The following is a 176873-nucleotide window of genomic DNA, read 5'->3' on the forward strand; positions in this document are numbered from 1 at the left end:
GCGACGGCATGCTGTCCGGCCCGAACATGGATTTGTACGCGCACCTGCGCACGCTGGCGCCGCAGTTGCAGGTGCAGGTGTCCGGTGGTGCGCGCAACCTGGCCGATGTCGCGGCCGCCAAGGCTGCCGGCTGCGCCGGCATCGTGCTCGGCAAGGCCTTGCTGGAAGGGCATCTGGCGTTGAAGGAGGCACTGGCATGCTGAGCCGCCGTATCATTCCGTGCCTGGACGTGCGCGACGGGCGCGTGGTCAAGGGCGTCAAGTTCCGCGACCACATCGACATGGGCGACATCGTCGAACTGGCGCTGCGCTACCGCGAGCAGGGCGCAGACGAACTGGTGTTCTACGACATCGGTGCCAGCCCGGAAGGGCGCTCGGTCGACTACACCTGGGTCGAGCGGGTGGCGCGGCTGATCGATATCCCGTTCTGCGTAGCCGGCGGCATCGGCAATGTGGAAACCGCGCGCGCGGTGCTGCATGCCGGTGCCGACAAGATTTCGATCAACTCGCCGGCGCTTGGCAGGCCGCAGTTGATCTCCGAGCTGGCCGATGCCTTCGGCGTGCAATGCGTGGTGGTCGGTGTCGACTCGATTCGTGAGGACGATGGGCAGTGGAGGGTGCGTCGCTATACCGGCGACCCGAGCAAGACCCAGGCCTTGCCGATGCGCACGCTGGACTGGGTGGCCGAAGCGCAGCGCCTGGGTGCGGGCGAGATCGTGCTCAACTGCATGGACAACGACGGCGTGCGGCGCGGCTACGACATCGCGCAATTGCGTCAGGTGCGTGCACTTTGCAGCGTGCCGTTGATCGCCTCCGGCGGTGCTGGCGAGATGCAGCATTTTGCCAACGTGTTCGACCAGGCCGATGTCGATGGCGCGCTGGCGGCCAGCGTGTTTCACAGCGGCGCGATTCCGATCCCGGCACTCAAGCAATTTTTGCGCGCGCAACAGATCGAGGTACGTGATGGGCAGTAACGAGACGGCAGCGGGCGACGCGCTCGCCGCGCTGGACTGGAGCAAGGGCGAGGGCCTGTTGCCGGTGGTCGTGCAGGACGCCGACAACCTGCGCGTGCTGATGCTGGGCTACATGAACGCCGAAGCGCTGGCGGTGACGCAGCAGCGTGGCGAAGTGACCTTCTTCAGCCGCAGCAAGCAGCGCCTGTGGACCAAGGGCGAGAGCTCGGGCAACGTGTTGCGGGTGGTGTCGATCGAGACCGATTGCGATGCCGACACGCTGCTGGTACAGGCACGCCCGCACGGGCCGACCTGCCATCTGGGCCGCACCAGCTGTTTCCCGGGCGCGCCTGGCCAGTTCCTCGGCAGCCTGGACGCCTTGATCGCCAGGCGCGAGCAGGAGCGCCCGCATGGCAGCTACACCACCAAGCTGTTCGAACAGGGCATCCGCCGCATTGCGCAGAAGGTGGGCGAGGAGGGCGTGGAAACCGCCTTGGCCGGCGTGGTGCAGGGCGATGCCGAGTTGCTCGGCGAGTCTGCCGATCTGCTGTATCACCTAATCGTGCTGCTGCGTGCGCGCGGCCTGGGCCTGGGCGATGCGGTGGCGCTGCTGGAGTCGCGGCACAAGTAACGTAGTCATGTAGGAGCGCACCCGGGCGCGACGCGTTAGGGGTAAGGCCCGTCGCGCCCGGGTGCGCTCCTACGGGGCACGTGTCGGCGTGTCTTTGGCGCCGTGCGCCTGGCGAGGGCGGGTACAATTTCCGCTGATCTTCGCGCGGGAAAACGCATGCAGCTTCGCTTCGCTCTGTTGGCCCTGGGTGTGCTCGCGGGAAGCGCCTACGCGCGCGATGCCGTGGTCGATGGCACCGTCTACGAAGAACGCGACGGGCGTGCCGGGCGCAGCGCCGATGAGCCCGGCATTGCCGATGTAGCGGTCTCCAACGGCGAGCAACTGGTGCGTACCGATGCGCAAGGCCGCTATCGCCTGCCGGTGCGTGACGGGCAGACGGTGTTCGTGATCAAACCGGGCGAGCGCAGCTTCGTGCCAGCCGCCGACGGACTGCCGGGTTTCTGGCGTCACTACGCGCCCAAGGGCTCGGCCAAGCGCAAGTATCCAGGCATCGCCGCAACCGGGCGCAATACGCAGCACTGGGATTTTGCGCTGACCCCGCGCGCCAGTGCCGGCAAGGAAGGCTTCCAGATGCTGGTGTTTGCCGACAGCCAGACCGCCAGTCTGACCGACGTGGGCTACTACCAGCGCGATATCGTGGCACCGATCGTCGGCAAGACCTCGGCCAGGCTGGGCACCACGTTGGGCGATATCGTCAGCGACGATCTGAGCCTGTACCCGGCCCTGAACAAGGTGACCACCCAGCTCGGCGTGCCGTGGTTCCATGTGCCGGGCAATCACGATCTCAACGTCGACGCCGGCGACGATGCGCATTCGCTCGACAGCTGGCGTGCCGTCTACGGCCCGGACACCTATGCAGTGGAAGAGGCCAACGTCAGCTTCGTGTTCCTGGACGATGTGATCTATACGCCAGGCGGCAGACCGGCCTATGTAGGCGGCCTGCGCGAGGATCAGTTCGCGTTCCTGCAGGCCTATCTGGCGCAGCTGCCGCGCGAGCGGCTGCTGGTGCTGGGCATGCATATTCCGTTGTTCGACGCGGCGCCGGGGCAGGAGACCTTTCGGCATGCCGATCGTCGCCGCCTGTTCGCCTTGTTGAAGGATTTTCCGCATGTGCTGGTGCTCAGCGCACACAGCCATACCCAGCGACAGGTCGATCACGGCGCCGACGAAGGTTGGCAGGGCGCCCGCCCGCTGCACGAATACAACGTCGGCGCGGCCTGCGGGGCGTTCTGGTCCGGTGCCAAGGATGCCGACGGCATTCCCGACGCGACGATGAGCGACGGCACGCCGAACGGGTACGCGGTGCTGCAGGTCGCGCCCGGCGGCGACTACACGCTGGCCTATCACGTCGCGCGCTCGGTCGATGACGCGCAACTGCTGCTGCACGCGCCCAAGGTGCTGCGCCAGGGTGCGTATGCGGCCTGGGGCATCTACGCCAATGTCTTCATGGGCCAGGACAACACCCTCGTCGAGATGCGCATCGACAATGGCGCGTGGCAACCGATGAAGCGGGTGGAGCGTGCCGATCCGCGCCTGCTGGCCGAGAACGTGCGCGACGATGCGGCCGAGCAATTGCGCGGCTACGACCGCTCGCCCGAGGCCACGCCGTCCACGCATCTATGGCGTGGTGCGCTGCCGACCACGCTGGAAGTGGGCGAGCACACGGTGGATGTACGCGCATCGCTGCCGACCGGGCAGTACAGCGCACGCACGGTGTATCGCTTGCAGCGCGCCGATCCCTGACGGGGAGGCGTGCGTAGTGCTGGGGGTTCTGGTGTGGAGCCCGTCGCGCATCAATGCGCTCCTACGGTGATTGGTTGTTGGTTCGTTGACGCTTGAACCTTATCGCCGGAAACACAAACGCCTCCACGAGGGAGGCGTTTTGGGATCCGGGCTGGCAGGCGATGGCGCGCTGGCGGGATCGATGCTGGCTGGCGTGAGCTGGCTGGCAGGGCGAGTGTAGCGAGGCTGCGCAGGCGTTGACGAAATGAGAATTAGTCTCAGCGCGTGGCAATCTTCATGGCGTCGCGGGTGCCGGCACGGGCGACGGTTTGCGCGGGCTGGCCGGTGCGGCCGGCACCTTGACCTTGGTCGGGTTGTCCAGCGACCTGCTATCGGGATCGGCTTCCGGATCCTGGTCCTGCCCGGCATCCGGAGCGGTCTCCAGCGGCGGATACGGGTAGGCCACGGCCGGGCCTACCTGTAGTCCCGCACGCCAGCGTGCCAGCACCGGCGCGATGCGCTTGCCGAGTGATTGCTGCGGCAACGACGGCAGTTCGCCTTCCTGCTTCTCGCGCGCGGTGATCGCTGTCCTGGCCATATCGAACGCGGCCAGCGGGTCGTCGCTGCGGTTCATCGCATCGATCAGCCAGGCCTGGCCGAAGTAGGTTGCATTGGAGGTGTTGCCGCAGCCGAACGAGGGCCGGTCGGCGCGCGCGGCGGTGAGGATCAGCGTGTCCGGCGAACGCAGCGCCGGAATGAAGCCACCCGAGTAGCACGCCGACAGCACGATGATGCGATTGCCGATGCCGGCATCGTCCAATGCCTGGCGCAGATCCTGCGGGCTGATGAAGTCTTCCTCGTTCTGGTCCACCTGCACGTACAGCGTGTGGTCTTCGGTGCCATGGGTGGTGACGAACAGCAGCAGCGCGTCTTCCTTGCGATCCATGCGCTTGCCGATTGCGGCGAGCGTGTCGTACAGGTTGTCATAGGTTGCCAGCGGTGCGTACGGCTGCTCGCCCAGATTGTCGGGGTTGTTGACCAGCGTCACCACGCGGCCGCGCGCATCGAAGCGTTGTTCGAACAGTTGCCTGAGGTAGAGCGTCTCGTTGCGAAACACATCGTCGCTGGCATCGCCGGCGAAGCCGACCACATACAGGTCGGTCACCCCAGGACGCTGTGGCTGCAGCGCGTTCAATGCCTGCGCAAGCGCCGCCTGGTCGACCGGGTCGACCTCATCCTTGCCTGCCGCCGCCTGCTTGGGCAGTGCGGCACCGGCATCGGGGTGACAGCCGGCCATCAAGGCCACGATGAGGATCAACAAGGAGAGTCGCCGCAACAAGGCGTTCGGTCCGAAGGGGGAGTGCAGCGACATGACAAACGCCGAGGTCTGGGAGGACGGGTGGAGCGCCTGGGCGCAGTGATCGCAACGCAGGCCACGACGTTGCACAACGTCCATCGATCCGCTTCAAGCACATCTTGCAGAACACGTTGCCTGCAGCAGGCCTTGCCTGCCAAGTCTCGCCACTGCGCATCGTCGATGTCGGCTGACCCACGCCTGCAACCGCGCCGCGAGCGCGCCGTCAGGCAGGTGCGGACGGCGCGCTTGAACCTCAATACATCAGTAGCGCATGCAACGCCGAGTAACGACTGCGCTCACCCAAGGATGAGCGCAGCGGGCTTGCCGATCGCGCTTACAGCGCCAGCTCGGTGAAACTTTCCACGCGCTGGTGGCTGCCGATCTCGTCGGCCGAGCGTGGGGTGGGGTAGTCCTCAAGGCGGTCCAGCAGCGCGGTAGGCATGCCGGCACGCTTGGCGGCGTCCAGCTCTTCGATCACGTCCGACAGGAACAGGATCTCGCCCGGCGGCACGCCGATGCGTTCGGCGATGCGGCGGTAGCTGGCGCTCTCGCGCTTGGGGCCGACCTCGGTATCGAACCAGTCGCTGATCAGCCCGCTCAGGTCGCCGGCATCGCTATGGGCGAAGAACAACTTCTGCGCCGGCACCGAGCCGGACGAATACACGTACAGCGGAATGCCGGCCGCATGCCAGGCCTGCAGCTGGATCGCCGCATCGGCATAGATGTGCGCGGTGAAGTCGGCGGTCTTGTAGCCGTCGCTCCAGATCATCCCCTGCAGCGCCTTGAGTGCGGTGTGCTTGCGATCCTCGTCGATCCAGGTCTGCAGGGTGCTGACCAGGACTTCGTCCGGCACGTCCTCGCCGATCTCGTCGGCCACCTGGTTGAGCCAGTGCCGCACCTGCGGGTGACCGCCGTGCTCCTGCACGTAGGCCGGCATGGCGCGGCGCGCATACGGAAACAACACGTCCTTGACGAACGAGATGCTGCTGGTGGTGCCTTCGATATCGGTGAGGATCGCTTGCGGTCGTGTCATCGTCAGCTGGCCTTTGGAGGTTTCTCGGGGGCGTAGCGGGGGAATTGTTGGGCAATCTCGGTGCCGGTGAAGTGGCCTACCCAGCCATCAGGCTCGGTGAAGAAGCGGATCGCCACAAAGTGCGGCTCCGGCCCCATGTCGAACCAGTGCAGGGTGCTGTCAGGCACGGCGATCAGGTCGTCCTTCACGCATTCGATCTCGTAGACCTTGTTGTCCACGTGCAGCGTGAACTGGCCCGAGCCGGCGACGAAGAAGCGCACCTCGTCTTCCTTGTGGAAGTGCTCGTCCAGGAATTTGGCGCGCATTTCCTCGCGCTTGGGATTGTCAGGCGCGATGCTGACCACATCGACGGTCTTCAGCCCGCGCTCGGCGCTGAGCCGCTCGATATCCTCGCGGTAGGCCGCCATCACCTGCTCGGGTGATGCACCCGGCTCGATCGGCTGATTGGCCTTCCAGCGCTCGAAGGTCACGCCGATCTTGCTCAGCTCGGCGGCAATCTGCTCGCCGTCGCGGCTATCGAGCTGCGGCAGGTTGGGATCGGAATCGTTGTAGATGCGAAGTCGGCTCATGGCGATCTGGCTCACAAGGGAAGGGGGAGGTGGCGAGGACTCAGCGCGGGCCGCGCAGCTTCAGCAGTTCGAGTTCGCAATGCAGCAGGAATTCGAAGGCCTCCAGGTGACGGCGCGCCTCGGCCATGTTGCGGCCCCAGGCATACAGACCATGTCCTTCGATGAGATACCCCCACAGGCTCTGTTTGTCCAGCAGGGCCTCGACCTGCGCGGCCAGCACCTGCATGTCCTGCGTATTGGCGAACACCGGCACGTCCACTGCCGTTTCATGTGTGGTGTTGCCTTCGAAGGCTTTCAACAGCTCATAGCCCTCCAGCCGGATCATGCCGCTGCCGGCGTACAGTCGCGAGGCAATGGTCTGCACCGGCGAATGCGTGTGCAGCACGCAGCCGATCTCGGGGAAGCGGCGATACAGCTGGGTGTGCAGCAGCGTTTCCGCAGACGGGCGTAACGGACGGCCAACCGCCAGGCCATCGAAGTCCACCACCATGATGTCTTCTTCGACCAGGCGGCCCTTGTCGCGGCCGGACACGGTGATCGCCGCGTGCTGTTCGTCCAGGCGATGGGAGAAATTGCTGCTGGTGGCCGGCGTCCAGCCGGCCTGGGCCAGCTCGCGGATATTGCCGATCAGCAGGTGCGCTAGCTCGTGCAGACGCGCGGCGCTATAGGGCAGGGGGGCAGTGGTCGCATTCATGGACCTATTCTACTGCCCCGCCGGATTACGGTCAGGTGCAGCGCAGCAGGGTTTTGTTCCTGCCAGGCCCGTACCCAGATCGGCCTACTAAACGTGAGGAGCGCGCGCCTGGCAGAGGTCAAATGCCTAGCTGGTCGGGAGCGCGGTGCCCTCACCACTTGCGGGACACGCCGTGAATCCGTCCATGGAGGCTCCTTGGCGGCATCCATGCCGCCAAGGGTCCCGCAACCGGCGAGGGCACCGCACCAGGAAGCTGATCGGTGGTCGTATGAAAAGCCGCTTGTCGCCCCCGTGTCGCACCTCGAGCCGGCGCATCAGTGTCGAACAAAGCGCACTACGCACGGCGGTTACTGCTCTTCAACTGTGCACACCGATCATCCCGATTGGTCCTTGCCCGCCCACCGTCGCGGGACCTTACGCGGCATGGATGCCGCGTAAGAGCCTACAGGGACGTACTTGCGGCGTGTCCTGCGAGGGTGGGCGGGCAAGGACCCTGCAGCCAAGCCGCAGACCAGCACCCACCAACCAAGCTACAGATCAGCCCGCCCAGATCAGCCGCTCTGCGATAGACCGGCGCGCAGGCGTTCTATCGGCCGCTCTCAGCCCATGCGTGTGCTCAGCGACCGTCGCGCAGACGGCTGTGGCGGTAACCGTAGCCGAAATAGACCACCAGCCCGACCAGCGTCCACACTCCCATCAACATCCAGTTGTGCAGGGTCATCGCCGACAGCAGGGCCAGGCAGCTCAACACGCCGGCGCTGCAGATCAGCCAAGCCACCGGCATGCGAAACGGACGCGGCAGTTCCGGGTGGGTACGGCGCAGGATCAGCACGCCGGCGCACACCGCGGCGAAGGCGATCAGCGTGCCCATCGAGGTCAGCTCGCCCAGCACATCCAGCGGGAACACTGCCGCCAGCAGGGCGATGCCCACGCCGGTGATCACGGTATTGACGTGCGGGGTGCGGTACTTGGGGTGGATGCGGGTGAAGATCGACGGCAGCAGCCCGTCGCGCGCGATGATCATGAAGATGCGCGGCTGGCCGATGATCATCACCAGCACCACCGACGACAGCCCGATCAGCGCGCCGACTTCCACCACCACGCGCAACCAGGCCAGCTGCGGATGCGCCGCCACCGCGGTCACCACCGGCTCGTCGGTGCCGAGCAGGGTGTAGGGCACCAGGCCGGTCATCACCGCCGCCATGGCGATGTAGAGCACGGTGCAGATGACCAGCGACAGGATCATGCCGATCGGCAGGTCGCGTTGCGGGCGGTGCGATTCCTGTGCCGCCACCGACACCGCCTCGAAGCCGATATAGGCGAAGAACACCATCGCCGCGCCGCGCAGCACGCCTTCCATGCCGTATTTGCCCGGACCTTCGTTGGCCGGAATGAACGGGTGCCAGTTGGCGGTATCCACGTACTTCCAGCCCACCGCGATCACCAGCAGGATCAGCCCGGTCTTGAGGATCACCATCGCCATGTTCATCGCCGACGACTTGCGGATGCCCACGTAGCACAGCCAGGTCAGCAGCAGCACGATACCGGCGGCAGGCAGGTTGGCGATCGCGCCGGTGCGCTGCAGCTTGCCGTCCAGCGGCGCGCTGACCAGGGCGGCCGGCAGGTGGATGTTGAAATGCTCCAGCAGGCTGAGGAAATAGCCGGTCCAGCTGACCGCTACCGCCGAGGCGGACACGCCGTACTCCAGCACCAGCATCCAGCCGATGAACCAGGCCGCCAGTTCGCCGAAGGTGGCGTAGGTATAGGTGTAGGCGCTGCCGGACACTGGCACCATCGCCGCGAACTCGGCGTAGGCCATTGCGCAGAACGCGCAGCACACCGCGGCCAGCACGAACGACAGCATGATCGCCGGGCCGGCATGGTCGGCCGCGGCCTGGCCGGTGATGACGAAGATGCCGCCGCCGATCACCGCCCCGATGCCCAGGGCGGTCAGCCCCCACGGCCCGAGTGCGCGTTGCAGGCCCAGCCCGTCGGCCGCCTCGTGGCTGGCGTGCGGGTGCTTGGTGGCCCAGAGTTGCTTGAACATGCAGCGGTTCCTGTTGAATCCCTGCACATGGCGGTGCGGGCGTGTGCGAGATGTGCGGGCTGTTGCGAGGGACTCGTGTCGTCAAATCCCCGCACACGGATGTGCGGGCTCTTGCGAGGGACTCGCAATCAAACCTTGCGGGCCAGCCGGCTATGGCGAATGCCATAACCGAAATAGATGACCAGGCCGATCATGGTCCAGCCCACGAACACCTTCCAGTGTTCCTGGAAGGCCTGGAAGAACAGGAACAGGCAGGCCAGCGCGCCCAGCGGGCAGATCAGCATCGCCAGCGGCACCCGGAACGGGCGCGGCAGATCCGGCTTGGTGAAACGCAGCACCATCACCCCGGCGCACACGGTGGCGAAGGCGAGCAGGGTGCCCATCGACACCAGTTCGCCCAGCACGCTGAGCGGGATCAACCCTGCCAGCAGCGCCGCGACCACGCCGACGAAGATCGTCCCGACATAGGGGGTATGGAACTTCGGATGCACCTTGCCGAACAGTCGGGGCATCAACCCATCCTTGGCCATGGTGTAGAAGATGCGCGGCTGCGCCATCAGCATCACCAGCACCACCGAGGACAGGCCGGCGATCGCGCCGATCTCCACCGCGGTCTTGAGCCAGGTCAGCTGCGGGTGCGCTTCCAGCGCAGTGGCCACCGGCTTGGCGGTGCCGAGCTGGGTATAGGGCAGCAGGCCGGTCAACACCGCGCAGACGATGATGTAGATGACGGTGCAGACCGCCAGCGACACCAGAATGCCGATCGGCATGTTCTTCTGCGGATCCTTGGTCTCGCCGGCGGAGGTGGAGACCGCGTCAAAGCCGATATACGAGAAGAACACGATGGAGGCGGCGCGGAACACGCCGTCCCAGCCGAACTGGCCCGGCCCGGTGTTCTCCGGGATGAAGGGATGCCAGTTGGCCGGGTCGATGTAGGCGATACCGAAGCCGACGAACAGGCAGATCACCACCACCTTGATCGCCACCACGATGGCGTTGGCGAACGCCGACTGGGTGACGCCCACGTAGCACAGCATGCTCACCGCAGCCACGATCAGCACGGCCGGCAGGTTGATGAGGTTGCCGGAGCTGACAAAGTTGTGGCCGTCCCAGGCCAGTGGCGCGCCGGCCAGCTCGGCCGGGAACGGCAATCCAAGCGTGCCGGTCAGGAAACTGATCAGGTAGGCGGACCAGCCGACCGCAACGCTGGAGCCGGCGAACAGGTATTCCAGCACCAGGCACCAGCCGATGAACCAGGCGATGCCCTCGCCGAGGGTGGCATATGAATACGAGTAGGCGCTGCCAGAGACCGGCATCATCGCCGCGAACTCCGCGTAGCACAGGCCGGCGAACGCACAGGCGATGCCGGCGAATACGAAGGACAGCATCACCGCCGGGCCAGCATGGTTGGCAGCGGCCTGGCCGGTCAACACGAAGATGCCGGCGCCGATCACCGCACCGATTCCCAACATGATCAGGTGCTTGGCGGTCAGGGTGCGTTGCAGGGTGGCTTCGCCTTGCAGGCTGCCTTCGACCGGTTCGCCCCCGTCGACATGTCCAGCGGGCTCGATCGGTTTGACCCTCAACAGAGACTTCAGCATTCGGTACATCCCTAAGTGGCAACTAAGGCGCGCGCGCCTGGGCGAAGGTGGTGCGCCGCGTCCCGGTGGGACAGGCAAGCGGCCTACCTTGCCAAAGCTACACGCTCACGACAAGCGCGTACGCAGCATGAATGGCGATAATGGCCGCCTGGCCCGCAACGGGCGACCGGGAAACGACAGATGGTGGATGCAACCCTGCAACAGCGATTGGCCGACTACCGCGCACGCTGGCCGGACGAATCGGAGCTGGCCGAGCAGTTCGCTCAGCTGCTGGACGATGCCACCAACCCGTTCCTGCGCGAGCGTGTCGAAGGTCATTTCACCGGCTCGGCGTGGGTGGTCAGCGCCGATGGCACGCGCACGTTGCTGACCCATCACCGCAAGCTGCAACGCTGGCTGCAGCTGGGCGGGCACGCCGACGGCGACCGCGACCTGGCGCAGGTGGCCTTGCGCGAGGCGCAGGAGGAGTCCGGATTGACCGGCTTGCGCCTGGCTGACGCGGCCATCTTCGACCTGGACCGGCACTGGATTCCCGCGCGCGGCGAGGTGGCCGGGCACTGGCATTACGACGCGCGCTATGTGGTGGTGGCTGGGGCGAACGAGGCATTCGAAGTCAGCGAGGAATCGCTGGCCCTGGCATGGCGCCCGGTCGCCGAGCTGCTTGCCGATCCGCAGCTGGATCCGTCGATGCGGCGCATGGCGGAGAAGTGGGTGGCGCGCGTGCGTTGAGCAGCTTGTCAAAGCCCCTTTTGTCGGGGCGATAAGGCACTGCTTGCGCGCCACTGGCTCGGGTGCCGCAAGCGCGGGCACGCCTGTTACTTGCCGGCTTCGGTGGGCGGCAGCAGCGCGGCCGGCGATCGGCTGCCCGGCTCGGTCAGACATCCTGTCTGACTCGCCGCCGCGGCACATCCGTGTGCCGCTCTCCGCCAATCCCCGGCCACGCTGCTGCCTCGGCCATTCGCTGTCATGGCCTTGGAAGCAGTGGGTGAGTGATGAGACGCCTTTTCGTGCTCAGGTCTGCGAAAGCCCCTCTCCCGTCGAGACGAGCAGGCACAGCTTGCGCGCCACAAGCGCGGCCTGGCCTGTCGCTTAGCGGCTTCGGTGGGCGGCAGCATCGCGGCCGGCGATCGGCTGCTCGGCTCGGTCAGACATCCTGTCTGACTCGCCACCGCGGCACATCCCTGTGCCGCTCTCCGCCAATCCCCGGCCACGCTGCTGCCTCGGCCATTGGCTGTCGTGGCCTTGGAAGCGATGGGTGAGTGATGAAACGTTGTTTCATGCTCAGGTCTGCGAAAGCCCCTCTCCTGTCGGGGCGAGCAGGCACAGCTTGCGCTCCGCCTTTGATCGCCCGCGCCGCAAGCGCGGGAGGGCCGCGGAGCGGAGGTTCGGGGTGAGGGAACGGGTGGCTAGAGTTCTCGAGTCACCCGTACCCTCATCCGGCCCTTCGGGCCACCTTCTCCCGATGGGAGAAGGAAAGGCTGCGCAGTTTTGTGCTGGCTTCCTTATTGGCGCGGGGCGACGCGTTTGCCATGGCAGACGCGCCGAAGTTGGCCGCAGCGCCCCTCATCCGGCCCTTCGGGTCACCTTCTCCCGTTGGGAGAAGGGATCACCTCGGTACAAAGTCCGCTCAGTACAGAATGCGCGTTCGCAAGGTCCCTTCGATCAAGGCCAGGCCTTCCTTCAACGCGGTGGCCTGCGCCTCGCTGGCGCTGACGTCGATCACCACGTAGCCCACCTTGGGATCGGTGCGCAGGAACTGGCCGTCGATGTTGACGTTGTGGCGCGAGAACAGTTCGTTGATCTTGGACAGCACGCCGGGCACATTGCGGTGGATATGCAGCAGACGCAGGCTGTCGGGGTGCTCGGGCAGGGTGACTTCGGGGAAGTTCACCGCCGACAGGGTGCTGCCGTTGTCGCTGTAGCGCACCAGCTTGGCGGCCACTTCGACGCCGATATTGTCCTGCGCTTCCAGCGTGCTGCCACCCACGTGCGGGGTCAGGATCACGTTGTCGTGTGCGGTCAACTTTGATTCGAACGCATCGCCATTGCCCTTGGGCTCGATCGGGAACACGTCCACCGCCGCGCCGCCAATCTGGCCCGAGCTCAGCGCCGCGTCCAGTGCGTCGATGTCGATCACGGTACCGCGCGAGGCATTGATCAGATGCGCGCCGTGCTTCATGCGCGCGATTTCCGCTGCGCCGATCATGTCCTTGGTCGACGGCGTCTCCGGCACATGCAGGGTCACCACATCCGAGCGTGCCAGCAGGTCGTCCAGATCGATCGCCGCACGCGCGTTGCCCAGCGACAGCTTGGTTTCGATGTCGTGGAAGATCACCTGCATGCCCAGCGACTCGGCCAGTACGCCGACCTGGGTGCCGATATGCCCGTAACCGACGATGCCCAGCACCTTGCCGCGAGTTTCGTGGCTGCCGGCGGCCGACTTTGACCACCCACCGCGATGGCAGTCGGCGTTCTTCTGCGGGATGCCGCGCAACAGCAGGATCGCCTCGGCGATGACCAGCTCGGCCACGCTGCGGGTATTGGAGTAGGGCGCGTTGAACACCGGGATGCCGGCCAGCTCGGCCGCGTCCAGATCGACCTGGTTGGTGCCGATGCAGAAGCAGCCCACTGCGATCAGCCGCTTGGCATGCGCCAGCACCTCGGCGCTCAACTGCGTGCGCGAGCGGATGCCGACGATATGCGCCTCGGCGATGCGCGCGATGAGCTCGTCTTCCGGCAACGACTTGGCGTGCAGTTCGATCTGCGAATAACCGGCGGCGCGGAACACATCCACGGCCGTCTGGCTGATGCCTTCCAGTAACAGGACGCGGATGTCCTGCTTGGGAAACGAGGTTCTCTTCGGCGACATGGGGGAGCGCATTGCAGCAATCGGGTCGGCAACTATGCCAGATGGGCCGCGCGATGGGGCGCCCGCAACGCAGTGTTTGCGCAGGCTAAGTCCTTGCGGTGCAACGGTTTCAGCTGAATCCAACGCCGTGGCGGCGCCACGCCGTGCAACTGGACGCGCCTGGCGCGCACTGGCACGCTGTGCGGTTCCTACCGCAGCGCCGTGTGCCATGACCGATCCCCGCATCCTTTCGTTGCAACAGGCCGTGCCCGCGTTGCGTTTGAAGACCGAGCCGGCCGACCTGGAACACTACGGCCGCGACTGGACGCGGCGCTGGACGCCCAACCCGCTGGCGATCGCCTTGCCTGGTGCGGTGGACGAGGTGCAGGCGGTGCTGCGCTGGGCCAATGCGAACGCGGTTGCGGTGGTGCCTTCGGGCGGGCGCACCGGCTTGTCCGGCGGTGCTGTGGCTGCCAACGGCGAGCTGGTGCTGAGCCTGGAGCGCCTGAACAAGTCGCTGGAGTTCAATGCGGTGGATCGCACGCTCACCGTCCAGGCCGGCATGCCGCTGGAAGCGGTGCACAACGCCGCGCGCGAGCATGGGCTGGTGTATCCGGTGGATTTCGCCGCGCGGGGCTCGTGTTCGATCGGCGGCAATATCGCCACCAATGCCGGCGGCATCCGCGTGATCCGCTACGGCAATACCCGCGACTGGGTGGCCGGCCTGAAGGTGGTCACCGGTGCCGGCGAACTGCTGGAGCTCAACAACGCGCTGGTGAAGAATTCCAGCGGCTACGATTTCCGCCATCTGATGATCGGCTCCGAGGGCACGCTCGGCGTGGTGGTCGAAGCGACATTGCGACTGACCGACCCGCCGCCGCCCAGCAACGTGATGCTGCTGGCGCTGCCTTCGTTCGAGGTGTTGATGCAGGTGTTTGCCGCGTTCCGCGCGCAGCTGCGGCTGGAGGCATTCGAGTTCTTCACCGACCGCGCGCTCGAACACGTGCTGGCGCACGGCGCGCAGGCGCCATTTGCGCAGGTGCATCCGTATTACGTGGTCACCGAATTCGCTGCTGGCGACGAGGCGCAGGAAGCCGCAGCGATGGCGGCATTCGAGACCTGCATGGAGCAGGGCTGGGTCAGCGACGGGGTGATCAGCCAGAGCGATGCGCAGGCCGCGCAACTGTGGCGGCTGCGCGAAGGCATCACCGAAGCGCTGGCGCGCTACACGCCGTACAAGAACGACGTGTCGGTGCGCATCTCGGCGATGCCGGCGTTCCTGGCCGAAACCCATGCGTTGCTGCACGATGCGTATCCGCATTTCGATGTGGTGTGGTTCGGCCATATCGGCGACGGCAACCTGCATATCAACGTGCTCAAGCCCGATGGCACCAGCCAGGCCGATTTCGTGGCGGCCTGCGATCAGGTGACCAAGTTGCTGGCGCAGGCCTTGCAGCGTTTTGGCGGCAGCATCTCTGCCGAACACGGCATCGGCCTGGTCAAGAAGGCCTATCTGTGGAGCACGCGCTCGGCCGAGGAGATCGCCTTGATGCGCGGGATCAAACATGTGCTCGATCCTCATCTTTTGCTGAATCCCGGCAAGCTGTTCGAGATGGACGACGCGCCTGCCGCCACGCGTGCCGGTTAGTCTTTCACCACCTTCACATGGAATCGATACGCCAATGATGCGCTCCCTCGTGTTTTGCGCTTTGACGCTGCTGCCGCTGGCGGCCTTCGCATCCAGCCTGGCCGGAACCTCGGCGGGTGCATCGTCGGCCGGTTCGTCCAATTCCTCCGGCAGCAGTTCCGGCGACGACAAGGTGGTGGCCGACGCACGCGAAGATGCCGCCGGCTTCGTCGCCAGCGATGGCGCGATCCGCGGGGCGCGGCTGGAAGCGGCGCTGCTGCAGTTGCGTAGCCGTAGCGATGCGGCGCGGCTGTCCAGCGACCTGGAGCTGGCGCAGTCCATCCTGGCCCAGTGAGTTTTCCTCGCCGGTGCTGGTGGCTGTGGCTGGCCGCAGCGATCGCACCGGCGGCGCAGGCCGAATTACGCATCGATGTCGATCCGCAGGGCCTGTCTGCGGCGCAGATCGATGCCACGCACGCATTGGTGGAACAGGTGGCGCAGCGTCTGCCGCCGGCCTGGATGCAGCGCATCGACGCACCGATCCAGCTGCAGTGGCGCACGGATTTGCCGGCACACGTGCATGGCCGCGCGATCGGCCGCCGCATCCTGCTCGATCGTGACCTGCTGGATGCCTGGAGCGTGCAGGCGACAGCTGCGCAGACCGACCCCGAGGCACCGGCCACGCGCGCGGCAATGGCCGCCGTGGTGCATGAACTGGCGCATGTGCTGGACCGCGGTGCGCACGGCGGCCTGTCGCGCGACCCGCGGCTGCGCGATCTGGCCGGCTGGCAGGTGCGTCCCTGGCGGATCGGGCGTGGCGCAAACCGGTTCAGCGATCGCAGCCCCGACGATTACGAGCGGCGCAGCCCAGCCGAATTCGTCGCGGTGAATCTCGAACACTACGTGCTCGATGCCGACTATCACTGCCGGCGTCCGGCGCTGGCGGCCTGGTTCGCCGAGCAGGTCGGTGGCATGCCCGGTGCAACGCATTGCGAGACGACGCTACCGTACCTGCAGGCCGACAACGATGCCGGCGCGATGTCGCTGCTGGCACTGGATCCAGCGCGTGTGTACGCGGTGGACTACCTGCTGGCCGAGGGCAATGCGCAGCCGATGAGCCGCTGGGGCCACAGCATGCTGCGTCTGGTGATCTGTGCCCCTGGCCGCGCGCCCGGTCCCGATTGCCGTCTGGATCTGCAGTATCACCGCGTGCTGTCGTTCCGCGCCTTCGTCGGCGATGTGCAGATTTCCAGCTGGCGCGGGCTGACCGGTTCGTATCCCTCGCGGCTGTTCGTATTGCCGTTGAATCAGGTCGTGGACGAATACACCAAGGTGGAGCTGCGCGCGCTGTCGTCGGTGCCGCTGACACTGGCGCCCGGGGAGATCGCCGCGCTGCTCGCACGCGCAGCGCAGGTGCATTGGAGTTACGACGGGCGCTACTACTTCGTCGGCAACAACTGCGCGGTGGAGACCTTCAAGCTCCTGCACGACGGCGTGCCGCGGCTGGCCGCGGCCCGGCTGTCGTCGATCACCCCGCGCGGCGTGAGGCAGCGCTTGCAGCGCGCCGGAATCGCCGACATGCAGGTGCTGGACGACCCTGCGCAGGCGATTCGCCAGGGCTATTACTTCGAGTCGGCGGCGGCGCATTACCAGACCATGTTCGAGGTGATCCGCCACGGCCTGCAGGTGCCGCAGACCAGCGTGGAGCAATGGCTGGACGCGCGCGCGGACGCGCGTGCGCAGTGGTTCGACCGCGGCGGTCTACGCGAGACGGCTGCAGCGTTGTTGCTGGAACAGGCTGCGTTGCGCCGCCAGGAGTTGCTGGCACGCGATGCGCTCAAGCGCCTGCTGACACCCGGCGCGGCCGCGCGTGACTCGGTGCAGGGTCAGCTGCAGTCGGTGTTCGCGCGGCAGGCCCGGCTCAGTCATCCGGCCACGCTGTTGGGCAGCGCCAGCTACGGACTGCCGCAAGCGGAAGAGCGGCAGGACCTGAGCGCGCGCGTGGCGCAGGAAACCGTCGTACTGGTCGACGGCTGGAAACAGCTGCAGGCGCTGGGGCGGCAGCAACTGCCGGCCGACATCCGCACTGGATTGGAGCAGGGCGAGGCGAATGTGCAGCGCCTGCGCGCACGCCTGCGCGAGCTAGCGCGCGGTGATGCGGCCGACGACAAACGCCTGCAGCGGTAAGTCCCAGTTCCCGGTGCTCCGGCCAGGGACGACGGCATTGCACCAGCCGGCACCTGTCACACCAGCCGGCGCACTTCAGCCAGCCGGTTGCAGATCCGCCTGCACCGAATACTTGCGTAGCCAGTCGCTGACCTGCGCGTTGTTGCGGTACTGCTGCATCAGCTTTGCAAGCCGTGCCGGTGCCGGCGTGCAGAATTGCGCGATCGCCACTTCGATCTCGTGGCGACGATCGGCGTCGTACGGGTCCTCGCCCGCGAAGTGCTCGCAGGTGTCGTAATCCTCCACCAGCGTGCGTACGTCCTCCGGCATGCCGCACAGGCCGGGCGGATGTTGCAGCCACTCCTCGTCCACCTTGGCATCGGTGCAGGCCACCGGCGCAGGTGCGGGCGTGGCTGTCGGCGCCGGGGCTGGTTGCGCCGTGCAGGCGCCCAGCAGCCCCAGCGTCACCACAACGACCAGCTTGCGCATCAGTCGGCGCGGCCCGCGAATTCGCCGGTGGTGGTGTTGACCAGCACGCGCTCACCGTTGGTGATGTACTCGGGCACCATGATTTCCAGGCCGGTATTGAGCTTGGCCGGCTTGGGCCGCTTGGTGGCGGTGCCGCCCTTGAGTTCGGGCGGGGTTTCGACCACTTCCAGCGTCACCGTCTGCGGCAGTTGCACGGCCACCGGCTGGTCGTCGATCACCTGCACGTAGATGCCGGTCAGCCCGTCGATGATGTAGCCGGCATCGGTGCCGATCACGTCCGCATCCAGCGTATACGGGGTGAAATCCTCGTCGTCCATGAACACGAACGCCTCGCCATCCTTGTACGAGAACGTCGACAGGCGACGCAGCAACTCCACTTCCGGCAGGTTGTCGTCGGCGTCGAAGCTGGCGTCCAGCTTGGCGCCACCGGGCACGCTGTACATGATGAAGCGGAAGCGCACGTTGCCACCGCGGCCCTGCGGCGAGCTGCGCTCGATGTCGCGGATCTGGTAGATGCCGCCGTTGTATTCGACGACGTTGCCTTTCTTGATGTCGTTAGCTTTCATGGAATGAGTCAGGGATTGGTGATTTGGGATGAGGGATTGGCAAAGCAGGACTGGAGCGGGCGGGCAGGGCAGTAGTGCTGTTACGAATCCCCAATCCCGACGCACCAATCCCTGCTACTTCGGCGCCAAGCGCACGCCGCCGTCCAGGCGAATCACGTCGCCGTTGAGGTAGCGATTGCGCAGGATGAAGGCGACGGTGTCGGCGTATTCGTCGGGTTGGCCCAGACGCGAGGGGAACGGGATCGCTGCGGCCAGCGATTGCTGCACCGCCTCGGGCATGCCGTCCACCATCGGGGTCCAGAACACGCCCGGTGCGATCGTCATCACGCGGATGCCGAAGCGCGCCAGCTCGCGCGCCATCGGCAAGGTCATGCCGACCACACCCCCCTTGCTGGCGGCATAGGCGGCCTGGCCGATCTGGCCTTCGTAGGCGGCCACCGACGCGGTGTTGATGATCACGCCGCGCTCGCCGTCGTCGCCGGCGCTGTTGTGCTGCATTACGTCGGCCGCGGCCTTGGCGACATTGAAGCTGCCGACCAGGTTGACCAGCACGGTGGTGCGGAAGGTCGCCAGCGGCATCGGCGCTTCCTTGCCGAGCACGCGGCCCGAGCCCAGGATGCCGGCGCAGTTCACCGCCAGGTTGAGCCCGCCCAGCGCCTGCGCGGCCTGCGCCACGTTGGCGGCGACCTGCGCTTCGTCGGTGACGTCGGTGGCGAAATACTGCGCGTTGCCGTCACCGAGCAGCGCCAGCGCCGCCTCGGCCTTGTCGGCGTTGACGTCGAACAGGGCGACCTTGCCGCCGTCGGCCACGATGCGCTGCGCCACGGCCAGGCCCAGGCCGGAAACGCCGCCGGTGACGATGGCAAGAACAGAAGAAGGCTGCATGCGGTGGTTCCTTGGAAATCCTGGAAGCCGGTGGATGCCGGCAGGCGAACGGGTGACGACGCAGCCGGCGATTCTAGCCGAAGCGTCCGTGTGACCGCCCTGGAAGATGTGCGGGTGCGGCAGCGTGCGGGACTGAAATCTCAGCCGGCCGCCGCCAAGGCCTTGCCGACCTTGCTGCCGGTCTCGCGGCCCAGTAACTGCGCCAGCCAGCGGCCGGTACGGGCGAGGGCAGGCAGGTCGATGCCGGTCGACATGCCCAGCCCATGCAGCAGATACACCACATCTTCGCTGGCCACATTGCCGCTGGCGCCCTTGGCGTAGGGGCAGCCGCCGGCACCGGACACCGCCGCATCGACCACGCGCACGCCTTGCTCCAGACAGGCGGCGATGTTGGCCAGCGCCTGGCCGTAGGTGTCGTGGAAGTGCACGGCCAATGCCGGCATCGGGACCGCCTGCGCAACCGCGGCCAGCATCTGGCGTGCCTTGGCCGGGGTGCCGACGCCGATGGTGTCGCCCAGCGAAATCTCGTAGCAGCCCAGTGCGTACAGCCGTTGCGCGACATCCACCACGTCGGCCACCGGCACCGCGCCCTGATACGGGCAGCCCAGTACGGTGGAGACATAACCGCGCACGCGCACGCCGTCGAGCGCGGCCTGTTCCAGGATCGGCCGAAAGCGCGCGATCGATTCGTCGATGCCGGCGTTGGTGTTGGTGCGATTGAAGGCCTCCGACGCCGCGGTGAACACCGCCACCTCCTGCACACCGGCGGCGCGTGCGCGCGCATAGCCCTGCAGGTTCGGCACCAGCACCGGATAGGCGATGCCCGGCGCCTGGGTGATGCCGGCAAACACCTCGGCCGCATCGGCCAGCTGCGGCACCCAGCGCGGGCTGACGAAGCTGGTCGCCTCGATGCTGCGCAGCCCGGTCGCGGAGAGTTGATCGATCAAGGCGATCTTGTCGGCGGTGGCGATCGGTGCCGCTTCATTCTGCAGGCCATCGCGCGGGCCGACCTCGACAATGCGGACGAAGTCGCTCACGCCGCGCCCTCCGGCACCCAGGCCGGGCTGCGCTTGTCGAGGAAGGCGCCCAGGCCTTCCTGGCCTTCCGGGGAAACGCGCAGGCGCGCGATCCACGCGGCATTGGCAGCGTCGATGGCGTCGCGGTCGATCGGTGGCAGCACCGCGCGCACCAGCGCCTTGGCGCTGGCCGCGGCCAATGGGGCAGCCGCCAGCAACAGGCGGACCTGGCGCTCCACCGCGATATCCAGTTGGTCGGCGGCGACCAGTTGATGCAACAGGCCCAGCAGCTGCGCGGTGGCCGCATCGAAGATCTCGGCAGTGGCGAACCAGCGCCGTGCCTGGCGCGCGCCGATCGCGGCGATCACATACGGTGAAATCACCGCCGGCAGCAGGCCGAGCTTGCTCTCGGTCAGCCCGAAGCGCGCCTCGGTGCAGCCGATGGCGATATCACAGCACGCCACCAGGCCCACGCCGCCGCCGAACGCCGCGCCGTTGACGCGCGCGATGGTCGGCTTGGGCAACTCGTCCAGCGTGCGCATCAGGCGCGCCAGGGCGAGTGCATCGGCCGCGTTTTCGGCCTCGCTGGCACCGGCCATGCCGCGCATCCAGTTCAGGTCGGCGCCCGCGGAGAACGCAGCGCCGGCACCGGTGATCACGACGACGCGGATCTGCGCTGCCCGGCCGGCCTGCTGCAAGGCGTCGGTGAGCGCGCCGATCAAGGTCGCATCGAAGGCGTTGTGCACCGCTGGGCGGTTCAGTCGCAACGTGCGGACCGCTCCCTGGTCCTCCACGATCAAGCCGGTGTCCTGCATTGCGTCAACGTCCATGAATGGGATGCGAACCATGATAGCGGCACGGGTCGGCTGAGCCATGACGCGGTGCGTCGATGCTAGAATTGAGAACCATTCCTAACAATCAGGCCGTCTTTGTGACGCTGTCCGACATGCCCTTGCATCGCGCCGCCATCGTGGATTCCGTGGAGGATCGCCTCCCCAACGACACGATCGCCCGGCGTCTGCGCGAACTGGGTTTTGTCGCCGGCGAAGAAGTCACGGTGCTGGCGACCGGGCCGGTCGGGCGCGAACCGCTGCTGGTACAGGTCGGTTACACCCGGTTCGCCCTGCGCCGCAGCGAGGCCGCACGCGTGCAGGTGCGCGTCGATGGAGCACAGGCATGAGCGCGGCGAGCGTCCCGTTGCGGCTGGCGCTGGTGGGCAATCCCAACAGCGGCAAGACCGCACTGTTCAATCAGCTGACCGGCAGCCGGCAGAAGGTCGCCAACTACACCGGCGTCACCGTCGAACGCAAGGAAGGGCAGTTCCGTGCGCCATCCGGGCGCGACTTCGCGGTGCTGGATCTGCCCGGCGCCTATAGCCTGCAGCCGGCCAGCCTGGACGAGGCGATCACCCGCGACCTGTGCCGTGGCTTCTATCCCGGCGAACCGGCACCGGACGTGCTGGTCTGCGTGATGGATGCGACCAACCTGCGCCTGCACCTGCGCTTTGCGCTGGAGCTGCGCGAGCTGGGCCGGCCGATGATCGTGGCCTTGAACATGGTCGACGCCGCGCAACGACGCGGCATCGTCATCGACCTGCCGGCGCTGGAACAGGCGCTCGGGGTGCCCGTGGTGGAAACCGTGGCGGTGCGCCGCGGCGGTGCCAAGGCGCTGGTCGAGCGGCTCGATACACAGGCCGCGCGCCTGGCGGCACCGAGCGCCACGCCGCCTGCCGATGGCAACTACCATGCGCAGGTGCGACAGATCCTGAGTGCGGCTGTGACCATGCCGACGCGGACCTCGCGGGTGGACGATGCGCTGGACCGCTGGCTGCTGCATCCGCTCTGGGGCCTGGTCACGCTGGCGGTCGTGATGTTCCTGATCTTCCAGGCGGTGTATGCCTGGGCCACGCCGGTGATGGACCTGATCGACGGCGGCACCTCGGCACTGGGCGAGTGGGTCGGCGCCACCTTGCCGGAAGGCCCGCTCAACAGCCTGCTCAAGGACGGCATCATCGCCGGCCTGGGCGGGGTGGTGATCTTCCTGCCGCAGATTTTGATCCTGTTCGCCTTCATCCTGGCGCTGGAGGAGTCCGGCTACCTGCCGCGCGCGGCCTTCCTGCTCGACCGCATGATGTCTGCCGCCGGCTTGTCCGGGCGCTCGTTCATTCCGTTGCTGTCGAGCTTTGCCTGCGCGGTGCCGGGCATCATGTCCACACGCAGCATCCAGGACCCGCGCGACCGGCTCGCCACCATCATGGTCGCGCCATTGATGACGTGCTCGGCGCGCCTGCCGGTGTATGCCTTGCTGATCGGCGCCTTCATCCCGCAGAAGACCGTGTGGGGCATCTTCAACCAGCAGGGCCTGATTCTGTTCGGTTTGTATGCCGCGGCCATCGTCAGCGCGCTGCTGGTGTCGTGGACGATGAAGAAGTGGCGCCGCGACAAGAGCGAGCATCCACTGATGCTGGAGCTGCCGTCGTACCGCCTGCCGCATCTGCCCGACCTGGCGCTGGGGCTGTGGGAGCGTGCGCTGATCTTCCTCAAGCGCGTCGGCGGCATCATTCTGGCCCTGACCATCCTGCTGTGGTTCCTGCTGTCGTTCCCGGCCGCGCCGGCCGACGCCACCTTGCCGGCGATCGATTACAGCTTCGCCGGGCGCATCGGCCATGCGATGGCGGTCTTCTTCGCGCCGCTGGGCTTCAACTGGCAGATCTGCATCGCGCTGATTCCGGGCCTGGCCGCGCGCGAAGTGGCGGTGGCCTCGCTGGCGACCGTGTACGCGCTGTCGGCGGCCGACGACGATGCCGCCGCGCAGGCCTTGTCGCCGCTGATCAGTGATGGCTGGTCGCTGGCCACCGCGCTGTCGCTGCTGGTCTGGTACATCTACGCGCCGATGTGCATCTCCACGCTGGCCACGATCAAGCGCGAAACCAACTCGTGGAAGCAGATGACGGTCAGCGCGGTGTACCTGTTCGCGCTGGCCTACCTGGCCTCGCTGGTGACCTACCAGCTGGCCGTGCTGCTGGGAGCCGGCTGAAGTGGATCTGTCGCTTACGCTGCAATACGTTGTCATCGCGCTGGCGGTGTTGCTCAGCCTGTGGGTGGTGATGAAGAAGCAATTTCCCGGCACGCTGCGGCGTCTGCGCGGCGCAGTGGCGATCGGCCTGCTGCGCGATGGGCGGCCTGCGTGGATGCGGGCGCTGGGCCGCCGCGTGGCGCCGCCGGCCGCGCAGAACGCCGCGGCCTGCGGTGGCTGCGACAGCTGCGGTCCGACCCCGCCACGTCGTCACTGACGCACCGCAGTTCTTCGGTAGCGCCACCGCAACCCAGGCGTGTGTCGTGACGCGTGGCGATGGTTGGCGCAGCGGCGATACCGCCACTGGACTGGTTGCGTCGTCGACGCTGCAGTGCACAGCGCGTCGGCCACTGGCCTTCGCTATGCTTGCGCGATGACGACCTCTTTCCAGATCTCCCGACGTGCGCAGGCGCTGACCAGTTCGGCGATTCGCGAAATCCTCAAGGTGACCGAGCGGCCGGAGGTGATTTCCTTCGCCGGCGGGCTGCCGTCGCCGGCCACCTTTCCGGTGGAGCGCATGCGCGCGGCCAGCGATCAGGTGCTGCGCGATGCGCCGCAGGCCGCGCTGCAATACGGCCCCACCGAAGGCTATGCGCCGCTGCGCGAATGGGTGGCCGCACGCCTGAGCCGCGACGGCGCCAACATCCGGCCCAGCCAAGTGTTGATCACCACCGGCTCGCAGCAGGGCTTGGACCTGCTCGGCAAGGTCTTCATCGACGAAGGCAGCAAGGTGCTGGTGGAAACGCCAAGCTACCTGGGCGCGCTGCAGGCGTTCTCGCTGTTCCAGCCGAGCTTTGTCGGCATGCCCTCGGACGAGGATGGAGTGGTGGTGGACGCGCTGGATCCTGCAGTGCTGGCCGATGCGCGCTTTCTGTATTGCCTGCCGAATTTCCAGAACCCGACCGGTCGCCGGTTGCCGCTGGCGCGCCGTCAGGCCCTGGTGGCGCGCGCGGCGGAGGCGGGCGTGCCGATCGTCGAAGACGATCCGTATGGCGAGCTGTATTACAGCGGCCAGCCGCTGCCGAGCCTGCTGTCGCTCAGCCCGGAGGGCGTGATCTACATGGGCTCGTTCTCCAAGGTGCTCGCGCCCGGGTTGCGGCTGGGCTATGTGGTCGCGCCCGAAGCGGTGCTGGGCAAGCTGATCCAGGCCAAGCAGGCGGCCGATCTGCATACACCCTCGTTCACCCAGCGCGTGGTCCACCAGACGTTGCAGGACGATTTCCTGGACACGCATATCCCGCAGATCCGCGCGCTGTATGCGCGTCAATGCAGCCTGATGCTGGAGGCACTGGATCGGCATTTCCCGCCCCAGGTGCAATGGAATCGCCCCGAAGGCGGCATGTTCCTGTGGGTGACCCTGCCGCCCGGGCTGGATGGCACCGCGCTGCTGGCGCGTGCGATCGCGCGCAATGTGGCGTTCGTGCCGGGCGCGCCGTTCTACGCCACCTTGCCGCAGGTCAATACCTTGCGGCTGTCGTTTGTCACCGTGCCCGGCGACAGGATCGACGCCGGCATCCAGGTCCTGGGCGAGGTGCTACGCGAGGCGCTGGCCGAATTGCCCGGGCAGGGCGCGTGAGCACGCAGGCCGCTGGCGTGCAGGCGCCTGCGCTCGCGATCACTCTCGACAGCGTCGCGATCGGTGTCGCACGCGACTTCACCCGGCCCGGTAGCCGCAGCGCGATCGACAAGCGGGCGGTGGACGGCAGGGTGCACGTCGGTCCCGACGGTCTGCACGGCGACGAGCAGGGCGACCGGCGTGTGCATGGCGGGCCGGACAAGGCGATCCACCATTATCCACGCGATCACTACGCCGCCTGGCGGACCGAGCTCGGTGCACATGCGTTGCTGGAGACGGCCGGCGCATTCGGCGAGAACCTGAGCAGCCTCGGCCTTACCGAAGCCGAGGTCTGCCTGGGCGATCGCTTTGCGTTGGGTACGGCAGTGGTGGAAGTGTCGCAGCTGCGTCAGCCATGCTGGAAGCTGTCCGACCGTTTCGGCCTGCGCGACATGGCGCGCCGCGTGCAGGACACCGGCCGCACCGGCTGGTACTACCGCGTGCTGCAGCCCGGCGACGTTGCTGCCGGCGATACGCTGACACTGCAGCAGCGACCGCATCCGCAATGGACGCTGTTGCGCCTGCAACAGCTGCTGTATGCGCGCGATGTCGATGTCGCCGCCATCACCGAGGTGCTGCAACTGCCGCTGGTGCCGTCATGGCAGGCGCTGTTCGAACGCCGCCTGCAACGCCGCGAAATAGAGAGCTGGAGCAAACGCCTGCAAGGCGCAGGCGACTGAGAGCCGCCAACACCATCGCGCGCGATCAATGGCCGCGGCCGCGCCAGCTGCAGGGCTGAGATTTGGGATTCGGGAGTCGGGATTGGGGAATCGCGGCCACGAAGTCGGCAAACGCCACCTTCCAGGCGCCGCAATGATGGCCGTATGCCATGCGTCCTCATCGTCCTTACCAACGTACAGTGGCGCAGCCTTTACCAAGCCATGGCCGCTCGCGACGTTGTATGCCAACCACCACGCGCACCCCACGGACGCCACCAAGCCAAAGCGCCACAGCACGTAAAACGCGCACACCCGCACCCGCTCTCACGAGTCCCTGATCCCGATTCCTGGCTTTAACGACTCCCCAATCCCGACTCCCCAATCCCAGCTTTTACGATTCCCGATTCCCGATTCCCAGCTATCTTGTACAACCCCATCGCCCAGCTAGGCCTGCCGCCATGACACCGTCTCCTGTGAAAGTTCTGATCCACGGCGCCTCCGGGCGGATGGGCAAGGCATTGCTGCGCCTGGCTGCCGAAGACGAGGCGCTGCACGTCGTCGGTGCGGTGGTGGGGCGCTCGCCTTCGCAGCGCGTGGTGGACGGCGTGCCGTACTTTGCCGCCAGCGAACTCGGCGGTGCGCCGGCCTTCGATGTGGCAATCGACTTCAGCCTGCCGCAGGGCTTCGCACCGATCCTGGCGCTGTGCGCGCAGCGCGGTAGACCGCTGGTGTCCGGCACCACCGGTCTGGATGAGGCGCAGCGCGCTGCGTTGCTGGAGGCCGCGCAACAGATCCCGTTGGTGTGGGCGTCCAACTTCAGCCTGGGCGTTGCGGTGCTGACCGAACTGGTGGAGCGTGCCGCCGGCAGCCTGCCGGGCTGGGATTGCGACATCGTCGAGGCGCATCACGTGCACAAGCAGGACGCACCCTCCGGAACCGCACTGACGCTGGGGGAGGCGGCCACCGGCAGCGGCGCGCAGCCGCGCTTTGCCAGCCTGCGCGCCGGCGACATCGTCGGCGAGCACACGGTGCAGTTCACCGGGCTGGGCGAGCGGGTGGAGCTGGTGCACCGCGCCACCAACCGCGACATCTTCGCGCGCGGTGCCCTGCATGCGGCCAAGCGGCTGCTCGGCAAGCCGGCCGGCAGCTATCGCGTGCGCGATCTGGTGCTGTAAGCCGGCGCGTTGCTGCGCATGAATGGCGAATGATCGCGGTGGCGCATTCATCCCGCCATTGCGATGTCACCGCGGCAACCGGTGTTCTCCAGGCTGGCATGCCGGGGCACTTGCCTTTACAATTCTCGCTTGCCCGAACCAGCGTCGGACCGGTCCTCAGCACCGCGTCCGCGCTTTGCTGCAACCGGAATTTGGCCGGAAGCGCATCGGAGTCCCAGGCAGCCAGAGCGAGACCCCCACGTGACCCAACCCGCAATCCTTGTCCTCGAAGACGGCACCGTGTTCGAGGGCGAATCCGTAGGCGCCAACGGGCTTTCCGTCGGCGAAGTGGTGTTCAACACCGCCATGACCGGTTACCAGGAAGTCCTGACCGATCCCTCCTACGCCCGCCAGATGGTCACGCTGACCTATCCGCATATCGGCAACACCGGCTTTACCGATCAGGATGACGAGGCCAGCAAGATCTGGGCCGCCGGCCTGATCGTGCGCGATGTGCCGCGTCGCCCCAGCAGCTGGCGCAGCGAAGTCGCACTGCCGGAGTGGCTGCAGGCCCGCGGTGTGGTGGCCATTTCCGGCATCGACACCCGCAAGCTGACCCGCCTGCTGCGGCAGAAGGGCGCCCAGAACGGCGCACTGATGGCCGGTGAGATCGATGTCGCCAAGGCGCTGGAAGCCGCGCGCAGCTTCCCCGGGCTGAAGGGCATGGACCTGGCCAAGGTGGTTTCCACCGAGACCAGTTACAGCTGGCAGGAAGGCTCGCTGGATCTGAATTCCGACACCTTCGTGCGCGCCGAGCTGAAGCACAAGGTTGTTGCTTACGATTACGGCGTCAAGCTCAACATCCTGCGCATGCTGGCCGACCGTGGGTGCGACGTCACCGTGGTGCCGGCACGCACGCCGGTGGCCGAGGTGCTGGCGATGAATCCGGACGGCGTGTTCCTGTCCAACGGCCCGGGCGACCCGGAGCCCTGCGATTACGCCATCAGCGCCATCCAGGAACTGATCGCCAGGCAGGTGCCCACCTTCGGCATCTGTCTGGGCCATCAGCTGCTGGCGCTGGCCGCCGGCGCCAGCACGGTCAAGATGACCACCGGCCATCACGGCGCCAACCACCCGGTGCAGGATCTGGACGGCGGGCGGGTAATGATCACCTCGCAGAACCATGGCTTTGCGGTCGACGAAAGCACGCTGCCGGCCAATGTGCGGGTGACCCATCGGTCGCTGTTCGATGGCACCAATCAGGGCATCGCGCTGACCGACGCACCGGCGTTCTCGTTCCAGGGCCACCCGGAAGCCTCGCCGGGGCCGCGCGATGTGGGGCCGTTGTTCGACCGGTTCGTGGAGTTGATGGCCAAGGATGCCAAGCGCGCATGAGCGCTCGTTTGATGGGTGTGCTGATCGTGCTGATGGGCGTTGCGCTGACGTATTGGGGCGTGTGGATGCCGCTGGAGCAGGCACGCGCTGGTGCACAGTCGATCACGCTGCATGGCGGCATGAAGCTGGCCTTGCTGGTGCCGATGTGCTTCGTTTTCGGCGTCGGCTATGTGGCTGGAGGGGAATCCTTTCACCACCGCATGCAGAACACCGACCCGGACAAGGTACGCCGTTGGGGCAAGACCTCCGGGATCGGCTGGCTGCTGATCCTGGGCAGCTTTGCCGCGTCCTTCGGGCTGTATCAATGGATGCAGCACACCCTGCGCGCCCTCGGCTATGGATCTGCCGGATGAACCCGGCGTTCGGCTCTGCCGAGCCGATGCACTATCACGCCGCGTCGCGATGCGATCGCCGCGGCCACTCTTCCGCACCTGCGGCTTGCCGCATGTTCCTAATCGAGTAAAGAAATGCCAAAGCGCACCGACCTAAAAACCATCCTGATCATCGGCGCCGGCCCGATCGTCATCGGCCAGGCCTGCGAGTTCGATTACTCCGGCGCGCAGGCGTGCAAGGCGCTGCGCGACGAGGGCTATCGCGTGGTGCTGGTCAACAGCAATCCGGCCACGATCATGACCGACCCGGACATGGCCGATGCGGTGTACATCGAGCCGATCAACTGGCAGACGGTCGAGAAGATCATCGCCAAGGAAAAGCCCGATGCCCTGCTGCCGACCATGGGCGGGCAGACCGCGCTGAACTGCGCGCTGGATCTGGCCGACCACGGCGTGCTGGAGAAGTACAACGTCGAGCTGATCGGTGCCAAGCGCGAAGCCATCCGCATGGCCGAAGACCGCGAGCTGTTCCGCGTGGCGATGGGCGAGATCGGCCTGGATTGCCCGCGCGCCGAAGTGGCGCACACGCTGGAAGAGGCGCTGGATATCCAGACCCGGGTCGGCTACCCGACCATCATCCGTCCCAGCTTCACCCTGGGCGGCAGCGGCGGCGGCATCGCCTACAACCGCGAAGAGCTGATCGAGATCGTCGGCCGTGGCCTGGAACTGTCGCCGACCACCGAGGTGCTGGTGGAAGAATCGGTGCTGGGCTGGAAGGAATTCGAGATGGAAGTGGTCCGCGACACTGCGGACAACTGCATCATCGTCTGCGCGATCGAAAACCTCGATCCGATGGGCGTGCATACCGGCGACTCGATCACCGTGGCGCCGGCGCAGACGCTGACCGACAAGGAATACCAGCGCCTGCGCGATGCCTCGATCGCAGTGCTGCGCAAGATCGGTGTGGATACCGGCGGCTCCAACGTGCAGTTCGGCATCAGCCCGACCACCGGCCGGGTGGTGGTGATCGAGATGAACCCGCGTGTGTCGCGCTCCTCGGCGCTGGCGTCCAAGGCCACCGGTTTCCCGATCGCCAAGGTCGCCGCCAAGCTGGCGGTGGGCTACACGCTGGACGAATTGAAGAACGAGATCACCGGTGGTCTGACCCCGGCCTCGTTCGAGCCGTCGATCGACTACGTGGTCACCAAGATCCCGCGCTTTGCGTTCGAAAAGTTCCCGCAGGCCGATGCGCGCCTGACCACCCAGATGAAGTCGGTGGGCGAGGTGATGGCAATGGGCCGCACCTTCCAGGAATCGCTGCAGAAGGCGCTGCGTGGCCTGGAAACCGGCAAGATCGGGCTGGACCCGACCGGCCTGGATCTGAGCAGCGAAGACGATATCGCCGCGCTCAAGCGCGAGCTCAAGGCGCCGGGCCCGGAGCGTCTGTTCTATGTCGCCGATGCGTTCCGCGCCGGCATGAGCGTGGCCGATGTCTACGCGCTGTCGTTCATCGACCCGTGGTTCCTGGACCAGATCGAAGAACTGATCAGCCACGAACAGCAACTGGCCGATGACGGCATGCCGGCACTGGATGCGGCGCGTCTGCGCACGCTCAAGCGCGCCGGTTTCTCCGACGCGCGGCTGGCCGAGTTGACCGGCACCAACGAAGAGTCGGTGCGCACGCTGCGTCGCGCGCTCAAGGTGCGCCCGGTCTACAAGCGCGTGGATTCCTGCGCCGCCGAATTCGCCACCAGCACCGCGTATCTGTATTCGACCTACGAGGACGAGTGCGAGGCGCTGCCGACCGACCGCGACAAGATCATGATCCTGGGCGGTGGCCCCAACCGCATCGGCCAGGGCATCGAGTTCGACTACTGCTGCGTGCATGCGGCGCTGGCGCTGCGCGATGACGGCTACGAGACCATCATGGTCAACTGCAACCCGGAGACCGTGTCCACCGACTACGACACTTCCGACCGTCTCTACTTCGAGCCGCTGACGCTGGAAGACGTGCTGGAAATCGTCGAGCTGGAAAAACCCAAGGGCGTGATCGTGCAGTACGGCGGCCAGACCCCGCTGAAGCTGGCGCGCGCGCTGGAAGCCAACGGCGTGCCGGTGATCGGCACCTCGCCCGATTCGATCGATCTGGCCGAAGACCGCGAGCGGTTCCAGCAACTGGTCGACAAGCTGGGCCTGAAGCAGCCGCCGAACCGCATTGCCCGCAATGCCGAGGAAGCGCTGGTGCTGGCGCGCGAAATCGGCTATCCGCTGGTGGTGCGCCCGAGCTACGTGCTGGGCGGCCGCGCGATGGAAATCGTCTACGGCGAATCCGACCTGGCGCGCTATGTGCGTGACGCGGTCAAGGTCTCCAACGATTCGCCGGTGCTGCTGGACCGCTTCCTCGACAACGCGGTGGAAGTGGACGTGGACATCATTGCCGACAAGGACGGCAACGTGCTGATCGGCGGGCTGATGGAACACATCGAAGAGGCTGGCGTGCATTCGGGCGATTCGTCCTGCTCGCTGCCGCCGTACTCGCTCTCGCCCAAGACCCAGGCCGAGCTGCGCCGTCAGGTGGTGATGCTGGCCGAAGGCCTGAATGTGGTCGGCCTGATGAATACCCAGTTCGCGGTGCAGGTGAACGAGGCCGGCGACGATGTGGTGTTCCTGCTGGAAGTGAACCCGCGTGCCTCGCGCACCGTGCCGTTCGTGTCCAAGGCGATCGGCATGCCGCTGGCCAAGATCGCCGCGCGCTGCATGGCCGGCAAGACGCTGGCCGAGCAGGGCGCCACCAAGGAAATCGTGCCGGGCTATTACTCGGTGAAGGAGGCGATCTTCCCGTTCGCCAAGTTCCAGGGCGTGGACCCGATCCTCGGGCCGGAGATGCGCTCCACCGGTGAGGTGATGGGCGTGGGCCGCAGCTTCAGCGCCGCGTTTGCACGCGCGCAGGAGGCCGGCGGCATCAAGGCCCCGCCGGTGGGCAAGGCGTTCGTGTCGGTGCGCGATCCGGACAAGCAGCGCGTGTTGCCGGTGGCGCAGGCGCTGGTGGAGCGTGGCTATACGCTGGTCGCCACGCGCGGTACCGGTGCCTGGCTGCAGCAGAACGGGCTGAGCTGCGAGATCGTCAACAAGGTCGCCGAAGGGCGCCCGCATATCGTCGATTCGATCAAGAACGGCGAGATCGTGTATATCGTCAACACCACCGAAGGTCGCGCCGCCATCTCCGACTCGTTCTCGATCCGGCGTGAAGCGTTGCAGCATCGCGTGACATATTCGACCACCGTTGCCGGCGCCAAGGCGCTGGTGCATTCGCTGGAATTCCGCGGCACCGGCCCTGTGTGGTCGCTGCAGGAACTGCACAAGGAGCTGGAAGCATGAGAGCACCCATGACGGCAAAGGGCGCGCAGCGTCTGCGCGAAGAGCTGGACCAGCTGAAGTCGGTCAAGCGTCCGGCGGTGATCAACGCGATCGCCGAAGCGCGCGCGCACGGCGATCTGAAGGAAAACGCCGAATACCACGCCGCGCGCGAGCAGCAGAGCTTCATCGAAGGCCGCATCAAGCAGCTGGAAGGTGAGCTCTCGCATGCCGAGATCATCGATATCACCAAGCTGTCGGCCGGCACCAAGATCGTATTCGGTGCCACGGTGACGCTGGCCGACACCGAGACCGACGAAGAAAAGCGCTACCAGATCGTTGGCGATCTGGAAGCGGACATCAAGCTGGGCATGATCGCGATCTCCTCGCCGCTGGCGCGTGCGTTGATCGGCAAGCTGGAAGGCGACTCGGTCACCATCGATGCGCCGGCCGGCCAGCGCGAGTACGAAGTGGTCAGCGTTGCCTATCTGGACTGACGGGCCGGGATTGAACGACGCCACCGCCCGATGACCACCGCCACGCTGCTGCTGCCGGAAAAACGTCGTCTGCCCGGTGAACTGGGCGACACGCCGGTGGCGCGTGCGCTGGCGCGTGCCGACCAGCACGGTGCCGAGCCCGGCGAAGTGGCGCAGCTGCAGCGCCACTTCACGCTGACGCCTGCGCACTGGCCGGTGGCCGCGTTGACCCGCCAGCTCGATGCCGGCGATGCGGCCGGTGCGACCTGGGTGCGTGCCGATCCGGCCTATGTGGTGCCGGATATGCAGGGCGCGCGCTTGATGGGCTACGGCGAGGCGCTCGGTCCCACGGCCGAGGACCTGGCGGTGTTGCTGCCCATCCTCAAGCCGATGTTTGGCGATGCCGGCTTCCTGCTGGATGCGCCCACGCCTGCGCGCTGGTACCTGCGGCTGTCGCCGGATGCCAAATTGCCGGAATTTGCGCCACCGGATCTGGCGATCGGCGACGACCTGTTCGAGCATCTGCCGGCCGGCGAGATCGGCCGGCGCTGGCGCGCCTTGCTGACCGAGGCGCAGGTGCTGCTGCATCAGCACCCCTGGAACGAGGGCCGCGTGGCCAGCGGCAAGCCGGCGATCAATTCGCTGTGGTTCTGGGGCGGCGGCGTGCTGCCGCATGCGGTGAGCTCGCCGCACCGTCAGGTACGCAGCCGCGAATCGCTGCTGCGTGCGCTGGCGCTGGCGGCCGGTGCCGATGCGCAGGGCGAACAACGCGTGGATGCGTTGGTGGACCTGCGCCATCTGCGCTCGCTGCAGCAGTTCAGCGACGATGCGGTGGCGCCGTTGCTGGCGGCGATGGCACGTGGCGAACTGGATCGGCTGGTGCTGGATTTCCAGGACGGCGAAACCGTGTCGCTGACGCATGCGCAACGCTGGCGTTTCTGGCGCAAGCCGCGCGTACAGCTGGCGCAATGACCTCCACCCCGCGGATCGTTCGGCGCCCGCCCGGGCAGGCCGGCAGCTGGCCCGATGCCATGTTGCCGCTGCTGCGCCGCATCTATGCCGCGCGCGGCGTCACCGATACCCACGGCGCGCACCCGCGCCTGGGTCAGTTGCTGTCGCCGCAGTTGCTGCACAACAGTGACGTGGCCGCCGAGTTGCTGGCCGATGCGATCGCCCGGCAACGGCGCATCCTGGTGGTGGGCGATTTCGACTGCGATGGCGCCACCGCCTGTGCGGTCGGCGTGCGTGGCTTGCGCATGCTCGGCGCGCTGGATGTGCATCACGCGGTACCCAATCGCATGGTGCATGGCTACGGCCTGTCGCCGGCACTGGTGGAGGAACTGGCCGCATTGCAGCCGGATCTGCTGGTCACGGTCGATCACGGCATCGCCTGCCACGCCGGCGTGGCCGCGGCCAAGGCGCGTGGCTGGACGGTGCTGGTCACCGACCATCACCTGCCTGGCGAGGTATTGCCGCCGGCCGACGCGATCGTCGATCCGAATCTGGCCAACGATCGCTTCCCGAGCAAATCCCTGGCCGGGGTCGGGGTGATCTTCTATGTGCTGATGGCCTTGCGCGGTGTGCTGCGCGCGCGCGGCGCCTTCGCGGAACGCGCCGAGCCGGATCTGTCGGTATTGCTGGACCTGGTGGCAGTCGGCACCGTCGCCGATCTGGTGCCGCTGGACACCAACAACCGTGCGCTGGTGTCGGCCGGCCTGCGCCGCCTGCGCGAGGGCAAGGGTTGCATCGGCCTGCGCGCCTTGATCGATGCCAGCGGCCGCGACGTGGCGCGTCTGAGCGCCAGCGATATCGGATTTGCGTTGGGCCCGCGTCTCAACGCAGCCGGCCGGCTGGAAGACATGGCGCTGGGCATCGAGCTGCTGCTCAGCGAGGACTGGAACCGGGCGCGCGAGATCGCCGGCATGCTGGAAGAGATCAACGCCGAGCGCCGCGCGGTGCAGCAGTTGATGACCGACGATGCCGAGCAGGCCGTCACCAAGGTGGTGCTGGATGCCGATGGCGCGTTGCCGATCGCCGCATGCCTGTTCGATGCCGACTGGCACCCGGGCGTGATCGGCCTGGTGGCCTCCAAGCTCAAGGACCGCCTGCATCGCCCGGTGATTGCATTGGCGCCGGCCGAGCCCGGCAGCAGTCAGCTGCGTGGTTCGGCGCGTTCGATCCCCGGCCTGCATATCCGCGATGTGCTGGCGGCAGTGGATGCGCGCCACCCGGGCCTGATCCAGAAGTTCGGCGGCCATGCGATGGCGGCCGGGCTGAGTCTGGAGCATGCCGCGCTGGCGACCTTCGAACAGGCATTCCAGCGCCAGGTGCAGGCGATGGTCGACGCCTCGCTGCTGCATGCCGAATTGCACAGCGATGGCGAACTGGCCGCGCACGAACTCGATCACCTGCATGCCGAAGCGCTACGCGTGGCCGGGCCGTGGGGGCAGGGCTTTCCCGAGCCGCTGTTCGATGGTCAGTTCGAAGTGCTGCAATGGCGCCTGCTCAAGGAACGCCATCTCAAGCTCACGCTGCGCTGCGCCGGCCGTGCCGAACCGCTCAACGCCATCCACTTCAACGGCTGGCGCGGCAGCGAGCCGGCACGTATGGTGCGGCTGGCGTACCGCCTGGTCAGCGACGACTATCGCGGCGGCACCGCGGTGCAGTTGATCGTCGAGCACTGCGAGCCGGCGACAGTCACGGGCTGAGCGCGCGGCTGTCAACCGCGGGCTTCGGTAGGGGCGACAGCGCGGCCCTGCAGCCAGGCTGCACATCAACCGCTCTACACGGGGGCGGCGCACCCACAGCCGGCATGTACGTGGTGGTTCATGCCGCAAGTGGCGCATGCCTGATGGCGGCAAGGTGGTTTGGTTCGTCGCTCAAGGCGTCTTGCAAGACAGTGCAAGCGCACGCTCGCACCGTCCTCGCCTCGGTCAGGGCGCCTTCTTGACTTCGGTCACCAAGGTCGGCAATTCCCACGCCCCGCCAGCGGCCACCAGCCGGCACAGGCCGGAGGTGGATTTGGAGGTCGGCACAAAACGGCGGCCGTCCCAGGTCCAGCTGGCCTCGCTGTAGCAGTCGCCCAGGCCGCGGCCCTTCTGCGATGCAAGGATAGTGGAACCGTCGATATCGCTGGCGTGCGTGGTCACCAACGTCGGCGCGAACGGCGCGCGTGCATTGATGACCCAGAAACCGGTGCCGACGTTGTAGGCGCCCATCCAGCAGTCGGTCGAGACCAGCAGTTTGTCGCCGCTGAGCCGGGTGACCGACAGCGGCTCGGCTGCATCGCCAGCCTGCAGCCCCTTGCATTCCTCATCGGCCGGCAAGCTGGCACGCAGCGCTTGGTACAACGCCGGCAGCGTGCCCAGGCGCGCATCGGCTGCTTGCGTTGCTGCGAGTTTGACCGCTCGCACCTGCGGTGCGGGCACAGCCGGCAGCACTGCAGCCTCGTCGCGATCGCCCTTGCGCACCAGGGCGCCGCGCGTGCCCAGCCGGCCCTGGAACTCGTCCATCTTCAGCAGCACCGCTGCGGCGCCGCGGTCGGACAGCTGCCAGCGGCGACCATCGTTGCCGAGCGCCACGATCTTGCTGCTGCGGGTCAGTGCGGCCAGCAGTGCGGTCACCTGCGTACTGGTCAGCGGTGCGGTGCCGCTGTCGCGATTCAATGCCAGCTTGCCCAGGTCGCGCTGGTCGATGCGCAAGGTGAGCGATGCCGGCATCTTGACCTCGTCGTACTGGCCTAGCATCAACTCAGCAGTGACCTGCTGCCCCGCACCGGCCTTGCGCGTCAGCAAGACCGACACCGGCGTGCTGCCGTCGTCATCCGGCTGATAGCCAGCGGCGCGGCAGGTGCGGGTGTTGTCGCAGGCGATGGTCCAGTCCTGGTGATCGAAGGCGATGCCGACCGGCGCATCGGCAAGGGCGGCGGCAGGCGCGAGCAACAAGGTGGCGGCGAGCAGGGTAGGGCGCATGGTGTCTTCGAAAGAGCGTGTCCGGCGCGCATCTTGCGTTGCTGCCGACGGGCCGTCCAGTGCGTCGCATGCCGAAGCGGCACACGTCTGTGCAACATTTTCATGACGGCACCGGCGCGCTGTCGGTCTTGCTCGCCAGGCGCGGCTTGCGTGCACGCAATCCGAACAAGGGACGCAACCAGCGCACCCGGCGGATCGCAAACTCATGCAACGCCAGGCAGCCGATCACGGTGGCGGCGATCACCAGCGCCGGCTCCAGCCAGGCATTCAGATGCAGCGGCATCAGCCAGTACAGCGTCACGATGATCAGGCTCTGGTGCAGGATGTACCACGGGAACACCGCCTCCGTGCAGTACGGCAGCCAGCGGAACGGGCGATTCAATCGAAGCCTGGCCCATCCAAGAATCGTCAGCAGCGCCAGCCAGGTGTAGGCGGCCCGTGCGCTGTGTTCGATCGCCTCCCACGGCAGCGCAGCCAGCGGTGCACCCAGTTGCGCAGTCTGCCCCTGGATGCTGGCATAGCGAATGCCCAGTTCGGTGCCGATCGCCACCAGTGCGGTGCCCAAGGTGAGCCAGCGCAGTTGTACGGCCAGCTGCCAGAAGCGCTCGCGGCGTGCCAGCAGATACCCCAGGACGAACAGCGGGAACGATTCGGCGTGCACGAACCAGTCGCCAAACAGCGCGTGGGTGGGCGGATGCCGCGGCATCACCCACAGCACGCAGAACGCTTCCCACAGCATCGGCAACAGCAGCAGTGCCGGCACCGCCAGCGCGGCGGGCAAGCGCGGCCACGCGGCCAACCGCAGCGGTCGGGTCAGCGATACCAGCGCCATCAAGGCGATGGTGTAGGGCAGCAGATAGGCCAGATACCACAGATGGTTCCAGGTGATGCCGTGCTGCCAGCCATCGAAACTGCCGGCCGGCCATGGCCGCACCTGCCAGTAGCGCAACAGGAAGCTGCCGAAGCCCGGGCTGACCTTGCCGTTGCTCACGCCCTGGCAATAGGCCTGCACCGCGACCACCACGAACATGCCGAACAACAGCGGCGGCAGCAATCGCCCGCAGCGCTGCAAGGCAAAGCGCCAGGGCCTGTCCTGCGGCCGCGCCAGACCGATCGCGATGCCGGAGATCATGAACAGCAGGGGCATCCGCCAGCGGTTGAGCACGATCATCGGCCATTGCAGCCACTGCGCGGTGTGCACGCTCTTGAGGTGGAAATCCCAGTCGGCCACATAGGCCATACCCACGTGATAGAGGATCAGCAGTGCGAAGGCGAAGACGCGCAAGGCATCGATATCGTGACGGCGTTCGGTCATGGTGGTGTCGGCAGGAGGCATGCCCGCATCCTCGGCAACGCAGGCCCCAAGCAGCTGCGCCAAGGGCGGCAATGCCGTCCCCGAGTGACCAGTTGCGGTCCCACAGGGACGAACCGGGGACGGCAAGCGGGCGGTTTTGTCGAAGATGCGCGGCTGCATTCCCGAGTCAGAAGCCAGGTCTGACATTGCTAGACCTCAGTTTCACCCTTTATTGGAATTGCGGCGCGCGGCGCCGGTAACGTCGGCAGGCCAAATAGCGGCCGCAGCCAGCGCTGCTTGCGAATGACCTCATAGCTGGCCAAGCACAGCACAGCGGTTGCGACGATCAGCGTCGCACTCTCGGCTAGCTGCGGCAGCGCCAATGGCTTCAGGGAATGCGCCAGTACCACGATGATCGTCTGGTGCAGGACATATACCGGAAACACTGCAGCAGTGAGATAGCGCAGCACGGCACCATCGGCATGACGGAAACGATAGGCGAAGCCCAGGATGGCGGCGATCGCGCACCATTGTTCTACCGCCCACACGGCACGCAAGAGCAGGCGCAGGGCGGTGGGTGCCGGGTGCGCATCGTCATAGATGGAGAAGTACCAGGTGTGGATCATCAGCGCATAGCTGCAAGAGGCCAGCAGCAGTGCTACCCAGCGCAGGCGCTGTAACGATTCCCAGATGCTGGCTATTGGCGCGATCAGCACCCCGATCAGGAAGACCAGCAGGTACTGCGCGTGGTTGTACCAGTCATCGAACAGCCAGTTGGTTTGCTGGAAGCGAGCCACCAGCACCAGCCGTGCGACCGCCAGTAGCGTCAGCGGTACCAGTAACGCACCCCAGCCCTGGAGCGGACGCGCAGCCCATGCGCACAGACGCACCTTCGCTGCCGCAGGAAGCAGGCGCCAGAGCAGCCACACCACCAGGGTGTACGCCCACAGGTAGGGCAAAAACCACAGGTGATTCCAGGTGGGCAGGCGCAGGCAGTCGCCATCGGCTCCACAAAACCCTTGGTAGGCGCTCAGATACTTGGCATAAAACGCCAGATAGCCCTGGCGGTAGCCGCCGGGCAATTGTTCGACGACTTGATAGTAGGACTGTGGTGGCACGATCACGGCCATACCGAACAGCAGCGGCAGTAGCAGCTGACGCGAACGTCGGTACAGCAAGCCCTCGGGCTTGTTGTTCAGCATGAAGGCGGTGGCGACACCGGAAATCAGGAACAGCAGCGACATCCGCCACGGGCTGCTGAGCAGCATGACCGGCTCCAGCATCAGGTGGGTCGAGGAACTTTTGACGTGCCAGTCCCAGGTCACGTAATACATGCCGACGTGATAAAGCACCAATAGGCCGAAGGCGATGACGCGCAGCCAGTCCAGATCGTGACGCCTTTGCATTGGCCGCCCTGCACCAAGGATGATATGCCCCAACTACGCGAGATGACGCAGCGGGCGACCAGCGGGAAGGGACGAAACAGGGATCTTCAGGGACGAATGGGTTCCGCCGTGGGGTGACGATCGGCGCCGCCAGCCTAGAATATGGGGATGAGTACCGACCCGGCACGCACGATCCTGGAGCGCTTTCTGCCTTGGCAGCGCAGCGCAGGCATGTTGTTTTGGCTGATGGTGGTGGTGGTCAACGCCAGTGGCAACGCCGTTACCGAGTTGATGGATCGCCGGCGCGCCGGGCTGCCGATCCAGAGCTGGGAACCCTGGGTGTGGGAGATGTCCAGCGGCTTGGTCTGGCTGCTGATGCTCGTCCCCGTCATCGCCTGGTTCACGCGGAAGCTGCCGTTACATCTGGATACCTGGCGGCGCCGGCTACCCTGGTATCTGTTGGTCAGCGTGGCGGTCTCGGTGGTGCATGTCGTCACGATGGTCGGCCTGCGCATGCTGACCTATCGGCTGCTGGGCGAACATTATGATTTTGGAGCGTGGCCGCAGGAATTGTTTTACGAGTACCTCAAGGACGTACGTACTTTCGCGATCATCGTTGCGTGCATGCATGGCTACCGGTTTTTGCTGCGCCGCCTGCAGGGCGAGGTGCGGCTGCTGGCCGCGCCAGACGAAGGCCCGCCGGTCGAGCCGCTGGACCGTCCGGAACGCTTTCTGGTGCGCAAGCTGGGGCGCGACTTCCTGGTCGCCACTGCCGACATCGAATGGGTCCAGGCGTCGGGCAACTACGTCAACCTGCATGTACGCGGCCATGATTACCCACTGCGCAGCACGATGGCCGCGATCGAGGCCAGACTCGATCCGGCCGTGTTTGTGCGAATCCATCGCAGCTACATCGTCAACCTGGGCTGCGTGGTGTCGATCGAACCGCTGGACGCAGGCGAGGCGCGCGTGCACCTGTCCGGCAATGGCCAGCTGCCCTGCAGCCGTCGTTACCTGGCGCCGCTGCGGCGCGCCGCCGGACATGCCGAGGCGCCAGCGGTCCCGGCTGTGCCGGGCTGAACAGCATGCCCACCGCGTTCCGCCACCGTCGCCCGCTTGCTAAACTAGCCAGCTTGTTTGCCGGAAGTCCGTCATGATCGAAACCAATCCGATCCGCCAGCGCATCACCGATCTCAATGATCGCGTGCTCTCGCTCAGGGGGTATCTTTGACTACGACGTCAAGAAAGAGCGTCTAGAAGAAGTCAGCCGGGAGCTTGAGAGCCCCGATGTGTGGAACGACGCCGAGCGCGCGCAGGCCCTGGGCCGCGAACGCTCGCTGCTGGAAAAGACCGTCATCGGCATCGCCGATGTGCTGGCCGGCCTGAGCGATGCGGCCGATCTGCTGGAACTGGCCGAAAGCGAGCAGGACGAGGACACCGCGGTGGCGGTGATCGCCGATCTGGACAAGTACCAGACCCATGTCGAGAAGCTGGAATTCCAGCGCATGTTCTCCGGCCAGATGGACGGCGCCAACGCGTTCGTCGACATCCAGGCCGGCGCCGGCGGCACCGAGGCGCAGGACTGGGCCGAAATCCTGTTGCGCATGTACCTGCGCTGGGCCGAGTCGCGCGGCTGGAAGACCGAGCTGATGGAAGTGTCCGGCGGCGAAGTGGCGGGCATCAAGTCGGCCACGATCCGCATCGAGGGCGAGTACGCCTATGGCTGGCTGAAGACCGAGATCGGCGTGCACCGGCTGGTGCGCAAGTCGCCGTTCGATTCGGACAACCGCCGGCATACCAGCTTCACCTCGGTGTTCGTGTCGCCGGAAGTGGACGACAACATCGAGATCGACATCAACCCGGCCGATCTGCGCACCGACGTGTATCGCTCATCGGGCGCCGGTGGTCAGCACGTCAACAAGACCGAATCGGCAGTGCGCATTACGCATATTCCGACCAATACCGTGGTCGCCTGCCAGACCGGCCGCAGCCAGCACCAGAACCGCGACAACGCGATGAAGATGCTGGCCGCCAAGTTGTATGAGCTGGAAGTGCAGAAGCGCAACGTCGAGCGCGACGCGCTGGAAGCCACCAAGTCCGACATCGGCTGGGGCAGCCAGATCCGCAACTACGTGCTCGACCAGAGCCGCATCAAGGATCTGCGCACCGGCATCGAACGCAGCGACACGCAGAAAGTGCTGGACGGCGACCTGGACGAATTCGTCGAGGCCAGCCTCAAGGCCGGTCTGGCGGCAGGCTCCAAGCGCCTGGATGCCTGACCGCAGCAAGACCTCGCCGCGCCCGCCGCGCAGCGACGTCTTTTTTCGCGGACGCTGCGACATGTGCAGCGCCGCGCAGCCTGTACATCGCCACGCAGTCCCGTTGCGCCGTGCAGTTGTCACCGATACACCGTAAAACGCAGGAACCGGCCAGCCCGGTTCCGCATTCTCCACCGGGCACGCGCCCGACCTATCGCAGACCGATTCCCGCCATGACCGAGCAGACCCCCGCGCCGCAGATCCCCGCCGACGAGAACAGCCTCATCGCCGAGCGTCGCGCGAAACTGGGCGCGTTGCGCGGCCAGGGCATCGCCTATCCCAACGATTTCGTGCGCGAACACTTCGCCGGCGATCTGCAGGCCGAATTTGCCGATGCCGACACCTGGACCTCCGAGGCACTGGAAGCGAGCGGCCGCACGGTCAGGATGGCCGGCCGCCTGATGGCCAAGCGGGTGATGGGCAAGGCCAGCTTTGCGCAGATCCAGGACGAGTCCGGGCGCGTGCAGCTGTTCCTGCAGGGCAATGTGCTGGGCGATGCCTATGCCGCGTTCAAGGGCTGGGATGTCGGCGACATCGTGGCGGTGGAGGGCGGGCTGACCCGCACCAAGACCGGCGAGCTGTCGGTCAAGGCCAGTGCGTTGCGCCTGCTGACCAAGTCGCTGCGTCCGTTGCCGGACAAGTGGCACGGCCTGTCGGACGTGGAGCAGCGCTATCGCCAGCGTTACGTCGATCTGATCGTCACTCCGGAGGCGCGCGAGGTCTTCATCAAGCGCTCCAGGATCATCCGCGCGATCCGCGCCTGGCTGGATACGCGCCGCTTCCTGGAAGTGGAAACGCCGATGATGCATTACATCCCCGGTGGCGCCACCGCCAAGCCGTTCACCACCCACCACAACGCGCTGGACCTGGACCTGTACCTGCGCGTGGCGCCGGAGCTGTACCTCAAGCGGCTGGTGGTCGGTGGGCTGGAACGGGTCTACGAGATCAACCGCAATTTCCGCAACGAGGGCGTGTCGACCCGGCACAACCCCGAGTTCACCATGCTCGAGCTCTACGAGGCCTATGCCACGTACCACGAGATCATGGACCTGACCGAGCAGGTGATCCGCGACACCGCGCAGTCGGTACTGGGCACCGCCCAGGTGAACTGGGACGGCGCCGCCATCGATCTGGCGCCGGCTTTCCGGCGCTGGCGCATGGATGAGGCCGTTCGTCACCACAATCCGGAGATCAGCGCGGCCGATTGCACCGATCGCGATGCGCTGCTGCGCCATTGCGAACGGCTGAAGATCAAGGTCAAGCCCTCCTACGGTTGGGGCAAGTTGCTGCTGGAAATCTTCGAGGCCACCGTGGAACACACCCTGGTGCAGCCGACCTTCATTACCGACCACCCGGTCGAGGTGTCGCCGCTGGCGCGTTCCAGCGACACCGAGCCGGGGTACACCGACCGCTTCGAGCTGTTCATCAACGGCAAGGAGCTCGCCAATGGCTTCTCCGAGCTCAACGACCCGGAAGACCAGGCCGCGCGCTTCCAGGCGCAGGTGCAGGCCAAGGACGGTGGAGACGACGAAGCGATGCATTACGACGCCGACTACATCCGTGCGTTGGAGTACGGCATGGCGCCGACCGGCGGCCTGGGCATCGGCATCGACCGGCTGGTGATGCTGCTGACCGGCAGCACCTCGATCCGCGATGTGCTGCTGTTCCCGTATATGCGTCCGGAAGCCTGATCTTTTTTGTGCCGTCGGCGTGCCGACGGCACAGATACTGCATATGCTAGAGCGGAGCCCCGAATGGCGTATCGTCGGGGGAGTCGGCACAGCGGCCGGCGTCATCGCTTTTCCGTTCTCGGGATAGAGGAGCAACGGCTATGCAGGATGTTTTGGGTAATCTTGCCGGCGTATCGTCGGCGGATCCATCGGGAAGCTGGTCGGAAAAGGCGGATCTGGGATTGAACATCGTCATTGTCGATGACCAGATGTCTGCGCGGACGATGCTGCGCCACGTCATCGAGGACATCGCACCGGAGTTGAAAGTCTACGATTTCGGTGACCCGCTCGACGCGCTGGCGTGGTGCGAGGCCGGACGGGTTGATCTGTTGCTGCTCGACTACCGCATGCCCGGCATGGATGGGCTGGAGTTCGCCCGGCGTCTGCGCCGGCTGCCCAGCCATCGCGATATTCCGATCATCCTGATCACCATCGTCGGTGACGAGCCGATCCGCCAGGCGGCGCTGGAAGCGGGCGTGATCGATTTCCTGGTCAAGCCAATCCGCCCGCGCGAACTGCGTGCGCGCTGCGCCAATTTGCTGCAGCTGCGTCAGCAGAGCGAAAGCGTCAAGCAACGCGCACTGTCGCTGGAGCAGCGTCTGCTGGCCAGCATGAACGAGGTCGAGGAGCGCGAACGCGAGACGCTGTCGCGACTGGCGCGTGCCATCGAGTACCGCGACTCGGGCACCAGCGCCTTCCTGGAGCGCATGTCGCACGTGGCCGGCCTGATCGCCGAGCAGCTCGGCTTGTCGGAAGAAGAAGTGCGCATCATCGAGATGGCCGCACCGCTGCACGACATGGGCAAGATCGCCATTCCCGATGCGGTGCTGCTCAAGCCGGGCAAGCTCACCGACGACGAGATGAGCATCATGAAGCGGCATCCGCGGATCGGCTACGAGCTGCTCAGCGGCAGCCAGAACCGCTTCATCCAGGTCGGCGCCCTGATCGCGCTGCGTCACCACGAGCGCTACGACGGCACCGGCTATCCGGATGGACTGGTGGGCGAGGCGATTCCGCTGGAAGCGCGCATCGTGGCGGTGGCCGACGTCTTCGACGCACTGTTGTCGCCGCGCCCGTACAAGGAGGCCTGGACCATGGACGCCGCGCTGGCTTATCTCTACGCACAACGCGGTCGCCTGTTCGACCCACGCTGTGTGGATGCGCTGCTGCGCGGCCGCGCGCAGCTGGACCAGATCTGCGGCGAATTCTCGACCGCATCGGCACGACCCGGGGTGTAAGGCTATGAATCCGTTCGGAAGGATCCGGCAGCGGTTGATGAATCGACCTGACAGCGAACATGGCCAGGCGATCGTCCGCATCGTTCTGATCAGCCTGATCCTGTCGTATGTCCTCGTGCCGAGTGTCCGGCACAGTTTGCCGCTGCACCAGCACACCGGTGTCTTGGTCATCGTGCTGACAGGTCTCGGGCTTGGCCTGGCGTTGTTTGGATGGCTGCTGTGGCGACCCGACCGCTCCGATGCGCGTCGTATCCTGGGCATGCTGGCCGATTACGGGTTGATGGCGGCCGGCATGATCCAGATGGGCGAGCCGCTGGCCTGGGTTTATGTCGTGGTGATGTGGGTCACCGTCGGTAATGGCCTGCGCTACGGCAACCGCTATCTGTATCTTGCGGTGGCAATGGCGGTGGTGAGCTTTTCCACGACGCTGTCGATGACCGAATACTGGCAACGCAACCAGCGCCTTGGGGTCGGGCTTGCGGTTGGTCTGGCCGCCGTTCCGCTGTATTTCTCCAGTCTGCTGCGGCAGTTGACCCGTGCAACCGCCGAGGCGCGCCGCGCCAGCGAGGCCAAGAGCCGCTTTCTGGCCAACATGAGTCACGAGTTTCGGACACCGCTGAACGGTCTGTCCGGAATGACCGAGGTATTGGCAACGACGCGTCTGGACGATGAGCAGCGCGAATGCCTGAAAACCATTCAAGCCTCCACACGCAGTCTGCTGGCGCTGGTGGAGGAGGTGCTGGACATCTCGGCCATCGAAGCCGGCAAGCTCCGCATCAATGCGTCCGATTTCGCATTGCGCGATACGCTGCAGGCCATTGCGCTGATCCTGGAACCGCAGGCGAAGACCAAGGGCCTGGACTACCGGGCGAACGTGGCAGAGAACGTGCCGACGCTCTTGCATGGGGATGCGATCCACCTGCAGCAAATCCTGCTCAATCTGGTCGGCAATGCGGTCAAGTTCACCGATCATGGCCGCGTGCAGCTGACCGTGGCGGTCAGCAATGCCCAGGCGGCGACCGCAGTGCATGCCCGCGCCGGACTGCGGCTGCGGTTCGAGATTCTGGATACCGGTATCGGCGTGCCGGTCGACATGCGCCCGCGCCTGTTCGAGGCCTTCGAACAGGCCGATACCGGACTGGCCCGGCGGTTCGAAGGCAGCGGGCTGGGAACGACCATCGCGCGGGGACTGGTCCAGTCGATGGGCGGCGCAATCGGTTTCGATGAAAATCCAGAAGGCGGTAGCCTGTTCTGGTTCGAGCTCCCGTTCGGTCCGGCGACCGCCAAGCCGGCCACCTCGACACCGCCCGTGTTGCAGGACGCCGATGCCACAACGATCCCGGGCAACGTGATCGCGTTTGCCGATCCATTCCTGCGCCACCGTGCCCGCGTACGCAGCATGATGATCCTGGTGGCAGACGATCACCTGGCCAACCGCCTGGTCCTGCAGCGGCTGTTGCAGAAAGCGGGACATCGCGTGACCTGCGTGGATGGGGGTGAGGCCGTGCTGGACGCGTTGGCCGAAACCGACTACGACGCCGCCATCGTCGACCTGCACATGCCCGGCGTCAGCGGCCTGGACATGCTCAAGCAACTGCGGGTCATGCAGGCGGGTGGCAAACCGGGCACCCCGGTGGTGGTGCTGAGTGCCGACGTGACACCCGAGTCGATTCGCAGTTGCGAGCAAGCGGGTGCATATGCATTTCTGGCAAAGCCCGTTGCGGCGGTCAAGCTGCTGGACACCCTGGCCGACATTGCCGTCAACCAGAAATTGCGTCAGGCCGATCCGGTCATCGTCCAGCGTGGCCCGGCGTTGAGCGGTGTGGTGCTCGATCCTGCGGTCCTGGACGAACTGGCCGAACTGGGCATGGGGAAGGAATTCGAACGCGAGTTCATCCAACAGTGCCTCAGCGATGCGGCTGCCTGTGTGGTGCAGCTTGGCAAGGCCGCCGCCGACCAGGACTGGGAGCGGTTGCGCGAGCATGCGCATGCCGTCAAGGGGGTGTCCAGCAATCTCGGGCTGGTCGGACTGGCCGAGCAGGGCGGTGAGTTGATGCGGCTTTCCGAAGCCCAGTTACGCGCCGAATGGCGGCAGCGGCTGGAGCAGCTCAATCACGGGTTGATGCAAGGACGCGAAGCGCTTGCCCTGCGGGCCCAGAAAGCATCCGATGGCGACGTCACGGGCAACGGCGATTCGGGCTGAGCAAAGCCCGGCCATCGGCCGGGCCTGATTCCCCCAGTATTGGATCGACCAAAAATCAGGCAACGCTTGCGCCGGCTCGGCGATTTTGTGCCTTGACCAGGCGGTCCATCGTACGCAGCGATTTGTCGCTCAGGGCCAGCGCCGTGTCGACCCAGACTTCGGTAATGCGCAGCAATTCGTCGTAAGGCACTGCCTGTGCCAGATTGCGCGCCGCGTTCATTGCCAGATAGGAATTGGAGATGCGCTTCTGCTGGCGGATGAGGGTCTGGGTAGCCGCGACGCCCTGTCCCTTGGGTACCAGCACGTCCACGATCCCCATCGCATGCATCTCTTCGCTGCTGTAGATGCGTCCATCGAGAATGATCTTCTCTGCCAGTTGGGGCGAAACGCGACGGCACAGGAAGGAATACGCGCCCATGCCCGGAAACAGGCCGAACAGGACCTCGGGCAGCCCCATGCCGATGCCTTCCTCGGCAACGATGGTGTGGCAGGCCAGCGCCATCTCCAGCCCGCCTCCCAATGCATCGCCTTGCAGCAGCGCAATGCTGCGTACGTCCCCACCGAAGCCGACATGCAGGTGATGGACGCCTTCCACGCAGCGAATCGCATAACGCATGAGCTGCTCGCGATTCTGTTCGCGGATCAAGCGTGCGAACAGGTCCAGATCGCCGCCGAGATTGAATGCGTTCGCGTCGGAGGCCAGTACGAAATGGCGGAGCTCGCCGGTGCGACGCTCATGCGGAGCGCGGGTGATGGTGCTCATGATCTCCCACATGTCTTCCAGCAAGTCGGTCCGGCAGCACGGCCGTACTCCGGCATCCGCGTCCGCATGCATAAACAACCAGTGGGTGCCGTCGGCGACCGATGAGTCAACACGAATGGTGGGGTGAGGACGGCCGAGGTAGCGCTTTTCAATCGTGTTCATGGGCATGATCCTGGGAGGGCCCGCGATGGGAGAGTGGATGCCGGCGGGCGCGCACGATCCACTCCAAATCGATGCTACACCGGCACTATCTCCATGAACGCAGAGGGCTTTCCCATCGCCGGGAAAGCCCTCTGGTGTGCATCTTCGGCAGGGTCTTCACTTCCTGCCGGGACATGTCTGCGATTACCTGGGTGGCGTATCCCGCAATTCGCGGCGCAGGATTTTGCCGACGTTGGTTTTCGGCAGTTCCTTGCGGAACTCGATCACTCGCGGCTGCTTGTAGCCGGTCAGGTTGGCGCGGCAGTGCGCCTTGACGGCGTCGGCGGTCAGGGCAGGGTCCTTCTTCACGATGACGGCCTTGACGATCTCGCCGGACTTCTCGTCCGGTACGCCGACGGCGGCCACTTCCAGCACGCCGGGCATCTCGGCAATCACGTCCTCGATCTCGTTCGGATACACGTTGAAGCCGGACACCAGGATCATGTCCTTCTTGCGGTCGACGATGTAGACGAAGCCCTGTTCGTCCATCCGCGCGATATCACCGGTATGCAGCCAGCCGTCGGCATCCATGACCTTGGCGGTTTCTTCGGGCTTCTTCCAGTAGCCCTTCATCACCTGCGGGCCCTTGATGCACAGCTCGCCGATCTCGCCCAATGGCAGCGCCACACCGGCGTCGTCCTTGATGCAGGCATCGGTGGACGGAATCGGCAGGCCGATCGAGCCGTTGTAGTCCTTCAGGTCCATCGGGTTGATGCAGGCGGCCGGCGAGGTTTCGGTCAGGCCGTAGGCCTCGACCAGGGTCAGGCCGGTGACTTTTTTCCAGCGTTCGGCGACCGAACGTTGCACCGCCATGCCGCCGCCGAGGGTCATCTTGAGCGAGGAGAAATCCACCTGATCGAAGCCGGGGGTATTGAGCAGGCCGTTGAACAGCGTGTTGACCCCGGTGAAGGCGGTGAAGCGGGTCTTCTTCAGTTCCTTGACGAAGCCGGGCATGTCGCGCGGATTGCTGATCAGGTGATTGCAGCCGCCGATCTTCATGAAGACCAGGCCGTTGGCCGTCAATGCGAAGATGTGGTACAGCGGCAGCGCGGTGATCACCACCTCGGCGCCTTCTTCCAGCTTGCCGGTGCCGGCAAGCCACTGATGGGCCTGCTGCATGTTGGCCACCAGATTGCGGTGGGTGAGCATCGCGCCCTTGGCCACGCCGGTGGTGCCGCCGGTGTACTGCAGGAAGGCGATGTCGTCGGGCTCGATCTGCAAGGTCGGCACGCTGTGCTTGCGGCCCAGCGCCAGTGCGTCGCGGAAACGGATCGCGCCATTGAGGCGGTAATCGGGCACCAGCTTCTTGACGTACTTGACGACGAAATTGACCAGCGCCGCTTTCGGGAAGCCGAGCATGTCGCCCAGCCCGGTGGTGATCACCTGCTTGACCGGGGTGTCGGCGATGACCTGCTGCACGGTGGTGCCGAAGTTGTCGATCACCACCAGCACGCTGGCACCGGAGTCGATCAGCTGATGCTTCAGCTCGCGCGGGGTGTACAGCGGATTGACGTTGACCACGGTCAGGCCGGCACGCAGGATGCCGAAGGTGGCGACCGGATACTGCAGGCAGTTGGGCATCATCAGGGCGACGCGGTCGCCTTTCTTCAACTGCAGTTCGCCAAGCAGATAGGCGGCGAACTGCTCGACCAGTTGATCAGCTTCGCGATAGGTGATGGTCTTGCCGAAGCTGTGATACGCGGGGCGGTCGGCAAACCGCTCGACCGAGGTGGCGAACACCTCGGCCACGGTACGGAACTGCTCCAGATCGATCTCGGCGGCAACGCCGGCCGGATAACTTTGCAACCAAGGACGTGCCTGATTCATCTGCCCCCCTCCAGGGTATTCGGTACGTGACGCGGTGTGTTCCACGGCACTACAACAGCGGGCAGCATACCGTCATGGATGGAAAAGGCGAAGCGTGATGCAGAGCAGCATTCAAGCGTGGTGGCGGGTCGGGCTGGTCGCGATTTTGGTCGTGGCCTTGAGCGGTTGCACGCGTGCCGCACCGGAGCAACGGCTACGCGCAACACTGGAAGCGATGCATCAGGCGATCGAGGCGCGGCAGATTGGCGCGGCGATGGCGCCGGTGGCCGAGGACTTTGTCGGCGAACAAGGGCTGGACGCAGCCGGGCTGCGGCGACTGATGCAACTGCAGATGCTGGGCAACCGCCGCATCGGCGTGACCCTGGGGCCGGTGGAGGTGCAGCTGCGCGACGACACCGCGCGCGTGCGCTTCACCGCGCTGCTGACCGGTGGCAGCGGACGCTGGCTGCCCGAGCAGGCACAGACCTATCAGGTGACCACCGGCTGGCGCCTGCAGGACGGCGACTGGCAGCTGACGCACGCGCAATGGGAGCCCGCGGGGCGCTGAGCACGGCGACTCCGGTGTGCGCATCGTCAGGCGAGCGCGGCCGGTGTCTGGTGGCAAGGTATCTCCCCCGTTGCGCTGCGTCGCGTGCAGCGTCTTGCTGCCTCCGACGACGGTTCACCGTCCCGGCGTTGGCGAGTTCTGGCCACCCAAAACGACACTCCCGCCAGGCGGCGGGAGTGTCGTCGAGCTGATGGCGCAGCGCGCCTTGCGATCAGGCTGCCTTGCGTGCGGCCAGTTGGCGCAGCACGTACTGCAGCAGGCCGCCGTGCTTGAAGTACTCCACTTCCTTGGGCGTCAGCAGCAGCACCTTGACCTGGAACTGCTTGACGCTGCCGTCGGACTTTCTGGCATCCACGGTGGCACGGCGGCTGGCGCCGTCCTGCAGGCCGGTAATGTCCAGCACTTCGGAACCATCCAGGCCCAGCGTCTGCGCGTTTTCGTTCTCCAGGAACTGCAGCGGCAGCACGCCCATGCCGACCAGGTTGGAGCGATGGATACGCTCGAAGCTCTCGGCGATCACCGCCTTGACGCCGAGCAGGTTGGTGCCCTTGGCCGCCCAGTCGCGCGAGGAGCCGGTGCCGTATTCCTTGCCGGCCAGCACCACCAGCGGCACGCCGTCGGCCTTGTACTTCACTGCCGCATCGTAGATCGCCAGTTTTTCCGGCGCCGCGCCGTCCTTTCCGTAGTACAGCGTGTTGCCGCCTTCTTCGCCGCCGAACATCAGGTTCTTGATGCGGATGTTGGCGAAGGTACCGCGCACCATCACGTCGTCATTGCCGCGGCGGCTGCCGTAGCTGTTGAAGTCGGCCGGTTGCACGCCGCGCTCCTGCAGGAAACGGCCCGCCGGCGAATCCTTCTTGATGTTGCCGGCCGGCGAGATGTGGTCGGTGGTGATCGAGTCGCCGAACAGGCCCATGATGCGCGCACCGTGCACGTCCTCGACATGGCCGACCTGCATGGTCATGCCGTCGAAGTAGGGCGGGTTCTTGATGTAGGTCGAGGCCGCGTCCCATTCGTACAGCGCACCATCCGGGGAGGCGATGGTGTTCCAGCGGCTATCGCCCTTGAACACGTCGGCGTAGTTCTGCTTGAACATCTCCGGGCCGACGGTGGCGGCGATGGTGTCGCCGATTTCCTTGTTGCTCGGCCAGATGTCGCGCAGATACACCGGCTGCCCGTCGCTACCGGTGCCCAGCGGATCGGTGGTGAGGTTGATGTCGGTGGTGCCGGCGATCGCGTACGCCACCACCAGCGGCGGCGAGGCGAGGTAGTTCATCTTCACTTCGGGATGCACGCGACCTTCGAAGTTGCGGTTGCCCGACAACACCGAAGACACCACCAGGTCGTCCTTGGCGATCGCCGCAGACACATCGTCCGGCAGCGGGCCGGAGTTGCCGATGCAGGTGGTGCAGCCGTAGCCGACCACGTAGAAACCGAGCGTTTCCAGATCGGCGAGCACGCCGGCCTTGCTCAGGTAATCGGTGACCACGCGCGAGCCCGGCCCGAGCGAAGTCTTCACCCACGGCTGCGCCTTCAGCCCCTTGGCCGCCGCGTTACGCGCGAGCAAGCCGGCGCCCAGCATCACTGCCGGGTTGGAGGTGTTGGTGCACGAGGTGATCGCGGCGATCACCACCGAGCCGTCGCGCAGCTGCCAGCCGGCACCGCTGTCGGTGGAACTCTCGGCCTGCGCTGCCTTGGCGCCGACCGCAGTGCCGCCGCCGCCTTCGTTCTTCAGCCGGTCTTCCTGCTTGATATCGGTCAGGCGCTTGCTGCGCGCATCCACGAACGGCTTGAGGCTCTCGCGGAAGTTGGACTGCATGTCTTCCAGCAGCACGCGGTCCTGCGGGCGCTTGGGGCCGGCCAGCGACGGCTTGACCTCGCCCATGTCCAGCTCCAGCGTGGCGCTGTACTGCGCCGGCGGGGTGTTGGCGTCGTGCCACAGGCCCTGCGCCTTGGCATAGGCTTCGACCAGCGCGATCTGCTCCTCGCTGCGGCCGGACAGGCGCAGATAGGTCAGCGATTCGTCGTCGACCGGGAAGATGCCGCAAGTGGCGCCGTATTCCGGTGCCATGTTGCCGATGGTGGCGCGGTCGGCCAGCGGCAGATGCTGCAGGCCTTCGCCGTAGAACTCGACGAACTTGCCGACCACGCCGGCCTTGCGCAGCATCTGGGTGACGGTGAGCACCAGATCGGTGGCGGTGGCGCCTTCGGGCAGCTTGCCGCTGAGCTTGAAGCCGACCACCTGCGGGATCAGCATCGACGAGGGCTGCCCCAGCATCGCGGCCTCGGCCTCGATCCCGCCCACGCCCCAGCCCAGCACGCCGATGCCGTTGATCATGGTGGTATGGCTGTCGGTGCCGAACACGGTGTCCGGGTAGGCGATCTGTGTTCCGTCCTTGTCCGCGCTCATCACCACGCGCGCCAGATTCTCCAGGTTCACCTGGTGGACGATGCCGGTGTTGGGCGGCACCACCTTGAAGTTTTCGAACGCCTTCTGGCCCCAGCGCAGGAAGCCGTAGCGTTCCTGGTTGCGCTGGAATTCGATCTTGCCGTTGAGGTCGAGCGCATCGGCCGAGCCGAACACGTCCACCTGCACCGAGTGGTCGATGACCAGCTCGGAGGGGATCTGCGGGTTGATCTGGTCGGCGTTGCCGCCGAGCTTGACCACGGCATCACGCATCGCGGCCAGGTCGACCACACACGGCACGCCGGTGAAGTCCTGTAGCACCACGCGGGCGGGCATGAAGGCGATTTCGATATCGGGCTCGGCGGTGGGGTCCCACTTGGCGACCGCTTCGATATGGTCCTTGCCGACGGTGACACCGCCGTCCTCGTGCCGGAGCAGGTTCTCCAGCAGGATCTTCATCGAATAGGGCAGATGGCCGATATCGAAGCGCTCGCCCAGCTTCGGCAGGCTGTAGTACTCGTAGCGCTTGCCGTGGACCTCAAGCGAGGTGCGGGTGGAAAAGGAATCGCTCATGCATCACTCCTATGGCTGCAGGCTGTAGGTCTGTTTGGAACAGTGTGACCAATTCAGTGTGTACGTTCGGTTGCAGGACAGGGTATGTGGCCTTGAGTACGACAAGTCAAGTATGTAAAATCGGCGCATACTTTCTGCCGGGGTCACCTCCATGGAAGCCACAGTTGCCGAACGCGGACAGATCACGCTGCCCAAGGCCGTGCGCGATGCCCTGGGCCTGACCAAGGGCACCACGCTCAAGATCGAGCTCGACGGCGGGCGCATCATCCTGCGCAAGGACGTCAGCGAGGCGCTGCGCAAGGTGCGCGGCAAGTTCAAGCTGGTCGACGGGCTGACCAGCACCGACGAGGCGATGCGCGCCATCCGCGGCCGCGCCCCCGGGGATCCGTTCGACCCATGATCGCTCTGGATTCCTCGGTGCTGCTGGACATCCTGGTCGGCGATGCGGTCTACGGCGAGGTGTCGGAGATCTGCATCGGCGATGCGCTGGCGCGCGACGAGGTGGTGGTCTGCGATGCGGTGGTGGCCGAGGTGCTGGCCATGCTCGATACCCAGGTCGACCTGATGGAAACCCTGGCCTCGATCGGGGTGCGTTACGAAGCCACCCAGGAAGCGGCGGCGGTACGCGCCGGCCATATGAACAAGCGCTTCCGCGCGCGCGGCGGCAAACGCGAGCGGGTGGTGGCCGATTTCCTGATCGGCGCCCACGCGCTGCTCCAGTGCGACGGGTTGATCACCCGCGACGAGGGCTTTTTCCGCGACTACTTCAAGGGTTTGAAGATCATTGTTCCCAAACCCGCAAGCTGATCCACGTTTCGCGTCTACACATTCACTGTTGTCTTTCGGAGAATCCGCATGTTGGAAGCCTACCGCCACCACGTTGCAGAGCGCGCCGCGCTCGGTATCCCGCCGCTGCCGCTGACCGCGCAGCAGACCGCCGAGGTCATCGAGCTGCTGAAGGCTCCGCCGGCGGGTGAAGAAGAGTTCCTGGTCGAGCTGCTCAGCCAGCGCGTGCCGGCCGGCGTCGACGATGCCGCCAAGGTCAAGGCTTCGTACCTGGCCGCGGTGGCCTTCGGCACCGAGAAGACCGCGCTGATCAGCCCCACCCGTGCGACCGAGCTGCTCGGCACCATGCTGGGTGGCTACAACATCCAGCCGCTGATCGACCTGCTCGACAACGCCGAGCTGGGCGCCACCGCCGCCGAAGCGCTCAAGCACACCTTGCTGGTGTTCGACGCCTTCCACGACGTGCAGGAAAAGGCCGAAGCCGGTAACGCGCATGCCAAGGCCGTGCTGCAGAGCTGGGCCGACGCCGAGTGGTTCACCAGCAAGCCGGAAGTGCCGCAGAGCATGACCGTCACCGTGTTCAAGGTGCCGGGCGAGACCAACACCGACGACCTGTCGCCGGCCCCGGATGCGACCACGCGCCCGGACATCCCGCTGCACGCGCTGGCGATGCTGAAGAACAAGCGCGACGGCGCGGCCTTCGAGCCGGAAGAAGACGGCAAGCGCGGCCCGATCCAGGCCATCGCCGATCTCAAGGACAAGGGCCATCTGGTCGCCTACGTGGGCGATGTGGTCGGTACCGGTTCCTCGCGCAAGTCGGCGACCAACTCGGTGCTGTGGTGGACCGGCGAGGACATTCCGTTCATTCCGAACAAGCGCTTCGGCGGCGTGTGCCTGGGCAGCAAGATCGCCCCGATCTTCTACAACACGATGGAAGACGCCGGCGCGTTGCCGATCGAGCTGGACGTGTCGCAGATGGAGCACGGCGATGTGGTTGAGCTGCGTCCGTACGACGGCAAGGCGCTGAAGAACGGGCAGGTGATCGCCGAGTTCGCGATGAAGTCGGATGTGCTGTTCGACGAAGTGCGCGCCGGTGGCCGCATTCCGCTGATCGTCGGCCGCGGCCTGACCGCCAAGGCGCGCGAGTTCCTGGGCCTGCCGGCCTCGGACCTGTTCCGCCTGCCGATGGACCCGCCGGACACCGGCAAGGGCTTCTCGCTCGCGCAGAAGATGGTCGGCCGCGCCTGCGGCTTGCCGGAAGGCCAGGGCATGCGCCCGGGTACCTATTGCGAGCCGAAGATGACCTCGGTGGGCTCGCAGGACACCACCGGCCCGATGACCCGCGACGAGCTGAAGGACCTGGCGTGCCTGGGCTTCTCGGCCGACCTGGTGATGCAGTCGTTCTGCCACACCGCCGCTTACCCGAAGCCGGTGGACGTGAAGACCCACCACACCCTGCCGGAGTTCATCTCCACCCGTGGCGGCGTTTCGCTGCGCCCGGGCGACGGCGTGATCCACAGCTGGCTCAACCGCATGCTGCTGCCGGACACCGTGGGTACCGGCGGCGACTCGCACACGCGTTTCCCGATCGGCATCTCGTTCCCGGCCGGCTCCGGCCTGGTGGCCTTCGCCGCCGCCACCGGCGTGATGCCGCTGGACATGCCCGAGAGCGTGCTGGTGCGCTTCAAGGGTGAAATGCAGCCGGGCGTGACGCTGCGTGACCTGGTCAACGCGATCCCGCTGTACGCAATCAAGGACGGTCTGCTGACCGTGGCCAAGCAGGGCAAGAAGAACATCTTCTCCGGCCGCATCCTGGAAATCGAAGGCCTGCCGAACCTGAAGGTGGAACAGGCGTTCGAGCTGTCCGATGCCTCGGCCGAGCGTTCGGCGGCCGGTTGCACCGTGCACTTGGACAAGGCGCCGATCATCGAATACCTGACCAGCAACATCACCCTGCTGCGCTGGATGATTGCCGAAGGCTATGCCGATGCGCGCACGCTGGGCCGCCGCATCAAGAAGATGGAAGAGTGGCTGGCCGATCCGCAGCTGCTGCAGCCCGATGCCGACGCCGAGTACGCCGCCGTCATCGAGATCGACCTGGCCGACATCCACGAGCCGATCGTGGCGTGCCCGAACGACCCGGACGACGTCAAGACGCTGTCCGACGTGGCCGGTGCGGCGATCGACGAGGTGTTCATCGGTTCGTGCATGACCAACATCGGTCACTTCCGTGCCGCTGCCAAGTTGCTGGAAGGCAAGCGCGATATCCCGACCCGTCTGTGGGTTGCACCGCCGACCAAGATGGACGCCTCCGAGCTGACCAAGGAAGGCCATTACGGTACCTTCGGCGCGGCCGGTGCACGCATGGAAATGCCGGGCTGCTCGCTGTGCATGGGCAACCAGGCGCAGGCACGCGAGGGCGCCACGGTGTTCTCCACCTCCACGCGTAACTTCCCGAATCGTCTGGGCCGCAATACCAACGTGTACCTGGGTTCGGCGGAACTGGCGGCGATCTGCTCGCGTCTGGGCCGTATCCCGACCAAGGACGAGTACATGGCCGATGTGGGCGTGATCAAGACCAGTGGCGATCAGATCTACCGCTACATGAACTTCGATCAGATCCAGGAATATCAGGACGTGGCCGATACCGTTGCTGCCTGATCCAGTTGGTTGATCACCTGTTCGAAAAACGCCCGGCGATGCCGGGCGTTTTTCGTTATTCGGGCGATGACTTCGTTTTGGCTGCGCAATGTCGGGAGTTAAGGCAATCGCAGTTAACTCGTCTGTCGCATTGCAACAAAAATCTGAAGTCGGCAGGTCTAGAGTGGTGCCGCTCCCATCGCTCTGATTGATCTCCAATGCCTACTTGCACGATCGCTGGTCAAACGCTGCATTACGCACAATACGGTCAAGGGTTTCCGGTGTTGCTTGGCCACAGTTATCTCTGGGACGCGGCCATGTGGGAGCCGCAGATCCAGGCGCTTTCGCAGCACTATCGGGTCATCGTTCCCGAGTTGTGGGGGCACGGGCAATCGGCAGCGCTGCCAGCGGGCACGCAGACGGTTGGCGATCTTGCCAGGCAGATGCTGCTGCTGCTGGATGCGCTGGAACTGCCGCAATGCGCGGTGGTCGGCCTGTCGGTCGGCGGCATGTGGGGCGCCGAGCTGGCGCTGCTGGCACCGCAGCGCGTGCGCAGCCTGGTGCTGATGGATACCTTCCTGGGTGCCGAGCCGCAAGCCACGCAAACGCGTTATTTCGGTCTGCTCGATGCGATCGAAGCGGCCGGGCAGGTGACGCCTGAGTTGATCGAGGCGATCGTGCCGATCTTTTTCCGCCCCGGCATCGATCTGAATTCCGCGCTGCCGGCTGCGTTTGCGCAGCGTCTGGCGGCGCTGTCGGCCGAGCAGTTGCGCACCTCCATCGTGCCGCTGGGCCGGCTGATCTTCGGGCGCGCGGATCGCCTGGAGGCGATGGCCGCGCTGGATCCGGCCAGCACCTTCCTGCTCGGTGGCGCAGACGATATTCCGCGCCCGCCCGAAGAGCTGTGGCTGATGGCCGAGGTGATCGGGTGCGACTACGAGCTGATTCCCGATGCTGGGCACATCGCATCGCTGGAGAATCCGGCCTTCGTCACTGCGCAATTGCTGGGTTGGTTGAAGCGCACCGTGGCATCGGATTCGACGCGGATGCAAAGGCGCGCGCTTGAAGACAACAGTCAGGCACAGGCATCGCTCTCATGATGTGCCGCTGATCTGGCGATCAGAACGACACCATGCGTTGCTTGCAAGCATGAGCACCGGCCACCTCAGTTGGCGCTGCTTGCAACCATGAGCACCGACCACCTCACTTGGTCTTTGCCCGCTCACCGTCGCGGGACCTTACGCGGCATGGATGCCGCGTAAGCGCCTATAAGGACTTACCTGCGGCGTGTCCTGCGAGGGTGGGCGGGCAAGGGCCCTGCACAGAACCACCAGATCAGATGCTTTGCCTTCTGGCAATTTGCTTCGACTTGCTGATGCGTGCGTAAAAACGCTATGAGAACAGCCTGACAAACCACGACATGGTTGTCGTGAGCCGCTCTAAGACTGCGCACCCAGCCAGGCTTCCAGTGCCGCCGCCGGCAATGGCCGCGAAAACAGATAGCCCTGCAGCACTTCGCAGCCGAGGTCGGCGAGGAACAGGCGTTGGGCTTCGTTTTCCACGCCTTCGGCAACCACGTGCTTGCGCAGATGCTCGCCGATGCGCAGCACCGAGGTGGTGAGGGCGCGGGCGTCTTCGCTGTGTTCGATGTCGCGCACGAAGCTCATGTCCAGCTTGAGCTCGTCGATCGGCAGGCGATGCAGGTGGCTCAGGCTGGAGTAGCCGGTGCCGAAGTCGTCCAGCGACAACGAGATGCCGGCTTCGCGGATGGCGTGCAGGTTTTCCAGGACGCCGGGTTGCCCGGAGAGCATCACGCTCTCGGTCATTTCCAGCGTGAGGTCGGAGGGCTGCGCGCCCATGTCGGCGATCAGGCGCAACAGGTCGCTGAGCATGCGCGGGCTTTCGAAGCTGCTCGCCGACAGGTTCACCGACACGCGCGACACCGGCACGCCACGCTTGCGCCAATCGGCGATCTGCCGGCAGGCACTGCGCAGCACCCAGTCGTTGAGCTGCGGCATCATGCCTTGCTCTTCGGCCACGGGCAGGAACCGCGCCGGCGAAATGGCGCCCATCTGCGGATGATTCCAACGCAACAGCGCTTCCACGCCGTATAGCGCGTGCGGTGCGGCGCTGTGCAACTGCGGTTGGTAGTGCAACTGCAGTTGATCGCGGTCGATCGCCTGGCGCAGCTCCGCTTCCAGCGCAACGCGTTCCTGCGCCATGCGGTTCATGTCGGAACTGAAGAAACGGAACCGCCCGCCGCCTTCCTGCTTGGCGCGGTTCATGGCCAGATCGGCATGCCGCAGCAGGATGTTGATGTCGCGCCCATCTTCGGGAAACATCGCCACGCCGATACTGGCCGACGGATGCACGGTCATGTGCCCGACCGGCAACGGCCTGGCGATGGTGCCCAGCACGCGTTCTGCGGCGGCACTGGCTTGCTCGGCACTGCATTGCGGCAGCGCGAGCGCGAATTCGTCGCCGGCCAGGCGCGCCAGCATGGCGGTGGCGGTCAGCTGTTCGCCGATGCGCAAGGCGATGTCGCGCAACAGGCCATCGCCGGCGGCATGGCCCTGGCTGTCGTTGATCAACTTGAAGCGGTCGATGTTGATGAACATCAACGTGGCCGGTTCGCCGGCGTATTCGGCCTGTGTCAGGGCTTGCTCGGCGCGTGCGCTGAACATGATGCGGTTGGGCAGGCCGGTCAGCGCATCGTAGAACGCCAGTTGATGCACGCGCTGGCGGATCTGTTCGCGTTCCAGCGCCAGTGTGCACAACTGCTGGCACAGATCGGTGAGGCGTACGTGCCAGGCATCGGCACGCTGCGCCTTGCGGTAGTACAGCGCGAAGGTACCGAGCACGCGTGCGCTGTTGGAGCGGATCGGTGTGCTCCAGCACGCGCGCAGACCCATCGGCAGCAGCAGTTCGCGGAATTGCGCAAACAGCGGGTCGGTGGCGATGTCTTCCACCATTACCGGGCGGCCGCGCCAGGCGGCCGTACCGCAGGCGCCTGCACCCGGCGCGATCTTCAGTCCGTTGACCGCATCGGCATATTCCGGCGGCAGGCTGGGCGCGGCCAGCGAGTGCAGGCAGCCCTGGTTGTCCGCGCTCATGACCGTGGCCAGCACGTCCGGTGCGATGCGCTCGACCTCGGTGCAGATCAGCGTCATCACCTCGATCAGCGGCCGTTCCTGCACCAGCGCCTCGAGCACGCGGTGCTGCAGCACCTCATGCATCTTGGTGTCGGTGATGTCGGTCAGCACCGCCACGTAATGCGACGGCAGATGCCTGGCGTCGTAGATCGGATTGAAGTTGAGCGAAATCCACAGCGGCGTGCCGTCCTTGCGGTATACCAGCAGGTCGGCCTGGGTCTGCTGCAACGCATCGGCGCGGTCGCGGATGCGCGCCACCTCGTCCTGGTCGCTTTGCGCGCGGGTCAGCACGTCCGAGGGACGCTTGCCGACCAGTTCGGCCTCGGTATAGCCGAACATGCGCTGGAAGCCGTCGTTGGCGTAGAGCAGGCGCGATTGCAGATCGCAGATCAGGATCGCACTGCTGCTGCCGTCCAGCGCTTCGGCCAGCAGGCGCGAGCGCGTGGCATCGGGATGTTCGTCCGGCCTGCTCACGCCAGCGGTGATCGGGCCGACCTTGAACGTCCTGGGAAGGGGCGCGTGATCTGCCGGTGTCTCCGCCGTCGCCAGCGATGCGGTTACCGCGACGCCGGGAACCGCCGCCTGTTCAGCCGGATGCGGGGGACGAACGGTCATGCCGGATCAACGCGCCTGTGCCGACAGCGCGATCAGGCGCTCGGCAACGCGGCTCAGCGGCACCACTTCCTGCGCGGCGCCGAGCTTGTAGGCGGCGCCTGGCATGCCCCACACCACGCTGCTGGCTTCGTCCTGCACCAGCGTGGGCGCACCGGCCTGCAACATTTCCAGCAGGCCGCGTGCACCGTCGTCGCCCATGCCGGTGAGGATGGCGCCGACCGCGTTCGGGCCGGCGTTGGCGGCGACGGAACGGAACAGCACGTCCACCGCCGGCTTGTGGCGATTGACCGGCGGGCCGTCGTCGATGCGGCAGCGCCAGCGCGCACCGTCGCGGATGATGCGCAGGTGCTGGCCGCCCGGCGGCAGGTAGGCGTGACCCGGCAGGATCGCCTCGCCATCGCTGGCCTCGCGCACCGACATCGCCGAGTGGCGATTGAGGCGTTCGGCGAAGGCGGTGCTGAAGCTGGCCGGCAGATGCTGGGTCATCACCACCGCCGGGGCATCGGCGGGCATGTGTTCGAGCACCACGCGCAGGGCTTCGGTGCCGCCGGCCGAGGCGCCGATGGCGATCAGGCGGTCGGTGGTGCGGAAGCGCAGCGCGCTGCCGGGAACCGGTGCGGACTGCATGTCCAGGGTGACCTTGGGCGCGCTGGGACGATTGAGCGCGCTGACCTTGGCCTTGGAGGCCATCTTGACCTTGCTGACGATTTCTTCCGCGTAGCCTTCCAGCCCGCGTGCGACGTCGATCTTGGGCTTGGAGACGAAATCCACCGCACCCAGCGACAAGGCCTGCAAGGTGGTGTCGGCGCCGCGCTCGGTCAGCGACGAAATCATCACCACCGGGGTGGGGCGCAGGCGCATCAGGTTTTCCAGAAACACCAGACCGTCCATGCGCGGCATTTCCACATCCAGCGTGATCACGTCCGGATTGAGGCGTTTGATCTTTTCGCGCGCCAGGATCGGGTCGGCGGCCGAGCCGATCACCTCGATGCCGGCATCGCGCGAGAGAATTTCGGTCAGCATCTGGCGTACGACCGCCGAGTCGTCGACGATCAATACACGCACAGGGGTTTCCAGCGTCATTCGAACAACTCCACTCCACCGGTAACCGGTGCTTTGGACAGACGGGCGCGCACGGCCGATTCGGCGGCGGCGACTTCGGCTTCGTGTGCATGCGGCAAGCGCTGCACGACCACGCGTCCGGTCGTCGGGAAGAACCACACCTTGCGCGGATGGATGCCGCACAGATCTTCGGCAATGATGGGAATGTGTTCGGCCTGCAGGTACTGGCGCACGAACTCGGCGTTGCGGGTGCCGACCGGGTTGCTGGTGAAGCCCTTGAGCACGTTGGCGCCGCCGAAGACCTTGGCTTCGATACGTTTGCGGTGCGCGCCGCGCTTGAGCATGTCGTTGATCAGCAACTCCATCGCATAACTGCCGTAACGCGCGGGTGCGCCATCGCCGACCTGGCCTTCCGGCAACAGGAAGTGATTCATGCCGCCGATCTTCAGGACCGGGTCGCGCAGGCAGGCGGCAACGCACGATCCCAAGGTGGTCGTCAACGCGGTGTCGTCGTCGACCACCAGGTACTGGGTGGGCAACAGCTTGGCGGTGATGGTCTGGAACCGCGAATCGCGGTAGCGCATGACATCGTCGACCTGCACGGCGGTACTCATGCAGACGCTCCCGCGCGCGGGCTGCGCCGATACAGCGTGCGCCCGCACGGCTGGATCAGATCGGCCGCGTGCAGGTAGTTCTCCGAATGCCCGGTGTAGAGCAGACCGTCGTCGCCCATGTGGCTGACCAGCCGCGACAGGATGCCGCGCTGGGTCGGTTTGTCGAAGTAGATCATCACGTTGCGGCAGAACAACGCCGCATACGGGCCGCCCACGTCGTAACGCGGTGCCAGCAGGTTCAACTGGCGGTATTCGATGAGCTGGCGCAATGCCGGGATCACCCGGCACTTGCCTTCGTTGGGGCCGCTGCCGCGCTGGAAGTACTTGCGCTTGATCGATGCGTCCAGCGAGGCGACGCGGTCGATGGCGTAGACGCCGCGCGAGGCGGTCTCCAGCACCTGGGTGTCGACGTCGGTGGCGACGATGCTGACCGGCGGGGTCAAGGTGCCGAAGGCTTCGCAGGCGGTGATGGCGATGGAGTAGGGCTCTTCGCCGGTGGAGGCCGCGCACGACCAGATCTTCAACGGCGCCTGCGAGGCGCGCTTTTGCAGTTCTTCGCGCAGCTTGTCGAAGTGGTGTGGCTCGCGGAAGAACGAGGTCAGGTTGGTGGTCAGCGCGTTGGTGAACGCCTGCCATTCCTCCTCGTCGTTGCCTGCTTCCAGCTGGTCCAGGTAGTCGCGGAAGGAGCGCAGGCCGAGCACGCGAAGGCGACGCGACAACCGGCCATACACCATGTCGCGCTTGGCCGGAGCCAGGGCGATGCCGACACGCTGATAGATCAGGTCGCAGACGCGCTTGAAATCGCGGTCGCCAAAATCAAATTCGCGTGTGTCTGAAGCGGGAGTCGAGGTGGTCGTCATATCCATACGCGTCGTTAGCTATGACTGGATATCGGCCATGTGGTCATGCAACTGAAGCACCAATCGTGCATTGCAGACAGCCGGGTCCGCTGGCGGTGCACGGCGCTGCGCGGGCGGTGCGATCGCAGCCGGCGACAGGGCAGTGCGCGCTGCGCCGGGGGCAGATACACAAAGCCCCGGCAGTGCCGGGGCTTTGTGGGGAGACAGCAGCGGCTTAGAACTCCTGCCAGTTACCGTCGGCCAGCGCGGCCTGCGGCTTGGCCGGGCGCGATGGGGTGGCTTCACGCGTCGCCGCCTTGGCTGCGGACTTCACCGCGACCGGGCGCGAGGCGACCGGGCGTACGCGCGCGGCCGGGGCGGCCGGCTCGTCCAGCTTGAACACCGACACCGCTTCGGCCAGGTGGCCGGCCTGTTCTTCCATCGAGCGTGCGGCCGCAGTGGCTTCTTCCACCAGGGCGGCGTTCTGCTGGGTGGTCTCGTCCATCTGGGTGATGGTCTGGTTGACCTGCTCGATGCCGGTCGACTGTTCCTGCGAGGCGGCGGAGATCTCGCCCATGATGTCGGTCACGCGCTGCACGCTGGCCACGATCTCGGCCATGGTCGCACCGGCCTTGCGTACCAGGGCCGAGCCCTCGGCCACCTTGTGCACGGAGTCGTCGATCAAGCCCTTGATCTCCTTGGCGGCACCGGCCGAGCGCTGTGCCAGCGTACGCACTTCCGAGGCGACCACGGCAAAGCCGCGACCCTGTTCGCCGGCACGGGCGGCTTCCACCGCCGCGTTCAGGGCCAGGATGTTGGTCTGGAACGCGATGCCGTCGATCACCGAGATGATGTCGGCGATCTTCTTGGACGAGGCTTCGATGCCCGACATGGTGGTGACCACCTGCGAGACCACCTCGCCGCCCTGCGAGGCCACGCCGGTGGCGCCGATGGCCAGCTGGTTGGCCTGGCGGGCGCTTTCGGCGTTCTGCCGGACGGTGGAGGTGAGCTCCTCCATCGAGGCGGCGGTTTCTTCCAGATTGGCGGCCTGCTGCTCGGTACGATGCGACAGATCGCTGTTGCCGGAGGCGATCTCGCCGGCCGCCGAGTTGATCGCTGTGGACGAGACCTTGATGCGCCCGACGATGTCGGCCAGCTGCTCGGCGGTGGCATTGGCATCGTCGCGCATCTGCGCGAACACGCCGCTGAATTCGCCATGCATGCGCACGGTCAGGTCACCGCGCGACAGCGCCGACAGCAATGCCGAGATCTGCTCCAGGCTGCCGGCATTGGCATCCAGCAGGCCGTTGAGCTGCTGGGCCAGCTGCAGGAAGAAGCCCTGCTTGCCGTCGGTTTCCACCCGGCCGCTCATGTCGCCGCTGGCGGCGGCACGCACGATGCGGGCGACTTCTTCTTCGACCTGGACTTCGATGGTGCGGTCGCGCCACTCGCAGACCTCGCCGGTGCTTTCGCCGTGCTCGTTCTTGATCGAGGTGACGGTCTGGGTCACCACGAACTCGCCATAGCGCTCTTCGAAGCTGGTGATGCCGTCGCGTTCCAGTGCTGCGATGGCCTTGCGCACGGTCGATTCGGGCATGCCGAGATAGCTGATGTGCTGGCCGATGATCTTGTTCGCATCGAAGTCGGACGATGCCAGGCGGATGCTGCCTTCGTAATGCGTCACAATCTTCATGAACGCCTCGTTGGCGTAGATGATGGTGCGATCGGCATTGGTGATGAAGGTGCCGGTGGACGATTCGTCCAGCGCGGTGCGGATACGCAGGTTTTCGTCGGCGATCTTCTGATCGCGTTCGATGCGTTCCTTCAGGTCGCGCTGCATGCGGTGCATGGAGCGCATCAGTTCGCCCACTTCGTCCTGGCCCTGCACATTGATCTGGCCATCGAGCTTGCCGCTGGCGATTTCGGTGGCGGTGGACACGGCGCCGCGCATGCTCTTGACGATGGAGCGTGCGAACAGGAATGCCAGGCCCAGGCCACCGGCGATGCCGATCAACAGCACCATCACGGTCAGCGATACCGAGGTGGCATGGACCTTTTCGGCCTTGCTCTTGGCAGCCTGCGCCAGCTTGTTGTCTTCGACGATCAATGCGGCCAGCGAATCCTTGGCCTTGTTGTGCAGGGTGCGGGTCTCGCCGACAAAGGTGTCGACGGCATCGTCGGGCAGATTGAGCTCGATCATTTCGTCGACGCTGGCGTAGGACGCGGCTGCCTTCTTCCAGTCGGCCACGAACACGTCGAACAGCTTCTTCTGCTGCGGGCTCTCGATCAGACGGGGATAGCCCTTGATCGTGGCATCGATTTCGCCATGGAGCCGCTTGGCGCGGACCTTGGCTTCCTGCTTGACCGAGTCGCTGGCGCGCACCAGATTTTGGTAGGCCGCATTTCGATATTCGCCGAGCATGCCGCGCAGGTCGCCTGCTTCGCGCACGCTGGACATGGTGTTGCCGGCCAGGTCGCGGGTGACGTTATTGAGCGACGCCAGGCCCGCATAGGCGATGATGCCCTGCACCAGCATGATCAGCAGCACGATGCCGAACGCCAGCATCAGCTTGGGCATCAGTTTGAGATTGTTGATCCATTGCATTGACACGATTCCCCGATAGAAGTCAGTGCGCATAACCGCAAACGGCAGATCGCCACGCGCGAGGGCGTGGCGATCTGCGGGGCGATTACTTGATGGTGGCCAGCTTCAGGCTGGCCGGCGAGCTGACTTCGATTTCGGCACGCGAGCTGTCACGCTGGATCTTGCCGAGCACACAGACGTCCTTGCCTTCCAGGCTTTCCGGGGCAAAGCTGAACTTGCCGCGGTTGGCGCCGTCGATGCGGGCCGAGAAGGTGTGACGCGGGAACATGCCGCCCATGTACAGGAAGGTGGGTTCACCTTCCGAGCTCTGGGCGTACTTGGCCTTTTCGACCTTGCCGCACACCATGCCGTCCTTGCCGACGAAACGGGTCGCCATTTCCGGCGGAATCATTTCCTGCGACTGAGCCGACAGCGTGGGAGCAACAATCACGAGAGCAGCGACGGGGAGGAGCGAGAGCAGGAACTTCATAGGGATTCTCCAGAATCAAAAGTCGAACGGTGACCCGTTTGTGTACGCGGGCTTCTATTCAGCTATCGGCTAGCCGCCGTTCAACTTGAATCCGAAAAACGTGATTTCCATCTCACTTCAACTTCGTTGTGCGTCTCGTGTCGGGAAGCTCCCGACACCAGATGGTCTGAATCAGGCCGCTTCTTCGGCCAGTTGCTGCTGACCGAGCTCGGTGCTGTCCAGCAGGGTCTCGATATCCAGCAGGATCAGCATGCGATCGTCCTGGGTACCGATGCCCGAGATGAAGCGGGTGTCGACCGAGGCGCCGAATTCGGGGGTGGGGCGGATCTGGTCGTCGTTGAGCGGAATCACGTCCGAGACGCTGTCCACCACGATGCCGACCACGCGGTCTTCGACGTTGAGCACGATCATCACGGTGAAGGCGTCGTAGCGCGCTTCTTTCAGGCGCAGCTTCAGGCGCAGGTCGATCACCGGCACGATGGTGCCGCGCAGGTTGATCACACCCTTGATGTAGTCCGGTGCGTCGGGCAGGCGGGTGACCGAATCGTAGCCGCGGATTTCCTGCACCTTCAGGATGTCCACGCCGTAGTGTTCTTCGCCCAGGGCGAAGCTGAGGAATTCACCACCGGTGCCGGTGGTCGTGCTTTTGTCGTTCATGGAAACTCCGGGCGTTGCGGCTGAGTGTCGGATTGCAGCTATAGGAAAAGCATGCGGATGAGGATTGCCCTAGCAACATCGGCGCAGCGCAGGGCAACTTTAGCCGTGCGCCGCAGCTGGTGCGGGTGGGTTCAGAACACGCCGCTCTTGCGCGCATTGCGCTGGCGGTCGACCCGGAAGATATAGCGCTGGATGGTCTCGTCGGCACCGCGTGGCAGGTCGCTGAACTGCATGCCGACGCGGAAACCTTCGCTGCCGTTGGGCAGGGTCTGCTTGTACTGGCTGCACACCGTCAGCGGCAGGGTGATCGGCGCGGTGTCGGGCAGTTGCAGCGTGCAATTGCGGTAGGTGCGCTGCGGTTCGAGCAGAGGCATGCCATCGGTGAGCGAGACCGCCAGGCCGCCGCTGCTGATATCGATCACGCGCAGCTGCAGGTTGAGATTGCCGCCCTGTGCCTCGTCCTGGCGAATGATGCAGATGGGCGAGTCGGTGATCGGCGTTTCCAGCCGGTACGACTCGCGACGCTGCAGGTGATACATCGCCTCGGGCAGCTCGGCGCGGAAGGCGACGTGGATGTCGCGCTCCAGCCGCTCGGGCGTTTCCAGGCGGAAGCGGATATTGACCCGTTCCAGTTGTGCGTAGCACAGCAGGTACTTGGCGTCCTGGATGGCGCGGTTGGAGGCTTCGTTATGGCTGCCGTCCAGAATCACGCAGTCGTCGTCCTCGTCCACCTCGAGCACGGCGGTGGGCACGGCCATGTCGCGCCCGGCCACATGCATGGTCACGATGGCGCGCTGGTCGAGCAACTGACGTAGCAGGCCACGGATCTGCCGTTTGTTGCGCAGCAGATAGCGCTCGTCACCTTCGGCGAGGTGGTCGGCGTCGTGGTCCAGCTCTGAGGTATCGCCTTGGGACATGGGCACAGGCACAGTAGATGCGGGAAACCGCCGGAACGGTTGTCCCGGCGTCGCCTTGATATCGGCGGCAAAGCGAAATCTTTAAGAGCGGCTGACAAAAACTATTGCGTGAAGCCTTGGTTGCTTTGGGCGTTGTGTTCCCAGCGGCTGAATAGTGCACATGGATCAAGTGTAGAGCGCGTGGTGCTGCCGCTTGGCTGCAGGGCCCTTGCCCGCCCGCCATCGCAGAACACGCTGCAAGTACATCCATCTAGGCGCTGGCGCGGCATCCATGCCGCGCAAGGTCCCGCGACGGTGGGCGGACAGGGACCAGTGGAGATGGTCGGTGTGCACGGTTCCAGGCCTCTTTTTTAGTTGCCGTGTTTCGATGGACTTGGGGAGTGCAAATATATAAGTCGCAGAGCGGGTGATCTGCGGCCTGGCTGCAGGGCCCTTGCCCGCCCACAATCGCAGGACACGCCGCAAGTACGTCCCTGTAGGCTCTTACGCGGCATCCATGCCGCGTAAGGTCCCGCGACGGTGAGCGGGCAAGGACCAGTTGAGATGGTCGGTATGCATAGGGGAAGCGATGCATGACATGTGCTGGTCGGATCACTAAGCGTTCGATCAACCTCTGACCATTTTCCATTCGCAAGCCGAACAATACGCTTTCAAGAAAGCAGCCGACTAGCTGTCTGGCGCGGTGTCCTCGCCGGTTGCGGGACCCTTGGCGGCATGGATGCCGCCAAGGCGCCTCCATGGACGGATCCACGGCGTGTCCCGCGAACGGTGAGGGCACCGCGCACTCGACTCACTGAGCTTTTGATTCAATCAGGATCGCGCCTAAATGACGCGACGCAGTCTTCGCTTACGGAGTCACGGAGTTTCCGCAAGCGGCGAGGGCATCGCGCCCTCGACTTACATATTCGACGGGCGCGCCGTCGTCGTCTGTCGCATCAGGTGTAGGCGTGGCGTGCGTTGGCCTGCAAGGTGTTGAGTTGGTCCTGCTGTTCCAGGCGGAACACGGCCACTGCATCCACCAGTTGCGCGGCCTGGTCTTCCATCGCGCGTGCAGCCGCGGTGGCTTCTTCCACCAGCGCGGCGTTCTGCTGGGTGGTTTCGTCCATCTGGGTGACGGTCTGGTTGACCTGGGTGATGCCGGCGGCCTGCTCGCGCGAGGCGCTGGTGATCTCGCTCATGATGTCGGTGACGCGCTGCACCGAGCTGACTACCTGCTGCATGGTGCTGCCGGCTTCGGACGCCAGTGCGGCGCCGTTGCCGATGCGGGTGACCGAGTCCTGGATCAGGTGCTTGATCTCCTTGGCTGCGCCGGCCGAACGCTGTGCAAGCGTACGTACTTCCGAGGCGACCACGGCGAAGCCGCGGCCCTGTTCGCCGGCGCGTGCGGCTTCCACTGCCGCGTTCAAGGCCAGGATATTGGTCTGGAAGGCGATGCCGTCGATGACGCCGATGATCTCGGCGATCTTCTTGGACGAGGTGTCGATGTCGGCCATGGTGGTGACCACGCGGCCGACCACATCGCCGCCCTGGGCCGCCACGCCGGCGGCGTCCAGCACCAGGCGGTTTGCCTGGTCGGCGTTGTCGGCATTCTGCTTGACGGTGGCGGTGAGCTCTTCCATCGAGGCGGCGGTTTCTTCCAGGGCCGCAGCCTGCTGTTCGGTGCGACGCGACAGGTCGCCATTGCCGGTGGCGATCTCGGTGGCGGCCGAGTTGATCGCCAGCGAGGAGTCCTTGATCCGGCGCACGATGCCGGCCAGCTGATCGGCAGTGGCATTGGCATCGTCGCGGATGGTGGCGAACACGCCTTGCAGGTCGCCATCCATGCGCGCGGTCAGATCGCCCTGCGACAACGCAGAGAGCAGGGCGGACACGCGCGACAGCCCGTCCGCATTGTTGTCCAGCAGCGCGTTGAGTTGCTGGGCGAGCAGCAGCAGGAAGCCCTGCTTGCCTTCCAGGCCGACGCGCTCGCTCAGGTCGCCGGCAGCGGCGGCCTGCACGATACGTGCGACCTCCTGTTCCACCTGGACTTCCTGGGTGCGGTCGGCCCATTCGACCACAAAGCCCATGCGCTCGCCGGCCGCGCCCAGCACCGGGTTGACCACCAGCCGCATGGTGCGGCCACCCACATGGATCTGCGCGGTGTGGGTGCCGGTGAGCTGGTCGAGCATGCGTGCCTGGTGCTCGGGCTTGCGATGGAACTGGTCGATGCTGGCATTGATCAGCGCATCGGCATCGAAGTTGGGCAGGTCGCGGCGCAGTTCGTCCTGCACGCTCTTGAGCATGCGTTGCAGCGGGCGGTTGACGTAGATGATGCGGCGATGGGCATCGGCGATCATCACGTTGGTGCTGACATCGTCCAGAGCGGTGCGCACGCGCAGCGCTTCGCTGGCGATCAGCTGATCGCGTTGCAGCCGCGCGCGCAGGTCGTCGCGCATGGCGCGCGCGTTGAGCAGCAGGCGACCGAGTTCGTCTTGGCGGTCGATCTCGATCGGGTTGTCCAGGCGCCCGGCAGCCACATCGCCGAGCACGCGTTCCACCGCCAGCAGCGGGCGGGTGACCATCTTGCGCGCGGCGATGAAGACCACTGCGATGCACAGGCCCAGCACCACCAGCGAGAACAGCAGCATGCTGCCCATCAGCTCGTCCAGCGGGCCGTCGATGGCACTGCGCGGCTGGGTGCCGATCACCGCCCACTGCCACGGCGCGTAGCGCTGGGCGGTGACTTCGAAGGCCTGGGCGTTGCCCTGGGCATCGCGCAACTGCAGGCTGGCGCTGGGCTGCTTGCCGTCCAGCACCGACTGCAGCAGCGATTGCTGCTCGGCCGGCACCAGCGCCGCCAGCGTGGCCGGTGTGCCCGGCGGTGCGGCGATGACCTGGCCCTGGTGCTCGCCCGGCGCCATGTCGACGATGAGGAAATAACCGTCCTGGCCCAGCTTGGTGGTGCTGACCTGCGCCTTCAGCGCGGCCAGGCCCTGGGTGTAGTTGCGCCCGACGAACAGTGCGCCGATCACCTCGCCGGCGGCATTGCGCAGCGGCTGGTAATGGGTCATGTACTGCTCGCCGAACAGCTGCGCCTGGCCGGTGAAGGCCTTGCCTTGCGACAGTGCGGCGTAGGCCTTGCCCTTGCGGTCGAGCAGGGTGCCGATCACGCGCTCGTTCTGCTTGTTGCGCAGCGAGGTGGTGATGCGCACGAAGTCGTCACCGGTGCGCGCAAAGATCGTGGCGACCCCGCCGGCGGTCTGCGCGAAGCGATCCACGGCGTCGAAGTTGAGATTCAGTGCCTGCTTGCCGGCACGCAGCGACGGCGTCTGCTGCGCGCCGATGGCGACGGTGCTGGCGGTGTCGAGAGTGCGCTCGCCGCTGGGGAGCATGGTCTCGAACACGCTGCCCAGGCGCTGGGTGCCCTCGGTCAGGGTGACGTCGTACATCGCCACTGACTGCTGCATCAACCGGGTGCTGGAGCGCAGCTCGGCCTTGACCTGGGATTCGATGTCGTCGGCGGACTGGCGGTAGATGGTCAGGGCCAGCAGGCCGAGGGAGAGCGCGATCACCACGGTCAGCAGCGCGGACAGCCGGGTGCCGACGGACAGGCGGTTGAAGGAGTGCATGAGGAATCGACCTTGCCCGGGGGAGGGCGTTACGGATGCGTGAAGTCGATAGCGGCCGTTTATGCAATTAATTGATGGTTTGTGTCGAAATCCGCACAATTGTCCAGTTCGCTTTCCCGATTGGGCCGCTGCGGTGATGTAGTAATTGTTAATTCTTGATGAAGTATGACGCGTCGCCTGACGCCCGCCGGCGGATGTCGACAGATTCTCGGAACAAAAAAAGGGCCGCTTCCCTCGCCAGGAAGCGACCCTCAAGATTCGTCACCGAATCAAACTGCGCTCGAATGGTATTTCTGGAGACTGCGGGTGTGACGCGTTGCGGTGGGGCTCAGAACTCCTGCCAGTCGCTCGGATCGGCGGTGGCTGCCACCGTCGTCTTGCCGGTGTTGCTGCGGCGCGGGGCCGCGTTGCTGCCGGCACGGGCAGCCGGGCGGGCGGCAAAGCGTGCATTGACCGGCGCAGCGACCATCGACGCGGGCTGACGTGCGGCCGGGCCCTGCTCGACGATCTTGAACACGGCCACCGCCTCGGTGAGCTGCTGGGCCTGTTCTTCCATCGCGCGGGCGGCGGCGGTGGCTTCTTCCACCAGCGCGGCGTTTTGCTGGGTGGCTTCGTCCATGTGGGTGACGGTCTGGTTGACCTGCTCGATGCCGGCCGACTGTTCCTGCGAGGCGGCGGAGATCTCGCCCATGATGTTGGTGACACGTTGCACGCTGGCCACGATCTCGGCCATGGTCTTGCCGGCCTGGTCCACCAGCTGCGAACCGTCGGCCACCCGCTGCACGGAGTCGTCGATCAGGCTCTTGATCTCCTTGGCCGCCGCCGACGAACGCTGTGCCAGGGTGCGCACCTCGGAGGCGACCACCGCAAAGCCGCGGCCCTGGTCGCCGGCACGCGCCGCTTCCACGGCGGCATTCAAGGCCAGGATGTTGGTCTGGAACGAGATGCCGTCGATGACGCTGATGATGTCGGCAATGCGCTTGGACGAGGCCTCGATGCCGCTCATGGTGTCGACCACCTTGCTGACCACCTCGCCGCCCTGCGAGGCCACGCTGGCGGCGCCGATGGCGAGTTGATTGGCCTGGCGTGCGCTTTCGGCGTTCTGGCGCACGGTGGAGGTGAGTTCCTCCATCGAGGCGGCGGTTTCCTCCAGGTTGGCGGCCTGCTGTTCGGTGCGCTGCGACAGATCCTGGTTGCCGGCTGCGATCTCGCTGGCGGCGGCATTGATCGAGGTGGCCGAGTGCTGGATGTGCCCGACGATGCCGGACAACTGGGTCGCCGTGGCGTTGGCGTCGTCACGCATCTGTGCAAACACGCCCTTGAACTCGCCGTCCATGCGCGCGGTCAGGTCGCCCGCCGCAATCGCGCGCAGGATGCCCGACAGCGACTGCAGGCTGCCGTCGGCGGTGGCCATCAATTGGTTGAGGCTCTCGACCATGACGCGGAAATCGAACTGGAACTGCGCCGCATCGCCGCGTGCACCGAAGTTGCCGTCGGCAGCCGACTGGGCCAGCTGCTTGATCTGCTGATTCATCGAGGCCAGGTTGGTTTTCACCTGCGCCATGGTGTCGGTCAGCCTGGCCTTTTCGCCGGGCAGCGCGTCCATGTCCTCGCTGAGGTCGCCGATGGCGTAGCGGCCCATGATCTGCGCCAGACGCAGCGTTACCTGCACGTGGCTGTCGACCAGTGCGTTGGTATCGCCGGCCATGCGGCCATAGTCGCCCGGGAACGCGTCGGCATCCATGCGGAAGCTGATCTGGCCGTTGTCGTGGCGCTTGGCCATGTCCAGCTGCGCGGTGATCAGGTTGCGCACCTGCGACTGCATCTTGTCCATTGCCTGCAGCAGGCGGCCGGTTTCGTCGCTGGCCTCGCTGTGCACTTGGTTGTCGAGCCGGCCGTCGGCGATCGCCTCGGCGGCGCGGGTGGCGCGGTTCAACGGGCCGGTGAGGCTGCGGGTGATGGTCCAGGCCAGCAGGGCGCTCAGCAGCACCACGGCCAGGCCGCCGCCGATCAGCATGCTGCGGCCACGTGCCATGGCGTCATTGGCCTGCGTGTAGGCGACCTGGCTGCTCTTGCGTTGCGCTTCGGAGTAGGTGCGGATCGCATCCTGCCAGCGCTGGGTGGCTGGGGCGGCACGCTGGATCAGGATCGGCATGGCCTGGTCGACCTTGCCGGCTGTGCCCAGTTCGCGTACCTGCTGGTTGTGCGATAGCGCCTGTTCGCGCGCCAGATCCAGCGCATCGCGCATGCGCTGCCCTTGGGCATCGGTGGGGAAGGCATACAGCTTGTCACGCACTTCCTTGTAGCGAATCCGCTGCGCATCGATCGCATCACCGAACTGGCGATTCTGCTCGGCAGTGGTCGGCAGCACGATGTTGCGCAGGTTCAACGAGATGGTGGCATTGGCGTCCAGCATGTCGGTGGCGTACTGGATCATCGCCATGTTGCGGTTGACGATGGTGTCCAGGCGCTCACGCGCCTGGCTGAGCGTGTACAGGCCGGCGGCCACCAGCGCGCAGGACAGAAGGATCAACACGCCGAAGGCCAGGGAGAGGCGCTTGCCGACGTTGAAGCGGTGCAGAAAGGAATTCATGAAGTGATCCGAGCGAATGTGCAGTTAGGTGGACTGGCATGCGATGCAGTGCTGGAGCAGTGCGTCGCACGTCATGCCTTGTGTGATGCGTCGGTCAGATAACGGCGTTAGAACTGCTGTATTGAGGCAAGCCGGGCTGGCCGGTAAAGCCGGGTCTCAGGCACGTGACTGCCATGTGTACAAGGGGTAAGGAATTGGTGGGGGTGTGTCAGGAATTCCCCTAGAAAACACCTGTTGAACGTGGTTTTGGAGGCAACGCGAGAGAGTCCGGGGTGCACGATGTGAAGTGCGTTTTCACGCCGGACGCGGTGTATGCGGGCTTGCGGACAGTTGGCATGGCGCGCACAACGCAAAACGGCACCGCGTGTGCGGTGCCGTTGTGACCTTGCTGCGGATGCGGAACTGCACGGCCGCGTGCTCGAGCGTGGTGTCGAGCGTGTGTATCCCGCGCACCGTGCACGCCGGTTGCAACAACTGGCGTGCACTGCTGTCGATGTGCTGACAGCACCTGTTGGCGGTTTAGAACTCCTGCCAGTCGCCCACGTCGTTTGCCGTTGCCGATGCACCCGCGGTGCTGCGGCGCACGGGCGCGGCCATGCTGGCGCGGGCGATCGGGCGCGGTGTGCTGCGGGCATTGGCGGGCGCATTGGCAATGGCCGACAACTGGCGCGCCACCGGTGCGTGTTCGGCAACCTTGAACACGGCGACCGCTTCGGTGAGCTGCTGGGCCTGTTCTTCCATTGCCCGTGCGGCGGCGGTGGCTTCTTCCACCAGCGCGGCATTCTGCTGGGTGGTTTCGTCCATCTGGGTCACGGTCTGGTTGACCTGCTCGATGCCGGAGTACTGCTCCTGCGACGCAGAGGAAATCTCGCCCATGATGTTGGTGACGCGCTGCACGCTGGCAACGATTTCGGCCATGGTGGTGCCGGCCTGGTCGACCAGGGTGGCCCCCTGGGTGACCTTGTCGACCGAGTCGTCGATCAGGTACTTGATCTCCTTGGCCGCACCGGCCGAGCGCTGCGCCAGTGTGCGTACTTCGCTGGCGACCACTGCAAAGCCGCGCCCCTGTTCGCCGGCACGCGCCGCTTCCACCGCGGCATTCAAGGCCAGGATATTGGTCTGGAACGCGATGCCGTCGATCACGCTGATGATCTCGGCGATCTTCTTCGACGAGCTCTGGATGTCGGACATGGTGGTGACCACCTTGGCCACCACATCGCCGCCCTGCGACGCCACTGCGGCCGCGCCGATGGCGAGCTGGTTGGCCTGGCTGGCGTGTTCGGCATTCTGCTTGACGGTGGAGGTGAGCTCTTCCATCGAGGCGGCGGTTTCTTCCAGGTTGGCCGCCTGCTGTTCGGTGCGCTGCGACAGATCCTGGTTGCCGGAAGCGATTTCGCCCGAGGCCAGGCCGATCGCGTCGGCAGCGCTCTGGATGCGGCCCACGATGCCGGCCAGCTGTTCGGCGGTGGCGTTGGCGTCGTCGCGCATCTGTGCAAACACGCCCTGGTACTGGCCACTCATGCGTGCGGTGAGGTCGCCGGCGGCGATCGACTGCAGCAGGCCGGACAGCGACTGCAGGTTGCCGTCGGCGGTGGCCATCAAGGTGTTGAGGCTTTCCACCATGATGCGGAAGTCGAACTGGAACTGCTCGGCATTGCCACGCGCGGTGAAGTCGCCGTTGGCGGCGGCCTGTGCCAGCTGCTTGATCTCGGCGTTCATCGTCGACAGGTTCAATTTGACCTGATTCATTGCCGTGGTGATGGCGGCTTTTTCGCCCGGCAGCTGCGGCATGTCTTCGCTCAGGTCACCGATCGCATAGCGCTCCACCAGGTGGATGGTCTGCATCTTGACCTTGATGTGCGCGGCGACCAGCTCGTTGGTGTCCTTGGCCATGCGGCCGAAGTCGCCCGGGAAGGCGCCGGCATCCATGCGGAAGCTGATCTGACCATCATCGTGGCGCTTGGCCATGTCCAGCTGCGCGGTGATGAGGTTGCGCACCTGGCCCTGCATGCGATCCATGGCCTGCAACAGGCGGCCGGTTTCGTCGTTGGACTGCGTGCGTACGTCGTTGTCGAGATTGCCGTTGGCGATCGCTTCGGCGGCGCGGGTGGCCTGGGTCAACGGGCGCACCAGGCTGCGGGTGATCAGGAAGCCGAGCAGGGTACTGAACAGCACCACCGCCACGCCGCCGCCGATCAACAGCGCACGGCCGCGGGCCATTTCTGCCGTCGTGGCCACATAGGCTTCCTGGGTGCGCTGACGCTGCAGATCCGAATACTCCGTCAACGCATCCTGCCATTGCTGCGTGCCCGGTGCGGCCTTTTCCAGCAACAGCTTGAGTGCCTCATCAGCCTTGCCGGTCAGGCCCAGCTGCACGACGGTGTCCCTGGTCTCGCGGGCCTGCTCACTGGCAAGGTCGATCCGCTCGCGGATCTGGGTGGCCTGGGGCGAGGCCGAAAACGCATACAGCTTGCGGCGCGTGTCTTCGTAGCTCTTCAGCTGGTTCTTGATGATGGCGTAGAAGCGCAGATTGTCTTCTTGCGAGGTCGGCAACACGATGTTGCGCAACTGCACGGCGATGACCGAGGTGGCGTTGGTCATGTCCTGAGCGTACTGCATGATCGTGATGTTGCGGTTGACCACCGTGTCCATGCGATCGCGGGCCTGCGCCAATGTATGCAGGCCGGCGGCGACAAGTGCGCACGACAACAGGATCAGCGTGCCGAAGGCGAAGCTCAGGCGCTTGCCGACGTTGTACCGTTGAAGAAGAGCGATCATTTGGGGGTCTCAAGGCAGTGGGACAAGAAGGAACAAGACGCGTCGGGTTGGCGCGTGGGCGATGCGCAGTGACGGCGCAGCAGGCAGGCATCCAGCCGATCCATCGCCCGGGCCGTAGCGCGGCCCGGGCGATTGCAAGGCAGGTAGGCGTGCCGTTGTAGGTAACGGCCAGCGGCTATGGCACTGAACTGGTCAGCCCCGCCGCGTATGGGTGGCCGTCACCGAAGTGACGCGCATGTGCACAAACGGCCGAAAAATGCTGATGGGAGCGCTATCAACGCGCCTGCCCGCATCGGCGGATTCACATCTGTCTCACCCCATCGGGCGCGATGCGAGACGCCAGGCGCGAGCATGGCCGGGTGCAAGACGCCGGCGGATGTAGCGATCCACCCGGCGATGCGACCTTGTCGCACCCGCGCGTAGAAGCAGGGCTTTGCCTGCGCCAGGCATCGAACGTGCCCTGCGCCGTGTTGACGCGGCAGCGGTGATCTCATGCCGCTGCATTGGTTTGGATCAGATGCAGCGCGTTCTTACGGAACAGGGGCTGTCACGTTGCACGAGAGCCCCGTACGCCGGCCCGCAGGTGTGCGACAGACCGCGCGGCGCGCACACGCACATCCGCATGCGACCGCGTCACGCGGCGCGCACGAGCCTGGCTGGCCTGGCGAGGCCGTGCAGTTGGAACACCGACACCGCATCGCGCAGCTGCTGCGCCTGTGCTTCCATCGCACGCGCGGCGGCAGTGGCTTCTTCCACCAGCGCGGCGTTCTGCTGGGTGGACTGGTCCATCTGCGCGATGGTCTGGCCGACCTGTTCGATACCCTGCGACTGCTGCTGCGAGGCTTCGCTGATCTCGTGCATGATCTCGGTGACGCCGCGCACCGAATCGACGATGTCCTGCATGGTGCGGCCGGCCTGGCTGACCAGCACGTTGCCTTGCTCGACCCGGTTCACCGAATCGTCGATCAGCTGCTTGATCTCCTTGGCCGCGCCGGCCGAGCGCTGCGCCAGGGTACGTACCTCGGAGGCGACCACCGCAAAGCCGCGCCCCTGTTCGCCGGCGCGTGCAGCTTCCACCGCCGCATTCAAGGCCAGGATATTGGTCTGGAACGCGATGCCGTCGATGACCGAGATGATGTCGGCGATCTTGCGCGAGGCGGCCTGGATGCCGGCCATGGTGCCGACGACTTCGCCGACCACCGTGCCACCTTGCGCGGCCACCGCGGCGGCACCGACCACCAGCTGGTTGGCGCGCCGCGCATGCTCGGCGTTGTTGCGCACGGTGGAGGTGAGTTCCTCCATCGAGGCGGCGGTTTCTTCCAGGTTGGCGGCCTGCTGCTCGGTGCGCTGCGACAGGTCCTGGTTGCCGGCGGCAATCTCGCTGGCGGCATCGTTGATCGCGTCGGTGGACTGCTGGATGCGTCCGACGATATCGGCCAGTTGCACCACGGTGGCATTGGCATCGTCGCGCATCTGCGCGAATACGCCGTGGAAGTCGCCATGCATGCGGGTGGTGAGGTCGCCGGCGGCGATGGCCCGCAGCACGCTGGATAGCGCGCCCAGATTGCCATCGGCGGTGGCCATCAGCTGGTTGAGACTCTCCACCATGGCCAGGAAGTCGTGCTGGAAGCGCTGGGTATCGCCACGCACGCTGAAATCGCCGTTGGCCGCAGCCTGCGCCAGCAGCTTGATCTCGCTGTTCATCGCAGACAGGTTGCGCTTGACCGCGTCCATGGTGTCGCTGAACACGGCTTTTTCGCCGGGAAGGCGGTCCATGTCCTGGCTCAGGTCGCCGATGGCATAACGCGACATGATCTGGGCGAGTTTCATCTTCACCGCGATATGCGAGCCGACCAGCGCGTTGGTGTCGCGCACCATGGTGGCGTACGCGCCCGGGAAGGTCTCGGCGTCCATGCGATAACTGATCTGGCCGGCGTCGTGGCGCTGGGCCATCTCGCTCTGCGCGGCCAGCACCCGCTGCAGCTGCTCCTGCATCCGGCGCATGTTGTCGAGCAGCTGGCCGGTTTCATCGCGGCTGGGCGCGGCGATGCGCTCGCCGAGCTGGCCTTGCGCGATATTGGCGGCCACCACAGCGGCGCGGCGCACATTGCGGGTCAGCCGCGACAAGGTGTACCAGCCCAGCGCTGCGATCAGCACCGCCAGCAGCGTCAACCCGGCGATGGCCTGCCACATCGCGTTGCGGGCATCGGCCAGGTGGCGTTCGGACTGGCGCTGCAGGGCCTGCAGCGAGACGCTGCTGAGCGCCTGCATGGCTTGGCCGAGATTATCGAGCGCAGCGTTCCATTGGGTGTCGGCGTTGGCGTCGCTGCCGTCCAGCGCGGTGCCGAGCGCGGCCAGCGCCGCGGTTGCACGCGTGGTTTCGGTCCTGGCGGCATCGGCCAGGGCGGGGTCGGGTTGTTCCAGCAGGCCCATCGCCTTGTCCAGCTCATGCCGGAAGCGCGCATGGCTGCGCGCCAACTGGCCGAGCTGTTCGCGCAGCATGGCGCGGCTGTCGGCCGCCTGCGACGGATCGCTGGCCGCATCCAGGCGGGTCAGCGATTCGGTGGCATCGGGACTGTAGATCAGGGTGGCCACCACCAGGTGGTAGCTCTCGATATAGGGGGTATAGACCAGCTGGCTGTCGTCGCGCAAGGCGTCGAGCGCAGCAAACGCCTGCTCGCTGACCGCGGCGTAGCCGTCTGCCGCGGCGCTGGCGACGTGGCGCTGCTGCAGGCCCAGCAAGGCCTTCTGGCTGCGTTCGAAGCCCGGCATCGTGGCGGTGGTGGCCAGCAGGTGTTGCAGATCGCGATCGGCGCGCGCGGCCGCGGCTGCAGCGGCGTCACCGCTGTCGACGTGGGCGGCGTGCAGGTCGGTGATCAGGCCCAGCATCTGCCCAAGCGGCGCATAGCTGCGCAACTCGTTGCTGCTGATGGCCACACTTTCGTTGAGCTTGCCGCTGTACAGCAGTACCGGAATGACCAGGCCGGCCAAGGCCAGGATGCCGATGATGCCGAGTTTCTTGGCGATCGCCAGATCATCCCAGCGGCTGCTCCAGCGCTGGTGAGGGGGTGGGGCGGTCTGCGGCGACAGCACGGGCGAAGTGGTCATGGAAGATTCTCGTAGGCGTACGCAGCCTATCGGCCGATAACAGTTATGCCTTGAGCCGGTCGGCATCGATGCCGACCGGCTCCATTCAGACTGTTGTGCTCGCTTGGCTCAGAACTCCTGCCAGCTGGCGTCGTTGCTTGGCGCGGTGACCACGGGGCGCGGCTTGGACGCGGCGGTGCGTCCGGCCGCGACCACCTTGGCCTTCAGCGCGGGAGTCACCACCGGCCGCGCCGCAGCGGCGCGCACCGGCGCCAGGGCATAGCCGGCATCGGTCTTGAACACCGCCACCGCGTCGGTGAGCTGGGTGGCCTGGTCTTCCAGCGCACGTGCGGCGGCGGTGGCTTCTTCCACTAGCGCGGCGTTCTGCTGGGTAGTCTCGTCCATCTGGGTGACGGTCTGGTTGACCTGCTCGATGCCCGAGGATTGCTCCTGCGAGGCCGCGGAGATCTCGCCCATGATGTCGGTGACCCGCTGCACGCTGGACACGATCTCGCCCATGGTCTTGCCGGCGCTGTGCACCAGTACCGACCCTTCGGAGACACGCTGCACCGAGTCGTCGATCAGCCCCTTGATCTCCCTGGCGGCTGCGGACGAGCGCTGCGCCAGCGTGCGCACTTCCGAGGCGACCACGGCAAAGCCGCGGCCCTGCTCGCCGGCGCGGGCGGCTTCCACCGCCGCGTTCAAGGCCAGGATGTTGGTCTGGAACGAGATGCCGTCGATGACCGAGATGATGTCGGCGATCTTCTTGGACGAGGCTTCGATGCCGCTCATCGTCTCGACCACCTTGCTGACGATCTCGCCGCCCTGCGAGGCCACGCCGGCCGCGCCGATGGCGAGCTGGTTGGCCTGGCGCGCGCTCTCGGCGTTCTGCTTGACGGTGGAGGTGAGCTCTTCCATCGAGGCGGCGGTTTCTTCCAGGTTGGCGGCCTGCTGCTCGGTGCGCTGCGACAGATCCTGGTTACCGGCCGCGATCTCGCTGGCAGCGCCCTTGATCGACACCGCCGAGGCCTTGATGCCGCTGACGATTTCGGCCAGCTGCGTGGCGGTGGCATTGGCGTCGTCACGCATCTGCGCGAACACGCCGCGGAAGTCGCCGCTCATGCGTGCGGTGAGGTCGCCGGCGGCGATGGACTGCAGCAGGGTGGAGAGCGACTGCAGGTTGCCGTCGGCGGTGGACATCAGGTTGTTGAGGCTTTCCACCATCAGGCGGAAGTCGTACTGGAAGCGCTCGGCATCGCCGCGGGCGCTGAAGTCGCCGTTGGCCGCCGACAGTGCCAGATGCTTGATCTCGGTATTCATTGCACCGAGATTGACCTTGACCTGCGCCATGGTCTCGCTGAGCACGGCCTTTTCGCCGGGCAGTTTTTCCATATCCTCGGACAGGTCGCCGATCGCGTAGCGGCCCATGATCTGCGCCAGGCGCATCTTCACCGCGATGTGCGAGCCCACCAACGTGTTGGTGTCGTGCGCCATGCGGCCGTACTCGCCGGGGAAGGCAGCGGCATCGATGCGGAAGCTGATCTGGCCATCGTCGTGACGCTTGGCCATATCGGTCTGCGCGCTGAGCAGGTTGCGCAGCTGCAGCTGCATCTTGCTCATGGCCTTGAGCAGGCGGCCGGCTTCGTCATTGGCCTGCGTATTGACGTCGTTGTCCAGGTTGCCGCCGGCAATCGCTTCTGCGGCGCGGGTGGCGCGGCTCAACGGCTGGGTGAGGCTGCGGGTGATCAGCAGGCCCAGCGTAGCGCTCAGCAACACCACCAGCAGCGAACCACCGACCAGCAGCTTGCGCGAGCCGTCCATGGATTGCAGCGCTGCTGCCGAGGCTTCGCTGGCCAGCTTGTCTTGCAGTGTGATGTTTTCGCCAATCTTGTCCTGCCATTGCTGCATTGCAGGTGCCGCCTTGGTCAGCAGCAAGGGCAGTGCCTCGTCTCTGCGACCGGTCATCACCATATCCATGACTTTGTCGTTCAAGACTTTAACTTCGGCGCGGCGGGCATCGATCTCCGCGCGCAGGATCTTGCCTTTTTCGGACGGCGGCAATGCATACAATTCGTCGCGTGCCTTGGTGTAGTCGGCACGTGCAGACTGGATCTTCGCAATGAAGTCGCGATTTTCCGCATCGGTAGTGGGCAGCACCACATTGCGCAACTGCAGGCCGATAATGAAATTGGCATTGATCATGTCGTTGGACAGACGGATCTTTGTCATGTTCTCGTGCACCAGCTGGTCCACCAGCGAGCGGGCCGAACTCAGGCCGCGGTAGCCGATAAAGGCGATGACGCCAGACAACAGGATCAGCACGGCAAAGGCCGCCGCCAAGCGAGGGCCGACGTTGTAGCGTTGGAGAAGTGCAGTCATGACAGATCCTGGAAGGCGTTATGCGATTGAAGGGAAGCGACCGAGTAGCGCCGACCACATGCTGTATGCCGCGTCGCTATGCGCAGTAACGGCGCGCAATGCCTATTACTTAATACCTCCATATCAAAAATATATAAGTCGAGTCATGCTTGTGAAATCGACGTTGCGGAGTAAATCGCGGCGCGCTCCGAATTTAAGTCTTCCAGAGATACATAATGCCGGGCTCAAGTGCTGGTTTATTGATACACAAGTAAAATATTATTATCTATATGCGTTTATTCTTGCCTCATGGCTGAGACTGCTTCCGGAACATTGCGGCAATAAAAAAGCCGCGCTCCCGAAAGAGCGCGGCCTGGACTGCAGCGACTTGTATGTCGACGATCTGCGCGTTTAGAACTCCGCCCAATCCGACTCGTTGGACGGCGCTGCTGCAGCGGCAGTACGTGCGGTCGACCGTGCGGCAGCCGGCTTGGAGGCAGCCAGCGTGGACACCGATGACCTGGCAGCGGGCGTCTTGGCAGCAGGCGCAGTGCTGGCGGCCGGGCGCTTGGCGGTGATGTGGCGCACCACCGGGGTGGCGCGTGTCACTGCTTCCAGCTCGGCCGACAGCCGGAACAGCGCGACCGCTTCGGTGAGCTGCTGCGCCTGCTCTTCCATCGAGCGTGCGGCAGCGGTGGCTTCTTCCACCAGCGCGGCGTTCTGCTGGGTGGCTTCGTCCATGTGGGTGACGGTCTGGTTGACCTGCTCGATGCCGGCCGACTGCTCCTGGGAGGCGGCGGAAATCTCGCTCATGATGTCGGTCACGCGCTGCACCGAGGAGACGATCTCGCTCATGGTGGTGCCGGCCTGGTTCACCAGTGCCGAGCCTTCGGCCACCTTGCTGACCGAGTCGTCGATCAGGCTCTTGATTTCCTTGGCGGCGCCGGCCGAACGCTGCGCCAGCGTGCGCACTTCGCTGGCGACCACCGCAAAGCCGCGGCCCTGTTCACCGGCACGCGCCGCTTCCACCGCCGCATTCAAGGCCAGGATGTTGGTCTGGAAGGCGATACCGTCGATCACCGAGATGATCTCGGCGATCTTCTTGGACGAGGTCTGGATACCGGACATGGTGGTGACCACCTGGCCGACCACGCTGCCGCCATGCGAGGCGACATCGGCCGCCCCGATCGCCAGCTGGTTGGCCTGGCGTGCGTGCTCGGCATTCTGCTTGACGGTGGAGGTGAGCTCTTCCATCGAGGCAGCGGTTTCTTCCAGGTTGGCGGCCTGCTGTTCGGTGCGCTGCGACAGGTCCTGGTTGCCGGCGGCGATTTCGCCAGCGGCGGTGTTGATGGCCAGGGTGGAGTGCTTGATGCGCCCGACGATGTCGGTCAGGCGCTGGGTGGTGGCATTGGCATCGTCGCGCAGGCGCGCGAACACGCCGTGGAATTGCCCATCCATGCGTGCGGTCAGGTCGCCTTCGGCGACGGCGCCGAGCAGCTGCGACAGCTTGCCCAGGTTGCGGTCGCTGACCTCCATCATCGAGTTCAGGTCCGCCACCATCACTGCGAAGTCGTACTTGAAGCGCGCCGCGTCGCCGCGTGCGCTGAAATCGCCGGCCGCTGCGGCCTGCGCCAGCTGCTTGATCTCGGTGTTGATCGACAACAGGCTGGCCTTGGCCGCATCCATGGCCTCATGCAGGATGGCGCGACTGGCCGGCAGACGGCGTGCGTCCTGGGTCAAATCGCCCTGTGCGTACTGGTTGAGGATGCGCACCGCATCGGTGATGGCATCCAGATGCTCGAAGATCATCGTGTTGATGCCAGTGGCCAGGGTGCCGTACACGCCGGGGAAATCCTCCGGCATGCGGTGGGTGATGTCTTCGGCCGCGTGCAGGTGCGACATGCGCGCGGTTTCGTCGCTGAAGCGGCGCAGCATCTGCGTCATGCTGCCGGTGGCGTCGAGCATCTGGCCGATTTCGTCCTTGCTGGTCTTGCTGACCTGCACGCTCAGATCGCCACGCGAGACCGCCTTGATGGCGCCCAGCGCCTTGGACAGCGGGTTGGTGATGCTGCGTGCGATCAGCCAGCCGAAGGTCACCGACAGCGCCGCCATCAGCAGCGTGCCGATCAGCAACACCGCGCTGGTCAGCTTGAACGAGGCGTCGCTGGCCGCGACCATGTCGCTCAGGGCCTTGGATTGCTGTGCATACAGCTTGTCGACCGAGGCGAACAGTTCCTTGCGGATCTCGCCGGACTGCTTGCGCGAAAATTCCATCGCCGCAGCGCGGTCGGGTTCTGCATAGAGCTTGCGCAGCTGCTGGTTGGCGGCAAAGTAACGCGTGCTGGCATCGCTCAGCTTCGCGTATTCGGCCTGCAGCGGCGAGCCGGCGCCGATCTTGGCGTCCAGCAGCTTTTGCGTCTCGACGTACTTGGCCTGGATCTCGTCCATGCGCTTGAAGAACATCGCATAGCGTTCCGGATCGTCCAGATTGACGAACTGGCCCACTTCATAGACGCGGAATTCGCCGGCAAAGCCACGCAGCTCAGATAGACGGCTCAGCACCGGCACCACGTCCTGGTTGATCAGGGTGGTCTGCCGCTGCATCTGCTGCATGCGCGAAAAACCGAGCCCACCAAGCAGGGCGGTCAACACGGCACTCAGGCAAAAGGCAAACATCAGTTTGCGGCGGATCGGCCAATCGTTGAACTTGTTCATCAGTAACTCCGGGGCATTGCGCAGGAACGCTCTCCAGCACGCTAGCGGCTGCCCGGTATGATTCTTTATCTTTGAAGGATGAACGGTGCCGTGGCCGGCTCGCGGATGCCGCGATCAGGCCGCCGGCAACGCTGCCGTGGCGGGCAGGGCGGGCACGCCGGTGGCGCTGCAGCTACGCGGGTGCGGCCCAGGCGTGGGCCGCCTGCACGCGTGGCTCAGAAGTCCTGCCACTGCCCGTCGTTGCCGCTGGCAAGCACCGGCGTGGTTGCCGGCTTGCGTGCAGCCGCTGCGCCGGGGCTGCGCTTGGGCGCAGCCACTGCCGCTGTGGCGGCTGGCGCTGCCGCCATCGGTGCCGGCGCATCGGCAAGGGTGAATCGCGACACCGCCTGGGCCAGCTGGCCGGCCTGGTCTTCCATGGTGCGCGCGGCGGCGGTGGCTTCTTCCACCAGCGCAGCGTTCTGCTGGGTGGCCTCGTCCATCTGGGTGATGGTGAGGTTGACCTGCTCGATGCCGGCCGACTGCTCCTGCGAGGCGGCGGCGATCTCGCCCATGATGTCGGTGACACGCTGCACGCTGGCCACGATGTCGGCCATGGTGGTGCCGGCCTGCTGCACCAGCACCGAGCCTTCGGCGACCTTGCTCACCGAGTCGTCGATCAGGTGCTTGATTTCCTTGGCGGCACCGGCCGAGCGCTGCGCCAGCGTGCGTACTTCCGAGGCGACCACCGCAAAGCCGCGCCCCTGTTCGCCGGCACGCGCCGCTTCCACCGCTGCGTTCAAGGCCAGGATGTTGGTCTGGAAGGCGATGCCGTCGATGACGCTGATGATCTCGGCGATCTTCTTCGACGAGACCTCGATGCCGGACATGGTGGTGACCACCTTGGCCACCACCGCACCGCCTTGGGAGGCGACGCCGGCCGCGCCGATCACCAGCTGGTTGGCCTGGCGCGCGCTTTCGGCATTCTGCTTGACGGTGGAGGTCAGCTCCTCCATCGAGGCGGCGGTTTCTTCAAGATTGGCGGCCTGTTGTTCGGTGCGCTGAGACAGATCGTTGTTGCCGGCGGCGATCTCGCTGGAAGCGGTGTGGATGCTGCCGGCGGCCTGCTGGATGCGCCCGATCACCAGCGCCAGTTGCTCGGCGGTGGTGTTGGCGTCGTCGCGCATGCGGGCAAACACGCCGTGGAAATCGCCCTGCATGCGCGCGCTCAGGTCGCCATCGGCCAGTGCGCTGAGCAAGCGCGAGACCTCGGCGATGCTGACCGCGTTGGCATCGAGCAGTGCATTGAGCTGCTGCGCCAACTGCAGGAAGAAGCCTTGCTTGCCGGCGCTGTCGATGCGCCTGGACAGGTCGCCTGCTGCGGCGCTGCGCACCACATCGGCCACGTCGATTTCCACGCGCGCCTCGGCGGTGCGGTCGCGCCATTCGCAGACAAAGCCCAGGTGCGCACCGGCCGGGTCGCGGATCGCCGAGACATCCTGGGTGATGCATGCCGCACGGTACTGCACCTGGCGTTGCGCCGAATCCTGGCGATCCAGACGTTGATAGATCTCCGCATCCTGCGCATTGCCCACTTCCAGCATGGACACCGATTGGCCGATCAGGTTGCTGGAGCGGTCGAACGCCGGCGCGCAGGCATGGATGTCGTCGGCATAGGTCTGCAGCAAGGTCCGCAGCGCGGTGTTGGCGTAGATGATGGTCAGGTCCGGGTCGGCGATGTACATGCCGGTGGAGGCGTTGTCGAGCGCGGTGCGGATGCGCAGGTTTTCCGCAGCGATGCTGCGCTCGCGCTCCAGGCGTTCGCGCAGGTCGCGCTGCATGCGTGCCAGCGCGGCCATCAGGCTGCGTGCGTGGTGTGCGGCCACCGGAATGGGCTGGTCCAGGCGACCTTCGGCGATGTGTTGCGCAGCGCTCATGGCCAGCTGCGGCTCGCCGCCGAGCAGGCCGAACACCGAGCGCAGGATCCAGCCGGCGGCCAGTGCCAGGCAGACAAAGGCGAGTACCACCGCGCCGCCTTGCTGCCACATCACCCGGCGGCTGTCCTGCTCGGCCTTGAGCCGATTGGCCTTGTTCAAGGCCAGGATGCGCTCGCTGATCGCGCCCATGCGGGTTTCCAGCTGGGCGAACTTGGCGGTGAAGTCGGCGTAGGCCGCGCCGCTGTCGGCCTGCGTCTCGGCCAGGGTCATGACCTGGTCGGCCGCGCCGATATAGGCCTGCAATGCCGGTGCCGCCGCGTCCAGATCGCTGCGCAGTGCCGGGTCCAGCGGCAGTTTGCGGTTGGCCTGCAGCGCCTGACGAAATTCCGTGGCGTGTTCGCCCAGTGCGCTGCGTGCTTCTGCGATCGCGGCGGCGTCCTGGCGCGAGGCGGCCAGCAGGGCGGCTGTGACGTCGCCGCGCAGGGCGTCGTGCATCATGTCGGCCTGCATGTGGTTGCGCAGCGCATCGGAGGAGATGACCTGTGCGGCGATCGCGTCGAGCAGGCCGCGCTGGCCGTTGTAGCCGACGCCGCCCAGCGCGAGCAGCGCCAACGCTGCTACCAGCACCAGAATCCCCAGCATATGCATGATTTTCATTGTGCGGCCTGTTTCAGAAGCGGAAAGACAGACCCACGCCGAGCGCGTGATCCGGTGAGCGATCGTTGAGGCCGCGGCTGTACACCGCATCCAGTTGCACGTCGTTGCTCAGCAGCCAGGCCGAGCCGACGTCGAGCAATGCCACGGTGCCGCCGTCCTCGCTGTTGGCGACCTGCGGCAATGCCACTTCCACGAAGGAGCGCACGCGCTCGTTCCAGGCCTTGCCCAGTACCGCGCCGAAGATGCCGGCGGTGTAGCGGTTGCCTTGCCCATCGTCGTCCCACACCACGCCGGGCATCAGCCCGGCCGAGAGGCTGTCGCTGAGCTCCCATTCGGCCACCAGCCGCAACGATGGCCGTGCACCGTGCCCACGCAGGGCGCGGGCGCCGCTGGGCAGGTCCGCATGCAGCAGCCAGGCCAGCGAGGCCTTGCCGTCGTCGGACCCGGCAAGATGGTGCTTGACCCCGAGCGCCACATCGGACATGCCGCTCACCTTGGCCTCGCCGGGTGCGTCGATGCGCTGCCAACCGTCGGTTTCCAGCCGCAGTTCCCAGCTCTGGCCGAGGCCGTAGCGAAACAGCGTGGGCGTGGAATATCCGTCGACCGAGGCATCGCGCTCCCAGGCGACGCTGGTTTCCACCTGCAGCCGGCGGTCGCCGACGGTGAGGCTGGACTCGACGAAATCAGGACGGTCGGTGGCGATCGGATCTTCGGCGCGGGCATGGCCGACGACGCAACACAGCACAATACAGCTGGCAACAAGGCATGGCTTCATGGCAACCCCAGGAACGCGCGAATCTCCGGGCGCATGCGCGGGTCTGGCGACCGGGCACATGCGCTGCTGGACCGGCTGCTACGGTGGGGGCGCAGGCAGTCGATGTCTTCCTCGCTAACGGCAACGGCGGCTGAATCTTTAAGCGTGGCCGATAGCCGGAGCCGGGCAGGGGAACGCGGTCGAGTGTCAGGTCCGCGATAGGACGATGTGGGTGTGCTTCATCCTGTGTCGGCAGCTGCGCGCGTGCGCAGCTGCCGGCACCGCACTCAAAAATCCTGCCACTGCCTGTCGTTGCCGGCGACACTGCCGGGCGACTTGCGGGTGGGGGGACGCGGCGTTACCGCCGCACGTTTCTTGTCGGTCGGCGCCCGTGTGGATGGCGCAACCGCGCTGACCACCGGTCTGGCGGCAGGGGCAATCGCCGCCGGCCTGCCGGCATGGCTGAGCTTGAACACCGCCACCGCCTCGGTCAGCTGGCCGGCCTGTTCTTCCATCGCGCGTGCAGCGGCAGTGGCTTCTTCCACCAATGCCGCGTTTTGCTGGGTGGCCTCGTCCATCTGGGTCACGGTCAGGTTGACCTGCTCGATGCCGCTGGATTGCTCCTGCGAGGCGGCGGAGATCTCGCCCATGATGTCGGTGACGCGCTGCACGCTGGCGACGATCTCGGCCATGGTGGTGCCGGCCTGCTGCACCAGCGACGAGCCCTGCGCCACCTTGCCGACCGAATCGTCGATCAGGTGCTTGATCTCCTTGGCCGCGCCGGCCGAGCGCTGCGCCAAGGTGCGCACTTCGCTGGCGACCACGGCGAAGCCGCGGCCCTGTTCGCCGGCACGCGCCGCTTCCACCGCCGCATTCAAGGCCAGGATATTGGTCTGGAACGCGATGCCGTCGATGACCGAGATGATCTCGGCGATCTTCTTCGACGAGACCTCGATGCCGGACATGGTGGTGACCACCTGCGCCACCACCGCGCCGCCATGCGAGGCGACATCGGCCGCGCCGATTGCCAGCTGGTTGGCCTGGCGTGCGTGCTCGGCGTTCTGCTTGACGGTGGAGGTCAGCTCTTCCATCGAGGCGGCGGTTTCTTCCAGGTTGGCGGCCTGTTGTTCGGTGCGTTGCGACAGGTCGCTGTTGCCTGCGGCGATCTCGCTGGCGGCCGCGTTGATCTGCGTGGCCGAGGTCTGGATGCCCGAGACGATGCCGGTGAGTTGCGCCACGGTGGCATTGGCATCGTCGCGCATGCGTGCGAAGACGCCCTGGAACTGCCCGTCCATGCGCACGGTGAGGTCGCCCTCGGCCAGCGCGCTGAGCAGGCGGGAGATGCGCTCGAGGCCTTGCGAGGTGGTTTCCAGCAAGCCGTTGAGCTGACGGCCGAATTCCAGATAGAAGCCGCGCTTGTCGTCCAGCGCAAGACGCTGGCCGAAGTCGCCCATCAGGGCCGACTGCACCAGCGCGGCGACCTCTGCCTGCGTGCTGACTTCGGCACTGACATTGCGCCACAGCAGCATGCTGCCGCTGCGATGGCCGTCGGCGGCGTAGAGCGGGGTCATGGTCAGATCCAGCGTCACCGGGCCGAAGGTGTAGCGCTCCAGCGTGGTGGACTGCAGTTGCTGCAGGCGCTGCAAGCGCGCCTTGCCCTCGGCATCGGTGCCGAACACGTAGTCCAGCGGTTTGCCGACCACCGCATCGGCGCTGAAGCCCTGCTGGCCCTTGGCATGAAATGCCGCTTCGCCGCATTTGAACGAGGTGTGCAGTGCCTCGGTGATGAACACGGCAGTGTGCTGCTCGTCGGCCAGCAGCACTTCCATTTCCGAATGTTCCAGCGCGGTGCGGATGCGCAGGTTTTCGTTGGCGATCTGTGCGTCGCGTTCAATGCGCTGGCGCAGGTCGGTCTGCATGCGCTGCATGGCGCCCATCAGGCGGCCCACTTCGTCCTGGCGCTGCGCGGCAATCTGGTTGTCCAGCTTGCCGGAGGCAATCGCACCGGCCACCTTGGCCGCGGCGTCCAGCGGACCCACCACCTGCCGCCGCAACAGTACGAACAGCGCCAGGCTGAGCACCAGCGCCGAGCCCAGGCCGACCGCCAGAATGGTCCACAATAGGCGATGTGCCTGCTGCATGATCGCCGCATACGGCACCACCACGCCCAGCGCAAAACGCTCCTGCGCCTGGCCGATCTGCAACGGCACATAGGCGCTGACCGTGCCGGCGGCATCCGGCGTGAAGTCCAGATAGTCCTTGCCGGCCCTGGTGGCCGCCAGCATCGCGCGATAGTCGGCGCCGTCGGCCGGCTTGCCGATCCGCGCAGCGTCGCGCGAGGCCAGAATCACCCCGGCGGGCGAGATCAGTTCGACATAGCCGTCGTCCATCGGACGCAAGGCACTCAGGCGCTTCTGCAACGCGGCCAGGGCAAAATCCACCGATACCACGCCCACATACTTGCCCTGATCCAGGATGGGCGTGGACAAGGTGGTCATCAGCACCGGCTTGCCGCCGATCTGGTAATCGTAGGGGCCGGCCACGATCTGCCGGCCCAGCTCGCGCGGTTTCAGGTTCCAGTCGCCGTCGCCGGGTTTTTCGTAACCGACCAGGGGTTCGCGGATCAGCGATTGCCCGTTGTAGGCCCAGTAGGTCATGAAACGGCCGGTGTTGTCGTGACCCTCGGCATCGACATAGTCGCTGTCCTTGCCGTCGAAGGCCTGCGGCTCCCACAACGTGCCCATGCCCACCCATTCGGGATGGTTCTGCAACTGGTCGTGCACGATCGCCGACGCCGCCTCGCGGCTCACCCCGCCATGCGCACGCTGCGCCAGCAGGGCGCTGGCGACCGACTGGCCGGTGGTGAACGCCTGTCCCAGCTCGCTGCCGATCTGTTCGGCCTGATAGCGCGCCGCGTTCTGCATCGTGGTCTGGGCCGAGGCGATCAGTGCGCGACTGCTTTGCCAGTAGCTGATCGCTGCGGTCAGGCCGAAGCACAGCAACGCAGCAACGGCGGTGCCGAGCATCAGGCGATACGCAAGACTGCCGCCGGAGCGGGGTTGCGTGGGGGACGAGGGCATGGGCGTGGCTTCGAAGTGAGGGAGGGAGTGCGGGAACGATCTGGCAGTCATCAGCTGGCGACGCGCAAGGCCTCCGCGCGCGCGGCACCGCGGCCGCTGCCGCGCTGCGCCGACGAGGCAGCGCTCACGCGGAAGCTGGACACCGCCTCGTCAAGCTGCTGCGCCTGCTGCTGCATGGCGTTGGCGGCGGCGGTGGCTTCTTCCACCAGCGCGGCGTTCTGCTGGGTGCTCTCGTCCATCTGGGTGACGGTGAGGTTGACCTGCTCGATGCCGGCCGATTGTTCCTGTGAGGCGGCGGAGATCTCGCTCATGATGTCGGTCACGCGCTGCACCGAGGACACGATGTCGGCCATGGTCTTGCCGGCCTGATCCACCAGCGCCGAGCCCTGCGCCACCTTGCCGACCGAGTCGTCGATCAGGTGCTTGATCTCCTTGGCCGCGCCGGCCGAACGCTGTGCCAGCGTGCGCACTTCGCTGGCGACCACCGCAAAGCCGCGGCCCTGTTCGCCGGCACGCGCCGCTTCCACCGCTGCGTTCAAGGCCAGGATGTTGGTCTGGAAGGCGATGCCGTCGATGACCGAGATGATCTCGGCGATCTTCCTGGACGAGGTCTGGATGCCGGACATGGTGTCCACCACCTGGCTGACCACCTGGCCGCCCTGCGAGGCCACCGAGGCGGCACCGATCGCCAGCTGGTTGGCCTGGCGCGCGTGCTCGGCGTTCTGCTTGACGGTGGCGGTGAGCTCCTCCATCGAGGCGGCGGTTTCTTCCAGGTTGGCGGCCTGCTGCTCGGTACGCTGCGACAAGTCGTTGTTGCCGGCGGCGATCTCGCCGGCCGACCCGGTGATGGCACCGGCGGCCTGCTGGATGCGCCCGACGATGCCGGCCAGCTGCGTGGCCGTGGTGTTGGCGTCATCGCGCATGCGTGCGAACACGCCGTGGAACTGACCATCCATGCGCGCGGTGAGGTCGCCTTCGGCCAGCGCGGCCAGCAGCTCGGACAGCTTGCCCAGGTTGCGGTCGCTGACTTCCATCATCGCGTTGAGGTCGTTGATCATGCGCGCCGAGTCGTGCCTGAAGCGCGTGGCATCGCCGCGCTGGCTGAAGTCGCCATTGGCCGCGGCCTGGGCCAGGCGCTTGATCTCGGTGTTGATCGCCAGCAGGCTGGCCTTGGCCGCATCCATCGCTTCGTGCAGCACCGCGCGCGTGCCCGGCAGGCGCGCGGCGTCGCGCGACAGGTCGCCTTGCGCGTACTCGTTGAGGATGCCGATCGCATCGATGATGGCGTCCAGGTGTTCGAAGATCATCGTATTGATGCCGCCGGCCAGTTCGCCGTAGACACCGGGGAAATCGGTGGGCATGCGGTGGCCGACGTCTTCGCCGGCGTGCATGTGCACCATCACCTTGGTCTGCGCGGAGAAGCGCTCCAGCGTGTGCACCATGTCGTCGGTGGCCTTGAGCATCTGTCCGATTTCATCGCTGCCGTGCTGTGCGGTGCGCACGCTCAGGTCGCCACGCGCCACGCCCTTGATGGCGGCGAGCGCACGCGAGACCGGCTCCAGGATCGAATTGCCGATCAGCCAGCCCACCAGCAGGTTGAGCAGCACCAGCACGCCGCCGGCCAGGGTGACGACGCCGGTGAAGGCCAGCGCCTGCGACTGGGTGTCGTCCAGATACACGCCGGTGCCGATCACCCAGCCCCACGGCTTGTACAGCGCGGCGTACGAGGTCTTCTGCACCGGCTCTTTTTCACCCGGCTTGGCCCAGGCGTAATCGACGTAGCCGCCGCCGGCCTGCGCCGCAGCGACGAAGGCCGGGAAAATCCGTTTGCCGTCCGGGCTCAGCACATCGTTGAGCGGCTTGCCGTTGAGATCCGGGCGGATGGGGTGCATCAGCATCACCGGCGTCTGGTCGGTGACGTAGATGTAATCCACGCCGCCACGTGCGCGCATGGTGGACAAGGTATGCAGCGCGGCTTTCTTGGCACTGTCCACATCCATCTCGCCCTTCTCGGCGCGCTCGGCGTAGCCATTGACCACCGCAATCGCCATCTCGATCTGGCTCTTGAGCCCGTCGCGGCGCGTATCGGTGAGATCCACGTATTGCATGCGGGCGGCGATCACTGCCAGCGCGATGATGCCCAGCGCCACCAGTGCGGTCTGCGCCAGAAACTTGCGCTTCAGCGGAACGTTGGCCAGCGTGTTTGCAATCGTGGTCTTGAAGGTCATGGCAGGTATCCAGCAAAGGAATGTGACCGGGATAAGTCGAATAGCGACCTGATCCCCAAAAGGTTGAGTGCCGCGCGATAGCCGGTCTGATGGCGGTTTTTCAGCGTGTTTGCGGCTGTAGCCGCACGCCGAGCGCGCCTGAGCCGGTTGCCGGCGCTGCGCGGCGGCAGCGCGCAACCGTGCGGGCAGGGCAGGCGGCATTGGGATCAGTCGGGGCAGGGCGCACGCTTACCTGCACGGCAGGCCGCGTGGTTTGGCGCAGCGGGCTGGCTAACCGGGAATGCTGCAACGCCGCTGCGACCGCTGAGGTCGCAGTGCGGACAATGCTCAGTTGCGTTGCGTGGTGCGCACGCTGGCGACCGATTGTTGCAGGGCCTGCAGTTCGGTCCACAGCACATGGCGCGTGTCGCCGGCATGGCCCAGCGACAGGGCCTGCGCGTATTGCAGGTCGCCCTCGTGCAGGGCGCGGTTGGCCTGCCGATGCTGCGCCAGGTAGTGGCCCAACTGCTGCTGCACCAGCGCAAACTGGCGCGCCTGCTCGCCCTGCGGCGCGCTGGCCTGGAAGTAGCCCGCATGTCGTGCAATGCGTTGACGCAGCTGACCCAGGCGCTCGTCGTAGGCCTCGATGCGGGCGGGATCGTGCGCGGCGGCAAGCTGCGCACGCTGGTCGTCGCGCAACTGCACCAGGTCGATGGCGAGCGACTGCAACGCGCTCATCGGGATGTTGTCCAGCAGGACCGAAACCGGCGCGGCCGGCGCTGCGAAGGAGGGCGGTAACCAGACGCTGGCAGCCAGCAGCGCGACGGCGAACACCGAGCCCAGCGTGTGGCGGGCAGAGCGGGGTGAGTTGACGGTAGGCATGCGGACTTCCTTGGACGTAGCGCGGGCCAGACAGCCCCCATTGCTCCTGGTATCGGCCGCCGAAGCTTGTGCTTGATCACCTTTCGACCAACGGCAGCATTGCCAGGCGATCGCAGGGATGGTGTGGTGCGTCTGTGAGTCGCTGCCGGATGGCAAGACGCCCCGACAGGATCGGGGCGTTGCGGGTGCCGATGTAGAGGTGCCAGACCCGACAGCGCGGTTGCCTGTTCCCGCGCAAGACAGTGGCGTGCAGCCCTGGGGAGGGGACGAGGGCAGCCTCGTTTGGCTTAAACCACGGCCAGATGCCGCGGGGCGGATTGGCGGCTTGCCGGCGACAGCGCAGCATGCGGCTGGATCTTGAAGATCGCCACCGCATCGGACAGCTGGCCAGCCTGTGCTTCCATCGTACGCGCAGCGGCGGTGGCTTCCTCCACCAATGCCGCGTTCTGCTGGGTGGCCTCGTCCATCTGGGTCACGGTCAGGTTGACCTGTTCGATGCCGGCCGACTGCTCCTGCGAGGCGGCGGAGATTTCGCCCATGATGTCGGTCACGCGCTGCACCGAAGACACGATGTCGGCCATGGTTTTGCCGGCCTGATCCACCAAGGCCGAGCCCTGCGCCACCTTGCCGACCGAATCGTCGATCAGCTGCTTGATTTCCTTGGCCGCACCGGCCGAGCGCTGCGCCAGCGTGCGTACTTCCGAGGCGACCACGGCGAACCCGCGCCCCTGTTCGCCGGCACGCGCCGCCTCCACTGCGGCGTTCAAGGCCAGGATATTGGTCTGGAACGCGATACCGTCGATGACGCTGATGATGTCGGCGATCTTCTTGGAAGACACCTCGATCCCGGACATGGTGGTGACCACCTGTGCGACCACGCTGCCGCCTTGCGAGGCCACTGCGGCGGCGCCGATCGCCAGCTGGTTGGCCTGGCGCGCATGCTCGGCGTTCTGCCGCACGGTGGAGGTGAGCTCTTCCATCGAGGCGGCGGTTTCTTCCAGGTTGGCTGCCTGCTGCTCGGTGCGCTGCGACAGGTCCTGGTTGCCGGCGGCGATGTCGCTGGCGGCCGAATTGATCGAGCCGGCGGCCTGCTGGATGCGCCCGACGATGCTGGCCAGTTGCTCGGTGGTGGCGTTGGCATCGTCGCGCATCTGCGCGAAGACGCCGTTGAACTGGCCGTGCATGCGTGCGGTCAGGTCGCCGGCGGCAATCGCCTGCAACAGCGTCGACAGGGAGCGCAGGTTGGCATCGGCGGTGGCCATCAGCTGATTGAGGCTGTCCACCATCGCGTGGAAATCGTACTGGAAACGCTGCGCATCGCCGCGCACGCTGAAGTCGCCGTTGGCAGCGGCCTGTGCGAGCAGCCTGATCTCGCTGTTCATCGCCGACAGGTTGTGCTTGACCGTATCCATGGTCTGACTGAGCACGGCTTTTTCGCCGGGCAGGCGGTCCATGTCCTGGCTCAGATCGCCGACTGCATAGCGCGACATGATCTGCGCCAGCTTCATCTTCACCGCGATATGCGAGCCGACCAGAGTATTGGTGTCGTGCACCATGGTGCCGTAATCGCCCGGAAATGCGCTTTGATCCATGCGGTAGCTGATCTCGCCGGCCTCGTGGCGTTGCGCCATTTCCGATTGCGCCGCCAACACTGCCTGCAGTTGTCGCTGCATGTCCTGCATGCTGCGCAGCAGCTGGCCCGCTTCGTCGCGGCTGTCGACATGGATGGCGTTATCCAGCTTGCCTTGGGCGATGGCGCCGGCCACCCGCGTGGCGCGACCGAGCGGCCCGGCGATGCTGCGGGCGATGAACCAGCCTGCGGACGCGGCCAGCAGCACCGCCAGCGTCATCGCTGCGAGCATGATGCGCACCGAGGTTTGATACGCCGCTTCGGCCATGGCGATTTCGGCATTCATCTGCGCGGTATTGAACTTGGTCAGCTCCACCAGCTTGGCGAACAGATCCCGACGTGCGGGGCGCGACTGCTCGTCGGACACGGTGTTGGCGGTGACCAGGTCGCCGGCACGCACGGCTGCGCCAAGCGCCGCGTTGGCCTTGTAGTAGTCGGCGAGCTTCTGCTTGACCGCCTCGTACAGCTCGGCCTCCTTGCCCGGCTGCGTGGTCCTGGCATACGCAGTCTGCGCGATCTCGACCTCGCTGCGGGCCTTGTCCATGCGCTCGAAGTAGTTCTGCACCGCCTTCGGATCGTCTGCGTGCGCAAGTTGCGCGAGCTCGTAGGTGCGGAATTCGCCAAGCAGCGCGCGCATTTCGCTGAGCTGTTGCACCGCCGGTGCCCAGGTATAGCCGATCTCGCGCAGCAGATGCGCACTGGATTGCATGCGTGTCAGCGCGAATACGCCAAGGCTGAGCGTGATCAGGACGGTAATGGAAAAGGCAACGGCGAGCTTGCGGGCAACGGCGAGATTGCGGAACCAGTTCATCGAAGTCATCTCGTGCGTACAGAGATCAATGGGCAGCGTTGGCGTCTGCAAGCGGGCAGACGCGCCAGGACGGTCGCTGAGTTGGACATGGCCGCGGGCCAGGACACCCCGCGGGTCGTGCCATGCCGCGCGGGTTCGGCGCTGCCGGCGGGCCCCAGACCGCCGGAAACATCACACCATGGTGTTGGATGTGTTGCAGGTGTTACAGGTGTTGCGATGCGGCGTCCGTGCCGCGGTTGTTGTACTGACTCAGGCGGCCTGCGGCACGCGCAGCGAGCGCACCAGCCCACCGATGTCCACGATCAGCGAGACCCGTCCATCGCCCAGGATGGTGGCGCCGGACACGCCCGGGATGCGGCGGTAGTTGTTCTCGATGTTCTTGACCACCACCTGTTGCTGGCCGAGCAGTTCGTCCACTTCCAGCGCGATCTTCTGGCCATCGCCTTCGACCACCACCACCAGCGGTTCCTGCGAGGACTGCTGCCCGCCGAAGCCGTAGTAATCGGTGAGCGACAGGATCGGCAGGTACTCGCCGCGCACCCGCAGCACCCGGCCGTCGCCGGCCATCGAGCGGATGTCTTCCGGTGCCGGCTGCAGGGCCTCGAGCACATAGGCCAGCGGCAGGATCAGGGTTTCGCCGGCCACCGACACGGTCATGCCGTCGAGGATGGCCAGGGTCAGCGGCAGACGGATCAGCACGCGGGTACCGCTGCCGGCGTTGCTTTCCAGCTGCACTTCGCCACCCAGGCCCTGGATGTTGCGGCGGACCACGTCCATGCCCACGCCACGGCCGGACAGGTCGGTGACGGCATCGGCGGTGGAGAAGCCCGGTGCGAAGATCAGGTCCCACACCTGCGCATCGGTCGGGTTGTCCGGCACGGCGATACCGCGTTCGGCCGCCTTTTCCAGAATTTTGGCGCGATTGAGGCCACGGCCGTCGTCGCTGACTTCGATCACGATATGACCACCCTGATGCGAGGCCGCCAAGGTGATCGTGCCGGTCTCGTCCTTGCCGGAGGCGCGACGCGCATCGGGCATTTCCAGACCGTGGTCGATCGAGTTGCGCACCAGGTGCACCAACGGATCGGCAATCTTTTCGATCAGGCCCTTGTCCAGTTCGGTGCCTTCGCCGATGGTGCGCAGGCGCACCTGCTTGCCGAGGCGGCTGGAGAGGTCGCGGACCAGGCGCGGGAAGCGGCGGAACACCGCATCCACCGGCAGCATGCGCACGCCGATGACCGCTTCCTGCAGATCGCGGGTATTGCGTTCGAGCAGATCCAGGCCGGCGAACAGCTGTTCGGCGTGCGCCGGATCCAGGCCGGTGGAGACCTGCTTGAGCATGGCCTGGGTGATGACCAGTTCGCCGACCAGATTGATCAACGCATCGACCTTGTCGACGCTGACGCGGATCGAGGTTTCCGCTTCGGCAGCGGCGGCCTTGGCCGGCGTGGCAGCAGCAGCGGCGGCAGGTTCGGCAGCAGCGGCGGGCGCCGCAGCGACGGCGACGGGCGCCGCGACAGCGGCTTCGACGGCCAGGCTCGGCGGCGGGCCGGGCACCGCCATCGGGCGGATGTCCAGCTCGCAATCGTCCACCACCCAGGCGAAGGTGTCTTCGATCTTGCTGCGCGGAATCTTGCCGATCAGGCCCAGATCCCAGGCCAGGTAGGCTTCCAGCGGGTCGATGTTCTCAAAGCCCGGCATGCGCTCCAGGCGTGCGGCAATCTGCAGCGGGCCCAGGTGCTCGAGCTCGCGGATGATGCGCAGCGGGTCGTTGCCGCTCATGAACAGCGACGGCGCCGGGGTGAATCCGATATGCCAGGCTTCGGGTTCTTCTTCCTTCGGCTTGGCGACCGCCGCAGCGGCCGGCGCTTCGCCGGCCAGCACGGCGTTCAACCGGGTATGCACGGCCTTGACCGCGGCCGGGTCGGCCGGGGTGCCGTGTTCGGCTTCGCGCAGCAGGGCGCGCAGCACGTCGACCGAGCCGAGCATGGCGTCGACCGCATTGGGTTCGAGCTGGCGCTTGTTGGAGCGCAGCTCGTCCAGCAGCGTCTCCAGCACGTGGGTCAGGCCGGCGACGGCTTCGAAACCGAAGGTGGCCGCGCCGCCCTTGATCGAGTGCGCGGCGCGGAACACCGAGTTGATGATTTCCGGGTCGCGGTTGCCCTCTTCAAGGGACAACAGCCCGGCCTCCATCGCGTCCAGCCCTTCGCGGCTTTCCTCGAAAAAGGTGGCGTGGAAACGTTGCAGGTCCATGCTCATGGGCGTGAGATCCGATGGTGAAGCGAGTAAGGATTAACCCAGAACTTTCTGGACGGTGGCGATCAGCTGTTCCGGATTGAACGGCTTGACCAGCCAGCCGGTGGCACCGGCGGCCTTGCCTTCGGACTTCTTGTCGGCCGCCGACTCGGTGGTGAGCATCAGCATCGGGGTGAACTTGTAGTCCGGCAGCTGGCGCAGCTCGCGGATCAGCGAGATGCCGTCCATGTTGGGCATGTTCACGTCGGTCACCACCGCATTGAAGCGTTGGCCCTTCGCGCGGCCCAGCGCAACGGCGCCGTCCTCGGCTTCTTCGACGGCAAAGCCGGCAGAGGTGAGGGCGAAAGAGACCATCTGGCGCATTGACGCCGAATCGTCCACCACCAAGATACGTGCGCTCATGCGGCGTTCTCCACAGATTTCAGGTTGTCATTGGATGCGGAAAGTCCGAGCGCGTCGGTGACGCCGAGCAGACGGGCCGCATCTCTAAAAGTGTCGTTGCAGCCATCGAATTCGGTATGCAAGCCCGCCTGGCGGCGGCTCTGCACAAAGGCGCAGAGCAACTGCACGCTGGCGGTATGGATGCGCCGGACGTCGCCGGCATTGAGCACCAGGTCGCCGTCCTGGGTCAGGAACGCGGCAAGCTTCTGCTTGAGGTCGGCGCTGGTCTCGATGCCGAGATCCTCACCCAATGTCACTGTGCTCATTGTTGCTCCGAACGGATGGTTCTATGCGTACTAACGGCGGGGGGCGGGAAAGCTTTAACGCTGAATCGTTGCGCGTGCAGGTGCGCGTCAGCTGCGCGCTGGATCAATGCAGCAGATGGCTGGCATCGAGCAGGATCATCGGTTGATGGCCCAGCCGCGCGACGCCGCGGAACAGGTTGTTGGAAATGCGGCACAGGCGGGCGTTGTCCGGCGGCTCGATCTGTTGATCGGTCAGGCTGGTCACATCCTCCACCGCCGACACGCGCAGGCCCATGGTTTCGCCATTTTCTTCCAGCACCACCACACGCGTCTGCAGATCCATGTCGATCGGTGCCGAGCCCAGATGCATGCCCAGGTCGATCACCGGCACCACCTGGCCACGCAGGTTCATGATGCCGAGCATTGCGCTGGCGGTGCCGCGCAACGGCAGCAGCGGCACCGGCAGCACCACTTCCTGCACCTTGAGCAATTCCAGCGCGTAGGTCTGCTCGCCGCAGCGCAGGCGCAGCCAGCGCGTACTGCGTTCGCTGGCGCGCCGCTCGGCCTGGATGTGCTCGGCCTGGCCGGGCGCCAGCAGCGCCTGCAGGCCTTGCGGATAGATCGGCGACGGCGGTGCGCGGTGCGGCGCCGGTGCAGGGCGCGGCGGTGCCGGAGCGGGTGCCGGCGGGGCGGGTGCGGCATCGGCGAAGGCCGGGTCGGCGTCCATTTCGGCCATCAGGTCAGCCGTGCTCATGAACGGGCTGGGCGCAGCGGTGGCAAAGGCCGGGTCGGCATCCATTTCGGCGAGGAAGTCGGCGGCGATGTCTGCGGCGCTGGGTGCGGCGACCACCGGCGGCCCGAAGGCCGGGTCGGCATCCATTTCGGCGAGGAAATCGGCAGCGATGTCCGCGGCGCTGGGTGCGGCGACCACTGGTGGCCCGAAGGCCGGGTCGGCATCCATTTCGGCGAGGAAATCGGCAGCGATATCCGCGGCGCTGGGTGCAGCGACCACCGGCGGCCCGAAGGCCGGGTCGGCATCCATTTCGGCGAGAAAGTCGGCAGCGATGTCCGCGGCGCTGGGCGCAGCAGCCACCGGCGGCCCGAAGGCCGGGTCGGCATCCATTTCGGCGAGGAAATCGGCAGCGATCGCGTCGGCGCTCAGTACCGCGGCAATCGCGTTGGACGTCGCCGCTTCCGACACAGCGGCGGCTTCGGGAGCCGCGGCAGCCTGCACCGGCGGCTCGGCCAGCGCGAGGTCTGCGTCCGCAGGCGCCGGAGTTTCGCTGGCAGCAGGGGCGGCAGTGGCCGCAACAGCCGGGGCGGGGATCTCGACGCCGGCGTCGTGCAACAGGCCTTCCAGATAATCGTCCAGCTCACCGTTGGCGGTGTGGTTGCTCATGCAGCTTGCTCCATACGCATCGCGTCATCGGCCAGCACCCATTCCAGCGCGCGGCGATAGGCGGACAGGCCGCGGCCCTGGTAGTCGCCGCCGGTGGCGGGAACGGTCAGTGCGGCGGCATTGCAGATTCGGGTATCCACCGGCACCGCGTCTTCCCAGACGACGGCGCCGTAGGTGTCCTGCATCTCCTTGAGCGTCTCGGTGCCGGCGCGGGTGCGACGGTCGAACAGGGTCGGCAGGATCGACACCGGCAGCGCGCGGCGACGCGAGCGCTGCACCATGTCGGCAGTCCGCACCATGCTGGCCAGGCCATGCAGCGCCAGCGGCTCGGCCTGGGTCGGCACCACCACGCGGTCGCAGGCGGCCAGGGCGTTGATCATCAGCAGGCCGAGCGTGGGCGGGCAGTCGAGCAGGATGTAGTCGTGCTGGCCGGCGTGCCGGGTCATCGCGTTCTGCAGCGCCAGGCCCAGGCCGGGCTGGTTGGCGCTGCGGCGTTCCAGCGTGGCTAGTGCGGCTTGTGCGCACACGTAGGACAGGCCGGGGATGGCGCTTTCATGGGCCAGGCTGGCCAGGTCGCTCGGCGGGGTGCCGAACAGGTCCAGCACACCGCGCGGCGGCGGGTCGATCGCCACACCGAACGCGCGGGTGAGGGAGGAGTGCGGATCGAGGTCGATCAACAATACCCGGTGGCCGAGCGCGGCCAGGCCGCGACCCAATGCCAGCGTCGTGGTGGTCTTGCCGACGCCGCCCTTTTGGTTGGCGATTGCCCAGATACGCATCTCACTGCACTCCTTGAATTACGGCGGGGACGGAACTTGTGCCGCTTTCGGTGGTGACGGCCGTTTGGCCGCCGTCAGACTTGGGAAGCTTGGGCGCCCCGGCGGCGGTCGCATGCATCTGCGATGGCGGATCGGGTGCGAGTGAGCCAGCCGAGTCAGCGAGGATGATCAACACCACACGCCGGTTCGCATTCCGTCCCGCCTCAGTGCTGTTATCGGCACGTGCGCGGAATTCTCCATAGCCCACCATCGCCAATCGTTGCGGGGCCACGCCGTCGTCGGCAAACAGGTGCACCACGCTGGCGGCGCGCGCGGCCGACAGCTCCCAGTTGGAGGGGAACTGTGCGGTGGCGATCGGCTGGTTGTCGGTATACCCCTCCACGCGCACGCCATTGGGCGCATCGCGCAGCACCGCGGCCAGCGCCGACAGGGTGCCGCGGGCGCTGCCGGCCAGCGAGGCCGAGCCGGTGCCGAACAGGATGTCGCTGTTGATCTCCACCTCGATCCACAGGTCGTTGCGGCGGATGGTGATGAGTTTCTGCTCGATCAGCGGCGCCAGCGTCTTGCCCAACTGCTGGGCCACCGCATCCATCTGCCGCTGCGCGCGCGCCAGCTGCGCCTGGTTACGCAGCGACACCGGCATGCGCATCTGCGCGGCCATCGACGGCAGCAGGGTGGGGTCGGTCGGTCCGCTGGAGGCGGCCATCGGCGCGCCGGCCTTGATCACCGAGGGGCGGTCGTAATCGGCGCCCAGGGTCTGGGTCTTGCCGATCTGCACCGGGCTGGCGGCAGTGGACGAGCCGCCGAAAGCGGTGGTCAGCGCCTGCGCCATGACCTTGTACTTGCCCTCGTTGAGCGAGGAGATTGCGTACATCACCACGAAGAACGCCAGCAGCAGCGTCATCAGGTCGGCATACGGGATCGCCCACGCTTCGTGGTTGCCATGGTCTTCGTGATGTTTGCGACGGCGGGCCATGACGGGACTAATGCAAGTATCCGGCCAATTTCGACTCGATGTTGCGCGGGTTCTCGCCCTGGGCGATCGCAATCAGGCCTTCGATCGCCATTTCGCGCTCGTTGGTGCTGCAGTGGATGACGCTCTTGAGCTTGGCGGCGACCGGCAGGAACAGCAGATTGGCCGAGGCGATGCCGTAGATGGTGGCGGTGAACGCCGCGGCGATGCCATGGCCGAGCATGGCCGGGTCGGCCAGGTTCTTCATCACCGCCATCAGCCCCAGCACCGCGCCGATGATGCCCAGCGTGGGCGCATAGATGCCCATGCCTTCGAACACCTTGGCCGCGGCAAGATCCTGACGCTCCTGGTTGTCCATTTCGATCTCGAGCATGTGCCGCATGGATTCGGGCTCCACGCCATCGACCAGCATCTGCAGGCCCTTGCGCAGGAACGCGTCGTCCTGGCGCGGGAGCTGGTCTTCCAGGCCCAGCAGGCCCTGGCGGCGGGCGATGTTGCTCCATTCGACGATGCGCGCCAGCAACTGCGGGCGGTCGCTGGCCGGCGGCTGGATCACCCAGCGCAGGATCTTGAAGGCGCGCCGGAAAACCGCCGGAGAGGTGTGCAGCAGGATCGCCGCCACCGTTCCGACTATCACGATCACGAAGGCAGCCGGCGACCACAGCGACGAAATGCCGGCGCCTTTCAACACGCTGCCGCCCACGATCGCCACGATCGCGAGCACCAGTCCGATGATGCTGAGTCTGTCCATGGAGGCGATATCGGCGCGAGCGCGGCGGACTTGATAGACGCACTCGGTCGATGCGCCAGAAAGTTGTCGTTTTGCGGCATGGGCCGCTTCCACGCTGGCGTCGATGCAGGGTTGACAGGTCATCGGCGCGTGCGCTTCCGACCAAGGCGTGTCATCAATGCCGCAGCAGGCCCCGCCGCCCTTGCGCGTGTACGGTGGTGGCGATCGCGTTGGCGATGGCCGCCAAGCGGCGTGTGGTGGGCGATGCCCTCACGTCGATCCAGTCTGTTGCTGAGCTCGGTTTCAAATATGGTGTGTGCAGGCGCGTCGGCAAACCGCTTGCGTCCGGTTGCGGGCAAGGGTGTGTTGCTTGCAGCGATCACGCTGCTGCGGCCGGCAACGCGGCAGGCCGTGCCATGCCGCGTGCAAGCGTGGCGGGCCGGCCGGCCATCGTGGATCCCCTGCAATGCCGCGGGCCTGTTGCGGGGCAGAATGCGCTGCCGCATGGGCTGTGCTACTTAGCTTTCCACGGTATTAGAACGATCTAATTGCATCTGCGTGGAAGCGGACGCAAGAGGAGGGGGGCGCAACGGCGCCGGATATTTTTGTGTCACTTCGCGCAGCGTTCTTGGCGGATCGTTGGATCGACAGGAATCGGCCGAAGCCAATCACTATTGGGAGAGCATGATCGAAATGAACCGCATGCCATTCGCACGCAACCGCAGCACGCTGTCCGCCGGTATCGCCATCGTCTTGTTCGCGAGCGCCGCCTCTACCGCCGCTGCCGCCCAGCAGGCCGACGCCACGCCGGCGCCCACCGGCCAGGCCGAGGTGCAGGCCACGGACCTGGATGCGGTGACGGTGACCGGCTACCGCTACGCGATCGAAAAAAGCCTGGAGCAGAAGCGCAACGCCAACGCCGTGGTCGATGTGATCACCGCCGAGGACGTGGGCAAGTTCCCCGACAAGAACGTGGCCGATGCGCTGCAGCGCGTGCCCGGCGTGGTCATCAGCCGCGACGGCGGCGAAGGCAAGAACGTCAGTGTGCGCGGCCTGTCCTCGGAGCTGGTGCTGACCGAATTGAACGGCAACTACATCGCCACCGCCGAATCCAACGGCGACCCGACGCGCTCGTTCAACTACACGCTGCTGCCGTCGAACCTGCTGGGCAGTGCGGAGCTGTACAAGACCCCGGAAGCACGCATCGACGAAGGCGGCATCGGCGGCACGGTGATCCTGCAGACGCGGCGCCCGCTGGAACTGGAGCCACATTCCGGCTTCGTCTCGGCCGAGGGCACCTGGTCGGATACCAGCAAGAAGACCGACGGCCAGTTCTCCGGTTCGTACTCGTGGCACGACAAGGACAACCGCTTCGGTGTCTTCGTGGGCTACACGCAGCAGAAGCGCACCGCTCGCACGCTCAATGCCAGTACCGAGAGCTGGCAGTGGTACGGCCGCGACGAAGTCGGCCCGGCGGTCGACGTGAACGGCAATCCGTCGGACTTCAACGCCAACTGGTGGGGCGGTACCGGTTTCTGGGACCAGAACAGCAATTACTACACCGGTTTCATGATGCCGACGGCGGTCAGCCTGGACGCCAAACGCGAGGAGCGCGAGCGCAAGGGTGGGCAACTGACCTTGCAGTTCAAGCCGACCGACGACCTGACGCTGACCGCGAACTACTTCCGCTTCGACCTGTCGCAGGACTCGCAGACCAATACCATCAAGATTCCCGAGTGGAACATTGCCCGCTATAACGGCGACGGCAACTGGCGCGGCGGCCGTCTGCTCGACGGGCTGCAGTTCGATCCCAGCGGCACCATCGTCACTGGCGCCGCCTACAGCCTGCGTCCGGGCAAGACCTATTATTGTAGCGAGGCGCAGGCCGCCGCGGCCGGCCTGCCGCCGGGCGGCTGGGGCTCGGACGATTGCACCGTGCCGACGCCGCAGATCACCGGCAGCTACAACATCGAGAAATCGCAGTCGCAGACGGTGGACCTGGGCGGCGAATGGCGTGGCGAGCAGGTGGACGTGGCGTTCAAGGTCGGCCGCACCTGGGCCAAGGGCGGGCCGGAGCTGCAGTTCTCCCTGCCGATCAAGCCGCGCCTGCAGAACGCCGACGGCAGCTGGACCAACGGCAACTTCGCCAGCGCCTGGGACCTGACCGGCACACCGAGCATGACATTCTCGCCGCAGCTGATGCAGAACCTGCGCGACGGCATCCTGCAGGTCGACTTGGGCTCGACCGGCTCGTCCTGGACCCGTAACACCAATCAGCAGCAGTACGCGCAGATCGATACCACCTGGCATTTCGATGGCGAGGTCGTCGACTCGCTGCAGTTCGGCCTCAAGCGTCGCGACGGCGGCATCCACCGCAGTACCGGCAACAACTACTGGGTGTGCCCGGGCACCGATCCGGGCGACTACGACAACCGCTACTGGAACGGGCGCTGCAATGCCATCGCCACCCAGTTCTCGCCGGGCCTGCTGTTCGCGCAGGACAACCTGGCCGGCGGCGTCAACGCCAGCGCGTTCCCGGCGATCAACTTCCCGGGCTACATCGGCTACTTGAACCAGACCTACGGCGCGATGCAGACCCGCAGCGAAGACAACTTCGTCTACAACGTCGACGAGGAAATCTATTCCACCTACCTGCAACTCAACTTCCACACCGAGCGGCTGCGTGGCAACGTCGGCGTGCGGGTGGCGCGTACCGGCCAGCGTGCCGATTCCACCGACAAGGTGACCGCCTACAACGACTACTTCTTCGATGGCGCCGACGGCAATCCGCTGGCCTGCCAGCAGGGCGCCGCAATGCCCGGCGGCGCCCCGGCCGACACCTATTGCGGGACCGAAGGCTACTGGCGTTTGTCCGACAGCGTGCAACGCACCGAGTCGTTCGTGGTCAGCGGGCTGGACCGCAACTACACCGACGTGCTGCCGAGTTTCAACTTGGCCTACGACCTGACCGAGAACCTGCTGCTGCGTGCGGCAGCCGCCAAGGTGATCGCACGTCCCAGCTACAACGACATCGCCGCGCCCGGCAGCCTGGAGTTCTACAGTCCCGAGTACGTGGCCGACCGGCGCCTGACCGGCGGTGCCAGCGAGCAGGGCTGGTACGGCTCGGGCAGCAACAAGAACCTGGAGCCGTACAAGGCCAACCAGTTCGACCTGGGTCTGGAATGGTATTTCCAGCCGGGCTCGGTGGCAGGTGTGGGACTGTTCCGCAAGAACGTGGAAAACTTTGCGGTCGACGTGATCAGCGACGTGAACATGATGGTCGACGGGCAACCGGTCACCGTGCAGAACTACAGCACCCAGGCCGGCGGCCAGGATGCGGTCTCGCAGGGTGTGGAGCTCTACGCGCAGCACACGCTGCCATTCGGTCTTGGTGTGCAGTTCAACTACACCTACAACGATGCCAGCAAGGCGGCGGTGCGGCTGGAGGACGGCACCGAGGCCGGCAAGACCTCCATGCCGGGCAGCGCCAGGAACCAGACCAACCTCACCGTGTTCTACGAGACCGACAGCCTGCTGCTGCGCGCCTCGTACAACCGTCGCGGCGAGCTGGTGCAAGGCCTGGTCAACGGGCTGAACGTCTTTGAGGAGCCGTACTACCAGGTCGATCTGAACGCGGCGTACAACATCACCCCGGCGCTCAGCCTCACCGCCTCGGTGCTGAACCTGACCAAGCAGGAGTCACGCTCGCACCTGGGCGAGGACACCCGCGCCCGCTTCTACACCGGCGGCTACGCAGGCCGGCTGGCGTACCTCGGGCTGACCTACAAGTTCTAGCGCCAACGTGTCGCGCCCATGCCTGCCGCGTGGCGGTATGGGCGCGATGGTTCGCTGACGGCCGGACTGCAGTGTTCGCTGTCCGCGACGACATTGTCGCGTGTGCGCGGTCGTTCACCGCAGGATCTCATCGCATGAGGTCTTTGCTGGTGCGAATGCTCTCCCTGTCCCCGGTGCCGTCGCTGGCCACGCCGACGCTGGCTGCCGCACCGCGGTCAAACCGTCGCGCGATGCGGCGGTCTAGTCGGGCCTTGCTGAAAAGAAGTGGACCTGGGCCCGTTATTTCGACCCGTTATTTCGACACCACGGGCGACGACGCAGCGCCATTTCGTCGGCGATCGGGGTGATTCATCGGCGGCTTCTGTGGCTTGGTCGCAAACGGATTGCCACGCCCCCGCGCGGATGGCAACTTGCAGCGGCGATCACGTCGACCTGGAGCCCCGCATGACCCCCGTTGCCCTGTATTCGCCCGATCCAGCCCGCGGCTGGCTGCCCTGGGCCTGGGTAACGCCGATCCTGATGATCCTGTTCAACGCGGCACCAGCGATCGCGCTGGACGGGTGGATGCAGTCGCAGCATTGGTCGACGCCGCACGGCGATCCGATCGGCCTCGCTGGCTTGTATGCGCTGTTGTGGATCGGCTTCGCGCCGACGCTGGCGGCCGTGCTCGTCTGGGTACGCTTCGTCGAAGGGCGCTCGCTGGCCAGTATCGGGCTGACCGGTCCGGCGCCGCTGAAAACCTTCCTTCGCGGACTGGCCGTTGGATTGGGCACGATCGCGCTGGTCGTAGTTGCGATCTGGATGGCTGGCGGCATGCAGGCGGCGGGCTTGGGGCAGGCTTGGCGGTCGCCCGTCAGTCTGCTGCACATCAGTCTGCTGCTATTGAGTTTCATGTTCCAGGCGAGCGTGGAGGAAGTCATCTTCCGCGGCTGGATGCTGTCGGTGGTCGCGCGCAAGACCAATGTCGCGGTGGCAGTGCTGCTGGTGTCGCTCGTTTTCTGCTTCCTGCATTTCAGTCCGCACCAGCCGCCCCGGGTCATGCTCGGCACGTTCCTGTTCTCGCTGTTCGCCTGCGCCTGGGCGCTGCGGACCGGCAATATCTGGGGCGTGATGGGCTGGCACGCGGGGTGGAACTGGTTGCTCGCGACCGGCTTCGAACTGCCCGTCACCGGCATCGATGCGCACTTGCCGGCGCTGCTGGTGGCGCTACGCCCGCAAGGCCTCGACGCTCTGACCGGTGGCGCGCAAGGGCCGGAAGGCAGTTACCTGTGCAGCGTCTTCTTCGTCGCCGCGATCGCGTGGATCCAGTGGCGAAAGACGCGCGAAGCTCAGAACTTCTCGCCGGCCAGCAGGTAACGCCACTGCCCGGGCGGCATCGCCCCGTCCGGGCCCTTGCCGATCGGATGCTGGTTCGCGCCGTACCGGCGACGACCACGCAATGGAGCGTCTGCTAGCGCTCGGTGGGCCGATCAACGCTCCGCTACGGGCTTCTCGGTAGGGTAGGGGAACTGCTATCCAATATTAGAATTAGGGGTGTTTATCGGGGGTAGGGCAGCTCCCGACCCTAAGCGCTCACTCAAAAGAACGGGCTCAGATTCACTTAAGGAAGTCGACCTGACCCTGAGGTTTCAGAACTACAGCACCCAGGCCGGCGGCCAGGACGCGGTTTCGCAAAGCGTGGAGCTGTACGCGCAGCACACGCTGCCATTCGGCCTTGGTGTGCAGTTCAACTACACCTACAACGATGCCAGCAAGGCGGCGGTGCGGCTGGAAGACGGTACCGAGGCCGGCAAGACCTCCATGCCGGGCAGCGCCAGAAACCAGACCAACCTCACCGTGTTCTACGAGACCGACAGCCTGCTGCTGCGCGCCTCGTACAACCGTCGCGGCGAGCTGGTGCAAGGCCTGGTCAACGGGTTGAACGTCTACGAGGAGCCGTACTACCAGGTCGATCTGAACGCGGCGTACAACATCACCCCGGCGCTCAGCCTCACCGCCTCGGTGCGAACCTGACCAAGCAGGAGTTCCGCTCGCACCTGGGCGAGGACACCCGCGCCCGCTTCTATACTGGCGGCTACGCGTTCGATCGCGTCCAGACACAGGTGAAAAACTTGGCCTTTGCGTCGAGCGGCAGCTCGAAAAGCTGCTTAGCTTCTTCGGCCATCAACACTCCGCTGTGGCACGCCGAACAATTGAGCACTTCACCACTGGAGTCGTCCATTAGACCGTGCAGACGGTCCATGGTCGCATCCAAAGCGTGAGTGAAGCTCGCGAGGCGTTGCCATCGTATGGTGAACTTCAACATGAAGTCCGCTTCCTGCCAGAAGCGGCCAGTCGCACCCTGGCATAACGGCCAGAAGCAGTCATACCCAAGAGCTGTTTCGGACCCATGCTGGCGCATCTATAAATGCGTACCCACCGCTGCGCGAAACCCAACATCCGTGAGGACTTGGCTCGCGCTCAGCTTGTACTTAAATCGAGGCGCGAAAAGATATCTGCATTATTGAATGCGCTGCTTTCAGCTACCTGCTCGCGCAGTGACGCCATTTTCAGTCGGCACGAGTGTCCAGATCTTGGCGTCAATTCCATCATTTTGCAGCTTGCGCATGAAGTAACGAGCCTGTAGAGCATCATGGGTAGCGATAACGACCTGGAAACCATGATCAACGATGTAGTCACGCAGCAAATCGAAAACCGCAGAGGCATGTACTAGGTCGTGATGCTGAGTCGGGTCATCCAATAACAGTGCTTTCCAAGGAGACCACTGATGACTCATCGCCATTGAGAGCAGGAAGGTCAGTTGAAGATCCGTCAACTGTGCCTCACTCGCGATATCAGGTACCGGCACCGCTTTATTGCCAAGCGGTACAGAAACGCCGGCACGATCTTTGTTATACAAGTTAAAGAATTTCAGACTTGCCTCGTGGAACCTAGACTCTCGCACGACACGCTTGAGCAGCGCCTGCCAGCGGGGTACCACCTTACTGACATGTTTCTGAACATTGTCAATTTCTCTCTTTAGTGAGCCGTCCAGAAAATCCATCGCGTCCGAGATCAAGGACAACCGTAAGTAGCTGGAGCGTGCGGCGTTGATGGTGTCATTGAGGTACGCCTCGAAGGCCTCTTCTGAACGGTCAAGACGCTGAGCGTCAATCAGCCGCTGAGCTAGCTGTGATTCGTTCAGCTTGGCCCAAGCAGAGATCTCCACTCCAATGCCTTCGAGTGCTGAAACATACCCCTCCAGAAGGGTCAACGTAGCGTGTAGCGTCGCTTCCCGGGCCTGCGCAGCTTCGGCAAGTGGAGTGCCGGTCAAATCCTGCGCTTGCCAGCTCGCCCGGATTTGAAGAAGGAGCGTTTGAACCCTTCTGATTTCTGCCTCGATCTCCTTGACTGCGGTTAGTGACACAACCAACTGATGCTGTTGGGTGTCTAGGGCGGATTGCACAGTCTCAACCTTCCCGTTCAGATCGCTGATCTGCTGTTCCAGCTGCGCTTTTTCTGCAGTGAGTTGCTCAAGCGTACGAGCCAGCGGCTCTCCAGAGGTGAGCGCGGCCAGTGCGGCAACTGCTTGATCCAGCCGCGTAGACGCTTCGCTCTGTTGAACTCGGGCCAAGTCGAGCATGTGCTGTGCCGAGTTGAAGGCCCCCTCGGTTTGTTCAAAAGCTTCAGGGGAAGCGAGAGCGTCCAAAGCCGCTCGCTGATCAGTCAAACGCTTTTTGGCAGGAGGAATGCTATCGAGTTGCTGCCTGAGCGACTCCCTTGCCAACGGGAGCGAGTCACTAGCCAAAATCGGATCGGTACGAAACTGCGCAACTCGTCTTCCCAGATCCTGGTGGTTGGACTCCAAAGCACCCAGCTCCATTCGGCTGAAGTCTAGTGCTTGCTGCGCTTTCTCAACCGCGACCTCACTGGCCGTCAACGCTTCCACAGCAGTTCGCAATTGCTGCTCGGCTGCAGTCAAATTCGGATTGATCGCTTCAAGGGCTTGAGCCACCCGGGACTGCAGCTTGGCTGCGCCATGTGGCTCCAGGCAAAGCGGGCATTGATCTTGGTCAGCGGGAAGATGTTGCGCTATGGATGCAACGGCCTGACGGATTGCGTCGGCGGAAGAACTGAGCATCTCATAAAGTGATCGGGCAGTGGCCTCCGCAGCTTTACACGTCTCATACGAGGAACGTTCTGCATCCCTATCGATGCTCTGTTTATCGATGAGAACTCCTAGATCCGTGATTTGCTGAACATTATCGCGGATGCGCTGCTCAGTGGCCTGCCAGTCGGCAAGCATTAGACGGCCCGACTCTAAGCGCTGCTCAGTCTGGTTAATGCCATGAAGCTGGGCGTCAATCTGAGCATGCTGGTTGCGAAGCCGTTGGCTGCGCTCATGCTGCTCGCGAAGTACACGGGAATTTTCTTCAGCCTCGCGTAGGGCAGCAATCGCTGACGTCAACGCGTCATTTCGGTGAACGATCTCCTGTTTTGCAGTGGTCTCTCCAATCAGGCGCTCAAGTTGCTGCCGGATGCTGGTAAGTTCTTGCTGTGCAGAGTGGATACTCGCCTGATGCTCCTGCAATGCGGCATTGCCGTCAGCCCTCGTGTTTGCGTGTTTATCGAGTGTCTGACTCGCTTCCGTGAGGTCTTCATTGAGCTTTTCGAGCTGCTCCTGCGCTGCAACAAAGCTCTCAATAAGGTCGTTTACCAAGGCAAGGCTTGAAATATGCGCCCGAGTCCGCTCGACCTTCCCTTGCAAGATCTCGGTCAGTGCGGAGTGTGCAATCGTCAGCCCCTCCTGGCTTGCGGGCCAGGTCAATAAGCCAGATGGAATCTGGCTCAGGCTTTGCGTCTGGTTTGCAGCGTCAGAGAGAGCGTCGGCAATTCGATCGCGCGGTCGTAATGCACCTACTCCACCGGCAGCAGCTATGTCACGCTCCTGGAGTAGGCGAGTCCACTCGTTCAAATCAGTCTCATGCCCAATCAACACTTCTTCCGCACGGGCTTTTTGCTCCGTCAGCGACCGTCGAACGGCAGCGAGGGTGACGCGAGCTTTAGAACCGTCGCGACCAATCGGCAGCTTCGCCAACTGGGTTCCGGCTTCCTTTTCTTCTGCATTAACGATCCACCCGTTCTCCCTCTGATCCAAAAGGTGGGTTAGACGCAGCAAGAATGGGATGTCATTTGCAGACACATTAGGAAAGACGCTGCTTAAGTCTCCGTCCCGGCTGACCTCGCCCGCTGCAGTCACGCGTGATGTCGCAGTCAACTCAGAAAAGCTTAGACTGACTGTGGCTGCCGCCTGATCATCACGAATGATATGGGCAAGGTCGTCACGGAGACGCGCTATTTTCCCGGTTAGGCCAAACTCGATCGCCTCAAATACCGTTGTTTTGCCAGTTCCATTGGGTGCGAGCAAAATAGTCGCTCCGGGACTCAGCTCGATGGTGACATCCGAACCGAATTTGCGCAGGTTCGATAGGGTGATTGAATTCAACTTGCTCACAAATGAACCTCGCTTTCACCCACCGAGTCGGTAAGAAAACGCACCACATCCGCTCCGTTCCGGTTGGTCAGAAGCTGCGTTTTCCAAGCAGCGATGTGTGGAGCAGACCAAGGGTGCGCATTAGACAGCGTGTTCAGCGCCGACACCAATGGATCGCTCAGCGTCTCGACATCGCCAGCAGGATCCAAGGCAGCCAAGAATGTCCGGTTAAGGAAATCACTAGCTGCTTCAGATTCGCGCACAACAACCTTGCGGCAAAATCTGTCATCAGCCTCAATCCGCGCAGCGTCATCCTTGGCGATACCGCTGATCATCAGAAACATATAGAGGTCTGCAGTCTCAGGTTCGGGCAGCACATCCCGTACATCGGCGGCCCACTGGTTGGCTGCCTTATGGGCCGTCAGTGGAAGCTCGATGAGCAGAACCGTCCGCCAGCCCGCCCGTTCGATGTGGGAGCGCTTGAGTCGAAGAACATGCGAGTCGAAGTCGACCTCAGGTAGCATGAGCTCCGTTACGTCCCGGGGACACACGTCATACCGACCCTCTGCACGCTGAATGATTGCGCCAGCCACTTCCTGCAGTGTCAGCATGATTAGTGTCCTTTCCCTTGAGCTTCGATTGCTGCTTCACGCGCGTCGCGCCAAGCATCCCAATAACGTTGGAATTGCTGCTTTAGCTGGGCGAGTGTCCCGTTACGCAAGTGCTTAAGCACCCCAAATCGTGTCACCAGCAACCTGGGCTGGCGCTCAGCCGCGATGCTGTTACCAGTCTCAAAATCATCAGCCATACCGGATTCGAGCAGGCTCGTGGGAGACCCTTCGACGCCCGCAAGAATTACTACCGACGCTGGTGAAGGCCCCAAAACGGCCATCAGGTCATCGGCAACAGGCCTGGCGCCGCTGTGGTCGCCTGAAGCGCCTGACCAATTCTGCAACGCAATGCTGAGAACATCCCCAACGGCAGGGATTTCGCGCCAATTAGCATCGTCGTTACCAATTGCGACGCAAACCAGAAGCAGCATCAGAATGGCGGTTTCCAGCAGGTCTGCAGTTCGAGGGCCGACACGCAGCGCGTGTTTCCCGTCTAAGCCTTCTGTTTTGGGGTACATGAGTTGTTCTAACAGTGACTCACGCGCAGCGGCGTTGGCTGTTAGCTCAGCGGCCCAAGAGCGCCACTTCGGTTCCAATGCTGCCAGTAATGGCATGTCGGATACCGAGTTCAACCTGTTAGTGATGCGAGCTTGTAGCTGCTCCCACACAAGCTCGTTCATCGCCCGGTGAAGTGCTGAAGATTCATTTCGCGCCTCCAGGATCGACGAGATTTCGCGACCCGACGCGCAGGACAGTGCCTCTGAATTGTCTATCCAAGGAAGCTCATCAAGATCACTCTCGCTGATCCCAAGCGTTCTACCCAACTCGTTCCCAGCGCCTTGGCGCCAAAGAGGCTCACCGAGAAGTAGGCAATGGCTCCCGCTCTTCAAGTGCAGTGCCAGCCGAAGGATGGCTGAGTGGAGGGCCACGGTATTTGGCGTAGGCGGGCAATAGGTAGCGTGCAACCGCAGCCTTCTGTTGTTACCGCCCGCTGTCCAGTGGTGACTGACAACTTCCGTGGCAGCACGGACCGCTGGCAAGCTGGTCGTACCATTCAAGCTGTGGGTACTGGCGACCATCCAACTGGATCCAGCCTGTGGCCTCATGAGGTATTGCGTCCAAGTCAAAGCATCTGACCGGCGTGCGTCTTTGAGATGGTTGGCCATCGCATGACAGCTGATGGCATTAACATCCGTGGTATTCGTAGAAATGTATCCCACCATCTTCTCAAGGGTTGCCCGCGAATCAATAAAGTGTCGTCCTAACGACTCGCGCGCACGCTCTTCAAGGTTATCTTCGCTCCCTACGGCATGGATCGTAAGGGTCCGCATGGTTTGTCTAACGTGATCCCAGTCGGTAAAGCCACACCAGGTCGTTAACCATTTGTAGACGTTTTGCGTTGGGGTATCGGGGCGGCTAGATAGGGCAGCCAGATCAAGACCGTCCTGCTTGCAAAGTCCACAAAACTCGTGCAGGTGATTGGCGGTGATTAACTCACTTGACTTGCCCTTGATGACAACTTCCAGGCCGAGAAAGATGAGTGAAAAAGCGCGGACTGGCGGCTGCTTGGACTGGGGTGTGAGACTCCAGGCAGACAAGCTCTTTATGGCCTTATCGAGCTCAGAGTCGATTGCGCTATCGGGCGGAACAACTGGCGTTGCACTTGCTGCTCCCTTTTTGCCGGCCTTGGGTTTATAGGACTTGATGTAGTCGGCTTTATCGATGTGCTTATCGCTGAAGGGGGTCGTCTGCCGCTTGATCTGGAGGTGCTCGTAATGTTCATCCGCATGGTAGATGACCACGTCATCCCATTCGCCGATACCACCTTGTTCGGCACCGATCAGCAGCGGTGCAGGGCGCCCATCCAGGTAGTTGTCCACCATGTCCGACAAACGTTGAGCTATTACAAGCTTCTCGTAGCGGCCTTTTTGCTCAAGCCGGAACCTTCTTATCATTCTGAATCCCTTCAAGCATTTCGGCACCCAAGGCGCCAATGGCAGGTGACCACATATTAGCGAGATGCTTTGGCCGAAGGAACAGGGCTCCCGCCGTCTCCCCGTATTTAGTAGCAGCTGGCTTTAGAGTCCAACCAGCGAGCAGGTCGTGATGGGGTCAGGTGCACTTATCAGGCGAGGGCACTCGGCTTGCGTGGCCCGTATGGAACTGCGCCAGCGGCGCACACAGCCGCGCGAGACCCGCCAGCGTGTATTGACACACCAGACCGTGCACTTGCAATCTACGCCCAAGGAGCGTCGAAACTCCTCAGACAGCGGTACCCACCTCCGTCAAACCGGTGGGTTTTTTGTGCCTGAATCTTGCAGGTACAAGCCGACGCAATGCCTGCGTCGGGAGGGCGGCTAATACAAAACCCGCGAGGGGAATACGCCCGCCGGCTGTCTGCGGTTTCGAACCTCCCGACATCCCGTCGCCGTTGGCGGCGGTTCTTGGGTTGTTCCAGGAGGGCGTTGCCATGTCTACCGCACCATCCATGCCGGCATCTGTGCCGGTTGATCTGTTGCCAGCTTCCGCTCACCACCTGCGGTGGGATATGGGCGATGTGCTGCGCAGGTTCGACGCACGCACAGCTATTGAGCAGGCGAGAGACCATACCGCGCATCCGCTGAGTCGCCAGCTCGGTGTATTGCCGCACACCTCGTGCCGCCTGTCGGCACGCAGAGCTGTGCCATTGCAGCAGTACGTCGCTGCAACCATCACCCGCTATCACCCGGAGGCGCCATGACACGCCGCCGCCCACCCACGGCATCTGCCAGCGCACGGCCCACCCGCACGCGTACGCGCCCCGCGCCACCCAAGCGGGTGCAGTGGGTTGTTGTAGAACCCGACCGCACCAAGCTGCCGCCGATGCTGCCGCCCGACCCGGACGCCTCACCGCAAGGTCCCGGCACGCTACGCGCACCCCGCCGCGCCCGCCGCCCGCGCCAATGCACCGTCAGCTACACCCATTACCCCGGCGCCCACGACCACGCCGGCGACCAGCACGTGCCCCACGTCCGCCTCAGCGGCCTATGGCTGGAACAACTGGGCTTCGCCATCGGCACCAAGCTGCGCATCACAGCCAGCGAAGGGCAGCTGCTGATGGAGGTGTTGCCGCCGGTGGAGGTGCCGGCCAAGGCGCGCAGCGTGCGGCGATGATGCTGCGTCTGCCAGACGCCTTGCGATTGACCTGAAATAACGGTTCTAGGGTCACTTCAAAAGAACGGGGTCAGATTCACTTAAGGAAGTCAACCTGACCCTGAGGTTTGGACCCGTTATTCGACAAATAACTGCCATTGTTGAATGGCCGGGATTGGTGGAAATGCGGAAAGGCTGGTTTCGAAGCAGCTAAAGCAATTCCCGCCGCTTAGCCGTATCACCAAACCGGCGAGAGATTTCCGTATTGCGAGGTGGCGACACCATATAACGTCGCGTATGCGGACAGGAAGCATCCGTCCGAATAGGGTGATAACCTCTGCATGGCTCAAACGCTGATGTTGGAGTGAGGAGTGAAAATGGTCGCCTCAATTAAACGCCGCACTGTTTTGGCTGCGGCATTATCCATGGCCCTGCCGATGCGTAGCTTTGCCAAACCCGAAATTGAAGCTGATAGCGTGTCCTCGGCCCTTCGCCGTCGCGTAGCCGAGGAAAAGCAGGGCACCGGGGCCGTATTGGGGGTGGTACGCGCAGGCGAATTGAAGACCTTCCACTACGGAACGGTTGGCCTAGGTAAACTCCAACAGCCGAATGATCGGTCAGTATTTCAGATCGCCTCGCTAACCAAGATATTCACGGCACTATTACTTGCTGATTGCGTTCAGCGGGGTGAAGTGAATCTCGTCGATCCGCTATCAATGTACGTTGCAGTTCCTCCCGCCACCTTCGACGGGAATGAGATCACGCTTCTCGATTTAGCCACTCATACGAGTGGGCTACCACTTCGGCCATCCAGTCGCACCGGCCTCAGTCAAGACAACCCCTACGCCGGCTACACCGAGAGCGATCTTTGTGCTGATTTAGGTCGTGTTCGTCTCACGCGCTTGCCGGGGTCGAGTTTTGAATACTCGAATTTTGACTACGCGTTATTGGGTTACGCGTTGTCACAGCGCCTTGGCAAAACGTATGCTGACCTCTTGCGAGCTCGCATTCTTGAACCGCTTCGTATGGACGAGACTACGCTTACTCCATCAACGGAGATGCAGCACCGGGAAATTTGGGGTTACGATGCGGACTTCCACTCGGCTCAACCCTGGGAATTTGGTGCGTTGGCGCCGGCAGGCGGCCTTTTCTCGACGGTAAGGGACCTGTCGAAATTCATGGCGCTTTGGACAAACAAAGAAAGCGGTCCCCTCTCGCGGGCGGCTTCAATGATGCTGACCGTAGATAGGCCCGGCGATAATACCGATACCAGAATGGGTATTGGCTGGCGGAAGGTCCACCCGGATGGCCAGAGCATAGCTTGGAGCAATGGAAATGGCGGCGGCGTTCGTAGCTTCATGGGCTTCAACGCCGACACGCGCGTCGCCGCAATCGCGTTTATCAACAAAACATCGGGTTTTGGAGTTGACGATATCGCGCTTGGGATGCTTGCGCCAGCTGGCTCGCATGTTCCCCCGTTTTTCTAAAACCCGGGCTGGTTTAGGATGCTTAAATATTAGCTGGACGGGAAATAACGGTTCCAGGTTCATTTCCACGGCAGCCTGGCCGTCGCCAAACCATCGCGCCCATGCCTGCGCGCGTGGCGACATAGATCAGCAGCGATGCTGGTAGTGACACGACAACGGCCGCAGTACGCGGCCGTTGTCGTCAAATCAGGCAGACCAGATCGTCTTGACGATTCCCGATTCCCGATTCCCGATTCTCCCAATCCCGAATCCCGAATCCCCAACCTCAATGATCGCTGGAACGCAATCCATCCACATCCAGGATCAGCGCCATGCGGCCGTCGCCGATCAGGGTGGCGCCGGCATAGCCGGGCAGGCCGCGCAGGGCACGGGGCAGGGGCTTGATCACCACTTCCTCGCGGCCGCGAACCTGGTCCACCACCAGGCCGAAGCGGGTTTCGCCGGCCTGCAGCAGCACCACCGTCAATAGCGGCGGCTGTTCGGCAGGCACGCCCAGCCAGCGGCGCAGGTCGATCAGCGGCAGGGTGTGCGAGCGGCGGTCCAGCACGGCGCGGCCGTCGAACCAGCCCAGCGAGGTCTGCGGGGCGTGCAGCACCTCGACCACGCGCGCCAGCGGCAAGGCGTAGACCGCTTCGCCGGCCTGCACCAGCAGGGTCGGCAGGATCGCCAGAGTCAGCGGCACGCGGATCATGAAGCGGCTGCCGCGGCCCAGTTCGGACTGGATCTGGATCTGCCCGCTCAACTCGCGGATGCGCGATTGCACCACGTCCATGCCCACGCCGCGGCCGGAGATGTCGGTGACCTCGGCCTTGGTGGAAAAGCCCGGCATGAAGATCAAATGCAGGCACTCGTCGGTGCTCAGGCGGGCGGCGGCTTCGGCATCGATCAGACCCTTATTGCGGGCGATCTCGCGCAGGCGTTCCGGGTCGATGCCGGCGCCGTCGTCCTGGATCTCGATGCTGACGTAGTCGCCTTCCTGCTGCGCCGACAGGCGCACATGGCCGCTGCGCGGTTTGCCGGTGGCTTCGCGCAGGGCCGGCGATTCGATGCCGTGGTCGATCGCGTTGCGCACCAGGTGCACCAGCGGGTCGGCCAGGGCCTCGACCAGGTTGCGGTCCAGTTCCGTCTCGGCGCCGATCAGTTCCAGTTCCACTTCCTTGGACAGCGTGCGCGCGACATCGCGGGCCACCTTGGGGAAGCGTGCGAACACCTTGCTCACCGGTTGCATGCGGGTACGCATCACCGCGGTCTGCAGGCGCGCGGTGGCGATGTCCAGCGTGCTGACTGCGCGGTCGAGTTCTTCGTCGCGCAGGCGGGTACGCAGGGTCTTGAGGCGATTGCGCGACAGCACCAGTTCGCCGATCAGGTTGACGATGGCGTCCAGGCGCTTGGTGTCCACGCGCACGGTCTGCTCGGCGTCGGCGGCCTTGGCCGCCGCCTTGGGCGCAGCCTTGGCGCCCGGCGCAGCAGCGCCGTGTGCGTCATCGTGTGCGGGTGCTGCGGTAGCGGCCTTGGGCGCGGCCTTGACCGCCGGCGGGCCGCTCTTGGCGTCGAACTGCGCAATCAGCGAGGCCGGTGCATGCGGCACGGTTTCGCCCGAGCCCATCGCATCCAGCATGGCCTGCAGATAATCCAGCGACTGCTGCGCGGCATCGAAGTGATGCGCCTGCAACACCGCCTGGCCGGAGCGCGCCATGCCCAGGGTTTCCTCGGCGGCGTGGCAGAGCTCGACCATCGGCTTGATCGCCAGGAAGCCGGCGCCGCCCTTGAGCGTGTGGAAGCCGCGGAATACCGCGTTGAGCTGGTCGGCTTCGTCCGGTGCCTGTTCCAGCGACACCAGCTGTTCGCCGAGGCGATCCAGGATCTCCTGGGCCTCGACAATGAAATCGGCAGCAATATCGTCTGGAACAGCACTCATGGTTACAGCCCCAATCCGGACAGCAGGTCGTCGGCGTCGTCCTGCGACACCGCGTGACGGTCCAGGCCCTTGACTGCAGGACCGGCAAGACCGCCGTCGTCTTTCTTCGGCTCGGGATTCTTCGGCGGCAGGCCGAGCGCACCGAAGCCCTCGTGCACGCGCCGCACGATCCCGGCCACGCGACGGATGATCTGGCCGCTCAGGTCCTGGTAGCTCTGCGCCAGCGACAGCTCGGTCAGGTTATGGCGCATCTTGTCCATCAGTGCGCCCTGGTCCTGGTTCAGGCCACCGTCGCGCAGCTGGTTGGCCAGCTCGCGGCATTCCTCGACCAGATCCAGCGTGCGATGGCTGGCCTTCTCGGTCATTTCCACCACGTGGTCCAGGCGCGAGCAGGCATCGTCCAGTTCGCCGGCTTCCTCGGGCACGGTGGGCAGCTCGCCCAGCGCCTGCCCGAGTTCGCGCGCGAGCCGGCTGAGGCTCTGCATCATCGGGCGCGTGCGCAGCGCGGCGAGGTGGTCCACCTCGCGCCGCCAGGCGACCTGGTCACCGCTTTCCAGTGCATCGAGCGCGTGCTGCAGGCGCTCGATCAGGGCGGCACGTTCGGCATCGGCTTCCACGGTGGCGTTCATCAGGCGGTCGCCGCCAGACGTTCGAACACCTTGCCCAGCTTCTCTTCCAGCGTCTGTGCGGTGAACGGCTTGATGATGTAGCCGTTCACGCCGCACTGGGCCGCTTCGATGATCTGCTCGCGCTTGGCTTCGGCGGTCACCATCATCACCGGCAGGTGCTTGAGCTTGGCGTCGGCGCGGATGTTGCGCAGCAGGTCGATGCCGGTCATGCCGGGCATGTTCCAGTCGGTGACCACGAAATCGAACGGGCCGGCCCGCAACGCCGCCAATGCGCTGTTGCCGTCTTCGGCCTCTGCGGTATTGGTGAAGCCCAGATCGCCCAACAGATTCTTGACGATACGTCGCATCGTCGAGAAGTCGTCCACGATCAAAATCCGCATGTTCTTGTTCACATCAAGCTCCTAACACTAAAAAATGCGCGAAAAAATCATTCGTCAATTTCGACACCGGCATCGGCCAGTTCGAAGACCTTGAGGCGGCCGCGCAGACGCACCACCGCCTGGCCATGGATCTGGCAGACGCGCGATTCGCTGACACCGAGCACGGCGCCGATTTCTTTCAGGTTCAATTCCTGTTCGTAGTACAGCGACAGCACCAGCTGCTCGCGCTCGGGCAACTGGCCGATGGCCTTGCCCAGCTCGCGGCCGAATTCGCCACGCTCCATCATCTGCTGCGGATTGGGGCCGCCCTTGGCGGTGGTGTCCAGCTCGCCGTGATCCTCGATCCGCGACTCCAGGCTCAGCACCTGGCCGCGGGCGGCATCTTCCATCAGACGCAGGTAGTCGGGCAGCGGCATCTCCATCGCGGCGGCCACTTCGGTGGCGGCAGCGGCGCGGCCGGTGTGCTGTTCGATCTTGCGCACGGCGGCGGCAGCGTCGCGTGCGCGGCGGTGCACCGAGCGCGGCACCCAGTCGCCACGCCGGATTTCGTCGATCATCGAGCCGCGGATGCGGATCGACGCATAGGTCTCGAACGAGGCGCCCTGTTCGGAGTCGTAACTGCGCGAGGCTTCGATCAGGCCGATCATGCCGGCCTGGATCAGATCGTCCACTTCCACGCTCGCCGGCAGGCGCGCGGCCAGATGGTGGGCGATGCGGCGCACCAGGTCGGCGTGCTGGGTGACGATGTCGTTGGCGTTGTTGCGCTGCACGGCGCGGTACTGCGCGCTGGCCGTGGTTGCGGTAGCGGTGCTCATGCGGCCACTCCCCGTTGGATGATGCGTTCGACGAAGAACTCGACATTGCCGCGCGGCACGGTGGGGGCCTGCCAGCGCGAGGTACGGCGAGCGATTTCTGCAATGGCCTGCGCCGACGGACTGGCGGGGTAGGCCTTGATGACCGGCTGCTGGCGCTGCACCGACAGGCGCAACCAGTCGTCCTGCGGCACGTGGCCGAGGTAGTTCAGCGACACGTCGCCGAGGAACTTTTCGCAGACCCGCGACAGCTTGTCGTACAGCAGGCGGCCTTCGTTGGGGTCGCGCACCATGTTGGCGATGATCTGCAGGCGGTCTACGCCGCGTTCGCGCGAGAGCACCTTGATCAGCGCGTAGGCGTCGGTGATCGAAGCCGGCTCGTCGCAGACCACCACCACGGTGTCCTGGGCGGCCTGGCAGAAGGTCAGCACGCTGTCGGTGATGCCGGCGGCGGTGTCGATGACCATCACGTCCAGGTCGCGCTCCAGCTCGGAGAACACGTTGACCAGGCCGATGTGCTGGGCCGGGGCCAGTTCGGCCATGTGGCGGCGGCCGGAAGCCGCCGGGACCACCAGCACGCCGCCGGGGCCTTCGATGATCACTTCATCCAGCGTGCAGCGGCCGGCGATCAGGTCGGCCAGGGTGTACTTGGGCGACAGGCCCAGCACCACGTCCAGGTTGGCCAGGCCCAGGTCGGCGTCCAGCAGCAGGGTGCGCTTGCCCATGTCGGCCAGCGCCACGGCCAGGTTGGCGGAGATGTTGGTTTTACCCACGCCGCCCTTGCCACCGGTCACGGCAATGGTGCGCACCGGGCCCAGGGGCTCGGGACGGGTCGCCGACAGGGGGAAGGCGTTGGTCAGCTTGGCGTATTCACGCGACTGCATGGTTGTGCTCCGGAGTACAGGGCTTATCGGCAGCGCGCCGCAAATCTTCAAGGCGAAGAACGAGACTGGCGGCATTGGCGCGGTGCAGGTCGTCGGGGACCCGCTGTCCGTCAGTCACCCAGGTGATGGGCATTTGGTGATCGACGACGACCGACAGCGCACTACCGAAGCGGCCGGTCTCGTCAAGTTTGGTCAGCACCACGCCCTGGGGCTTGGCGTGGGCGAAGCGGCGCACGACCTCGTCGAGGTCGGAAAAGTGCGCGTTGGCAGGCAGCACCAGCAGCGAGGTGACCTGGTGCGCGGCGCGCAGCCAGTTCAGCTGGGCGGCCAGGGCGCGGTCGCGCTGGCCCATGCCGGCGGTGTCGATCAGCACCAGCTTGTAGTCGCGCAGGCGCTCGAGCAGTTCCAGCAGGCTTTCGGCGCTGTCGGCCTCGTGCACGGCGATGCCGAGCTGACGGCCGTAGCTGTGCAGCTGCTCGCGGCCGCCGACGCGCTGGGTGTCGGTGGTGACCAGGGCCACGTCGCGCGGGGCGTGCTGGGCGGCGAAGCGCTGGGCGAGCTTGGCGATGGTGGTGGTCTTGCCGGCGCCGGTCGGGCCGACCAGGGCGATCACGCCGCCGCGTTCCAGCGGGTCGACCGGGGCCACCGGCAGGCGCTTGGACAGCAGGCCCAGCATCAGCCCGCGGCCGCGGTGCAATTCGGTATCGGCCGGGATCTGCAGTGCCACGTCGCGGATCAGGCCGGCGTCGAAGCCGTAGTCGTCCATCAGTTCCAGGGCCTGCGCGCGCACCGGCGAACCACGCAGGCGCTCGTCGGTCAGGCGGTTCATTTCGCGCTCGATCATCTGCCGCATCAGCGCCAGCTCGCCACGCAACTGCTTGAGTTCTTCGTCGTTCTGCGGCGCCGGGGCGGCGGCGACCGGCACCGCGGCCAGCGCCGGCGGGGCGACCACCAGCGGCGGCAACGCGGCCGGCGGCAGGATCTGCGGCAGCGCGTCCAGGTCGAAGTCGGCGTCGTCGTCCAGCGCGTCTTCGTCCTGGTCGTAGCCGGCCTGCACGGGGGCAGCGGCGGCGGCCATGATCGGGGTCGGGGCCTGCACCGGGGCAGCCTGCACGGCGGCGCGCTGCACCGGCGCGGTGGTCAGGAAATCGGCGAACAGCTGTTCCGGCACGGCCGACAGCGCGTGTTCCTGGCGCGGCGCGGCGGTCACCGCAACGGCGTGGGCCAGGGCCTGGGCGGCGGGCGAGGGGACGGCGGCGCTACGCACCGGTGCGGGCACCTGCGGCTGACGCTGCACGTTGACCGGCTGGCGCAGCGCCATCGCGGCGATCATGTCTTCGGCGGCACTGGCAACGCGCTGGCGCTGGCTCGTGCCGGCATCGGCGGCCGGCTTCAGCGGTGCGTGGACCGGTGCGGCGGCTGCTTGCGGGGCCGGTGCTTGCGGGGCAGCTGCTGACGGGATCGGCGCGGCGGCAACGGCCGGCGTCTCGGAGCGCGCGGTTTCCAGGGCGCGCTGCACGAGTTCTTCGTCGTAGTTGCTGGCAGCGACGATCTCGATGCCTTCGGCGGTGCGGCGATTGGACAGGATCACTGCGTCCGGGCCGTGTTCTTCACGCACCATGCGGAATGCGGTGCGCATGTCCGGGGCAACGAAGCGTTTGATTTTCATGCGAAGTGCCTCCAGGAACGGGACCCGCCGGACGCCGGACGGGTGCGCGATGAATGTGGGTGTGTTGCCAGCGTCATGAGTTGCCTGTCCCGTTCGGTTGTTCCAAGTGCTGCTCTCGCCCCGCAGCGGTGGCGCTGGCTGCGGTCTCGGCAGAGCTAATGCACGCGGCGTGCCAAAACGGGGTGCCGGGGTTCCGGCGCGGGGGGCTGGTGCGTTAGGACCAGGCGGGAGTTGTGTGTCCGGCTGGGTCCGACGGCTTCAAGTCAATGGATTGATTGACTTTTTTCCAGGGCGGCTGTGCGCTGGTGGCGTCGTGCGGGCGGATGCGTTTGCGGGCGGAAGGCCAAGCTTGGAGCACTTGGACCGTCTGGAAACGGCCAGCGCCGTGCAATCGATTGGAGATCCGGACCAGTGGCGGCTTTCCGACGCCGGGTGCTGGTCGGCGTGGTGGGTAGGTTCGTAGGAGCGCACCTGGGCGCGACGGGCCGTGCCGGTAACGCCTGTCGCGCCCGGGTGCGCTCCTACCGTGGTGTCGGCGTCTGAGATGTGTTGTCGGATTGCCCGGCCTGTCGTAGGAGCGCGCCCGGGCGCGACGGGCCGTGCCGGTAACACCTGTCGCGCCCAGGTGTGCTCCTACGGTGGTGTCGGCGTCCGCGATGTGTTCCCGGGTTGCCCGGCCTATCGTAGGAGCGCACCTGGGCGCGACGGGCTGTGCCGGTAAAACCTGTCGCGCCCGGGTGCGCTCCTACCGTGGTGTCGGCGTCTGCGGTGTGTTCCCGGGTTGCCTGGCCTGTCGTAGGAGCGCACCCGGGCGCGACGGGGTGTGCCGGTAACGCCTGTCGCGCCCGGGTGCGCCCCCACAGGGTGCGTTGGCCGGAGGGCGGTCTCAGCTGATCGTGCCGACCAGCTTCAGGCGCTTGTCTTCGGGCACTTCGCTGTAGGCCAGCACCGACAGGGACGGGACGCTGTGGCGGACCAGGCGGGCCAGGGCGGCGCGGACCTGGCCGGGCACCAGCACGACCGCCGGTTCGTTGCGGGCTTCCTGCTTGCCGACGCAGTCGGCCAGGCTCTGGTGGAGGCGTTCGGCCAGGCCGGGCTCCAGTGCCACGCCGTTGCCGTGGGTGGATTCCTGCAGCACGCGCTCCAGCTGCGGGGCCAGCGTGTAGACCGGCAGCTCGGCCGACATGCCGGCGATTTCCTGCACGATGAAGCGGCCCAGCGAGGTGCGTACCGCGGCGGTGAGGGTGGTCGGGTCCTGGCTGTGCGGGGCGTGTTCGACCAGGGCTTCGACGATCTTGCGCAGCTGGCGCACCGGGATGCGCTCGATCAGCAAGTTCTGCAGCACGCGTACCACCACCGACAGCGGCAGCGCCTTCGGGGTAAGGTCTTCGACCATCTTCGGCGCGGTCTTGGCCAGGGTCGCCAGCAGCTGCTGCACTTCCTCGTGGCCGAGCAGTTCCGGGGCGTGTTCGCGGATCAGGTGCGACAGATGGGTAGCGACCACGGTGGCCGGGTCGACCACGGTGTAGCCCATCGATTCGGCATAGGCGCGTTGGTGCGGCTGGATCCAGGTGGCGTCCAGGCCGAACGCCGGGTCCTTGCCGGGGATGCCGTCGAGCTGGCCGAGCGCGCCGCCCGGGTCCAGCGCCAGTTCGCGATCGGGATAGATTTCCGCGGTGGCCACGGGCACTCCGTGCACCAGCAAGCGGTAGGCATTGGCCGACAGTTCCAGGTTGTCGCGGATATGCACCGGCGGCACCAGGAAGCCGATGTCCTGGGTGAGCTTGCGGCGCACGCCCTTGATGCGCGCCATCAGTTCGCCACCCTGGTTCTTGTCCACCAGCGGAATCAGCCGGTAGCCCACTTCCAGGCCCAGCGGGTCGATCGGGCGCAGCTCGTCCCAGCTCAGCTCCGAGCTGGCCTGGGCGGCAGTGGCCGCGGCGGCGGCCTTGGGATCGGTGGCGGGGTCGCCGGTCGGCGGGATGACCAGGCTGCGCTTGTACATTTTCCAGGCGATCACGCCCAGGATCAGGCCCAGCGTCAAAAACGCGACGTTGGGCATGCCCGGCACCAGGCCGACCAGGCCCAGGATGGCCGCGGCCACCGCGAGGGCGCGGTGCTGGCCGAACACCTGGCTGATCATGGCGCCGCGCATGTCCTGCGCGCGCGAGGCGCGGGTCACCAGCAAGGCGACCGAGGACGACACCAGCAGGGCTGGCAGCTGCGCCACCAAACCGTCGCCGATCGACAGCAGGGTGTAGGTGGAGGCGGCATCCACAAAGCTCATGCCGTGCTGGAACATGCCCACCGCCATGCCGCCGACCAGGTTGATGAACAGGATCAGGATGGCGGCGATGGCGTCGCCGCGGATGAACTTGTTGGCACCGTCCATCGCACCGTAGAAGTCGGCTTCCTCGCGGACTTCCTCGCGGCGGGCCTTGGCTTCCTCGCGCGTCAGCAAACCGGCATTGAGGTCGGCGTCGATGGCCATCTGCTTGCCGGGCATGGCGTCCAGGATGAAGCGCGCGGTCACTTCCGACACGCGTCCGGCACCCTTGGTGATGACCACGAAGTTGATGATGGTCAGGATCGCGAACACCACGATACCCACGGCGTAGTTGCCGCCGATCACGAACTGGCCGAACGCCTCGATCACCTTGCCGGCTGCGGCATGGCCGTCCTGGCCGTTGATCAGGATCACGCGGCTGGAGGCGACGTTCAGCGCCAGCCGCAGCATCGTGGTCATCAGCAGCACGATCGGGAAAATGGTGAATTCCAGCGGGCGCTGCACGTAGACGACCGCCAGCAGCACCATCAGCGAGATGGCGATGTTGAAGGTGAACAGCGCATCCAGCACCGGCGCGGCCAGCGGCACCATCAGCATGGCCAGCATGGCCATCAGGGCCAGCGGCGCGCCCAGGCCGTTGCGCAGCAACTCCATGATGCGCCGGGCGTTCATCGGGGCGGGTTGGGCGCTCATACGCTGGCTCCCTTGCCGAACTCATCCACGTCCAGCGACGGCAATTCCGGCATCGGGCCGCCGTTCCAGCCACGCAGCTGGTAGACGTAGGACAGCACCTGGGCCACGACCGAATAGAGTCTCACGGGAATTTCCTTGCCGATTTGCGCTTCTCTATACAAGGCGCGTGCCAAAGGCGGGGCGGTGACGATCGCCACGCGGTGCTGTTCGCAGGCTTCGCGGATGCGGAAGGCCATTTCGTCCACGCCCTTGGCCACCACGATCGGGGCGCGCATCTTGCCGCCTTCGTACTTGAGCGCCACCGCGTAGTGGGTCGGATTCATCAGCACCACGTCGGCCTTGGGCACTGCTTCCATCATCTGGCGCTGCGACATCTGCATCTGCATCTGGCGGATGCGGCCCTTGACCTCCGGGCTGCCCTCGCTTTCCTTCATCTCGCGCTTGATCTCTTCGCGCGTCATCTTCAGCTTCCGTAGCCAGTTCCACTTCTGGTAGGGCGCGTCGATGGCGGCCAGCAGCACCAGCGCGCCGGCGGTGTAGAACAGCAGGCTCTTGGTGAAGTCCAGGCCGTTGCCCACCGCCTGTTCCAGCGGCTGGTTCACCAGCGAGCGCAGGCCGTGCAGGCCCTTGGAGATGCACAGGCTGGCGGCCAGGCCGACGAACAGCAGCCGCAGCACCGACTTGATCAACTCGGCCAGGCTGTTGCTGCCCCACATGCGCTTGATCCCGTTCATCGGGTTGAGCTTGTTGAGGTCGGGCATGATCGCCTTGCCGGAAAAGCGCAGCCCGCTCATCAACAGCGGGCCGGCCAGGCCGGCGGCCAGGCAGATGCCGATCAGCGGCAGCATCACCCACAGCAGCTGCAGCAGCAGGTCGCCGAAATGGCCGAACAGCGCCATCGGGTTTTCACGCATCTTCGGGTCCGGGCTGAGCGCGGTCTTCATCCAGACGCTGGCGCCATCGCCGATGCCGCGGGCCAGGGCCATCAGCGCGAACACGCCGGCACCGAACACCGCGGCGGTGGACAACTCGCGCGATTGCGGGATGTTGCCCTGCTCGCGGGCTTCGCGCAGGCGTTTTTCGGTGGGAAGCTCTGTGCGTTCGCCGCCGTCTTCGGACTCGGACATGGAGGTGCCGGTGACTGGTCAGCCCTGTGTCATGCAAGTGGCGTTCCAGTCGCTGGGGCCGGGGTTGGGGAGTCGGGGTCGGGGGAGAGCTGGCCGAGAGGGGGCCGGCCTGAAAAAGTGGCTGATCGGGGCAGGCGGCGCTGTGGGGCCGCTGGGTTGGATGCGCCTGGCCTGCGCCCCGGGGCGCGGCTGCTCATGCCACCGAGGATTCGGGCTCTTCCGGTTCGATGCGATTGCGGCCATGCCGCTTGGCGCGGTACAGCGCCTCGTCGGCACGTGCCAGCAGCGTGGCGGCGTTGTCACCGCTCCGGAACCAGGCCACGCCGACCGAACAGGTCACCGGCAGCGGCCGGGCGGCGCCCACCTCGTACGGTGCCAGGCTGAGCTTTTCGTGGATGGCGCGCAGCCGGTGCTGGCTATGCTGCGACATGCCCGGCAGCAGCAACAGCAGTTCCTCGCCACCGTAACGGCCCACCTTGTCCGAGTCGCGCAGGCAGGCGGTCAGGCGAGCGCCGACCTTGGCCAGCACCGCATCGCCGACCAGATGCCCGTGTTCGTCGTTGACCAGTTTGAAGTGGTCCAGATCGATCAGCACCACCGCCAGCGGATGCCCGCCGTGCGCGCAGGCCTGCAGTTCTTCGGCCATGGCTTCGAGCACGCCGGAGCGGTTGAGCAGGCCGGTCAGGGCATCGTGGCTGGCCTTCAGGGCCAGCGCCGCACGCGCGCTTTCCAGATCGCGTTTTTCGTGTTCCAGCTGATAGGTGCGCTCGGCCACCAGTTCGGCCAGCATGCGTTCGCGCGCGACCAGATGGCGGTGCCGCCAGCGCCACAGGCCGGCCAGCAGCGCGCTGCCGATCAGCACATACAACACGATCGCCGGCGGGCTGCGCCACCACAGCGGGGCCACCGCAAACGGCAGGTCGGCGATCGGCGAGGCGGTGCGGCGGTAGCGGTCCAGCACCTGCACCTGCAGCCGGAAATGCCCGGAGGGCAGCGGCGCCTGGTCGATCGACAGGTTGTCGCTCTGGATCCATTCGTTGTGCAGGCCGAGCAGGCGGTAACGCACGGTCAGGCGGCTCGGGTCGTCGTACACCTCCATCGTGGACAGCTCGATATGCAGCGGCTGGTCGCTCCAGCCCAGCAACTGGCCGCGCTGCACCGGCACGCCGCCACGGCTGACGCTGTCGATGCGCACGCTGGGCTGGCGCGCATCGAACAGCCGCGCCGGGTCCAGCAGATGGCTCACCCCGCGCGAGGTACCGATCCAGATCGACCCATCCGGATCCTCGGCGAAGGCGGCTTCGGAGATGTCGTCCCACAGCAGGCCCTGCGATTGCGACAGATGCGCCCAACGCTCGCCGTCGTAGACCTCCACGCCGCGCGCATGGCCCACCCAGACCCGGCCGAGGCTGTCGCCGCGCATCAGGTAGACGCCGACATCGCGCAGCGCCTCGTCGCTGATCGCCTGCAGATCCAGCCGCTCGCCCAGCAACATGCCGTGCCAGAGACCGGGCCGATAGAACGCCAGCCACACCTCGCCGCTGTCGCTGATGTGGAACTTGCTGATCCACGGGTCCGAGGCGCCGCCATTGACCAGCACCTCGACCCTGGACCAGCGTGCGCCCTGCAGCCGGAACAAGCCGTTGGCGGTGGACACCCACAACGTGCCGTTGGCGGTCTGCTGGATGTCGGTATAGGCGATCGTGGGCATCTCCGGAACAGCTTCCATCGTGCCGCCCTCCAGCGGATGCCGGATCACGAACAGGCCGCCCGCGCTGAGCATCCACATCCGCCCCTGCCGATCGATCAGCAGGCGGCGTGCGGTGCGCGGCAGTTTGGCGATCTGCGCGCTGCGGCCATCGGGCCAGGTGCGGCGCAGTGAACCGGCCGAATTGAGCGTCCACAGGCTGCCATCGGCGCTGCGTTGCATGCCCACGATCTGGATCCCGGAGGCCTGCAGGGCCGGGACGAACCGGCCGCCCGGATCGACCTGGCGGCCGGTGCCGTGTTCGTTGCCGACCAGCAGCGCGCCCTGCGCGTCGCGGGCGATCGACCAGGTGGGCGCGGCCGGCATGCCCTGCGAGGCGTCCCAGTTCTCGATCCATTCGTAGCCGGCCCAGCGCACCAGGCCTTCGCCATCGACGGTCATCCAGACATCGCCATCGCGGTCCACCAGGATCGCATCGCTGCTGCCGGGCGGCAGCCCGTTGTCGGCGCCGAAACTGCGCCAGCGGCCGTTCTCCCAGCGCGCCAGCCCGTCGTTGCGACGTACCAGCACGCGTCCTTCGCGGTCCAGCACCAACGGCGCCTGTCGCCCGATGGTTCTGCCATCGAGCAAGGGCAGCGGCCGCACGCTGAATTTGCTGGCGCCCGGCGCGCGATAGAGCAGGTTGCCGGTGCCGCGGACCCACAGTGCGCCGTCGTGATCACGCAATACGCTGTACCAGCGATCTTCCGGCACGCCTTGGTCCGGCCCGTACACCTGCACCTTGCGCTGCGCATCGATGGCGCACAGCCGCTTGGCGCAGCCGGCCCACAAGGTGTCGCCGTCCACCGACAGGCTCAGCACCTTGGACAGCTCGGGCACGCGCACCCGGGTGGCGGTATCCAGCAGCGGCTCGCTGTGCCAGTGGCCGTTGCCGCGTGCGCTCAATCGTTCCAGCGTGCCGCCATTGGCCAGCACCGTGCCCCAGGAGGGACTGGCCAGCAGCATGTCTTCCTGCAGGTGTTCGGCCTCGTCGGGGGCCAGTTTGCGGAAGCCGTGCTCGTCGCCGACGAACAGGGCCTGGAAGCCGGCCACCCACAGCCGCCCGTCGGCGGCTTCGGCCATCGAGGTGATCGGTTCGTTGCGCAGGCCATCCAGCATCACCTGCTGGAAGCTGCGCCCGTTGTAGCGATACAGGCCGCTTTCGGTACACACCCACAGCAGCGTGGCGCGGGTCTGCAGCAGGCAGGTGCCGGCCAGCCCGAGCAAGCCCTGGTCGTGGGCGTAGCGACGAATGCTCGCGCTCTGCGCGCCGGCCAGATCGGCTAGCGACAGCAAGACCAGCAGCAGCACCGCCAAAAACGGTGCACGCCGGCCTGACGACCTGCATTGACGGTACTCAACCCCCACGAGCGTTGCACTCTCCCACGCATCGGCGCGTGTGGTCCGCGCCCCTCGCGCGGGTGTCTCACGCTTGCCATGGGCGGCCCCCATAGCAGGCCGCAGTAAACCGACTAGCGGCTGTTCACGCGTGTTTCTTTAATGCTTAAGCAGGCATGGCGGCGTGAGTGCGCAGCGCGCACGGCCCTTGCCGGGCGCGTGTTGTTCCCTGGGCCGGACCCTTTCGCTGCAGGCGCGATCACGCCGATGGCTTGATGCCGGTCGCGCAACGGCTGCATGGCTGCCCGCACGCGGGCGTCGCAGCGGACACGTCTTTCCCGGCAAGGCGTCCGTGGGAGGCTACGTGCCCGGCCGGTTGGCAGATCGCAGCATTGGCGCTGTCCTTCGGCCTGCGGCCAGGCGCGGGTTCAGCCGCTGGACGCGGCGTCGTAGCGCACATGGTCGTAATCGATGCGGTTGCGTCCATTGCGCTTGGCGCGATAGAGCGCGGCGTCGGCACGCGCCAGCAGCTGTTCCAGGGTTTCGCCCGGCTGGAACCAGGCCACCCCGACCGAGCAGGTCACCGGCAGCACGCCACCATCGATCGGGTAGTTGCCGCAGATCCCGCGATGCAACGCCTGCAGGCGATGGGTGGACTGGGCACTGAGCCCCGGCAGCAGCGCCAGCAATTCCTCGCCGCCGTAGCGACCGATGCGGTCGTCGCCGCGCACCAGCGTATCCAGGCGCCGGCCGACTTCGGCCAGCACCGCGTCCCCGGCCAGGTGGCCGTGCTGATCGTTGACCAGCTTGAAGTGGTCCAGGTCGATCAACACCACCGCCAGCGGCCGCGCGCTGGTGTCGGCACGCGCCAGCATGCCGCGCAGCGCGTGCAGGATGCCGGCGCGATTGAGCAGCCCGGTCAGCTCGTCGTGGGTGGCCTTGAGCGCGAGCTCGGCGCGTGCCGCCTCCAGCTCGCGCTTGTCCTGTTCCAGCTCGGCAGTGCGCTCGGCCACCAGTTGCTCCAGTTCGCGTTTGCGCCGCAGCAGCTTGCGCGTGCGCCAGCGCAGCAGCGCGATCACTGCGGCAATGCCCAGCAGCACGTAGCCAGCCACTGCCGGCACGCCGCGCCACCACGGCGGGCGCAGCACGAAACGCAGCCGCGCGACCGGGCTGGCGCTGCGCTGGTAGGCATCCAGCGCCTGGACTTCCAGCGTGTAGGTGCCGGGCGGCAACAGCGGGTAGGTGAGGTGACTGAGCGAGGTCTGGGTCCAGCGTGCTTGGTGGCCCTCCACCCGGTAGCGGAAGCTGATGCGGTCCGGGCCGCCTTCGGCGCCGGGCGCGCTGATGTCCACATCCAGCGGCACCTGCGACCAGTCGACCTGCGCCCCCGGCGTGATCGCCTGGTTGCCACGCCGCACGCGCAGGATGTCCACGCGCAACGGCGGTGCGGCGAACACGCGCAACGGATCGATCAGATGGGTGGCACCGCGGCTGCTGCCGAGCCAGATGCTGCCATCCCCGTCCTCGAAGAACGCATTGGCCGACATGTCATCCCACAACAGGCCCTCGGTGCGCGTGGCCCGCGACCAATGGCCGTTTTGCAGCATGTCCAGGCCCTGGCTGCTGCCCAGCCACAGCCGGCCCTCGCGGTCGTGGCGCAGGATGAACGGCATCACCCGCGCCACCAGCGGATCGTCCACCGCGCGCAGCGCCAGCACGCCATCGGCCTGCAGGCGGCCATGCCACAGCCCGGTATCGCGCAGCGAGATCCACAGCTCGCCATCGGGAGCAAAATCGATCAGGAAGAAATCCTGGCTGGGCAGCACGCCACGCACCTGCACGCGTTGCCAGGCACCGTCTGCCTGCCGCTTGTACAGCCCCTCGCGGGTGCTGGCCCAGAGCCGGCCCTGGGGGTCGAGATCGACATCGCCCACGAACGCGGCCGGCACGCCCGGATCGCGGATGGCCTGGTATGGCGCGCCCGGCGGCATGCGATACAGGCCGCGCGGGGTGGTGATCCACAAGGTGCCGGCGGCGTCGAACAACAGCTTGTTGATCGGCAGGCCCAGCTGCAGCACGTCGACGGTCCGGCCGCTGCGCGGATCGCGCCGCGCCAATGCGCCGGACGAGCGTGCCACCCAGGCGGCGCCGTCTGTCGGCGAGAGCGCCAGGGAGATCGACTGCAGCAGCGGCTGGCCGTCGTCCAGCGTCCAGGGCTGCATGCGCCCGCTGCGCGGATCCAGCACATTGGAGCCGGCATCGCCGCCGACCAGCAGCTCGCCGCTGGGCAGGCGCTGGATCATCCAGGTCGGCGCTTCCGCCAGGCCCTGGCTCTCGTCCCAGTGTTCGATGTTGCCGTAGCCCAGCCAGCGCTGCACGCCCAGGCCACGGGTACCGATCCATAGCTGGCCGGTGCGCTGCATCAGCAACGGGCCGACCATCGGGCTGATCGGCAGCCCCTGGTCGTGGCCGAAGTAGCGCCAGTGATCGCCTTCCCAGCGCACCAGGCCGCGATCGGAGCGGGTCAGCAGGCGGCCCTGTGCATCTTCGGACAGGGTGGTGGCGGCCGAGAGCGTGTCGAAGCTGGTGCCTGCCGGCGCCGCATGGTTGCGGAATACACGCTCTCCCGGCGCGCGCGACAGCACCAGGCCACCGCCGCGCAGCCACAGGGTGTTCTGGTGGTCGCGAAAGATCGCCCGCCACTGCCGCTCCGGCACTCCGTCGGCTTCGCCGAGCAGCTCGGTGCGTCCGTTCTCGTCGATCCGGCAGACGTGCGGCCCGCAGCTGCTCCAGAGTGCCGTGCCATCGGCAAGTAACGCCTTGCCGGCCGGCAGACTGGTGCCATCGGCCAGCTGCAACGGCAGCGGGTGCACCGACCAGCCGCCCGTGTGGTCCGGCGACAGGCGCAGCAAGGCGTTCTCGCTGACCACCACCATGCCGCCGGCATAGGCAGCCAGCACATTGCCGCTGTCGGCGCGGATCGGTTTGCCGTCGCGCAGCAGCTGCACGAACGCACCGCCGTCGCGCACGAATACGCCGTTGGCGCTGGCTACCCATAACCGTCCTGCGGCATCCAGCGCCAGGGCGCGGATATAGCGCGCATCCAGGCCACTCTCCTGGCCAACCGGAGTGAAGCTCTCGCGCTCGAAGCGGTGCAGGGCCAGCTCGGTGCCCACCCAGACCACGCCCTGGCGGTCTTCGAGCAGGCTGTTGACGGTCATGCCCTGCAGGCCATCGGCCTGGGCGTAGTCGCGGAAGCTGTAGGTCTGCGCCCGCGCGTGGCCGCACGCCAGCAGCACGGCAATCCAAAGACAGCCCCAGGCCCACCAGTGGCCGCGTCGTGACGCAATCGGAGCGAACAGCGCAGACACGTTGGGCATCGGTTCCCGCCGACTTTGGCGTGGGTGAGTGATGGCGATTGGCGGTATCAATCGTCCTGTGGCGTTGACGGCTGACGGGCGAAAAACTTGAGGCAGTTCACACTTATGGATGTGTCCGCTAGGCAGTCAAATCCCTGGCGGCGTCGAAGGCGGTATCGAACATGCGTTGCACGGGCGGCGCGAATTCGCTGGCGAAGCTGGACAGCAGGAACAGCCCCAGCAACACCGTCAGCGGCAAGCCCAGCTGCATCGGATTCAGCGCCGGCGCGGCCTTGGCCAGCGCGCCGAAGGCCAGGTTGACCGCCAGCATCGCCACCATCATCGGCAGTGCCAGGGTGAGCCCGCCGCGCAGGATCTGCAGGAACAGGGTCGGCGCCACCTCGGCGAAGGCGGCGGCATCGGGAAGCGCGGTGCCGATCGGCAGGGCCTTGTAGCTGTCCACCAACAATGCGATCACCGCCAGGTGTCCGTTGGCCGCGAAGAACAGCAAGCCGAACCCGAGATAGAACCACTGCGCGATCACCCCCGAGGTGACTCCGCGCAGCGGGTCGGACATCTGCGCAAACGACAGGCCGGTGGACTGCGACACCAGTTCGCCGGCCATCGCGCCGGCCTCGAAGATCAGCTTGAGCATGAAGCCCATGCTGGCGCCCACCGCCAGCTCGCGGGCGACGCTGAGCACCGCCTGCGCGGTGAAACCGTCCCAATCCGGCACCGGCGGCAGCAGCGGCGCCAGCACCATCGACAATGTCCCGGCCAGCATCACCCGCACCCGTCCCGGCACCGCGCGCGTGCCGATCAACGGCATCGCGGTCAGCAGCGCACCGGTGCGCAGCATGGTCCACATGATCGCCCCGACCATCGCAAACGCGCGCTGGCCGTCGATCACCATCTGGGTGGCAGCATCCATCCGGCCGGGTCCGCTAACCGATCAGATGCGGTATGCGCTGGAACAGCGCAATGGTGAACTCCACCAGATGCCCCAGCAGCATGCTGCCGGTGGCAAACAGGGTGGCCGTCAACGCTACCGCCTTGGCCACGAAGGCGATGGTCGGCTCGTTCAACTGGGTGGCAGCCTGCACCACACCGATCACGACACCGACGACCAGCACCGCCAGCAACATCGGGCCGGCAATCCACAGGACGGTGACCAGGCCACCACGCAATTCGGTCAGGGCGATTTCAGGGCTCATGGGTGTGGTGATGCAAGTGGGGTGCCAATGGATGGGATTGGGGAATCGGGAATCGGGAATCGGGAATCGGGAATCGGGAGGCGGGAGGCGGGAATCGGGAGGCGGGAGGCGGGAGGCGGGAGGCGGGAGGCGGGAGGCGGGAGGCGGGAGGCGGGAGGCGGGAGTCTGAATAGGGGGCTGAGCTGTTCGACGGTGTGTGGGCTGACAAAGCTGCGGTCTGCAGAAACTCGCCCCTCTCCAGCGGGAGAGGGGGGTGGGGTGGGGGTGCGAGGCGAAGCCACGCGTGTTGGGTGGCTCCCCGGGCCCATTGCTCAGCCGTGCGCTTCGGCGCTATCGGCTGCACTGGTTGGCGCGCTTGCTGTCTGCTCTGCGTCTGCTGCCCGACGTCGGGCCCATGCCGAAGCGGCAGGACGGGTCGGCACGCCGGCAGGGCGGCACGCATGCAGACCTTGCGGCTACGACGCGTTGAAGCTCGCGGCCAATGTGCCCACCACCAGCACCCAGCCATCCACCAGGATGAACAGCAGGATCTTGAACGGCGCCGAGATCAACATCGGCGACAGCATCATCATGCCCATCGACATCAGCACGCTGGCGACCACCAGATCGATGATCACGAACGGGATGAAGATCAGAAAGCCGATCTCGAACGCCGTCTTCAGCTCGCTGGTCACGAATGAGGCCACCAGCACCGGGAACGGCACCGCGTCCGGGCCGGCGTACTTGCCGTCGCCGGCCATGCCGGCAAAGGTCATCAGGTCGGTCTCGCGGATCTGCGCCAGCATGAAGGCACGCAGCGGCTGGGTGGTCAGCGTCCAGGCGGTCTGGAAATCGATCTGGTTGTTGAGGTACGGCGAGAGCCCGGCACCCCACATCTTCTGCCACACCGGCATCATCACCAGCGCGGTCAAAAACATCGACAGCCCCAGCAGTACCTGGTTGGACGGGGTCTGGCCGGTGCCCAGCGCCTGGCGCAGCAGGCCCAGCACGATGGTGATGCGGGTGAAGGCGGTCAGCACCAGCAGCATCGACGGCAGCAGGGTGATCGCCGTCATCAGCAGCAAGGTCTGCAGCGGCAGGCTCACCGGCTGGTCGCCGATGCGGCCGACGCTGACATTGGGCAACGACGGCAGCTGATTGGCGCCGGCCGGCGCGGTCGCCGGCGCGGCGGCGGGAGCGGCGGCCTGGGCCATGGCCGGCAATGCGGCGGGCGTGGCAGCGGCCAGCAGCGGGCAGCTCATCACCAGCAGGATCAGCACCAGGCGGAGGCTGCGCCCCCAGCGATTCCAACGACTCAACATGTCACGGGTCCTTGCGCAGCTTCTGTGCCAGCAGCTGGGCGAAATTGGGAAGTTGCTTGAAGTTGGGCAGGGTGGGAGCGGGCGCGGACGGCAGCGGTTCGGACAGGGTGTGCAAGGTGTTGATGCCGCCGGCGGTGACGCCGAGCAGCAACTGCTGGCCGTTCACCTCCACCACCACCACGCGTTCCTTGGCACCCACCGCCAGGCTGGTCACCACCCGCAGGCCCTCGGTACTGCGGAAACCGCTGCCGGGCATGCGCTTGAGCAACCAGCCCAGGCCGACGATCAGCGCCAGCACCAGCAGCAATGCAAACACCGCGCCAAACAGGCTGGGCGAGGACGGCGCCTGCGCGCCGACCTGGGTGGCCTTGGCCGCGACCGGGGCGGCAGCGGCCAGCAGGCCGATCACCGCAGCCTCCGGATCCGTTCGCTGGGGCTGACCACGTCGGTCAGGCGGATACCGAAGCGGTCGTTGATGACGACCACTTCGCCATGCGCGATCAAGGTGCCGTTGACGTACACGTCCAGCGGCTCGCCGGCGCCGCGCTCCAGTTCCACCACCGAGCCCTGGTTGAGCTGCAGCAGGTTGCGGATCGGGATGCGCGCGCGGCCCACTTCCAGCGACAGCGTCACCGGCACGTCCAGGATGACGTCCAGGTTGAGGTCGGTGGCATTCTGGTCGTGCTCGGCCTGCAGGCTGTCGAAGGTTGCAGGCGCGGCGTCGAGGATGTCGGAGTTGATCATTTGCTGGAGTCCTGGGAGGGAACGGCGCGTGGGGCTTGCACGCCGGGCGGGCGTACGGCGGTGATCTTGACGGCGTTGTTGCCATTGGAAACGCCGAATTCGCCGGTGAACAACGGAATGTCTTCCACGCACAGCGGCACCTGTGCGGGCAGGTCGATCGGCAGGATGTCGCCGATCTTCAGGCCGGTGAGCTGGCGCAGGCTCATGCGCTTGCTGGCCAGCACGCTGGACAGGGTCACCTCGGCGGTATCCAGCTGCTCGCGCAGCATCACGTTCCAGGAGTCGTCGCGGTCGTTGCGGTCGCTCTGGATGCCGGCATCGAGCAGTTCGCGGATCGGCTCCAGCATCGAATACGGCAGGGTGATGTGGATCTCGCCGCCGCCGCCTTCCAGTTCGACATGGAAGCGGCACACCACCACGTACTCGCGCGGGGTGACGATGTTGGCGAAGTGCGGGTTGATCTCCGAGTTGATGTACTCGAAGTCCACTTCCATCACCGGCGCCCAGGCTTCCTTCAGGTCGGCGAAGGTCTGCTTGAGCATCAGCTGCACCACGCGCATCTCGGTGGCGGTGAATTCGCGACCTTCGATACGGGTGTGGTAACGGCCGTCGCCACCGAAGAAGTTGTCCACCACGGTGAACACCAGCGTGGGTTCGAACACGATCAGGCCGGTGCCGCGCAGCGGCTTGAAGCGGATCAGGTTGAGGTTGGTGGGCACATACAGCGAATGCATGTACTCGTTGAACTTGACCAGGTCGATGCCGCGCACCGACAGGTCGGCCGAACGCCGGATCAGGTTGAACAGGCCGATGCGCCACAGCCGCGCGAAGCGCTCGTTGACCATCTCCAGGGTCGGCATGCGGCCACGGATGATGCGGTCCTGGCTGGACAGGTCGTACTGGCGCGCCTCGCCGGGCAGCGGCTCCGGCTCGGTATTGACCGCACCCGAATCCACGCCATGCAGCAGGGCATCGATTTCGTCCTGGGAAAGCAGATCGCTGACGCTCATGGGGCAGGCCTTACTGGGTGACGAAACTGGTGAACAGCAGTTCTTCGACGCACTTCTTGCCGGTCTCGCTGGTCATGACCTTCTGCGCTTCGGCCAGGGCGGCCTTCTGCAGCTTCTGCTTGCCGACCAGGTCGGCCACATCGGTGGCCTTGACCTGCGACAGCAGCATCAGCAGATGCGCGCGGATGGCCGGGGCGTTTTCGGTGATCAGCTTGAGGTCTTCCGGGTCGCGGGTGACCAGCTGCACTTCGACCTGCAAGTACTGCGGGCCGTCGCCGGGATCGGCCAGGTTGACCACGATCGCCGGATCCATCGGGAAGTACTGCGCCGGCTTGGGCACCTCGGCCACCTTGGGCGCGGCGTGCTTGCCGTCTTTCTCCTCGCCCTTGTGGCCGAAGAAGAACCAGGCGCCGCCACCGGCAGCGGCCAGCACCACGACCCCGACGGCGATCAGCAGAAGTTTCTTGCCGCCCTTCTTCTTGTCGCCCTTGTCGTCTTTGTCTTCGGTCTTCTTGGGTTTTTCCGCGGCTGCCACAGTCTGCTCCAGGGGGAATGCTCACCCAGTGGATGCAATTGGCATGCCAATCCGGCGACGGTTTCCTGGCGCGCGTGCAGCCTCAACGGCAAAACCCCCGCAGGCCTTGCGCTGCGAGGGGCGTGGGGCGGTGCCGGAGCTTGCCGGCATCCAGGTTTCAGCCGCGCCGGGGCGTGCCCGGCACGCGCGCTCAGGCGTAGGCGTCCAGCAATCCACGCTGGCGTAACACCACTGACGGAATTCCGACGGGCGGGCTGTCGTCCAGGCTGAGGCCATTGCCCTCGCTGCCGCCACCGTTGCGGTTGCCGGACTGGTTCTGCTGTTGCTGGCCGACATCGGCCTGGCCGAGCTGGAAGCCGTTCTGGCCGAGCATGTCGCGCAGGCGCGGCAGGCTCTGCTCCAGCGCCTGGCGCACGTCGGCATTGGCGGAGCTGAAGCTGGCATTGACCTTGTCGCCGTCCAGATGCAGCCGCACCTCGACCGGGCCCATCTCGTTCGGGGTCACCTTGATGTGGGCATGGCCGATCTTCTGGTCGGCCAGCCAGCTCAGGCGCGCGCCGATGGCGTCGTCGAAGGTGTCGCTGCCCATTTCCGGGGTCGGCGTGGGCGAGGCGCTGAACACCGGCGCCGGGTCCTGCAGGCGGCCGAGCGCGGCCGCCGTGGTGGTCGGCAGCACGAACGCCGGGGCGTCCGGCGCGGCCGGGCCGGCGCTGTCGTCGGTGCCCGTGTCCAGCGCCTTGGTCGCCATGCTCATCAGTGCGGCCGCCTGGGCGTCGCCGCTCAAGGCGGTGACGGAGGTGGGCTTGGCGCCTGCGGTGGCTGCCGGTGCCAGCGCGCCCAACGAGGGCAGGGCGGTGCCGGCGGTCGCGGGTGCGGTGGGTGCGGCCGCGTCGGTCGGCAGCGCGGTTGCCGCCGGCGTGGCGCCGGCCGCAGCGGTCACGCCGGCAGCCAGTGCCGCAGCCGCGGCCGCCAGCACATCGCCGCCGGGCAGCGCCTGCGCCAGCAGGCCCATGCCGAAGCCGCCCAGGCCCGGCGGTGGCCAGCCGGTGTCGGTGGCGGTGGCTGCGTCGGCCGGTGCGTCTTCGCCGTTGCTCGCGGTCTTGCCGCCCTTGCCGGCCTTGGCGGTGGTGGCAGCGCTACTACCGTCGGCGGCAGCCGGTTCCTTGGCGTTGCCGGACTTGGCGGCCTTGGCATCGCCGTCCTGCGCGCGCGGGCGTGCAGTGGCATCGCCCGGCGCATCGTCGCCGTGGTCGTCGTCGCTGCGCTGCTTGTCGGGCTGGTTGGACTTGGGCGCAGCCTGCTTGGCCGGCACGCGCTCGGGCGCCTGCGGCGGGGCCTGGTTCGGGGTGTTGGCCGGGTTGAGCATGCGCGCGAACTGGTCCTGGCCAGCGTCCGGCTCGGACGAGGGATCGCTGTAGCTGGATTTCTTGCCGGTGCCGGCGAGTGCGCCGAGGCCGGCGGCAAAAGCGGACAAGGGGTTCATGCGGATTCTCCGTGGGTATCTTCGCTGCGGGCCAGGCGCGAACGACGCGCGCCGAGGTCGTCCATCTCACGCTGGTCGCGGCGTTCGATCACCTTGTTCTCCTGCGCGCGGTAGCTGGCGGCCAGTTGCTCCAATACCTGCTTCTCGCGGCTGGCCAGCAGCAGCCGGGTGCGCTCGGCTTCCACCTTGTTGCGGTTGGTTTCCACGGTCTGGGCCTGCTGCAGCACGGCGCTGTCGAGCCGGTCCAGGAAGGCGCGGCGGTTGCTCAGCGCCACGGCGCTGGTGCCGGCCATGTGGCTGTTGGCGTATTCCTCGGCGTAGCGGCGCAGTTCGTCCAGGCGTGACTGGTGGGTGTCCAGGGCGCGCTGACGCTCGGCCAGGTCGCGCGCGACCTTGTCTTCCTGTTCCTGGGCGCGGCGCAGCAGGGGGTCGATCCGTTTGGATTGCATCATGGATTAATTCTCCGGTTCCACCAGCTGCTGCAGCGCGGACAGGCTGTCGCTCAGAACCGACGCCTTGTGCACATCCTGGCCAAGGAATTCGACGATCTCCGGCCAGCGCGCCAGGGCTTCGTCGGTGGCCGGGTCGCTGCCGCGCTGGTAGGCGCCGATGGCGATCAGGTCGCGGTTGGCGGTGTAGGCGGACAGCAACCGCTTGAGCTTGCGGATACGCAGGCGCCAGGTGTCGTCGGCGATGTCCTGCACCACGCGGCTGACCGAGGATTCCAGGTCGATGGCCGGATACAGGCCGCTGTCGGCAACCCGACGCGACAGCAGGATATGGCCGTCCAGGATGGCGCGTGCGGCGTCGGCGATGGGGTCCTGCGGGTCGTCGCCCTCAGTCAGCACGGTGTAGAAGGCGGTGATCGAGCCGCGCCCCTTGGCGCCGTTGCCGGCGCGTTCCACCAGCGCCGGCAATTTGGCGAACACCGACGGCGGGTAGCCGCGGGTGGTTGGCGGCTCGCCGACCGACAGGCCGATCTCGCGCTGCGCCTGGGCGAAACGGGTCAGCGAATCCATCAGCAACAACACGTTCAGGCCCTGGTCGCGGAACCATTCGGCGATGGCGGTGGCGCGGTAGGCGCCATGCAGGCGCGCCAACGGCGGCCGGTCGGCCGGGGCGGCCACCACCACGGCGCGACGCAGGCCTTCCTCGCCCAGCGTGGTTTCGACGAAGTCGCGCACTTCGCGGCCACGTTCGCCGATCAGCCCGACCACGATGACGTCGGCCGAGGTGAAGCGGGTCATCATGCCGAGCAGCGTCGATTTACCGACGCCGGAGCCGGCGAACAGGCCCACACGCTGGCCGCGGCCGATCGGCAGCATGGCGTTGATGGCGCGCACGCCCACGTCCAGCGAGGTGGTGATGGGTTCGCGCGCCAGCGGGTTGATCGACACGCCGGCCATGCTGACGCTGCCTTCGCCGCGGATCGGGCCTTTGCCGTCGAGCGGGGTGCCGTCGCTGTCGATGACGCGGCCGAGCAGGCCTTCGCCCACCTCCACGCCGCCACGGCGCCGCGAGGGCACCACGCGGGCGTTCGGCAGCAGGCCATGCAGTTCGGCGCTGGGCATCAGGTAGGTGCGTTCGCCGGCGAAGCCGACCACTTCGGCATCGACCCAGCCGCCGTCGACTTCGACCTTGCAGGTGGCGCCCATCGGTGCCTCGCAGCCGGTGGCTTCCAGGGTCAGGCCGACTGCCCGGCGCAGGATGCCTTCGCGGATCAGGGTGCGGCCTGCGCTCGGTTCCAGCCCGAGCCCGCTCAGGCGGGTGGCCAGGCGCAGGTTGCGCGCGTCCAGCCAGTCGGCCGGGGTGGCGCCCAGCAGGGCGCTCACAGGCCCGCTCCGGATTTGCGCATGACTGTCTCCAGCGCGGCCCGCAGGCGCGCGTCCAAGGTGCCGTCCACGCGCACGCTCTCGGCATGCACGCGCAGGTCGCCGCGGCTCAGGCTCAGGTCCGGGGCCACGCGGGTGGTGCTGCTGGGCGCCAGATGCGGCAGCAGCGCGGTGATGTCGTCCGGATGCAGGCGCACTTCCACCTCGCGGCCGGCGCCGCCGACCGCATCGATGGCCTCCTGCACCAGCTCGGCCAGCAGCTGCGGGTCGGCCTGGTAGGCACGCCCGACCAGCGAGCCGGCGATGCGCACGGCCAGCTCGCCGAGCGCGCCGACCACTTCGTTCTCCAGCCGCGCCAGCGGGCGGGTAAAGTTGTCCAGGATGCCGTCGATCTGCGCGGTCAGGCGGCGCACTTCGGACTGGCCCTGGGCAAAGCCTTCGGCATGGCCGCGGGCGAAGCCTTCCTGCTGGGCGGCGTCTTCGATCGCCTGGATCTCTTCCAGGGTCGGCGGACGCAGCACCGGCTCGAGCACGGCCGGCTCGTCGTACTCCGGCGCCGGCGGGGCCGGCTCCAGGTGCAGGTCGGGGGCCAGCCAGCGGGTGACGATGTCGTTCATACCATCGCCTCCGCACCGGCGCCGCCGAGGCTGATGGCGCCTTCGTCAGCCAGGCGGCGGACGATGGTGAGGATTTCCTTCTGCGCCGCTTCCACGTCGGCCAGGCGCACCGGGCCGCGCGCTTCCATATCCTCGAGCAGGATCTCGGCGGCGCGCTGGGACATGTTGCGGGTGATCTTCTCGCGCACCTTGACGTCGGCACCGCGCAGGGCCAGGCCCAGGCGCTCGCCGGAGACCTCGCGCAGCAGCGTCTGCAGGCCGCGGTCGTCCAGGTCCACCAGGTTGTCGAACACGAACATCAGGTCCTGGATCTTGCCGGCCAGGTCGGCGTCGATCTTGCCGATCTCGCCCAGCACGCCCTGGTCGGCGCCGGTGTCGAGGAAGTTGAGGATGTTGGCGGCCACCTTGATGCCACCCACATTGGACGACTTGAGGTTCTGGTTGCCGGAAAACTGGCGCTCCATGATGTCGTTGAGCTCGCTCAGCGCATTGGGCGGGATGCCGTCCAGGGTGGCGATGCGCAGCAGTACGTCGGCGCGGGTGCGCTCGGGCAGCAGCTTCAGGGCCTCTGCGGCCTGGTCGCTGTCCAGATGCGCCATGACGATGGCGATGATCTGCGGATGCTCGTTGCGCACCAGGTCGGCCACCGCGCGCGGGTCCATCCACTTCAGGGTGTCCAGGCCGGTGGTGTTGCGGCCGAGCAGGATGCGGTCGATCAGGCCACCGGCCTTGTCGGCGCCCAGCGCCTGGATCAGCACGTTGCGGATGTAGTCGTCGGCGCCCACGCCCAGCGAGGTCTTGCCGGCCAGTTCGCCGTTGAAGTCGTCCATCACCTTCTCGACCTGATCGCGCGAGATGCCGGTCATGGTGGCCATGGCGATGCCGATCTTCTGCACCTCCTTGGGGTCCATGTGCTTGAGCACTTCGGCGGCGTCGCTTTCCCCAAGCGACAGCAGCAGCACGGCGGCGCGCTGTACGCCGGTCATCGGTGGTGTATCAGGCTTCACTGGCGACCCATCCCTTCACGACTTGTGCGACACGTTTTGAATCGGCTTTGACTGCTTCGCGTGCAAGACGCATGCGTTCTTCGTAGGCGTCCGGCAGCGCGATCGGGTTCTTGCGGTCCTGACCGAGCTGGGCGGTGTCCTCTTCCAGGCGCGGCATCAGGTCGTCATCGTCGACCATCCGCACGTCGGCGCTCTGCGGAGTGCCATCGTTGCCGCCCTTGGCCTGCTTTTCCTTGATCGCGGTCACGCCGGTGAGCTGGCGCAGGGTGGGGCGCACCACGCCGAACAGCAGCGCCAGCACCACCACCGCACCGACCAGCAGGCGCAGACCGTTCTGCACACGCGGGTCTTCCCACCACTTCGGACCTTCCTCGCCGGCCACCGCTTCGCGCACGAACGGGGCGTTCATCACCGACACCGTGTCGCCACGGGCCGCGTCGAAGCCCACTGCCTGCTTGACCAAGCCCTCGATGCGGGTGAGCTCGGCGGCCGTCAGCGGCTGCTCGACCATCTTGCCCTTGGCACCGGGGCGCGGGACGTTGTCCAGCAGCACCGCCACCGACACCCGCTTGATGCGGCCGGCCGGCTGGCGGGTGTGTTGCAAGGTCCGGTCCAATTCGTAATTGCGGGTGGCGCTCTTGGAACTTTCGGTCGGCGCGGCCGGTGCGGCGGCCTGGCCGTTGGCAGCGGCCGGGGTGCCCGGTGCGCCGGCAGTGGCGTTTGCGGCTGGCGCCGGCGGCTGGCCGGGGCTGTTGCTGGTGGCGCCCGGGGGGCCCTGCGGGCCGGTGGCGCTGGTGCTGGTGTCGCTGACCTGTTCGCTGCGCAGCTTGGCCGGTTCGCCGTTGTAGAGCTCGCGGGCTTCCTCGACCACCGAGAAGTCCATGTCCACGCTGACTTCCGGGTTGACCCGGCCCGGGCCGGTCATCGGCTCTAGCAGCTCGCGGATACGCTGGTTGTAGGAGCTTTCCTGGCGACGCACCTGTTCGAACTGGGCGGCATGCTGGGCAGCGTCGCTGTTGGGATCGGCGATGGAGAGCATGCGGCCGCTCTGGTCGACCACGGTGACGCGCTCGGGGGTCATGTCCGGGATGCTGGAGGCGACCAGGTTGACGATGGCATCGACCTGGTTGCGCTCCAGGCCCTGGCCGCCGCGCAGCTCCAGCACCACCGAGGCGCTGGCCACGTCACGCTGGCGGGTGAAGGCGCTGGGCTTGGGAATGGCCAGATGCACACGGGCCTCGCGCACCGGGCGCAGGGTGCCGATGGTGCGCGACAACTCGGTTTCCAGGGCGTGCTGGTAGCGGGCGTTTTCGACGAACTGGCTGACGCCGAAGCCGGGATCCTTTTCCATCAGCTCGAAGCCGCCGCCGGTTTCCTTGCCGGTCAGGCCGGAGCCGGCCAGCTTCAGGCGGGCGTCGTACAGACGGTCCTGCGGCACCGAGATGGCGCCGGTGTCCTGGTCGATCTTGAACGGGATCTGCGCGGTGCGCAGCAGGTCGGCCGCTTCGGCATTGCCCTTGTCGTCCAGGCCGGTGTACAGCGACTGGTAACCGGGCTTCTGCGACCAGAAGAACACTGCCAGACCGGCCGCCACCGCCACGGCGATCATCGCCATCATGGTCAGCTTGCGGGTGATCTGCAGGCTGCGGACACGGTCGAACCATTGCCCCGCCTTTTCGGCGTTCTGGTTCATGTTTTCTTTGGTGATCGCGAGAGCCATGTGTCGTCAACCCTTACAGCGGCATGTTCATGACGTCCTGGTAAGCCTGGACGAGACGGTTGCGGACTTCCACGGTGGCGCGGAAGGCCACCTGGGACTGCTGGGAGGCGACCATGACCCGTGCCAGATCGGCACTGGGGTCGCCCATTTCAAAGGCCTTGGCCAGCGCGCCGGACTTCTGCTGGGCCTCGTTGACGCCGCCGATGGCGCCGCGCAAGGTCTCGCTGAAGCTCGGTGCCTGGGTGGCCGGTGTTCCCTGTGTGCCGGCCAGCCCCTGGATCTGATTGCCGCGCGCCGCATCGCCCACCGCGCCCATCGGGCCTTGGCCCATCTGCGTCTGGTAGCTGCGGATCTGCGAGAGGATGGAGGTAACGGAGTCGCTCATGGGTGCGGTCAGCCAGGGAGGCATCCACACCAGTGCAAGCGGCGTGCCGAAACCGCGCCGGGATTCCGGCGCCGGGGGCGGGGAGGGGCTTTAAGTCAGCCGCGGATGGGTCTGGCGTTGGGCGATGGCCCAGGAGTATTGGGTGCAGAGCGTCGGATCTGCGGCTTGGCTGCAGGGCCCTTGCCCGCCACCCTCGCAGGACACGCCGCAAGGACGTCCGTGTAGGCGCTTACGCGGCATCCCTGCCGCGTAAGGTCCCGCGACGGTGGGCGGACAAGGACCAATCGAGACGGTAGTGCATGCACCCGCGGCCTCGATCCGCTAATCCGGCAACCACGCCTCACGCCAGCGATCAAGATTGCGTCCGGTCAGCATCCAGTCGCGGCGCACCACGTCACGCAAGGCCGCGCCCTTTGCCGCCGAAGCGGCCGGGTCGGCCAGATGCTCGCGGATCGCGCCGATCCAGTCGCGGTAGCGGTTTTTCACCAGGGTCACCGGCAGGTTGCCCTGGTAGCAGCGCACATCGCTGGCGATCACCGGGTAGCCGCAGGCGCCGTATTCGAGCAGGCGCAGATTGCTCTTGCACTCGTTGAACAGGTTCTGTTCCACCGGCGCCAGCGCCAGGTCCAGATCCAGCGCCGCCAGTGCGGCCGGGTAATGATCGATCGGCACGCCAGGCTGGAACTGATGGATGTGCTGGCGCAACGCGAACGGGTACATCCCCATGAACACCCATTCGACCTCGTCGGCCAGCTCGCGCACCACATCGGCGATCAGTTCCAGATCGCCGGTGTGACTGACGCCGCCGGCCCAGCCGATGCGTGGCTTGCCACCCTGGCGTTGCTTGCGTTCGCTGCGTGCGGGCAGGTGCTCCCACCAATGCGGTGGCAGGCGGTTTTCGGCCACGCGGATGTCGCCATGCAACCCGGCGAACGCCTCGGCCAGGGCAGGGGTGGACACCACGAAGCGGTCTACCATGCCCAGCCCGCGCCGCACGGTCTTGAGGATGTCCTTGGGCATGTGCTCGCGATGCGCGTTCTTCAGCGGCAGGTTGGGCAGGTAGTCGTCCAGCTCGTAGACCTTGAACGCACGCGACAGCGCCTGCATGCGCCGCATCGCTTCCAGTCGCGGCTCGCCGACCTGGCGTTGCAGGATCACCACGTCGGGATCCTGGCGCGCCAGCTCGCTGATCTCTAGATAGCCGTTGAACAGCACGCCTTCGACCATGCCGGCCTCGCGCAGGGCGCGCAGCGGCTGGATTACCCGGTAGTGGCCGCAGCCTTCGATATCGGCGGGGAGGGCGATCATCGTCGGCAGCGGTCGCCACGACTGCAGTGGCCGCCAACTGGCGCGCGGGTCGGCCAGCTGGAAGCCGGCGCCGGGGTCCAGCGAGAAGCCCGGGTTGTAGGCCGGGTCGTTGGCCATGACCGGCAGCCAGCGCGCATACATCGCTTCTTCGTCGAGTGCAGTGGCGGGTGGCGCGTCGGGCGGGTCGATCAACAGCTGCGCGCGCGCGGCGTAGACATTGAGATAGCCGGCCTGCTGCAGGCGCAGGCACAGGTCGACGTCGCTCCATTGCGCCAATGCCGGTTCCTGCGCAAAGCCGCCGGCGTCCAGGAACAGCTGGCGCGGCAGCATCAGGCATTCGCCACTGAGCGCGCTGTAGTTCTGATCCAGTTGCAGGCGCTGCAGATAGCCCGATTCGTCGAACGCCGCACCTGCGAAGGCGCGCGCCGCTGGTGCCCCCAGGCCCAGCAGCAGGCCGGCGTGATGCACGGTGCCGTCGCCGCGCAGCAGCTTGCCGGCCACCGCGCCGACCTCCGGGCGCAGCGCGTGGTTGAGCAGCTGCGCCAACCAATCAGCCTTGATCGCTGCCGCACCGGCCGCCAACCACAGCAACACCTCCCCACGTGCCTGTTCGGCTGCCGCATTGCAGGCTGCCTCGCGCGAGGGCGCACCGTCGAAGCGCAGCACGCGGATCTGCTGCAGGCCGAGGTTGTCGATGCCCGCCAGCCAGTCGCGCAACGCCGGCTCGGCGCTGTCGCCGCGATCCAGCAACAGCAGTTCGTAGTGTGGATAGCCGGTGTTGGCGAGCACGCTTTCCAGGCAGCGCTGCACCTGCGCCAGGCGTCCATCCACCAGCACCAGGATGCTGACCAATGGTTGCTGTGCATGCCGGTAGTCCACCGCGTGCCGGCCGGGGCCGTTGCCGCTCACCACTGCGTCCAGGTACCCGCGCGCGGCAAGATGGCGGCTGATGGCGCGCTGCTCGTCTTCGTCGCCATGCCGCGTGGTGGCCGATGCCACCAGCAAGGGTTCGGCGATGTGCTGGATGCAGGCCAGGCCGTAGCGTTCGACCAGCCCAAGCTGGTAATCCAGTTCGAAGGCGTCGCTCGTTTCGGTTGCAAAGCCGCCATCGGCCACTAGCGTCTGGTGCCGGAACAGCCAATGCCGCGACATCGTCGACGGTGAACTCAGCAACATGTCCAGATACAGCGCCGGCCGCATTGCCAGCCCCAGCTGACCACCATCCAGCGCGACCACTTCATCGGCGTAGATGGCCTGACACGTGTCCGGCAGCGCGAGCATCTCCAGTGCCAGCATCAGCAGGCCGCTGGCGGTGAACAGGCTGCCGGCCTGGACCAGCAGCACCCAGTCGATGGACTGTTGCGTGGCGATGGTCCGATTGAGCGCGGGCACCAAGCCGTCCGGACCGATCAGCACACCGCGCCCGCCGTGCTCGGCGGCCTGCTGCGGCGAGCTGCTGATCACCCAGGTCTGCTGGTTCCGATAACACGCCACCGCCGCCAGGCTGGCCTGGGTTGCGGCCACCGCCGCCGCATCGCCGTCGCTGTCGACCACCATCACTGCGATCCGCGGGCCGCCCGCATGCGCCTGCAAACGTGCATCGATCAAGGCGCGCTGCACGGTGCTGGGATGACGCACCCCCAACCACGTGGCCGGCGACACGCGCTCGGCCATTCCTGCGCTCTGCATCAAGGCGTTGACCAGATCCACCGACTTGAACACCCGCGCCTTGTGCGGGCTGAGCGGGGCGACACGCACCTGGCGGTTGTCGCCGCTGTCGCGTCGCCAGCCGAGTTGGCGGATGCCCTGGCGCAAGTCCTCATGGCCCTGGTCGCCGATGCCGGGCTGATCGCGGCCGGCCTGACTGAACTGCGCACTGGAGACGCGGAACTGCGTGAGCGGGCCGGACAGCAAGGCCAGGTTGCCGTGACGCAGCAGTTTGACGTAGATCGCCAGGTCGCCAACCCAGTGGATGGCCTTGCCGTTCAACATCATCAGCTCGCCACCCAGCGCCACCAGGTCGTCGCGCCGTGCAAGCACGCAACTCGGCTCGCCGATGAAGTTGATGGCGTGGTCGGCCAGAAACGACACCAGCTCCGGCCCGTCGATCAGCACATCCTCGGCAAACGGGAAGCTGGTGGCCAGGATGTCCGGCAACGGCGCACCGTCGTCGTCGATCCGCAGCCGGCGCGAGGACGCCAGCGCGGTGCCGGGGTTGCGCTCCATTGCGCCGACCAGCTGCGCGACGCAGTCCGGCTCCAGCACGTCGTCGTCGTGCAGGAACTTGATGTATTCGCCCTGCGCCAGGCCGATCCCCTTGACCGTGCTGCCGAGTTCGCCGAGGCGGGGGGTATTGCGGTGGTAGCGGATCGAAAATGGGGCGTCAGCCAGCCTCGACGCCAGCACCGCCTCGATGGCGCCATCGGCGTTGTCGTCGCAGATCACCAGCTCCAGCGCCGTGTAAGTCTGCGCCAGCACGCTGTCCAGCGCCTGCGCGAAATAGCGTGGCTTGTAGGTCGGCATGACGATGCTGACCAGAGTGGTAGAAGTCATGCAGAGCGGACCGTGTTCGAGGATTGGAGGACTGGGACTCATCGCATTGTCGAGGATTCGGCAACTATGCGTATACAGGCAGCGGCGCGAGCGTGATCCGCTACTTGAAACATGCGTGCTTTAGATTGTCCGGCGTGAGGTGCTGAGTTCAGCCAAGCCTGAAATGTGCGGAGGCGCTGGTGCTGCGCCGATGCCAACCCTCAAATGAGGGCTGGTTCTCAGCAATCGATCAATGCCAATGGTAATTTGGTCAGGCTGCAGACCTCTAATGGAGGATAATTGAATCCTGATATTTCCAATCTTCCCAAGATGCAAGATGACGACCCCATTGCATCGATCATTAAATTAAATAATTATTTTTAAAATAAGCATAAAAGTGGCTGGTAATTTCAATGTAATGCACTTTACATTAAATTCTTAAGGAGTTTCATGTTATGTCGGATGCAATCTCAGGTGCCAATATTTATGTGAAACGCGGAACTCGTGCGCAATTTGATGCTGCTGCCACAGCTGGTGAACTCGCTGCCAGCGAGCCGTATTTCATCATTGATGAAGGTCGGTTCGCGATGGGTACCAGTGCAAACAGCTATGCCACTTACGCCATTGCCTTGACTCAGGATTTATCTTTGTATGTCTCCACCACCGGTAGTGATTCAAACGATGGGTTAAGCGCTGCGACTGCGTTTCAGACCATCCAGCGTGCTGTGAATGTAGTGAGGACGCGCTATTCATTATGTGGCTATACAGCGATTATCAATGTTGCAGACGGAACTTACGTAGAAAATGTTTTGATGGGCAGCGTGGCAGGTGGCATCGTGCGGTTTGTAGGTAGCACATCTGCTATTTGGCGTAACACCGCAGGATACCTCCTTGTGGCGGGTACCGGTAGCGCAGTTCAGGTTTCTGGTTTTACTTTAGGTGGTGGGAGCACAGTAAACGGCATAGGGGTCACTGCTGGAGCGTCGTGTACCTTCCAAGGCGGTCATGTGTTCGCAGCGATGACTGGGTTTCAAATCCTTGTCTCGCGCAATGGCGTTGCCGTCGTCTCAGGCAACTATAGTATTACTGGAGGTGGTTTTGTCCATTATGGGATATACGACGGAGGCCAACTTACCATTTCTAGCGTTGCCGTCGCCTTGACGGGTTCGCCTAACTTTAGTAATTGCTTCGCTGACGTTGGTCGTGTAGGCAGCATAAATGGGGGGGACGTGGCATTTACCTTCTCCGGAGCGGCCACGGGCCGGCGATATCAAGTATATGCAAATGGGGTCATCTGGGTTAGTGGAAAGGGCCCGAATATATTTCCAGGAAGCGTGGCCGGATCCGTTAGTGCTGGTGGGAGTTATTCGTGATGTTAGAGATTGTGAAGGTCCTTCGTTTGTGAAGACCGGCATTCCTCATTCAGAGGGGCGATTTTCCAAGCTGGTGCGCTGCTAGCCCAGCTTGTCTACGCGCTGCCGGTATGACCTTACTCCTCAACGCTTATCTGGTTGCTGGTAGCGAACGGGGGAGGGCGCTACCAGCAACTTGGACGCCACCACCGCCTCAATGGCGCCAGGGGCATCGGCGTCACAGATCACTAGCTGCAACGCTGCTTAGGTTTGCGCCAAAACGCTATCCAGCGCCTGCGCGAAATAGCGCGGTTTGTAGACCGGCATGACGATGCTGACTAGATTCGATTTCACTTGGCTTTACCCGTAGATCGGCTGAGATAATCCAAATACTCCTTGCGCGTCAGCCCTGGATAGCGCCGTCTAAGGAGTTGGAATTTATCTACCAAGCGCCGAGACATCTCTCCGCCATGCTCTCTCCGAACAACGACTTCGCGGTCCAGATTCTCTACGAGTTCGGTGTAGGCTTCATGTAGCTCAGCTGCAACCGAGGGGCTAGTGCTTTTCTTTAGATCCGGAAATTCAAAACAGGGTTTGTCATGAGGCACAGTGCAAGGAACAAGGCCGACTGCGTCGAGAAAATCAAGAAATTCCTTGTACAAAACCGGGTAAGCGTTGTTCATTTCAGAGAGGTCGAGGTTCTCGAAAACTTCACGGATGTTGCTTCTGCTGTGAATGGTAGGGTCATAAGGGATGCGGAGGTATTCGCAAGTTTCCCTGGCCCTGGAATCCGGGTTGGTCACAATGGCGGGGACGCCGCTATTAATCGAGAGAATTCCGGAGTGAAGTCGGGTTCCAATCGTGAGGCAATGGTCGTTGCTTTTGAAGAACGTGGCCCATCGGCTGTAATCAGAGAAAAATTCCAGCCGTCCAGCCATGGCCTTGGCCAATAGTTGGAAGGACGTGGGTATTTCGTCGAGATTGAAAGGTTGCGCTGTGATGTTGCGGGTCGATGGCAGTGCTTTTTCAAGATAGAGCAAGTTGATGAAATACAATTCATCCTGCAGCAGATGGGATGTCCTCGGCAGCCCGGAATTGAAGAATGTGGCCGTAGTGATGACCTTGTCCGCATCCCACGGCTTTTTTTGCAGAGCCCGGGTGGGTCCGTTCTCAAAGTAGCTCGGGCAGCCAATCACTCTGACGTTCTTTATGCCAAGGCTATTCAGGATCTCGGCGGAATAATTTCCGCGAACACCAATCAGCTTGGACTTTTCAGAGAGAAGGGAGAAATTTCGCTTTTGATTGGGGCTGAGGCGCTCGGCCAGGTTCGGGTCGTAGCCATTGAATGAGTTCGCGCAAAGGCTCACCGGCACGATCGGGATCGTGATTTTTTCAAGAAAGTGCGTGATCCGCTCAACCGGGAGGCCCGAGAAGTCCTCCCGGATGTCATCCTTCATCGTCCAGACAAGATGCGAATATTTTTGGTTGATCTCTTCTGCAAGTTGATCGGAGAGCTTTGCCTCCAGTGCGTTAGAAATGTGGTCAACTTTCACCGGGCACCCGAACAGTGCTTTCAAAAAACCATAGGCGATGTAGCCGTTTCCTATATTCTGGCCTCTGACATTGTCTTGGGACGGCCCCATGCCTTTCAGGAAGTCCGACATTTCCAGGGATTCAGGAAGGGCTGAGTTGAAAAGGAAAATCTTGCTTGGGTCAGTCATCGATCCGCTCATTTTTAAGGCAGAGCGTTAATAAAAATAAAGGCAGGTATCCCAGCGATCCGGCGTGTGATGGCGCAGGCCGATCCTGTAATCCGGGTTCAGAGATAGGGCAAAATCGCTTAGATCTAGCAAATCGGTAGCTCTGTGATAGGCGGAGATCGCCATCTTGGGTTTGCACTGAACAATCGCATTCTGCGCACCTTTCAGTGCCGAAAGCTCCGACCCCTCGATGTCCATTTTGATGAAGGTGGGTGCATCGTCGATAACATCGTCGATGCAACATACGTCGATCATGTCTGCCGGTTCGCAATCCTCACTCGAAGGCTTGACGAAGCCGCCGTGGCCACCCTCGTGATTGAATGGAACCCTGCCTGTTGTCTCGCCTACGCCGCAGTCATGCAGACTGATTCTGGACGCCAGAGCTGTGCCTTCGTAGCGGCGCAGTACGTTCTTGAGTGTGCCGACGTTGATCCGATCGGGTTCAATCATCCAAGAACGCGAGAATTGGCCTTTGGTGGCGCCAATCAGGCCTGCGAGCGACTCGCCAATCGAGGCGCCGCAATCAACCATCTTTTCTCCGCTACCGAATTGCAGCAGGCCGGAGCGGAAGTACAACGTGGTGTAGGGGCGTTCGATTTCGTGGTAGTACTCGGGGTCACAGGTCAGGTGGAAGTTGAGGACAGAGAACAGGGTTTGTGCCGAATAGGCATCGGAAAAGCGTTCTGCCAGACGCTGAAACCTGGGAATGTTGCGCACGATCTCCCGTCCCCAATCGTCCACCCGGAAATCTACACGCCCCTGTAGACCGAAAGCGCGAACGGCCTGTTCAAAGTTGATATGAGCGATCCCGTGCTGCCTGCAGACCTGGTCAAAAAATCGCTTGGGTCCGTCATATCGGCAGGTGTTGAGGGCGATGATGTCGCCAGACTTGGCCAGTTCGATGAACCTGTCCGTCGAGATGATCGGAGTGCCGTAATACAGCGCACCGGAGTGATAGCGGAAGTCGTCCACCGAGGCGATCACATTGCAGTGCCGGTCCTGCTTCAGGTTCAGCAAGTGCGCGCCAAACCCCCCGGTTCCTAAAACGATCACCTTGACTTCGTCGCCAAATTTGGCAATGAGGTGGCGAACGTCCTCGGGAATACCGAACATCGGATCACCAGTCAGGCCCTCGGCGGCGACCTGAAACGTCTCTTCCGATGCCTGCGGGTCGATATTTAGTTTGAATTGGATAGCGGTTTGCATGATTGGTCCCCGGCTTAGGCTTCATAAACATGGATTGGAGTGTCGTAGCGGGCGTGGAAATAGGTCTTGGCCGGCACGTCCTCGCAGTAGACACGTGGCCAGCCAAGTTCGCAGCTTCGCCCCACCTTGACGCCCCCACTCACGATGGCGCCGGTTCGCAGGATGCTATTGCTGCCGATCTCGACGCCCGCGCCGATTTGCACACCATGCTCTATCCAGCATGACGATTTAACGCGGCATGCGGGTCCCAGGTGCGTGCCGGCGTGGATGACGGTGTTGTAGTCGATCCTGCACCCGTGCCCAACGACAGCATTGGCACCCACGAATGCGTTGAGACCAATGGCCGTGTCAGAGCCGATGGCTGCGCTCGGGTGGATGAAGGGTTCGAGCTTGAAGCCACGCTCCATCGCTGCCTGCATCAGTTCCATGCGCTTGAAGTTGCCGAAGCGTTCGTCGAAAGCCACGAACATGGCCCCGTCTGTCGGATTCAGTCCATCCAGCACGTCCAGATCGAATTCGTGTTCCGAGTCCTGTGGTACATCGATCCTGATGACCGTCTCGTCCTGACGCGCGTGCTTCCAGGCATGAAAGGCCAGATCGAGGTATTCGCTGCCGCCGATGATCCACCTAGATCTCATGTTCGGTCTCCATCAGCACCGTGTACCAGCGCTCAACCAGGCGATTCATTGATTCATAGGCTCCCTGGGTGGGTAGCGGGGCGTCTATATGCAGTGCCGCCTGCACCCGCTCCATGATGTCCACGTCTTCTCCCACTACCACCTTGCTGCCGTGCATCTGCGCAAGCAACACTTGGCTGGAAGAACCGTAAGGCTGTTTCTTGCGCGCGCTGAACCAATAGATTTCCAGGTCGGTCCGGTCCGGTGCGACGGGGATGTGGTGTTCCAGAGTGAAGGAATAGCCCCCGTTGGCGCTGGCGATATGCAAATTCGGGAAGGCAAGCCAGTTAAAGTAGGCGTCCTGCTTGCCCCAGCGTTCCACTTTAGCGTGCCAGCCGAAATGCTTAAGGTTGGGGATGGTGGCTTCCGGGCCGCCGAAACTGAAGCGGCGCATCTCGCGCCTCAGCGCTACGGGCGACGTGTCCTGCAAGGCCTCCATGGACTCCTTGGCTTGTTCCTCGTTTACCTGGGGAGTGAAGTTGACGCTTTTGGCCAGGGTCTTGGGGTGGACAAAGCGCGGGTGGTTGGCGTCCCGCAGATTCTCGTAGGCCAGCTTCCAGTTGTACCGGCCATGCCATGTGGTCACCATGACCTCAGTGTCATAGGCGTTGGAACTACTTTCCAGCAAGGCGATGAAGTCTGCCGAAAACTGCTCCTCGATTGGCATGGGGTCTGGATCGAGGTTGACGAACAACAGGTTGCCGATGGCGCGCAGTGAGAATTCGCGCAGCTTCAAGTTGGCCTTTTCACTATTGTCCAGGTGGTAGATCGCATCGCAGTCCGGGATGTTCTTTACCCGGCCTTGTTCGTCGTAACTCCAGGCGTGGTAGGGGCACACCAAAGGCCGGCAACCGAGAGCAGCGGTTTGAATCAGTGCACTGCGGTGGAGGCAGACGTTCTCGAACGCACGGATTTGCCCGCGGAAGTTCTGGATCACCAGAGGAACACCCGCGATCTTGCGTGTGATAAAGCAATTGTGATCCTTCAGCAGCGTTTTGAGTCCTGCGAACAACCAGACCCTGCGGAAGATCTTGCGCTGTTCGCAGTCAAAGATTTCCTGCGACAAGTAATACTTGGGGTGCATCCTGGAGCGCATGGATCAGTCCATCTTGATGTTCTTGTGGAATACGATCTTGGCCGGATTGCCAAACACCGTGGCGCCTGCCGGCACATCCTTCAGCACGACCGCACCGGTGCCGACGACAGCGTGCTCACCTACCTTGACGCCAGGTACTAGGGTGGCACGTGGGTGCACGACTGCGAAGTCGCCTATCTGCACACCGCCTCCCATGAAAACCTGTGCGCCCACATGAGCATAATTGCCAATGCGGACATCGTGTCCAATCACCGACCAAGTGAGCAGATTGGCAAAATCCCCGATCCACACATCGGGGCCAACGTGTACTTGGTTGCCGAGAAAGCAACCTGTGCCCAGATGCACGCGGCGACTGAGGTGCGCCTCGGTGCAGATTGGGATGAACGCGGCCCCCTTTGCAAGCAGCGGTTGAATGTATTTATGCCGTTCCAATGGGTCGCCTTGCGCGCAGACAAAAGCCTCGTTGCCACGCGGCACGTATGTCAAAGGGTCACCGACGATGGGTACTCCGGTATCGAAGCCATCGAGAATATGCTCGCGGCTGTCCAGGAATCCGGTGACTTCCCATTCCTTGCGATGTGCAATATCACCTTGCATTTGCTCAAGAACCTCCCGGCCCCAGCCGCCCGCCCCGACGATGAGCACGGAATAGGTCATAGGACAGACCCACCGTCCATTACCAAACTGGTCCCGGTTACCCAGCGGCTGGCATCGGACAAGAGATAGATCGCAGCGTTCGCTACGTCCTCTGAGGTGCCCAAACCGAGCGGGTGGCGTTTTCGCTGTGCTTCCAGATGGGTTGCGTCCCAAATGGGCGTTATGACCGCAGAGGGAGATATGCCATTGACCCGGATCTTGCGTTTGGCCTGCTCCATGGACAGGCAGCGAATGATGCCGAGCAGGGCTGACTTCATGGCCGAATACGGTCCTACCCCGGGTGTGCCGATATGGGCCGCAGTGGAAAGCATGAAGACGATGGAACTCTGAGGCGCAAGGGCGTTGGCCTGCAACAGCCGCTGGGTGAGCATGACAGGGGCCAGGAAATTGACCGCATAGACATCGGTCATGAGCTTTTCGGTCAACTGCCTGATAGGGCTCAAGCGCTGCCTGCCAGCGCAGTGGACCAAGCCATCTAGGCTGGAAATGCCCTGTACTAGTCGTTCACGGCCTTCGGCTTCGGTCAGGTCGGCCAGCACTTGAAGGTGGCCTTGGCCATTCAACAAGTTGTAGGTTTCCTGCAGGCGTTCTGCATCCCGCCCGGTGATGACCAGGCGCGCCCCACGCCGCGCGCAGGAAACAGCGATTTGCCTGCCGATGCCCGATGAAGCGCCTGTGACCAAAATGGTCTTGCCATCTAGTGAAAAAGCGCGTTGCGCCGCGTTGGTCATGCGTAGATGTCCATCGGTACAGAAAAACCGCCATCAAGAATGAAGTGGTTGCGCGTGATCCAGCGGCTGGCATCGGAAAGATAGAACACTGCTGCGTAAGCCACGTCTTCCGGCTCGCCCATGCCAAGTGGCGTCAATGCAAACAGGCTGTCCATATTGCCGCCGCTTCCCTGCAACCCATCCAGCAAGGGAGTGCGTACATAACCCGGTGCAATGCAGTTGGCGCGCATACCTTGCTTTGCTACTTCCATGCCAAGCGAGCGCATCATGCCCAGCAGGGCGCTTTTGCTGGCAGCGTATGCGCTGCTTGCCAGTGGGCCGATATGCGAGGCAATTGAGGCAATGAATAGCAGGGATCCGCCCGGCGCGATCTGCTTCTTCGCCAATAGGCCTCGCGTCAGTAGCATGGGTGCGTAGGTGTTGCTTGCAAATGTCTCGTCAAGGTGCGCTTGACCGATCATTCGAAAGGGGGTCAGCTTGGACATGCCAGCTGCGTGTGCCAAGCCGTTGATGACACCGCTCGCAGCCACCACGTGGTCAATACCCTCCTGTACCGCCAAGTCCGCCACCACTTGCGTGTGGCCTTGGCCGTCCAGTTGGTTGAATGTGGCTTGCAAGCGCTCGGTGTTGCGTCCGGTGATGACAACGCTCGCTCCCATCTGTGAGCAAGTGATTGCAATTTGACGACCAATACCCGATGAAGCACCAGTCACCAGGACGCGCTTGCCTTCTAGGGAAAACGGATCACGCTCGGCGTTCATGCTTCGATCAGTGCCGGAAAAGCCGCGTTTTCGACGTCCACGATCGCCGTGCCCCACGACAAGCCGATACCGAAGCCGGCAAGCAACAGTCGGTGCCTGGCATTGATCAGCGTATCGTTCAGGCGGACGGTCATGGTGACGGGCAGGGAGGCGCCACTGGTATTGCCGAAGTCTCGCAAGGTTGACGGAACTTTCTCCGTCGGCAGCGCCAACTTCTTGCGGATGGTTTCGTTGATCATCTTGTTGGCCTGATGGAAAACGAAAAAATCAACGCTGTCCTTATCAACACCAGAATACTCAAGCAATCTTTCCACCGCTGGAGGTACTCGCTGGGTCGAGAAACTCAATACGGCAGGGCCATCCAGAATGAGTTCACCCGGCCAATGCAGCACACCGTTCTCGTCACGTGTAGGAGAGATATGTTGGGGGCCGTAAGGCTCACGATGTCCGCCTATGGGCAACATGATGGCCCGGTAGCCGCTACCGTCGCTGTTCAAATCGAAATGCATGGGTGGTGCATTCTTGTCGAACTCCAGCGCCGTGGCGGTGCCCGCGTCGGAGAACAATGGGTCCAGAAGCGTGGCCGAGCGGTCGCCGACCAGCAGAAGCGCCTTTTTGATGGTGCCCGCTGCAATCATGCTTCCCACCAGGTGTAGGCCAAAGGGATAGCCGGAACAGCCGAGATTGACATCAAAGGCGATAGCGGTCTGTGGCAATTGCAGCCGGTGCTGCATGATGATGGCCGTGGCCGGGATGGGGTAGTCGGGTGATTGCGTCACGACAATCAGTGCATCGATTTCTTCCTTGTCCCATTGCAGCTCTGCAAGCAGCTTTTCCGCAGAGATGAGCGCCAAATCGGAAAATGTCTGCCAGCTTGGGCAAATGCGACGAAACTCGATGCCGATGTTACGCACCAGACGCTCGCGTTCTGAGCGCATCTTCGGCGGGCAATCGGTCAGGTTGGAAATGATCCGCTTGGGCACGCAACTCGCCATGCCCGCAAAACGGACATTGCTAAGAGTGGACAGTCCCATGGCTTTACCCCAGCAGTTTGTGAAGATCGTTTAAGGTGGCGCAGTTCTTGAGATCTTCGCCGGTAATGACCTTTCCGTAATCCACGTCGAACATGACGATTACCCCCAACGCGGAGAGCGAATCCCACTCAGGCAAGTCGGCCAGTGCGGTGTCCATGGTGACCTCCACCGGTTCCTGGAAGTCGGTGGCGGAGAGGAAGTTCTCGATAAATGTTGCCTGGGTCATGCGAGCTCGCCTGGTTGCCTGTTGAAGAGATGGGAGTCTGAAATGCAGCTGCAGCGTGTTGCGATCATGTTGCGTGTGCGCCGGCGATCAGATCGGCAATGGTATCGACCTGGTCGCGGGTCAGGCCAGGAAAGATTGGCAGGCACAATACCTGTGCGGCCACCGAGCGCGCGACCGGCAGCCATGCCGGCGCCGAGGAGGGCAGGGCGCGATACATCGGGAAATCGCTGATCAACGGATAGAAGTACCGCCGCACCAGGATGCCGTGCTCGCGCATCACTTGGTACAGCGCATCGCGCGACAGCGGGTAGTCGTCCTGCACCAGGATCGGAAAGTACGCGTAGTTGGCGCTGGCGTGATCGGGCCGCGCCACGCAGCGCACGCCGCGAACATCGCTCAGGCGCTGCCGATACTGCGCATCGATGGCGCTGCGCTGGGCGATGGCGTGATCGATGTGCTTGAGCTGCAGCAGTCCGAAGGCTGCGCTGATCTCATTCATCTTGCCGTTGATGCCCGGTGCCACCACCGTGGTCTCATCGACAAAGCCGAAATTCTTCAGATGCCCGATGCGCTGATAGGTTCTTTCGTCCGGGCAGACGATGGCGCCACCTTCGAAGGTGTTGAACACCTTGGTGGCATGGAAGCTCAACACGCTCAGGTCGCCATGACGCAGGATCGAGCCGCCCTCATCGCGCACGCCGAAGGCATGCGCCGCGTCGTAGATCACCTTGAGGTTGTAGATGTCGGCGATGCGCGTGATGGCAGCGGTATCGCAGGCGGTGCCGTAGCAGTGCACCGGCATGATGGCGGTGGTCTGCGGGGTGATGGCCGCCTCGATCTTGGACGGATCCATGTTGAGCGTCACCGGGTCGATATCCACAAACACCGGGGTGATGCTTTTCCACAGCAGCGAATGCGCAGTGGCCACGAACGAGTAGGGCGTGGTGATGACCTCCCCGGTGATGCGCAGCGCCTGCAGCGCGGTGATCAACGCGGTGGTGCCGTTGGTGAGCAAGGCCAGGTGCGGCACGCCCAGGTACTCGCACAACGCGCGTTCGAACGCGTGATGCATGTCACCGCCATTGCTGAGAATGCGGCTGGACCAGATCTGCTCCAGATAGGGCAGGAATTCTTCCAGCGGCGGCAGCAGCGGACTGGTGACAGGGATGGGCATCAATGCCTCGGCAGGTGCTGATGAATGTCGGGATTCCGCCGCAGCCGACGGCTGCGGACGGGGCAATCCTGCTGAAGCAAGCGCTATGCCAGCGAGCCGGGCGGTGAGGCCGGCCCGCTCAGTTCGCCAGCTCGGTCTGCTCGCGATCGATGCCGTACTTGCGCAGCTTTTCCACCAGCGTGGTGCGGCGCAGGCCCAGCAGTTGCGCCGCATGCGCCACCACGCCCTGGGTACGTTCCAGCGCCTCGTTGATCAGCGCCAGCTCGATGTTGGCCATGTGGCCGCGCAGGTCGATGCCATCGTCGGGCAGGCTGGAGCTGGTCGCCGGCTCGGCATCGGCTGACGTGGATGGCAGGGTCACCACATTGCCCGGCAGCGCGATGTCTTCGACGGGGGCGGCAACCAGCGCCGGTTCGGGCGCAGGCTCGGCCGGCACGGCCGCGGCAAAATCACCGCGGTAGCGCGCTGGCAGGTCCTGCACGCGTACCAGTCCGCCCGGATGCAGCACCGCCAGGCGCTCCACCAGGTTGGTCAGCTCGCGCACATTGCCCGGCCAGTCGTAGCTGCGCAGCGCCTGCAGTGCTTCGTCGGCAAAGCGCACTTCGCCGCGTCCGGTGCGTGCCAGTTGCCCGGCGATGGTCTGCACCAGCATGGCCAGGTCGTCGACACGTTCGCGCAGCGCCGGCATCTCGATCGGGAACACGTTGAGGCGATAGAACAGGTCCTCGCGGAACTGGCCGTCGCTGATGCGGGTTTCCAGGTTGCGGTGGGTCGCGGCGATCACGCGCACGTTGCAACGGATGGTCTGGCCACCACCGACACGCTCGAAGCTGCGCTCCTGCAGCACGCGCAGCAGCTTGACCTGCATCGGCAGGCTCATGTCGCCGATTTCGTCCAGCAGCAGGGTGCCGCCCTCGGCCATTTCGAATCGGCCCTTGCGGGTGCTCAGCGCGCCTGTGAAGGCCCCTTTTTCGTGACCGAATAGCTCGCTTTCCAGCAGATCCGGCGGGATCGCGCCGCAGTTGATCGCCACGAACGGCCCGTCGCGCCGCGGCGAATGCTGGTGGATGGCACGTGCGACGACTTCCTTGCCGGTGCCCGATTCGCCCAGCACCAGCACCGTGGTGTCGAAGGCCGCCACCTGGTCGATCAAGCGACGCAAGCGGGTCACCGCCTCGCTGTTGCCGGTCGGGCCGGTGTCCTGCTGCACGCCGGCCTGGTGCTCGGCGTCCAGGCGCTTGAGGCTGGCACGGCGCAGCAGGGCTTCCAGCTGCGTATGCCGCAACGGGGTGTCCAGCGTCCAGACATTGGCTTCGTGCAGGCCATGGGCCTGTGCGAAGGCGCTCGGGCTGCCTTCCATCAGCAGCACCGGTGGCGGCAGCTTGGCATCGGCCAGCCAGTCGAAGAACTTGTCGGCCTGTGCAGCGTCCTGCGCCGAGCCCACCATCACCGCCATCCATTCGTCGTGGCGATGGCGGCCGGGATTGATGTCGGCGCCGTCGGTGACCCAGCGGGGATTGAAGTCCATGAACTCGAGCAGCGAGACCGTGCGCTCGGCGCGCACGGCATCGCTGTCGATCAACAGAATGCGGGACTCACTCATTCCTGGCTCCTTCCGTCAGGCCCTCCAGGATTGGCATGACTTCCTGGATATAGGACAGCTTGCTAACAAAATTGTCAGCACCCGCGCGAAGAGCATGTTCACGATGCTCTGCATCGTCGAAGTGGCTCGCGATGACAATATACGGCGGATCGTCCTGCGTCTTGATCAGACGCGTTGCCTGCAGCCCGCCCATCTCCGGCATGGCCAGGTCCATCAGCACGACATTGGGGCGCAGCGACTCAGAGCGCTCGATCGCTTCCAGTCCATTGGCGGCACTGCCCACGATATCGAGCCACTCCACTTTGCGAAAATGACGCATCGCAGCGTTGATGAAGCCCTCGTGGTCGTCGACCAGCAGCACGGTGAGTTTGCTCATAGTAGTCCTTATCCTGCCCGGGCAAGCAGCGGTTTGTTGGTGCGGCGGCGCTCGCGTGCCGGGGCGATGTCGAGTTGTTCGCGGTACTTGGCCACAGTGCGACGGGCAATATTAACGCCCTGGCGCGACAACAGCCCGGCGATGGCTTCGTCGGCCAGCGGCCGCCCGGCCGGCTCGCTTTCGATCAGTCGCCGCACCATCGCCTTGACCGCCTGGCCGGAGACGCTGGCGCCTTCCAGGCGCACCGCAAAGAAGTGCTTGAGCTCGAAGGTGCCGCGCGGGGTCTGGATGTATTTGCCGGTGGTAATGCGCGAAATCGTCGACTCGTGCATGCCGATCTCATCGGCGATTTCCTTCAGCGTCAGCGGTGCCATCGCTTCTTCGCCGCGCACCAGAAAGGCGGCCTGGCGTTCGACGATGGCGCGGGTGGCGCGCAGCAGGGTCTCGTAGCGCATCGACAGGCCGCGGGTCAGCCAGCGCGCTTCCTGCAGCATGTCACGCAGCGGCTGGGCGGCATCGCCGGCCTCGGCCAGTGCGCGCTCATGCACGGGGTTGATGCTCACCCGATGCGTGGTGGCCGGGTTCAATGCCACCCGCCAGCTGCCGTCGGCATGCCAGGCGAGCACGTCCGGAATCACGTTGGCGTTGCTTTCCTGCGACAGGTCATCGCCGGGGCGCGGCTGCAGCGACAGGATCAGCCGTACCGCTTCGCGCACATCGTCCAGCTCGGCATCGTGTGCGCGCGCCAGCACCGGATAGTCGTGGCTGGCCAGCAGGTCCAGGTCGCCGGCAAGGATGCGCGCGGCCAGATGGCGCGCCGGCACGCGGCCGGGCAGGGCGCCCAGCTGGGCCTGCAGGCACTCGCGCAGGTCGCAGGCGGCCAGGCCGGCCGGGTCGCCGTGCAGCAGGCGCTGACGGACCGCTTCCACTGCCTGCACGGTCATACCAAGACGGGTGGCACCGAGCTGCTGCAGCGTCGCCAGGGCCTCGCTCAGATAGCCGGCGTCGTCGGTCTGCTCCAGCCAGAACGCGGCGGCCCCCAATGCGGCCTCGTCCAGGTCCAGCGCCAGATCGCGCAGGATGCGCACGTGCGGGTCGGTGGATTCGCCGGCTGCCACGCGCTGCATGCGGTCGTCGTCGTCGCCGTTCCAGCTGCTGCTCTGCACGTCCCACATCGTGCTTTCCGGCAGTTCGTCGAAGGCGGCGACATCGGACGCGCCATCGTCGCTGGTCGCGACAGCGTCGCTGTCGGCCAGTTCTTCCAGTTCCAGCAGCGGGTTGGTTTCCAGCGCGCGACGGATTTCCAGTTCCAACTGCATGCCGTCCAATTGCAACAGACGGATCGACTGCAGCAACTGCGGGGTCAGGTGCAGTTGCTGGCCAAGCTGGGCGGAAATGGTCGTCTTCATCGAAGCGCTTCCGGAAGGCGCCGCACGTGGCAGCGATGGAACGCATCTTGCAGGACAAGGCGACGGGTTTCTAATCAGGGAATCGCGTGAGGCAATTCGTGATTTTCCTGACAGCGCGTGGGGAATTCCCTGACGTTCAATACGGACTCAAGCGTGCCCGCCGGAATCCCGTCACTGTTTTCGTCGCTGGCGGCCATTTTCGGTCGGCGCAGCGGTTTGCTCAGACCAGTTCGTTGTGATGCTTGGCGGCCAGCAACACCAGGTCGTTGGCACGCCGGCAACCGAGCGATTCCATCATGCGCGCGCGATGGGTCTCCACCGTCTTGACGCTGATGCCGAGGTCGGCAGCGATTTCCTTGTTGCTCTGGCCGCGGCCGATCTCGCGCAGGATCTCGCGCTGGCGCGGCGACAAGGCAGCGATACCGACCGGTTTTTCCCGACCCAGCATCGGCGCGATCATCTTGGACGAAATCTGCGGGCTCAGGAACACCTGGCCGGCCGCCGCTGCACGCAAGGCCAATTCCAGCTCGAGCGGGGCCGCATCCTTGACCACGAAGCCCACCGCGCCGCGATCGAGCGCGTCGCGCACGTGCACCGGGTCGTCGTGCATCGACATCATCACCACATGCGTGCGCGGCGCGGCGCGCAACACATCGGTCATGGCATCCAGGCCGCTGCGGCCAGGCAGGGACAGATCCATCAACACCAGATCAGGCCGGTGCAGGGATGTCATGTCCAGGGCTTGCTGTGCGTTGCTGGCCTCACCCACGACATCGATGCCGGCGAAGGTTTGCAGCAGCCTGGACAGGCCGGCACGGACAAGGGTGTGATCGTCGACGATGATGACTCGCACGGCGCAGAAGAGACCTTTTTTCAGTAAAGGGCACCTTAGCCGACCCGGCGCCCCGCGCCAACAGGCGCTATCAGCGCTGGCGGCGGGCGTCGGCGATCTGACGGCGATGCAGACGGAACAGATGACGTTCCAGCGCCTCCTGCAAGCCTGGGGAAAGCGGCGCAAACCGCAGCCATAGCCAGTGATCGTGGCCATCGCTTGCGCTTGCCAGGACCTCGGCAGGAAGCTGTACCAGTTCAGGAAGCCAGTCGGAGGGTTGCAGGCAAACGCTGCCCAGGGTGCCCGGCGGGTGGCTGCTTGCGCAGCTCAGGCGGATTCCGCGCACCGACCAGTGCACGTTCGCGTGGATCAGTCCGGTGTCGCCCTGTTGCACCAGGCGGCCGATCAGGGCCAGCATCAGGTCGAGCTTGGCGTCCATGCGCTGCACCAGCAGGGGCAGCTCGCCACGGTCTTCGCTGCTGTCTTCGCTGCGCAGGTCTTCCACCTGGCCCAGGCTGCGCAGCAGGGTTTCTGCAGCGCTGTGCGAGCCGGCGTCGCTGCCGGCACGGAAGCCGGCCGGCAGGCGCACTTCGCAGCTGAGCGTGTCGGCGAACAGCGCGGCATCGGCCGATGGCGCGGGTGTGCCGAACGCGGACATCAGATCCGTCCGACCCGTGCGTAGGCGCGGCTGGCCGTAGAGGACGTGCGCTGCGCGCGGATCAGATCCAGCAGCTTGCGTCGACGCTCGAGCATCATCCGCATCAGGTCCTGCTGCATCGCCTGCAACGTCTGCAACGCGTCGCGGTCCTGACTCAGGTCCGCCTGCTGCGCGTACTCGCGCAGGTGCAGATCGTGGGCATCCAGCATGAACGGCATCACCTCGAATTCCTCCTGCGCCATGGCCAGGCGGATGTCGGCAATTTCGGCTTGAAGGCTCTGCGCGCTATGCATGGTATGACTCACGAAGCGGCGGAAAGGCCGCGTTGGTCCAGGGGGATGGAATTCCACGCCGAATCGATTTCGCTGAGCAGATCCAGCGCTTCGGTCAACGCGGTTTCGTCGTTGTGCAGGTTGGCGGCAGTCAGCCGCTGCATCACGTAGTCGTAGAGCGCCGACAGGTTACCAGCGATCTCGCCACCGGCTTCGTGATCGAGCGATCCGTTCAAGTGGCCGACGATCGCGCAGGCTTCGCCGATGGCCTTGCCCTTGCGCGCCTGGTCGCCCTGCGCCAGGCAGGCCTGGGCCAGACGGATGCGCTGGCAGGCGCCGGCGAACAGCAGCGACACCAGCTTGTGCGGGTCGGCTTCGGTCACGCTGGTGGACACGCCGACCTTGCGGTATTGCTCGGCATACTGACGATTGGAACCGTACATGGATGACTCCTCAATGGGCTGACCTTCGTTGGTCCCGGAGCGCTGCGCTCCTGCGACGACGCTCCTGCCGGAAGGCAAGGCCGAAATCACGATAGGCCCTTCTTGTATCGGCAAGACCATTGCGGGACTTGAGGATCCTCATCACGGAAATCAGCTCGTCAGCAGGCTGCTGAGCGAACTGGTGCTGCTCTGCAACTTGCTGATCATGGTTTCCATCGCGGTGAACTGCGCGGTGTAGCGATCGCTGAGCTTGGTCATGCGCGCGTCGAGGTCATCCAGGTCATCCTCGTAGCCCTTGATCTGCTTGTTCAAGCTGTCCGAACGCAGGGTCAGGGTGCCGTTGTTGGCATTGACGTTGCTGTCGAGCAGCTTGGTCATGGCCGAGCCGAACTTGCTGTCCTTGCCGAGCACCTCGGCGGCGGCACCGCCGTCGGCGGCGATGGCGGTGTCGAACTTGCCGCCATCGAAGCTCATCACCCCATCCTTGTCGATGGTCAGGCCGAGCGACTTGAGTTCGGTGAGGTTGCCGCTGACCTGGCCGCGCAACTGCTGCTGCAGGCCACGCACCAGCGAGTCGCCGGTCAACGCCGCGGCGGTCTTGGTGGTGGGGTCGTAGGCGCTGCTCTTGGCCAGCAGGGTGTTGGCGGTGTTGTAGGCGGCCGCGTACGCGGTCAGATTGGCCTTGAGGCCGCTAGTGTCGGCCGCAACGCCCAACGTGACCTTGGTGCCTTCGGCGGCCTTGGTGAGGTTGAGCACCACGCCCGGCACGATATCGGTGACGGTGTTGGAACTGGAGGTGCGTTCGAAGCCGTCCACGCGCACCAGCGCATCGGTCGCGGCCACGGACTGGGTCAGGCCGCCGCTGACGCCGGGGCCATAGGTGAGGCTGCTCAGGCTGGGGTCGCTGGCGCTGACGGTCAGCGCGCCCTTGGTACCGGTGTCGACCGCGTTGAACACCAGGTGCTGGCCATCGTTGGCGGTCACCACGCTGGCGGTGACGCCCTTGCCACCGGCCGCCTTGTTGATGGCGGCGGCGATGTCGGTGAGCTTGTCGGTGCCGCTGATGTCCACGGTGATTTTTTTCTCGCCATACCCGATCGTCAGCGTGCCGCTGCCGACAGTGGCATCGGCGACGAACGCGCCGGAGGCGAGCTTTTGCGCGCTGGCCAGCGAGACCACTTCCACCGAATAGTTGCCCGGCGCGGCCGAGCTGGTGGTGGTGGCGGTGAAGCCGGCATCGGTCGGCACCGTCGCCTTGTAGGCGTTGGTGTCGGCGCTGCTGATGACCTTGTCCAGCGCAGACTTGAGCGTGGTCATGCTGCTCTTGATCTGGCTGATCGCCGACAGCTGCGTGGTCGCGGCGGTCCCGGCCTTGTTGATGCGCGCCTGCTCCGGGTCTTTCTGCCGGGAAACCAGGGTGGACACCACAGTTGGGATGTCCAGACCGGAGCCGGAAGTGCTGATCACCGATGCCATGTTGCATTCCTCGTCTGGGCGTCCAAGCAAGGATGGACGCATGGGATTACGAGACGGGTATCGGCCGCATCCGTCAGGACTTTAGCGGCAGCGACCCCGTTTCGCTCACGAGTTTGGGTAGTGCAATTTCCATGCCGGCGGGATGCGTCAAAAAACCCGCGCCAGCAAACCGTGCTGCGCATTCGCCCTCAAATCTCGGGCGAAGCAATCTGCGGCCACAAAAAAAGCCCCTCCGAAGAGGGGCTCTTGAGTTGGTGCGAAGCGCTGCCGATTACTGCAGCAGGCTCAGCACGTTCTGCGGAACCGACTTGGCCTGGGCCAGCATCGCGGTACCGGCCTGCTGCAGGATCTGCGTGCGGGTCAGCTCGGCGGTTTCCTTGGCGTAGTCGGTGTCGCGGATACGGCTACGCGAGGCCGACAGGTTTTCCGAGGTTGCGCTCAGGTTGGCGATGGTGGAGGTGAAGCGGTTCTGCACCGCACCCATGTCGGCGCGCGAGGAGTTGACCGCGGTCAGCGCCTTGTCGACGATTTCCAGGGCCTTCTGTGCGCCGGAGAACGTGGAGATGTCCAGGGTGCTCAGGGTCGAGGCGGTGGAGCCGGAAGCGGCCGAGGCGGTGGTGATGCCGGCGCCGACGGTGATGCCTGCGGCGCTGGAAGTACCGGCGGTCAGCGAGGTGAAGTCCTGGCCAGCCTTCAGCGATTCGATCTGCACCGTACCGTCGGTCTTGATCGAGGCGTACATGCCGGTCTGGTCGAGCTTGTCGTTGATCGCCGCAGCCACCTTCTTGTTGACGTCGGCAGCGCTCTCGCCGACGCCGATCTTGACGTCCGCGATGGTGACGCTCTTGGCTGCACCGCTGGCGTCCTTGAACGACAGGCTCATGCCGCTGATCGAGCCCGATGCGGTGGAGGTGCCGGTCACGCCAGCGCCGGAAACGGCGGCAGCGAAGTTGGCCTTGCCCAGCGAATCGACGTTGGCGTCGACGATGCTGTTGATGCCGATGGTCTGGCCGGCGTCGGCGCCGACCTGGAACAGCGCGCCGGAGAAGTCGCCGTTCAGCAGCTTGGTGCCGTTGAAGTTGGTCTGGTTGGCGACGCGGTCGATTTCGGCGGTGAGCTGCTTGACTTCGGAGTTCAGCGCGTCACGGTCGGTCGGCGAGTTGGTGGCGTTGGACGACTGCACCGACAGCTCGCGGATACGCTGCAGGTTGCTGCCGATTTCGACCATCGCGCCTTCGGCGGTCTGGGCCAGCGAGATACCGTCGTTGGCGTTGCGCGAGGCAACGTCCAGGCCGCGGATCTGCGTGGTGAAGCGCTCGGAGATCGCCAGACCTGCGGCGTCGTCCTTGGCGCTGTTGATGCGCAGACCCGAGGACAGACGCTGGATGCTCGTCGACATGCTCGCGCTGCTGGTGTTGAGGTTCCGCTGAGCGTTCAGCGACATTACGTTGGTGTTGATTACCTGTGCCATTTTGATTTCTCCTAAGCGATTTTTCCGGCAAGGGGGACTTGCCCGGAGCCTCCGCAGGGGGGCCATCAAGTTGGCCGTTGCCGCTGCTGAGATGAATAACGGCGTTGCGTCGGGAACCTTTAGCGAAATCCAGTGTTTTTTTACTGTCTTTCTGCTGCGGGACGAAATACGGAAGCGTTGTGTATCAAGGGGTTTGGTTTATTCGGCAGCACCCCGTAGATCTTTAGCGTTGGTATAACTTTCGACGAATAAACTCCGTCGGCCTGCGCAAGTGCTCGCGCGCAGGAGTGCAGAAAACGCGGGTTTTCTGCTGCAAATCAGCGGATCAGGTTGAACAACGACGACGACTGCATCTGCTGAAAAATCGTTTGAGCGGCCTGCAACGAGGCCTTCTCCAGTTCGTACTGACCAAGCGCCGAGGCGTAGTCCAGATCGCGGATCGACGACAGCGTGGTCTTGAGGGTGACCTCGTTGGATTCGAGCAATGAGTTGGCGTTGTCGATCGCCGACAGCTGCGCACCGCCGGAGGCGCGCGCATCGATCATCTTCGACGAGGCCTGTGCGATGTCGCGCATCGACGACTGCAGCGTGTTGATCATCGCCGCCTTCTGCGGCTGGGTCAGCGTGTCGGAGTTGAGCGCGCCGACCAGGTCGTCGATGGTGGAGAACACGTCCTTGGTGGTGGAGGCGCCGATCTGGAAACTGTCGCCCGCCGCCGGTGCGCCGCTGATGCGCATGCGCACGCCGGCCGCGTTGATGTCCTCGCCGTCCTTGTAGGTGCCGGTACCGACCACCGTATTGGTGCTGTCGCGCACCTCGTAGGTGTCGGCGGCGGTGAACTGCACGCTATAGCTGCCGCCGTTCCAGCTGCCGGTGCTGGAGTCGCGGCTGAAGTCCAGCAGCAATCCGGTGCCGGTGTTGGCAGTGTTGGGGTGCGCATCCACGGTGCCGTCGCCGGTGCGGATACGCATGAAGATTTCGCTGCCGGGCAGGGTGTCGCTGACGAAGGTGTCCGGCGCCACTTCGACCTGTTTCTGGGTCTGGTCGCCGTTGTAGGTGACGCCGCCGCTGCTCTTGATGAACGGTGCGCTGCCATCGGCGGTGCCGCCGAACAGGTAGCGCCCGGTGCCGTCGGTGCTGTTGGCCAGGCTGACCATGCTGTCGCGCAGGGCGGTCAGTTCCGAGGCGATCGCCTTGCGGTCGTCGGGGCTGAGCGAGGAGTTGTTGGCCTGCACCGCCAATTCGGTGACGCGCGCCATTTTGTCGCCGGCCTGCGACAGGGCGTTTTCCTGCAGGCCAAGGCGGTTCTGCACGTTGTTGGCGTTCTCGCCAAAACGGGTGATCGCGGCCAGTGCGCGATCCAGGCCGACCGCAGTGCCGGCGGCGACCGGATCGTCTTTTGCGGTGACCAGGCGCTGCCCGCTGGCGAGCTGGGCCTGGATCTGGTTCAGCCGGGACTGCTTGGCCGTCATCGACGACACCGACTGGCTGTACATCATGCTGGTGGAGATACGGTCGGTCATCAGCGTACGGCACCCAGGATGGCTTGGAAGATGGTGTCGGCGGTGGAGATCATCTGTGCGGCGGCCTGGTAGGCCTGCTGCAGCTTCAGCATGTTGGCGGCTTCCTCATCGAGGTTGACGCCGGAAATCGAGTCGCGGCTGGCCTGCGCCTGGTCGTTGATGACCTTCTGCGCGTCCGAGGCATAACTGGCCGCACGCGCGGCCGAGCCGACCGAGGTGGTCAGACCCGACAGCGCGCCGTTGAGCGTGACCGTGCCGCCGCTGAGCGCCTTGGCATCGTCGAGATTGGCCAGCAACTTGGCGTTGCCGTTGTCGCTGGAGCCGGCACCGGTGGGGCCGACGCCGAAGGTGTCGCCGGCCTTGGGCGCGCCGTCCAGCGCAAAGCTCCAGCCGTTGGCGCTGATGGTCTGGCCGGCGGTGTAGGCGAACGGGCCGGTGCCGTCGATGGTGTACTGGTTGGCGTCGATGAACTCCACCGACGCCGGGGTCAGCAGCGCCGGGTTCTGCGCATTGGTGACCTTGACGTCGCTGATCTTGCCGGTGCCCAGGTTGGCGACCGTGGCGGTGGCCTTGACCGGGGTGGCTGCGGCAATCCGCGAGGGGTCGGTGATGGCCACCGACAGGGTGCCGGCCAGCCCGGCGGTGGGCTGCAGCAGGAACTTGTCGCCGTTGGCCGGCGTGCCGCCGACCACCAGGCTGACGCCGTTGAGCACCAGCGGATTGGCCGGGGCGCCGGTGCCGCTGAGCGACACCGCCGAGCCGGTGCTGGCATTGGTGGCTTTCCACGCGGTGCCGTCGAAGCTGAGCGTGACGTTCTGCCCATCCACCGCCGCCATGTTGCTGAAGCTGGCGCTCAGCGACGCGCTGCCGGTGTTGCCCGGATTGGCGGCGGTGGTGGGCGAGCCGATGTTGAAGAAATTGCCGCCCATCGCGCCATACAGGTCCATGCCTTGCGCGTGACCGGCGTTGAAGGTGCTGGCCATGCCCACGGCCAGGCGGCCGAGTTCGGCCTGGGTCGGTTCCAGCACGCTGCTGCGGAACTCCAGCAGCCCGCCGATCTGCCCGCCCAGCGAGCTGGCGCTGAGGCTGACATTCTGGCCTTGGGTCTGCATTGCCACCTGCAGCTTGCTCGGCTGATACGGGTCGGCGACGGTGGTCAGCTTGGACGAGGTGGTTCCCACCACCAGGGCCTGGCCGCCGGAGGTGAAAACGTTCATGAAGCCGCCGTCCTGCATCACCGCGGTGCCGCCGGTGTAGCCGACCAGCTTGGACACTAGCGCGTCGCGCTGGTCGAGCATGTCCGGCGAGGCGCTGTCGATGCTGTTGCCGATGGTGCCGTTGATCTTGGCGATCTGCTGGGTCAGGCGATTGACCTCGTCCACCGCGGAGGTCAGGCCGCTGTTGACCTCGTTGCTCAGGCTGTCCATCTGCCCGTTGAGCTGCTTGAAGCGCGTGGCCAGCGAGTTGCCGCTGTCGAGCATGCTCTGCCGCTCGGCGGTGGACGAGGCATTGGACGAGACCGCGCTGGTGGAGTCGAAGAAGTTCGACCACAGCCCGGCCACGTTGGTGGCGGTGTTGGAGTACAGGCTGTCGACGCGGTTGGACAGCGAGGACAGCTGCTGCAGCCGCGACAGCTCGCCGCCGCTGTCGAGCAGGCGCGAGGTGGCCAGCTGGTCGGCCACCCGGCTCACGTCGGTGATCTTGGCGCCATTGCCCACGAACGCGTAGCCCATGTCGGTGGGCGTGCGCGTTGCAAATTCCACACGTTGGCGGCTGTAGCCTTCGGTATTGATGTTGGCGACGTTATGGCTAACGGTCGACAACGCCCGTTGGAAGGCGATCAGCGCACTGGTCCCGGTGGACATGATGGACATGGGCGTTTACCTCAACGACGGATGGTGCCGAGCCCGGCAGGCTCGGCGGTGCTGGCATAGCGGTTGGACAGGTCGGCCGCCGCGTTGCCGATCGCGGCCACCGCACGGTCGATGGTCGGACCGTTGGCGATCGCCGCAATCTTGGCTGCGTAGCCTGGATCGGTGGCGTATCCAGCCTGTTGCAAGCCGCGTGCAAAACCCTTGATATCGGTGCCGGCCTGCAGCGCGGGCTGGTAACGACTGTTGTTCTTCAGCAGCCGCACGTAGTCGGCAAAACTCTCCTCGGCCGAGCCGTAGGCGCGGAAATCGGCGGTTTCGGTGGTTTTGACGCCATTGACGTATTCGTGGGTGCCGGTGGTGACCTTGTCGCCGCTCCAGCCGGTGGCCTTGATGCCGAACAGGTTGTTGGAGTTGCCGCCATTGCCGATGCCGCGCCGGCCCCAGCCGGTCTCCAGCGCGGCCTGCGCCACCAGCGCACGCGGATCCACGCCCAGTTCGCGCGCGGCCTTCTGCGCATGCGTCCAGATCTTGGCGACGAAGCCTTCCGGGGTACGCTCGCCCAGGCTGGCGGCGGCGCTGCTCGCCGCGCTCGCATTGACCGCGGCGTTGGCATCGGCGGCATCGCTGGCCGCCACATCGCTCCAGCGATCGTTGGCCGAGGGCCAGCTCAGCGCGGCCGCATCGTCGCTGCCGGCATCGCTGCTGCCGGTGCGCCCGGCGATCAGATCCAGCACTTGGCTCATGCCGATGCCGCCCAGGCCGCCTGCGCCGATGCCTGCAGCGGTGCCGGTGCTTGCGCCGACGCCGGTCGCCGCGCCATCGCGGCTCGGCAACGGCAACGAGGCGTCGCGCTTGCCGGCCACCAGCGAATAGGCCTTGGCGGCATCGGCGGTGCTCAGCGAGGTATTCAACGCCGGGCCGCCGGTGTCGCCGCTCAGCTGCTTGGAGATCATCGCCGACAGGCCCAGCCCCTTGCCGTCGGTCAGCGCCTTGGCCATCTGCTGGTCGTACATCTCGCGGAACATCTGGTTTTCGCCCGGAAACATCGGGTCGCCAGAGCTCGCATCGCGCATGCTCTTGACCAGCATCTGCGCGAACTGTCCTTCGAGCTGACGTGAGACCTTGTCGATCTTGGCGGGATCGGCCTTGGTGCTCGGGTTGAGATCAATGGGCGAGGCTGCGATACGCATGTCAGATCACCTCCAGCTCCGCCGTGAGCGCACCGGCTTGCTTGAGCGCTTCCAGGATGGCCACCAGGTCGCCGGGAGCGGCGCCCACTTCGTTGACCGCACGCACGATCTGATCGAGCGTGGTGCCGCCTTCGAACTTGAACATGCGGCTGCCTTCGGAGGTGGCCGTGATCGTCGACTGCGGGGTCACCGCGGTGCGGCCGCCACTGAAGGCGCCCGGCTGGCTGACGTTGGTGTTCTCGCTGATGGTCACGGTGAGCGAGCCATGCGCGATCGCCGCCGGCATTACCCGCACCAGCTGGCCGATCACCACCGTGCCGGTGCGTGCATTGACCACCACCTTGGCCGGGGCATCGCCCGGAGACAGTTCGACATTTTCCAGCCGCGACAGCAGGCCGATACGCGCGCCGGGGTCGGTCGGCGAGCGCACTGCCACGGTCACCCCGTCCACCGCACGCGCGGTGCCGGCGCCGAAGCTGCTGTCGATCGCCGCGACCATGCGCGAGACGGTGGTGAAGTCGTTCTGGTGCAGGTTGAGGGTGATCTCACCGCTGCCGGCAAACACGTCCGGCAATGCGCGTTCGACGGTGGCGCCGTTAGGAATGCGGCCGACGCTGGGAATGTTGACCGACACCCGCGAGCCGTCCTTGCCCTGCGCGCCGAAGCCACCGACCACCAGATTGCCCTGCGCCATTGCATAGACCTGGCCGTCGGCGCCCTTCAGCGGTGCCATCAGCAGCGAACCGCCACGCAGCGACACCGCGTTGGCGATCGAGGACACAGTGATGTCGATCGGCTGGCCGGGCTTGGCGAACGGCGGCAGTTCGGCATGGATGGCCACGGCCGCGACGTTTTTCAGCTGCGGATTGACGTTCGCCGGAACATTGACGCCCAGCTCGCCAAGCAGGTTCTTCAGGCTCTGCACGGTGAAGGGCGCCTGGCTGGTGCGGTCGCCGCTGCCGTCCAGGCCGACCACCAGGCCGTAACCGACCAGCGCGTTGCCGCGCACGCCGCCGACCTGGGCAAGATCCTTGATGCGCTCGGCCGAGGCCGGCGCGGCGATCGCGCAGACCGCCACAGCGGCAGCCAACAGACGGAAGGGCAGGGAAGACAGGTTCATGGTCGCAGGCTCAGTAGGGCGACAGACGGGAATTGAAGAAGCGGCTCAGCCAGCCCATCGCATTGGACTGCGCGATCGCGCCGCGGCCGCCGTAGGCGATGCGGGCGTCGGCCACCTTGCTCGAGGGCACGGTGTTGTCCGGGGCGATGTCGGCGGCGCGCACGATGCCTTGCACCTGCACCAGTTCGTCGCCCTGGGTCAGGCGCAGGTTCTTCTGCCCCTGGATCACCAGATTGCCGTTGGGCAGGCGCTGCATCACGGTGACCGTGACGCTGCCCTGCATGCGGTTGCTTTGCGCGGTGTTGCCCTTGCCGTCGAAGCTGCGATCGCCGCTCAACGAGTTCTGCAGCACGTTCAAGCCACCGACGGTGAGTGGCGCTCCCAGCAGCGTCGGCGCGGCCATGGTGGTCGCGTCCTTCTTGCTGATGCTGGTATTGGCGGTGGACGAGGCGGTGGTGCTTTCCACCAGGTTCACCGTCAGCAGATCGCCGACATCGCGGGCGCGGCGGTCGCCGTACAGATTCAGGCTCGGGCCGGCGGCGTAGATCGCCCCGGCGGTGGGCTGCGCCACCGGCGCGACCACCGGCACGATCGGCGCCAGTTCGGCGAACGGCCGCACATCGCCGGCCGCCACGCAGCCGCCCAGCAGCGCGCTGCAGGCAATGGCGAGGCACAGGGAGGAGAGAGAAGGCAGGCGGGACATGGCGTGGATTCCTGAGAGGGCAGCGACCGGCGGGCCGATCAGACGTTGTTGTTCAAGTAACCGAGCATCGAGTCGGTGGTGGAGATCGCCTTGGCATTCATTTCGTAGGCGCGCTGCGTTTCGATCATGCTCACCAGTTCTTCCACCGTGTTGACGTTGCTGCCTTCCAGCGCGCCCTGCACGGTGTTGCCCAGGCCGTTGAGGCCGGGGGTGCCGTTCTGCGCGGGGCCGGAGGCGGTGGTTTCGACGAACAGGTTCTCGCCCTTGGACTGCAGGCCCGAGGGGTTGATGAAGTCGGTCAGCGTCAACGCGCCGATTTCCTGCGCGGCGGCCTGGCCGGCCAGCGTCACGCTGATGGTGCCGTCGTTGCCGATGGTCAGCGACTGCGCGCCTTCGGGGATCTGGATGCCCGGCTGCAGCGGGTAGCCGCTGTTGGTGACCAGCTCGCCCTGCGCATTGATCTGGAAGGTGCCGTCGCGGGTATAGGCCGAGGTGCCGTCAGGCATCTGCACTTCGAAAAAGCCGCGGCCGTTGACCATCACGTCGAGCGCGCGGCCGGTCTGCTGCTGGCTGCCCTGGTCGAAGCCCTTGAAGGTGGAGACCACCCGCACGCCGGTACCCAGCTGCAGGCCGGTCGGCAGCTGCGTCTGCGCGGAGGTGGAACCGCCCGGCGCACGCACCTGTTGGTACAACAGGTCTTCGAACGCCGCACGATCGCGCTTGAAGCCGGTGGTATTGGTATTGGCCAGGTTGTTGGAAATGACCGACATGCGCGTCTGCTGCGCATCCAGTCCGGTTTTGGCGACCCACAAAGCCTGATTCATGACCCGATTCCTCGTTAGACCCGGGGATGTGTTCCGGGTACGGGTGGGTATATGCACGTGCCGTGCCAAACCCGCGTCGGATTTTTGCCGGCTGTGCACTGGATCACGCGCAGCGGGCGCGGCGGCCTGCGCGGGGCAGGGGTGGCGGCGGACAGGCAGCGGCGAAGCGGAAGCGGTGGACACCTGCGCGGCAGATCAGGTGCGGTAGATCGGTCGCCGGTCAGCGATGTGTTCGGCGAGGTGTGAACCCTTGGCGCTGCGTGCGGAAGGGTTCTCGGGATTTGCCGGCTGGCATTGCGACGCAGTCAACAGGCTGGTGGGTCGAGCGCGCGGTGGCCTCACCGCTCGCGGGACACGCCGTGAACCCATCCCTGGGGGCTCGGTGGCGGCATCCATGCCGCCACACGGTCCCGCAATCGGCGAG

General features: G+C 65.3%; 135 protein-coding genes and 3 pseudogenes (1 of these 138 only partly in view). 38 read left to right on the top strand and 100 right to left on the bottom strand.

Translation table 11 applies throughout. From position 1 onward, the window contains the following. The 4 genes from hisA to DYQ94_RS12865 form a co-directional block, all read left to right on the top strand. Positions 1–203, top strand: partial view of a 1-(5-phosphoribosyl)-5-[(5-phosphoribosylamino)methylideneamino]imidazole-4-carboxamide isomerase gene (gene hisA, locus DYQ94_RS12850; RefSeq protein WP_126966354.1) — the 3' portion only. Its footprint begins 532 nt before the window's first position; only the last 203 of its 735 coding nucleotides appear in the window; its start codon lies off the left edge, out of view; it ends in the stop codon at positions 201–203. Further along, entirely contained in the window at positions 197–973 is a 777-nt protein-coding gene (gene hisF, locus DYQ94_RS12855) for an imidazole glycerol phosphate synthase subunit HisF (RefSeq protein WP_126966353.1), read from the top strand. Before hisA ends, hisF begins: the two co-directional genes overlap by 7 nt. Beyond that, positions 963–1583 (top strand): bifunctional phosphoribosyl-AMP cyclohydrolase/phosphoribosyl-ATP diphosphatase HisIE, encoded by a 621-nt coding sequence (hisIE, locus tag DYQ94_RS12860; protein WP_046342441.1) that lies wholly within the window; start codon positions 963–965, stop codon positions 1581–1583. Before hisF ends, hisIE begins: the two co-directional genes overlap by 11 nt. Before the next feature lie 156 nt (positions 1584–1739). Then, a complete protein-coding gene (locus tag DYQ94_RS12865; protein WP_126966352.1) occupies positions 1740–3326 on the top strand; it encodes a calcineurin-like phosphoesterase C-terminal domain-containing protein in 1587 nt (528 codons plus the stop codon). A 274-nt stretch (positions 3327–3600) separates the two neighbouring features. On the opposite strand, the gene DYQ94_RS12870 is transcribed toward DYQ94_RS12865, so the two are convergent. The 6 genes from DYQ94_RS12870 to DYQ94_RS12895 form a co-directional block, all read right to left on the bottom strand. Beyond that, positions 3601–4677 (bottom strand): C13 family peptidase, encoded by a 1077-nt coding sequence (locus DYQ94_RS12870; protein WP_126966351.1) that lies wholly within the window; start codon positions 4675–4677, stop codon positions 3601–3603. 319 nt (positions 4678–4996) lie between these two features. Continuing rightward, a complete protein-coding gene (gene mtnC, locus DYQ94_RS12875) occupies positions 4997–5695 on the bottom strand; it encodes an acireductone synthase (protein WP_126966350.1) in 699 nt (232 codons plus the stop codon). Between the two features lie 2 nt (positions 5696–5697). Continuing rightward, the gene (locus DYQ94_RS12880) at positions 5698–6264 is read right to left on the bottom strand and encodes a 1,2-dihydroxy-3-keto-5-methylthiopentene dioxygenase (protein WP_024937737.1); all 567 of its coding nucleotides are present in this window, start codon (positions 6262–6264) and stop codon (positions 5698–5700) included. Positions 6265–6304: 40 nt separating this feature from the next. Next, positions 6305–6958 (bottom strand): methylthioribulose 1-phosphate dehydratase, encoded by a 654-nt coding sequence (locus tag DYQ94_RS12885; RefSeq protein WP_016904399.1) that lies wholly within the window; start codon positions 6956–6958, stop codon positions 6305–6307. A gap of 616 nt (positions 6959–7574) precedes the next feature. Then, the gene (locus DYQ94_RS12890) at positions 7575–9005 is read right to left on the bottom strand and encodes an amino acid permease (RefSeq protein WP_016904398.1); all 1431 of its coding nucleotides are present in this window, start codon (positions 9003–9005) and stop codon (positions 7575–7577) included. A 128-nt stretch (positions 9006–9133) separates the two neighbouring features. Next, the gene (locus DYQ94_RS12895; RefSeq protein ID WP_024937736.1) at positions 9134–10606 is read right to left on the bottom strand and encodes an amino acid permease; all 1473 of its coding nucleotides are present in this window, start codon (positions 10604–10606) and stop codon (positions 9134–9136) included. A gap of 180 nt (positions 10607–10786) precedes the next feature. On the opposite strand from DYQ94_RS12895, the gene DYQ94_RS12900 reads away from it, so the two are divergent. After that, the gene (locus DYQ94_RS12900) at positions 10787–11335 is read left to right on the top strand and encodes an NUDIX hydrolase (RefSeq protein WP_126966349.1); all 549 of its coding nucleotides are present in this window, start codon (positions 10787–10789) and stop codon (positions 11333–11335) included. Between the two features lie 898 nt (positions 11336–12233). On the opposite strand, the gene serA is transcribed toward DYQ94_RS12900, so the two are convergent. Beyond that, positions 12234–13475, bottom strand: coding sequence for a phosphoglycerate dehydrogenase (gene serA / locus DYQ94_RS12905; RefSeq protein ID WP_126966347.1), 1242 nt, complete (start codon positions 13473–13475; stop codon positions 12234–12236). 208 nt (positions 13476–13683) lie between these two features. Here serA and DYQ94_RS12910 point away from each other — a divergent pair, with 208 nt between their 5' ends. From DYQ94_RS12910 to DYQ94_RS12920, 3 genes are read left to right on the top strand one after another with little or no spacing between them, the layout of a single operon-like run. Then, on the top strand, positions 13684–15102 hold the full coding sequence (locus DYQ94_RS12910) for a D-2-hydroxyglutarate dehydrogenase (protein WP_126966346.1): 1419 nt from the start codon (positions 13684–13686) through the stop codon (positions 15100–15102). 34 nt (positions 15103–15136) lie between these two features. After that, entirely contained in the window at positions 15137–15436 is a 300-nt protein-coding gene (locus tag DYQ94_RS12915; RefSeq protein ID WP_024937732.1) for a DUF2388 domain-containing protein, read from the top strand. After that, positions 15433–17268, top strand: coding sequence for a DUF7844 domain-containing protein (locus tag DYQ94_RS12920; protein WP_126966345.1), 1836 nt, complete (start codon positions 15433–15435; stop codon positions 17266–17268). Before DYQ94_RS12915 ends, DYQ94_RS12920 begins: the two co-directional genes overlap by 4 nt. A 75-nt stretch (positions 17269–17343) precedes the next feature. Here DYQ94_RS12920 and DYQ94_RS12925 read toward each other — a convergent pair whose 3' ends face one another. From DYQ94_RS12925 to DYQ94_RS12945, 5 genes are all read right to left on the bottom strand, one after another. Then, positions 17344–17736, bottom strand: a complete 393-nt coding sequence (locus tag DYQ94_RS12925) for a hypothetical protein (RefSeq protein ID WP_024937731.1) — start codon at positions 17734–17736, stop codon at positions 17344–17346. Further along, positions 17736–18302 (bottom strand): elongation factor P-like protein YeiP, encoded by a 567-nt coding sequence (yeiP, locus tag DYQ94_RS12930; protein WP_016904354.1) that lies wholly within the window; start codon positions 18300–18302, stop codon positions 17736–17738. The genes DYQ94_RS12925 and yeiP overlap by 1 nt, the downstream gene beginning before the upstream one ends. A 114-nt stretch (positions 18303–18416) precedes the next feature. Then, positions 18417–19187, bottom strand: coding sequence for an SDR family oxidoreductase (locus DYQ94_RS12935; RefSeq protein WP_039527531.1), 771 nt, complete (start codon positions 19185–19187; stop codon positions 18417–18419). Positions 19188–19327: 140 nt separating this feature from the next. Beyond that, positions 19328–20224, bottom strand: coding sequence for a hydroxymethylglutaryl-CoA lyase (locus tag DYQ94_RS12940; RefSeq protein ID WP_126966344.1), 897 nt, complete (start codon positions 20222–20224; stop codon positions 19328–19330). Further along, the gene (locus DYQ94_RS12945) at positions 20221–21018 is read right to left on the bottom strand and encodes an enoyl-CoA hydratase-related protein (protein ID WP_126966417.1); all 798 of its coding nucleotides are present in this window, start codon (positions 21016–21018) and stop codon (positions 20221–20223) included. The genes DYQ94_RS12940 and DYQ94_RS12945 overlap by 4 nt, the downstream gene beginning before the upstream one ends. A 116-nt stretch (positions 21019–21134) precedes the next feature. Between DYQ94_RS12945 and DYQ94_RS12950 the strand changes: the two genes are divergently transcribed. The 12 genes from DYQ94_RS12950 to recJ all read left to right on the top strand — a co-directional run bounded on the left by DYQ94_RS12950 (position 21135) and on the right by recJ (position 34971). Further along, positions 21135–21383, top strand: coding sequence for a FeoA family protein (locus tag DYQ94_RS12950; RefSeq protein WP_016904358.1), 249 nt, complete (start codon positions 21135–21137; stop codon positions 21381–21383). Further along, entirely contained in the window at positions 21380–23239 is a 1860-nt protein-coding gene (feoB, locus tag DYQ94_RS12955; protein WP_126966343.1) for a ferrous iron transporter B, read from the top strand. The genes DYQ94_RS12950 and feoB overlap by 4 nt, the downstream gene beginning before the upstream one ends. A 1-nt stretch (position 23240) precedes the next feature. After that, positions 23241–23495, top strand: coding sequence for a DUF6587 family protein (locus DYQ94_RS12960; RefSeq protein ID WP_016904924.1), 255 nt, complete (start codon positions 23241–23243; stop codon positions 23493–23495). Positions 23496–23651: 156 nt separating this feature from the next. Beyond that, a complete protein-coding gene (locus DYQ94_RS12965; protein WP_126966342.1) occupies positions 23652–24854 on the top strand; it encodes an aminotransferase-like domain-containing protein in 1203 nt (400 codons plus the stop codon). Further along, the gene (locus DYQ94_RS12970) at positions 24851–25573 is read left to right on the top strand and encodes an MOSC domain-containing protein (RefSeq protein WP_126966341.1); all 723 of its coding nucleotides are present in this window, start codon (positions 24851–24853) and stop codon (positions 25571–25573) included. The genes DYQ94_RS12965 and DYQ94_RS12970 overlap by 4 nt, the downstream gene beginning before the upstream one ends. A gap of 437 nt (positions 25574–26010) precedes the next feature. Further along, positions 26011–26727, top strand: coding sequence for a 4-hydroxy-tetrahydrodipicolinate reductase (gene dapB, locus DYQ94_RS12975; RefSeq protein ID WP_024937724.1), 717 nt, complete (start codon positions 26011–26013; stop codon positions 26725–26727). A 240-nt stretch (positions 26728–26967) separates the two neighbouring features. Further along, on the top strand, positions 26968–28101 hold the full coding sequence (gene carA, locus DYQ94_RS12980) for a glutamine-hydrolyzing carbamoyl-phosphate synthase small subunit (RefSeq protein ID WP_024937723.1): 1134 nt from the start codon (positions 26968–26970) through the stop codon (positions 28099–28101). Beyond that, positions 28098–28454 carry a hypothetical protein gene (locus tag DYQ94_RS12985; protein WP_104555005.1) on the top strand — a complete coding sequence of 119 codons (357 nt, stop codon included), beginning with the start codon at positions 28098–28100 and terminating at the stop codon, positions 28452–28454. Before carA ends, DYQ94_RS12985 begins: the two co-directional genes overlap by 4 nt. Positions 28455–28568: 114 nt before the next feature. Next, a complete protein-coding gene (carB, locus tag DYQ94_RS12990) occupies positions 28569–31811 on the top strand; it encodes a carbamoyl-phosphate synthase large subunit (protein ID WP_024937721.1) in 3243 nt (1080 codons plus the stop codon). Positions 31812–31819: 8 nt separating this feature from the next. Next, complete coding sequence (gene greA / locus DYQ94_RS12995) at positions 31820–32284, top strand: transcription elongation factor GreA (RefSeq protein ID WP_024937720.1); 465 nt, start codon at positions 31820–31822, stop codon at positions 32282–32284. Positions 32285–32314: 30 nt separating this feature from the next. After that, positions 32315–33235 (top strand): phosphoglycerate mutase, encoded by a 921-nt coding sequence (locus DYQ94_RS13000; protein ID WP_102581183.1) that lies wholly within the window; start codon positions 32315–32317, stop codon positions 33233–33235. Beyond that, entirely contained in the window at positions 33232–34971 is a 1740-nt protein-coding gene (recJ, locus tag DYQ94_RS13005; RefSeq protein ID WP_065032245.1) for a single-stranded-DNA-specific exonuclease RecJ, read from the top strand. The genes DYQ94_RS13000 and recJ overlap by 4 nt, the downstream gene beginning before the upstream one ends. Before the next feature lie 225 nt (positions 34972–35196). Here recJ and DYQ94_RS13010 read toward each other — a convergent pair whose 3' ends face one another. The 3 genes from DYQ94_RS13010 to DYQ94_RS13020 form a co-directional block, all read right to left on the bottom strand. Then, positions 35197–36234 (bottom strand): DUF1176 domain-containing protein, encoded by a 1038-nt coding sequence (locus tag DYQ94_RS13010; RefSeq protein ID WP_126966340.1) that lies wholly within the window; start codon positions 36232–36234, stop codon positions 35197–35199. Positions 36235–36334: 100 nt separating this feature from the next. Beyond that, a complete protein-coding gene (locus DYQ94_RS13015) occupies positions 36335–37549 on the bottom strand; it encodes an acyltransferase family protein (RefSeq protein ID WP_126966416.1) in 1215 nt (404 codons plus the stop codon). Between the two features lie 188 nt (positions 37550–37737). Then, positions 37738–38967 carry an acyltransferase family protein gene (locus tag DYQ94_RS13020; RefSeq protein ID WP_237474929.1) on the bottom strand — a complete coding sequence of 410 codons (1230 nt, stop codon included), beginning with the start codon at positions 38965–38967 and terminating at the stop codon, positions 37738–37740. Positions 38968–39144: 177 nt separating this feature from the next. Here DYQ94_RS13020 and DYQ94_RS13025 point away from each other — a divergent pair, with 177 nt between their 5' ends. The 5 genes from DYQ94_RS13025 to DYQ94_RS13045 all read left to right on the top strand — a co-directional run bounded on the left by DYQ94_RS13025 (position 39145) and on the right by DYQ94_RS13045 (position 46402). Beyond that, on the top strand, positions 39145–39993 hold the full coding sequence (locus tag DYQ94_RS13025) for a LytTR family DNA-binding domain-containing protein (RefSeq protein ID WP_226427867.1): 849 nt from the start codon (positions 39145–39147) through the stop codon (positions 39991–39993). 73 nt (positions 39994–40066) lie between these two features. Continuing rightward, positions 40067–41192, top strand: a protein-coding gene (prfB, locus tag DYQ94_RS13030) for a peptide chain release factor 2 (protein WP_102252050.1) whose coding sequence is annotated in 2 segments (ribosomal slippage) — positions 40067–40141 and positions 40143–41192 — 1125 coding nt in all. Because the reading frame shifts where the segments join, the coding sequence is not laid out codon by codon here. 212 nt (positions 41193–41404) lie between these two features. Further along, complete coding sequence (gene lysS / locus DYQ94_RS13035) at positions 41405–42922, top strand: lysine--tRNA ligase (protein WP_046342469.1); 1518 nt, start codon at positions 41405–41407, stop codon at positions 42920–42922. A gap of 140 nt (positions 42923–43062) precedes the next feature. After that, positions 43063–44199, top strand: coding sequence for a cyclic di-GMP phosphodiesterase response regulator RpfG (gene rpfG / locus DYQ94_RS13040; protein WP_029219717.1), 1137 nt, complete (start codon positions 43063–43065; stop codon positions 44197–44199). 4 nt (positions 44200–44203) lie between these two features. After that, the gene (locus DYQ94_RS13045; protein WP_164738920.1) at positions 44204–46402 is read left to right on the top strand and encodes an ATP-binding protein; all 2199 of its coding nucleotides are present in this window, start codon (positions 44204–44206) and stop codon (positions 46400–46402) included. Between the two features lie 55 nt (positions 46403–46457). On the opposite strand, the gene DYQ94_RS13050 is transcribed toward DYQ94_RS13045, so the two are convergent. Both DYQ94_RS13050 and rpfB read right to left on the bottom strand, forming a co-directional pair. Beyond that, positions 46458–47327: a crotonase/enoyl-CoA hydratase family protein gene (locus DYQ94_RS13050; protein ID WP_126966337.1), complete on the bottom strand. Its 870-nt coding sequence runs from the start codon at positions 47325–47327 to the stop codon at positions 46458–46460. A 183-nt stretch (positions 47328–47510) separates the two neighbouring features. After that, positions 47511–49193 carry a fatty acyl-CoA ligase RpfB gene (rpfB, locus tag DYQ94_RS13055; protein ID WP_126966336.1) on the bottom strand — a complete coding sequence of 561 codons (1683 nt, stop codon included), beginning with the start codon at positions 49191–49193 and terminating at the stop codon, positions 47511–47513. A 97-nt stretch (positions 49194–49290) separates the two neighbouring features. Here rpfB and DYQ94_RS13060 point away from each other — a divergent pair, with 97 nt between their 5' ends. Then, positions 49291–49740 (top strand): Cif family virulence factor, encoded by a 450-nt coding sequence (locus DYQ94_RS13060; protein WP_024937708.1) that lies wholly within the window; start codon positions 49291–49293, stop codon positions 49738–49740. A gap of 211 nt (positions 49741–49951) precedes the next feature. Here DYQ94_RS13060 and acnA read toward each other — a convergent pair whose 3' ends face one another. Further along, a complete protein-coding gene (acnA, locus tag DYQ94_RS13065; RefSeq protein ID WP_039527487.1) occupies positions 49952–52720 on the bottom strand; it encodes an aconitate hydratase AcnA in 2769 nt (922 codons plus the stop codon). 151 nt (positions 52721–52871) lie between these two features. On the opposite strand from acnA, the gene DYQ94_RS13070 reads away from it, so the two are divergent. The 4 genes from DYQ94_RS13070 to DYQ94_RS13085 all read left to right on the top strand — a co-directional run bounded on the left by DYQ94_RS13070 (position 52872) and on the right by DYQ94_RS13085 (position 57246). Continuing rightward, positions 52872–53120, top strand: a complete 249-nt coding sequence (locus DYQ94_RS13070; protein WP_016903180.1) for an AbrB/MazE/SpoVT family DNA-binding domain-containing protein — start codon at positions 52872–52874, stop codon at positions 53118–53120. Continuing rightward, positions 53117–53527, top strand: a complete 411-nt coding sequence (locus tag DYQ94_RS13075; protein ID WP_046342478.1) for a type II toxin-antitoxin system VapC family toxin — start codon at positions 53117–53119, stop codon at positions 53525–53527. The genes DYQ94_RS13070 and DYQ94_RS13075 overlap by 4 nt, the downstream gene beginning before the upstream one ends. A gap of 48 nt (positions 53528–53575) precedes the next feature. Then, on the top strand, positions 53576–56167 hold the full coding sequence (gene acnB, locus DYQ94_RS13080) for a bifunctional aconitate hydratase 2/2-methylisocitrate dehydratase (RefSeq protein ID WP_024937705.1): 2592 nt from the start codon (positions 53576–53578) through the stop codon (positions 56165–56167). 197 nt (positions 56168–56364) lie between these two features. Then, positions 56365–57246, top strand: coding sequence for an alpha/beta fold hydrolase (locus DYQ94_RS13085; protein ID WP_237474928.1), 882 nt, complete (start codon positions 56365–56367; stop codon positions 57244–57246). A gap of 339 nt (positions 57247–57585) precedes the next feature. Here the strand turns inward: DYQ94_RS13085 and DYQ94_RS13090 are convergent, their stop codons facing one another. The 13 genes from DYQ94_RS13090 to DYQ94_RS13150 form a co-directional block, all read right to left on the bottom strand. Further along, on the bottom strand, positions 57586–59913 hold the full coding sequence (locus tag DYQ94_RS13090; protein ID WP_226427790.1) for an EAL domain-containing protein: 2328 nt from the start codon (positions 59911–59913) through the stop codon (positions 57586–57588). A 6-nt stretch (positions 59914–59919) separates the two neighbouring features. After that, the gene (locus tag DYQ94_RS13095; RefSeq protein ID WP_104541965.1) at positions 59920–60996 is read right to left on the bottom strand and encodes a protein-glutamate methylesterase/protein-glutamine glutaminase; all 1077 of its coding nucleotides are present in this window, start codon (positions 60994–60996) and stop codon (positions 59920–59922) included. Continuing rightward, positions 60993–61589: a chemoreceptor glutamine deamidase CheD gene (gene cheD, locus DYQ94_RS13100; protein WP_024937701.1), complete on the bottom strand. Its 597-nt coding sequence runs from the start codon at positions 61587–61589 to the stop codon at positions 60993–60995. The genes DYQ94_RS13095 and cheD overlap by 4 nt, the downstream gene beginning before the upstream one ends. Continuing rightward, positions 61586–62455 carry a CheR family methyltransferase gene (locus DYQ94_RS13105; RefSeq protein WP_046342487.1) on the bottom strand — a complete coding sequence of 290 codons (870 nt, stop codon included), beginning with the start codon at positions 62453–62455 and terminating at the stop codon, positions 61586–61588. Before DYQ94_RS13105 ends, cheD begins: the two co-directional genes overlap by 4 nt. A 208-nt stretch (positions 62456–62663) precedes the next feature. Beyond that, a complete protein-coding gene (locus DYQ94_RS13110) occupies positions 62664–65033 on the bottom strand; it encodes a methyl-accepting chemotaxis protein (protein WP_046342488.1) in 2370 nt (789 codons plus the stop codon). Positions 65034–65118: 85 nt separating this feature from the next. Beyond that, entirely contained in the window at positions 65119–65424 is a 306-nt protein-coding gene (locus DYQ94_RS13115) for a hypothetical protein (RefSeq protein ID WP_372358778.1), read from the bottom strand. A gap of 249 nt (positions 65425–65673) precedes the next feature. Next, on the bottom strand, positions 65674–66159 hold the full coding sequence (locus DYQ94_RS13120) for a chemotaxis protein CheW (RefSeq protein ID WP_016904902.1): 486 nt from the start codon (positions 66157–66159) through the stop codon (positions 65674–65676). Between the two features lie 131 nt (positions 66160–66290). After that, complete coding sequence (locus DYQ94_RS13125; RefSeq protein WP_024937698.1) at positions 66291–67076, bottom strand: flagellar brake protein; 786 nt, start codon at positions 67074–67076, stop codon at positions 66291–66293. A gap of 935 nt (positions 67077–68011) precedes the next feature. Continuing rightward, entirely contained in the window at positions 68012–70684 is a 2673-nt protein-coding gene (locus DYQ94_RS13130) for a methyl-accepting chemotaxis protein (RefSeq protein WP_126966334.1), read from the bottom strand. 328 nt (positions 70685–71012) lie between these two features. Next, positions 71013–73277, bottom strand: a complete 2265-nt coding sequence (locus DYQ94_RS13135; protein ID WP_104608483.1) for a methyl-accepting chemotaxis protein — start codon at positions 73275–73277, stop codon at positions 71013–71015. 519 nt (positions 73278–73796) lie between these two features. Next, positions 73797–76055, bottom strand: a complete 2259-nt coding sequence (locus DYQ94_RS13140; protein ID WP_126966333.1) for a methyl-accepting chemotaxis protein — start codon at positions 76053–76055, stop codon at positions 73797–73799. A gap of 633 nt (positions 76056–76688) precedes the next feature. Further along, positions 76689–79163 (bottom strand): methyl-accepting chemotaxis protein, encoded by a 2475-nt coding sequence (locus DYQ94_RS13145; protein WP_126966332.1) that lies wholly within the window; start codon positions 79161–79163, stop codon positions 76689–76691. A 108-nt stretch (positions 79164–79271) separates the two neighbouring features. Further along, positions 79272–81521, bottom strand: coding sequence for a methyl-accepting chemotaxis protein (locus DYQ94_RS13150; protein WP_104645666.1), 2250 nt, complete (start codon positions 81519–81521; stop codon positions 79272–79274). Between DYQ94_RS13150 and DYQ94_RS13155 the strand changes: the two genes are divergently transcribed. After that, positions 81520–81915, top strand: a complete 396-nt coding sequence (locus tag DYQ94_RS13155) for a hypothetical protein (protein WP_126966331.1) — start codon at positions 81520–81522, stop codon at positions 81913–81915. The genes DYQ94_RS13150 and DYQ94_RS13155 overlap by 2 nt on opposite strands. On the opposite strand, the gene DYQ94_RS13160 is transcribed toward DYQ94_RS13155, so the two are convergent. The 14 genes and pseudogenes from DYQ94_RS13160 to DYQ94_RS13225 all read right to left on the bottom strand — a co-directional run bounded on the left by DYQ94_RS13160 (position 81912) and on the right by DYQ94_RS13225 (position 102993). Continuing rightward, on the bottom strand, positions 81912–84215 hold the full coding sequence (locus DYQ94_RS13160) for a methyl-accepting chemotaxis protein (protein WP_126966330.1): 2304 nt from the start codon (positions 84213–84215) through the stop codon (positions 81912–81914). The two genes, DYQ94_RS13155 and DYQ94_RS13160, sit on opposite strands and share 4 nt — an antisense overlap. 215 nt (positions 84216–84430) lie before the next feature. Beyond that, positions 84431–86785, bottom strand: coding sequence for a methyl-accepting chemotaxis protein (locus DYQ94_RS13165; RefSeq protein ID WP_126966329.1), 2355 nt, complete (start codon positions 86783–86785; stop codon positions 84431–84433). Between the two features lie 13 nt (positions 86786–86798). Beyond that, on the bottom strand, positions 86799–87560 hold the full coding sequence (locus DYQ94_RS13170) for a transporter (protein ID WP_126966328.1): 762 nt from the start codon (positions 87558–87560) through the stop codon (positions 86799–86801). 266 nt (positions 87561–87826) lie between these two features. After that, a complete protein-coding gene (locus tag DYQ94_RS13175) occupies positions 87827–90619 on the bottom strand; it encodes a methyl-accepting chemotaxis protein (protein WP_160955194.1) in 2793 nt (930 codons plus the stop codon). Between the two features lie 50 nt (positions 90620–90669). Further along, positions 90670–92847, bottom strand: coding sequence for a methyl-accepting chemotaxis protein (locus tag DYQ94_RS13180; protein ID WP_065032229.1), 2178 nt, complete (start codon positions 92845–92847; stop codon positions 90670–90672). A gap of 327 nt (positions 92848–93174) precedes the next feature. Next, complete coding sequence (locus tag DYQ94_RS13185; RefSeq protein ID WP_126966327.1) at positions 93175–93708, bottom strand: hypothetical protein; 534 nt, start codon at positions 93706–93708, stop codon at positions 93175–93177. Positions 93709–94004: 296 nt separating this feature from the next. Further along, positions 94005–96149: pseudogene (locus DYQ94_RS13190) on the bottom strand (methyl-accepting chemotaxis protein); the annotation flags it as partial. A 249-nt stretch (positions 96150–96398) separates the two neighbouring features. Next, positions 96399–98408 (bottom strand): chemotaxis protein CheA, encoded by a 2010-nt coding sequence (locus tag DYQ94_RS13195; RefSeq protein ID WP_102257017.1) that lies wholly within the window; start codon positions 98406–98408, stop codon positions 96399–96401. A 33-nt stretch (positions 98409–98441) separates the two neighbouring features. Then, a complete protein-coding gene (locus DYQ94_RS13200; RefSeq protein WP_002806565.1) occupies positions 98442–98807 on the bottom strand; it encodes a response regulator in 366 nt (121 codons plus the stop codon). After that, on the bottom strand, positions 98804–99112 hold the full coding sequence (locus DYQ94_RS13205; protein WP_024937684.1) for an STAS domain-containing protein: 309 nt from the start codon (positions 99110–99112) through the stop codon (positions 98804–98806). The genes DYQ94_RS13200 and DYQ94_RS13205 overlap by 4 nt, the downstream gene beginning before the upstream one ends. Positions 99113–99215: 103 nt before the next feature. Next, entirely contained in the window at positions 99216–100490 is a 1275-nt protein-coding gene (locus tag DYQ94_RS13210) for a chemotaxis protein CheW (protein WP_126966326.1), read from the bottom strand. After that, entirely contained in the window at positions 100487–101269 is a 783-nt protein-coding gene (locus tag DYQ94_RS13215) for a ParA family protein (RefSeq protein WP_024937682.1), read from the bottom strand. The genes DYQ94_RS13210 and DYQ94_RS13215 overlap by 4 nt, the downstream gene beginning before the upstream one ends. 1 nt (position 101270) lies before the next feature. Beyond that, on the bottom strand, positions 101271–102245 hold the full coding sequence (motD, locus tag DYQ94_RS13220; protein ID WP_024937681.1) for a flagellar motor protein MotD: 975 nt from the start codon (positions 102243–102245) through the stop codon (positions 101271–101273). Positions 102246–102252: 7 nt separating this feature from the next. Then, positions 102253–102993, bottom strand: coding sequence for a flagellar motor protein (locus DYQ94_RS13225; RefSeq protein WP_026064871.1), 741 nt, complete (start codon positions 102991–102993; stop codon positions 102253–102255). Between the two features lie 618 nt (positions 102994–103611). Between DYQ94_RS13225 and DYQ94_RS13230 the strand changes: the two genes are divergently transcribed. The 3 genes and pseudogenes from DYQ94_RS13230 to DYQ94_RS13240 all read left to right on the top strand — a co-directional run. Then, positions 103612–106767, top strand: coding sequence for a TonB-dependent receptor (locus DYQ94_RS13230; protein WP_184429148.1), 3156 nt, complete (start codon positions 103612–103614; stop codon positions 106765–106767). Between the two features lie 444 nt (positions 106768–107211). Continuing rightward, complete coding sequence (locus tag DYQ94_RS13235; RefSeq protein ID WP_126966325.1) at positions 107212–108123, top strand: CPBP family intramembrane glutamic endopeptidase; 912 nt, start codon at positions 107212–107214, stop codon at positions 108121–108123. A 273-nt stretch (positions 108124–108396) separates the two neighbouring features. Continuing rightward, positions 108397–108848: pseudogene (locus DYQ94_RS13240) on the top strand (TonB-dependent receptor domain-containing protein); the annotation flags it as partial. Here DYQ94_RS13240 and DYQ94_RS13245 read toward each other — a convergent pair. The 4 genes from DYQ94_RS13245 to DYQ94_RS13260 all read right to left on the bottom strand — a co-directional run bounded on the left by DYQ94_RS13245 (position 108842) and on the right by DYQ94_RS13260 (position 114806). Further along, entirely contained in the window at positions 108842–109072 is a 231-nt protein-coding gene (locus DYQ94_RS13245; RefSeq protein WP_184429174.1) for a hypothetical protein, read from the bottom strand. The pseudogene DYQ94_RS13240 and the gene DYQ94_RS13245 sit on opposite strands and share 7 nt — an antisense overlap. Before the next feature lie 213 nt (positions 109073–109285). After that, a complete protein-coding gene (locus DYQ94_RS13250; protein ID WP_126966324.1) occupies positions 109286–112261 on the bottom strand; it encodes an AAA family ATPase in 2976 nt (991 codons plus the stop codon). Further along, positions 112258–112851: an ABC-three component system middle component 1 gene (locus DYQ94_RS13255; RefSeq protein WP_126966323.1), complete on the bottom strand. Its 594-nt coding sequence runs from the start codon at positions 112849–112851 to the stop codon at positions 112258–112260. The genes DYQ94_RS13250 and DYQ94_RS13255 overlap by 4 nt, the downstream gene beginning before the upstream one ends. Positions 112852–112853: 2 nt before the next feature. After that, positions 112854–114806: an ABC-three component system protein gene (locus tag DYQ94_RS13260; protein ID WP_126966322.1), complete on the bottom strand. Its 1953-nt coding sequence runs from the start codon at positions 114804–114806 to the stop codon at positions 112854–112856. Positions 114807–115321: 515 nt separating this feature from the next. On the opposite strand from DYQ94_RS13260, the gene DYQ94_RS13265 reads away from it, so the two are divergent. The 3 genes from DYQ94_RS13265 to DYQ94_RS13275 all read left to right on the top strand — a co-directional run bounded on the left by DYQ94_RS13265 (position 115322) and on the right by DYQ94_RS13275 (position 117470). After that, positions 115322–115591, top strand: a complete 270-nt coding sequence (locus DYQ94_RS13265; RefSeq protein ID WP_237475015.1) for a hypothetical protein — start codon at positions 115322–115324, stop codon at positions 115589–115591. After that, positions 115588–116004: a SymE family type I addiction module toxin gene (locus tag DYQ94_RS13270; protein ID WP_076038903.1), complete on the top strand. Its 417-nt coding sequence runs from the start codon at positions 115588–115590 to the stop codon at positions 116002–116004. The genes DYQ94_RS13265 and DYQ94_RS13270 overlap by 4 nt, the downstream gene beginning before the upstream one ends. A 356-nt stretch (positions 116005–116360) precedes the next feature. After that, complete coding sequence (locus tag DYQ94_RS13275) at positions 116361–117470, top strand: serine hydrolase (protein ID WP_237475018.1); 1110 nt, start codon at positions 116361–116363, stop codon at positions 117468–117470. Between the two features lie 265 nt (positions 117471–117735). On the opposite strand, the gene DYQ94_RS13280 is transcribed toward DYQ94_RS13275, so the two are convergent. From DYQ94_RS13280 to DYQ94_RS13400, 25 genes are all read right to left on the bottom strand, one after another. Next, the gene (locus tag DYQ94_RS13280) at positions 117736–119388 is read right to left on the bottom strand and encodes a chemotaxis protein CheA (RefSeq protein ID WP_126966319.1); all 1653 of its coding nucleotides are present in this window, start codon (positions 119386–119388) and stop codon (positions 117736–117738) included. A gap of 2 nt (positions 119389–119390) precedes the next feature. After that, complete coding sequence (locus DYQ94_RS13285) at positions 119391–120017, bottom strand: protein phosphatase CheZ (RefSeq protein WP_016904946.1); 627 nt, start codon at positions 120015–120017, stop codon at positions 119391–119393. Continuing rightward, entirely contained in the window at positions 120017–120409 is a 393-nt protein-coding gene (cheY, locus tag DYQ94_RS13290) for a chemotaxis response regulator CheY (protein ID WP_002813536.1), read from the bottom strand. The genes DYQ94_RS13285 and cheY overlap by 1 nt, the downstream gene beginning before the upstream one ends. A 35-nt stretch (positions 120410–120444) precedes the next feature. After that, positions 120445–121212: an RNA polymerase sigma factor FliA gene (locus tag DYQ94_RS13295; RefSeq protein ID WP_024937674.1), complete on the bottom strand. Its 768-nt coding sequence runs from the start codon at positions 121210–121212 to the stop codon at positions 120445–120447. Then, positions 121209–122093: a MinD/ParA family protein gene (locus tag DYQ94_RS13300; RefSeq protein ID WP_010374294.1), complete on the bottom strand. Its 885-nt coding sequence runs from the start codon at positions 122091–122093 to the stop codon at positions 121209–121211. The genes DYQ94_RS13295 and DYQ94_RS13300 overlap by 4 nt, the downstream gene beginning before the upstream one ends. Next, positions 122080–123762 carry a flagellar biosynthesis GTPase FlhF gene (gene flhF, locus DYQ94_RS13305; protein ID WP_126966318.1) on the bottom strand — a complete coding sequence of 561 codons (1683 nt, stop codon included), beginning with the start codon at positions 123760–123762 and terminating at the stop codon, positions 122080–122082. Before flhF ends, DYQ94_RS13300 begins: the two co-directional genes overlap by 14 nt. Before the next feature lie 886 nt (positions 123763–124648). After that, the gene (gene flhA / locus DYQ94_RS13310) at positions 124649–126721 is read right to left on the bottom strand and encodes a flagellar biosynthesis protein FlhA (RefSeq protein WP_024937671.1); all 2073 of its coding nucleotides are present in this window, start codon (positions 126719–126721) and stop codon (positions 124649–124651) included. Between the two features lie 17 nt (positions 126722–126738). Next, the gene (gene flhB, locus DYQ94_RS13315; RefSeq protein ID WP_065032222.1) at positions 126739–127869 is read right to left on the bottom strand and encodes a flagellar biosynthesis protein FlhB; all 1131 of its coding nucleotides are present in this window, start codon (positions 127867–127869) and stop codon (positions 126739–126741) included. A 193-nt stretch (positions 127870–128062) separates the two neighbouring features. Continuing rightward, a complete protein-coding gene (locus DYQ94_RS13320; protein ID WP_160955286.1) occupies positions 128063–130984 on the bottom strand; it encodes a ligand-binding sensor domain-containing diguanylate cyclase in 2922 nt (973 codons plus the stop codon). A 398-nt stretch (positions 130985–131382) separates the two neighbouring features. Next, positions 131383–134334 carry a diguanylate cyclase gene (locus tag DYQ94_RS13325; protein ID WP_126966486.1) on the bottom strand — a complete coding sequence of 984 codons (2952 nt, stop codon included), beginning with the start codon at positions 134332–134334 and terminating at the stop codon, positions 131383–131385. A 118-nt stretch (positions 134335–134452) separates the two neighbouring features. Then, the gene (gene fliR / locus DYQ94_RS13330) at positions 134453–135244 is read right to left on the bottom strand and encodes a flagellar biosynthetic protein FliR (protein WP_024937668.1); all 792 of its coding nucleotides are present in this window, start codon (positions 135242–135244) and stop codon (positions 134453–134455) included. Positions 135245–135257: 13 nt separating this feature from the next. Beyond that, positions 135258–135527 (bottom strand): flagellar biosynthetic protein FliQ, encoded by a 270-nt coding sequence (locus tag DYQ94_RS13335; protein ID WP_005917968.1) that lies wholly within the window; start codon positions 135525–135527, stop codon positions 135258–135260. A gap of 455 nt (positions 135528–135982) precedes the next feature. Then, the gene (gene fliP, locus DYQ94_RS13340; RefSeq protein WP_104568466.1) at positions 135983–136828 is read right to left on the bottom strand and encodes a flagellar type III secretion system pore protein FliP; all 846 of its coding nucleotides are present in this window, start codon (positions 136826–136828) and stop codon (positions 135983–135985) included. Position 136829: 1 nt separating this feature from the next. Beyond that, positions 136830–137237 carry a flagellar biosynthetic protein FliO gene (fliO, locus tag DYQ94_RS13345; protein WP_024937666.1) on the bottom strand — a complete coding sequence of 136 codons (408 nt, stop codon included), beginning with the start codon at positions 137235–137237 and terminating at the stop codon, positions 136830–136832. After that, a complete protein-coding gene (gene fliN, locus DYQ94_RS13350) occupies positions 137234–137572 on the bottom strand; it encodes a flagellar motor switch protein FliN (RefSeq protein ID WP_016904992.1) in 339 nt (112 codons plus the stop codon). The genes fliO and fliN overlap by 4 nt, the downstream gene beginning before the upstream one ends. Continuing rightward, positions 137569–138582, bottom strand: coding sequence for a flagellar motor switch protein FliM (gene fliM / locus DYQ94_RS13355; RefSeq protein WP_016904991.1), 1014 nt, complete (start codon positions 138580–138582; stop codon positions 137569–137571). The genes fliN and fliM overlap by 4 nt, the downstream gene beginning before the upstream one ends. Positions 138583–138592: 10 nt before the next feature. Further along, positions 138593–139117 (bottom strand): flagellar basal body-associated FliL family protein, encoded by a 525-nt coding sequence (locus DYQ94_RS13360; RefSeq protein ID WP_016904990.1) that lies wholly within the window; start codon positions 139115–139117, stop codon positions 138593–138595. 190 nt (positions 139118–139307) lie between these two features. Next, complete coding sequence (locus DYQ94_RS13365; RefSeq protein ID WP_126966697.1) at positions 139308–140600, bottom strand: flagellar hook-length control protein FliK; 1293 nt, start codon at positions 140598–140600, stop codon at positions 139308–139310. Next, positions 140597–141052, bottom strand: coding sequence for a flagellar export protein FliJ (gene fliJ, locus DYQ94_RS13370; RefSeq protein WP_104622651.1), 456 nt, complete (start codon positions 141050–141052; stop codon positions 140597–140599). The genes DYQ94_RS13365 and fliJ overlap by 4 nt, the downstream gene beginning before the upstream one ends. Before the next feature lie 3 nt (positions 141053–141055). Next, positions 141056–142432: a flagellar protein export ATPase FliI gene (fliI, locus tag DYQ94_RS13375; protein ID WP_046342558.1), complete on the bottom strand. Its 1377-nt coding sequence runs from the start codon at positions 142430–142432 to the stop codon at positions 141056–141058. Next, complete coding sequence (locus DYQ94_RS13380) at positions 142429–143049, bottom strand: FliH/SctL family protein (protein ID WP_024939589.1); 621 nt, start codon at positions 143047–143049, stop codon at positions 142429–142431. The genes fliI and DYQ94_RS13380 overlap by 4 nt, the downstream gene beginning before the upstream one ends. Continuing rightward, the gene (gene fliG, locus DYQ94_RS13385) at positions 143046–144035 is read right to left on the bottom strand and encodes a flagellar motor switch protein FliG (protein WP_024939590.1); all 990 of its coding nucleotides are present in this window, start codon (positions 144033–144035) and stop codon (positions 143046–143048) included. Before fliG ends, DYQ94_RS13380 begins: the two co-directional genes overlap by 4 nt. Before the next feature lie 10 nt (positions 144036–144045). After that, positions 144046–145776: a flagellar basal-body MS-ring/collar protein FliF gene (gene fliF / locus DYQ94_RS13390; RefSeq protein WP_016904679.1), complete on the bottom strand. Its 1731-nt coding sequence runs from the start codon at positions 145774–145776 to the stop codon at positions 144046–144048. 13 nt (positions 145777–145789) lie between these two features. Next, entirely contained in the window at positions 145790–146161 is a 372-nt protein-coding gene (gene fliE, locus DYQ94_RS13395) for a flagellar hook-basal body complex protein FliE (RefSeq protein ID WP_006449786.1), read from the bottom strand. A 321-nt stretch (positions 146162–146482) separates the two neighbouring features. Beyond that, a complete protein-coding gene (locus tag DYQ94_RS13400) occupies positions 146483–149992 on the bottom strand; it encodes a glycosyltransferase (protein ID WP_126966747.1) in 3510 nt (1169 codons plus the stop codon). A gap of 464 nt (positions 149993–150456) precedes the next feature. Here DYQ94_RS13400 and DYQ94_RS13405 point away from each other — a divergent pair, with 464 nt between their 5' ends. After that, entirely contained in the window at positions 150457–151374 is a 918-nt protein-coding gene (locus tag DYQ94_RS13405; RefSeq protein ID WP_126966698.1) for a hypothetical protein, read from the top strand. A gap of 126 nt (positions 151375–151500) precedes the next feature. On the opposite strand, the pseudogene DYQ94_RS13410 reads toward DYQ94_RS13405, so the two are convergent. The 26 genes and pseudogenes from DYQ94_RS13410 to flgG form a co-directional block, all read right to left on the bottom strand. Then, positions 151501–151680: pseudogene (locus DYQ94_RS13410) on the bottom strand (hypothetical protein); the annotation flags it as partial. Between the two features lie 23 nt (positions 151681–151703). Continuing rightward, positions 151704–153074: a polysaccharide pyruvyl transferase family protein gene (locus DYQ94_RS13415; protein ID WP_095574685.1), complete on the bottom strand. Its 1371-nt coding sequence runs from the start codon at positions 153072–153074 to the stop codon at positions 151704–151706. Positions 153075–153101: 27 nt separating this feature from the next. Continuing rightward, complete coding sequence (locus tag DYQ94_RS13420; protein ID WP_065032217.1) at positions 153102–154319, bottom strand: FkbM family methyltransferase; 1218 nt, start codon at positions 154317–154319, stop codon at positions 153102–153104. 14 nt (positions 154320–154333) lie between these two features. Then, complete coding sequence (locus tag DYQ94_RS13425; protein WP_126966700.1) at positions 154334–154957, bottom strand: LbetaH domain-containing protein; 624 nt, start codon at positions 154955–154957, stop codon at positions 154334–154336. Continuing rightward, entirely contained in the window at positions 154947–156092 is a 1146-nt protein-coding gene (locus tag DYQ94_RS13430; RefSeq protein WP_126966701.1) for an aromatic ring-hydroxylating oxygenase subunit alpha, read from the bottom strand. The genes DYQ94_RS13425 and DYQ94_RS13430 overlap by 11 nt, the downstream gene beginning before the upstream one ends. Positions 156093–156095: 3 nt before the next feature. After that, the gene (locus DYQ94_RS13435) at positions 156096–156749 is read right to left on the bottom strand and encodes a NeuD/PglB/VioB family sugar acetyltransferase (protein WP_126966702.1); all 654 of its coding nucleotides are present in this window, start codon (positions 156747–156749) and stop codon (positions 156096–156098) included. Continuing rightward, positions 156746–157480, bottom strand: a complete 735-nt coding sequence (locus DYQ94_RS13440) for an SDR family NAD(P)-dependent oxidoreductase (RefSeq protein WP_126966703.1) — start codon at positions 157478–157480, stop codon at positions 156746–156748. Before DYQ94_RS13440 ends, DYQ94_RS13435 begins: the two co-directional genes overlap by 4 nt. Next, complete coding sequence (locus DYQ94_RS13445; protein WP_126966704.1) at positions 157477–158241, bottom strand: SDR family NAD(P)-dependent oxidoreductase; 765 nt, start codon at positions 158239–158241, stop codon at positions 157477–157479. Before DYQ94_RS13445 ends, DYQ94_RS13440 begins: the two co-directional genes overlap by 4 nt. After that, complete coding sequence (locus tag DYQ94_RS13450; protein ID WP_033479029.1) at positions 158238–159275, bottom strand: ketoacyl-ACP synthase III; 1038 nt, start codon at positions 159273–159275, stop codon at positions 158238–158240. Before DYQ94_RS13450 ends, DYQ94_RS13445 begins: the two co-directional genes overlap by 4 nt. Before the next feature lie 4 nt (positions 159276–159279). Further along, positions 159280–159501, bottom strand: coding sequence for an acyl carrier protein (locus DYQ94_RS13455; RefSeq protein ID WP_008575943.1), 222 nt, complete (start codon positions 159499–159501; stop codon positions 159280–159282). Positions 159502–159565: 64 nt separating this feature from the next. After that, on the bottom strand, positions 159566–160675 hold the full coding sequence (locus DYQ94_RS13460) for a DegT/DnrJ/EryC1/StrS family aminotransferase (RefSeq protein WP_024939601.1): 1110 nt from the start codon (positions 160673–160675) through the stop codon (positions 159566–159568). Positions 160676–160793: 118 nt separating this feature from the next. Further along, positions 160794–162278: a sigma-54 dependent transcriptional regulator gene (locus DYQ94_RS13465; protein WP_046342581.1), complete on the bottom strand. Its 1485-nt coding sequence runs from the start codon at positions 162276–162278 to the stop codon at positions 160794–160796. Further along, positions 162271–162654, bottom strand: a complete 384-nt coding sequence (locus DYQ94_RS13470; protein WP_016904817.1) for a response regulator — start codon at positions 162652–162654, stop codon at positions 162271–162273. The genes DYQ94_RS13465 and DYQ94_RS13470 overlap by 8 nt, the downstream gene beginning before the upstream one ends. Before the next feature lie 8 nt (positions 162655–162662). Continuing rightward, the gene (gene rpoN, locus DYQ94_RS13475; protein WP_054591182.1) at positions 162663–164063 is read right to left on the bottom strand and encodes an RNA polymerase factor sigma-54; all 1401 of its coding nucleotides are present in this window, start codon (positions 164061–164063) and stop codon (positions 162663–162665) included. 220 nt (positions 164064–164283) lie between these two features. Next, positions 164284–164916: a response regulator transcription factor gene (locus DYQ94_RS13480; RefSeq protein ID WP_003482986.1), complete on the bottom strand. Its 633-nt coding sequence runs from the start codon at positions 164914–164916 to the stop codon at positions 164284–164286. 70 nt (positions 164917–164986) lie between these two features. Then, complete coding sequence (locus DYQ94_RS13485; RefSeq protein WP_126966705.1) at positions 164987–165553, bottom strand: PilZ domain-containing protein; 567 nt, start codon at positions 165551–165553, stop codon at positions 164987–164989. Further along, a complete protein-coding gene (locus tag DYQ94_RS13490; RefSeq protein WP_126966748.1) occupies positions 165553–165846 on the bottom strand; it encodes a hypothetical protein in 294 nt (97 codons plus the stop codon). Before DYQ94_RS13490 ends, DYQ94_RS13485 begins: the two co-directional genes overlap by 1 nt. 8 nt (positions 165847–165854) lie before the next feature. Beyond that, the gene (fliS, locus tag DYQ94_RS13495) at positions 165855–166268 is read right to left on the bottom strand and encodes a flagellar export chaperone FliS (protein WP_024939606.1); all 414 of its coding nucleotides are present in this window, start codon (positions 166266–166268) and stop codon (positions 165855–165857) included. A gap of 150 nt (positions 166269–166418) precedes the next feature. Beyond that, positions 166419–167744 (bottom strand): flagellar filament capping protein FliD, encoded by a 1326-nt coding sequence (fliD, locus tag DYQ94_RS13500; protein ID WP_126966706.1) that lies wholly within the window; start codon positions 167742–167744, stop codon positions 166419–166421. A gap of 271 nt (positions 167745–168015) precedes the next feature. Beyond that, entirely contained in the window at positions 168016–169215 is a 1200-nt protein-coding gene (locus DYQ94_RS13505; protein ID WP_024939608.1) for a flagellin, read from the bottom strand. A gap of 317 nt (positions 169216–169532) precedes the next feature. Continuing rightward, complete coding sequence (flgL, locus tag DYQ94_RS13510) at positions 169533–170738, bottom strand: flagellar hook-associated protein FlgL (protein ID WP_160955241.1); 1206 nt, start codon at positions 170736–170738, stop codon at positions 169533–169535. Further along, entirely contained in the window at positions 170738–172612 is a 1875-nt protein-coding gene (flgK, locus tag DYQ94_RS13515; protein WP_160955242.1) for a flagellar hook-associated protein FlgK, read from the bottom strand. The genes flgL and flgK overlap by 1 nt, the downstream gene beginning before the upstream one ends. 11 nt (positions 172613–172623) lie before the next feature. Next, a complete protein-coding gene (gene flgJ / locus DYQ94_RS13520; RefSeq protein WP_054591177.1) occupies positions 172624–173802 on the bottom strand; it encodes a flagellar assembly peptidoglycan hydrolase FlgJ in 1179 nt (392 codons plus the stop codon). Position 173803: 1 nt separating this feature from the next. Continuing rightward, on the bottom strand, positions 173804–174922 hold the full coding sequence (locus tag DYQ94_RS13525) for a flagellar basal body P-ring protein FlgI (RefSeq protein ID WP_039521506.1): 1119 nt from the start codon (positions 174920–174922) through the stop codon (positions 173804–173806). Between the two features lie 10 nt (positions 174923–174932). Further along, a complete protein-coding gene (flgH, locus tag DYQ94_RS13530) occupies positions 174933–175625 on the bottom strand; it encodes a flagellar basal body L-ring protein FlgH (RefSeq protein WP_016901722.1) in 693 nt (230 codons plus the stop codon). A 38-nt stretch (positions 175626–175663) separates the two neighbouring features. Beyond that, a complete protein-coding gene (flgG, locus tag DYQ94_RS13535; RefSeq protein WP_016901723.1) occupies positions 175664–176449 on the bottom strand; it encodes a flagellar basal-body rod protein FlgG in 786 nt (261 codons plus the stop codon). Positions 176450–176873: the final 424 nt, after the last annotated feature.

It is taken from the genome of Xanthomonas sp. LMG 8993, from assembly GCF_009835065.2.
Lineage (GTDB): Bacteria > Pseudomonadota > Gammaproteobacteria > Xanthomonadales > Xanthomonadaceae > Xanthomonas > Xanthomonas arboricola.

Coding starts and splice junctions, on each gene's coding strand:
- DYQ94_RS13455 (WP_008575943.1), bottom strand. CDS start 159,501: ATGACCCAGGCAACATTTATCGAGAACTTCCTCTCCGCCACCGACTTC.
- rpfB (WP_126966336.1), bottom strand. CDS start 49,193: ATGAATCAGGCACGTCCTTGGTTGCAAAGTTATCCGGCCGGCGTTGCC.
- DYQ94_RS13185 (WP_126966327.1), bottom strand. CDS start 93,708: ATGCCTACCGTCAACTCACCCCGCTCTGCCCGCCACACGCTGGGCTCG.
- flgG (WP_016901723.1), bottom strand. CDS start 176,449: ATGAATCAGGCTTTGTGGGTCGCCAAAACCGGACTGGATGCGCAGCAG.
- mtnC (WP_126966350.1), bottom strand. CDS start 5,695: ATGACACGACCGCAAGCGATCCTCACCGATATCGAAGGCACCACCAGC.
- cheD (WP_024937701.1), bottom strand. CDS start 61,589: ATGAGTACCGCCGTGCAGGTCGACGATGTCATGCGCTACCGCGATTCG.
- DYQ94_RS13490 (WP_126966748.1), bottom strand. CDS start 165,846: ATGCATAGCGCGCAGAGCCTTCAAGCCGAAATTGCCGACATCCGCCTG.
- DYQ94_RS13465 (WP_046342581.1), bottom strand. CDS start 162,278: ATGAGTGAGTCCCGCATTCTGTTGATCGACAGCGATGCCGTGCGCGCC.
- DYQ94_RS13265 (WP_237475015.1), top strand. CDS start 115,322: ATGTCTACCGCACCATCCATGCCGGCATCTGTGCCGGTTGATCTGTTG.
- lysS (WP_046342469.1), top strand. CDS start 41,405: ATGACCGAGCAGACCCCCGCGCCGCAGATCCCCGCCGACGAGAACAGC.
- DYQ94_RS13300 (WP_010374294.1), bottom strand. CDS start 122,093: ATGCAGTCGCGTGAATACGCCAAGCTGACCAACGCCTTCCCCCTGTCG.
- DYQ94_RS12965 (WP_126966342.1), top strand. CDS start 23,652: ATGACGACCTCTTTCCAGATCTCCCGACGTGCGCAGGCGCTGACCAGT.
- DYQ94_RS13460 (WP_024939601.1), bottom strand. CDS start 160,675: ATGCCCATCCCTGTCACCAGTCCGCTGCTGCCGCCGCTGGAAGAATTC.
- DYQ94_RS13115 (WP_372358778.1), bottom strand. CDS start 65,424: ATGATTCCGCCGGAAATGGCGACCCGTTTCGTCGGCAAGGACGGCATG.
- DYQ94_RS12985 (WP_104555005.1), top strand. CDS start 28,098: ATGAGCGCTCGTTTGATGGGTGTGCTGATCGTGCTGATGGGCGTTGCG.
- fliE (WP_006449786.1), bottom strand. CDS start 146,161: ATGAGCGACTCCGTTACCTCCATCCTCTCGCAGATCCGCAGCTACCAG.
- greA (WP_024937720.1), top strand. CDS start 31,820: ATGACGGCAAAGGGCGCGCAGCGTCTGCGCGAAGAGCTGGACCAGCTG.
- DYQ94_RS13255 (WP_126966323.1), bottom strand. CDS start 112,851: ATGCTGACACTGCAGGAAGTGGCTGGCGCAATCATTCAGCGTGCAGAG.
- DYQ94_RS13425 (WP_126966700.1), bottom strand. CDS start 154,957: ATGAGATCTAGGTGGATCATCGGCGGCAGCGAATACCTCGATCTGGCC.
- DYQ94_RS13145 (WP_126966332.1), bottom strand. CDS start 79,163: ATGACCACTTCGCCCGTGCTGTCGCCGCAGACCGCCCCACCCCCTCAC.
- DYQ94_RS13470 (WP_016904817.1), bottom strand. CDS start 162,654: ATGAGCAAACTCACCGTGCTGCTGGTCGACGACCACGAGGGCTTCATC.
- DYQ94_RS12935 (WP_039527531.1), bottom strand. CDS start 19,187: ATGCAGCCTTCTTCTGTTCTTGCCATCGTCACCGGCGGCGTTTCCGGC.
- fliR (WP_024937668.1), bottom strand. CDS start 135,244: ATGGATGCTGCCACCCAGATGGTGATCGACGGCCAGCGCGCGTTTGCG.
- DYQ94_RS13085 (WP_237474928.1), top strand. CDS start 56,365: ATGCCTACTTGCACGATCGCTGGTCAAACGCTGCATTACGCACAATAC.
- DYQ94_RS12890 (WP_016904398.1), bottom strand. CDS start 9,005: ATGTTCAAGCAACTCTGGGCCACCAAGCACCCGCACGCCAGCCACGAG.
- DYQ94_RS12915 (WP_024937732.1), top strand. CDS start 15,137: ATGATGCGCTCCCTCGTGTTTTGCGCTTTGACGCTGCTGCCGCTGGCG.
- DYQ94_RS13050 (WP_126966337.1), bottom strand. CDS start 47,327: ATGAACACGATTGAAAAGCGCTACCTCGGCCGTCCTCACCCCACCATT.
- fliN (WP_016904992.1), bottom strand. CDS start 137,572: ATGATCAACTCCGACATCCTCGACGCCGCGCCTGCAACCTTCGACAGC.
- DYQ94_RS13450 (WP_033479029.1), bottom strand. CDS start 159,275: ATGGGACTGTCCACTCTTAGCAATGTCCGTTTTGCGGGCATGGCGAGT.
- DYQ94_RS12925 (WP_024937731.1), bottom strand. CDS start 17,736: ATGCGCAAGCTGGTCGTTGTGGTGACGCTGGGGCTGCTGGGCGCCTGC.
- DYQ94_RS13180 (WP_065032229.1), bottom strand. CDS start 92,847: ATGACCTTCAAGACCACGATTGCAAACACGCTGGCCAACGTTCCGCTG.
- DYQ94_RS12865 (WP_126966352.1), top strand. CDS start 1,740: ATGCAGCTTCGCTTCGCTCTGTTGGCCCTGGGTGTGCTCGCGGGAAGC.
- fliS (WP_024939606.1), bottom strand. CDS start 166,268: ATGTACGGTTCCAATCGTCAGTATGCCGAGCAATACCGCAAGGTCGGC.
- DYQ94_RS12895 (WP_024937736.1), bottom strand. CDS start 10,606: ATGCTGAAGTCTCTGTTGAGGGTCAAACCGATCGAGCCCGCTGGACAT.
- DYQ94_RS13155 (WP_126966331.1), top strand. CDS start 81,520: ATGACAGATCCTGGAAGGCGTTATGCGATTGAAGGGAAGCGACCGAGT.
- DYQ94_RS13270 (WP_076038903.1), top strand. CDS start 115,588: ATGACACGCCGCCGCCCACCCACGGCATCTGCCAGCGCACGGCCCACC.
- DYQ94_RS13275 (WP_237475018.1), top strand. CDS start 116,361: ATGGTCGCCTCAATTAAACGCCGCACTGTTTTGGCTGCGGCATTATCC.
- hisF (WP_126966353.1), top strand. CDS start 197: ATGCTGAGCCGCCGTATCATTCCGTGCCTGGACGTGCGCGACGGGCGC.
- DYQ94_RS13245 (WP_184429174.1), bottom strand. CDS start 109,072: ATGTTGAAGTTCACCATACGATGGCAACGCCTCGCGAGCTTCACTCAC.
- DYQ94_RS12900 (WP_126966349.1), top strand. CDS start 10,787: ATGGTGGATGCAACCCTGCAACAGCGATTGGCCGACTACCGCGCACGC.
- DYQ94_RS12945 (WP_126966417.1), bottom strand. CDS start 21,018: ATGCAGGACACCGGCTTGATCGTGGAGGACCAGGGAGCGGTCCGCACG.
- flhB (WP_065032222.1), bottom strand. CDS start 127,869: ATGTCCGAGTCCGAAGACGGCGGCGAACGCACAGAGCTTCCCACCGAA.
- DYQ94_RS13365 (WP_126966697.1), bottom strand. CDS start 140,600: ATGAACCCCTTGTCCGCTTTTGCCGCCGGCCTCGGCGCACTCGCCGGC.
- DYQ94_RS13165 (WP_126966329.1), bottom strand. CDS start 86,785: ATGAAAATCATGCATATGCTGGGGATTCTGGTGCTGGTAGCAGCGTTG.
- fliP (WP_104568466.1), bottom strand. CDS start 136,828: ATGTTGAGTCGTTGGAATCGCTGGGGGCGCAGCCTCCGCCTGGTGCTG.
- serA (WP_126966347.1), bottom strand. CDS start 13,475: ATGTCGCCGAAGAGAACCTCGTTTCCCAAGCAGGACATCCGCGTCCTG.
- DYQ94_RS13095 (WP_104541965.1), bottom strand. CDS start 60,996: ATGACGCTGGAAACCCCTGTGCGTGTATTGATCGTCGACGACTCGGCG.
- rpfG (WP_029219717.1), top strand. CDS start 43,063: ATGCAGGATGTTTTGGGTAATCTTGCCGGCGTATCGTCGGCGGATCCA.
- DYQ94_RS13135 (WP_104608483.1), bottom strand. CDS start 73,277: ATGAATTCCTTTCTGCACCGCTTCAACGTCGGCAAGCGCCTCTCCCTG.
- DYQ94_RS13110 (WP_046342488.1), bottom strand. CDS start 65,033: ATGCAATGGATCAACAATCTCAAACTGATGCCCAAGCTGATGCTGGCG.
- DYQ94_RS13215 (WP_024937682.1), bottom strand. CDS start 101,269: ATGCGTATCTGGGCAATCGCCAACCAAAAGGGCGGCGTCGGCAAGACC.
- hisIE (WP_046342441.1), top strand. CDS start 963: ATGGGCAGTAACGAGACGGCAGCGGGCGACGCGCTCGCCGCGCTGGAC.
- DYQ94_RS13525 (WP_039521506.1), bottom strand. CDS start 174,922: ATGAACCTGTCTTCCCTGCCCTTCCGTCTGTTGGCTGCCGCTGTGGCG.
- DYQ94_RS13325 (WP_126966486.1), bottom strand. CDS start 134,334: ATGCCCAACGTGTCTGCGCTGTTCGCTCCGATTGCGTCACGACGCGGC.
- flhA (WP_024937671.1), bottom strand. CDS start 126,721: ATGAACGCCCGGCGCATCATGGAGTTGCTGCGCAACGGCCTGGGCGCG.
- fliD (WP_126966706.1), bottom strand. CDS start 167,744: ATGGCATCGGTGATCAGCACTTCCGGCTCCGGTCTGGACATCCCAACT.
- flhF (WP_126966318.1), bottom strand. CDS start 123,762: ATGAAAATCAAACGCTTCGTTGCCCCGGACATGCGCACCGCATTCCGC.
- flgJ (WP_054591177.1), bottom strand. CDS start 173,802: ATGCGTATCGCAGCCTCGCCCATTGATCTCAACCCGAGCACCAAGGCC.
- DYQ94_RS13260 (WP_126966322.1), bottom strand. CDS start 114,806: ATGATAAGAAGGTTCCGGCTTGAGCAAAAAGGCCGCTACGAGAAGCTT.
- DYQ94_RS13405 (WP_126966698.1), top strand. CDS start 150,457: ATGTCGGATGCAATCTCAGGTGCCAATATTTATGTGAAACGCGGAACT.
- DYQ94_RS13075 (WP_046342478.1), top strand. CDS start 53,117: ATGATCGCTCTGGATTCCTCGGTGCTGCTGGACATCCTGGTCGGCGAT.
- fliJ (WP_104622651.1), bottom strand. CDS start 141,052: ATGATGCAATCCAAACGGATCGACCCCCTGCTGCGCCGCGCCCAGGAA.
- DYQ94_RS13445 (WP_126966704.1), bottom strand. CDS start 158,241: ATGAACGCCGAGCGTGATCCGTTTTCCCTAGAAGGCAAGCGCGTCCTG.
- DYQ94_RS13195 (WP_102257017.1), bottom strand. CDS start 98,408: ATGAGCATGGACCTGCAACGTTTCCACGCCACCTTTTTCGAGGAAAGC.
- DYQ94_RS13015 (WP_126966416.1), bottom strand. CDS start 37,549: ATGACCGAACGCCGTCACGATATCGATGCCTTGCGCGTCTTCGCCTTC.
- flgK (WP_160955242.1), bottom strand. CDS start 172,612: ATGTCCATCATGTCCACCGGGACCAGTGCGCTGATCGCCTTCCAACGG.
- DYQ94_RS13175 (WP_160955194.1), bottom strand. CDS start 90,619: ATGCCCTCGTCCCCCACGCAACCCCGCTCCGGCGGCAGTCTTGCGTAT.
- DYQ94_RS13125 (WP_024937698.1), bottom strand. CDS start 67,076: ATGTCCCAAGGCGATACCTCAGAGCTGGACCACGACGCCGACCACCTC.
- DYQ94_RS13380 (WP_024939589.1), bottom strand. CDS start 143,049: ATGAACGACATCGTCACCCGCTGGCTGGCCCCCGACCTGCACCTGGAG.
- DYQ94_RS13060 (WP_024937708.1), top strand. CDS start 49,291: ATGCAGAGCAGCATTCAAGCGTGGTGGCGGGTCGGGCTGGTCGCGATT.
- DYQ94_RS13025 (WP_226427867.1), top strand. CDS start 39,145: ATGTTGTTTTGGCTGATGGTGGTGGTGGTCAACGCCAGTGGCAACGCC.
- DYQ94_RS13045 (WP_164738920.1), top strand. CDS start 44,204: ATGAATCCGTTCGGAAGGATCCGGCAGCGGTTGATGAATCGACCTGAC.
- DYQ94_RS13415 (WP_095574685.1), bottom strand. CDS start 153,074: ATGACTGACCCAAGCAAGATTTTCCTTTTCAACTCAGCCCTTCCTGAA.
- DYQ94_RS13140 (WP_126966333.1), bottom strand. CDS start 76,055: ATGATCGCTCTTCTTCAACGGTACAACGTCGGCAAGCGCCTGAGCTTC.
- dapB (WP_024937724.1), top strand. CDS start 26,011: ATGACACCGTCTCCTGTGAAAGTTCTGATCCACGGCGCCTCCGGGCGG.
- flgL (WP_160955241.1), bottom strand. CDS start 170,738: ATGACCGACCGTATCTCCACCAGCATGATGTACAGCCAGTCGGTGTCG.
- DYQ94_RS13435 (WP_126966702.1), bottom strand. CDS start 156,749: ATGACCTATTCCGTGCTCATCGTCGGGGCGGGCGGCTGGGGCCGGGAG.
- DYQ94_RS13225 (WP_026064871.1), bottom strand. CDS start 102,993: ATGGACAGACTCAGCATCATCGGACTGGTGCTCGCGATCGTGGCGATC.
- DYQ94_RS13130 (WP_126966334.1), bottom strand. CDS start 70,684: ATGCACTCCTTCAACCGCCTGTCCGTCGGCACCCGGCTGTCCGCGCTG.
- DYQ94_RS12885 (WP_016904399.1), bottom strand. CDS start 6,958: ATGAATGCGACCACTGCCCCCCTGCCCTATAGCGCCGCGCGTCTGCAC.
- DYQ94_RS13485 (WP_126966705.1), bottom strand. CDS start 165,553: ATGTCCGCGTTCGGCACACCCGCGCCATCGGCCGATGCCGCGCTGTTC.
- rpoN (WP_054591182.1), bottom strand. CDS start 164,063: ATGAAGACGACCATTTCCGCCCAGCTTGGCCAGCAACTGCACCTGACC.
- acnA (WP_039527487.1), bottom strand. CDS start 52,720: ATGAGCGATTCCTTTTCCACCCGCACCTCGCTTGAGGTCCACGGCAAG.
- DYQ94_RS13170 (WP_126966328.1), bottom strand. CDS start 87,560: ATGAAGCCATGCCTTGTTGCCAGCTGTATTGTGCTGTGTTGCGTCGTC.
- DYQ94_RS12870 (WP_126966351.1), bottom strand. CDS start 4,677: ATGTCGCTGCACTCCCCCTTCGGACCGAACGCCTTGTTGCGGCGACTC.
- DYQ94_RS13160 (WP_126966330.1), bottom strand. CDS start 84,215: ATGAACAAGTTCAACGATTGGCCGATCCGCCGCAAACTGATGTTTGCC.
- DYQ94_RS13010 (WP_126966340.1), bottom strand. CDS start 36,234: ATGCGCCCTACCCTGCTCGCCGCCACCTTGTTGCTCGCGCCTGCCGCC.
- DYQ94_RS12910 (WP_126966346.1), top strand. CDS start 13,684: ATGACCGATCCCCGCATCCTTTCGTTGCAACAGGCCGTGCCCGCGTTG.
- DYQ94_RS13120 (WP_016904902.1), bottom strand. CDS start 66,159: ATGAACGACAAAAGCACGACCACCGGCACCGGTGGTGAATTCCTCAGC.
- carB (WP_024937721.1), top strand. CDS start 28,569: ATGCCAAAGCGCACCGACCTAAAAACCATCCTGATCATCGGCGCCGGC.
- DYQ94_RS13280 (WP_126966319.1), bottom strand. CDS start 119,388: ATGAGTGCTGTTCCAGACGATATTGCTGCCGATTTCATTGTCGAGGCC.
- feoB (WP_126966343.1), top strand. CDS start 21,380: ATGAGCGCGGCGAGCGTCCCGTTGCGGCTGGCGCTGGTGGGCAATCCC.
- DYQ94_RS13070 (WP_016903180.1), top strand. CDS start 52,872: ATGGAAGCCACAGTTGCCGAACGCGGACAGATCACGCTGCCCAAGGCC.
- fliF (WP_016904679.1), bottom strand. CDS start 145,776: ATGGCTCTCGCGATCACCAAAGAAAACATGAACCAGAACGCCGAAAAG.
- DYQ94_RS13335 (WP_005917968.1), bottom strand. CDS start 135,527: ATGAGCCCTGAAATCGCCCTGACCGAATTGCGTGGTGGCCTGGTCACC.
- DYQ94_RS13285 (WP_016904946.1), bottom strand. CDS start 120,017: ATGAACGCCACCGTGGAAGCCGATGCCGAACGTGCCGCCCTGATCGAG.
- DYQ94_RS13205 (WP_024937684.1), bottom strand. CDS start 99,112: ATGAGCACAGTGACATTGGGTGAGGATCTCGGCATCGAGACCAGCGCC.
- DYQ94_RS13235 (WP_126966325.1), top strand. CDS start 107,212: ATGACCCCCGTTGCCCTGTATTCGCCCGATCCAGCCCGCGGCTGGCTG.
- fliG (WP_024939590.1), bottom strand. CDS start 144,035: ATGACCGGCGTACAGCGCGCCGCCGTGCTGCTGCTGTCGCTTGGGGAA.
- DYQ94_RS13440 (WP_126966703.1), bottom strand. CDS start 157,480: ATGACCAACGCGGCGCAACGCGCTTTTTCACTAGATGGCAAGACCATT.
- DYQ94_RS13150 (WP_104645666.1), bottom strand. CDS start 81,521: ATGACTGCACTTCTCCAACGCTACAACGTCGGCCCTCGCTTGGCGGCG.
- DYQ94_RS13210 (WP_126966326.1), bottom strand. CDS start 100,490: ATGAGCAACCACACCGCCAACGGTGAGCTGGACGATTATCTGGAAGGC.
- DYQ94_RS13295 (WP_024937674.1), bottom strand. CDS start 121,212: ATGAGCACCGCTACCGCAACCACGGCCAGCGCGCAGTACCGCGCCGTG.
- DYQ94_RS13105 (WP_046342487.1), bottom strand. CDS start 62,455: ATGGATATGACGACCACCTCGACTCCCGCTTCAGACACACGCGAATTT.
- acnB (WP_024937705.1), top strand. CDS start 53,576: ATGTTGGAAGCCTACCGCCACCACGTTGCAGAGCGCGCCGCGCTCGGT.
- fliM (WP_016904991.1), bottom strand. CDS start 138,582: ATGAGCGTCAGCGATCTGCTTTCCCAGGACGAAATCGATGCCCTGCTG.
- flgH (WP_016901722.1), bottom strand. CDS start 175,625: ATGTCCCGCCTGCCTTCTCTCTCCTCCCTGTGCCTCGCCATTGCCTGC.
- DYQ94_RS13430 (WP_126966701.1), bottom strand. CDS start 156,092: ATGCGCTCCAGGATGCACCCCAAGTATTACTTGTCGCAGGAAATCTTT.
- DYQ94_RS13400 (WP_126966747.1), bottom strand. CDS start 149,992: ATGCCGACCTACAAGCCACGCTATTTCGCGCAGGCGCTGGACAGCGTG.
- recJ (WP_065032245.1), top strand. CDS start 33,232: ATGACCTCCACCCCGCGGATCGTTCGGCGCCCGCCCGGGCAGGCCGGC.
- DYQ94_RS13000 (WP_102581183.1), top strand. CDS start 32,315: ATGACCACCGCCACGCTGCTGCTGCCGGAAAAACGTCGTCTGCCCGGT.
- DYQ94_RS13090 (WP_226427790.1), bottom strand. CDS start 59,913: ATGACCGTTCGTCCCCCGCATCCGGCTGAACAGGCGGCGGTTCCCGGC.
- DYQ94_RS13200 (WP_002806565.1), bottom strand. CDS start 98,807: ATGAGCGCACGTATCTTGGTGGTGGACGATTCGGCGTCAATGCGCCAG.
- DYQ94_RS12880 (WP_024937737.1), bottom strand. CDS start 6,264: ATGAGCCGACTTCGCATCTACAACGATTCCGATCCCAACCTGCCGCAG.
- yeiP (WP_016904354.1), bottom strand. CDS start 18,302: ATGAAAGCTAACGACATCAAGAAAGGCAACGTCGTCGAATACAACGGC.
- motD (WP_024937681.1), bottom strand. CDS start 102,245: ATGGCCCGCCGTCGCAAACATCACGAAGACCATGGCAACCACGAAGCG.
- DYQ94_RS13420 (WP_065032217.1), bottom strand. CDS start 154,319: ATGCAAACCGCTATCCAATTCAAACTAAATATCGACCCGCAGGCATCG.
- DYQ94_RS13505 (WP_024939608.1), bottom strand. CDS start 169,215: ATGGCACAGGTAATCAACACCAACGTAATGTCGCTGAACGCTCAGCGG.